The following is a 230,686-nucleotide window of genomic DNA, read 5'->3' as shown; positions in this document are numbered from 1 at the left end:
GTTTGAGAAGAGTAATGCTGGATTACTAGCTAGCACTCCGGAGGGTGTAGAAACAGAGGTTTATAAATTTGCACTAGATAAGGACTCAGTAGAGTTTAAAGGTTCTCACCGTTTGGAAGGTACTGTTTTGAATGAGTACGCTATGGATGAATATAATGGCTATTTCCGGACAGTGACTAGCAAAGGTGTTGAATTAGGGAATGAGGAGTCTTCAGCAGACAGCCTAGCAGAACAAGCCCCTGGAGAACATTTAGAGAATCGATTATACGTTCTTGATAAGGACATGAAGCCGATAAGCTCTTTAACAGGATTGGCAAATGGGAAGAAAATCAACTCTGCTAGATTTATGGGAGATAGAGCATATATGGTGACCTCTAAAGAAACGGATCCCCTATATGCTGTTGACTTGGCAAATCCAAATTCCATTCAAATGCTTGGGGAGCTTAACATCCCAGGTTTTAATAATTATCTTCATTCATTAGACAAGGATCATGTAATCGGATTTGGATATGAGACAAACGTGAGCTCTAAAGAAGGGGCAGAACAAACTATTCAGCTGGGAGAAATGAAAGTTTCGTTATATGATATTACAGACTTCACGAATCCAGTGGAAGTTGATTCAGTTATAATTGGTGGTCGAGGCACGTATTCGGCAGTTCACCATGATTACCAAGCACTTTTCCTAGATGAGGAAAAGCAACTATATGGTTTCCCTGTATCTATTTACAGCCAGACTCAGGGGAAAAACTATCACGATTTTCAACAAGAGGGTGCTATTCTGTTTGAAATAACTCCACAAAATGGTATTTCCCTAAAAACAGAGCTATGGAACCAGTGGAAAGATTCGCAGAAACAGCCAAATTGGGATATGATGATTCAACGAGTATTGACTGTCGGGGATACTATTTTTACGGTTGGAGCAAATAAGATAAATAGCTACCGATACAATGATTTTGAAAAGATAAGTGACGTAACTTACTAAATATCTGTACTGCAATCTCCGGAAGTTAAGATTGGCTTAACAGGGGAGATTGCAGTTTTTTATTACAAGGATTTTGACTCTTTTAATTTCTCCGTTTTTAGGGATGTAAATGGTATAGTTAGATAAAACTATTGGTAATTAAGTGTGTGGCAAAGAGGAGGCAAGTACCTTGAATAAGGACTTTGATTTGACGGTTGAGTGCTGTTTGCTAGCAGGAAAGCTAATGATGGAAAGTGGCGCGGAGACCTATCGAGCTGAGGATACAATGGATCGGATGGCTCTTTCGCAAAATCTAACTGAATCTCATAGCTTTGTTACTCCAACAGGAATAATTTTTAGTGGAGATAACGAGGTGCCGTCTAGACTTGTGAGAGTTAATTCAAGGACAACAGATTTAGAAAAAATAGCCCTTGTAAATGCAGTATCTCGAAAACTTTCCTCCAAGGAGATAGATATCCAGGTAGCATATAAGGAATTAAAAAAAATAGAGCTAGAACATAAGATGTACCCATTTTGGATTCAAATAATTGGTGCATCCGTTGCTTCAGGTGCCTTTCTATGGCTTTTCGGTACAGATTTAATAGACGTGCCACATGCTATGGTAGCTGGAGGTGTGGGATATGCGGTCTCCACTTTATTGGAAGAAAAAACAAGAGTAAAGTTTTTTGCGGAATTTTTTGCAGCACTGGTGATAAGCGTAATAGCAATTTTATCTGTTACCTATGGGTATGGAAAGCAAATCGACCATATAATTATTGGCTCTGTAATGCCGCTTGTTCCGGGCCTACTTATCACGAATGCAGTTCGTGATTTAATGGCAGGTCATTTCGTTTCTGGACTCTCCAAAGGGGCAGAAGCATTTCTAACGGCGTTTGCAATAGGAGCGGGAGTAGCACTCATATTATCGATCTAGGGAGGAATGACAATGTCGTATCTTGGAGAAGCCATTCTTAGTTTTATAGCAGCAACGGCATTTGGGATAGTATTTAACGCTCCCAAAAAGTCTCTTCCATATTGTGGACTAGTAGGGATGACAGGTTGGCTTGTAAAAGAATATGTCTTAGAATTCTCCGGAGACCAAATCATTGCATCTTTTTCTGGAGCATTCACCATCGCATTTGTTGCACATATAATGGCAAGGAAATTTAAAATGCCAATGATTATATTTAGTGTTGCTGGTATTATTCCGCTTGTACCAGGAGGCTCGGCTTATAATGCAATGAGAAATGTAGTGGAGAAGGATTATGGTGTAGCTGTAGAATTTGCGGCAATTGCTTTGATGGTTTCTGGATCCATAGCGATGGGGTTAGTTTTTGCAGAAATTTTAACGCAGATTTGGAAAGAAATGTTGATGCGAATTAAAAAAACGTGAGTAGGGAGGGTACCCTAGCTCACGTTTTTTTGATCCTCTATTAATAATTTTTCTATATCTTCTACAGAGGCTGGCTGACTAATGTAATATCCTTGTACTGCATCGCACCCCATACTTTTTAGCAAATTGTACTGCTCACTAGTTTCAACGCCTTCAGCTACTACCAGTACGTCTAAAGATTGACCGAACTGAATGATGCCTTGTACGAGCTTTTGCAGCTTTTCTTTTTGTATCAGTGAGGAGACAAACGTTCTATCTATTTTTAGTTTTCCTATAGGCAATAGCTGCAAGTATCTTAAGGAAGCATAACCAGTTCCAAAATCATCTAATGTAAAACCAACACCTTCTTGCTGTAAAGCCTGCATTTGTTTAATAATTGCTTTCTCTGCCTCAGCCTCTAAAGCGAACTTTTCAGTAAATTCTATCTGAATCCATTCAGCCTCACATTGATGTTTTTGCAAAGCAGTGTGTATTGTTTTTACCATATCTTTATCCCTAAATTCACGAATGGAAGAGTTAAAGCTTACCTTGACATCAAGCCCCTTTTTCTGCCAAACAGCTGCCTGTTCACAAGACTTCTCAAGGATAAATGTTCCGATTTCATTGATAAGGCCAGTTTCCTCTGCAATTGGAATAAGCTCGTCTGGACTGACAACACCAAGCACTTCATCCTCCCAGCGTACTAAAGCCTCTACAGTAGTAATTTTTCCATTCTGTAGATTTCGCTGAGGCAAGTACATTACTTGGAAGTTATTGTGGTTTAGGGCCTCTAACAAACGCTTTTCAATTTGGGATTTCCTAGAGAGCTTATGATGATCAGTTTGAGATAGGGTTGCTATCACGCCACCACCCTCTAATTTTACCTTTTGTAGCGTAGTATTATTTGCTTTCATTAGATGTAAATAGCTCTGTTGGTCCTCTGGGAATCTTGTGATTGCCCCGCTAACCGTTATAGGGATAAGCTTTCCTTCTATATAGATAGGGTTCTGTTTTAAGAAATGAACAAATCCTTCGATATACCAGTCACTAAGAGGACTGATAATAGCAAAATGATCTCGTCCTGTTCTGGCAATATGTGAATCCTCAAAATAAATTTTTAATCTTTTGGTGAACTCTACTAGAAGCTCTGCCTCAGGCTTATCTTCTAAAATTTCTCTTAAAGTATAAAAGTGATTTAGACTTAAGGTAACAAAGGAAAAGTGCTTATTATCTTGAATATACTCATTCACAACGCCTTCTAACCGGTGGCGAGTCATAAGTCCTGTCTCTGCGTCAATATATGCAATCTCTTCTAAGCGAGATTGTAGAAGCTTTTGCTCCGTGACTTCCTCTTCCAATAATAGATAGTAGAGTGTATTATTTTCAACATCTGTAATAGGCATAGCTATGAGGTTAACCCAATAAGTTGTTCCAGCCTTATTCATTTTCTCGATAGTACCATGGAAGTTGTTTCCTCTTTGTAGTTTATCCATGATGCTATCAGCCAAAGTTAAATGCTCATTTGTGTTAGGGAATAATTGCCAAAATGATTTACCTATAATGCGTTTAGGAGTCCAACCGCTTTGCTTTAAAAATAAATCATTTGCATGCATGATTAATCCCTCTTTGTCCATGTAAAGGACCATAAAGGATTCGGAAAGTCCTTTCTTTAACAACTGAAGTTCAAAAAAAGCAGAGCTTTCCACACTAATTGCTGAATGAAGGTCAAACTGGAACAACACAAGGTTTTCCTCATTAATCGTTATGGCTTTTACTATTAAGGAGGTCTTCGTTATTTCATTATCCTTAGAATGCATTATTACTGGATTTAAACTTATAGGATCTTTTTTACTAAACAGTGTTTTCCATTTTGCTGCTAAATGTCCATGTGTGTGCTCGGTAAAGAATGGAATCTTTGAGCCTACTAATTCTTCTGTAGTATATCCGAACTGTTTTTCTGCTTCTTTGCTCCACCAAATGATATGACCTTCGCTATCTGTCAAAAATGTTGGAAATGGTATATTATTCAACACAGCTTCACTTATATCTATCGTGTTTTCTTGAAGATACATCTTCACGCCCCCAATAAATTATCTATCTTGATTATATAGAATCTAGAGAAATTAGTCATTAGTCTAGAACAATATATTCATATTATTTTTAATGTTAGGGCTAAATGCTTATATAAAATTTATTAGAAAAGGAAGGATGAACGTTGGAAAGAGGAAAAGGGATCTTTTTAATTGTCATCGGGTCCATACTTTGGGGATTGTCTGGCCCAATGATGGAGTGGGTTTTGAAGAATACGGAGATGTCTATCTCTTTTTTTCTAACAATACGATTACTGGCAGCTGGAATGGGGCTTTTGACTTTCTTGCGGTTAAAAGGGGTTAAGATTATGACTATATGGACAGATCTTGGCTGGGTAAAGCAACTCCTCTTTTTTAGTGTGTTAGGAATGCTAGGTGTGCAATACACTTTTATAGCGGCTATAGAAGCAAGTAATGCGTCCATTGCTACATTGCTGCAATTCTTGGGACCTATTTATATCATTCTTTTTGTTTCCTGGAAAGCGAAGGTCTTTCCACCTAAGTACCAAGTGATAGGAATCATAGGAACCTTAGCAGGTTTGTTTTTACTATTAACTAATGCAAACCCTGCGCAATTATTGGTTAGTAAAGAAGCGGTTCTTTGGGGTATTGCTTTGGGAATTACTTTTGCCTTCTATACTGTTTATCCAAGTCAACTAATGGGCAAGTGGGGAGTACTATTGATAGTTGGTTGGGGAATGCTGGTCGGAGGCATGGTCTTAGCGTTAACGGGAACTATTTGGAGTGCGGAAGAGTGGAGCTATCTAGTAAGCTATCCGGTTAGCTTGGTTATTCCCGCTATTATTCTTATTGGGACAGTAGCTTTTATTATGTTCCTCTCGAGCATGAAGTACATAACTGCGGTAGAGACAAGTATCTTGTCTAGTATAGAGCCTCTGACAGCTATGATTGTCTCCGTGTTATTGTTTCATCAGGTGCTGGGGTTATGGCAATATACTGGCGTTTTCGTTATGTTGGTATTTGTCACTTGGCTTTCAATAGGAGGAGAACTAAAAAGGAAAACCAACAAACGGAGAAGGGGAAAAAGCAGTTAGCAACATTTTCTTACGGTTGACTCCTATGAAGATTTTGAAAACTCACAGAAAATAATTAGATTATTATATTTTTTCTATTTATTAGAAACTGGATATGGCATAATAGAGTTTACGAGAATTAATTCGAGATGCGAAGAATCTAGGAGTGTTTGTTGTGAGAACCATTTTTTCTTATTTAAAGCCATATAAATGGCTAGTAATTGTAGCTCTATTTTTAATGCTCATTGAGCTTTCGGTAGAGCTTATTCAGCCCTTATTAATATCCATCATTATTGATGAGGGAATCATTGCACAGGACAGAGGAACCATTATTTACTGGGGAGCTATCATGCTAGGCTTATCTTTTCTAGCATTTCTTGCAGGAATTGTGAATACCTTCTTAGCTTCACATGCAGTGCAAAGCTATGGGTATGATATCAGGCAGGCATTATTTAAACAGGTGCAAACCTTTACGATGACTGTTTTTTTGAGGTTCCCGACATCTAGCTTGATCACTAGACTGACGAATGACGTGACGATTACGCAAAACTTAATATTTATGGGACTCCGAATCATGTTGAGAGCTCCATTATTAGTAGTAGGAAGTATTGCAATGGCATTCCTTGTGAACGCAAAGCTTGCCCTTTACTTGGTGCTGGGCGCTCCATTCTTAGTTATATTCCTTTATATAATGAGTAGAAAGGGATTAAAGTTATTTGGAAGAGTTCAAACGAGTGTAGATAGAGTGACACGTAAGGTACAAGAAAGTTTACAGGCCATTCGACTAATCAAAGCATATCTACGAGGTGGCTTTGAAAGTACGAGGTTTGCAAGTGTAGCAAATAACTTAAAGGTTGATAATGTGACTGCTTTTAGAATTATGGAGCTTATCCTACCAGTCCTTTTATTCGTCATGAATATCAGCTTGCTGGCTGTTCTTTGGTTTGGTGCAAAGGAAATCCAAACGGACGGAGCACAAATTGGAGAGCTTGTGGCGATTGTTAACTATGCGATGAGAATGACGGGCGCTTTCTCTATGTTTTCGTTTATTATCATCTTCTTCTCTAGAGCAAAGGCCTCTTCAGAGAGGATAGAAGAAGTGCTGCTAATAAAAGAGGGAATAGAGGACATCGAGATAACGGAGAAAAAATCTGCTCGTGGAACTGGAGAACTAGAGTTTCAACATGTTTCATTTACATATCCAACAACCGATACGCCTGTTTTAAAGGATGTTACCTTTAAGGTGGAATCTGGATCGAAGTTAGCTATTATGGGAGCCACAGGTTCTGGAAAATCAACACTGTTTAGCTTGATCCCACGCTTTTTTGAAGCAACAGAGGGGAAAATCCTAGTTAATGGAGTAGATATAAAAGCTTGGCCGCTAAAAGAGCTAAGAGAAGTGATTGGCTTGGTACCGCAGCAATCTATCTTATTCACTGGAAGTATCGAAGAGAATTTAGGGTGGGGAGACGCTACAGCTGAAAGTGAGCTTCTACAAGAGGCGGCAAAGCAGGCTCAAATCCATCAGTCTATTGAACAATTCCCAGATCAGTATCAAACAAGAGTGGGTCAAAAAGGAGTAAATCTATCAGGGGGGCAAAAGCAACGACTTTCCATTGCTAGAGCTTTAGTTAGGAAGCCAGAGATATTGCTTTTAGACGATAGCACAAGTGCTTTAGATGTTTCGACAGAAAATGCTCTTTGGAAGGCTTTGGAGAAGGAGCAAGCTACTATGCTCGTCATCACGCAAAAAATCCGAACTGCAAAAGGAGCAGACCATATTCTATTACTAGAAGATGGCAGGGTTTCTGCTTATGGAACTCATGAACAGCTCATGGAAGGTTCTTCTCTTTATAGAGAGATAGCGGAATCACAGCAAGAGGGGGGCGAACATCATGAGCTTTAAGCCTTTCGGATATGAGCCAATATTAACAAAAGAAGATTTAAAGAAGAATAATAAAAAGAAGGTTGAGAAGGCATCAGACTGGAAGAAGGTATTGCTTAATATTTGGAGGCTTATTGATGAGCAAAGATTTTTGCTCATAATCGTTTTCTTGCTTGTCATTGTGAGCTCAGGCTTATCCTTACTGGGACCGTATTTAGTCGGCGTCATTATTGATACCCATATTACAGATAGAATGTTTGAAGGGCTGGGAAGTTTGATTGGCTGGTTAGTCCTGGTTTATGTATTCCTATCTGTAGCTATGTACTTACAAAGCTACTGGATGGTCGGTATAGCACAGCAAACAGTCTATCGATTAAGAACATCCTTTTTTGAACATCTTCAGAAGCTTCCGGTCTCCTTCTTTGATAAGCGACAGCATGGAGAGCTGATGAGTAGAATGACAAATGACATAGAAAACGTCAGCCAGACATTAAACTCTTCCGTCATCCAAGTATTCTCTAGTTTATTGACACTTGTTGGCACTACAGTGGTAATGCTGTATTTAAGTCCTTTATTAACAGTGATCACGCTCATTATTGTACCTTTCATGTTTTTTGCAATGAAGTGGATTACGAAGAGAACTTCCAAGCTTTACAAGGAACAGCAAAAGGCGGTCGGTGAGCTGAACGGAATGATTGAAGAAACGATTTCTGGTCAACGAATTGTCAAAGCCTTCTCACAGGAAGAGCGAATGCTAGAGGAGTTCTCAGAGAAAAATGAGCATCTACGAAAGACAGGCTATTGGGCGCTCTTATATTCTGGATCTATCCCTAAGGTGATGAACCTCTTAAACAATGTCAGCTTTACGCTAGTGGCAGCTGCGGGAGGGGTGTTGGCGTTCTACGGGCATATTTCTATAGGTGTTATTGTTATATTTACGGAGTATTCGAGGCAGTTCACTAGACCTTTAAACGACTTAGCCAACCAGTTTAATACAGTGCTTTCAGCGATAGCCGGAGCGGAACGGGTCTTCTCCATTATGGATGAAAAAGAAGAAGTTGATGAGGCAAAGCGTAACAAGGAATACAAACTGAAAGGGAATGTGACATTTGAGAATGTAACCTTCCGCTATAACGTAAGTGACGAAAAGCCCACTATCCATCAAGTATCCTTCCATGTAGAAGCTGGTAAAACAGCTGCATTGGTAGGAGCAACGGGAGCAGGGAAAACTACTATTATGCAGCTACTTGCACGCTTCTATGAAGCCGATGAAGGAAGAATCCTGATAGATGGAATACCAATTAGTGAGCTTCCGAGACAGACGCTTCGTAGTCAAACTGCCTTTGTATTACAAGACCCTTTCTTGTTCGAAATGTCCGTGAAAGAAAATATTAGATACGGAAAGCTAAACGCTACAGATGAGGAAATTATAAACGCCGCTAAGGGAGCGAATGCTCATGATTTTATTATGAAGCTGCCAAAAGGATATGAAACCGTGCTTTCAGCAGACGGTGGAGAGATAAGCCAAGGGCAAAAGCAATTGCTATCCATTGCTCGTGCATTAGTAGCAGACCCTGCTATTCTTCTTTTAGATGAAGCTACCTCTAGTATAGACACAGTTACGGAGCTTAAAATTCAAGAAGCGCTTGAGAGACTAATGGAGGGTAGAACAAGCTTTGTTATTGCTCACCGATTGAATACCATTAGAAAAGCCGACTTAATATTTGTCATGGAAAGTGGGAAGCTGATAGAATCAGGTTCACAAGAGGAATTGTTAAAAGCAAAAGGGAAGTACTATAGCATGCTGACCAATTCCAAATTATAAGGAGGTCTGTATGGATATATCGATTATGACGGTGTCGTTACCAATAGACACAGATACAATAGAGGAGATTCGTCAATTAATGGCTGATTCTTCGAGGGAAGATCAAATTGACTATGAGAACATATTGAGCGTGGGAGACTTGACAGACTACGCTTTAAAGGGTTTTTGTGTCTTAGCCTACGAAGATGAGGAAGACCGCCTTGCTGGTGTGATAACTGCATTAGATCGAATGGCTACGTTAGATTTTGAATGGAGCGGGCTCGTATCGCCTTCTTTTCGAAAGAGAGGGATTGGCAATAAACTGCTAGCTGAATTTCAAAAGAATTTAGCCCTTAGAGGGGCACTTGGTGATTTAGCATTGACGGATGAGCATTCCATTGTAGGGCAACAAATGCTGATTTCGAAAGGCTATTCTATGGAATTCACAGAGCTGACAATGGCAGCACAGGCAATCGAATCGCTCGAGAATGAATTAAAGGTCGTTCCTTATGTAGATGAAGAAGCTGTTCTCATAGACATGTTAACTGATGCCTTCGGTGATACAGAGGAAGAAGTGAAACAGCTTATTATGGTGAATACGCAAGCGGCGAACAGGCAGTTATTTCTTGCTAGATTGGATTCGGAAGTAGTAGGTACCTTAACGATGGTGGAAAGTGATGGGAAGCTTTGGATTACGGCTTTGGCGGTTCAGAGAGATAGTAGAGGCAAAGGAATTGCGACTTCGTTGTTAAATTGGGCGAAGAATAGAGCGTATCAACTAGGTAAGCCATCTGTCTATTTAGATGTGGAGACGGATAGGGAAGATGCGCTAAATGTGTATCGAAAGGCAGGCTTCGAGATGCTGGAGCATATCCTTTATTTTAGAAGAGTAAATTAAAGGAGCTGGAGATTGGAGTAATTTGAATGAAGAGCACTTATGATTCTATTCTAATATAAGAATCATGAGTGTTTTCTTATTTTTAGAACATCCGGTTCTTCGCTGCGTCGGACGCTTTCCGCGGGCCAACAGGATGTTGGCCAGGAAAACGTTGTCACACGAAGTGACGTCCTTAGTTTTCCATCCCCCAAGGTAAGCCAGCACCCAACGCTATCGCGCGTGGTTGTGCTGTCTTACCTACCACCCTGCTCCCACAGGAGTCGCCGACGCTGCTCCGAACCAATTAGTGTATCCTACTAAAAATAATTAAACTAACCTGCGGTGTTAGTTCAATAAGAAAAAATGCTTTACCCCTTCTCGAAGTAAAGCACCCGTTCGTGGAATAAGGTGTTTTTTCATACACTTCTAACCAGTTAAATCTTATTGGTCTTGCGACTTTCAAGAAAATATAAAGTTGCGTAAGATATTATTAAGATTACACCAGTAACGAATGCAATAAAAAAACCAAATATACCTAGAAAACCGACCCATCCGATCGTGAAGGTAAGGAAGAATAGTACATAACAAAAACCAACTATTATTATTGCAAAAGGTATGTTAAAAGGAAATAATCGTTTCCAACCCAAAGCTAAAAAAGTAGAAATTAAAAGTATAGCCACTGAAATAATTGTGTGTAAAAAGCCCCAATTGAATTCCGCACGAGACTGTTCAGTAGTGTCTGCATTTAAGTCATATAGAGTAATTGCTGCTGTGACAACACCCACCAATACAATGGTTGTGAAAATTACCCAGTTTATTGTTTTTAAATTATTATTATTTTTCATTTTACCCCCTAAAAAATTTATCTCTAACTTCATTTCTACATTCTTGTTTTAAACACCTTCTTCAAGTAACCTGCCCCGAAATAAGGGATTCAACAAAAAAGAGCGTTAATCCCTGGTTTGCTAATTGCATTTCCGAAACCATTGTTATTTGCTATTTTCTTCACTTGTTCCAAATCCGTTAAGAAATTACTCCTGCTTTTTATTTTTTGTAACAAATGCTAGTATATGGATAAGTGGCGTTTGTTAGAAATAGAAACAAACCTTTCTCAGGTAGAACGAAACGAAATGTTAGTTAGGAGGAAATTTTGATGAAAATATACGCACACCGTGGTTCATCTGGCACCCATCCAGAAAATACGATTGCTGCTTTTCAAGCTGCAGCTGAGCTCCCTGTACATGGCGTAGAATTTGATGTGCATATGACGAAGGATGGAGAATTGGTTGTTATTCATGATGAAAAGATTGACCGTACCTCTAATGGGAAAGGTTTTGTGAAGGATATGACTCTAGAGGAACTGGAGAAATTTGATTTTGGCGAATGGTTCTCTCCTAACTTTAAGGGCGAGAAAATACCAACCTTACGAGAAGTGTTAGATGTTTATAAACCGACGAATCATCATGTGAATATAGAGCTTAAATCTGATGTATTTCCTTATGAGGGCATGGAGCAAAAGGTACTAAGCTTGTTGGAGGAGATGGGGATGTCTGATCGAGTAGTCATCTCTTCCTTTAACCATGAAATGGTGCGAGAGGTGAAAAAGCTTGCTCCTCAAATAGAAACGGCTATCTTGTTTGTGGAGGTAATGATTGCTCCACATGAGTATGCGGATCTCATTTCAGCGGATTCACTACATGCGTTCTTCCCGACAGTATTAAGGCCGATGGGGAAGGAAGCAGTAGCAAGTGGAAAGAAAGTACGAGTTTACACGGTAAACGAGGAACAATATGTTGATTTATTAAAGAACGTTGGAATCGATGCAATCTTTACTGATTACCCGAAAAAGATTTACACATATCTGAATGAATAAGGAATGGCAATTGAGAAAAGGTATTTACAGACGCGAAGAGGTCTATAAATACCTTTTTTAATTGAAATAAGCTCCCATAATGAGCGTATTATAGTAATTACCGTCAGATAGAAGTTTATCCTTTTTTAAGATTCCTTCTGTTTCGAATCCATATTTTTTATACAGTTGTATGGCAGATTTGTTCGTTTCTAATACTTGGAGAGTTATCTTTTTTAGACCGTTTGACTTTGCCCAAGCTAGGCAGCTTTGTAAGAGGTTTTTCCCTATCCCGTACCCCCAATATGCTTGTAGAACTCCCACTCCAAACTCCACTTTATGGGCTAGCCTTTTTAAGGTAGAGCCTTCACATCGTGCATACCCTACAAGTTTGCCATTCATTTCCGCTACTAGCATTAGATTGTTGGGAGCATCCGTATCCGATTGAATCAAGTACAAGAAAGTGGCTTCGTCTAAAAATCCTTCCCCTTGTACTCTATCAAAGTTTTCTGTTTCTCCATCTAGCTGTAGTCGGAGAGCGGATAATTCCCTTGCGTCCTCTTCTTTTGCAGAACGGATTAAATATTCGTGATCCCCGGCTCTTACTAGCTTAGCTTTCATTTTCATCTAAATCTCTGCCTTTTTTAGTTAGTTTTCTATTTCTAAGTCTCATGTTGAGGTAGTGTATGAATACTTCAAGACTATTTTCTAAAAAAGAAAAGCTGAGCATCTCGCCCAGCTTCTTCCCTCTTGTCTACTATATTGTCAGATTACCATCTTGCTTGATGCTCCTCTACACAGCCCAGCATTTGCTGGATATGAAGAGATGGTCCATCCTCTAACTCAATATATCCATCAAAGTATCCAACCATTTGATGGACCTCTGAGAAGATAAGGCGCAAATCGGTTTTGGCAATACGATGAAAGAAAGGAGTAAAAGTTAATCTAACATTATTGGAGAATTTTGTTTTTATTGTCCAAGGTTCCATAAAGTCATTGGAATTATACGTAAAAATAACATCCTCTGATATTTTCGTTAGGATACCATCGATTATTACTGCATTCTCTGTCATACCTGTCCCGTCTGTCCATTTACCACCTAAGTTAAGACCAACCCGAGTATTTCCTATTTTTTGAGAGGAAAATCCCCAATTCCAAACTGCCTCCCTTGGCCAGACTCCTCTTCCGTAATCGAGTACCGAAAAATTATCCTCCTCTTGAAAAGTGAAGGAGGAATCACCCATTTTAACAAAGCCCTTTGTTGGTAATAGATGATGCTTCGCAGTAAATTGGAATTGTTTTCTATTCCATGGTATGACGACATTTAGTGAATCCTCATCTGGATGGGTAATATGTAAGTCTGCATGTAACAGTTCGCCGTCAAAATCTGGGATGGTTACAGTCATATGAGTCGTATTCTGCATATATAAAAGCTGAATAGACATCTCTTTTGAATGAAGACGAACGCTTTCTAAGACATTAGATGGCATTGTTATTTTATTTCCTAAAGGAATAGTGACGGTTTTCTCCACATATCGCTGTGTTTCATAGTTTAGGAAATATACAAAACAAACAGCTGCATAATCTAAATGACTAATTGTTGCGGAAAAAAGGATTTCGTCACCGAATATGCACCAGTAATTCCACTTTTTCTTGCGCATGTAATGTCCCTTTAGATTACTTTCAATGATTGGCCGTTTGGCATATCCAATTGCTTTAGGATTTAAATTACCTTTTTCGTCGCATAGCAGAGTAGGTTCTACTATCTCTTTTTCTGCATGCTGCCTCATAAATTATCATCCTTTCTTACAGGATAAATCGATCTCTGAAGACAATCTTCTGATTAATCTAATACTAGCATATATTTACAAAGAAAACATAAGAAAATGGAAAGGAGAAGTTGAAAAAATTGGCAACTTACAATAGAGCTGCAGCAGTTGAATATGCACAAACCTGGTGGAACAGCTATAATCCTAAATATCCTGTCTTCGATGTTGATTGTACCAACTATATTTCTCAATGCTTAGTTGCAGGAGGGGCTCCAATGCGAGGGCAGCCGAATAGAGAAAAAGGCTGGTGGCTAGGAAATAATACATGGAGTTTAAGCTGGAGTACACCACATTCTCTAAGATGGTACTTAGCAGAATCGACCAAAGGCTTACAGGCTACACAGGTGAGCTCTGCTTCGCAGCTAGTTCCAGGAGATTTAATTTTTTATGATTTTCAAGGCGATGGGAGATGGGATCATTCCACTATTGTCACAAGTGTGCGTGATGGAGTTCCTTATGTAAATGCACATACCAATAACAGCAGAGATCGATACTGGGAATATCAGGACTCGGCTGCTTATACTCCGAATATTAAGTATGTCTTTTTTCATGTTAAGGATAACTTTACCTGAAAAATATAAAGTACTTACGATTTTAGTATATTTCCAATCGTAAGTACTTCTTTAGGTTTTAGAACTGGATGCTAAGAAGGAAGGTGCCAAAGTACCGCAAGCGTTTCTTCTCCAGCATGGACTGCAAGGGAGGTGCTGATTTCTCCAATCGTAATTTTTACATCTGGACTTTCTTTTTGAACGGCTTCCTTTATGAAGTTGGCTTGCTCAATGGCATTTGCATGCATAATATAAATAGTCGAAACACCATCGTCTACTGATGCAATTGCTTTTTGAATTAAATAAAGGACCGCTTTCTTATATGAGCGGACTTTATCTAACTCTTGAAGTTCTCCGTTTTGGTTAATTTGAATGATTGGCTTTATTTTTAAAAGGCTGCCTAGATAAAACTGTGCGCTGCTTAGTCGGCCTCCTTTATAAAGCTGGGTAAGATTACCGATTAGTATATAGTTGCGAAACATTGTTGCTTTTTTCTTCAGTAGCGCTAGTATCTCTTCATAAGGAGTGCCTTGTTGTTGTAACCATAATCCTTCCTCTACTAAACAAGTAATACCAGCAGAGAGAGAGAGGGAGTCTATACAATCTACAGTGGCCTGAGCTATCTGTGCTCCTGCGACAGAAGCAGAAATAGTGCCGCTAAGACTATTAGACACATGGATGGCAATTATCTTCTCATATGATTCCTTTAGTTCATAATAAAGCTGGGCGAATTCCCCCGCTGATGGCTGAGAGGTTTTGACAGGATCTTTCCCAGTGCGGATTCTTTCATACAGTTCCTCAGATGTTAAATCTACCCCATCTATAAATTGCTCCTGACCAAAATGTATATTTATCGGAACAATATAAACGTCTGGGTGTGAACGTAAAAAATTATTTATATAAGCACTGCTATCAATAACCCATGCAATTTTCTTAGAGCACATTTTCGTACACCCTATCTACTAAAATTTATAAAGAACAATATGTACATAGATTTTTTAAAACTTTAAGTCGTACGTTTCCACCAGCGCTCATCCCATGATTCTAGTATATCTTTCCAATGCTTTATCAAAATGATGATGATGCCTATCGAGAGAGGGACTGCATGCTGATAAGCGGGTATAAACCAACTTATGATACCGTATGCGCTGAAGGCAAAAATCATACTAAGAGTGGCACTTCTTAACAAGGAAATTAGGATGATGAAGATAATCGCTATGATGCCGAACAAAGGGGGGCTTGTATAGATGGCAACCCCAATAAAGGTGGCAATCCCTTTTCCGCCTCTGCCTTTAAGCCAAATGGGAAACATATGGCCGATAATTACCATTAGACCGGCAATCACTATAACCAACTGTGAAAAACCTAGGAGGGTTCCAATGTAAAGAACGAGGACACCCTTTAAAGAATCGCCTAAGAAGGTGAGAATAAATGCCGTCTTTCCTAAAACAGCTCCAGCATTTCTTGCTCCAAGATTCCCACTCCGAGCTTGTCTTAAATCTGTTTTCTTCCATTTACCGATCCACCAAGCTGTCAAGATATTCCCGATGAAATAGCTGAGCAGCCAATATATCCAAACCATTTTCCACCTCCAAATAACCTGGTATATTTACTTTATTTTACACCAATTACGCATTGATTAGTTATGTAATTCTTAATAATCTTTTAATATTAAAAAGAAATTGGTATGATATAGGAATGACAAAAGGACACAAAAAGGGGTTATGTAAAATGTCTCAACAGCTCACGGTACGAGATGCAATTATTCAACGAAGATCGATTAAATTATTTAATGGTCAGCCAGTCGATAAAGAAACACTAATGGAAATTATGGAGGATTCCTTCTGGGCGCCTAATCACCAGCTTAGACAGCCGTGGAGATTTGTTGTTGCGTGCGAAGAAGGGCTACAGGAAATTCATAAGGTCCTAAAGGAATTCGCTATTCCGACATGGAAGGAAATGAGCGAAGAACAGCTGGAGAAGCAGATGAGAAAATTTACAACACCAGGTGGATATATCTTTGTGATTGTTCCAGAAGATCCTCGTCAAAAAGAACGCTTAGAGGACTATGCTGCAGCTAGCATTCTTGTACAAAATATTCAGCTGTTGGCATGGGACAGAGGGATTGGCTCTTGCTGGAAGACGCCAGGATTTTTAGATAATCCGAAATTCCGTGAACGACTTGGAATTAAACCAGGAGAACGAATTATCAGCATGCTACAAGTTGGATACTTTGATACTCTTCCACAGCCGAAACCACGAAAAAGTGTGGAGGAAGCAGTAACCTTCTTTGGGCAAGAATAACCTGAAAGATGAAGAAAACTTGCCATATAGATATAGAGAATGAATTACACCCTCATTGTTAGTCTTGTCTAACAACGAGGGTGCTTTATTCTTGTTTATTTTTTTAGTTCGTCTTTTGAAATCTCAGCTAGCTCAAAATAATAATCACTGATTACACGTAGCCCTTGATCGAAGTTCTCTAAATGGAAATGCTCGTTAGGAGCATGGAAGTTTTCTGTTGAAAGACCGAATCCCATTAGAACAACTGGTAGCCCAAGGATTTCATCAAAAGCAGCCACGATAGGGATAGAGCCACCACCTCGAGTATACGCTGTTGGCACCTTGTAAATTTTTTCGTAGCTACGACCAGCTGCTTGGATAGCAGGATGATCGAAAGGGGTGATGAAAGGTTTTCCTTTATCAAACTCCGATATCGTCACTTCTACACCAGTCGGCTTATGCTTTTCAACATGCGCCTTTAACTTTGCCACAATTTCATCGGGCTCTTGGTCTGGGACTAATCGACAGGTGATTTTTGCAGCGGCTTCGTTTGGTAGAACAGTTTTAATGCCCTCCCCAGAGAAACCTCCGTATATGCCGTTAATTTCAAGTGTCGGTCTTGCCCATACTCGTTCTAGATGAGAATAACCTTTTTCACCAAATAGCTCTTTCACTTGGAGCTCTTCCTTCAAGGCTTCTTCATCGAACCCTAGAGCTTGATAGGCTGCACGTTCTTCTTCTAATAAAGGACGGACGTTCTCATAGAAGCCGTCAACCTCGATTGTGCCTTCCTCATTACGGAAAGAATCTAAAATGGACACTAAGGCATGGATTGCATTTTGAACTCCTCCACCGTAAAGACCGGAGTGAAGGTCGCCCTTAGCACCTTTCACATCAATTTGAATTCCACAGAGTCCGCGAAGTCCATAGCACACTGCAGGCTGTCCAGGTCCCTGCATGCCTGTATCGGAAATGACAATTACATCCGCTGCAAGCTTATCCTTATTGTTTTCAATATATTCCTCTAAGTTTGGACTTCCTACCTCTTCTTCTCCTTCAATTAAGAACTTAACGTTTACCGGAAGTGTCCCCACTGTTTGAAGAACTGCTTCAATCGCTTTTACATGCATAAATACTTGTCCCTTATCGTCACTTGCACCGCGTGCGTATAACTTATTGTCACGGATTTGAGGGTCAAATGGCTCTGAATCCCATAGGTTTAACGGATCTACAGGCTGTACATCATAATGACCGTAAACTAGGATCGTAGGCTTGTTCTCAGCATGCAACCAGTCAGCATATACTACTGGATGACCCTTCGTGGAATCAATCGAGATGTTTTCTAACCCTGCTTTTTGAAAGGAATTCGCAAGCCATTCAGCACCCTTTTGCATGTCTGCTTTATGCTCCGATAGAGAAGAAACACTAGGGATGCGAAGAAAGTCCTTTAATTCTTCCAGGTGGTGTTCACGTTTTTCTGTATAATATTTTTCAATTAAAGGGGAATTGCTCAATAGAATACCTTCTTTCTAAAAATTTCGTCAATGGAAATAGTATAGCATAAGTTTTATGACAACTAAAATGCGAGTATGCTATAGTAAGAACAAGAGATGATGAACGTTAAATTATGGGAGGATTTATATTGTACATAGAATTTGTACTATTAGCTATTTCCATTTTAGCTTCTGCCTTTTTATCTGGAAGTGAAACAGCGCTTTTAACCGTTAACAGGACCAAGGTCCAGCTTCGAGCTGAGCAAGGAGAAGTGGCAGCAGCTAAACTATTTGCCCAGTTAATGAAGCCGGACCGAATGATTGTTACTATTTTAGTAGGGAATACCATTGCGAATATTTCCATGACTGTATTAACCATTATAATAGCTGAGCACTATGGATGGAATATTTGGTGGTCAGTTGCTGGGATAGCGACATTTATTATTTTGGTTTGTGAGGTGCTTCCAAAAACCGTTGCTGCAACATTTTCGGAACGAGTGGTCTTTATAGTTGCTCCCATGATTCGTTTCATCGTAGCAATTCTAAAACCATTCATCTTTGTAATAGCAGAGCTGATCAACTTGGTTATACGCATAGGCACCAAGGGGGCAGTGAAACAACCAACGATTACGAAGGAAGAGCTGTTATCCATGGTGGACTTAGCTTCCACTGATGGTACCTTTGAAGTGGAGGAATCCGAAAGAATTCGAGGTATTTTAGATTTCCCGCACAAGGATGTATCTGATGTGTTATCCACTCATCGAACAGAGGTAGTTGGAATTCCGATAGAAGCTACCTACGAGGAAGTAAGAGATGTTGTTTTGGAGCATTTTTATACGAGATATCCTGTCTTTGAGGAAAGCTTGGATAAAATTGTAGGAATGCTCTACTCCAAGCAGCTAATTGAATGGTCCATGACTCCTGACAAAACATTGGCAGATATTATTGATAAAAAGCCTCTATTTGTAGCTCAATCAATCAGTGTAGAAAAGGTTTATAAGCTTATGTTAAACAAACGGAAGCATATGGCGATTGTGCTGGACGAATACGGAGGCACACTTGGGATTGTTACTCATGAGGACCTGCTTGAGGAAATGATTGGCCAGGACATAGAGGATGAAACGGACGACGATGAAGAAATTCTTATCTATGAGAATATAGATGACCGCCTTGTTTGCGCAGGGCGTCTAGAAATAGAGGATTTAGAAGAGTTATTTGGAGTCGATATCGTAACAGAAAATGAAACGGTTGGTGGCTTTATCTTAGAGAAGCTCGGACACGTGCCGATGGAAAACGAACGCTTTATATTTGAAAATCTTTTATTTGAAATTAATGAAATGGATCGAAATCGAATTGTACGCTTAACTATCACCAAAATAGAAGAAGCAAAACTTCCGGAAACGCAAGAGGCCTAGACCTTTTGCGTTTCTTTCAGTTATCTTACACGTTTGTAATATAATTGAAAGGGAATCCGATAGTGAGTAAGGTTTCCGTTTGGCATTATATATTTATAAGATTTCACCAAGCGGAGGAAAAAATCATGCAATTAACTGTAGAAGCAATTTATGAGGAATATAACCGTTATATATATTATTTATGCTTAAAATTAACGAAAAGCCAAACCGAGGCAGAGGACCTCATGCAAGAGGTATGGATGAAGGTAGTCAGATACGAATCTTACATGAAAGAAGTGGACCATCTAAAAGCGTGGCTAACGACTATCTGTATGAACACGTTTCGAGACAAATATCGTAAACAAGTAAGAAGAAGTAAATATGTTGCCCATCAGCCAGAGCACCTAGATATTTCATTATTGGATTTAATTGCCTCTGATGTTTTGTCAGTAGAGGAGCAGCTGGAGAAAGAGAATGTTGGAGAAATCATTCGAGAAAAGGTTTCAGAACTCGATACAATTTATCAAAAGACCGTAATGTATTTTTATGTTCACCAATACTCTCTAATGGAAATAGCGGAAGTCATGAAGGTATCCATTGGAACAGTAAAATCACGCCTGTTCCGTGCTAAACAACGCTTAAAGGAGCTAATCCTGAACGATGAGCTTGCCAAGGAGTCATTAGTAATAGCATAAGCGAAGGTACCGTCTGAAAAGTCATTTTGAGACGGCACCTTTGCGACGAGGATGGTGGCATTTTGATGCGACCACCGTAGGAGCACGCTATATAGCAGATATCTATCAAAGAGGGAGGGGGTGTTTCATAAGTTTTACTTATGGGACACCACCTTTTTACAACTAGGGGGAACAACTATTGTGTCTGAACTATTAGTAGGTGCCTTGTTATGGGCGGGGCTCGTTATTTTCTTTCTTACTCCATTTAAGAAAGAAGGAGGAGACTCATCCTGGGAGGACAGTCTATGGAAAATAGTCTCTCAAAGAAAGGCTGTACTGGTACCTCTCATGCTAGGTATTACACTATTTGTCATCTGGTTTTATCATGCTGATATCATATTTTACTATGAGATACATGGGGAAACTTTAACCTTTGATCCTATGAAACGTGCATGGTTCTACATGGCTACGTTAGTAATATACACGTTACTTTTATGCTTGTTAGTAATCTATAGAAACGTAAAAAGGCTCGCTTGATGCGAGCCTTTTCTTTATGGTTTTTTGGATTGGGATAGGAATGGTGGTGGCATAGGCTGATGTCCGCTGGAAAGGTCGTTGGAGTTACTCTCGGATAGCAGGTCATTACTCTCGTTTAGAGGAATATTACTCTCGGATAGCCGCCGTTTATTCTCGGATAGACAAGAAATACTCTCGTTTAGGCAGTTTACTCTCGCTTAGGAGGAGGTTACTCTCGCTTAGCCATATTTTATTCTCGTTTAGAATGGTGGAAGTGCATGGCCGATGTCCGCTGGGAAATGCGTGGAGATGGTTACTCTCGGATAGCAGGTCATTACTCTCGTTTAGAGGAATATTACTCTCGGATAGCCGCCTTTTATTCTCGGATAGAGTAGAAATACTCTCGTTTAACGGGTTTACTCTCGGTTAGGAATTGGTTACTCTCGTATACCTCCAATTTACTCTCGGTTGGAAAACCGATTGGAAATTAGAAATAGAGGATGGGACATTATAGGGTTTTATTCCTGTAAAAATTTATTGATCAAATTTTTAATTTTAGTAGTATCAACAATTGGTTCGTAGTAGCGTCGGCGACTCCTGCGGGAGCAAGGTGATAGGTAAGACAGCACAGCCACGCGCGTTAGCGATGGGTGCTGGCTTACCACGCCCCCGCGGAAAGCGTCCGACGCAACGAAGAACCTATACGTATTAAGTAAGAAAGCCCATATGATTCTTGTTATCAAGCTGAAGAATCATAAGGGCTTTTCACTTGTTTTGTCTCAGACTTGTTTCTAATTTATTCTGCTGTTCCTTTTGTGAACCATTCTTCGACATTCCAGACCTTTGTTGCGAGACCTTCGTAGAATTCTGGCTCGTGGGAAACGAGGACGATGGTGCCTTTGAATTCCTTCATGGCACGTTTTAATTCCTCTTTGGCATGGATATCTAAGTGATTGGTTGGTTCGTCAAATACGAGCCAGTTGCTTTCTTCCATCATCAGCTTGCATAGTCGTACCTTTGCCTGCTCTCCACCACTAAGGCTTGAGAGAGGACGAGAAATGTGCTCGCTTTTTAGGCCTGTGCGAGCTAGGGCAGCGCGCACCTGATTTTGCTCCATGCTTGGATAAGATTCCCAGATGGATTCGATTGGTGTGATGTTCCCAGGCTTTACTTCTTGCTCAAAGTAAGAAGGAAAGAGGAAGTCGCCACGTGTCACCTTACCGCCAAGTGCCGGAATTTTTCCGAGCATTGTTTTTAATAGGGTAGATTTCCCGATTCCGTTCATTCCAACTAAAGCGATCTTCTCGCCACGTTCAATTGTAAAAGATAGTGGCGGCAATAAAGGCTTGTCATAACCGATTTCTAAATTCTCTGCTTCTATTACATATCTTCCAGAGCTACGTGATTCCTTGAAGCTAAATTCTGGCTTAGCAGCAGTTTCTGGTCGATCAATGCGTTCAATTCGATCCAGCTGCTTTTGACGAGATTTCGCTCGACCGGTTGTGGAGTATCGCGCTTTATTTTTCGCAATGAATTCCTCTTGCTTCTTAATGAATTCCTGTTGCTTTTCATAGGCATCGATATGCTGTCTTTTATTTAACTCAGCAAGCTCTAAGAATTTTTCGTAGGATGCCGTGTAACGAGTCAACTTAGAGAATTCCAAATGGAAAATGACATCCACAATTCCGTTCATAAATTCTGTATCATGCGAGATTAATAAGAATGCATGTGGATAGTTCTTTAAATAATTGGATAACCAGTTAACATGCTCTTCGTCTAAATAGTTAGTAGGCTCGTCCAATAATAAAACCTTAGGCTTCTCGAGTAATAGTTTTGCTAATAAAACCTTTGTTCGTTGACCTCCAGAGAGAGCCTCTACAGGGCGGTCCAGTCCTATTGCATCTAGTCCTAAACCACGGGCAACCTCTTCAATCTTCATGTCTAATGTATAGAAATCACCTGCATCTAACGCATCTTGGATATCTGCCATTTTTTCTAAGAGGACTTCCAACTCTTCTGGTGAGGCTTCTGCCATTTGAGCAGCAATTTCATTTAGTTCCTCTTCTTTTTTATAGAGAGGAAGAAATGCATCCCGAAGAGTGTCAAACATAGAACGGCCAGGTTGAAGACGAGTGTGCTGGTCCAGGTAACCATAATGAGTACCAGGTAGCCATTCCACCTTCCCTTGGTCGTAAATAATTTCACCTGTTAATATATTCATCAATGTTGATTTGCCGACCCCATTAGCGCCAACTAGACCAACGTGCTCACCTTCAACTAAACGAAAAGAAACGTCTTTAAAAAGGGTGCGGTCACCGAAAGTATGTCCTAAATTTTCTACTGTTAATAAGCTCATTATATTCCTCCAAAAAGAAAACTCACTAAATGTAACGTGCAAAAGCCCTGTCGTTTAAGAAACAACAGGGTAGCCTAACTAGAAGCTTGGAGATGTGCACACATTACATCTCAGCGAGTTGCTTGTTTAAAACTGCAAGGTCTTTTTCCATGTCAGCTAGTCTACGTTCTGCATTTTCTACTTGTGATGGATGACCATTCGACTCTAATTTCTCTAAGTCTCCCTGTAATCGAACATAATCCATTTTTAATTCTGCAATTAATGCTTGTATTTCAGATTTTGTCATGACGTTTCACCTTCAGCTTTTTGGAACATTGTAGCATAAAAAAGTACTTAATGGACAATTTCTTCTCCTGCTTTTTTTGTCTCGATGGCTTGATGAATACTATTTACTACCTCTTCCAGATTCCCGCTAAAGTCAAAATGCTTTTGACGGAGCTTATAAGCGTTTCTTCTATTTTCATGGAGGATAATCTCCATCACGGCGTTTTGTAAATAAGATTGTTTAATTTTCCTGCCCAGCCCAAGGTTTGCAAAGCCATTAGCCTCCACTGGGAAGCCGTAATTTACTTCCTCCTCATGCGCGCATAGGACGATGCAAGGAATCTGAAATTGAGAAACTAGATAAGGGAAATAAGAGCCTGAGCTTATCACAATATCGCTAGAAGGTAAAAATGCTTCCGGCTCGTTTGTGGATATAATGTTAATGGATTTTCTAGTGAGGGCAAAGCGTTTTAATTCAAATATATCATGCTTATACTGTTCATCTACTAATACACTGATTCGCAAAGGAATATGTAGCTGTACAAGATGTCTGAGCGTTCGATATGTTAAATTCTCTGGATCCTCACTTGGAAAAGCTACCACAATATGCGGTGGCACTTCTATCGTGCTATTATTCTTGTAGACTATCTTATCATTAGGTATATAGCCGGTCGGACCGTATACGTAATTTTCTTTTGAAAGTTCCTTGGGGCTTTCAAATAAGGACTGAAAGACTATGTCTGCTAAAATGCCACCTTCTCCATGATCGTCAAAGTGAATGTAGGTACAATCTGTTTTTCTTATACGCGTTAGAAAATCTTTTTCAGAGTTACCACAGTCATGAATGATACAGTCTGGGTCAAATGAATGAATCTCGTTTATTAGTTGGTTGTTCGTATGATAAACAGAAGGGATTATCTGTTTTCTTTCAAGATATTGAATAAGGCTTGTATTGCTGTTAGGCACAAATAGTTTAGATTCTTTCATATTCAGTGCTGGGATTAATAAACTTGCCCGCACAGCGGGATATAATCCACGATGTGGAAATGTATTTAAAAGATAGGCTAGTTTCATGTTTCATCATCTTCCTTTCCGACATATTCTTTTTATTGTATGGGTGTGGACAGGGGTATATGACAACAGATTAGAGGAAAGAGCAAAAGGGGGAGAAAGAAATATGGGAAAGAGATCGGCGATTATCGTTGGTGCCACTGGTCTAACAGGGAGCTTTTTGGTAAAGGAGCTTTGTGAAAGTGAGGAGTACGTGGCTGTATCGGTTATAGCTAGAAGACAGTTGGAATATACACATCCTAAGCTAGAGGTAAAAATACGGGACTTCGATAAGTTAGAAGAAGATGACTTGGATATTGCAGATGATCTATTTTGCTGTCTTGGTACAACAATCAAAAAATCGAAGACACGAGAAAATTTTGAAAAGGTGGATTTAGCCTATCCGCTTCAAATTGCATCGTTAGCAAAGAAACGTGGTATTCCAAATTTTTATGTGATTTCCGCTGTTGGAGCAAACAAAAAATCATTAGCCTTTTATAGCAGAGTCAAAGGAAGGATGGAAGAGGAGCTGATTGCTCTTCATCTACCTCATTTAGCGATTTTTAGACCAACACTGATAACAGGTGAGCGAGGAGAATTCCGCTTAGGCGAAAAAGTATCCGAGGGCCTTTTCCGAATACTCAATCCTATCCTCCTGGGACCCCTCAAGAAAGCACGGTCTATTAAAGGAGAACAGCTTGCATATGCAATGTATCACTACGCGCTTCATGGCAAAAAGAAGAAGGTTGTATACTATAGAAGCATCGATATCCTAAATGCTAAAACGATGAAAGAGAAGGAAGAGGAGCCTATTCCTCGTGAAGAGCTATTTAACTGGGAAAAGCGAAAGGATATTTTTGTCGAAGAGGAAAAAAACAAGGAGAAAAAATAAACGGAGTGACCTTTCAGTCTAAAGAATGAACTTTTACAAATTGTGGACTTTTTTCTATTAGGGCACAGTTTTTTTGATATAATAAGGTTCGGATAAAGGAGGTTCTGTTATGAAAATTCTATTAGTAGACGGAACAATTATCGGGACAAAAACAGGGGTTATCTTAGACCAATTGAAACAATATATAGAAGAAATAAATACAGAGCATTCACTAGAAATTATAAAGCTTTCGAATTATGAGCACCAGTTCGTAGATGGTCGTCCTTTTCAGGAATATAACGATGATATGAAATTGCTTGTGAGTAAGTTTGACCGTGCAGACGGCTTTGTGATAGCAACACCAATCTTCCAAGGATCAATTCCTGGGGTTTTAAAGAATACGTTTGACTTCTTACACCCTAAGTCTATGCGTTATAAGCCTGTTTCTATCGTAGCTCATGGTGGGACGTATCAGCACCATTTAGTGGTAGAAAATCAGTTGAAGCCAATTCTAGACTACTTTAAATGCTTGGTTACACCAAACTATGTCTATACACATGGCAGCCACTATGACGAAAACAATGTCATCATTGATGAGGATGTGCACAACCGTTTGAAGGAGCTTGCACGTGTATTTGTTCAATATGTAGAGATGAGCAAGGAGCTTACAAAAGAGGCGACTACGCGAATTAAATAAGGAAGATTTCGACACTGCTACTTGCAGTGTTTTTTTATTTGTTTCATTTCCATTTGAATACTTATGTTAAAGTATAAGGAATTGGAAAATGAGCGTTAAAAGGTTTCGAGTGGAGGGTTTCATCCGATGAGTCAAGGCTGGATCTAGTTGGACCTTTCTATTGGAGACGGTCACGCTTCTACCTATATGGGAGGAACTTATATTTAGAGGCGTCCTATTATTCACTTTGTTAAAATTCATTAAGCCTTTTGGGGCTATTGTGATTGTCTCTATCATTTTTGGGCTTTTTCATCCGACCTATTGGGTGACGGCAGGGGTAATGGGTGTATTGTTATCCATATTAACGCTAAAAACGAAATCCCTAACCCTAGGAATTGTTAGTCACTCACTTTGGAACTTATATGTAGGAAAGCTATTTCTTTATTTTTAATGGGTGGCACTTTAAAAAGAAAATTTTTATTTTAGATGAACTTTTTTCCGATTTCTGTGTCTAATAGATAAATAAACAAAAGGGGTGTCATGGTGGAAGAGCGAGAGATTGCAAGTAAGGCAATAAAAAGAGACGAGCAGGCTTTCTTGCAATTAATGCAGGTTCATAAAGCCGCTCTCTACCGAACTGCATATGCATTTTTCCGAAACGAACATGAGTCGGTGGAAGCGATGCAAGAGGTAACGTTTAGAGCTTACCAAAAAATTCATACGGTCAGGGAGCCGCAGTATGTAAAGACCTGGCTAGTACGTATTATGATCAATTATTGCCAAGATCAGCTGAAAAAGAATAAACGCTTTATTTCAAATGAAGTTCTGCAGGAGTTAGGGTACAGCGAAGAAGGCCTATCCTTAGAAATAGAAGAAGCTATTTCTTCTTTATCTCCCTCGGAGCAGCAGCTCATTCATCTAAAATACTTTCAAAATACAAAAATTAAGGATATAGCGGTAATAGAAAAAATTCCTGAGGGAACCGTAAAATCCAGGTTGAACAAAGCTTTAAAATCCTTAAGGGGCTTTCTATCGGAGAAGGGGGGAGCAGGTCATGTTTGAAAAGGAAGAGAAATTGCTAAATGAATCGAAGGAACGGCTCGAGCGAATACCAGTTCCAGAAGATCAGGTAACTGCCGCTATCAAAGAGGGTTATTTGAAGGCACGTCATAAAAAGAGAAAGCGTCAAAAAATCAGCTGGGCAGTCTCTATCGTTGCAGTCCTTATGCTTACCTTTGTCACTTCTATCCGAGTTTCACCGACCTTTGCTAGTGCGGTAGCTAATATACCTTGGTTGGAATCGTTAGTAGAGATGGTTCAGATTGATAAGGGGCTAGAGGGTATAGTAGAAAACGAATACTATGAATCCATAGGGATTAGTAAGTCGAAGGACGGCTATACGTTTACGTTAGATGGGGTAATTGTGGATGAAACAGGCATGGAGATTTTTTATTCAATGAAGTTTCCAGAAGGGGAGGGTCATCCCCGTTTGGATCAACTCAGCTTAAAAAATGGCACCGAGGACTTATTGGAAAACTCTTCATATGGCTACGATTATCCAAGGGAAGAGAATAGGTCAAGCAATATAAGTGTTTATTTTGGGGATAAAAAGAGATTAGCATCCAAAGATTTAACCTTGGATATTACTCTAGATAATGCTGAAAAAACTGAATTCCATCTTTCTTTTTCTCTCAAAAATGATATAAGTGAGGGAAAAGTTTATACCCTAAATGAAACTGTTGAAATTGATGGTCAAAAGATAAAAATAAAAGAGGTAATAGTTAACCCCTTACGTGCTGCAATTACAATAGAGGTAAATGAACAGAATAACATGACGATACTACAATATGGGGAAATGTTGCTAGAAGATGAGCGTGGAGAAACTTGGGGATCCATAAGTAATGGTGTTACAGGTTCTGGAGGCGTGCAAGACAAAGAAAGGAAGTTCTTTTTACAGAGCAATTATTTTAGAGAGCCCAAGGAGCTTTATCTAAAAATAGGTAAGGTTCAAGCTTTACCAAAAGAAAATAGTTTTTTACTGGTTGATTTAGCGAAGAAAGAGGTATTAAATAAGCCATTCGACGAGTCGCTAGAAATAATGAAAGTAACTTCTAATTCAATAGAATATCGACTAAAAACATCAGACGAAAAACATCATTTCCCCGTGTTTTCTGACGTCATAGATGCTGAAGGGAAAAACGTAAATACTCCTACTGAATCAACTCATGGAGAGGGGGGATATATGTATCAAACCGTTTCCTTTGATACAGTAGATGTGTTGAATCCCATAAAAATATATTACTATTCTTTTCCAAATTACTTAGAAGGCGCAGCTTCTATTCGAATTAAATAAGATAAAATAAAAGCAGTTGTTTTGGAGGATGTTCACCAAAACAGCTGTTTTATTGTATGGGGTTAAAAAACTGAAAAATCTGTCACATGTTTTATACCTATGATAGGATAATGATAGGAGGAGGTGCTCTATATGGGTATCAGAAATTTAATTAGTTTCCTGTAAGGCGAAAATTAACTTACAGGAGGATATATTATATGAAAACTAATTGGGTTCAACCATTTTACAAAAAACAATTTGAATTTTTTCAGGATGCTTTACAAGATGTAGATTATAACAAGAGGGAAGTAGCTTTGATTCATGAACAAGTGGGCAAACCTTTTCAGGATGTTCTTGAAATTGGCGCTGGTTCAGGGCTGCTTGCAAATGAACTTTCATTAACCGATAAGAATATAACTACGGTGGAGCTTGTTCCAGAAATGGTTGAGTACGCTAGAGCTCATTCCAATCCATCTATCTACATCTTATGTGATAGCTTTTATTCGGTAAAATTAAACGAACAATATGATTTAGTCCTCTATATAGATGGCTTTGGTGTGGGAACAGATGAAGATCAATTATATCTATTACAACGGATAAACAAGTGGCTGAAGGTTGACGGTTATGCACTTATTGATATATATCACCCAAGCTATTGGCAACGAATTAGTGGACAGCAAATGCTTGTATCGGATAAGAATCAGATAATGAGAGAATATGGGTATGATGAAAACAACCATCGAATGACAGATACGCTTTGGCAACTAAGTTCACCTGATGAAACGATCACACAATCACTAGCTTGCTACTCAATAGAAGAAATATATAATCTATGTCAACAAGCAGGCCTTCAAATAACTGCCTTCTATCCAGGTGGAGCACTTAATTTAGATACATGGAAGTTTGAGGAGGTAACCTCATTATCCAATTGTTTATCTTACCGAGTTAAGGTGAGAAGATTATAATTCTTTTATTTTCAGTTTGTTGTACTAATGGGAAGGACTCTCTAGGAGTCCTTATCCCAAATAATTAGTTGCCAGCTGATACTAATAGTTCGGAGCATCGCCGACGACACCAGCGGGAAAAAAAGCATACAATTTCTACAGATATATTTCCTCTATCTCCCCTATAAAAGCTATATATAATCCTCCATTTACTATCTCACCAAAACCCCTTATAGTTATAGTGTTTGATACATCAATGGAGGTATTCATGTGGGTTCTACTTTTTTAGCAATTATTATTTTTATTATCACCCTAGCACTCGTCATCTTACAGCCAAGAAAGCTTGGTATCGGTTGGTCTGCATGTGGAGGAGCTATCGTTGCACTTTTAGTGGGAGTGGTAGATTTTCAAGATGTGCTAGATGTGACGAGCATTGTGTGGAATGCGACCCTTGCATTTATTGGAATAATCATTATTTCTTTAATACTAGACGACATTGGATTTTTTGAATGGGCTGCTTTACATGTGGCACGAATGGCAAAGGGAAATGGCCTTCGCATGTTTATATATGTGACGGTGCTTGGTGCTATCGTTTCTGCGTTATTTGCCAATGATGGTGCAGCATTGATCCTAACTCCTATCGTGTTAGCGATGGTTCGGAATTTGAATTTTACGGAGAAGATGATTTTTCCGTTTATTATAGCGAGTGGGTTTATTGCAGATACTACTTCTCTTCCATTCGTCATTAGTAATCTGGTGAACATCGTGTCCGCAGACTTCTTTGGGATTGGCTTTGTAGAATATGCTTCAAGAATGATTGTGCCGAATTTCTTCTCCTTGGGAGCAAGTATCTTGGTTCTTTATTTATTGTTTCGTAAAAGCATCCCGAAAAACTATGATGCAACAATCGTAAAAGCGCCCATGGAGGCAGTTAGAGATCGAAAGCTATTCAAGTTATCCTGGTACATCTTAGCAGTCTTACTAGTTGGCTATTTCTCTAGTGAATATATCGGTGTGCCTGTTTCCTTTATTGTTGGGATTATTGCTATTTTCTTTGTCCTAGTGGCTAGAAGAAGTCCGGCAATCGAAACAACCAAGATAGTAAAGGGAGCACCGTGGAATATTGTATTCTTCTCTATAGGGATGTATGTAGTAGTCTATGGATTGCAAAATGCTGGGTTGACCTCACTTCTTGCCAAGGTTATTCAGGCAGCAGCAGACCAAGGCTTATTTGCTGGAACTATGGCAATGGGCTTTATCGCTGCAATTCTTTCCTCGGTTATGAATAATCTTCCTACTGTGATGATTGACGCGTTAGCCATTGCGGAGACTTCTACCACTGGGGTAATGAGAGAGGCTTTGATTTATGCGAATGTCATTGGCTCTGATTTAGGACCAAAAATTACGCCGATCGGTTCTCTAGCAACACTATTGTGGCTGCACGTTTTATCATTAAAAGGAGTAAAGGTGTCCTGGGGGACTTACTTTAAAGTGGGCATCGTTCTGACCGTTCCAACACTCTTTATCACATTGCTTGGTTTATATATTTGGCTGGTTGTCATCACTTAAAAAAGACGTTGATGTTATTCAACGTCTTTTTCGCTTTCTATGTATACTTTTCGGCTTTGTACTGCAACTGAAACGTCAGCACGGTGAAGAATTTCTAGTATGTTAAAGTTAATATCCTCTTTTATTTCTAAGAACTCTGCCCAAACAGTTGTGTTCGTGAAGAAATAAAGGAAGATATCATAGCCATTGTCTTTAAACTGGTCGAACTTCACAAAGATTGTCTCAGGGTGTACTCCTGGATGGTGGCTGACAAGGTCTTTAATTTCGGAGACTACCTGTTTTAGTTGGCTAGGTGTAGTATCTTGAGAAACTCTGAGCGTAAAGTTAATCTGACGTTTTCCCATCTTGCTCCAATTGGTGATAGGACCGTTAGCAATCGTCGCATTAGGCATCGTTACTAGTGCTTGAGAAAAGGTTCGAATTCTTGTGCTTCGAAACGTGATTTCCTCTACTGTTCCTTCTACATCTGGGGTTAAGATCCAATCCCCTAAGGTAAAGGGCTTTTCGATAATAATGGTTAGTCCTCCTAATAAGTGAGAAAGCGCATCCTTTGCTGCGAAGGCAATTGCAACGCCACCTAGTCCAAGGCCTGCTACAAATGTACTGACGCTATATCCAAACTGATCAGCAATCATAGAGAAGGCAATTACTATGATAATGAATCTGATTGTTTTGGAAATGAATGGTGTCAGCGCATCGTCGATTCCAAGATTATATCTGACCTTCATTTTATTGAATAACACGGACGTTTCGGCAGTTAAATTGTATACTCCCCAGGCAAGCAAAATAATATAAGATGAGCTAATAAGATTTGTGAAGAACTTGTTATGCTCATTAAAATAAGGAAAGAAATTAGCTGCCGCGTAAATCCCTGCGATGATAAAAAACCATTGAAACGGTTTTTCAAAGGAAAGAAAAACATTATTTAAGAAGTCGGTAGGCGTCTTCTTACTAAGTTTTAGAAATAAATTAAAAATATATTTGGTGAATAAACCTCTTAACACGAGGAAAATTAAGAAAATACCAATGGATATCCCCAGATTGATCCAAAAGGTATTTTCTAAGAATACTGTCCAATTCATTTATACAAACCTCCTAAAAAGCCATCTTAACAAAGATAGTTAAAGAATCTAAGCAATATGCCCTCCTAATTGAGTAATTTTGAAAAAGAAAGTAGATAAGTATTCAGTTCATTTACTGGAGTGGAAAAATCTTTCTGACTCCATTCTATAAGAATTCCCATAATAGCGTTGGTTTGATAGCTTGCAAGAAATTCTAGCTGCTCTGGCGGGAATTCATCTTTAATTTCACTAAAAGAGTTCAACATTAACGAACGCACGATAGAAAACAGCTTGTAATAATATTTAATAGGGGTAGAGCCGTCAAACATAATTCGATAGAAGTTTTCATACCTTTTTATATGATGAAAGATCTTAATCATATCGGCTTCTAATTCCTGGATATGAAAGTTTGTTTGATAATAGGGCTCTTCGTAAGATACTCGTAGATCTTCTACAATTTCTTCAAAATAGCTTTCCACTACTCCATGGACATCTCTGTAGTGTAAATAGAAAGTCCCTCTATTTATATTGGCATGTCTGCAGAGTTCGGCGATATTAATAGATTCTAGGGGCTTTTTCTTTAATAGAGTTAAGAGAGCATTTCGTAAGCTTTCTTGCGTTTTTAGAATGCGTAGATCTGTTTTCATATTTCCCTCCATAACTAATGAACAGTATCTATAAGTATGTCTAGTAATGAACAGTTTGATAGTTTTGTGTTGTTTGTATTCTTTCAACTTATCTAGTATAATTTTAATTGAACACATGTTCAATAAAATGTTCTCTTGAGGAGGCAAAACAATGAAATTACAAGACAAAGTAGCTATCGTAACAGGTGCCGCATCTGGTATGGGAAAAGCAATTGCAGAAGGTTATGCAGCAGAAGGTGCTAAGGTTGTCGTATCAGACATGAACCTGGAAGGTGCGAAAGCGGTTGCAGAAGCTATTACAGCAAATGGTGGAACAGCATTTGCAATAGACACAAACGTAACAAAAGACGAAGACTTAAACCGTTTATTTGATGAAACGATTAACACATACGGTAAATTAGATATTTTAGTAAACAACGCTGGTATTATGGATGGCATGGAACCAGTAAATGAAATTTCGGATGCACGCTGGGATATGATATTCGCAGTAAATACAACATCTGTTATGAAAACAATGCGTAAAGCGACAGACCTGTTCTTAGAGCAAGGTAGCGGTGTCATTGTCAACAATATCTCTGCTGGTGGACTTTATGGAGGCCGTGCTGGAGCAGCATACACAGCTTCTAAGCATGCAGTAGTTGGTTTAACAAAAAATACAGCATTCATGTTTGCTGACAAAGGAATCCGTTGTAACGGTATAGCTCCAGGAGCAGTAATGACGAACATTTCAGCTTCTATGACAAATATCAGTCAATACGGCGCTGGTAAACAACAACTTGGTATGGCATTGAACCCACGTGCTGGACAACCAGAAGAAATTGCGAAACTTGCAATTTTCTTAGGCTCAGACGATGCAAGCTTTATCAATGGTGTAGTAGTAACTGCTGATGGCGGCTGGACTACTTACTAATATAAGATTTAAACCACTGAAGGATTCCTTCAGTGGTTTTTTTCGTTTATGGGATGTTGCTTGGTGGGGATAGGCTACGGAGTTACTCTCGTTCGATGGGGTTTACTCTCGGATAGAGAAGGTTTACTCTCGTTTAACCGGAGTTCTCTCTCGGATAGACCAACTTTATTCTCGTTCGGGCGATTTACTCTCGTTCGGGTAGATTTTATTCTCGGATAGCCAAGATTTACTCTCGGTTAAGAATGGTGGTGGGGCAAGGCCAATATCCGCTGGGATCTCCTGGTCCGTTACTCCTACGGAATCGGTTGCTGGTTTTATTCTCGGTCAGGGAGTCAATACTCTCGGATGGGGGACGATTACTCTCATATAACCGAAGTTCTCTCTCGGATAGCAAACTTTATTCTCATTCAGCCGATTTACTCTCGTTTGGTCGGAATTTATTCTCGGATAGTCAATATTTACTCTCGGAAGAATGGTAGGTGGGGCATGGCCGATGTCCGCTGGGGTAGGCTGTGGCGTTACTCTCGTTCAAGTGGGATTTACTCTCGGATAGAGGAGGTTTACTCTCGTATAGCCAAACTTTATTCTCATTCAGCCGATTTACTCTCGGATAATTCACGCTATATTTTTGTATAGGTGAAACCTTTAGGAGGGTCTCTCGTATAACATGTATACCTTCTAGATGGAGGATTTTCTGTTGTGGTGCATCACTCAGATTTTATATTTAGAGACAATGCATATAGTTAGGTAGTAAAAGTTAAAATCATTCGATAAAGGGAGAGTTTGCAATGGAAATTTTAAGAAGATTTCGCGATATTATGTCAAGCAATATTAATGCCTTATTAGATAAGGCAGAGGACCCTGAAAAGATGATCGATCAATATTTACGTGATTTAAATAAAGACCTAGGAAAAGTAAAATCCGAGACTGCAACCATTATGGCTGCTGAAAAACGTGCGACTCGTGAGCTTGAGGAGTGCCAAGCTGATATTACAAAGATGCAGAACTATGCAGTGAAGGCTCTAGAGGCGGGAAATGAAAATGATGCTAGAAAGTTCCTAAGCAAAAAAGCCGAGTATACGGCGAAGGAAGCTGATTTAAAGACAGCGAAGGAGCTTGCTTCTGCAAACACTGTACAGATGAGACAAATGCATGACAAGCTTGTTTCCGATATCGGAGAGCTGGAATCAAGAAGATCTATATTAAAAGGGAAAGCTTCTGTTGCTAAAACGCAAAAGAGGGTAAATGAATTTACTTCCTCTATGGGTGGAGCAAGTCGTTCTATGTCTGCTTTTGATAAGATGGAAGCTCGGATCAACCAGGAGCTTGATGAAGCAAATGCATTGGCGGAGCTAAATAAAGGAGCTGGAGAGGACATAAATGACCTGGCTGCCAAATATGATACGGATTCTAAGGTAGAGGATGAGCTTGCAGCGCTTAAAGCTCAAGTGAATGTAGATGATGAGCTGGAAGCACTGAAGGCTCAAGTCAATTCAAAAGAGCAATAGAACTATTTTTAGACTGCAACGGTTGTTGCAGTCTATTCAATAGAAAGGGAGAGAATGAGGATGATCATCCAATATAAATGTCCGAACTGTGGAGCTGATATGGAGTTTGACAGTACTTCAGGTATGTTATCCTGCCCGAGCTGTGGAAGAAAAGATAATATTGATACATTTTCTGAGGAGAATATAAAGGCGGCGTTCTCGGAGGATGAAGCGAAGCAGTATAATTGCAATAACTGTGGAGCGGTGGTCATTACAGATGCAGATACGACTGCTACCAGCTGCAGCTTTTGTGGTGCAGCGGTTGTACTTGGAGACAGGCTGACAGGAGAATTGGCTCCGGCCAAGGTTATTCCCTTTTCTATCAATAAGGAGCAGGCTATGGAGGCCTTTCGGAAATGGTGTAGAAATGGTCGACTAACGCCTAAAGGATTTATGTCTGCTGACAGGATAAAAGGGATTACGGGTATCTACGTGCCTTTTTGGATGTATGATTTGGACAGTTCGGCAAAGGTCAATGCACTTGCTACGAGGGTGAGAACCTATACAAGAGGTGACTATATCTACACAGAAACTAAATTTTATGACGTGTATCGAGATATTGATCTCAGCTATGTAAAGGTACCGGTTGATGCATCTGAAAAATTGGATGATGTGTTAATGGATAAGCTGGAGCCGTTTGATTACAGCAACTTAAAAGATTTTAAAACTCCCTATTTAGCTGGATATATTGCGGAAAAATACAATTACACGGATGACGAGTTATTACCAAGGATCCAAGAAAAAGTAGAACCATACATAGACAACTACGTTAGATCTACGATAGCTGGCTACTCCTCCGTGAATTACAAGACAAAACAAATTCAGACGAATAAGAAGAATGCCTATTACGTTCTGCTGCCAATTTGGATGGTTTACTATGATTATGGTGACAAGGAGCACATTTTTGCGATGAATGGGCAAACTGGTAAGGTAGTAGGGAAGCCACCAATCAGTGGGGAGAAGGTCGCTGGCTGGTTTAGTGGTATTGCTGCAGCATCCTTTGTTGTACTAAAAGGAATTTCGCTTGCGATGGGAGGCGATTTGTGGTGAAAAAATATGCTATAACGCTGCTTACTTTTATTATTCTATTTATTCCCTTTGGGGCTACCAAGGCTTTAACGCCAGAACGCTATGTCTTTGATGATGCGGGAATATTATCTTCGCAAGAAGTAGAGCTGTTGGAGCAGCTTGCAAAGGAATATAGCGTTAAGAATGAGACTGATTTTATCATCATTACTAGACATGGTGGACAACAATTACAGTCATACATGAGCGACTTTGCGGATGAATTTGCTGTAGGCTATGGAACTGAACCAAACGGTAGTGCAGCTATGGTTGGTATAGATGTGGATAAGGAAAATCGGGATGTTGTATTAATGGGTTTTGAGAAGGCTGAAGAATATCTAGATAATAATAGGATGGCTCAAATACAGGAGATGATAATTCCAGCTTTATCAGAGGGAAGGTATTATGATGCTTTCCAACAATTTATCCTAACTGCCGATGAATATATGCAGACTTTACCGGAATCCAATAATATCCTGCATAAGTGGTGGTTTCAAGTAGGGGCTGCCTTGCTTATTGCTTGTATAGTAGTCGGCTCTATGGTGTATAACTCTGGTGGAAGGGTAACAGTAAATAGCCATACCTATCTTAATCAAAACAATGTAAGAGTAAATAGTAAGAGAGATGTCTTTGTTAATCAGACTGTCACGAAAGTTCGTAAGCCTTCCAATAAAAGTGGTGGGGGAGGCGTAACAGGTGGTGGAAGATCGTTTAGTGGAAGCAGTGGGAAATTCTAATGCCTTCTTAAATGTGTAAGAGAAAGGAATGAGGAAATGTCTTTTTTTAGAGGTCAGTTTTCAGATGTAGTCGAGTGGAAAGAATTTAGAGAAGATATGATTTTTTGGAAATGGAATAACTCCGAGATTAAAAAAGGAAGTAAGCTGTTTATTCGTCCAGGTCAGGATGCGATATTCTTTAATAGCGGCCGTATTGAAGGGATATTTGAGAATGAGGGCGAGTATGATATTGAGTCTCAAATCATTCCTTTCCTTTCTACTTTAAAAGGATTTAGATTTGGGTTTAATAGTGGGATGCGTGTCGAGGTTCTCTTTGTTAATACAAAGGAATTCACAGTGAAGTGGGGAACGAGAAATCCTATTAATATCCCGACTCCACAGCTTCCAGGAGGGATGCCAATCCGTGCGAATGGAACGTTTAACTTTAAAGTAAACGACTATGTGGCGCTAATTGACAGGGTTGCAGGAGTGAAAAACACCTATGTGGTGGAGGACGTAAAAATCCGAATTACGTCTATTCTGGATCAGCTACTTATGAAATGGATTAGCCGTGAAGGAAAGGATATGTTTAATTTACAAGCCAATGCTTCAGATATAGCTAAAGGTATTCAAGATGATTTAGATATGGAAATCATGGACCTCGGGATGAAGATTACGGGCTTCAACATAATGAGCTTTAATTATCCACAGGAAATCCAAGATATGATCACGAAAAATGCTTCTCATGGCATGATTGGTGATCTGTCTAAATATCAGCAGGTTTCGGTGACGGATGCGATGGCATCGGGTAAGCTTTCGGGCTCAGGTGCAGCTTCCGATATGGCTGGTATGATGATGGGGATGAATATGGCGAATGAAATGATGAAAAACATGAACCAATCTAATCCTTCGAATTCGTCCAATAATCAACAATCAGGCCAAGCAAATCCACCAAGCGGAGGGCAAATGCCTAATTTCTGCCCGAACTGTGGACAAAAAACGACTGGCGCAAACTTCTGTCCGAACTGTGGACAAAAGTTGGTATAGCAAAAAGAGTGTAGACAGAATTACATGTCTACACTCTTTTTATTTTTATGTCAGGAACGTGCTGATGCTGGCATTTTAAGTATACCAGCTCCAGCGTTTGCGCTTTTCTTATTTGTCGTCTAGCTTTAAGCCTTTTAGTAGCTCTGCGAATGCGTTATTCACAGGCTCTTCTTGTTGTTGCTGTTTCAAGTATTTTTGAACAGTACGTTTATCCACTTTTCCACTGCCTTCTTTTTTACGGCGAGCCTCAAAGGCAGATAATTTTTCGCGATGTCCACATTTACATGTGAAGATTTGGCCCTCGCCTTCACCTCGAAGCTCCATTTTCTTTTTACATTGTGGGCAGCGTGCGTTCGTCACACGTGCTACATTCTTACGGTGACCACATTCACGGTCCTGGCAGACAAGCATTTTGCCCTTTTTGCCGTTTACCTCAAGCATTGGTTTTCCACAGTCCGGGCAAGATTTAGTGGATATATTATCATGCTTATATTTTTTATCACTAGATTTAATATCTGCAACAATTTCCTTCGTGTGCTTCTTCATTTCATTAATAAAAACTTCTTTTTTTAGCTTTCCTTTTGCAATTAACTCTAGCTTTTGCTCCCATTCTGCCGTTGTAGCAGGTGATTTTAACTCATCTGGGACAAGGTCAAGCAGCTGGCGACCTTTAGAAGTAATATAGATATCCTTGCCACCACGCTTTTCAATTAAAAAGGAGTTAAATAACTTGTCTATAATGTCCGCTCTTGTAGCAACAGTCCCTAATCCCCCGGTAGACTTTAACGTTTCTGCTAGCTTCTTATCATTCGTTTCCATGTATTTCGTTGGATTCTCCATTGCTGACAGCAGCGTAGCCTCTGTAAAACGTGCAGGTGGCTTTGTTTGGCCAGAGGTTTGCATAATGAGCTTCGTCTTTAACACTTGTCCTTTTTCAATGCGTGGAAGGATTTGTTCCTTCACATCATCAGATGCATCGTCGTCATCAAAGCGGTTTTCATAAACCTCTTTCCAGCCTGCTTGAAGAATGGTTTTTCCTCTAGCAATGAATTTTTCTCCATTGATTGTAGCTTGTAATGTTAACTGTTCATATTCGTGAGGTGGGTAGAGAACTGCTAGGAATCTCTTTACTACTAGGTCATAAATTTTTCTCTCTTTGTCTGTGAAAGCGGAGAAATTGACATAGCCTTCTGTGGGAATAATTGCATGGTGATCTGAAACCTTGCTATCATCCACAAATGCTTTTGTTGCTTTAATTGGCTTAGCTAACAGCTTGTTGGCAAGCGTACGATATTCTCCAACAGCACATGCCTTTAAGCGCTCTGGAATTGTACTAACAATATCAGAAGAAAGGTATCTTGAGTCCGTTCTTGGATATGTCAGTACCTTATGCTGCTCGTAAAGCTTTTGCATGATGTTTAATGTTTCTTTCGCTGAGTATCCAAACATTTTATTCGCATCACGTTGCAGCTCGGTTAAATCATAGAGAGCAGGTGCATAGGATTTTTTCGCTTTTTTATCGATAGAAACGACTGTAGCGTCTTTCTTGCCAAGCCCTTTCACGATGTCGTCGACTTTCTCTTTGTTAAAGCTTCGGCTATTTCCATTCCCGTCCTGCCAGGTTAGCTTTAAGTCATTTTCTGTTTGTGCTTCAATTCCATAATACGTCTGAGGCTTAAAGTTTTTAATTTCATCCTCACGTGCAGCAACCATCGCGACAGTAGGGGTCTGAACACGTCCACAGTTCAGCTGGGCATTAAATCGCGTAGTAAGTGCTCGGGTAGCGTTTAAACCGATATACCAATCTGCTTCTGATCTAGCAACTGCGGAAGCATACAGATTTTCATATGCCTTACCTGGCTTTAGATTTTGAAAGCCGTCCTTAATTGCTTTGTCAGTGACTGAAGATATCCACAGACGTTTCACTGGCTTATTTATCTTTGCCTTTTCAATTATCCAGCGGGCAACAAGCTCTCCTTCACGTCCTGCGTCAGTCGCAATAATAATTTCATTTACATCTCCGCGAGTCAGCTGGCTCTTTACCGCGTTATATTGTTTCCCTGTTTGCTTCATCACAACTAATTTTAAGCGCTCTGGAAGCATAGGAAGGTCCTCTAAATTCCATGTTTTATATTTCACGTCGTAGGCTTCTGGGTCAGCTAAAGTAACTAGATGTCCAAGCGCCCAAGTGACGATATATTTATCTCCTTCTAAAAAACCGTTTCCTTTTTTCGTGCATTTTAGAACCCTAGCTATGTCACGAGCTACGGAAGGCTTTTCAGCAATTACAATACTTTTTGCCATCGATTAACATCCTTTCATCTTACCTTATGATAACTATAGCATATTGGCTTGTTTCGTTTATAAATCTTTGATTACTCTTGTGTTTACAATAGCTTCAAGGCTACCGCATCTTTATTGCTGTTCGACATCACGCTGACGTCACCCTATTCAAATCGGATATGGATATCATATTATTAAGGTAACAGGAAAGAAAGAAGCAAAAGAAGCCACTCTTGAAGAAGTGAAAGAGGAAGTAAGAGAAGTAATTCTCGAAAGTAGAATAAATGAAGAATATTCTTCTTGGCTAACTGCCCTTTTGGAGGAATATGAAATTGAAAACACGTTAGAAATATAATAAAAATGGCCTCTCTGAGAAATCGGAGAGGTTTTTTTATATGGTATTAGTTCGACTGATTTGGTGTTATATAAGAAGGACAGAGATATGTGATTTTTGAAAATGTCTAATTTCATTTTCTAGCCTACTATTTTGGGGAAGAGTAACGAAGGTAGTATAAATCCTTATTTTATTGAGAAATTATAAATAAGACATTCTGTCCCTATATAATCTGATAATTTAGAGGACTTAAATCTTGCATACCCCTATTAGGTATAATATGATGGAGATAGAGGATAGGAGGTTGATTGCTTGGATAATGTATTAGATGACAGCACTTTATTAACGGAAGAGTTGTCTTGTAGGAAAAGTCACCATCCGGACCATGTGAAAAAGGACCTGACCAACCGTTTAAATCGTATTGAAGGCCAGATCAGAGGAATAAAGGGAATGGTAGAAAAGGATGTTTATTGTGATGATATTATTACCCAACTTTCAGCTACCCAATCAGCATTAAATAGCGTGGCAAAGGTTCTTCTGCAGGGACATCTTAAGGGATGTGTGGCAGATCGACTGTCTGAAGGTGATGAAGAAGTGTTAGATGAGCTTTTGGTTACTATACAAAAATTAATGAGAAAATAATAGGAGGAATCGTTTATGTTAAATCAAGTTACATTACAGGTACAAGGAATGTCATGTGGTCACTGTGTAAAGACTGTGGAAACAAATGTAGGAGGCCTAGATGGCGTTGAGCAAGTAAAAGTATATCTGGAATCCGGAAAAGTAGACGTTTCCTATGAAGAAAACAAAGTGTCTCTTAATAAAATCAAGGAAACAATTGATGAGCAAGGATACGATGTTCTATAAAATTTGAGAGCTGGAATAAATGAATCCCTTTTATTCATCAAGAATAGAAGGGATTTCCTCTCGTATTGGGGAATTGAGTTTGGGGTTACTGGTGGCTTACTTTCGAATTGCCGGCTGCTGGATTTATTCTCGGTTAGGGAGACAATACTCTCGTTTACTTGGGATTTAATCTCGTTCGGGGGAACTTTACTCTCGGATAGACAGCTTTTATTCTCAAAAAGTCGATTTACTCTCATTCGGAGGGGATTTATTCTCGGATAGCCAGAACTTACTCTCAGTTAGCTGAACTTTACTCTCGAATGAGCAGGCAATGAACAGGCAGAGGTGCTTGTACTTTTTTATTCAATTTTTATACCCCCTACCCGTATAGGAAAGGTGATGGCAATGAGCAATCAAGGAAAACAAGCGAGCTTCAAGGTTACAGGGATGACCTGTGCTGCATGTGCAGCTCGTATTGAGAAAGGGTTAAATAGAATGGATGGCGTGCAGGAGGCAAATGTCAATCTGGCGCTTGAAAAGTCTGTTGTGCAATATGACCCTGAACAGATAACGGAGCTAGATTTAGAAAAGAAGATTCAAGATTTAGGCTATGACGTTGTGAAGGAGAAAAAAGAGTTTGCTATAACAGGGATGACCTGTGCAGCGTGCTCGGCTCGAATAGAAAAAGGGCTAAATCGATTGCCTGGAGTTTCTCGAGCGTCTGTCAATCTGGCGTTAGAGCGTGCCACGGTTGAATTCAATCCCTCCGAACTCTCTGCTGCTGAGATTATTCAAAAGGTAGAGAAGCTCGGTTATGGAGCGGTGGATCAATCGGAAGAAAAGGAAACAGTAGATCATCGTGAGCTAGCAATACAAAAGCAACAAAGGAAATTTATCTTTTCATTAATCTTATCATTACCATTGCTATGGACAATGGTCGGTCATTTTTCGTTTACCTCCTTTATTTACATGCCGGATATCTTAATGAATCCATTTGTTCAAATGGCATTGGCAACGCCAGTACAATTTATCATCGGCTGGCAGTTCTATGTAGGTGCTTACAAGGCGCTAAAAAATAAAAGTGCCAATATGGACGTACTAGTCGTACTCGGAACATCTTCTGCTTATTTTTATAGTGTATACCAAGCGTTCCGACATATCGGAGAGCATCATGCCGCACAGCTTTATTTTGAAACAAGTGCTGTTTTGCTGACGCTTATTATTTTAGGAAAGCTATTTGAGGCAAAAGCTAAAGGTCGCTCATCGGAGGCTATTAAAAAGCTTATGGGCTTGCAGGCAAAAACTGCATTGGTTTTTAGAGATGGAAAAGAATTAGCGATTCCAATAGATGAAGTATTAGTAGGAGATGTGCTTTTAGTAAAACCAGGAGAAAAAATCCCGGTGGACGGAGAAATGATAGAAGGAAATAGTGCAGTCGATGAATCTATGCTAACTGGTGAAAGTATTCCTGTGGATAAGAAACAAGGAGATTCCTTATTCGGATCTACCATAAATACGAACGGTTTTATTAGAATGAAAGCCACAAAGGTTGGCAGAGATACAGCACTTGCACAAATTATTAAAGTTGTGGAAGATGCACAAGGATCGAAGGCACCGATACAGCGTCAAGCGGATAGAATATCCGGCATATTTGTCCCAATTGTAGTAGGAATTGCGGTCATTACATTTTTAGTCTGGTTCTTTATTGTCAGTCCTGGAGAATTTACTCCTGCTCTCGAAGCTTTAATTTCCGTGCTAGTGATTGCGTGTCCGTGCGCACTAGGTCTTGCAACGCCAACCTCCATTATGGCTGGCTCGGGTAGAGCAGCAGAGTTCGGAATTTTGTTTAAGGGTGGAGAGCATCTGGAGCAAACGCAGCAAATCCAAACGGTTGTCCTAGATAAGACTGGTACCGTGACTAATGGAAAGCCTATGTTAACAGATATCGTCCCTGCAAGTGGTTGGAGTAATGAGGAATTTCTTGCATACGTGAAAGCTGCTGAGAAGCAATCAGAGCATCCACTAGCACAAGCAATTGTAGCTGGAGCTCCAGATAGCGCATTACAGGCAAAGGAATTCGAAGCAATACCGGGCCATGGAGTGAAAGCGACAATCCAAGGAAAGTCTGTCTTAGTGGGTACTAGAAAGCTTATGCTTCAGCATGAAATAGACATACAAGAAGTTATTCGTGATATGGAAGCTCTAGAGAATCAAGGGAAAACTGTTATGCTTGCAAGCGTTGACGGAAAATATGCAGGAATGCTTGCAGTTGCAGATACAATGAAGGAATCTTCCCAACGTGCGATTGAACGCCTACTTAACATGGGTATAGAGGTTGTAATGATTACTGGAGATAATAAACGCACAGCTGCCGCTATTGCAAAAGAAGCCGGTATTAAACAGTATATAGCCGAGGTATTGCCTGAGGGGAAAGCAGAAGAAATTAAAAAATTACAAGCCCAAGGTAAGAAGGTTGCAATGGTTGGTGATGGTATTAATGATGCTCCAGCTCTTGCGGTAGCAGACATCGGGATGGCTATTGGAACAGGAACAGATGTGGCAATGGAGGCTGCAGATATTACATTGATTCGAGGCGATTTAAACAGTATTGCAGATGCAATTATGATGAGTCGTAAAACAATGGCTAATATTAAACAGAATCTCTTTTGGGCATTTGCATACAATACGCTTGGAATTCCAATTGCCGCAATAGGATTGTTAGCTCCTTGGGTTGCCGGAGCCGCGATGGCATTTAGCTCTGTGTCCGTTGTTTTAAATGCGTTAAGGCTACAAAGAGTGAAGCTTTAAGGAGGAGATATAATGAAAAAATGGACGTTACTATTACTAATTGGTCTATCCTTATCTATCAGTGCATGCAATGACGAAACACAGGAGTCGGAGGAGAGCACAGATCATCAGGCTCACATGAACCATGAGACGGATGGAGGAGAGGCACCGGAGGGAATGAAGGCTGCTGCTGACCCAGCATTTCCTATAGACAGTGAGGTAATAGTCAATGCGGACCATATGCCGGGCATGGATGGTGCTGAAGGAAGAGTCACTGGAGCCTTTGATACCACAACCTATTCAGTAACTTATACTTCCTCGGATGGCGAGAAGGTAGAAAACCACAAATGGGTTGTTCAAGAAGAGCTGAAAAATGCTGAGCAAGCATATGAGGTTGGAGATACAGTGGAGCTGCTAGCTTCTCATATGGAAGGGATGAAAGGGTCAATAGCCACGATTGACACAGTGGAAAAGGAAACTGTGTACATGATTGACTTGACTACCACAGATGGGCAAGAAATGAAGAATCATAAGTGGGTATTGGAAAGTGAGTTATCAGCCAAATAACAAGATGTTTGAGTCCTCTCTAACAGGGAAAATGGCTAATGGATAGCATTTACGCAAGGAGGAGAGGAACATGAACAACCAATACGAAGCTTGTATTAAAGCATGCCAGGAATGCTTAGAGGCGTGTAATAATTGTTTTGATGCTTGCTTAAGTGAAGAACATGTGAAGATGATGGCGGAATGTATTCGGCTAGACCGGGAATGTGCAGACATTTGCGGCTTTGCTGTGCAAGCCATGACAAGAAACAGTCCATTTGCTAAGGATATTTGTAAGCTATGTGCAGAGATTTGTCAGCGCTGCGGTGACGAATGTGCGAAGCACGACCATGACCATTGTCAAAGATGTGCGGAGGCTTGTTACAAATGTGCCGAGGCTTGCCGTAACATGGCGGCTTAATAACAAAACATATGGAAGACTACTCGTATACTCGGGTAGTCGTTTTTATTTTATCGGTTTGGGGAGAATAGCGAGATGGGTAGGGTATGAGGTTAGATGGAATAAAAAAAGATGGGCTTATTAAAGCCCATCTCATTTCACTTACTAGGAATCTAGTTTTCTATGCTGTTCAAATGTACCGCTATCTAATAAGTCAAAAGCTTCTTGTAATGGTATTTTTAACATTGGTGCTAATGTTTTCATGTAATCGGTTGTAATATGGTTATCGTCTCGATAAACGATAATGTTACCAATTACCGAATAACATTTTTCTTCATCACAGAAGTAGTCCGATAAATCTGCAAAGTACACGTTGTCTGGAATACCAGGTGTATTATCCCACGGTGCAACTTCAGATAATGCATCATCACGTGCTACGGAGCATTCGGATACGTCTACTACACGCTCTAAGCACTCTGGAGTTTTCTCATCCATCCTCGGGTTGTCACGAATTCCGAAAATATGTGTGTATCCATCAAGTGCCTTCCACTGATTAACAAACCCTTGTGGAATCACTTCCTCATCATTCGTCGTACTCGGAGCAAAAACTAAATCTGGTGGATCCTGCTTTAATATCTCAATTAAATTTTCATTCCAAGCCAAACATGCATCTGATGGAAGGAAATTTGAATTTGAATCTGCCGTTGTAAAGCGACAACCATCATGACTGTAAAGGTCAATTTGGAAGTTCATTTCTTCCGCTAAAATCTCCAATGCTGGCATCCAATGCCCTGAATGTGAGCCACCGACAACAGCAACCGTATAATCTGGATTTTCGGTAGCCCCGAAGTGACAAATACGTACTTCCTCTAAATTACGTGATAAGCATTTTCTCATACTATAAAACTCAGGGATGTCTTCTTTTAATGTTAAAAGGGACGGGATTAATTCTACCTCCTCTTCTAACTCTATATCTTCATACAAAACGCGAGCACCCGGATAATCTTTTGACGAGACAGTAGTGCTTGCCTCTTCTTTTTCAGAACTTACATATTGAGAAAAACCAAACGCCATCGCAACAACGAGTAGCAATAACGTTGTCAAAGTTTCATATAACTTAAATTTATTAAGCTTTATATCTAAACTGCGAATTGGGATCTCTATTAAATGTGTAGAAATATAAGATAAGACGAATGTAGCTAATAGGATGAGCGCGCCATGTGTAAGCGGAACATCTTGTGTCTCGAAAGCTGTTTGATAGAAAATTAGTAAAGGCCAATGCCATAGATAGAATCCATAAGTTAGGCTACCTAAAAAGACGAATATCTTACGACCTAAAAATTTATCGATACCAAGACTTGTACTGTTTTCGGAGGCTACTATAATTAATAACACGCCAGAAATAGGCACTAATGCTAAGTAGCTTGGAAAAACAGTGGACACCGGTAGAACTATACCTGTTAAACAAATGATGAAAATCCCTATCCATCCCGCTACAGTGCTAATATATCTGTTTATTCGTAAATATGGTAGCAATAGTGCAAAGATACCGCCAATGCTAAATTCCCATAAACGTGCAAACGTATCAAAGTACGCCCATGGTTGGTTGGTACCAGTTTTATAAATCGAATAACTGATTGATATTACGAATAACACGGATAATACTGTTAAAAGCGTCTTACGAAGTGGTGTCTTCAGAATGACACGAGCTAACATAAATGAAAAGACAACGATAAGTGGACAGATAATATAGAACTGTCCTTGTACCGATAGCGACCAAAAATGTTGCAAGGGACTTGTCGCATTATCACGAGCCAAATAATCAACTGAATCGATTGCTAAACGCCAGTTCTCAAAATAAAATGTGGAAGCAAATATATGGGAAACAAGTGATTCCCATTGGACTTTTGGAATAATAAAGACCGCAGAAATACCTACCACTAGCGTAACGAATAATGCTTGTGGAAATAGTCGTTTTGCTAATCCCACAATAAAATGAACAAAACCTATACTTCCTGTCCTTTCAACTTTCGACAGTAAGGAAGTAGTAATTAAAAATCCAGAAAGTACAAAAAATACATCTATGCCACCAGAAACTCTCCCTAACCAAATATGGTAAATCGCTACAAGTAATGTAGCTACAGTACGCACTCCTTCTATTTCTGGTCTATAGCGTTTTGTGGGAATTTTTAAATCCTTCATATCTTAAACCTTCTTTATCAATTTTTTCCAACATTTTATTATATCAGAATAAAGTTGATTATTCTCCTATAATTATAAAAATTACTAATTAATGACTATCTCATTTCGGTTCGATTCTCTTTATCATAAAAATGTAATATCAATTTTCAAAAGAGAGTTTTTAAATTGCTAAAATATAGGGAGATAATATTGGGAAGTAAAAAGAAGTGCGCCTTATGAATAAGGAAATCGGCGGCGACAGAGCAATTTCTACCACTGATAGGGACTTTAACCTAGTACATACTCTATCACTTACTGATAAAGGAAAATCTTTTTATTTGCACGTGTGAAAAGTACTACTCGGTAGTAATTTTGCTGAAGATGAAGATGCGCCTAAAGGATTAAAGAAAGCAAGGACAAAAGGTTGTTTGATTATTTTGATAAAATGGTAGAATGTTAGGTATATAACTAGGGCGAATGTGAGGGAAAAGAATGAGTATACTGAGGTACACTGGAAATGGGATGACAAACACCCTAACCAGTCTAGAATCAAGTAAATTACGTAAGAACGCTGGGGAAGCATATAAAAAGCATGCGCAATATTATCAGACGAAGCTACCTTCTTTAAGTGATTTAGAGGCTCTTTTACTAGGGAATAAAGAAAAGGAAGCAGAGAGCACAGATAGAAGAGAAGCCATTAAGGAATTTCAACAAACAGAAAACAGAGCACCATATTTATCTATTCAAGCAATTAATGGACATTCAAGCGAGGAGACTATCTCTCTCTTAAAAAAGAAGAGAAGTGCAGTATTATCTCGCACGCCAGTCACTGTTAAAGATCTTCAATTGGTTGCTACGGCTTCTTCTAGAATTCAGCATGAGCAGTCGCAAATTGTGCTAAATGAACTCGCATCCGCTCAGATTGAGCAAGAATGGAGAGCACGCGAAGTTGGTGAACGTCAAGTATCCCAGCTACCCCCATTGGAAAAAGGAATCATACAACAAAAGATGCTTTGGGAAAAAGCAATTGAAAGGTATAGCTATCAGGTAAATCTTAAAAATTTCGGATTTGCTTCCATGGAACCTAGCTTTTTCCGTATAGCGTAGGGAAATACTATGGGAAAAAATAAAAAAACAAATGCTATCCGCTTATTAGAATCGCAAAAAGTACTCTACGAGTTAATAGAGTATAAAGCAGCGGACGGGAAAATAGATGGACTATCTGTGGCAGAGAAAATTGGCTATCCAGCCAAGCGGGTGTTTAAAACCCTTGTAACTACCGCAGGGACAGGTAAGTATGTTGTCTGCATTATTCCAGTGGAACAAGAATTGAACTTGAAGAAGGTCGCAAAAGAGGTAGGAGAAAAAAAGATAGATTTATTGCCTGTGAAGGACCTGCTTGCAATCACTGGGTATATACGAGGAGGCTGCTCTCCAATAGGCATGAAGAAGCTTTTTCCCACCATTTTAGATGAGGAAGCGATTAACTTGCCTTATATTATAGTAAGTGGGGGAAAAATTGGCCTGCAGGTGAAGATGACGGTAGAGCATTTGCTACTAATGACAAAAGGAAAGATTGCGTCCATCTGTTAATATTCCGAAATGGTCTAATTAGATTTTTATCTCATCTTGAAAAGTGTAATCGGAAGTATTCTTGGTTTCCTATTTTTTTAGACACTTATTTTACTGGTGGATTCATATGGAATTTCTTAGCCCTTTTAAACTGTCGTTTATTCAACTAAAATAAAACTAGCGACCATTCCACTTTTAGTGAGAATGGTTTTTTATTGAAACTATTTGTCCAATAGTAGAAAGAAGGATAGACATGAAAGAACTTGTATGGCGTTGGTTATTTTTTGTTGGCGGGATTACATTGATGGCGTTCGGAATATCGCTAACTATTAAGGGACAAGCAATCGGCATTGGTCCTTGGGATGTGCTGCACGTTGGATTATACAATCACCTGGGTCTCACTATTGGTACATGGGCAATTCTAACAGGAGTCATCATTGTATTGGTGACGATGATCGGAACAAAACGATTACCACAGTTGGGTACGATAATTAATATTATTTGTATTGGCTCACTTATTGACTTATTTAATTGGCTTCTTCCTGAACCTACTTCTTTTGTTTCCCAACTAATCTGGTTCCTTTTAGGAGTAGTCATTATGAGTGTTGGTATCGGTATTTATGTTTCGCCGAATATTGGAGCAGGACCTAGAGATTCATTAATGCTGCTTATCGTGAAGAAAACAGGGTGGAGTATCAAATGGGTACGAACTTTTTTAGAACTAACAGTAGCATTGGTAGGGTGGTTACTAGGCGGTCCTATTGGGCTAGGTACTATTCTGATTGCTCTTTTGCTAGGTCAGATTGTTCATTATACACTCCCTTGGTCACAACGGTTGTTAAAAAAAGTTTGCGAATATAATATTCCTTTTGAAAAAGGTGCAGACAATCACGGATGATGATTGCTGCACTTTTTTTCTGGAGTTTTTCTCATAAGCGATTTGGGACCTGCATATATTATCCAGTGAATCATAGAAAGAAAGGATGACCATTTGAACGGAACAATTACACACTACATGGGGAAATCTTATACGGGGCAAGGAGTTAAAAGCTTTTACAAAGAAATCATCCAAGAAGCAAAAAAAGTATATTTCTTAAAAGGACCGCTATCCTCTCGATTGACTGAGATTTTAAAGGAAGTTTCCTATCAAGCAATTAGAAGAGGAAACGATGTGGAATGGTTTTATGATCCTTTGGATGAAGATACGCTGGAAGCAGTGTATGTAGGGGAAACAAAGACATTATACTTACAAACGGATACGATTGATCCAAGCTATTACGGAGCAGGACACGAGTGGGTGCCCTACTATGAGGCCTATAATACAGATAAACTCCGAGATATAGGGCCAGTACTTAAGGAAAAGCAACTCACCAATAATACGTGGCTTACAAAGGGGATGCAGGCTCTATCCAGGGCAAAGCTTATTCATGATGACTGGGAAAATATCAATCTACCAGCGATGAACTGGGATGGAATAGATGGTTTATTAAAGGAACTTCAAAAAAATTGTATTGGAAATATTCAGCTTCAAAAAAATGGCAAAACGACTCACCGACTAATGGGTTCCTTAACACCATTTGGAGCAAAAGATACATTTCCTTCCATCTCGAAAAACCTGAAAAGTCGGCTTTTCATTAAAGGAATTCCTGGTAGTGGGAAATCATCATTCCTGAAGAAATTTGCAGACGAAGCAAAAAATCATGGTCTTGATGTGCGAATGATTTGGTGTGGCTTAGACGCAAACAGTGTAGACGGAGTAGTGGTGCCAGAACTGCAGCTGAGTATCATTGACGCGACTCATCCTCATGTCTATGAACCAGAGCGAGAAGGGGATGTAATCGTAAATTTCTTCTCTTGTATTGATGAAAGCAAAATAGATGAACAAGGACTAGCGGAAATAAAGGCAGCATACTCGAGCGAGATGGAGCTTGCACAGGATTATATTTGCACCTATGCCTCTGAGCAAAAGCTGATCAAAGCCCTCTATGATTCAGCAATTGATGAAGAAAAATGGAGAGAGGTATATGATAAAATGATACAAACAATTGGGTGAGCAGAATATTTCTGCTCGCTTTTTTTTATTGTCCAGCTCCAGCGCCATGCCCCTCGAGGTCAAATGTGACCCGGCTGTGGTGGCTGAGGGGCTGCCTCCTCGCCGTTCCCCATTTGCTTGTCGGGGCAGAGATAGGCGCTTTATAGGTCATGAATTGCTTTTAGGAGTAGGTATTTAAACGTTCGAATTGGCGGAATCGCATTTCGACTATTGTCCAAGCAGCAATTTGTTTTTAGCTCATTTATTTTCCAACAAAACATATTATCCTATAGACTGATCAAATCGTATACTGCCAGATAAGGGCTCTAGTTTATAGGGAATTATAGTAGTACTACCTTTTGGGGATACATTTAATATACAAGGAATACGGGAGGGTATGATGTGTGAAGGAAAGCCAGTTAGCAGAAGCGCGAAGAGTTGATTGGAATGGAGGCGGCGACTTCTGCGGGAACAGCACGAGCGTAAGCACCCGGACTGAGCGGAGCGAGGGAGAAGGCTGGAGCCGTGCCCGCGAAAAGCGTCCGCCACAATGGAAATCAATGATTTAAAAAAGCGGGTATGTGAAAGATTTACTCCCCATCCTCGCTTGCGCTTTTCTTACGTATTTTTCAAGAAGCATGGTAAAATAAAGAAGACTATTTTTGTTTGAAAGGAAGATGACTTTGTCTAAAGTACTAAATAGCTTTTTAACAGAAAATCTAGAAGAACTAAAAAATCAAGGTTTATATAACGAAATTGATCCAGTTGAGGGAGCCAATGGTCCAATTATCCAAGTTGGTGGTAAGCAGCTGATTAATCTTTCCTCTAACAACTACCTAGGCTTAGCAACAAACGAAGAGCTTAAGGAAATTGCTAAAAAGGCAGTGGACAAGTACGGTGTAGGTGCTGGTGCCGTTCGCACAATTAACGGAACCTTAGATCTACATATTCAATTAGAGGAAAAGCTAGCAGAATTTAAGGGGACAGAGGCCGCAATCTCTTTCCAATCCGGCTTCAATTGTAATATGGCTGCTATTTCTGCTGTCATGGATAAAAATGATGCCATTTTATCTGACCAATTAAACCATGCTTCCATTATCGATGGCTGTCGTTTATCGAAAGCAAAAATAATTGCCTATAAGCATTCAGATATGGAAGACCTTCGTGCAAAAGCAAAGGAAGCAACAGAATCTGGTTTATATAATAAAGTAATGGTCATCACAGACGGGGTATTCTCGATGGATGGAGATATTGCAAAGCTTCCAGAAATCGTAGAGATTGCAAAGGAATTTGACCTAATTACGTATGTAGATGATGCTCATGGATCTGGAGTAACAGGTAAAGGGAAGGGTACTGTAAAACATTTTGGCTTGGAGAAGGAAATTGACTTCCAAATCGGAACCTTATCAAAAGCAATTGGGGTAGTAGGTGGCTATGTTGCTGGGAAAAAGGATTTAATTGACTGGTTAAAGGTTCGTTCTCGTCCATTCTTATTCTCTACAGCTTTACCTCCAGGAGATGTGGCGGCAATCACGGCTGCAGTTCAAATGATTATGGATTCTACGGAGCTTCACGACAAGCTGTGGGAAAATGGTGATTATCTGAAAAAAGGCTTATCGAAGCTTGGCTTTAATATAGGTGCGTCCGAAACTCCAATCACGCCATGTATTATTGGAGAAGAAAAATTAACACAGCAATTCTCGAAGCGCCTATTTGAAGAAGGGGTATACGCGAAATCTATCGTATTCCCGACTGTACCAAAGGGCACTGGTCGTGTTCGTAACATGCCAACAGCCGCTCATACAAAGGAAATGCTAGATAATGCCGTAGCAATCTACGAAAAAGTAGGAAAAGAACTTGGGGTAATTAAATAGATGATAGATGGTAATCGAGTGTTATACTCGGTTACTTTTTTTATGGAGAATAATAGTTTCATAGTTAATGGAGGAAAAAGTAAGGGAGGACTGCATGGTGCAATCCTCCCTCATGGTGACTTCCTTAAATCGCAAAAGAATAATATAAGGAATACTTCTGAACCCCTCTTGCGTGAAAGACGCTTTTTTTCGCCTCTTCTTCATATAAAGCGTGATTCCCTTGCTCTTTTGCAATTAATGCCTCAATAGCATGCTGCATCCAAGCACTTTTTAATTGCGAATCCTTAATACTTCTAGCTTCCTCGTAATTTCCTTTTAAAACTTCCACATATGCTATGTAATAAGACCGTAAAGGCTCTTTTTGAATCTGCTTCGCATGGGCTTCAGCTCCAGCCGCATTTCTTTCGAAAATTGCTAGCATCGTTTTATAAACCTGCTGCATATAAGGGGACTTATACCTCGCCAAAATTGTTTCAATGGCTTTCCTGATTTCTTCCTTATCCTCATTTTTTAAAGCTAGTGGTAATGCAAAAACAGGATTCTTTCTATTTCTAATTAAATGCTTTTCAATCCTAGTAAGGTTATTAGAGCCATACACGACATAAAGTTGTGGAGCTGTCTGTAGTATGAAGTAGAAAATCATTACTGTAATAAAAATTAACCAGAACGGTAGCTCGTAAAAATGCATGACCATAGTTAATAATACGCCAAGTATAAAAGTGATACCTATTTGTACATATTTCATAAAAAACCTCCTTCTAGTAATTATAACAGATAAAGAGAGGTATATAAGTTGTATTTTACCAATGAACATACTATAATTAGCAACATGAAAAGCTAGTAATACCAATGTTTTATTAAAATAAAGTGTACTTTCTAAAAATACAACTGTTTTTGAAAGGGAGATATCTTTGAAAAAGATCATAGTCACCGGTGCTCTTGGACAAATTGGTTCGGAGCTTACCACGAAGCTAAGAAAAGAATATGGTACAGACAATGTGTTGGCAACCGACATTAGACATATATCCTCTGCCGTTACGGAGGAAGGACCTTTTGAGCTGCTAGATGTGACAGATGGTGAAAAAATGCATCAGCTTGCTAAAGATTTTCAAGCAGATACAATGATTCACATGGCAGCGTTATTGTCTGCTACCGCTGAAGCAAAGCCGTTGCTTGCTTGGAATTTGAACATGGGTGGCTTAGTGAATGCACTAGAAGCATCTCGTGAATTAGGCATGCAATTTTTCACGCCAAGCTCTATCGGTGCGTTCGGTCCGTCCACACCAAAAAAGAATACACCACAAGACACCTTACAGCGTCCGACTACTATGTATGGAGTAAACAAAGTATCCGGAGAGCTTTTATGTGACTACTATTATCATAAGTTTGGAGTGGATACGAGGGGAGTGCGTTTTCCAGGGCTAATATCCAATGAAACACTGCCTGGAGGAGGAACCACCGACTATGCAGTGGATATTTATTATAAGGCACTAGAAAAGGGTGCCTACACCTCCTACATCGCTGCCGGTACTTATATGGACATGATGTATATGCCTGATGCATTGCAGGCAATCGTGGATCTAATGGAAGCAGATCCGACGAAGCTCATTCACCGAAACGCGTTCAACGTAACCGCAATGAGCTTCGAGCCAGAGGAAATTGCTGCGTCTATACGTAAAGTAATTCCTGAATTCACAATGGACTACGATGTGGATCCAGTTCGTCAAGCAATTGCTAACAGTTGGCCAGATAATATAGATGCAACCGCTGCAAAAGAAGAGTGGGGCTTCCATTTTCAATACGACCTAGATGTCATGACGAAGGACATGATTGAAAAACTAAAATTAAAACAAGTAAAAAAAGCTTAACAGCAAAAAGACCATGCCAAGCTAGGCATGGTCTTTTTTTGATACTAGTAATGGTAAGAATAACTTAAGGTGAGAGATATTACTGCTGACCGCAAGTAAACTGTTAAATTCCGCAAGTATCCTCCCGTTAAGCGCAAGTAACTTTGTAGAGAACGCAAGTAATACGAAAATAGATACAAGTAAACCAGTAATAACCGTAAGTATTTCCATGTTATTTCCATAAAGAGCTAATATCTTAGGGGTACTTAGTGACAGCGTTAACTTACGATCTGGTTTCTATTTCTAATCCTGACTGTATTAATTCAACAGACAGAGGCTTGCACTAAACCATTTGCTTTCTTGATGGGTTATAACCTTTGAAATGCATTGACCAATTTTAAAATTAGAAGGAAGTATGATTGGTTCGGAGCAGCGTCGGCGACTCCAGCGGGAGCAGGGTGATAGGTAAGACAGCACAACCACGCGCGCAAGCGATGGGTGCTGGCTTACCACGCCCCCGCGGAAAGCGTCCGACGCAGCGGAGAACCATAGGTTCGACCACTATTTCCTGTTTGCTCCATAGAAAGCCTTCGACGATTCTAACCCAATATCCCCAAAAAACAAGAAAACACCTATGATTTTAACAAACCATAAGTGTTTTCTAATCAATACCATTAAAATAGCAAATGTGCTACCCCAGCAATAATTGGGAACGAAATCAGTGTGCGAAGTAGGAAGATTGCAACTAGGTCTTTAAAATTCACTGGAATTTTGGATCCTAATAGTAAGCCGCCGACTTCGGACATATAGATTAATTGCGTTACAGACATGGTTGCGATAAAGAAGCGAGTCATCTCAGAATCGATGGAGCTTCCTAGAATAGAAGGAAGGAACATGTCTGCAAAACCAACAACCATTGTTTGAGCTGCTTCTGCTGCTTCTGGAATACCAAAGAGCATGAGCAATGGTTCAAACGGTTTTCCTAGAATTGTAAAAATAGGAGTGTATTCTGCTAGCATTAAGGCAATTGTTCCAAAGGCTAATACTACTGGAGCTACCCCTATGTACATATCTATTACGTTTTTGAAGCCGTCTTTAAAGAATCGAGATATCGAACGATTCTTGTCTGCTGTTTTTAATGCATTTTCTAATCCATGAGTAAATGCATTGTAGTTAGCAGGATATTTTTCTGCTTCTAAATCTAATGGTTTTCCATTTACATAGGTTTCTTCTTTCCCTTTTAACGGATATATGCGAGGCATAATTAGGGCTAAAACGATACCACAAAGAAGTACAGTTAAATAGTATGGTACAAAGTATGCTCCTAAATTCAACTCTTCTAAAACGACAATACAGAATGTGATAGAAACAACGGAGAAGGTCGAACCGATAATAGCTGCTTCCTTTTTCGTATAGTAACCATCCTCATATTGTCTAGCCGTTAAAAGGACACCAATTGTTCCGTCTCCCACCCAAGAAGTTAATGCGTCAACAGCAGAGCGACCTGGAAGCTTGAATATGGGGCGCATCACTTTTTCCATCATTGTTCCGAAAAATTCTAATAAACCGTAATTCAATAACAATGGTAAAAGCAATCCTGCAAAAAGGAAAATCGTGAATAGGAACGACACTAAGCCACCATCTGGATCTAAGAGTGTCCCACCGGTATTTTCGCTCCAGATTGCCTCTGGTCCAATTTGAAAAATGATTAGCACAGCGAAGATGGCACCAACCACACGGGTGATTGTCCAAAATATAGAGACTTTAAACAGATTATTGATAAACGTTTCTTTTTTCCTCACAAATAAATGCATCACGGAACCAATAGCTGCTACTAATAGCGTGACTAATACAATCCAATGAATAATAGGAACCAAGGTACCTGCTAATAGATTTGCAAACAAAGCTACTGGAATCTTCAGTTCCCCATTGATTGGGAGTGGAATCATGAATAATAAGACTCCGACAATCGAAGGAAGGAGGAACAATAGCCATGTTGATAAATTAAATTTTTTCAAGCGTAAACCCGCCTTTTTATATTTGTATAGTTATACAATATCAAATGATATTTATACACATCATAAAACACTTAGGATAGTACGTCTATAGCATGCGGGAAAGTCCTATTATTCGAAATCTTTATTAAAATCATACGTATAGAAACGCTCAAAGTGCAGCCAGTTTTCTGCTTCTGGTTCACCATCGGCTAGCCTTTTTTCCATTTCCTCTAGCATCCAAGCGGTTTGGGAGATATGCGCTCTCATTGCCCCAAGCTTCTCCTCGGAGGACTCTTCAATATTGTGTACGATGTCTGGTTCGCCCAATACTTCCCCTGCATTGTTAGAAAATGCTACAGCATAAATTTTTGGACGTTCCTCTACTTTCATTCGGCGTACTGCACGTATGACTGCTCTTCCTGTTGCGTCATGGTCTGGATGTACAGCAAAATTAGGATAGAATGTAATAATCAAGGAAGGGTTCGTATCTTGAATAAGTGATTCCATCATTTGAACCATTTTTTCATCGTCCTCAAATTCAATTGTCTTATCACGGAGACCCATCATTCGTAAATCTTTTACACCCATTGCCTCAGCAGATGCGATTAGCTCCTTTTTACGGATATGTGGAAGTGTCTCTCGTGTAGCAAAAGGAGGGTTTCCTAAGTTTCTACCCATTTCTCCTAATGTAAGACATGCATAAGTAACTGGAATTCCTTGTTTGACATAGGTTGCGATTGTTCCAGAAACGCCAAAAGCCTCATCATCTGGGTGGGGGAAAATCACTAATACGCTTCGTTCCATTGGTAAGCTCATTGTTTTACCTCCTTAATATGTAAATGGCGTTCTACTAATTTGTAATGCTACTGCAAGTTTGCCACTCTGATCATGTCCAGCCATTAATAATCTTCCGTGTTCATCTAACTCGAAGTGTGTAATTCCTTGCGCATACACCCAACCATGTGGAAGCTTTAAGCCGACTCGATGTGGTGATTCTCCTGCAACCTTTCCTAGCTCATATCGAAGAACAACATTTCGGATAAATGCCCCCGCATTAAAAACGTTCTCATTAAAATGAGTAGCGTAGGCTCCGTTTGTTGTTTCTAAATGGATATATACATCCTCGTTTGCGTAGGAGTTTATTAACTCCTGTAACTGCTCTATATCAACTGGCTTCATACTTTTTGCCTCCTAGTTTAGCTGTCTGTAAATAGTATAATGAAAAAAACTTTGCCTTGCGAATGATTGAAATTATAAGATAAAGTGAAACTTTGATTGGTGGGGGTTTTCTTTCATCCCCCACCAATCATTAGTTGAACCAATCGGGCTTTTAGGGACAGTTGATCTCCCACTTCTTTTGCCATCTTGAAGTGGGAGTCTTACTGTCCCTTAATGCGGGACAAAAAAATCGCAAAGCCGCTGGGACCCTGCGATGAAGGATTAAACAATTGTAGAGGAAACTGGTGGAGCTCCGTATTTTCCTTTTGCTCCATGAAGAACTGGTCCAACATATTGGTTAAGTTTCCAGCCGTGGGCGATTGCTGCTGAAACAAATTTCTTAGCTTCAAACACAGCCTCTGCCACAGGAAGTCCGTTTGCTAAGTTAGCTGTGATAGCAGCGGCGAAGGTACATCCAGCTCCGTGATTATATGTGGTATCTGTCTTTTCTGTTTCTAAAAGTGTATGTGTTTTTCCATCATAGAAAAGGTCAACAGCTTTGTCATGATGTAACTGTTTTCCACCTTTGATCACAACATTTTTAGCGCCAAGAGAATAAATCTTTTCAGCGGCATTTTTCATATCTTCAATAGTTTTTAAAGTACCAATTCCAGAAAGCTGTCCTGCTTCAAATAGATTTGGTGTAACTACTAGGGCACGAGGCAACAGATGCGTAATCATTGCATCAACTGTTCCAGGGTTAAGCACTTCGTCCTCTCCCTTACACACCATCACAGGGTCAATGACGATATTCGTAATCCCTGACTCTTCTATAATATTACCTGCAGTTTCAATAATTTCTTCTGTGCTAAGCATACCTGTCTTGATAGCATCTACGTTTGTAGATAAGGCAGTCTTTGCTTGACGTTTTATTTCCTCTACTGGCAATGAAAATACTCCGTGGCTCCAGTTATTATCTGGATCCATCGTAGCAATAACAGTTAAGACATTCATCCCGTATGTTCCGTGCTCTTGGAATGTTTTAAGGTCTGCTTGGATTCCAGCGCCACCCGATGTATCTGATCCTGCTATCGTTAATGTCTTTTTAATAGTCATAGAAAATATCTCCTTTATTTGTAAAGAGCTAATATTCTTCATTGTATCAGATAGGGTGGAAAATTCAATTCAAGCATGTTGGAAGAAAAGAACACTTGTCGAAACGGGTGAACATGTTGGAAAATGGGGAATAGAGAAAGGGAAAGAATGTTTTTTAGAAACTTTTGCCCTTTTTTGACGTAAGTGAATAATAGAAAGAGAGGAATGGATATGCGAAAAGACGACAAGATCCGAGAGCTGGAAAAACTATTGAAGGAATTAAAGGCACAGGAAGAGGAAACTGCCGTAACATATACAGAAGATACACGAAGAAGGAAGAGTTTTAGCTTTTGGAAATTCCCAACCTTCCTATGGAGATTTGGTTCAAAAACAACGATAATCCTTACTCTGATTGCAATAATTCTAATAGCAGCCCTTCCATTTGCAGCCTTTTGGGCTATCCAGGGCAGTACATTTACAGAATCAAAAGGAGCTTTTTTAGAGAGAGTTCAGAACTTGAATGAGCTTGCAACTGCGGAAGCGTATACAAAGGTTGTCATAGAAAGACAGGATAATGCTTTATTCGGGCAAGAGATTGGAATAGATTTACCCGGTACAAAACGCCAGCTATTATTTGTAGTACCAGGGTCTGTGAAAGCAGGGGTCGATCTTTCCGAAGTAACGGAAGATGACATTAAGGTAAATGAAGAGAAGAAAACGGCGAAGCTTACCTTGCCGGCTGCAGAGTTTCTAAGTGAACCAGAAATACTGTTTGACCATGTGGAGATATACTCTTATGAAGGTCTATTCCGTGACGAAGCTAATATCGCCGAAGGGATTGAGCTTATACAAACAGCGCAAGATATGATGATTGAAGAGACGGCAGGTCAAGGGCTTTTATTAACAGCACAAGAAAATGCAGAGAAGGCTGTTAAAGAGTTGTTTCAATTAGTAGATTATGAGGTGGAAGTCGAATTCAAGGAGTGATTGGGTGAATAACTGGAAGGATATTCTTCAGGAGGAGCTGGACAAGCCATACTTTCAAAGGCTTCAAGCTTTTTTAGATCAGGAGTACGAAGAACACACCATATATCCGGAACGGAAAGATATAGGGAACGCCTTTCGTCTCACGCCATACGAAGAGGTAAAGGTAGTGATACTAGGACAAGACCCATATCATGGTCCAGGTCAAGCACACGGTCTAAGCTTTTCTGTCCAACCAGGAGTCAAAATCCCACCTAGCTTAAGGAATATGTTTAAAGAGCTAGCGACGGATATAGGATGCCCGATACCAACAAGCGGTTTTTTAGAGAAGTGGGCAAAGCAAGGAGTTTTATTGTTAAACACGGTATTGACTGTACGTGCTGGAAAAGCTCATTCTCATAAAGGACAAGGATGGGAAACCTTCACTGATACGGTTATCCAAAAATTATCTGAACGTGAAAAGCCGATAATTTTTGTGTTGTGGGGAAAGCCTGCGCAAACAAAAAGTAGATTAATAGACACAAATAAGCATGTAATCTTCCAGGCTGCACATCCAAGTCCTTTAAGCGCCAATAAAGGCTTCTTGGGAAGCAAACCCTATTCTCAGATAAATGCTCAGCTAGTTGCATGGGGTGAGAAGCCAATCGATTTCTGTTTGTAACTATGCTAAAATTATTAAATAGAAAGTAGGTTTATAAGTGGCTGTAAATTGCTTTAAGTGCCGAAACTTCTATGTAACCTGGGATGCAAATCATCCAAGAGGATGCAAGGCTTATGGCTTTAAAACAAAGGAACTCCCTTCTAAAGTAGTGAAAAGAACTTCGGGAATCGATTGTTTGAGATTTGAAGCAAAGCCAGGAGAGGGAGGACAGCAATGATCTCAAATCAACAAATATTAGGGCAGATAGAAAAGCAGCTACATGCTGCAAGGCAGAATACCAATGATCAATTGGTTAGAGAAAGTCTAGCAGCAATAAAAGCTCTCTGTGAATTGGCGTTAGATTCCTCACCAAGGGTGGAAGTGTCGCAAGTAATTTCCTCGCCTAAGATGGCTGAGCCTTCGGTGGGTACAAGAGTGCAGGAAGAGGATGCCAACGGGGATTCTATATTTGATTTTTAAATGAGAGAGGGTAGTTAACGTGAAATTTTTTCTAATTGCTGGTGCCGTTAACGGTTTTTTGTCCGTTGCATTAGGCGCATTTGGTGCCCATTTGCTAGAAGGACGAATCGAGGATAAATACTTAGCGACTTGGGAGACAGCTGTGCAATATCAGATGTTTCATGCAGTAGCACTAGTAGCTATCGGTATTTTAATGAGCAGTAAACTTTTAGGCGCAGTATCCTCATTAAATACAGCTGGATATCTAATTTTGGCAGGTATTATCATATTCTCAGGTAGCCTATATGTTCTGAGCTTAACAGGAATCGGTGTTCTAGGTGCAATCACTCCTATTGGTGGAGTAGCATTCCTAGCGGGATGGATTATGCTAATTGTATCTGCAGTTAAATACGCAAGCTAATAAACCAAATCTCCTAAGGGAGGTTTGGTTTATTTTATTTATAGCGAGTATATATACATGCAATCTATTAAAGCTGGTTTGGACAAGTAAGAAAGCACTTACGATCTTGCGAAAGGGTAAGTGCTTCATTGTTTTATCCCGCATTAAGGGACAGTAAGACTCCCACTTCAATGGGGATGAAAGAAAACCCCCACCAATCAAAGTTTCACTTTATTGCTGAAAGTATGCAATCTCCTCATCAAATGTTGCATAGTCAAAGTAAATCATCAGCATTAAGTATCTTTTTCCACTTTGATCGCTAATAATAACATGGTCTCTTCCGGCAGCTTCCACGACACCTGTAATGACAACATTGTTTCGAACAGCATTGTTGTCAAAGGTAAAATAAAACGTACCTAGTTTCCCTCTATTTAATCTTAAAATATTTTCAATAAAGGACTCTTCTGCACCACGTCTAGAAGCAGGAATAGTTATACCAGGCGTGTATGGCTGTTGCTGACCAGGAGTAAATTGTTGCTGCTGAGCAGCTGGTTGTTGAACATATTGCTGCTGTGGATAGGCAGCAGGGTTCCAATAATATTGAACCATTTATACATCCTTTCTTTTTTAAATCTCCGGACATTCGGATTCTGTTGGAGAGAAGAAACAGTGAGATTTATAGCGTCCTGAATTCCACTGACCGTACCATTGGGCAGGACAAGATGCATTTTCACCAGGATCAAAAAACCAAAGTGAACGAGTAGCTGGATCGAAACGTTCCCCATTGATAACGCGTTGAGCTAATGCTCTATCACTGTCTCTTGCTCGCTGATAGAAATAGGACTTGGTCGTAGCCTCAAACCCACCAGGTCTTTGAAACACCATTTCTTCGATAGTTCGGATGTCGGTAAAATCTAAGCAAGCAGTTCTAACTCGATTCACCCCTACATTCCCAACCATTAGCATTCCTAGGTCTCCTTCCCCCTCTGCTTCTGCCCTCATTAGCCTTGCAAGAAGGTCAACATCCTTGGACGTTGCGCGAATCACTGGCAACGTATCACCTCCTAACTTAGCCTATGCAACGATATGACAAAACATGACTAAAATTACCAAGTATCTTCAAAGGTAAATTGTAGTAACCTTATGGAGAAATAAAAAAGTATCCAGAAAAGACACATCTTCTGGATACCAAGTGAACTATTATAATTGGAAGAACTCTTCGCGTTTTTCTCCTTGCAAGATAGTTCCTACGAAGAATGAACCGAACTCCCCGTAACGAGCACTCACTTCGTCAAAACGCATTTCGTATACTAATTTTTTAAATTGCAGTACATCATCGGAGAATAAGGTAACACCCCACTCAAAATCGTCGAATCCTACGGAACCAGAGATGATTTGTTTTACTTTTCCGGCATACTGACGGCCAATCATACCGTGGCTGCGCATTAAACTCTTACGGTCATCCATAGAAAGCATATACCAGTTATCGTTTCCTTGTCGACGCTTGTCCATTGGGTAGAAGCAAACGTATTGAGAGCGAGGAAGCTCAGGGTATAGTCTTGCACGTACGTGTGGGTTTTGATATGGATCTTCGTTAGATTCTCCAGCTAGATAGTTTGATAATTCTACTACAGAAACGTAGGAGTATGCAGGGATGGTAAAGTCTGCAATCATCAATTTATTGAATTTAGCTTCTAGCTGTTGAAGCTCATCCATCGTTGGGCGCAAAGTCATTAACATGAAGTCTGCCTTTTGACCAACTACTGTATAGAAAGCGTGTGCTCCTGTTTTGGCATCGTCTGCTTTTTGAAGCTCATCTAAGAATGATAGGAACTCATCTGTCGCTTGTTTACGCAATTCTGGTGTTAATTGCTTCCAAGATGCCCAGTCCATTTGGCGGAAATCATGTAATACATACCAGCCGTCTAATGTAATTGCTGCTTCATTCATCGTGTAAAGACACTCCCTTTAAAGAAATATTTCGCATTTTTAGTTTATCACAAGGACATTAGGAAATACTATTTGGACGTGATGCATACATGACAAACTGTGACAATCTGGTGTATGCTTAAACATGTAATAACCCATATTCAGGAGGCAACAAATGGCTAATTTATTTGAAGAATTAAAAACAACTTTGGCAGGCACTAATCTAACGATTGTGTTTCCAGAAGGAGAAGATTCACGCATCTTAGAAGCTGCCAAAATCCTACAAAAGGAAGGTATTATCCATCCGATTTTAATAGGGAAAAATCTACCTGAGGATTTACACTCTATTACACCTGAAGATTTCGAGGAAATGGACGAACTAGTCGCAGCATTTGTAGAAAGAAGAAAGGGCAAGGTTTCCACAGAAGAAGCAAAGGAAATTCTAAAAGATCCTAATTATTTCGGCACAATGCTCGTGTACACTGGCCGTGCGCATGGGCTGGTGAGCGGAGCTGCTCATACAACAGCTGACACAGTTAGACCAGCACTACAAATAATTAAAACAAAGCCGGGAGTTTCTAAAACAAGCGGTGCATTTATTATGATAAAAGACGAGTTAAGATACCTGTTCGCAGATTGTGCAATCACCATAGCTCCTTCAAGTGAAGATTTGGCTGAGATTGCTGTAGAAAGCGCGAAAACTGCTGCAGCATTCGGAATTGATCCAAAGGTTGCGATGCTATCCTTCTCTACAAAAGGTTCAGCTAAGTCAGAGGAAACAGAAAAAGTTGCAAAAGCGACGGAGCTTGCGAAGCAAAAGGCACCAGAACTAACGCTTGACGGAGAGATGCAATTCGATGCAAGTATTGTTCCTTCCGTTGCCCAAAAGAAAGCAGCGGGTTCCCCAATACAAGGAGATGCAAACGTGTTTGTATTCCCATCACTTGAAGCTGGAAATATTGGATACAAAATAGCAGAGCGTCTTGGCGGTTTTGAAGCAATTGGTCCAATTTTACAAGGCTTAAACGCACCAGTGAACGATTTATCAAGAGGATGTAACGCAGATGATGTGTACAAGCTAGCATACATTACTGCTGCTCAGGCATTAAAGTAAGGAGAAACGGTATGTCAGAAATAGATGGTTTATTAAATCGAAAAGAATGGCGCTTTTGGGATCAGTCCATTAGCGGAAGAGATAAATCGGCCCTGGAATCGTTCGCTACAGATGACCTATTATGTCATTTAGTTGGCCAGGGGCTTTCTCCTGCGACCATACGAACTTGGGTACACGATCAAACGGTCGTAATGGGTATTCAAGATCACCGACTCCCATTTGTAGAAGACGCTCAGATGGTGCTACGTCAAAACGGCTATACACCAATTGTACGAAATTCTGGTGGTCTGGCGGTCGTGTTAGACGAAGGTGTGCTGAACATATCCATCATTCTTTCCGAAAAGGACCACTCTATTGATATAAATACTGGCTATGATGTAATGCTTACTTTTATTCGGTTGCTTTTCCCAGAGGCGAAAGATCAAATAGAGGCCTATGAAATCATAGGCTCCTATTGCCCTGGTTCCTACGATTTAAGCATAGGTGGAAAAAAGTTTGCTGGGATATCCCAAAGAAGATTACGTCAAGGGGTAGCCGTTCAAATCTATCTATGTATAGAGGGGAGCGGAAGTGAGCGAGCAGAACTGATTCGCTCCTTCTATGCAGCCGGATTAAAAGGAGAGCAAACAAAATTTCGTTATCCAGAAATAAAACCAGAGGTAATGGCATCCATTAACGAGCTTTTAGGAACAGATTTTACCGTTCCAGATATTGTTCTTCGGATCCAACACCTTCTTCATGAGCTAGCAGGTACCGTTCGTGCTTCCGTTTTACAGGAGGAAGAGCTGGAACTCTATCAATTTTACCTAGAACGGATGATTCAAAGAAATGAGAAGCTGCTAGCAAAATGAGAACAACTGAAGGTAATTACCGTTATTTTACAGTTATTATGTTATAATAGAATGGTAATAGCAATTGGCTTCCTGAGGGTGGTCAGCACATCTTTTTCCGTGTCTTTTGATAAAGGGATGGAAGGGGGTGAGGCTGTTTGACAGTATATGAGGCGATTAGCTTGATGATTGGCTTTGGTTCGTTAATTGTCGCTATACTTGTATTGTCATTTACTTTTTCACAAAAAAAGTAAACCACCCCTCAGCCTGAATGCATTTGGGGTGGTTTACTGACCTAATTTGCTGATCGCTCTTAAGAGCGGTGCTATTACAGAGAGACTACCTGGTGCTCGAACACCGGGTAGTCTTTTATATTATGTTCATTATAGCATAGGATATGAGGAAATCCATTATAGCGAGTTTGCTAGCTTAAAGAGTAGTATTCCAAAAGTGTTATCACAAAGCTACCAATTAGAAACAAGGAGAGACCCCAAATAACAGGGGATCGTATAAATTGAAATGGCTTTAATGCCTGCATGTTCTGGACGAACTTATATTCCACAGTCGGATCATACTGATCGTTTCTTGGCGCTATAACAAAATAAATAAACCAAGCGCCTCCAAGTAACAAAAGACCACCTAAAAACATTGTATCGATGAAATGCAGACCGGTGATAATAGAAAACAACCAAATCACAAATGTTTCTATTGTTAACGTAGCTAGTACAATAACCCCTTTTTTCATTCTATCCCTCCTAACCATCTTTTACATATTATACCAAGTCTTAGTGCAATTGCTTGAGCCTTATCCTCGTAAACGGTATGAAAGGTTGAGGCACACATATGTATTACCACTTACGCTAAACTAAGAATTGTTAATGACAGTTAATCGTTTGGAAGTGAGGGATAAATACATTTTCTTAGAGTATAAAAAAGACCATCATGATGAAGTCGTGATAGTCTTTCTGCTCAAGTTATGGTATTGTCCCACTCTCCGAAGTGACCAATTAGATAAGTGGTGGCTCTTTCGTAACTAGGTTTCCATTCTTCTCCATTTGGAAAACAGGAACAGCTGGTATTTCCTCGTCGTTTAGCGTAACTAAACGTCTTGCGCGGTTCATGATTTGTACGAATTGCTCGTAATCTTGTTTAATTGCTGCGTTCTCTTTTTCTAGCTTTGCAAGCTCGCTTTCAAGCTTACGAATCTTTTCCGTTGAAATAGTAGCCATATGACGATATCTAGAAATATCTGAATCACTATGCTGTAAGCGAACTAGATAAGCAATGATAATATCGATTGATAGCGCTGAAACTGGGATAGACTGAAGACGTTCTCCTTCTTCTTGCGGCTTTGCAAGGTAGATTCCATTACCTCTTCTGCGATAGTCTTTGCCTAGTATGCGAAGCTTTTCTTTTCTTTCCTTTTTTGCTTCTTTTAATTCTGTTTCATATTGGTGCCTTACAACTGCATTCCAGCGGAAACCACATGCGGCTGCTGTTCTATTAAGCTCGTCTCCTGCCTCTTCAAAAGCATTTAGCTGTGTGCTTCCTTCTCTAACATGTCTAAGCACTAGCTCTGCCAGTAGCTCATCATTTTCTTGCATCCATGCGTCTTGTCTTACCTTTACCATGTTTGTCCTCCTACCATGTTCATAGTTTCGTTGTTCTATTAACATCATGGACAACATATCGCTCTTTTATTCACGTAAAATACACTTGATAGCAATATAAAGTTTAAGATACAATGACGTGTAGGCAAATGACTATCTATAGAAAGGGTTGTGGACAAAATGGCAAACCATTTCAGAGTTTGCGATGAGTGTCAGGCCGTTAATTTAAAGACATTAATTCCTAAGCTAAAAGCAATAGATCCAGAGGCTGAAATTGAAATTAAAGAATGTCAATCGTATTGTGGCCCGGGTAGAAAAAAGACATTTACTTTTGTCAATAATCGCCCTGTTGCTGCACTGACAGAAGAAGAATTAATGGATAAAGTACGCGCTAAACTGGAAATATAAAGTGAAACTTTGATTGGTGGGGGTTTTCTTTCATCCCCCGCCAATCATTAGTTGAACCAATCGCGCTTTTAGGGACAGTTGATCTCCCACTTCGCTGTCTCATGTCTTTTGCCAGCTTGAAGTCGGAGTCTTACTGTCCCTTAATGCGGGATAAAATAGATTAGTGAACGTTTAAGAGCCTGAAAACTCTCATCCAATGATAATAAATAACAGAAAGCCGTCTTTGTCAGAAGCGGCTTTTTTCTTTATACTTAGTTTAGAAAAAGAAGAGATGGAGGTTGAAGTATGAGCTATGCTACGCAAAAGCTAGCAGAAGAAAAAGTGTTTAAGGATCCTGTGCATCGCTATATTCATATACGTGATCAAGTGATATGGGATGTCATTGGAACGAAGGAGTTTCAACGACTGCGCCGAGTTAAACAGCTAGGAACTACATATTTGGTGTTTCATGGAGCTGAGCATAGCCGTTTCAATCACTCTCTAGGGGTATATGAAATCGTTCGCCGTATAGTGGATGATAGCTTCAATGGAAGAGTTGAATGGGATTCCTCTGAAAGATTGGTAGTCTTATGTGCTGCCCTCCTACATGATTTGGGGCATGGACCTTTTTCACATGCCTTTGAAAATGTGTTTGGTCTAGATCATGAAGAGTTTACAAAGGCAATTCTGCTAGGGGAGACGGAAGTAAATGAGGTTCTTTCGCGGGTTAGTAAGGACTTTCCCAAGAAAGTGGCCGATGTAATAGCAAAAACATATCCCAATAAGCAGGTAGTGAGCTTGATTTCTAGCCAAATTGATGCCGACCGAATGGATTATCTTCAACGAGATGCCTATTTTACTGGCGTGAGCTACGGTCATTTTGATATGGAAAGAATTCTACGGGTAATGAGACCGCTTGGTGATCAAATCGTTATAAAATCGAGTGGAATGCATGCGGTAGAAGACTACATCATGAGCCGCTATCAAATGTATTGGCAAGTATATTTTCATCCTGTATCTCGGAGTGCTGAGGTCATTCTCACAAAAATTTTACACCGGGCAAAGGCGCTTAGTGCAGCTGGCTATGATTTTGAACAAATGCCCACTCACTTTCTGGGATTCTTTGACGGTACATTTACACTAAAAGAGTACTTAGCGTTAGATGAAGGGGTTTTATTGACGTACTTCCAGCTGTGGATGAACGAGAAGGACCCGATACTATCTGATCTCTGTGACCGCTTTGTGAATCGTCGTTTATTTCAATACGTAGAATTTGATTTGGCGAAGGACTATATGAAAATGAAAGAGCTAGAGCAGCTGTTTAAACGGGTAGGAATAGACCCAGAATACTATTTGGTGTTTGATTCTTCCTCGGATCTACCATACGATTTCTATCGTCCAGGAGAAGAGGGGGAAAGAATTCCTATCCATCTTCAAATGCCATCAGGAGAAATTCGAGAGCTTTCTAGACAATCAGAAGTAGTAGAAGCGATTTCTGGAAAACGAAGAACGGACCATAAATTATACTTTCCGGAGGATTTCTTGTCCGCAGACGGAAAGAAGAAGGCAATAAGAAAGCAAATTTTAGATTTACTAACGTAAAGGTGGGGCTTGGGTTGCTACAAGAACATGCAAAAATCGTCCAATTTATCGGAGCAGCAGACGGCATAACAGGAAGAAAAAAACTACAGAAGATGATTTACATTGCGAAAAAATTGAGATACCCATACAAAGAAAAGTATGATTTTCATATGTTTGGTCCTTATTCCGAGGAACTAACTCTTCGAATTGAAGAGCTTTGCAATATGGGATTTATTTTAGAAGAAAGACAAGATAAGGGTTCATATGTGCAATATAAATACCAAATGACTAATAATGGCGAGGACTTTATGCAGATGGCCCAGCTGCCAAATCTCAGCGAGGATTTGATTTATTGTATTGATCGAATGAAGGAGAGAAGCTCTCGCTTTCTAGAGCTTGTTTCAACCTTATTATACTTTGATAACCTTCCAAAAGAAGAACAAATAGAAAAGCTATACGTGGTAAAAGGGAAATTAAATTATACGGAGGAAGAGATCGAGGAAGCCTTCGCTTTTGTAATAGATTTAATGAATGGCAAGAAGACAGTTCAATAATAGGACTGTCTTCTTACAGCAAAGAATGCTAAGTGATTATTTGTCGCTTAGACGAGTTCCTGCGACAGCATAATGGCTTTTTGGCATTTCTTCGATGAACACAACCACATTTTCCACAGGAGCGTTAGTAGTTTCTGCTACAGCTGCAGTTACTTTTTCAACTAATGCTCTCTTTTGGTCATCGGAGCGGCCTTCAAGCATTTTTACTGTTACATATGGCATAATATTTCCTCCTTTGGTGACATTATCTGTATACTTATATATCATAACAGAACGGAGGGATTTCGCATGACAAACGAGGAAAAACCAAAACAAAAAATTGGCTTCACGATTATAAAGAATGATCCAACGGACGGACATAAGGGATATGGAGTTGGAGCGCTTTCCCTAGAAAACGTGTCTCCAGTTATTATAGATATTGAAGAAGGCACAGCGAAAGTTGAAATCGGTGCCATGCATGCTCGCAGTGATACGGAAAGAGGTATCAAATTTACAACGAATCGCGAGGACTCCTTAGGTGGGAAACCTTATTGGTTAGTATGGGTAACCATTGACCATAAAGAGGATGGACCTTATTATGCCGGAGTAGCTGCTTGTGAGATGGTTATTAACCGTGAAAAGCGAAGAGGCTATAAGATTCTAGCGGAGCATGTAAATAAAATGGATAAGTCAATGAAGCGTCACATTCTGGTCGATTTCATGGATGATCGCTCAAAAGGGATTTTAGCAGAATTTCTTAAAGGGCATAATATCCAAATGTGGGAGAGAAGCAGTGCACAGCTTCATGAAGACTTATCTGTTTAAATTATTTTTTTAAAATATTATTCTGATTAAGTGTCTTAGATGGTTGAATAATCATGAAAAAGACAGTACAATTTAGGTAACGCTTACTTCAGGGTAATGCTAGGACACTTAGTAGAAGCAAGTAAGTAAAGAGCTACAAGCATTGTGAAACCCAATCCAATCATCTAGCTCTATACAGAACGTGATACTAAGAAAAAATGCTTTCTATTGCTTATTAGGCAATAGAAAGCATTTTTTTATGGTAAGCCTATGTTCCAAAGAGCTTAGTCACCGAAGAATGAGAATGGGAAGAAGGACCAAGGATCCTTATCCTCTGTTTTATGGATATCTTCAAAGGTATGCTGCTCTAAGGTTGGATCTGTACACAGTTTTTTGGGTATATCCTTTTCTTTCATATAGATCAACCGCTGCTTTTCACATGCAGAAGTTGCGATTCCTCCAGTTTCCACATCTATAATTACTCCTTTAACTCCCTTGGGTGCTATGAATGGTTCTACTGGTAGCCCTTGATGAGCTAATTCCATGAATTCTACCCATACCTGCTTGGTCACTTGCTTGGCCTGTGCATCACTAACCTGCTTCCCTTGATCATATCCGTTCCATACTCCGGCAGTTAACTGTGGAGAATATCCAATTAGATACTGATCGGTATTAGTCGTACCTGATTTGGCTGCATAAGGTCGAGTTAGCTTTGCCCGAATGCTCACACCTGTTGCAGGGGAGTAGTCATTAAAGGTTGGGTCAAACATCCCGGTCATTAAGTGAGATAAGATAAATGCATCAGATTCTAAGAGAACTTTTTCTTCCTTCTTCTTTTTGTTTTCTTTATTGTAGATTACTTTTCCGTTCTTATCTGTAATCTTTAAGATATAGGTAGGCTCATGAAGAACACCGTTTGCAGAAATCGTGTTATATGCTTTCGTCATCTCTAACAAGGAAATCTCCGAGGTTCCTAGAGCCGTTGCAGGAGTATCCTGGACCTTCATGTTTAGGTGAAAACGATCAACTAGCTGCTGAAATGGCTTATAACCAATTTGCTCTAAGGTTTTTACAGCGTAAATATTGTCAGAGATAGCCATCGCTTGTGCCATCGATATGGGGTGATTAGCAAATTCTCCATTTACGTTTTTAGGCTCATATTCTTGGCGTCCATTATCATACGTGAAAATTGTTTTCTCGCTTGTGAAAAAAGTCAGTGGAGAGAACCCATTTTCTAGAGCTGTCGCAAACAACAATGGCTTGATAGTGGATCCAGGCTGTCGTTTTGCTTGGGTTACTCGATTATATGGACTTTCCGTAAAGTTCCTTCCTCCAACCAGGGCTGTGACGTAACCCGTTTTAGGCTCCATACTGACAAACCCTATTTGTAGCTCTCCCTTAGGCATCCATTTCTCAATCGTAGATTCAGCTACTTTTTGATGATGGGAATTTAGAGTAGTAGTAATGGTCCAGCCGCCTTCTTCGATTCTTCGGCCGTTGGATGTTACAATCTCAGTTGCTTCCTTCCAAGCTTCTTCTAAGAAGTAAGGTGCAGTTTTCTTTGTCAAAGATGAATTTTCCGCTTTCAATACGTATTGCTCTTCTACAGCTCGATCCTTCTGCTCTTTTGTAATATACTGCTGGTCCTCCATCAAATTTAAAATGAGCTGCTGCCTATTTCTTGCCTTGTCTTCATTCACAATGGGCGAATAATAAGTTGGTCCCTTAGGAATTCCCATAAGAAGTGCCGACTCTGCTAGAGTAAGAGATTTAGCATTTTTCCCGAAGTAATATTGGCTAGCTGCCTCAATCCCATACATCCCATGTCCAAAGTAAACAGTATTTAAATACCCCTCTAAAAGCTCCTCTTTTTCGTAAAACAGCTCTAATCGATAGGCGTAAAGCGCTTCATTTATCTTACGTGTCCACGTTTTTTCGTGAGTCAGGAATAGATTGCGGGCATATTGCTGGGTAATCGTGCTGGCACCCTCCACTTTTTTTCCTGCCTTTACATCCTTTAAAAGTGCGGAAGCAATTCGTGAATAATCAAAGCCGTTATGCTCATAAAAGTCTTTATCCTCTACAGCGATTGTTGCTTCAGCAACAAAAGGTGAAATGTCATTTAATGTGACCCAATAACGACGTTGGTCTTGAAAACGATCTCCTATCACATTCCCATTGCTATCTAAAAATACGGAGGAGATGGGCACCTGAATAAGAGGTGCACCTTCAATTTGCGCATATATTCGTAAGGTGACAAAGGCGCTAATCACCGCACAGATGGCTGCCACAGATAATAGAAAGAACCGTTTAAAACGTCGTGATCTGGTAGCTTTTTTTCGGTATTCTCTACGTCCCATTACATCTTCCCCGTTCAAATGTGGTATTTCTTAGTAGTATGAGAACAATAGATTTAAATTAAACGCAAATTAAAAAACTATTGCACTTTTGGTAAAAAGCACTATACTTTCTTTGTATTGCCTATTTTTGATACAATACATAAAATCAATACGCAAAGGAGATAGATAAATGGCTGGATTTTGGTTTACAGAAAAACAAACCGAGAATTTTGGCATCACGATGAAGGTAAAACGTACACTTCATTCGGAACAAACTGATTTTCAATTACTAGAAATGGCTGAAACAGAAGAGTGGGGGAATATGCTCTTTTTAGATGGAATGGTAATGACGTCTCAAAAAGATGAATTCGTTTACCATGAAATGGTTGCTCATGTTCCGTTATTTACACATCCAAACCCAGAGAACGTATTAGTTGTCGGTGGAGGAGACGGGGGAGTAATTCGTGAAATCATGAAGCACCCAAAAGTAAAGAAAGCAACTCTTGTTGATATAGATGGGAAAGTAATAGAATACTCGAAGAAATACCTACCTGAAATTGCATGCGAATTAGACAATCCACGTGTAGAAGTAAAGGTCGGAGACGGCTTCATGCATATTGCAGAGTCAGACAATGAGTATGATGTCATTATGGTAGATTCTACAGAACCTGTAGGACCAGCAGTAAATTTATTTACCAAAGGCTTTTATGCTGGAATCTCCAAAGCTCTAAAGGAAGATGGTATATTCGTAGCGCAGTCGGACAACCCTTGGTTCAAGGCTGACTTGATTCGCCAAGTACAAAAGGATGTGAAGGAAATCTTCCCAATCACAAACATGTACTTAGCAAATATCCCAACTTACCCAAGTGGTCTATGGTGCTTCACCATTGGATCGAAAAAGTATGATCCTTTACAAGTACCGGAAGAGCATTTCTTTGATATTGATACAAAATATTACACAAAAGAATTGCACAAAGCTGCTTTCGTTTTACCAAAATTCGTGAAAGACTTAGTAGGTGAGTAAGCGATGAGATTTGACGAAGCATACTCTGGCAATGTCTTTATTAAAAGCAAACAAAACTATGAAGAAGCAAAAGCCGTAATCTACGGAATGCCAATGGACTGGACGGTAAGCTATCGCCCAGGCTCACGCTTCGGCCCACAGCGTATCCGTGAAGTGTCTATTGGTCTAGAAGAATACAGCCCATATCTTGATAGAGAGCTAGACGACGTAAACTACTTTGACGCCGGGGACATCCCATTGCCATTCGGCAACGCAGCGAAAAGCTTGGACCTAATCGAAGACTATATCCGTCAGCTAATGAAAGACGACAAAATCCCAGTTGGTATGGGTGGGGAGCATTTAGTATCTTGGCCAGTAATGAAGGCAGTTGCAGAAAAATACGAGGATTTAGCAATCATTCATATGGACGCGCACACGGACCTACGAGTAGATTACGAGGGAGAGCCACTTTCTCACTCTACGCCAATCCGTAAAATTGCTGAACATATTGGACCGAAAAACGTCTACTCCTTTGGAATTCGTTCTGGAATGAAAGAAGAATTCCAGTGGGCAAAAGAAAACGGCATGCAAATCGCTAAATTCGAAGTATTAGAGCCATTAAAAAAAGTACTACCGACACTAGCAGGTCGCCCAGTATACGTAACCATTGACATAGACGTCCTAGACCCAGCACATGCACCAGGAACCGGAACAGTAGACTGCGGAGGCATCACAAGCCGCGAGCTACTAGCCTCCATCCACGCAATCGCAAACTCAGGCGTAAATGTAGTAGGCTTCGACCTAGTAGAAGTAGCCCCGATTTATGATCAATCGGAGCAAACCGCGAACACCGCGTCGAAGTTACTAAGGGAAATGATCCTGGGATTTGTAAAGTAGAATGTATATAACAAGTAGTTCTGCGGAGCTGAACGAAGTGAAGCGGAAGCACGACTGTTAATACCGCATCGAAGATTCTAAGAGAAATGATCTTAGGTTTCATTAAATAAACGGTATATACTGAATGTCGCTGCGGAGCTGAACGAAGTGAAGCGGAGGCACACAACCATCTCAGCTTAGAAAATTCAAGGGAATTGGTCATAGGCATCCTGAAGTAGAAAATACACGCTGAGTGTGACTGCATAGCTAAACGCAGTTTAGCGGAAGCATAACCACGAACACAGCATCGAAAATTCTACGCGAAATGATCCTGGGATTTGTAAAGTAGAATGTATATAACAAGTAGTTCTGCGGAGCTGAGCAGAGCGAAGCGGAAGCACACCACCATCTCGGCATAGTAAATTTAATGGAACTGGTCATAGGCTTCCTTAAGTAGAAAATGTACACAGGGTGTGACTGCGGAGCTAAACAAAGTTTAGCGGAAGCACAAAAGCAGAGTAAATTATTATTAAGACCTGTATCCGTGATTACATGGTAATCATAGATGCAGGTTTTGTTTTTCAGCTAGGTTATTTTCGTATATTTTGATACCTTTAAGATATAAGTGAAAATCAACTTGCGATACCATTAAATGGATATAATTTCTTCGTCTACAAAGCGGATTAACTTATAGAATGTATAAAAAAAGTAGAAGGGTAGTAACCGAAGAATACATAGCTAGGATAAAAAGAGGCTTAGCACAAAATGAATAAATCAGGGATAGTGATAAGCCGAGATTAGTTAATAGGAGTGAGACTTTGAATTTAAAGATTTTAGCATCAAATCTATCTAAAGTTTATATGCAGAATAAAAAAAAGAATGGGATTAACTACTTCAACATTCTTTATTTTATATGATATCGGTTTAGGGTTTGGTCCGTATGTTTTAGGCTTACTGGTACCGACAATGGGCTACCGTTCAATCTTCTCTTGGATGGTCGTTGTTATAGTGAGGGTGTTGATCCAAAAAGGATTAATGCTCTTTTTTGTTGAATTCTTTATTGGAGAAACGGCAGGTTAGCGGAAGAAGGATATGAATATAACATATCGAATAATTAATAAATGTTTTTAAAGCGAGTCTCTCATTTAGTAATTATTAACAGCAGTAATATGTAAATTTTTTTTTGAAACAATATTATTATTATAATATAATGAATGTGAAGAGAAAAATTGCAAAAAAGAGGGAATAGATAATGTTTAAAAATACAAGTTTGTGGACAATTGCTACAGCTATTATGACAGTTTTAGTCTATATTGATGGCTTATTTATTACTGGGAATTTTATGTTTACAATTCCTTTAGCTGTTTTAGGAGCTATTATTGCGATTATTGCATCTATACTTGAAAAAAATATATTTATATATTTGTTAATATAGTACTAGCGTTCATAGCATTTATATCGATTATTGTACTTTGGTAGTAGTGTAAAGAACGCTTTGTAGAGTGAAAATAAAAAAGTGCCTTTTTAGATAAAGACTTACATTTCTCGGATGCCTATATCTTTTAACGAAATAAGATAAAACTTGTGAAGGAATGTACTTGAACTATCTGGTGCGTTAGTTAAATAACAAGGACAGCCACTTCCTAACTGGAGGTGGCTGTTTTTACATATTAGATGAAATAAAGCATATACTCTACAGTCTTGATGGTAGCAGCAGGCGGCGACTCCGGTAGGATGAGTGGGACAGATAAGACATCGCAACGGCACGCGGTAGCGTTCGGTGATGGCTTATCGGGAGGGAAAACTAAGAGCGTCACGTCGTGTGACAACGTTTTCCTGACCAACATCCTGTTGGCCCTACGGAAAGCGTCCGCCTAGAGCGAACATCAACGGGAAGAGAAGAATATCCCTTTGTCAAATATACTTGATTAGAAGAGGTAAATCTTTATTAGCCTATAAACATCATTTAACTCATCGATTTCCCTAAACTATCTCCCAATGCCAATCATAACTTGGCACAAACGCTTCGTATAAGCTATAATATGAAGGTTATATATATGATAAATAAATGCTCTAAAAGGATGAACTGTATGTCTCAACCAACCAAAAAAACAGTAAACGTACATCTCTTATCCTCTATCCAGCATCCTGATATTCCAAAGGAAACGATAGAACTGCATACAACAGGAGAGCTTACCATCAAAGGTGGACAGCCTTACCTAGTGTACGAAGAATTACAAAATGAGAAAAATGTCCGTACAACTGTCAAACTAAATGAGGAAGCTGCATTAATTCTACGAAGCGGTGGAGTAAAGATGCGACTGCCTTTCCAAGTAGGAGAGCCACAAACAGGCAGCTATGACTCTGGATTCGGATCCATGATGATTATGACAAATACAAAACAACTTACCTTCTCAGAAGGACAATTTCAAGTGGAATATGAACTGATTGTCCAAGAGGAAGTAGTAGGAACATACTTAATCCAACTAACATATTCGGAGGCGGAATAATGAACGCGGTAGAACAAGTACAACAAGCAATGAAGGAAGCTTTGCATAAAGCGATTGTTAAGGCAGAGTTAGTAGCAGAAGAACAAATTCCTGCAATCCACTTAGAAACACCTAAGGATAAAGCAAATGGGGATTATGCGACAAACATAGCGATGCAACTGACAAAACTAGCAAGAAAGAATCCACGTCAAATTGCAGAAGCAATCGTAGAAAACTTAGACATGACAGGAACAATGATGGAGAAAATCGACATCGCTGGTCCAGGATTCATGAATATCACCATTCGCAAGGACTATCTACAAGATGTAGTAAAGGCTGTATTAGCAGAAAAAGAAAATTACGGTCGTACTAAAGCAGGTGCAAACGAGAAAGTTCAAGTGGAATTTGTATCAGCTAACCCAACTGGTGACCTTCACCTTGGTCACGCACGTGGAGCAGCTGTTGGCGATTCTCTATGTAACGTATTAGATTTCGCAGGCTATGATGTGTCGCGTGAATATTATATTAATGATGCGGGTAATCAAATCCACAACCTTGCTGTTTCTTTAGAAGTTCGTTACTTTGAAGCACTAGGCATGGAAAAAGAAATGCCTGAGGATGGATACCGCGGACAGGATATTATTGATATTGCTAACGACCTTGCAAAAGAGCATGGCGACAAGTTTATCCATATGTCAGACGAAGAACGCTATAAAGCATTCCGTACACATGGTTTAAAGGTAGAGCTTGCGAAGCTTCAAAAGGACTTAGCAGATTTCCGTGTGAACTTCGATAACTGGTTCTCTGAAACTTCTCTTTATGAGGATGGAAAAATTCAGGTGGCACTAGATAAATTAAAAGCGAATGGTCATATTTTTGAGGAAGAGGGAGCAACTTGGTTCCGCTCTACAACCTTTGGAGACGACAAGGACCGTGTGTTAATTAAGAGTGATGGCTCTTTCACTTATTTATTACCAGATATCGCATACCATGAGGACAAAATTGTTCGTGGCTTTGACCAGCTAATCAATATTTGGGGAGCAGACCACCATGGCTATATCCCACGTATGAAGGCGGCAATCGAAGCGCTTGGATACGAGCGTGAAAAACTAGAGGTTTCCATTATCCAAATGGTTCAGCTATATAAAGACGGCGAAAAAATGAAAATGAGTAAGCGTACAGGAAAAGCGGTAACAATGCGTGAGCTAGTAGAAGAGGTTGGATTAGATGCTGTTCGTTATTTCTTCGGTATGCGTTCCGGCGATTCCCATATGGACTTTGACTTAGACTTAGCGGTATCTCAATCCAATGAAAACCCTGTATACTATGCACAATATGCACATGCTCGTATTTGTTCTATCTTACGTGCTGCAGAAGAAAAAGGCATGGCAGCTTCAACAGCATCTCTTTCTTTATTACAAAGTGAAAAAGAAACAGACCTATTGAAGAAAATCGGGGACTTCCCGAGAGTGGTGGCTGATGCAGCGAAAATGCGTGCACCACACCGAGTAGCAACTTATATTCAAGAGCTTGCTGCAACATTCCACAGCTTCTATAACGCAGACAAAGTGTTAGACCCAGAAAATAAAGAGCTATCAGAAGCGCGTTTGGCTTTAGTAACGTCTGCACGTCAAACAATTGAAAATGCATTAAAATTACTTGGAGTTTCCGCTCCAGAGAAGATGTAACACCTTAAGAGGTTTTGGTTAAATACCAAAGCCTCTTTTTTATATCGACATTGAATCGAATTAGAGTATAATAAAGGCATATTCATATGTTGCATAAAGGTGCCCGAGTGTAAGCGCTTGGGTTAAAAGGGAAGCTGGTTAAAGTCCAGCGCGGTCCCGCCACTGTAAGTGAGAAATCACGAGCCAGGATACCTGCCTTTATGTATGTACACCCATTGCCTACGAGGATAGGTTTGGTGTAGATCGGCTCATGTTAGTCCAAGCGGATTTATACCTATATCTATCTCTCATCATCAGATGGGAGATTTTTTTATTGCACATAGGAGGAATGTAGAATGAAGAAGTTTTGGTTTGTACTGATTGCATCGCTGCTATTATTAGTGGGATGTGGATCGGAGGAAGAAACAAAGGTTGAAAAAGAGGAAGGTACACAAGTAGAGGTATCTGATACCGAGTTCCCACTGACACTAACGGATGCTGTCGGACAAGAGATAACCCTAGAGGAAGCTCCAGAGAAAATCATATCCATGATACCAAGCAACACGGAGATTCTTTTTGCGTTAGGCTTGAATGAAGAAATTGTTGGTGTAAATGAATATGAAAGCTACCCACCAGAGGCATTGGAAAAAGAAAAAATCGGTGGAATGGAATACAATATCGAAAAAATTCTTTCTCTAACTCCGGATATTGTGTTTGCACACGAATCCATTGTAGGGATGGCTGAATCAGGACTTCAACAGCTACGTGATGCGGGAGTGAAGGTTTATGTAGTTCAAAATGCAGAGGACTTCAATGAAACCTATACAACCATTGAGCAAATTGGTAGAGCTACTGGAAAGTTCCCAGAAGCACAGAAAGTAATCGAAGAGATGAAAGCCAAGGTTCAAGATATAACAGACAAGGTCTCACAGGTTGAGACAAAGAAGACCGTTTTTGTGGAAACATCCGATGCACCTGAAATCTACACGCCGGGTAACAACACGTTTATGCAAGAAATTTTAAATATGGTGAATGCAGAAAATGTGGTAGAGGATCAAGAGGGCTGGTTCCAAATTGACCCTGAAGAGATTATTACAAGAAATCCAGATGTCATTTTGGTTGCATACAGCTATGTGGATGGAGTTCAAGAGAAAATTAAAGCAAGACCAGGATTTGATACGATAACAGCAGTGAAAAATGATGCGATTGTCCAAATAAATGAAGATACAACTAGCCGACAAGGTCCTCGCTTGGCAGATGGTCTAGAAGAAGTTGCGAGAGCGATTTATCCGGAGGCTTTTAGTGAGTAAATTAAGGCTTGGCTACATCTTGTCAATTGCTTCTCTACTTATCGCAATTTGGCTTGGTGTATCAGTCGGCTCTGTCAAAGTTCCATTTAGTACCCTGTGGGATACGACATCCGACGAGGTAGCAGCTAATATTGTATGGCAAATTAGAATGCCGAGGGTACTGCTGGCTGGCCTAGTGGGAGCATCCTTGGCAATCGCTGGAGCTGCTTTCCAAAGTCTATTAAAAAATCCCTTAGCAGATCCATACACACTTGGTGTTTCATCGGGAGCTTCCGTAGGAGCTGTTGCTACATTATTTTTTGGACTTTCTGTTCCCTTTCTAGGTGGGTTCACTCTCCCGATTTTTAGTATGCTAGGAGCTCTTTGTACAATGCTGTTGGTAATGGGGTTTGCAAAGCTTGTCGATCGTTCCATGAAAATGGAGACAATCATATTGACCGGGATTATATTCAGCTCTTTCTTAGGATCCATTATTTCTTTAATGATTGCGTTAACCGGGGAAGAGCTTCGGCAAATTATCGGCTGGTTATTGGGAAGTGTGTCGATGAGAGGCTGGGAATATATAAAGCTAGCCTTGCCTTTTGTGATTGTAGGTTCCTTACTGCTTTGGTTCAATAGAAGAGAGTTAAATGCCATGCTATTTGGAGAAGAACGAGCATTACACCTAGGTGTGGATGTGAAAAAGAGGAAGCTGATGGTGTTAATTGGTGGTTCTATGCTGACTGGTGGAGCGGTTGCTGTTTCAGGCACGATTGGATTTGTGGGATTGGTTGTTCCACACATAACTCGGCAGCTGTTTGGCTCTGATAATAGACATGTGCTACCACTGAGCTTTTTGAATGGAGCTACGCTGTTAATCATTTGTGACCTAGTTTCACGTACTATCATTTCACCAGCAGAGCTACCAATTGGAGTAATCACAGCCTTTATCGGTGCTCCGGTCTTTGCTTTTATTTTCTTCCGACAACGAAAGAGAGGGAGCATCTGATATGCTGAAAATAAATAATCTATCTGGTGGCTATGATCAGAAAATAGTCGTGCATAATGTTTCCTTTCAGGTGGAAAAAGGAGAAATGCTAGGCATTCTAGGTCCTAACGGAAGCGGGAAATCAACGCTTCTCAAGCTTATGAGTAGAATATTACCTGCAAAGGAAGGAGAGGTAATTGTTGATAATAAACCTTTACTTTCTTATTCATCTAAGGAACTTGCCAAAAAACTAGCGGTGCTTCCACAGCTGCACAACCAGTCTTTTTCACATAAAGTGAGGGAAACCGTTGCTTTGGGTCGCTATCCGCACCAAAGCAGCTGGTTTTCTACCTGGTCAGAAGAGGATGAGCAGGCGGTAAAGAAGGCAATGCGACTAACTGGCATTGAGGAATATGAGCACCAGCTCTTAGAATTAATGTCGGGTGGAGAGCAGCAAAGAGTATTTGTAGCCCAGGCCTTAGCTCAACAAGCCCCTATTTTATTATTAGACGAGCCTACAAACCATCTAGATATTGCACATCAAAAACAGCTGTTGGATACGATCAAAACACAAGCAATTGAAAATGAACTGACAGTTGTCAGCATCTTTCACGATATCAATCTTGCCTCCTTATATTGTGATCGACTGATTTTAATGGACCGAGGGGAAATAAAGGTAATTGGACACCCGCAAGAGGTAATAAAGAAAGCGATTGTAGAGGATGTCTATAAAGCGAGAATTAGTACCACTCCTCATCCGGAAAAGCCTAAGCCTCAAATTACACTTTTACCTGATGTGAAAGAGGAATCAAAGCAACGTTTTATTTCGAAGGAGCACATTAAAATATTTCCAGAATATGTTTTATTTCAATCTGAAAAGAAGCTTAAAACGTGGTCCTCTGCTGTTGTGAATGCAGGAAGCGGTTGGTACAGCCATTTTCTAAATAGAAGAGTTAGCCCGCACTATGCATGTGACAATGTACAAGCAGAAATGGAACAATACCTCCAAACGCATGGCTTCCAGCCGACAGATACAGTAGCCATGATGACAGCGGTAAATATAGAGGATGCAGTTATCAAGGAATATGAAACAAACTTTGGCAGTATTATCGTAATGGTTACAGCTGGGGTAGGTAATGCCGTAGATGTAGCAAGAACGCATGAAATAGAAACCTTTCCTACAGTGGGGACGATTAATACCTGGGTAATTATTAACGGAGAAATGACCGAAGAAGCTTTTATCCAAGCCGTAATGACGGCAACCGAGGCAAAAACAAAGGCATTGGTTTCAGAGGGAATAAATGATAAGCGAACGAATACACCAGCTACTGGTACTCCTACGGATAGCATCTTAATCGCCTCCACTCAAGAAGGGGAAACTATCCCTTATGCTGGTCCAGTAACAGCACTTGGCAAAAAAATAGGCCAAGGCGTTTTTGAATGTACAGTGGAAGCAATCCAAATTTATAAGCAAACAAAAGGGTTGTAAGAGAAGGGAGCGGGACGAATGAAAATCTATACAAAGACAGGCGACAAAGGGCAAACAGGCTTAATAGGTGGCAGAACGGATAAGGATGATATACGAGTGGAGGCTTATGGCACCATTGATGAGGTAAATTCATTTATTGGCAAAGCAATAACAGAGCTTGATCCAACCAAGTTTGCAGATATTTTAGAAGACCTGGAGACAATCCAGCACGAGCTATTTGATTGCGGTGGAGACTTGGCGAACGTCTCCAATCGCCGTGTGTATAAGATGACAGATGAAGCAATTGAAGCGATGGAACAAAGAATCGATGTGCTCGTAGAAGAAGGTCCGGTTTTAGAAAGATTTATATTGCCGGGTGGCACGCCTGCTGCAGCAACGCTTCATATAGCGCGTACCATAACGAGGAGAGCAGAAAGGCTAACGGTTACCTTAATGAAAACACAAGAGGATGTACCAAGCGTCGTTCAAAGATATTTGAACCGTTTATCAGATTACTTATTTGCTGCAGCTAGAGTGGCCAATGTACGAGAAAACGTTCCCGATGTGGAGTATGTACGCAGCGCAAAGGTATTTAAAAATGTAGGTAGTGATAAAAAAACGGATTCATAAGATTTGTATCTGTTGAAAAGTTAGTTAAGAAACTGTACTTCATTATTAGCCCTGTCTAATAATGTGGTGCAGTTTTTTATATGTAAGAGCGCAAATTCATTTTTCTTATTCGAATACAGTGTATGAGTGAATGACCAATACTTCCTGGTATGATTTGTGATCCGCTTGGATTTAGTTTAATAAGTTAAATTGTTGGAAAGGCATGGCCGAAGTCCGCTTTGAGAGTAGGTAATATTTTCTATCGGATAGCAGGGAATATAAGTCGGTGTGGATTACTCTCGATTAGCGAGGCAATACTCTCGTTCAGCGGAGGTTTATTCTCGGATAGAAGCAGTTTACTCTCATTCGGCGAGGAAATACTCTCATTCGAGAAAGGGTTACTCTCGAATAGTCTCCACTAGGTGGTGGAGCTTTACTCTCACTCGCAATCTATTTACTCTCTGTTAGCGAGGTAATACTCTCGTTCGTTAGAGGTTTATTCTCGGATAGAGGCAGTTTATTCTCATTCGGCAGCTTTACTCTCGTTCGAAGGTCAATTACTCTCGGATGACGAGGCAATACTCTCGTTCAGCGAAAGCTTACTCTAAAATAGAAGCGACTTTATCAAAGTCAGCATCCAGGCAATCGTCATTATTTGAATATAATTTAAAAATTTCTGTCCACATTGTATAAATAACTATTGACTGAATGCTCATTCAGTTCTAATATGGTATTAATTCTTATAATTCTATTATTATGGTAAATTGGTAGTATTAGTCACATCTTAGAGGGGGAGAAAGAAATGGATCCGTTGTTAATTGCTAACTGGGTATTGTTCCTCGGCGTTACAGCGTATGCGTTCTACTTGTTTGCATACTTATTGAGAACGAGATATGCATATATCAAACTGGGGAAAAAAGTAGAGTTTGAAGACAATGTGAAAGAGCGTCTTCGCAAAATTTGGGTGTATGTTTTTGGTCAAAAGAAGCTATTGAAGGATAAGAAAAGTGGAGCAATCCATCTTATGTTCTTCTATGGCTTTATATTAGTACAGTTTGGAGCAATTGATTTTATTTGGAAGGGCTTGGCACCGGGGTCACATATGCCACTTGGACCGTTGTACCCTGCGTTTACTTTCTTCCAAGAAATCGTGACATTAACGATTTTGGTAGCAGTTATTTGGGCGTTTTACCGTCGTTATGTAGAAAAGCTAGTTCGGTTGAAGCGTGGCTGGAAAAATGGTTTTGTTCTGATATTCATCGGTGGACTAATGGTATCTGTATTAGTAGGGAATGGAATGAACATGATTTGGCATGGTCACGAGGCAACTTGGACTGAGCCAGTTGCATCCGCTATAGCTACAGCGTTTGCTTGGCTGCCTGAAACTGCTGTAGTAACCGTTTTCTTTGCTATGTGGTGGGTACACTTGCTATTGCTACTCACATTCCTTGTATATATCCCACAATCCAAGCATTTCCACCTCATCACAGGACCTGCTAACGTATATTTCCACCGTCTAGACAAGGTTGGAAGATTACGTCCGATTAACTTTGAAGAGGCGGAAGAGGACGAAGAGGATGAAGAAGAGATGCCTACATTTGGTGTAGGCCGTGTACAGGACTTCACACAAGCACAGATGATTGACTTCTATGCATGTGTAGAATGTGGTCGCTGTACAAATATGTGTCCGGCAACTGGCACAGGAAAAATGCTGTCACCGATGGACCTAATTGTAAAACTTCGTGATCACTTAACTTTCACTGGAGCGGTGGAGACGAAAAGAAAGCCTTGGGTACCAGCGCTTGCTTTCCAAGGAACGAAAGGAAACCAGCTTGCGATGGCTGCTGGAGCAGAGGGCGCAGTAATTGAGGATATTTACAGCCCTTCAATGATTGGGGAAGTAATCACGGAAGAAGAAATTTGGGCATGTACTACTTGCCGTAACTGTGAAGATCAATGTCCAGTAATGAACGAGCACGTAGATAAAATTATTGATCTTCGTCGTTACCTTGTCATGTCTGAAGGGAAAGTTCAGCCTGATGCTCAGCGTGCTATGACGAACATCGAGCGTCAAGGAAATCCATGGGGACTTAACCGTAAGGAGAAAGAAAACTGGAGAGATGCACGTCCGGATCTTCATATCCCTACTGTAAAAGAAGCTTCTAAAGCTGGAGAAGAATTTGAATTCTTATTCTGGGTTGGATCAATGGGTTCATTTGATAACAGATCTCAAAAAATCGCATTATCCTTTGCTCATCTAATGAATGAAGCTGGAGTGAAGTTTGCAATCCTTGGTAATAAAGAAAAGAACTCTGGAGATACACCTCGTCGTCTAGGAAACGAGTTCATGTTCCAAGAGCTAGCAGCTGCAAATATTAAAGAATTTGAAAAAGCTGGCGTAACAAAAATCGTTACAATCGACCCACATGCATACAATATCTTTAAAAACGAATACGGTGATTTTGGCTGGAACGGGGAAGTTCTTCACCATACTGAACTGTTATTTGAACTGGTGCAAGCTGGTCGCTTGAAGCCTCAATACGAAGTGAATGAAACAATTACATTCCACGATTCTTGTTACTTAGGTCGTTATAATGACGTCTATGATGCGCCTCGTGAGATTTTAAAATCAATTCCAGGCGTGAAGCTAGTGGAAATGAAGCGTAACCGTCAAGATGGTATGTGCTGTGGAGCAGGTGGAGGTCTCATGTGGATGGAAGAGCACGTTGGAAATCGTATTAACGTTGCTCGTACGGAACAAGCGCTAGAAGTGAATCCAACAATCATTTCTTCCGGATGTCCATATTGCTTAACGATGCTATCAGACGGTACGAAGGCAAAAGAAGTAGAAGATACCGTAGGAACTTATGATATTGCTGAGCTTCTAGAGAAGTCGATTTTTGGAGAAACAGCAGTACCAACTGAGGAAAATGAAGAACAAATTGTGCAATAGTGTTTACAAGGCATTAATTTATTCAGTAAACTAATAGTAATATAGAAAGGGAGTGGAAGCACTCCCTTTTATTAGAAATAAACATCGAGCGAGCGTTCAGTCAACACCTAAGCGAAAAATAGTAGGTAGAAGGAGCGCTCGTTTATTAACTGGATTTGTAAGCGCATTCAAAACAAGGGGTGACTATATTGGGTAAAACAGTAATTTTGGATGGAGCACGTACAGCTTTTGGAAAGTTTGGAGGAGCACTGAGTAGCTTGTCAGCATCAGACCTTGGAGGAATAGCAATAAAAGCGGCGCTACAAAAAGCAGGAGTGCAGCCTGAGCAAGTGGATGAAGTAATCATGGGGACGGTGCTTCAGGCTGGTCAAGGGCAGATTCCATCACGACAAGCTGCAAACAAGGCAGGTATTCCTTGGGCAGTCCAAACGGAAACAATCAATAAAGTCTGTGCGTCAGGCATGCGAAGTGTAACTTTAGCCGATCAATTGATCCGACTTGGGGACGAGGAAGTAATCGTAGCTGGTGGAATGGAATCCATGTCTAATGCTCCTTACTACTTACCAAAAGCAAGAACCGGTCTCCGTATGGGCGATGGGAAAGTAGTAGATGGGATGATAGTTGACGGATTATCCTGCTCCTTCCATCCGAAGCAAGTGCATATGGGCACTTATGGAAACTCTACTGCCGAGTCCTTTGGCTTAACACGAGAAAGACAGGACGAATGGTCATATAGAAGCCATGCGCGTGCAATCCAAGCTATAGAAAAAGGTATCTTTGCAGATGAGATTGTGCCGGTTGAAGTTCCACAGCGTAAAGGAGACCCGACAATTGTCCAAGAGGATGAAGCTCCACGTAAGGATACATCTAAGGAAACATTGGCAAAGCTTAAATCAGCTTTCGGTGCTGACGGAACAATCACAGCAGGCAATGCACCGGGTGTCAATGATGGGGCATGTGCGCTCGTATTAACAAATGAACAAAAAGCACAGGAACTTGGGAAAGAGCCCCTCGCTTATGTGATTGGCCATACAACCATTGCAGTGGAACCGGAAAACTTCCCACAAACGCCTGGTTTAGTAATAAATAAGCTGCTCGAAAAAACAGGAAAATTACTAGAAGAAATTGATTTGTTTGAGATAAATGAAGCATTTGCTGCAGTCGCATTAGTAAGCAGCCAGCTAGCCAACCTCGATGAAGAGAAAGTAAATGTGAATGGAGGAGCGGTTGCGCTAGGACATCCAATTGGTGCCTCTGGTGCAAGAGTAATATTGACACTTGCGTATGAATTAAAGCGTCGCGGTGGCGGAATAGGGATTGCTGCAATTTGCTCTGGCGGTGGTCAGGGAGATGCAATCATGATTGAAGTTCCAAAAACAGGGGGAGAAATCAGATGACAATACAAAAGGTAATGGTTATTGGAGCAGGACAAATGGGATCGGGAATTGCGCAGGTTTGTGCACAGGCTGGCTTTGAAGTGAAGCTAAATGACCGTGAGGAGCAGTTCTATCAAAGGGGCATCCAAACAATCACCAAAAATCTTTCACGCAACGTGGAAAAGGGGCGTATGACGGAGGAAGAGAAAGAAGCTGTTTTAAATAGAATTACTAAATCATTAGCTATTGAGGATGCAAGTGATGTCGACCTAGTGATAGAAGCGGCAGTGGAAAACATGGAAATCAAGCAATCTATTTTTAAACAGCTAGATGAAATTACATCAAAGCATACCATTCTAGCAACGAATACATCCTCACTACCAATTACAGAAATTGCAGCAGTGACAAACAGAGCAGACCAAGTAATTGGCATGCATTTTATGAACCCGGTCCCAGTTATGAAGCTTGTAGAGATTATTCGTGGTCTGGCAACTTCAGACGAAGTATACACGGAAATTGAGGAAATGACGAAGAAGCTTGGCAAGGTCCCAGTAGAGGTCAATGATTTTCCAGGATTCGTTTCTAATCGTATCTTAATGCCGATGATTAACGAAGCAATCTATACACTTTATGAAGGGGTAGCAACAAAAGAAGCGATTGATGAGGTAATGAAGCTTGGGATGAATCACCCAATGGGACCACTACAGCTAGCAGATTTTATTGGCTTAGATACATGCCTGTATATCATGGAAATTCTGCACGACGGGTTTGGTGACAGCAAATATCGTCCATGTCCGCTATTGCGTAAATATGTGAAGGCTGGATACTTAGGAAAGAAAACTGGTAGAGGCTTCTACGTTTACGAATAAGAGAAGGGGAAAAGGGGCGCCATTCAGATGGAATTAACATTTACAGAAGAACAGCAAATGATGCGCGATATGGTGAGGAGCTTCGCAAAGACGGAGATTGAGCCTTTTATTGAGCGAATGGAGCAAGGGGAGTTTCCTAGGGAGATCCTTTCCAAAATGGGAGAGCTTGGCTTGATGGGAATTACTGTGCCAGAGGAATATGGTGGCTCAGGAATGGACTTTACAAGCTATATTATCGCTATTAACGAGTTGTCCAAGGTGAGTGCAGTAGTAGGGGTTATTCTATCTGTTCACACATCCGTTGGGACTAACCCAATTCTCTATTTTGGTACAGAGGAGCAAAAGAAACAGTATGTACCGAAGCTAGCATCAGGAGAATTTTTAGGGGCATTTTGTTTAACAGAGCCTTCTGCTGGTTCGGATGCAGCAGCCTTAAAAACAAAAGCAGTGAAAGACGGAGATCATTATGTTCTCAATGGCTCCAAGGTTTTTATTACAAATGGGGGCGAAGCAGATGTATATATCGTATTTGCTTCTACAGATGCTTCTCAGGGCTCTAGAGGAATCTCTGCCTTTATAGTCGATAAGGGGACCCCAGGATTTATCATTGGGAAAGATGAGCATAAGATGGGTCTTCACGGATCAAGAACCGTACAAATTACATTCGAGGATATGCGTATTCCAGCTGCTAATTTGTTAGGAGAAGAAGGAGAAGGCTTTAAAATTGCAATGGCAAACCTAAATACCGGACGGATTGGGATTGCGACACAGGCTCTAGGTATAGCGGAGGCTGCCCTAGAAGCAGCGGTTAATTACTCTAAGGAACGAATCCAATTTGGAAAGCCGATTGCTGCAAACCAAGGGGTAGGCTTTAAGCTAGCTGATATGGCCACAGCAGTAGAAGCAGCAAGATTATTGGTTTACCGAGTTGCAAACTTACGTGATCAAGGACTTCCTTGTGGAAAAGAAGCATCCATGGCGAAGCTATTTGCCTCCAGAACAGCAGTAGATGTAGCTATTGAAGCAGTCCAAGTTTTCGGAGGGTATGGCTATACAGAGGACTATCCAGTAGAAAGATACTTCCGTGACGCGAAAATTACGGAAATCTACGAAGGTACTAGTGAGATACAGCGAATTGTAGTAAGCAAGCATTTGATGAACTAACAAACAGACAAAGGCGGGAAGAAAAATGAACTTTCAATTAACAGAAGAGCATGAAATGATTCGTAAAATGGTAAGAGATTTTGCTGAAAATGAAGTAGCACCAACTGCTGCAGAGCGTGATGAGGAAGAACGCTTTGACAGAGAAATCTTCGATAAAATGGCGGAGCTAGGCTTAACAGGTATCCCGTGGCCAGAGGAATACGGCGGAATTGGCTCTGACTACCTTGCTTACTGTATCGCAGTTGAAGAGCTTTCAAGAGTATGTGCTTCTACAGGGGTTACGTTATCAGCGCATACATCACTTGCCGGCTGGCCAATTTTCAAATATGGAAATGAAGAGCAAAAGCAAAAATATCTTCGTCCAATGGCAGAAGGAAAGAAAATAGGTGGATATGGCTTAACAGAACCAGGATCTGGGTCTGACGCAGGTGGCATGAGAACAACTGCAAAGCTAGACGGAGATCACTATGTGTTAAATGGCTCTAAGATTTTTATTACAAATGGGGGTATTGCAGATATCTATGTAGTATTTGCAGTAACAGATCCAGAATCGAAGCATAAAGGAACAAGTGCTTTTATCGTAGAGTCTGGCTTCGAAGGCTTCTCCGTAGGGAAAAAAGAGAAAAAGCTTGGAATCCGTTCATCACCTACAACGGAAATTATTTTTGATAACTGCCGTGTGCCAAAAGAAAACTTACTTGGCGAAGAAGGAGAAGGCTTTATTATTGCAATGAAAACATTAGATGGCGGGCGTAACGGTATTGCTGCGCAAGCTGTTGGAATTGCACAAGGTGCTCTAGACGCGGCAGTTGGCTATGCAAAAGAGCGTGTTCAATTCGGTAAGCCTATAGTGGCAAATCAAGGCGTTTCCTTTAAGTTAGCAGATATGGCTACAGCTACAGAGGCATCTCGTCTATTAACCTATCAAGCAGCGTGGCTAGAGTCTAACGGACTTCCATACGGTAAAGAGTCTGCGATGGCAAAGCTGATGGCTGGAGATACAGCAATGAAAGTAACAACAGAAGCGGTGCAGGTTTTCGGCGGCTATGGTTATACAAAAGATTACCCTGTAGAGCGTTTTATGCGTGATGCAAAAATAACTCAAATTTATGAGGGAACACAAGAAATTCAACGTCTTGTTATCTCTCGTATGCTTACAAAGTAACAGATGGATAAGAAGCACGAAATCCTTACCACGGTGAAGGATGGAACACTCATAGAAAAAAGGCGTCAGCAGATGGTCCAGGCGGCAGTGGCTCTCTTTAAGCAGAAGGGCTTTCACCGAACGACGACAAGGGAAATAGCCAAGGAAGCTGGATTTAGCATCGGAACCCTGTACGAGTATATTCGTACCAAGGAGGATGTGCTCTACTTAGTCTGCGACAGCATTTATCATGAGGTTCATGGCCGTCTTTCCGAATTTACAGCGGAGGCTGGTACACTGGATGAATTGAAAAATGCGATTCGTCACTATTATGGGGTGATAGATGACATGTCGGATGAATTCGTCGTGATGTACCAGGAAACTAAATCACTGCCGAAAAACGCATTGGAGTACGTATTAAAAAAGGAATTAGAAATGGTCAGTATTTTCCACAAGATGCTTCAAAGCTGTATCGAGGCTGGGGAGCTGAAGATCAGTGAGGAGCAGGCGCAGCTCTATGCTCATACGCTCGTTGTCCAAGGACAAATGTGGGCCTTTAGAAGATGGGCATTAAAGAAAGAACATACACTGTATGACTTCACCGAAATGCAGATCAATTTATTATTCAATGGGATGAAGAAATGAACAACGTGCATATGGCAAAGTAAGTGCTCCAGGGGTGGGAGGCACAGCTATTCACGTTAAAAGGTACCAACTGAAAAATTCTCAGCTGGTATCTTCTATCACGTAAACAAACAAGGGGGACCAACATGTCAAAGGTGGAAGTATATCGTCCAAAAAATCATGTTCGTTTTGTTACAGCATCAAGCCTTTTTGACGGCCATGACGCATCGATTAACATTATGCGCCGAATTCTACAGTCTAGCGGAGCCGAGGTAATACACCTAGGTCATAATCGCTCTGTAGAGGAGGTAGTAAACGCTGCCATACAAGAGGACGTACAAGGGATCGCCATTTCTTCCTATCAAGGAGGGCATGTGGAGTATTTTAAATATATGAAGGACCTGCTTGCAGAGCGGGGAGCACCTCATATCCGTATATACGGCGGAGGTGGTGGTGTAATCATTCCGAAGGAAATCAAAGAGCTTCATGAATACGGTATTAACGGTATTTTTTCTCCAGAGGATGGGAGAAAATTAGGACTCCAAGGTATGATTAATAAAATGCTAGAAGAGTGTGACTATCCAAGCAAATCGGATGGAGCTAGCAAAACGATAGGAGAGGTTACAACAGATCATCCTGAAAAGCTGGCTCATTTAATTACGGTCGCAGAGGAAGCGCATCAATCACAGGATGAGGAAGCACTTAAGATGCTAGAGCTGGCAAAGGGCCTTTCAAAATCTACCCCTGTGCTAGGAATCACAGGGACTGGGGGAGCAGGGAAAAGCTCTTTGACAGATGAGCTGATCAGACGTTTCTTGCAAGAGCTGCCAGATAAAAAGGTTGCTGTGTTATCCATTGACCCGACGAAGCAAAAAACTGGCGGAGCACTTTTGGGTGACCGTATTCGTATGAATGCCATCTTTAACAAACGAGTGTTCATGCGAAGTCTTGCAACACGTGGTTCTCGTACAGAGCTTTCTGGTGCTACCCAGAATGTATTAGATGTGGTGAAGACTGCTGGCTATGATTTGATCATTGTAGAGACGAGTGGAATTGGGCAAGGGGATGCGGAAATTACCAATGTCTCCGATGTTTCTATGTATGTCATGACCAGTGAGTTTGGTGCACCATCTCAATTAGAAAAAATTGATATGATTGATTATGCTGATTTGATTGTGATTAATAAGTTTGAACGAAAGGGCTCAGAGGATGCCTTACGTCAGGTACAAAAGCAGTACCAGCGAAGCCATGAGCTTTGGAATGAAGCGCTTGATAATATGCCGGTTTACGGAACGATTGCAAGCCAATTTAATGACAAGGGAACGAACTCGCTTTTCGCTGCTCTAGTAGATGTTTTAAACAAAAAGGTAGGGACGAATTGGGAAACGTCCTATGAGCAATTTGTTAAAACGCAAAAACAAAACGTCATCATTCCAAATGATCGCCGCTATTATTTACGTGAAATCACGGAAACAGTACGTGGTTATCACCAAAAGACCGAGGAGCAAGTAAGCTTTGCTAGAAGGCTGTTTCAGCTGGAGGGGGCTATTCAAACTGTAAAGGAAAAGGCGCCAGACGATGCGCTTGTTTCCTCCTTAGAGTCACTTGCTGCAGGAGTAAGAGATGAGTTAACGGCAGAATCAAAACGCATCTTAGATAACTGGCAGTCTGTAAAAGAAGCATATGCTGGAGATGAATTTATTACAAAAATACGAGACAAAGAGATTCGTACAATTCTGCGTACAGAAAGCTTATCAGGCCTGAAAATACCTAAAATTTCTCTGCCGAAATTTGAAGACTACGGAGAAATTCTAAAGTGGGTGTACAAAGAAAATGTACCAGGCTCTTTCCCATACACTGCTGGCGTATTTCCGTTCAAACGAGAGGGAGAAGATCCGAAGCGTCAGTTTGCAGGTGAGGGGACTCCTGAAAGAACAAATCGTCGTTTTCATTATCTGTCAAAGGATGATGACGCTAAGCGCTTATCTACCGCATTTGACTCGGTCACATTATATGGAGAAGATCCAGATTATCGACCAGATATTTATGGGAAGGTTGGGGAGTCTGGCGTAAGTATCTGTACATTAGATGACATGAAAAAGCTATATGACGGCTTTGACTTATGTGCACCATCAACCTCCGTTTCAATGACTATCAATGGACCGGCACCGATTATTCTAGCGATGTTCATGAACACTGCGATAGACCAGCAGGTACGTGTGCAGGAGGAAAAGCTAGGTCGTCCATTAACGGTAGAAGAGTTTACAGAGGTGAGAGAGGCAACCCTTCAAGTCGTAAGGGGAACCGTGCAGGCGGATATACTCAAAGAGGATCAAGGACAAAATACGTGTATCTTCTCAACAGAATTTGCGCTTCGAATGATGGGAGATATCCAGCAGTATTTCATTGACCATCAGGTTCGAAACTATTATTCTGTATCCATTTCTGGTTATCATATAGCGGAAGCTGGAGCGAATCCTATTTCTCAGCTAGCTTTCACACTTGCAAATGGATTTACGTATGTAGAGTATTATTTGAGTCGTGGAATGAATATCGATGATTTTGCTCCAAATCTTTCCTTCTTCTTCTCGAATGGGTTGGATCCAGAGTACACAGTGATTGGACGGGTGGCTCGTCGAATTTGGGCGATTGTTATGCGAGAGAAATACGGAGCGAACGAAAGAAGTCAAAAATTGAAATATCATGTCCAAACATCAGGTCGAAGCTTGCATGCCCAAGAGATTGACTTCAATGATATCCGGACGACCCTACAAGCACTGATGGCTCTTCAGGATAACTGTAATTCGCTTCATACCAATGCCTATGATGAAGCAATTACTACTCCTACAGAGGAATCGGTAAGACGGGCAATGGCGATTCAAATGATTATTACAAAAGAACACGGATTGTCGAAAAACGAAAACCCTCTCCAAGGAGCATTTATCGTGGAGGAGCTGACAGACCTAGTAGAAGAAGCTGTACTGAAGGAATTTGATTCAATCAATGACCGAGGTGGAGTGCTAGGGGCAATGGAAACGCAGTATCAACGTGGAAAGATTCAAGAGGAATCTATGTATTATGAAATGAAGAAGCATACAGGAGAGCTTCCGATTATTGGGGTAAATACTTACTTGAATCCAAATCCACCTTCTGCGGAAGAGATAGATAATATGGAGCTTGCTCGTGCTTCCACGGAAGAAAAGGAAACACAGATTCAAAATCTTCTTGCGTTTCAAGAAAAACATACAGACGAAGTAAAGGAAGCTTTAGAAAATCTTAAAAAGGTTGCCATGACTGGTGGTAATATCTTTGAAGAGCTAATGACAACCGTTCAGAAGGCTAGCTTGGGTCAAATCACCAATGCGCTTTATGAGGTTGGCGGTCAATACAGAAGAAATATGTAAAAATATAGTTCGTCTTTATTAGCGAAGGATGAGTAAAATAGGAATAGAGAGGGGTGTCCAAAAAGTTATTATATTTGGGCACCTTTTTTCGGATATTTTTGTATAATAAGATTACTAAGAGTAGAGGGGCAAGTGGAATGAAAAACTCCATACGAATGTTGATTGTCATTATTCTCCTTTTACTTGCTATAATTCTGTATAATAGTAAATTGGCCTCTATCCCATTACTATTGCTCTCTTTCTACTTGTTCATCCTAGTAGGTAAGAAAATTTCTCTTTTCAAAAAGAATAATTGATTGTAGCATATAACATAATTGTTTGTATATAATGGGAAGTATGTTAAAGGACAAGAAAGGACGTGCACGATTTGAATTTTCGTGAGATGACAACAGAACAATTACAAGAAGAATCACTAATCGATATTGGTTTTGCAATATTAGAAGATAGAAAAAATGCGATGACTTTACCTGATTTATTTGAGGAAATTCAAAAGCTAGTAGGATACAGCGATGAAGAGATGGCTGCACGCAAACCTCAATTCTATACGGATATGAATATTGATGGTCGTTTTTTAGCCATTGCGGAAAACCAATGGGGATTAAGAGAATGGTACCCAGTAGAACAAATTGAAGAGGAAACAGCACCAACTGTGAAGGTTCGTAAGAAAAAAGCTAAGATTGTGGATGACGAACTGGATGATTTAGAAGAAATAGATGAAGATGAGATTATCTTTGATGAGGACTTCGAAGAATTCGTCGATGATGAAGAAGATGAGGACGAAGATGAAGATGCTGTCGTAATCGACTTCGAGGAAGAAGAAATTGACGATGTGGATGTCATCGAAGAAGACTTAATAGACGAGGAAGATGAAGATTTTGATATCATCGATGAGGAAGAATTAGATGTAGACGAAATTGAGGAAGAAGAATAATCCTTGACTTCTATATCTAAACGCTATAAGATTTTATTGGGCTCTTTTTAAGAGACATACTCGTGTGTATATGCGCTCCCTCTGCTAGGAAAACTAGTAGAAGGAGCGCTTTTATTATTGTAGTAACAAATTAGGAGGAACAAGCAATGACAAAATTTATATTTGTAACTGGTGGGGTTGTTTCGTCTCTGGGTAAGGGAATAACTGCAGCTTCTCTTGGGCGTTTATTAAAAAATAGAGGATTAAAGATTACCATTCAAAAGTTTGATCCTTATATCAACTTAGACCCTGGTACGATGAGTCCTTATCAGCATGGAGAAGTATTCGTGACAGATGATGGAGCAGAGACTGACCTAGATTTAGGACATTATGAGCGTTTTATCGACATCAATCTAAACAAATATTCCAATATCACAACTGGTAAGGTATATTCCTCCGTTTTACGTAAAGAGCGCCGTGGAGATTATAATGGAGGAACTGTACAAGTTATTCCTCACATTACGAATGAAATCAAAGAAAGATTATTTTTAGCTGCAAAAGAAACAAAGGCTGATATCGTCATCACAGAAATTGGTGGAACTGTAGGGGATATCGAATCACTACCTTTCTTAGAGACAATTCGCCAAATGAAACGTGACGTTGGAAGCGAAAATGTCATGTATGTACACTGTACGCTTGTTCCATTTATTAAGGCTGCTGGAGAAATGAAAACAAAGCCAACGCAACATAGCGTAAAAGAATTACGCAGCTTAGGTATCCAGCCAAATGTCATTGTTGTCCGTTCTGAAATGCCAGTGCCTCAAGACATGAAGGATAAAATTGCGTTATTCTGTGACATTAAACCAGAAGAAGTAATCGAGTGTATAGATGCAGATTCTTTATATGAAATTCCATTAATGCTGCAACAGCAACATCTTGATCAAATTGTGGTAGATCATTTCGGTCTAAATACTCCGGAAGCTGATATGACAGAATGGTTAGAGCTAGTGAACCAAGTGAAATCTCTATCCAAGAAAGTGAAGATTGGCTTAGTTGGAAAGTATGTAGAGCTTCAAGATGCTTATATCTCTGTAGTGGAAGCGATGAAGCATGCTGGTTATACATTTGATGCAGACGTTGAGATTAAATGGGTTAATGCAGAAGAAGTAAATGACACGAATGTAGCTGAAATACTGGGAGATGTAGACGGCGTGTTAGTGCCTGGCGGTTTTGGGGATCGTGGAGTAGAAGGAAAAATCTCCGCTATCAAATTTGCGCGTGAAAACAACGTTCCTTTCCTTGGAATCTGCTTAGGTATGCAGCTTGCGACTGTTGAATTTGCGCGTTCTATTCTTAATATGGAAAATGCACATTCTACGGAGTTAAATCCAAAAACACCTTATTCTATCATCGATCTATTACCAGAGCAAAAGGATATAGAGGATCTTGGTGGAACTTTACGTCTTGGATTATATCCATGTAAGCTAACTCCTGGCTCTAAAGCGCATCAAGCTTACGGAGAAGAGCTTGTATATGAGCGTCACCGTCATCGTTATGAGTTTAATAATGAATTCCGTGAGCAATTTGAAGCAGCTGGCTTTGTGTTCTCTGGAACTAGCCCGAATGGTCGCTTGATTGAAATTGTGGAAATACCAGACCATAAATTCTTTGTGGCATCTCAGTTCCATCCAGAGTTCGTTTCACGTCCACAGCGTCCACAACCGTTGTTCCGTGAGTTCATTAAGGCATCTGTTGGAGAATAATAAATGATAAAGAAGCACTTATGATTCTATCGTATGATAGGACTCATAAGTGCTTTCTTGTTTAGGAGAGCATAGGGTTCTCCGTTGCGTCAGACGCTTCGAGTGGGGGCGACAGGATGTTGGTGAGGAAATATATTCTTGGAACCTCTGGTTCTCCGCATCGTCGGACGCTTTCCCGGAGGCCAACAGGATGTTGGTCAGGAAAACGTTGTCACACGATGTGACGTTCTTAGTTTTCCCTCCACAAGGTAAGCCAGCACCCATCGCTTACGCGCGTGGCTGTGCTGTCTTACCTACCACCTTGCTCCCGCCGGAGTCGCCGCCGCTGCTCCGAACCAATGGTGATCCTACTAATGCTAAGTTTTGATCAATAAATTCTAAAAAGAACATATGAAGAAAGGACTAGTTTTGTTAAGCCTTTCTATGGAAGCCTTTTAAAGAACGAATAAAACAGATAAGATGCATTATTTTCTTATAGTGTGATATGAATGCATTGTAAGCAGTCTGGGCTATCTGCATCGTAGCATGCTTTCCGAGGGCCAACAGGATGTTGGTCAGGAAAAAGTTCAGGATGTGACGTTCTTAGTTTCTCTCTCCACAAGGCAAGCCAACACCCAACGCTTGCGCTGTCTTGCCTGACACATTGCTCCCGTTGGAGTCGCCGACGTTGCTCCGAACCAATAGTGTTGATGGGGAGAAAATAATAAAAAACAGGTTAGTGAAAAAAGGTATAATCAATTAATCAAGAATATGAGTAACACGGGGTGAAAAGTAATGTATCAATTCCAAAACGAGGTACAAAGAAAAGAAAAGATATATAAGGTATATGTCATTTTATTTATTATATCCGTATTAATAAATGTAGTTTTATTCTTTGTAGATGGTAGTATCCTTCGTGGAATAGTCAGTCTCTTATTTTTTTCTATTGTCCTTCACTGTGGTTTACGAAAAAAAGTCTGGGCGGGATTAATCGTAAAATCTATGGTATGGATACATATAGTTTTATTGGTTATTATGTTTCTAACTATGATAATTAAAGTTATACAGTAAGTACCTTTCTCAACTAACGGGTGCATTGATCCAAGAAGAGATTAACGCTCTTTTTGTTGAATTCCTTATTATAGAAACGGGGCAGGATAGTGGAATAAGTAATATCTGGTATAATGTTTATTAATTACCATAAAGGGGGAGCTTACATTGAAAAAGATTTCTAAGTGCGTTTTAATTATCTGTTTAATGTTGATGTTAGCGGCTTGTCAAAATAATAGTGGCCTTTCATTCAAAGGCGAAGGGGAAAAATGGAACGGCGAACTAATTACTAAATATGATCCTTGGGGAAAAGAGATACAGAGTATAAAGATTACCTATAAAGGGGAAAAACCCGAACAACTAAGTGTACTTAAAATACTTGTAGAAAGTAATGACTTCCCAACTTGGGGTTTAGATGATATAGAATTAGATAAAAAAGGCATCTATTACGGTGAAGATATTTTGGAATTGAAAACTAAAACTCCCTCTTCGTCGCAGATAATATTATCAATAGATGGTGAAGAGTCTGAAATCATAACGTTATCTTCGAATTTATAAAACACTTTTAAAGCTCTTTGTAATGAAGTCCTTATTGTAGAAACGGGGCAGTTTAATTCAACAAGAGATAATTGTGTTATTGCGACATTTTTAGGGGATACAAGACATACCTTCTTAACAGGAGGGATTATATGTTAAAAAGGATATTGATTATTATTGGAATACTTATAGTGGGAATAGCATCATTTAGCCTGTTAAATAAGCCTTCAGAAGTTGATACTGCTGTTGCGAATAAGGAGGAACCAGAACCTTTATCTACTAAAGAACGAGAACTACATTTTTCTACATTGAATACGGTAACTGAAAAAATTCATGAGAAATATGATGAGTTGGAATTTGGTGTAAAAACGACTTCAAAGATAGAATTCAAGATACAAGTTAAAGAGAATGAAGAATATTTTAATTCAGTCAAAAAGGATATTGAGTCCATTGCAAAAAATGTAATTAAATCTTCCGCATTAAAGGACTATACAGTTGTTGTAGAAAGAATGGATTTATCTTTCGTTACCGTAGATACTGAAAAAATTAACAAAGAACTTTCAGATATAGCATTGACTTTAATGGAAGGTCTTAAAGATTACGACGTATACGAAAATTTAAATACTGAGTATCAAAATGAGGATCAAAAATCAATTAGCATTCAAACTTCAATAAAAGGTTCAGATAAAGATGCACATAAGTTAGCAATGGAAATTGAAGAGGCAGTGAATGAAATCCTTCATTCTAAGGAACTAAATTCTGTATCTAATATTGACTCTTATGAAATTAAAATATTGAATGCCAAAGGGAAAGTAGTAAATTAGTCAACTTATTGGCTAAACAACATTAATTTCCTTTCTTTCTTATACAACTAACGGGGGCTTTACTTCAAGAAGGAGTAAAGAAGGTCAGTTTAGTTGTACAGTGTTGTTTAACTGAACAATCGAACCAGATTGTAAAATAACAAAGGTGCAATTATAATGCAATTTAATTGGATAACTTAAATTATTCCTTCAGCTAACCAATTAGCAAGTGTTTTATCACCAGAAGTAACAAGAATACTTAAATTTGGGAGTTGATACAAATTCCTATGCCACTTGTAGTACCGATGCATCAAAGTGAGAGAGGGACAGGAGTGAATTCTTAAATGAAAAAGAATAGTTTTTTATGATTTGTTACAGATTCTTTTTCCAAGATTCTTATCAAGATTTATTTATTAGAAGTTAACGCTAGTGGTTCGGAACAGCGTCGGTGACTCCTGCGGGAATAGCAAATTTATTTGCGACGAAAGCGGAGTGACAAAGGAACAAAGGCAAAAACGTCACATCGTGTGACAATGCCTTTGTGACCAACATCCTGTTGGCCTCCGACGCAGTGAAGAACCACACATTTTTAAAGTAAGAAAGCACTTACGATTTCATCAAAAATATAAAATCGTAAGTGCTGTTCTATTGGTGTTCCTATATACTGTATTCTTTTCCATTAACTGAACCTTTGATTAGATAATAGGAAGGATTCTTTTAAAGAATTTATTCTTCAGTTCCAAACATCTCGTCTAGTTTCCATTTCACTGCTTCGTAAACAAACATAGCGGCAAGGCTGTGTGGTTGAACTACGCGTGAGCCATCCTCGGCTGGGAGTATACCCTTTGTGATTTTTAAGGATATATAGGTGTATGCCAGCTCAGAAAGCTGGTTTTCCTCTCCAGGTGCTTCGCTTGCCATCACGCTAAAGGGGATGAACGAATCGTAGAGCTTTCTTGCTAATGTGAGGGCCTCCTCGTTTTTGGAGGAACGTGTGATAATCCACACGCGATCAGATCGATCTAGTTCCACATCAGGTGACCAGCGTTTTAACCGTGGGAAAGGTTCAGCAGCTTGAATAGCATTGGTAAGTACACTTTCCATCTCACCAAAGGTAGCAAAGTAGATATTTCCTTCCCCTGCACGAGCTTGAGCTAAAAGTCTTGCAGTATCCTCTATGTTTTCTTCCTCAGAAGTAGCAATTCGTTGTAGTAATCCAGTTAATTGAGTAACGAACATCTTCATTTTTTTCACCTCAAAAATCATTATACATCTTTTCTGTTAAAATACTCATCAAGGTAGTTGGTTCTATGAGGAGGAAAGATGAATTTTATTCCCGAAATACCTAAAAAAAGTATACTATACAGTATTAAGTTCCTGTTTCTATGAAACAGCTTATTGGCTAGAAGGAAATGTAAAATGATTAGCGAATAAGGTTGATAAGGGGAAATATAGAAAAAAGGGGTTGTCAATCATTGAAGCATTTATTGATTGTAGACGATCAAGTTGGTATACGGATGCTCCTTAAGGAGGTATTTGTGCAGGAGGGGTATGAGGTAAGCTTGGCGTCAAGCGGGCGTGAAGCACTGGAAATAGCCAGTAAGAAAAATCTGCACGGCGTATTACTAGATATGAAAATACCTGGAATGGATGGAATTCAAATTTTAACAAGGTTGAAAGAAAGCTATCCAAGCTTACCGGTTATGATGATGACAGCGTATGGAGAACTAAATCTCATCCAAGAAGCGATGGATTTGGGAGCATCCCTCTATTTTACAAAGCCCTTCGATATATTTGAAGTAAGAGACGCTGTGAATAATTTACTAAAATAAGTAGTACATCAGCAGGCAGTGGAAAACATCGCTTGCTTTTGTTATGATTGGGTATGAAAAGTGAAGGCAACCAACATCGGCTTTATCTGGGAATCTCCTGAATTTCCTTTGCTGTTGTACTTCAACTATATAACACACTATACATCAAGGAGGTCCGTTTGGATGGCTTTAGTATCGATGAAAGAAATGCTACAAAAAGGAAAGCAAGAAGGCTATGCGATTGGGCAATTCAATATTAATAATCTAGAATTTACTCAAGCAATTCTCCAAGCTGCAGAGGAAGAAAAATCTCCAGTAATTCTAGGTGTTTCAGAAGGAGCAGCCAAGTATATGGGAGGCTTCACTACAGTAGTACATATGGTAAAAGGACTTATGGAAGACTATAAAATTACTGTTCCAGTAGCGATTCATTTGGATCATGGTTCATCCTACGAAAAATGTAAAGCAGCAATTGATGCTGGTTTTACCTCTGTTATGATTGATGCTTCACACCATCCTTTTGAAGAAAATATAGAAATCACTTCAAAAGTGGTAGAATATGCTCATGCTCAAAATGTTTCAGTAGAAGCAGAATTGGGTACAGTAGGTGGTCAAGAAGACGATGTGGTGGCTGATGGAGTTATCTATGCTGATCCACAGGAGTGTGCAGAATTAGTGAAACGCACTGCGATTGATTGCTTAGCACCTGCACTTGGATCTGTGCATGGTCCTTATAAAGGGGAACCAAACCTTGGATTTGCGGAAATGGAGGAAATCTCCAAACTGACGGATTTACCATTGGTTCTTCACGGAGGTACGGGGATCCCAACTCATGATATTAAGCGTGCCATTTCTCTAGGTACTGCCAAAATCAATGTGAACACGGAAAACCAAATTGCTGCAACAAAAGCAATTCGTCAATATTTAGCGGAAAATGAAACACAATACGATCCACGTAAATATTTAATACCAGCTCGCGAGGCAATTAAAACAACAGTTATTGGTAAAATGCGTGAGTTTGGAAGCTCTAACAAAGCATAATTGCCATATAAATAGAAACAAAGGAGAAGAGTCCAATGGGCGCTTCTCCTGTTTTTCCATCATGAGGAGGATATAAGGAAGATGAAATTTTTTATTGATACAGCGAATTTTGAAGAAATTAAAGAAGCATACTCTTGGGGAATCATCTCCGGAGTTACAACAAACCCATCATTAGTGGCGAAAGAAAATATTTCTTTCCACGACAGACTTCGTGAAATTACAGAATTAGTAGATGGCTCTGTAAGTGCAGAGGTTATTTCATTAGACGCTGAAGGAATGATTAAAGAGGGTAGAGAGCTTGCTGCGATTGCGCCAAATATTACAGTAAAGCTTCCAATGACTCCGGAAGGCTTAAAGGCGTGCTCCGTGTTTAGCAAGGAAGGAATCAAAACAAATGTTACGCTTATCTTTAGTGCGAACCAAGCATTGCTTGCTGCTCGTGCAGGTGCAACATATGTTTCGCCGTTTTTAGGTAGACTAGATGATATCGGACATGATGGAATGGAATTAATTGCAAAAATCTCTCAGATCTTTGATATTCACAATATTGATACAGAAATCATTGCTGCTTCAATCAGACATCCACAGCATATTACGGATGCAGCCCTCAATGGTGCACATATCTCTACTACTCCTTTCAAAGTATTGAAACAATTATTCAATCATCCTTTAACTGATAAAGGAATTGAAGGGTTTCTAGCAGATTGGAAAAATCGTCAGAACCAGTAACAAGATGAAGGAGAAACATATGGAAGTATACAAAATCAGAGGAGGAAAACCGCTCCAAGGTACGATAAAAGTGAGTGGGGCAAAAAATAGTGCTGTAGCGCTTATTCCTGCCTCCTTGCTGGCGAATTCTCCAGTTACAATTGAAGGCTTACCGGAAATATCAGACGTTTGGACCTTGAAAGAAATATTGGAAGAGGTAGGAGCGAAGGTTACCTTTCAAGACGGTACGATGGTAATTGATCCTACAGAGGTTGTAGACATGCCCCTTCCAAATGGAAATATAAAAAAACTAAGAGCCTCTTATTATTTGATGGGAGCGCTGTTAGGCAAATTTAAAAAAGCGGCGATTGGTTTACCTGGCGGCTGCCATCTTGGACCAAGACCGATTGACCAGCATATAAAAGGTTTTGAGGCACTTGGAGCTCAAGTAAGTAATGAGCACGGTGCAATTTACTTAAGAGCAAATGAATTGGTTGGCTCCAAGATCTATCTAGACGTAGTTAGCGTGGGGGCGACCATTAACATTATGCTTGCAGCGGTAATGGCAAAGGGCCGTACAATCATTGAAAATGCGGCAAAAGAACCGGAAATAATTGATGTGGCTACTCTTCTTAGCAATATGGGTGCCAAAATTAAAGGTGCAGGTACAAATGTCATAAGAATTGATGGTGTTCCGGAACTTCATGGAACAAAGCACACAATTATACCAGACCGTATAGAAGCTGGAACATTTATGATTATGGCTGCCTTGACGGGAGATGGTGTCACTATCGATAATGTCATCCCATTCCATGTGGAAGCATTAACAGCTAAGCTACGAGAGATGGGGGTTCAAGTAGAGGAGCATGAAGAAAAAATCTTTATTCCTAAATCCAGCAATTTACAAGCTGTCGATGTGAAGACCCTTGTTTATCCAGGCTTCCCAACTGACCTACAACAGCCCTTTTCTGTTTTAATGACACAGGCTACCGGTACTTCTGTAATTACTGACTCTATTTATTCTGCTCGCTTCAAGCAAATCGATGAACTAAGAAGAATGAATGCAATCGGTCGTGTAGATGGAAGGACTGCTATTATTACAGGACCTGTTAAATTAGAGGCTGCCAATGTACGGGCAAGTGATTTACGTGCAGGCGCTGCCTTGGTATTAGCTGGGCTAATTGCAGATGGAGAGACAGAAATACAAGATATTTACCACATTGAGCGTGGATATAGCTCCCTTATTGATAAGCTAAGAGGCCTAGGTGCGGATGTTCGTAAAGTCACCATAAAGGAAATTGAGCTGGAGAGCGAATAGGCTCCTATTATCAGGAAATACCTGCTTTTCATATTTGACAAATGTGCTACAATGGTACAGAAAGTAAAACAGAGCGGAAGCAACAAGACCGTAAATCGGGAGGCACAAAGAAAATGGAACGTAGTTTATCAATGGAATTAGTCCGTGTAACGGAAGCAGCAGCGATAGCATCTGCTCGCTGGATGGGACGCGGATTAAAGAATGAAGCAGATGATGCTGCTACAAGCGCAATGAGAACCGTATTTGATACTATCCCAATGGAGGGTGTAGTAGTGATTGGGGAAGGTGAGATGGACGAAGCACCGATGCTCTATATTGGAGAAAAGCTTGGACATGGTTCAGGTGGACCGCAAGTAGATGTCGCTGTTGACCCATTAGAAGGGACGAATATCGTTGCTTCTGGAGGCTGGAATGCACTAGCAGTTCTTGCGGTGGCAGACCGAGGAAACCTTCTTCACGCGCCAGACATGTATATGGATAAATTAGCGGTTGGTCCAGAATCAGTCGGACAAGTAGACATTAATGCACCTGTAATTGATAACTTACGAGCTGTTGCACGTGCTAAAAACAAGGATATAGAGGATGTAGTTGCTACCATTTTAGGCAGACCTAGACATCAAAAAATCATCGAAGAGATTCGAGCTGCTGGAGCACGTATTAAGCTAATCACAGACGGAGATGTGGCAGGGGCTATTAATACTGCATTTGATGAAACTGGTGTAGACATTCTTTTTGGTTCAGGAGGAGCACCTGAAGGAGTTATCTCTGCTGTAGGTTTAAAATGCCTAGGTGGAGAAATTCAAGGGAGACTGCTTCCACAAAGTGATGAAGAGCTTCAAAGATGTATTAAAATGGGATTAGACGTAAACAAAGTTCTTAGAATGGAAGACCTGGTAAAAGGCGATGATGCTATTTTTGCTGCAACAGGCGTAACGGATGGCGAGCTTTTACGTGGGGTACAATTCAAAGGAGCATTTAGTTCTACACATTCTATTGTTATGCGTGCAAAATCAGGAACAATTCGATTTGTAGAAGGACGCCATAGCTTAAACAAAAAACCAAATCTTGTTCTTTAATTTGAACTTTCCAAAGAATTTCCGGCAGACTAAGCTCTGCCGGATATCCTCTAATATTTACTTCATCTAAATTAACCCAAACAATGCAAAGAAAAAAATAAAAAGAGTGGTGCGTGCTTATGACACAAACAACAATCAATGAATTGGAAAACATGACGTTAAAAGAGCTTTATGCCCTAGCAAGAAAATATAAGATTCCTGCGTATAGCAAGTTATCAAAAAAGGAACTAATATTTGCTATTTTAAAATCTCGTGCTGAGCAAGAAGGCTTCTTCTTTATGGAGGGAGTATTGGAAATTATCCAGCAGGAAGGATTTGGCTTCCTGCGTCCGATTAACTACTCTCCAAGCTCAGAGGATATCTACATCTCGGCTTCTCAAATTAGAAGATTCGATTTAAGAAACGGAGATAAAGTAACAGGAAAGGTACGCCCACCAAAGGAAAGTGAGCGATACTATGGTCTTTTGCATGTGGAGCTAGTAAACGGGGAGGACCCAGAGATTGCAAAGGAACGTGTACATTTCCCAGGTCTTACACCTTTATATCCGGATCGTCATGTAAAGCTTGAAACGACACCTGAAAAACTTTCTACTAGAATCATGGACTTGGTTGCACCAGTTGGGTTTGGGCAACGTGGTTTAATAGTAGCTCCCCCTAAAGCAGGGAAAACGTTATTAATTAAAGAGATTGCGAATGCTATTACAACGAACCACCCAAATGCAGAACTAATTGTTCTATTAATCGACGAACGTCCTGAAGAGGTAACGGATATCGAACGTTCTGTAAAGGCAGATGTTGTAAGCTCCACTTTCGATGAAGTACCTGAAAACCATGTGAAGGTGGCAGAGCTAGTTCTAGAAAGAGCCATGCGTCTAGTAGAGCATAAAAGAGATGTTATTATTTTAATGGATTCTATTACACGTTTAGCACGTGCCTATAACTTGGTTATTCCTCCAAGCGGAAGAACTCTTTCAGGTGGTATTGACCCCGCTGCATTCCATCGTCCGAAGCGTTTCTTCGGTGCAGCACGAAATATTGAAGAGGGCGGAAGCTTAACTATTCTAGCAACTGCTTTAATTGATACCGGGTCACGTATGGATGAAGTAATTTATGAGGAATTCAAAGGAACAGGGAATTTAGAGCTTCATCTAGATAGAAGCCTAGCAGAACGTCGTATTTTCCCAGCAATCGATATCAGACGCTCTGGTACTCGTAAAGAGGAGTTATTGATTCCAAAAGATCAACTAGATAAGCTTTGGGCGATTAGAAAAACCTTCTCAGATTCTCCTGATTTTGCAGAACGTTTCCTAAGAAAATTACGTCAAACGAAGACGAACGAAGGATTCTTTGAACAGCTTGCAGAAGAGATGAAAGCGCACCGTAGCGGAAAAGTATCCCTATAATTTTTTCAAAATCAACCGCTTGTATATATAAGTAAGACATGTTATTATGTTCATTGTGAGTTCACACATTTCTGCTACATATACGGTTGACAGTAATACGGATCGTGTAAGGTATCAGTTTCATAACCAACTCTGTTCCGGATGGTTCAGGGCGAGAGGAGAGATAATGATGAAAGCAGGAATTCATCCAGATTACAAAGAAGCAACAGTAACTTGTTCTTGTGGAAACTCTTTCACAACTGGTTCTGTAAAATCAGACATCAAAGTCGAGTTCTGTAACGAATGTCACCCATTCTACACTGGACGTCAAAAATTCGCAGCTGCGGATGGCCGTGTTGATCGCTTCAACAAAAAATACGGAATTAAAGAATAATAAAAGCAAAATACCTGTAAGGCACCCGGTGCTTTGCAGGTATTTTTGTTAGAAGTAATTCATGCAAATACATAGATGAAGGAGATATACCATACCATGGCTCAATTATTTTACAAGCACGGCGCTATGAACAGCGGAAAATCCATTGAAATTCTGAAAGTCGCACATAACTACGAAGAACAAAACAAGCCTGTCCTCATTTTCACACCTGGAATAGATGACCGTGACGAGGTTGGTCATGTATCGAGTAGAATCGGCCTTAAAAGAAAAGCAATTGCTATCTTTGACGATACGAATTTATTCGAAATGGTAAAGGAGTATTCTCCAAAGCCTTACTGTGTCCTAATAGACGAAGTGCAATTCCTGAAGAAGGAGCACGTTCTTCAGCTAACTCAAATCGTGGACGAGCTAGACATACCAGTTATGGGATTTGGCTTGAAAAACGATTTCCAAAACGAAATGTTTGAAGGCAGCAAATACATGCTGATCTATGCAGACAAAATTGAAGAAATGAAAACAATCTGCTGGTTCTGTCAGCGCAAGGCCATTATGAACCTACGTGTGGACGAATCTGGCAAGCCAATCTATACAGGCGAGCAAATCCAAATCGGTGGGAATGATTCTTACTATCCAGTTTGCCGTAAGTGTCACGCCAATCCACCATTGTGATAGCTTGGTTGGGATTTCACTTATTACTAAAAGTGACGAATTATTTATAGATACGAAGAGTATCTCGGACAGAGAGTTAGGGGAGACTTGGAGAGGTAGATTGGGAATTTAATTGGGAGGCTTGGCTTGTGTCTTCTAGTTATGTGGCAATCGCGGTTACTCTCGGTTAGATGTGGAAGTTCATGGCCGATGTCCGCTGGGAATACCCGAGGCCGTTACTCTCGTTCGAGCGGGATTTACTCTCGGATATTCGGGATTTATTCTCGTTCGGAGGAAGTTTACTCTCGGTTAACTGGGGTTTATTCTCGTTCATAGGAAGTTTACTCTCGGAGAGCCAAGGTTTATTCTCATTCGGAAGGTTTACTCTCGTTCGACCGAGATTTACTCTCGGATGGCCGGAATTTATTCTCGGTTAGATGGTGGAAGTGCATGACCGATGCCCGCTGGTAACATCGGAGGCCGTTACTCTCGTTCGAGTGGGATTTACTCTCGGATATTCGAGGTTTATTCTCGTTAGGAGAAAGTTTACTCTCGGATAGACAAGGTTTACTCTCATTCGGAAGGTTTACTCTCATTCGACCGAGATTTACTCTCGGAAAGCCAGGATTTACTCTCGGTTATAAGATGGGGGAAGGCATAGCCTATGTCCGCTGGGAATACCGGAGGCCGTTACTCTCGTTCGAGCGGGATTTACTCTCGGTTAGGTGGTGGAAGTGCATGGCCTATGTCTACCGGAAGGACCAGTGGTGGTTACTCTCGTTCGGAGGATTTACTCTTATTCAGCCGGACTTTCGAATGAGGCGATTTACTTTTCTGTCCAGTTCCAAAAATAATTCTTTCAAGTTCAGTGCCATAAAAAGTAGCATGCCTGTTACTTTTTCTTTATAATAAATAGCTAGTAAACATTTAATTAGAACGAGGTGAGGTCGATGTTTGATCGATTGCAATCGGTGGAAGATCGTTATGATAAGTTAAACGAATTACTTAGTGATCCAGATATAGTAAATGATACGAAGAAGCTTAGGCAGTATTCAAAGGAGCAGTCTGACCTTCAGGCGACGGTAGATGCTTATCGCGAATATAAAGATGTAAAGCAACAATATCAAGATGCGAAGCAAATGCTTGAGGAAAAATTGGATGCGGAAATGCGTGAAATGGTGAAGGAAGAGGTCAATGATTTAGAGGGCCAGATTACGGAGCTAGAAGAGCGCTTACGTGTGCTGTTGATTCCGAAGGATCCAAATGATGATAAAAACGTTATTATGGAGATTCGTGGGGCAGCCGGTGGAGATGAGGCTGCACTATTTGCGGGGAACCTTTTCCGTATGTATAGCCGCTTTGCAGAAACACAAAATTGGAAAGTGGATGTGATGGAATCGTCTCCAACCGGTTTAGGTGGATACAAGGAAATCATTTTCATGATCAATGGTGCCAATGCCTTTTCGAAAATGAAATATGAAAATGGAGCACACCGCGTGCAGCGTGTACCAGAAACGGAGTCAGGTGGTCGTATTCATACTTCTACAGCGACAGTGGCAGTACTTCCAGAGGCGGAAGAAGTAGATGTAGAAATCCATGAAAAGGATGTTCGTGTAGATACATTTGCATCCTCAGGAGCAGGTGGACAGTCGGTAAATACGACGATGTCTGCTGTTCGAATGACGCATTTACCGACAGGGATCACTGTTTCAATGCAGGACGAGAAGTCACAGATTAAGAACCGCGAGAAAGCGATGAAAATTCTTCGTGCTCGTGTGGCAGACAAGTTCCGTCAAGAGGCACAGGCCGAATACGATGCAGTACGTAAGTCTGCAGTTGGTACAGGGGACCGCTCTGAGCGTATCCGTACATACAATTATCCACAAAACCGTGTAACAGACCATCGTATTGGTCTTACAATTCAAAAGCTAGATCAAATTCTAGAGGGAAAACTAGATGAGATAGTCGATGCTTTGATTGTCGCAGACCAAGCAGATAAATTAGAAAGAATGAACGATACCAATGTCTAAGACAATTTATGAGGCCCTCACCCGGGCTTCTTCTTTTTTAGAAGAAAATAATCGTGAAAAAGGAGTAGCCCGTTTTTTATTGCAACATGTCCTTGGGAAAAATTATTCACAGCTAATGCTATCTATGTATGACGAGATATCCACAGAGGATTTTGAGACGTATTGGCGCTATGTGGAAGAGCATATAACAGGAAAACCTTATCAATACATTATTGGTCAGGAAACCTTTTATGGAAGAGATTTTTTAGTGAATGAGCATGTGTTAATTCCTCGTCCTGAAACAGAAGAGTTAATAGAGGAAATCAAAAAACGAGTTCCAGCTTTATTTTCAGACAAGCCTATTTGTCTCGCTGATGTGGGTACGGGTAGCGGTGCAATTGCTTTGACACTGAAACTAGAAATACCACAAATGGAGGTAACGGCTACGGATATTTCTTCAGCTGCCTTGGAGGTTGCTAGAAATAATGCACAGCTTCACAATGCCCAGATAAGCTTTCGAGAGGGAGATCTTCTAGAGCCACTTCAATCAGAAAAATGGGATATTATTGTATCCAACCCTCCGTATATAGCACATGAAGAAGCACCGACCCTAGCGGATACAGTCATTGATTATGAGCCTCACTTGGCACTTTTTGCTGAGGAGGATGGGCTCCAGCTATATAGAAGAATGGCAGAAGGGCTACCCGGGATGATGAAATCCCCTGGTTTAATAGGTTTTGAGATTGGCTATGAACAGGGACCGGCTGTTGCAAAGCTACTAGAGCAAGCATTTCCACAAGGCGTGGTCGAAGTAGTGCAGGATATAAACGGAAAAAATCGTTTTGTTTTTTGTACAATTGCTGAATAACTTATGAATCTATTGGTAACAATGTTCCTAAGGGAGGAATGTTACATGTTACCAGATTACGAGATAAAAAGAGCAACTTCAATTGGTCAAAAAATAGACGCTGTCATACTGTTTGTTTGGACACTACTAGTAATTCAAATGGTTTTATTCCTACTATTCCAAGGAACTGATGAAGCAGAAGGAACTCGCGTACGGTTAATTGCGAATAGTAATACTGCTTATGATCAACAAATGAAAATGGAAGTAAAGGAGCAAATCGCTCCGATACTCCTGAACTATTATGAAAATGCAGACAAAACGATGCAGGAGCTAGAGGCTGCGGTTTCTACTCTTTCTAATAAATACAATGAACAAATAACAGTTTCTAGAGGAGATGCTCTTTTTCCACCGAAGGAGTGGAATGGAACTATACTTCCTCAAGCTAATGTGGATTCTATCGTCATTTCAATTGGAAAGGCAAGAGGAGATAATTGGTGGTGTGCTTTATTTCCGAAGGTCTGCTATAAAGAAGAAGAAAAAAAAGAAGAAAAACCAAAATTCTTCGTGTGGGAATGGTTGAAGAAAAAGTTTTCCACATAGTTTTCCACAATTAGTTGCAAGTTATACACAATTTGTGGATAAACGAGCGAGAAAGGAGAGAATAGTTGAAAATGACCAAACTAATTTCTGTGGACAACTTATCCACAAGTCAATATGGTTATAAACAAGCTGTGGATTACCTCAAAAATGGCGAAGTAGTTGCGTTCCCAACAGAGACGGTTTATGGTCTGGGTGCTATTGCTACAAACGAGGAAGCTGTTACAAAAATCTTTGAAGCAAAGGGAAGACCTCAGGATAATCCGTTAATCGTGCATATTGCAGATCGTACAACGCTAGAAGACTTCATAGACTATGTTCCAGAACTAGCAAAAGCTTGTATGGATGCTTTTTGGCCAGGGCCTTTAACAGTTATATTGCCATTGAAGCAGGGAGTGTTGGCTAATAATGTAACAGCTGGGCTACAAACGGTTGGAGTGAGAATGCCAGATCATCCAGTTGCTCTCCAGCTCTTAGAGTTATTAAAGAAACCAGTGGCTGCGCCTAGTGCTAATAAAAGCGGGAAGCCTAGCCCGACGAAGGCCTCTCATGTACTCAATGACTTAAACGGAAAAATTCCCTTGATACTGGATGGAGGCATTACAGGTTTAGGTTTAGAGTCAACAGTTGTAGACTTTACATTAGAAACTCCCACTATTTTGCGTCCGGGTGGGGTAACAAAGGAAATGCTGGAAAAAGTGGTTGGTACTGTAAATGAAGCGAAACTATCTGATTCATCCGCTTCACCAAAAGCTCCAGGCATGAAGTATGCTCATTATGCACCAGAAGCTCCCGTCTTTTTAATTGAAGCATCACAAGAAAAAATAAGCGATGCCATTAAGAGAATACATAAGGAAGAAAAGAAAGTAGCACTCATTTCAGTAGAGCAGTATGCTAACGAGGAGGCAGATAGCTACTTTACACTAGGGGAGGCTACCGACATGGAAAAGGCAGCACATCTGTTATACGAAGCTCTCAGATTCTGCGACAAAACGGATGTGGATGTTGTGTTAATTCCAGTTTTTCCGGAGCAGGGAATAGGAAAAGCAATTATGAACAGGCTTGAAAAGGCGGCAAATGGAAATTGGTTCCCCAATTAAGGAAAGAATTAAACAGAAAACTAGGATAAGCGTATTCTCTCCTATTACTTTGCATACATTTTATTATGCGAATAGATGGGGGAGATTTTTTTGTGGCGTGAAATACTAGCTAGTTTGTTGTTATCAGTGGATGTTCTCATCTTGTTTTCTCTTATATCCTATAAAAAACAAATGTGGACGTTAGCTGCATGGGTAGCATCTTTACATATGCTTTTCCCCTTACTTGGTTATTATGCGGGTGTATTTGTCCAAACTTATTTAGAGCATGCCAGTCCTTACCTATCGGGTGTTCTATTGTCCTTATTAGGAGTTCAAATGCTAGTAAGTAAGTCAGCTACGGTAAAACCACTGATGCCTCCTTATTTGCTTGCAGTAGTTGCTAGCCTAGATTCCTTTTCAGTGAGTATATCGTTTGGTATGCTAAAGATAAACCAAGTGCTCTTTATATCCTGTTCGGGGATCCTATCCTTTCTCTCTGTCGTTATTGCTCAAAAGCTTATCTATAACAACGTGGTGATGAATAGACTTGTAATAACAAAGCTTGCAGGTTTGGTTTTATTATTAATGGGACTAGCTACTTTACAACAAATTTAACAATTTTCAAGCAATTAGCCGCTGATTATTATATACTAGAAATGAGGAATGATTTACATGAATATATTGTTTGTGTGTACTGGAAATACTTGTAGAAGCCCTATGGCTGAAGCAATACTAAAGGCAAGAAATATAGAAGGGATGGATGTTCGCTCAGCAGGTATCTATGGTGCTGATGGTGCTGATATGTCAATGAACAGCCAATTAGCACTAGATAAAGCGGGAGTCCCTTTTTCTCATAAAGCAAAAACAGTGACAAAGTCCTTGGTGGAATGGGCAGATTTAATTCTAACAATGACAGCTTCTCATAAGCACGCTCTTATTCTTTCATTCCCAGAAGCAATATCGAAGATCTATATGTATAAAGAATTTGTGACGCCAGACGATATAGAAGATGTGTCTGATCCTTACGGTGGGAATATGCTTATTTACGAAAGAACCTATGAGGAGCTGAAAACACTTACGGATAAGCTGGTGAAGAAGCTACAGGGGGAGTAAGAATGCAGGGAAGAAAGAAGAAGCACACTTTTGGTCTTCAGAAGAAAATAGTACTATTTGTTACAATTTTAGCTCTTATAACGTATTCTACAAGTGCATTGTTCATTAATTATGTCCATCCATATATTCAGTCAACTTGGCCGAACTTTCCACTTGGAACAGTCCAATTTGAAATTCTTACATATGGTTTAGGAATCTTTTGGTCTGGTCTACTGGCGTATATTTTTAGTGGCCTAATTATAAGACCTCTTTTCAACCTAGAGAAGGTAGCAAACCTTGCATCAGAGGGGAAAATAGGGATAGATGTAGATGTTCCTAAATCAAAAGATGAAATACATTCTGTTGCAGTTGCCTTCCAATCTATGCTAGAAAATCTTCGAGAAATGGTGCAACGAATTGAAGAGAATTTCGATAAAACAAATAATACAGTTCAAAGGCTCTCCGCAGAGTCATCTGTTGCCTCTGATCAGGCGGAAGCAATTGCTTCAACTATCGCACAGATATCAGAAGGAGCTGAACAATCAGCGATTGCTGTTCAAGAGACGGCTGAAGCTGTAGAGGATGTAAGAATCCTAGCTTCAGAGGTAAACAAACATGCAGAAAAGTCCTCTGTGCAATCAAAGGACATGATTGCTGGTCTGGCACAAACGACGGAAGTAATCCAATCCTTAGTAAATGGTATACAAAAAATTGCTGCTGGCAATGAGTCGGCATTAGGCAATATACATCAGTTGGAAGAGAATGCAGGGAAGGTCGAAAGCATCATTCAGCTTGTCGGAGATATTGCGGCACAAACAAACTTACTTGCACTGAATGCATCCATTGAGGCTGCACGAGCAGGAGAGCATGGGAAAGGCTTTGCTGTAGTAGCGGAAGAGGTTAGAAAGCTAGCGGATGAAAGTGCCAAGGCCGTGCAGGGAATTTCAGGGCTCATACTGGCGATTCAACAGGATGTCCAAACGGTGGTCCACCAAATGACTAGTCAAGTAAGCTTTGCTGCATCCGAAGCGAAACGAGTATCTGAAACAAACGCTGCTGTAGAAGGGATGTCCAATCAGATTCATGAGATGGCAGAATCTGTTGTAGAAATTTCTTCATTAGTAGAAAGACAGTTAACGAACATTGAATCGACTGCTCAACAATCGCAAGAGGTTGCGGCGATAGCAGAAGAAACATCTGCTGGAGCAGAAGAGGTAAGAAGCGCAACAGATGAACAAGCAAGATCTATCGAACAAATAGACATGCTATCAGAAGACTTGAAGCGTCAATCGGAGGAACTATTCAAAGTAATTTCTCAATTTGACCGCACTTCTATTCCTGAAAAATAAATGGTGAAGATATCGAGATGACTCTCGGTATCTTTTTTATTGGAAGAAAAGACGGGAAGTTCATGTAGAAGAGCAGTTAGTGAGGGCAGGCCAAAATAGATTTCATTCTTGAGGGAATATCCTTTTTTTGTGTATTTGGTTCTTCGCCATAACTTGAGGTTGATTTCCGTTCTGGCTGGACGCTGGGTGCTGGCTTACTACGCCCCCACGGAAAGCGTCCGACGCAGCGAAGAACCTTGAGGTTCAATAATAAGAAAGCACCTTTGAGTTCTCATTCATTTTTATTTCAGTATTAATGATTTCTATTACCGCTTACGCTTATTGTGAAAAATTAATTAAGACCATGCATACCTCTCAAAATCAAAAGTCTGTTCTTTTTTTCCTGGTAACTAAGTGTAAATAAGATTGTATTTTTTTATTGTAAAAAATGATATGATGATGTCGAGTACTAAACAGAAAAGAGGGAGCAAGTTGAAAATAGCAATTTCTTCAGACCACGGGGGCAACAACCTTCGTAAAGAAATTATTCAGCAGCTTGAAGAACTTGGACTGTCCTATAAGGATTTTGGGCCTAACAATGATGATTCTGTTGATTATCCAGACTATGCAACTCCAGTTACAGAAGGAGTCGCAAGTGGAGAATTTGATCGAGGTATTCTAATTTGCGGTACAGGAATTGGTATGTCCATTGCTGCCAATAAAGTCAAAGGTATCCGCTGTGCATTAGTACATGATGTATTTTCAGCAAAGGCAACCAGATGTCACAACGATTCGAACGTATTAGCGATGGGAGAGCGAGTAATAGGACCAGGATTAGCTAGAGAAATCGTAGCAACTTGGCTTGCTCAGGACTTTGAAGGTGGACGCCATGCCCGTCGTATTGAAAAAATTACAGCTTTAGAAAATAAGTAAGAAAGAAAAGAGGATTTCAGATGGAAGCGAATTTGTGGAAACAGCAAATGGAACAGCTTCTCCTGGAAGTGGAGCAGCAAATTAATTTTCAAGAGGGAGACCTTTTTATCATTGGCTGCTCTACCTCTGAAGTAATAGGGAAAAGGATAGGAACTGCTGGGGGAATGGATGTGGCAGAGGCTCTATTTCTACCTTTAAAAGAATTTGCTGACCGCCATAAAATTCACTTGGCCTTTCAAGGCTGTGAACATATTAATCGGGCAGTTACATTAGAAAGGAAAGCTCAGCAATACTTTCGACTTCCGGAAGTTGCTGTGATCCCAATTGCTCGCGCAGGCGGGTCAATGTCAGCCTATGCTTACACTCAGCTTGATGACCCGGTGGTTGTGGAGCAGGTACAAGCAAGGGCAGGAATAGATATTGGGCAAACAATGATAGGAATGCAGCTGCAGCCTGTTGTGGTGCCTATTCGGACATCTATAAAGCAGGTGGGAGAAGCAATTGTGACGATTGCCAACACTAGACCTAAGCTAATAGGTGGAGCTCGTGCATTTTACGGATGATATTAGAGGGGGAACTGAATGTGAAAATGATTGAAAAGCAAGATCAAGCAGTTTATGAAGCAATGCTGGCAGAGAAAAAGCGTCAACAAGCAAATATCGAGCTAATCGCATCTGAGAACTTTGTATCAGAAGCAGTAATGGAAGCACAGGGCTCTGTATTAACCAACAAGTACGCAGAAGGATATCCTGGCAAACGCTACTATGGTGGATGTGAGCATGTGGATGTAGTAGAAGACATTGCACGTGATCGCTTGAAGGAAATCTTTGGTGCAGAGCATGCGAATGTTCAGCCACACTCTGGTTCACAAGCAAACATGGCAGTTTACATGACTGCTCTACAGCCTGGCGATACGATACTGGGGATGAACCTTTCTCACGGTGGACATTTGACGCATGGTTCTCCTGTTAACTTTAGTGGAATTCAATATAATTTTATTGAATATGGTGTAAATAAAGAGACGGAAATGATAGATTATGAAGAAGTTCGTGCAATTGCTTTAGAGCACAAGCCGAAAATGATCGTTGCTGGTGCTAGCGCATACTCTCGCGTTATTGATTTCGAAAAGTTCCGTGCGATTGCAGATGAAGTAGGAGCTTACTTATTCGTTGATATGGCACATATTGCAGGTCTTGTAGCTGCTGGTCTTCATCCTAACCCAGTTCCGCACGCTCATTTCGTCACTTCCACGACTCATAAAACGCTTCGCGGACCTCGTGGAGGACTGATCTTAACAACAGAAGAGTTTGCTAAAAAAATTGATAAAACAATCTTCCCGGGTATTCAGGGCGGACCACTAATGCATGTAATTGCGGCGAAGGCTGTGGCTTTTGGCGAGGCTCTTCAACCGGAGTTTAAAGAATATCAAGCACAAGTAGTAGCGAATGCAAAAACTTTAGCAGACAGTCTAACAAAAGAAGGCATTCGTATTGTATCAGGTGGTACAGATAACCATGTAATGCTATTAGATGTATCTGCTTTAGGCTTAACTGGTAAGGTAGCAGAGCATGTATTAGATGAGGCTGGCATTACTGCAAATAAAAATACCATCCCATTCGATACATCTAGCCCGTTCATCACATCTGGTGTTCGTATTGGTACGCCTGCTGTTACTTCACGTGGCTTTAAAGAAGAAGAAATGGTAGAAATCGCTTCTATTATTGCGAAGCTTCTTAAAAACCATGAGGATGCTAGCGTATTAGAAGAAGCAAAATCAAGAGTGCAAACATTAACACAAAAATTTCCGTTATATAATTAATTAGGCGAAAAGGAGCTGGTGAAACTGGCTCCTTTTTATAATAGGCTGAATGAAAGCTGCACATAGGAAATTATTAAGATATTCATGCTTGAAATGATGATGTGATTATCACGAAATGGTGCTGAGACAGAAGTGAATTCTTATATAAAAAAGTAAGAAAGTATTTATGTGTGGCATATTTTTTATAAGATTCTTATCAAGATTTATTTATTAGAAGTTAGGACCAATGGTTCGGAACAGCGTCGGTGACTCCTGCGGGAAAGCGCGAGGGAGAGACGGAAGGAAAACTAAAAGCGTCACATCGTGTGACAACGTTTTCCTGACCAACATCCTGTTGGCCTCCGCGGAAAGCATCCGACGCAGTGAAGAATCTCACGTTATTAAAATAAAGAAAGCATACGACTTCATCAAAATATTAAATGCTGGGCTGTTGTTTTGTCCCAGCTACCCGACCTAAGTGTTACTTTCACCACAAGAATACTTAAGGCCAAGAAAGAACATCCTAGTTGGGAACTTTCAGAATTTCGGATATCCAATATGCGGAATAATGAAATTAATGACATTACTAGAATGTAGTGTAGTTTGTTTGCTATAATTTATAGGATTTGAAAATAAATGAATAGAGGAGATATGCCAAATGACAAAAGTATACGTATTTGACCACCCACTTATCCAACACAAACTTACATATATTCGTGACGTCAACACTGGGACAAAGGAATTTCGTGAACTAGTGGATGAAGTTGCGACATTAATGGCGTTCGAAATTACACGTGATTTACCATTAGAAGATACAGAGGTAGATACGCCTGTACAACGAACTACTTCAAAGGTATTGGCTGGTAAAAAGCTTGGGATCGTGCCTATTCTTCGAGCAGGTATTGGAATGGTGGATGGAATCTTAAAGCTAATTCCAGCTGCAAAGGTTGGTCATATCGGACTCTACCGCGATCCAGAAACATTGCTACCTGTTGAGTACTATGTAAAGCTTCCAGCAGATGTGGCAGAGCGTGATTTTATCCTAGTAGATCCGATGCTTGCGACAGGTGGCTCTGCAATCGAGGCAGTAAACTCCTTAAAAAAACGTGGTGCTACTAGCATCAAATTTATGTGTTTAATAGCTGCTCCAGAGGGAGTAAAAGCACTTCAAGACGCTCATCCTGACGTGGATATCTACATTGCAGCATTAGATGAAAAGTTAAACGACCACGGATATATCGTTCCTGGTTTAGGAGATGCAGGAGACCGTTTATTCGGAACCAAATAAAAAGGAGCAGTTTACATGACAAAATGGAAAGTAATGACCATTTTTGGGACAAGACCGGAAGCCATTAAAATGGCTCCACTTGTTCTAGAACTACAAAAGCATCCAGAGATTCAATCAATTGTAACGGTGACCGCCCAGCACCGTGAAATGCTTGATCAAGTTCTGGAAACGTTTCAAATAACTCCGGATTATGATTTAAATATGATGAAAAGCCGTCAAACACTTGTTGAAATTACAACTCGTGCTCTAGAAGGCTTAGATGCTGTGATGAAGGAAGCAAAGCCGGATATTGTGCTCGTTCATGGAGATACCTCCACAACCTTTGTTGCAAGTTTAGCTGCTTTTTATAACCAAATTGCAATTGGTCATGTAGAAGCAGGCTTAAGAACTTGGAATAAATACTCTCCATTCCCAGAGGAGATGAATCGTCAGCTGACAGGAGTTATGGCAGATGTTCATTTTGCTCCTACGGAAAAATCGAAGCAAAACCTTCTCGCAGAGAACAAAAAAGCAGATACTATCGTTGTGACAGGAAACACAGCAATTGATGCATTGAAAACTACTGTAAGAGAAGATTATTCACATCCAATCTTAGAAAAACTGTCCGATAGCAGAATGATTCTTCTAACTGCGCACCGTAGAGAAAATATCGGCGATCCAATGCGTAATATGTTCCGAGCGATTAACCGTTTGCTAGCACTACATGATGACGTACAGGTCGTATATCCAGTTCATATGAATCCGGCTGTTAGAGAGATTGCAAATGATATCCTAGGAGAAAACGACAGAGTTCACCTCATTGAGCCTTTAGAAGTGCTAGACTTTCATAACTTTGCAGCCCGTTCCCACATTATACTAACTGATTCAGGAGGAGTGCAGGAAGAGGCACCATCTCTAGGAAAGCCGGTTCTCGTATTAAGAGATACAACTGAGAGACCTGAAGGAATTGACGCTGGGACGCTAAAACTAGCTGGAGTAGAAGAAGAGACAATCTTCCAATTGGCGAACGAATTGCTTTCTAATAAAGAAGCTTATGAAAAAATGTCCAAAGCTAGCAATCCTTATGGAGATGGTAAAGCTTCCGAAAGAATCGTTGAGTTTTTGAAAAAATATTTAATGAACGAATGAAATGAAAATTTAAATTTGTCGATAAAATGTCAAAAAAGTTCTTTGAGTGAAGTTTTTCACTTGTAACAATTGACATCAAAAAGCCCCTATTGTATGCTTACAAAGGATAATCATGATAGGGGTTTCATGCTTGAAACACTTGATGTATCAACTTTCTACTAGACTCACAGTTTTTACTTATTAAGGAAAAAAGGTGAGGGCACTTTTATGCGTCATTTTAGACGTCCGTTACAAGGGATAGCAATATATTCGGCGATTCTCTCACAGCTTGTTGGTTCTATATTGTTAGGGATATTTGCAGGAATGTGGATAGACCGTACATATAGCACTGCTCCAGTTTTTTTAGTAATTTGTCTATTAGCCGGTCTTGCGATTGGTATACTAGCACTCATTACTACCATTCGAAAATATGATTCAGGAGACTAAAGATCAATGTTAGAAATGCAACGTATCTTTGCGAGGCAGAAAAAGTACATATATTTTTTGCTCTCGGCATGTGTGTTAGGCTGGGCATTCACCCCTTATCCTACTGTTTTTGCAGGATTAGCAATTGGTTCTATATTTGGTCTGTATAATTTTTGGATCCTAGTCCGTAGAATGGAGAAATTCGATCGTGTGATAGAAAGTGGTAAAGGACGTGCTAAACTAGGGACATCCCTTCGTTTTGCATCGGGGGTAGCTGCGGTGGCACTAGCCATCACCTTCCCAGAAAAAATCCACCTGATTAGCACGGTAATTGGATTAATGATTCCCTATGTTCTACTCTTAGTAGAACGGTTAATGTTTCATGCAAGAAATCAGCCATGAGTATTTGAAAGAGAGGTGAAAGAATCGTGGGACACACAAATCCAGAATTTGTGCTTTGGGGCATGACAGGTAACTGGTCAAATATCTTAATGTTATTTGTTACATCTCTTATCGTTTTCTTAATTGCATTTTTTGCAACAAGAAACCTAAAGCTTAAACCGACTGGTATGCAAAACTTCATGGAGTGGATTATGGACTTCGTGAAAGGGATTATCAAAAGTAACTTCGATTGGAAAACAGGTGGAAGATTCCATGTTCTTGGGATTACATTACTTATGTTTATCGCAGTAGCGAACTTATTAGGACTACCGTTTTCAATCACTTATAACGGAGACCTTTGGTGGAAATCACCAACAGCAGATCCAACAGTCACCATGACGCTCGCTGTGATGATTATCGTTTTAACACATTACTACGGTATTCAGATGAAAGGCTTCAAGGGGTATGGTAAAGATTATTTCCAACCACTCCCATTTCTATTTCCGTTAAAAATTATCGAAGAATTCGCAAATACGTTGACACTCGGTTTACGTCTTTACGGAAACATCTATGCAGGGGAAGTTCTTTTAGGACTACTTGCAGGATTAGCAACATCAGGAATTATGGGCTTCGTAGGAGCTATTATTCCAGCAATGGCTTGGCAAGGTTTCTCCATCTTCGTTGGTGGAATCCAAGCGTTCATTTTCGTTATGTTAACAATGGTTTATATGTCACATAAAGTGTCGTCAGACCATTAATATAACTGTTTAGGAAACTAGGCAGAAAAAAATAAAACAACATTCCAAGGAGGAAATTAAACAATGGTAGGTTCAATTGGTCTTTTAGCAGCAGCTATCGCAGTTGGTTTAGGTGCACTTGGTGCAGGTATCGGGAACGGTCTTATCGTTTCTAAAACAGTAGAAGGTATCGCTCGTCAACCAGAAGCTCGTGGAGCTCTTCAAACAGTAATGTTCATCGGGGTAGCGTTAGTTGAAGCCGTGCCGATTATCGCAGTAGTTATCGCGTTCATTACATTAAACTCATAATCAATAAGCAAAGTCTATAATGGCGGAAACTATTATCCGCCATTCTCTTTATGAATACCTATTTGAAATAGAAAATAAACTTCAAAGTTTACCTTTATAGAAGAAAGATCTCTTATTAGCGTTTGAAAGGAGTGAAACAATCGTGTCTTTTGAATACCTCGTACTTCAAGCTGGAAGTTCACATAATGGTTTAAACGTATGGGACATCCTAGCTACATTATTCTTCTTCACCCTACTTATGATTCTTCTGAAAAAAGTGGCATGGGGTCCACTTATGGGAATTATGACTCAACGTGAAGAATTAATCGCAAGTGAAATCGAGGCTGCAGAAACTAGCCGTCAAGAATCACAGCGTTTACTTGAAGAACAACGTGACTTATTAAAAGAAGCACGTACAGAAGCATTGGCGATTGTAGAAAATGCAAAGAAGCAAGGCGAAGCATCTCGAGAAGAAATTATTTCTACTGCTCGTGCGGAAGCTGCGCGTTTGAAAGAATCTGCTATTCGTGAAATCGATACAGAAAAAGAAAGAGCGATTGCAGCGGTACGAGAAGAAGTCGTTTCACTTTCTGTACTTGCAGCAGCGAAAGTTCTGGAGAAAGAAGTATCGGAAGAAGATAATCGTGCTTTAATTCATGCTACGATTGCGAAGGCAGGCGAAGTTAAGTGAGTAATTCAACTGTAGCAAAACGTTATGCCATCGCATTGTTTGAGCTTGCTCAACAAAAAAATGAATTGCCTGCAGTGGAAAACGACTTACGTGAGCTAAACATTGTCTGGAATGGTAGCAAGGATTTGAAAGATATTTTCACATCCCCAAAGCTTTCTTTAGACAAGAAAAAAGCTCTAATTCGTGAAGTTTTCGTAAAGGCACATCCAATGGTAATCAATACACTTCTAGTGTTATTAGATAAAAAAAGATTGGATGAGGTTTCAAATATCATCGCTGAGTTTATGGAACTTTCTAATGATGCACAAGGTGTAGCAGATGCAAAAGTTTATACAACTCGTGCATTGACAGAAGAAGAACGCGCAAGCGTATCGGCTTCATTTGCTAAAAATGTAGGAAAACAATCCTTACGTATACACAACATCGTAGATCCATCTCTAATCGGTGGAATGCGTGTTCAAATCGGAAACCGAATTTACGACAGCACATTGAGCACAAAGCTTGAGCGCTTAAAACGTAATTTAATCGGTTAATATTATGAATTATGAGAGGTGACATACATGAGCATCAAAGCTGAAGAAATCAGTGTCTTGATTAAACAGCAGATTGAGAACTATGAATCTGAGATGAAAGTAAGCGAAGTTGGTACGGTAATCACTATTGGGGACGGTATCGCTCGTGCTCATGGCCTCGACAACGTCATGGCTGGAGAATTATTAGAATTCTCTACTGGTGTACTTGGTATGGCACAAAACTTGGAAGCGAACAACGTTGGTATCGTTATCCTTGGACCATACACGGACATCAAAGAAGGCGATGAAGTACGTCGAACTGGCCGTATTATGCAAGTACCTGTTGGAAAAGAATTGATTGGACGCGTTGTCAATCCACTTGGCCAACCAGTTGACGGACAAGGTCCTATTGCAGCAACTAAGACTCGTCCTATCGAAAGCCCAGCACAAGGAGTTATGGCACGTAAATCTGTACATGAGCCACTTCAAACTGGGATTAAAGCGATCGACGCTCTTGTACCAATTGGACGTGGACAACGTGAGTTAATCATTGGTGACCGTCAAACAGGTAAAACATCTGTAGCAATTGATACAATTCTTAACCAAGCAGACCAAGATATGATCTGTATCTATGTTGCTATTGGTCAAAAAGAATCAACAGTACGTAACGTAGTAGAAACACTACGTAAAAAAGGTGCTTTAGAATATACAATCGTAGTTACAGCTTCTGCATCAGCTCCAGCTCCATTACTTTACCTAGCTCCTTATGCTGGTGTAACGATGGCGGAAGAGTTCATGTTCGAAGGTAAACACGTATTAGTAGTATATGATGACTTAACAAAACAAGCAGCTGCTTACCGTGAGCTTTCATTACTTCTTCGTCGTCCTCCAGGTCGTGAAGCATATCCAGGGGATGTATTCTACTTACACAGCCGCTTACTTGAGCGTGCAGCGAAATTGAACGAAACATTAGGTTCGGGATCAATTACTGCTTTACCGTTCGTTGAAACACAAGCTGGAGATATCTCTGCTTATATTCCAACAAACGTTATTTCTATCACAGATGGTCAAATCTTCTTACAATCTGATCTATTCTTCTCGGGTGTACGTCCAGCAATCAATCCTGGTTTATCTGTATCTCGTGTTGGTGGTTCAGCACAAATTAAGGCAATGAAAAAAGTTGCGGGTACACTACGTCTAGACTTAGCTGCATACCGTGAACTTGAAGCGTTCTCTCAATTTGGATCAGATCTTGACGCAGCTACTCAATCAAAACTTAACCGTGGTGTGCGCACAGTAGAAGTACTAAAACAAGACTTGAACAATCCAATCAAAGTGGAAAAACAAGTTGTTATTTTATACGCTCTAACACGCGGACATTTAGATGATATTCCTGTAAAAGATATTTCTCGTTTTGAAGCAGAGCTATACAGCTGGTTAGATTCAAACCACACTAACGTTTTAGATCATATTCGTACGACTAAAGATCTTCCTTCAGAAGAAGACTTAAACAATGCAATCACTGCATTTAAAAAGACTTTCGCTAAATCTGAATAATTCTTAGATCTGAATGAAAAAAAACGATAAGGTGGTGAAATACCAGTGGCATCATTACGCGACATAAAAGGAAGAATTACGTCTACTAAGAAAACAAGCCAAATTACGAAAGCCATGCAAATGGTTTCTGCTTCCAAATTGAACCGTGCAGAGGAAAATGCGAAGTCATATGTTCCTTACATGGGGAAAATACAAGAAGTAGTAGCATCTATTGCGAACGGTACACATGATGCTAGTCATCCAATGCTAACATCTCGTCCTGTGAAAAAGACGGCATACCTAGTCATTACTGCAGATCGTGGATTAGCAGGTGCATACAACAGTAACATTATACGTACTGTTTCCAATGCAATTGCACAAAGACACGCTTCTAAGGAGGAGTATGTAATCTTTGCAATCGGTCGTATGGGGAATGATTTCTTCGTTAAACGTGGTTCGAATGTAATCGGATCAATAGTAGGGTTACCAGACCAACCAGCTTTCTCCGATATTAAAGAAATAGCGCGAAAAGCTGTTGGTATGTTCACGGATGGAACATATGACGAACTTTATATGTACTACAACCACTTTGTAAGTGCTATTTCTCACGAGGTTACAGAGAAAAAAGTACTCCCACTTTCGGATATTGCAGTAGAAACGGGTACAACTGCTTCTTATGAATTTGAGCCATCTGCAGATGAAATTCTAGAAGTATTACTTCCGCAATATGCGGAAAGCCTAATTTTTGGTGCATTACTCGATGGAAAAGCAAGTGAACATGCTGCTCGTATGTCTGCCATGAAGAGTGCGACAGACAATGCAAGCGAATTAATCAGCAACCTAACATTAGTATATAACCGTGCTCGCCAAGCAGCGATTACGCAAGAAATTACGGAAATCGTCGGCGGTGCAGCGGCTCTAGAATAGTAAGGATAGTAAGTAAGACAGGAGGGAACAGTAGTGAACAAAGGACAAGTACTACAAGTAATGGGTCCAGTTGTTGACGTTAAGTTTGACAACGGCCACTTACCAGACATCTATAATGCACTAACTGTAGCAATCGAACGTCCAAATGAAGCTTCTACTACATTAACATTAGAAGTAGCTTTACATTTAGGAGATGACTCTGTTCGTACAATCGCAATGTCATCAACTGATGGACTTCAACGTGGTGCAGAAGTTACAGATACTGGTGCGGCTATTTCTGTTCCAGTTGGTAATGTGACACTTGGACGTGTATTCAACGTACTAGGAGAAATTATTGACTTAGGAGAAGAAATTCCAACAGAAGAGCGTCGTGATCCAATTCACAGACAAGCTCCTACATTTGAAAATCTTTCAACTGAGGTTGAAATTCTTGAAACAGGTATTAAAGTAGTTGACCTTTTAGCACCATATATCAAAGGTGGTAAAATCGGTCTCTTCGGTGGTGCCGGAGTAGGGAAAACAGTTCTTATTCAAGAGCTTATTAATAACATCGCTCAAGAACACGGCGGTATTTCCGTATTCGCTGGTGTAGGAGAGCGTACACGTGAAGGAAACGACTTATACCATGAGATGAGCGATTCTGGCGTTATTAAGAAAACAGCAATGGTATTCGGACAAATGAACGAGCCACCTGGTGCACGTATGCGTGTAGCATTAACTGGTCTTACAATGGCTGAATACTTCCGTGATGAGCAAGGTGCAGACGTACTTCTTTTCATCGATAATATCTTCCGTTTTACACAAGCAGGTTCTGAGGTATCAGCCCTTTTAGGTCGTATGCCATCAGCAGTAGGTTACCAACCAACACTTGCAACGGAAATGGGTCAATTACAAGAGCGTATTACTTCTACAAGTACTGGTTCTGTAACTTCGATCCAAGCGATTTACGTACCTGCCGATGACTATACGGATCCAGCTCCAGCAACAACTTTCGCTCACTTAGATGCAACAACGAACCTTGAGCGTAAGCTTTCTGAGATGGGTATCTACCCTGCAGTGGATCCATTAGCATCAACTTCTCGTGCCCTTTCACCTGAGGTTGTAGGTAAAGAGCATTATGAAGTAGCTACTCAAGTACAATATACATTACAACGTTATAGAGAGCTTCAAGATATCATTGCAATCTTAGGTATGGATGAGTTAGGAGACGAAGACAAGTTAACGGTTAACCGTGCTCGTCGTATTCAGTTCTATCTATCTCAAAACTTCCATGTTGCTGAGCAATTCACAGGTCAAAAAGGTTCATATGTTCCTGTAAAAGAAACTGTAAAAGGATTTAAAGAAATCCTTGAAGGTAAATATGACCACCTTCCAGAAGATGCTTTCCGTCTAGTTGGACGCATCGAAGAGGTTGTTGAAAAAGCGAAAAGCATGGGCGTAGAAGTATAATAAATCGGACCAGGAGGTAAAAATATGAAGACACTTACAGTCAACATTGTCACTCCCGACGGCCCGGTATACGATTCAGAAGTAGACATGGTTATCGCAAAATCTTCAGCAGGTGAAATCGGAATTTTACCTGGACATATTCCAACTGTTGCTCCGCTAGAAATCGGCGTAGTAAAGTTGAAAAAAGATGGTAAAAATCAGTTTGTTGCAGTAAATGGTGGTTTTCTAGAAGTTCGTCCTGAAAAGGTAACGATTCTAGCTCAATCAGCTGAAATTGCAGAAACAATAGATTTAGCCCGCGCTAAAGAAGCGATGAATCGAGCTGAAAAACGTCTACAAGACAAGCAAGATACATCTGATCATCTACGTGCTGAGCTTGCCTTAAGACGAGCATTGAATCGTATCAACGCACATCAGGGTAACATGTAATTTGAATGGTTAATAAAACGGGCGGGTGTATCTCTGCCCGTTTTTTAATTGGAAAAGAAAAAATACAAGGAGGCAATGACAATGGGGTTATTTATTGGTGAACAGGCAGTCATGGCGATTCTGGTAAATATCTTTTTTATTGGTATTTCGTTTTATGCCCTGCAATGTGTCATGGTAGATAAATTTATTAAAAAGAACCATGTTTTTCAAGCACAGCTCCTATTTATTTTAATGAGTATTGTTATCGGCTCACTAGTCGCTAATTTCTTTTTGAATTTAACCTCGTGGTCAACGCAGCTTCAGTATTTATTTTAAGTACACGATCCTACATGCTCATGCAAATTATGGGCAAGTTTGTATGAGCATGTAGAATCGCCGCATATTTCCTGGGAAATTTTTTTGGGTGAACGTTTATGTCATAACTTGTAGGGTAATTTATAAATATCTACACGAAACGACTGGGTAATACGTATAATAGGTTAAGTAAAATTACCAACATAAGGTTAGGAAAATAGTGTTTTCGATGCTTGTATATAGTCGAAATACGTTGTATGATGTTATTGTTTTGAAGTCACAAAATTAGACATCTTACATACATTTCTTTTATATAGAGGCATAAGAGAGGAATCTGAACTCGGAGGGAACAAAGTGGACAAAATTGTTGTTAAAGGTGGCCGACGGTTACAAGGTAAAGTGAGAGTGGAAGGCGCTAAAAATGCTGTTCTACCAGTGCTAGCAGCAGCTTTACTTGCAACAAAAGGTAAAAATATAATTAAAGATGTACCGACTCTGGCGGATGTACTAACGATCAATGAGGTATTAAAAAGCTTAAATACAGAAATTCAATATAATCCAGATAAAAATGAAGTAATTATCGATTCACAAAAAGAATTATCCAGTGAAGCGCAGTTTGAATATGTACGTAAAATGCGCGCTTCTATTCTTGTGATGGGACCAATTTTAGCACGTAATGGCTTTGCTCGTGTTGCGTTGCCAGGCGGATGTGCGATTGGTTCAAGACCAATTGACCAACACCTAAAAGGATTTGAAGCAATGGGGGCTGAAATTTCCTTTGGGCATGGTTTCGTAGAAGCAAAGACAACTGGTCGCCTTCAAGGAGCAAAAATTTATTTAGACGTTCCAAGCGTAGGAGCTACTGAAAATATTATGACAGCAGCAGCGCTTGCTGAAGGTACGACGATTATTGAAAACGCAGCAAAAGAACCGGAAATCGTAGACCTAGCTAACTTTATTAATGAAATGGGTGGCAAGGTAAAAGGTGCTGGTACGGATACTATCCGTATCGAAGGAGTAGATGAGCTATTCGGTACAGAGCATCATATTATTCCAGACCGAATTGAGGCGGGCACTTTCATGGTTGCTGCGGCAATCACAAATGGAGATGTCTTAATAGAAAATGCTGTCCCAGAACATATGACAGCTTTAATTTCTAAGATGCAAGAGATGGGCGTGGAAATCACAGAAGAAGAGCAAGGCTTGCGAGTACGCTCAGAAGGTAATTTGAAGGCAGTGGATATAAAAACGATGCCTCATCCTGGTTTCCCGACAGATATGCAATCTCAAATCATGGCATTAATGATGACTGCTCATGGCACAGGCATTATTACAGAAACGGTATTTGAAAATCGTTTTATGCATGTGGAGGAGTTCCGTCGCATGAATGGTAACATGAAAATCGAGGGTCGCTCAGTTATGATGGATTCACCATCTAACCTTCAGGGTGCAGAGGTTTCTGCTACCGATTTACGTGCAGCAGCAGCGCTTATCATAGCGGGTCTAGTTGCAGAAGGAATCACACGTGTAACAGAACTACATCATTTAGACCGCGGCTACGTAGATTTTGACAAAAAGCTTGCAGCACTTGGTGCAGATATCGAGCGTATTGGCAGTCAAAACTATGAAAAAGCAGTTCAGCTCGTTTAATATAACTATATGTTGGGCGCTATGCAGTTATTCCTGCATAGTGCTTTTTTAATTACAAATAGTCCAACTTCTTGCATGGGCAGTTGCAGATTACTATGACCTTATTTAGCATTCTAGTTACCTATTTTTTGATTATACCTGGTGCTTCTATAACAACCTGTTTTTTGGTAGATTTGTTGATTCAGTAGTCTAGTGGCAAGATGGATATCTTTTATTAGCAGAAAATCTCGGCACTCTTTATTGGAAATACTCGTATGAAAGAGATAAAAGTAATCCTGCAAAGTCCTCTGGTGAGCAAGACGGTCTGTCCTTCCGCATGCCTCACAATGCCAAGTTCTTTTCGACCTTCTCATCGGAAAAGCACCGCAAACCGAGCATTCGACCCCTCTTATAATACTCTCTGGAGATATCGCAAAATGAGTAGTTAGTGGAGTAGAAATAAAATCCTGATGAGATTTTTTTATCTGCTCCTTTAATAAAGATAATTGTTCTGACGAAATAAGTGACTGTGTAGAAGGTAGAGAGCGCACGAAAGGTAATATCTCTCTTTTTATTAGAACAACTTTATCTTGGGGAGTAGAAACAATATGGATAGGAGTGGGGAAGACCACTGCGGTATAGATTGGCAGATTAATGCGAAGGCTCTGAAGAAATAGCTCAAGCTGAAATTTGTATTCACCAAGCTGCAAAAGTGGACTATCAAATGCATGCTTTTCTCCAGTATCAGTTGTACGGATCATTTGCTGAGGATTTTCGGTTAGCATTATCTGTCCTTTTATATTCTTCACTTCTAGAATCAAAACAAAATAAGGCGTAATCATGAGCACATCCATTTGAAATAAAGGCTTCCTATTCAATGCAATATTGTGAAAAATATAGTAAGGGTAGGGGAGCGACAGATTTTCCAATACTTTCATCACTATTTCCTCGCCAATATCGCCTGCAACCATTTGGCGATATTCATTCAATACAATCCCATACTTATAATGCGTCTTAGGTAACCGCTTAGTTAAAGCGAAAAGTGCCTCTTTATATCTTGAAGATTGATATGGTTTTATTATCATTTCCATCACCTCATCTAGACATTAACATACATATAAATTTCTACCAAATACCCTAAATAGGAATTTGGAGGCTAGTTTAGGGAGAAAATGAAGCAAAAATAAATTCTTGCAACAAAATAGGTCTAAAAATAGAGGTTTTGCCAATTTTGAAGAAATTTTATTGCGAGAGCAACCTTGTGAGCCATTTAATTGGATTACTCTCATTTGGCGAGGATTTATTCTCACTTAGATTAGGTTTACTCTCGCTCAGTGAACCTTTACTCTCAGATGGACCAGGTTTATTCTCATTCAGCCGGTTTACTCTCGTTCGGCTTAGACTTACTCTCGGATAGACTGACTTTACTCTCGTTCAATATGGTGGAAGGGCACGGCCAGTGTCCACAAGGGATTGGTCAAGGTGTTGCTCCTGGGGGGTGCCTTCCTTTACTCTCGTTCGACGAGGATTTATTCTCACTTAGACTAGGCTTACTCTCGCTCAGTGACCCTTTACTCTCGGATAGAACAAGTTTATTCTCATTCAGCCGGTTTACTCTCGTTCGGCCCGGATTTACTCTTGGATAGCCTGACTTTACTCTCGTTCAGTAGCATGGCCAAAGTCCACTTGGGATTGGTCAAGGTGTTACTCCTGGGGGGTGCCTTCCTTTACTCTCATTCGGCGAGGATTTATTCTCACTTAGACTGGGTTTACTCTCGCTCAGTGAAACTATACTCTCGGATAGCCAAGGTATATTCTCATTCAGCCGGTTTACTCTCGTTCGGCCCGGCTTTATTCTCGGATAGCCTGATTTTATTCTCATTCAAAATGGTGGAAAGGCATGGCCAGTGTCCACGGTAGAGTTCGGATAGGTTGATCATTCTCTCCCATTCGTTAATCTTGATGAATCTTACTTCCCTCTGTAGCATATAATCTTTGCATGAAAAGAATTCTATTGTTAATTGCAGTTTTTATTGGTCTAATGTTCTTACCATTCTTGCTGGTAAAAGAGAAAGAGAAGGCAGTAGTAGAAGTAGTAACAGAGGTGGAAGTGGATTGCCCGATTCTAATCGAAGTGAAAGGGGAGCAGGAGAAGATACCACTGGAGGAATATGTGCTTGGGGTGGTGGCTGCGGAGATGCCGGTTAGCTTTCATGAAGAAGCTTTAAAGGCGCAGTCGATTGCGGCACGCACATATGTGTTGAGGGAAACGGATTACGGCAAACGGGCGATTGATCCTACTGTCCAGAAGCAGGTGTATGTGAGTCTTGCCGGCAGACAGGAAAAGTGGGGCAGCTCCTTTGAAGAGAATGAAAAAAGATTGGAAGCAGTAGTAGCAGCTACAGAAGGACAAGTAATCGTATATAAAAATCAGCTCATTACAGCGATGTTTTTTTCCACTAGTAATGGACATACAGAAAGTGCGGTCGATTACAGCGGTTATGATATTCCCTATTTAGTATCGGTTCCAAGTATGGATGAAGAGTTATATGCCAAGAATAGGAATAAACAGTTTGAGTTTACAGGGGAACGATTTGCAAAGGCGTTTGGACTTCAATGGAATGCTGGGCTAGGGAATACCTTGAAGATTACGAAGACGGACTCGAATAGAGTGAAAGAGATGGAGCTTGGCGGGAAAAGTTGGACAGGTCGTGATGTCAGAGACCTGCTTGGCTTGCCTTCTACAGACTTTGAAATAACCTTTCATGCGGAAAAGGTAGTGGTAGAAACGGTGGGTTATGGCCATGGGGTAGGAATGTCCCAATACGGAGCGCAGGTGCTTGCAAATGATTCAAGAGAGGCCAAGGAAATACTCTTACATTATTATACAGGAGCGGAAATAAAAAATTTTTCTCCATGTTTAAAATCTCCTTGATTTGCCAAGAATAGCAACTAGAGGTGATGAAAATGAGAGAAGAACAAATGAACAAGGGCTCTCAGAAGAAGAACAAACCGAAAAAACCTGCTTGGTTCTGGCCAACAATTTATATTGGTTTCTCGGTAGCATTTGTAGGAATGATTTGGGGTTATACAGCATTTATTGACACAGACGTCGCAGAGGAATCAGAGTGGACAGACGCAAGCAATCCAGACAAGGTGACAATTGAAACAAACGCAAAAGCAGAATCTATGAAGTATCCATTCAAGGAAGCGATGCTTGACAATATGGAAATTGTCCAACATTTCTATAACGTGGAAGCAGATGAGGCGACCCGTGAAAAATCCTTGCTAGTGTTCAATCAAGTGTATAAAGCAAGCACAGGTGTATCCCTGTCTATGAATAACGAGCCATTTGAAGTTGTTGCAGCATTAAGCGGAACAGTGGAAGAAGTAAATCTTGACCCATTCTCTGGTGATGAAATTGTAATCTCTCATGCGAATGGTATGAAAACAGTCTATCGCTCTGTTACTGACATTCTAGTAAAAGCAGGCGATAATGTAGAGCAAGGACAGTCTCTAGCTACTACAAGTGAAAATGAGTGGAATCCTACTGCGGGCATTCACTTACAATTTGAAGTATTTGAGAATGGCGTTCTTGTTGATCCGGAATCATTACTAGCATTTTAATTCATAATAGCCTAGACAAAAGCATAAATTGATGAAAAGTGTTCCTTTACTAACGAAAGGAAGAGTTGGTGCACGAAACGATTCGTCATAGATGTCTACGTTTAGGTGAAATGGTAATTGAAACAAAAAAAACAGTTCGCGCTATAGCGAGCAAAACTGGTCACTCTAAAAGCACGGTCCATAAGGATTTAACGGAAAGGCTTCACCTTGTTGATCCTCAAATGGCAAAGGAAGTGAAGGAAATCTTAGCCTATCACAAATCTATTCGCCATTTGCGGGGAGGGGAAGCAACCAAGCAAAAATGGAAGACCAGAAAGGAAGACAGTTAAGGTTCTGCATGCTAAAAGTAGAGCCTTATCAATGGATAGTAGCTTTTACTATTCATCCAAATAGAAGGAGGGTATTCAAAAAGGCTATTACTTTTTGAATATCCTCTTTTCTACTATTTTCAAAAATTTCAGGTCAAATGCTCTTGTTATGTTGCCGATATATAGATAGTAAGGTCCTTATGGGCATGATAAAACTTTCCTATTCGACAGAAAATTAATAGATTCTTCTAAAAAATATATTATTCGATCTATTTTTCCATTGAAAGCACTTAAAAACAGTGTTTTTAAGGAAAAAGTATGCTAAAATTAGAAGTTAGATACATAACGGATTCTAGAAATACTATACATAGCAGGAAGGGGAAACACCGTTTATGTTTGCAAAAGATATTGGAATCGATTTAGGTACAGCAAATGTATTAATACACGTAAAGGGCAAAGGAATCGTTTTGAATGAACCTTCAGTTGTTGCTTTAGATAGAAATACGAATAAAGTCCTAGCAGTAGGAGAGGAAGCGAGACAAATGCTTGGAAGAACACCAGGTAATATCGTAGCAATTCGTCCTCTCAAGGATGGGGTTATCGCTGACTTTGATGTAACAGAAGCAATGCTTAAGCATTTTATCAATAAATTAAACGTAAAAGGTTTCTTTTCTAAACCTCGCATTCTGATTTGCTGTCCAACTAACATTACAAGTGTAGAGCAAAAAGCAATTAGAGAAGCAGCAGAGAAATCAGGCGGAAAGAAAGTATATTTAGAAGAAGAACCGAAAGTTGCTGCAATTGGTGCGGGTATGGATATATTTCAGCCAAGTGGCAACATGGTAGTAGATATCGGTGGTGGTACAACGGATGTAGCAGTGCTATCAATGGGTGATATCGTTACTTCCGAGTCTATTAAGGTGGCTGGGGACGTGTTTGATAACGATATCCTGCAATATATCAAGAAAGAGTACAAGCTGTTGATCGGAGAGAGAACAGCGGAAAGTATTAAAATTGCAATAGGAACTGTATTTCCAGAAGGCCGTAATGAGGAAATGGACATCCGCGGGCGAGATATGGTGACAGGTCTACCAAGAACGATTACGATTCGTTCGGAGGAAGTACAAAGAGCACTTCGAGAGTCAGTATCTGTTATCGTACAAGCGGCTAAAAATGTACTTGAAAAAACTCCTCCAGAGCTATCAGCGGATATTATTGATCGCGGGGTAATCATTACTGGTGGAGGCGCATTGCTTCACGGTATGGATCATTTATTGATGGAAGAACTAAAAGTACCTGTCTTTGTTGCAGAGAATCCAATGGACTGCGTAGCTGTTGGAACTGGGATTATGTTAGATAATATTGATAAAATCAGAAGAAGATAAGGGGAGGCTCCTTCATGTTTCGAGGATTCCAAACTGCAGCCTCCGGTATGATTGCACAGCAACGCCGGACAGAGCTGCTAACAAATAATATGTCAAATGCCAATACTCCAGGGTATAAGGCCGACCAAACTACGATTCGTTCTTTCCCAGATATGCTCCTCTCTAGAGTAGGTTCTGCAAGCATTCCTACGGAGGATAAGGTAAGTGGTAAGTATGCATCTCCAGTAGGTGCTATTAGTGCAGGCGTTTATATGCAAGAAACGATTGCATTGCAGACGCAAGGGCAATTAAAGCAAACAGATATCAATACAGATATTGCACTTATCAATGGTGTTTTGCCGACAGACGAAGCCACTGGACAAACGGGAGCAATCTTCTACCGTCTAGAGCATCCAAATGGAGGCGAGGCATATACAAGAAACGGAAACTTTACCTTAGATGCAAGTGGTTATTTAACGAATGCACAGGGGTTATATGTACTAGACGAGGATGGGCGACGTATTCTCCTAGCGAATGATGATTTCCGTGTTGGAGATGATGGACAGTTATTTGTGAATGATATGTCAGTTTCAAGAATTGGCGTATCTTATTCAGGGAATCCAGCAAGTCTTCTTAAGCAAGACAATGGTTTGTTTAGAACGGTGGAAGGCAATAATCTTCCTTCAGCTTATGAGGTAGATGGCGTAAGCTTTTCCATGCAACAAGGATTTATTGAGGGCTCAAATGTAGACGCAGCAAAGACGATGACGGAAATGCTGGCAGCCTATCGTTCATTTGAAGCTAATCAAAAAATACTTCAAGCGTATGATCAAAGCATGCAAAAGGCTGTTAACGAAGTGGGCCGCGTTAATTAGTAGCAAAGTCCAGATAAAGGGTACTAGAAAAGAAGGAGGTGTGCTTGGATGCTACGTACAATGATCACTGCAACCAACACAATGTCTCAGCTTCAAAGCCAACTAGACGTGATTGGTAACAATTTAGCGAACTCCAGCACTCATGGCTACAAAGCAAAGGACGCAAAATTCCAAGAGCTATTATATCAGCAATATAATAACGATAAACTAGATAAGGTAGATCGTCAGTCTCCTGTAGGGATTCGTTATGGAGTAGGTGCTTCATTAGCACAAGCACAAATGAATTGGAAGCAAGGCAGCATTCAATCTACTGAGAGAGACCTAGATTTTGCTTTTCAGGCTCCAAAACAATACTTTCAAGTGATTATGCCAGACGGAGAAGGACAAAAAATGGCTTTCACACGTCAAGGGAATTTTTATGTTTCTCCATTGGAAAATGGGTCACTTATGCTTGTTACAGGAGATGGTTACCCGATAGCTGGTGCTGATGGACAACCTATAAATATTCCACAAGGTGTACAAAGCTTTTCCGTACAGGATGGAGGAGTGTTGGTTGCTAGTTATGCAGACGGTACTTCCGTTCAAAGAGAGCTAGGTATTTCTGTATTACAGAAGCCACAATTCATGGAGCATATTTCTGCTACCTATATTGGACTCCCAAACAATTTAGAGGAGTTAGGGGTTAACCAAGAAGATGTCCTCTCTAATCTTCAAGGAGCAGAGAGAGAGCAAATTTCGTTAACTAACAACGTATTAGAGCTTTCTAATGTTGATATGTCAAAAGAATTAACAGAACTAATGGCAACGCAGCGTCAATACCAATTCAGCGCACGTTCTATTTCACTTGCTGACCAAATGATGGGCCTTATTAATGGTATACGCTAAACTTTCCAGTAAGGAGTATCAGGTGTATGACAGAAGAAGGTAAAGGAACTGGCAGACAACAGCGTAGAGCGGAACTTACAGAAAAGCGAAAACAAGAGAAGGAAACGAATAAGCCCACAAAATGGGTTCAAATTCGCTTAATCCCAATCTGGTTGCGTATCATCATTGTAATCATCCTTCTTGGGATTGCAGCAGCTGTAGGGCTTATTGTTGGTTACGGGGTCATAGGAGAAGGTTCTACAAGTGATGCATTGAAGTGGGAAACCTATCAGCATATCTTTGATATTTTAAGTGGAAAATAACATTTGGAGGCGATTCCATGCTATCTACAGAACAAATACAAGCAATTTTACCTCATCGATATCCATTTCTAATGGTCGATAAGATATTGGAAATCGAAGAAGGAAAAAAAGCGGTAGGTTTAAAAAATGTATCAATAAACGAAGAGTTTTTTAATGGTCACTTCCCTGGTTACCCAGTAATGCCAGGTGTTCTTATCGTGGAAGCGCTAGCCCAAGTAGGTGCTGTAGCAGTACTTCAAATCCCAGAAAACAAAGGAAGATTAGCTTTCTTCACAGGCATAGACAATTGCCGTTTTAAGCGTCAGGTGAAACCTGGAGACCAGCTTAGGCTAGAGGTAGAATTAACCAAGCTACGTGGACCAATGGGAAAAGGTCACGGTGTTGCAACTGTAGATGGAGAGATTGTTTGTGAAACAGACATCCTATTTGCGTTAGGACCAGTAGTAGAGAAAAAATGAGAGACATGTAAGGAGGCTGTAAACTAATGTATCATGAGTTACCAACAGGAACCAAAAGCAGTATAACACGATCTATATCAAAAGCTTTTGAACTGTATATGGCGAAAATTGGATGGGATGAAAAGTTATTTAGCATAGAAGATTTTATTAAAAGCTGGCAAAGCTATATTCAAGAATCAGCGTCATGGTATGAGAAGGTTCCTTTAGAGGTAAAGGAAAGCCAAGAGTTTCATGCGGAAATTGCCAATAAAATCAATGCTACTATTGAAAAAATCTTATCTGAGCCTGTTCATGAGGATTTAATTGCTTCCATAGAAACCAAACAAGACAAATTGAACACTCACTATAAATATGGATGTAAAGCAGAAGCGCTATACGTGGAATCATTGCTTAAAGAAATGGAAAAACAGGCATAATTGCAAATGGATAGTTCCTTCTTTTCCTGGTTAACCTATCGTAAGTCACATGAAAAGTGTGACGGTTAACTTTGAAGAGGAGGAATTTTTTTATGTGGAAAAAAGCTGTTCCTGCTGTAGCATTATGCTCAGTACTGTTAGTTGGCTGTGGGAATAATAACGATAACGATAACGTTCCTTCAGATAATGAAACACCGATTGAAGACGTAAACAACGGAAATGACGTGAATACCAATTCTCCTGCAAATAACGATGCTATGAATGAGAACGGTGCAAGCGGTGCAGAAGGTTCCGGAAATAACGGGATGGGTAATGGCGCAGGAGTCGACGATGCTATCGAGGATATTGGTGATACCATGAATGGCAATAATAATGACACGAATGAAAACAACACCATTAATAACAATGGTGACGGTGTCATGGATGAGACAAATGTAAAAGAACCTCAAGTAAAGAATGGCGAAAGTAATAATAAATAATTAAAAATGCTGACTGTTCATGAACTGAACTCCAATTGTTAGATGCTTCTAACAATTGGAGAGCATTTTGTCATGAGCGTCAGCCTTTTTTATCTCGTTTTAAAGATGGTCTGGTTTTCATATCATTTTCAAACTTTGCTAATAGCTCTTCCCCGCTCAGCCCTTCTTCTAACAAATCGGCAAGTAATGATTCAGCGTATTTCCTTCTTGCACGTTTTAAAGTCCCTCTAAGTAAAACAGATAAATGGTCCCCAATATGCTTCACAGAGTATGTGGCAACCTCAAAATGAGCCGGCTCATTCTCTGGATAGGAAATAACAACCTTTACGACGAAAATTTCGTTGGACTCCTTTAAATCATTAAAAAATTCTTCATACTTTTGATCAATAAATAATTCCAAAATCCAAGAACGACTAGTATTTTCTTGATTAATTACAATACCGTCTTCAAGAAAAATCGGGGTTTCTTCATTGTTGCGGATGAGAGAAACTGAAATCATTTTAAATGTTTTCATTAGCCAACCCCCTTTAGATTACTATTGTGTTTCATTATAACATAGGAGCTGCGATGGAAAAATAATATCAAAACTACTAAAATCATTTTTTTGTTTTGACAAAAGATTGTTCTGGTGAGCTCCAGCCAAACAACTATGCTTTAAAATTCAATTATCAACTAATAAAAGGGTCCAAAACAGTATTACTGACTTTTGCAAACAATTTATATCTTTTCTATTATTGTCCTAGAAGGAGGTGAGTTAGTGAACACAGTTTCCTTAATCGGAAGGATGACGAAGGCACCGCAGCTGAAACAATTATCAGAAGGGAGGGTTCAGACAAGCTTTGTTATAGCTGTAAACAAAGGATATAAGCAAGACGAAGCGGATTTTGTCCTTTGTACTATTTGGGGGAAAATAGCGGAAACAACTGTTAAATATTGTGGAAAAGGCTCGCTAGTCGGTATAACTGGTAGGCTAAATACAAGATCCTATGAGAAAGGAGATGGGACGAGAGTTTTTATAACAGAGGTAATAGTGGAGGAAATAAGATTTTTAGTTACTAAAAAGAGAGAAGAAGGACCAGAGGACAAAAGTACAAGTAATTTTGAATTTCCAATACCAAATAAAGTTCCAGTATAGAAATTTGAATGGCCGCAACCAATTCAAAAAACCTGACCTATGGTAGGCCAGGTTACATAATCTAGATAGTAAGCGTGAGCAGATTCTTTAACTCGTCATCAGACATTTCAGTGATCCACTGACTGGAATGGATTAATTCCTCAGAAAGAGACTGCTTTTCCTCCAGCAATTTATCAATTTTCTCTTCAATTGTTCCTATCGTTATAAATTTATGGACGTGCACAAAGTTAACTTGGCCGATTCGATATGCTCGGTCAGTTGCTTGGTTTTCAACAGCGGGATTCCACCAACGATCGGCGTGGAGGACATGGTTAGCAGCTGTTAAGTTCAAGCCTGTTCCTCCTGCCTTTAAGGAAAGTAAGAAAACTGGGAACTCCTTCGCTTGAAAAGCCTCCACCAGATGGTCACGTTGGTTTTTTGGCATACTTCCAGTTAAAAAAGGAGCATCGATATCATACATTTCTGCTAGACAATGCTGTAGCAAATGCCCCATACCAATATATTGAGTAAAGATGAGACATTGTTCGCCACGTGCAGCTATTTCTCCAGCGAGCGTTACAATTCGAGCAAGCTTTTCAGAACGTTCGAGCATTTCCTCCGCTTCATCAAAAGGTTCCTTTAAGTACAGTGCGGGATGATTACATAATTGCTTAAGCTTGCTAAGCATTTTTAAGATTAAGCCTTTCTTTTCAAAGCCTGTAAGGGTATCTAGCTTACTAACAGTTTCTTGAATAAGCGATTCATAAAGAGCTGCCTGCTCGGTAGTAAGCCCGCAATATTCCTTTTGTTCCAGCTTATCAGGTAAGTTTAGCAAGAGCTCAGGGTCCTGCTTGGTTCTTCTAAGTAGGAACGGTTGGATTTTTAAGCGGAGCTTATGCTTCGTCGTTTCGGAATTATCTCTTTCGATAGGCGCAATGAACTCCTCTTGAAACTTCCGAAAAGAGCCTAAATAACCTCTGTGTATAAAGTCAAAGATGGACCAGAGCTCAGATAGTCTATTTTCTACAGGCGTTCCGGTAAGGGCAATATGGTGCTTACCTGCAAGCTTCCGAATAGCTCTAGATTGCTTCGTATGCATATTTTTTATATTTTGAGCTTCATCTAAAGTGACACTAGACCAAGTAATATACTCTAATGATTCAATGTCCTGCATTGCTGTTCCAAAGGTAGTAAGGACCACGTCGGCGGACAGATCAATCTTCTTAGTACGACCTGCACCATAATGAGTCTCTACTTTTAGGGAAGGAGCAAATTTCGTAAGCTCTTTTTGCCAATTACCTAATACGGAGGTTGGGCAGATGATAAGAGACGGTGCTTCCTGTGGTGCGCCTTCATGAACATGCAGTAGGTAGGAAATAAGCTGAACCGTTTTCCCCAATCCCATGTCATCTGCAAGGCAGGCGCCAAACTGTTCATTTCGCATAAATACTAACCAGTCTAGGCCTTGCTGCTGATAAGGGCGTAGCTCGGTCAAGAGATTTTTCGACACCTCAACTGGAGGATAGCCCTTCTTTTCGGAAAGCTGCTCCATTAAAGATTTTAAGGATTGCTGCATTTCAAACTGGAAGAGCGGATCTTCCTCTGCATCTTCTTCATCCAGCGCAAGTGCTATTTCTTCTGGAATTTCTCGGAAGAGGAGCTCCTTAACCGTCCAATTTTCCTCCTCTGACTGCTTCATAAGCTCCCTGATCTGGTGCATCCAATTAGCGTCTATACGGAACCATTCATTCCCTGCTTGGATATAAGAACGGTTCTCGTTTACAATCTTTTGAAACTCGTCTGCCGAAATTTCCTGACCGTTTAGTGAAAAGCTCCAATTGAACTGAAGGATTTCATTTAATCCTGCTGAAGTTTTATATGTGTTAGCAGTTTTAGCAATCGTCTTCACTTTCATTTTTGTATCTTTGACCGTTTTAAGCCAGGCAGGTAATACAACTTCAAAGCCAAGTGCCTGCAGCTTAACTAAATCGTCGCGAAGAAACTTACGTACCTCTCCGTCTGACAGGGAGGAGGAATAAAAGGAGTCTAGCTCAACTGGCTCCACTGCAGTGACTAAGGAAAAAATATTTTGCTGTGTTTCGTAGATGAAATCACGATAATTTTTCCATTTATCAGGTAACGCCTGTTCAATCGGCGATGATTTTTTACGAAACGAAGGTGCCCAGTATGTGTTGCTTTTATTTCCACGGACAACAGTCTCCAATAACCAGGTATCGTCCAGCCCCTCAGGTTCTGATAATCTCAAAGCGACTGACAGTACGGGGTGGTTTGTTTTAGAAGTAAGCGGCCATCCCCCCTGTTGAAAGAACGGGATAAGGGCAGGTAAATCATTTACTGTAAGCCCTACTTGAAACAACTTTTGCTTAACAGCATATTCTAGTAGCCTTGAATCATTGCCAGCAAAGGAATCTGATACGTGTAAGTCTTCATCCTTTAGCTGCAACTGATGCCAAAGCTCAGGGGACTTCCATTTGCTGGCCGATTCCTTAAACGAGGAGAGCCATTCGGAAGAAGCTTGATCCACCCCATAAAAGGATACAAATGGGTGAGATTCTGCTGAAAACACCTCTACTAGCTCAAGGGGAGATAATATTAGTGCATCTTCTTCGATTTGAGCATTCAAGCCAAAGAAGCTTGGTCGATGCTCTAAAAAGAGTGTCTGTACCCATTGCTCTATAGGTGCGTCATGGGAGATGACTTTAAAGCCCCCGTTATTTAATGGCTCAATGTGTAGAGAAATTTCCTGTGTAATAGATAAAGGCTTATTCATAATAATAGATTTCCCTTCTCTATTTCTTGTTGTAAGGCACGTAGCCTGCGATATTTTTCTTTTAGGTTTGTTACATAGTCATTCCAAAAATCTTTCTGGTTCGATTTCTTGGCAACTTGCTTCATCTTCTTCCAAACCCTTACGGCCTGCTTATAGCTATAACGGTTTTTCTCTTGAAGATATCTAATGGCATAGTGATGATAGAGAGGCAATAAGACTTCAGGTGCTTCCTCCTTCACAATCGAAAGACCACATGCTTCTGCATATTCAAGTGAAGAATTAGCAGACTGATGCAAGGCCATCCAATCTCTATATCGCTTCTGCTCTAGTAATAGCTGGGAAAAGGACTGAATTCCATACAAGCCAAAGGATAAATAGAGTTTCTCCAATTCCTCCGATTTAAGCTGCACTTGACTATATAAAAGCTCCAGCCGGCGAATTAGCATAACGCGTGTAGGATTTTCGGCTATATTTTTCATATAAAAGGAAATAGGAGTTAAAAGCTTTCGAGAAAGGTCATTTGCTAATACCTTCTGGTTAAGCTGTAGGGCCTTTTCACATACAGTGACCCACTCCATCAGCTGGTAAGGATCAATCTCCTCTGCAGCCTCTAGCAATTCGTCCGTCATGGAAAGGGTTAAGTAGAAATAAGGCAATACCATATTTAGCTTCATGCCATCCTCGGATTTTTCAAAGTCTTGGAGATACTTTACCTCTTCCAGGCGTTTAGCTTTATTGGTGACCAAAGCCTCCCAAAACGCAAGATAAACATGCTTTCGATAGGTTAGCAAGCCATCTGTATTAAAATAGAAGGCGCGGACCGTTTCCATCATCTTGTCATAAAAGGTATCCGCAGCAAACAATCTTGGCTTAGATGCTAACTGGGAAAGATTTTCATCCAATTCCTCCATCGATTCATTCAAAAAATGAAGTACTCGGTTCCGCATATTGGAATCCTCATATTGTCTCAAATATGGCCAAACCTTCGTTAGTATTGACAGATTGACAAAGGCATCAAAGATGGGCTGCCATTCACGTTCAAACGGCTTGGATTTCCTTACCTGGATCTTTAAATCATGAATGGCAAACTCTAAGAGATAAAAGCTTGCTGGAGGATAGTTTGATATGAATTTACGGAAAAATGTTTCCACGAGAAGTCCCCAGCCTTCTGGAGACCTGTCATTCCGGAGCAGATTCAATTGAACTGCATCGGCAGAAGAACGCCAATCAGAAACCCAAGAGGACAAAGAATTATTATGTTGATATAAATAAAAGATAGCTGCCACCATATGTCTGCATGGTTTCACCAAATTACATTGGCAATGCTTGGAGTCTTCCACCGGGAAATATTGTACTTCAACATTGGAAACGTCTCGAATAACAAAATCAATTCGATTCTCCTTCGAGTGGTAATTGGTTATAGAGACTGCACCGTTTCTCACAAAAAAGGCTGCACGTCTAACAAGCTCCTCATCTTCTGAAACATTCGATTGGAGCTTGGATTTTATATTATTTAAAGACTCATCAATGAACTGCTCGTAATGAGAAGCAAGTTTTTGGTATGAGGTTAGGTTCAAATGAAATCTCTCCTATTGTAAAAAAGGCTGTCCTTCCATTATACGTTTAAAAGGTCTTTATTAAAAGGGAGACGAAGGGAAATAAAAAAGCTATTACTAATAGAATGAACTAAGTAATAGCGTTTACAGCTTCTTCAACTGTTTAATATATTGCTTAATTTCTTGATCATTGGTAGATGATTCAAGTATTTGCTGAGATAAATCTCGGAATTCTTTCATGTGGATTAGCTTTGAGATAACTTCCTCCTGGAAATTTTGGATATAGCGAGCTCTGCTTTCTCTGGCTTCTAATCCAGGATCTCTGCTTTTCAAAGACTTATCTAGAATCATTTGGGTAAATAGATGCTCAGGGATGGAATAGACCTCAGCGAATTTAGGTAACAAGTAGATAGGTATAGAAAGAACGCCCTTCTCATACTTAGATAAGACTGAATGATCAATGCCAAGTCTTTTAGCTGCTTCCACTTGTGTTATTTCTAGCTGCTCTCTATATGCTCTAATATGTTCGTGAAAAGCCATGGTTCATCCTCCTTACAATGCCACAAGAATAGCGAAAGTAGGAGGGAAAGAGAGAAAAATCGCCAAATTGGAGATTTTTAAAATTCAGAATGGATTATATTATAAAATTAATAGGTAATATGATATACAGAAAGGATGCGACGATAGTAGAAAGAATACAGGTTTATATACCCTCTTTAGTAGATTCTCTAGATTTTGATGCCTTTAGGAAGCAAGAAAATGTAAGAATTATTGGAAGAAGAATGGGCTATGTCAAATACATCGTAGAAAGCTCCACTCCAAGCATCGCACAAATCCCAATGATTGTTACAGAGGATTTTGTCATCTACGATTTACATATCAATTTTTTACGCAACACGCTCTCTTTTATTATTGAGGGAGAGGAGGAGCCAAACAACCAAGAGGTACTGGATAAGATTTTTAAGTTATTTCTTATTAAATTTAGTTCTACCAAGATAGGCTTCTTTACCTATTCCAAAAGAAGAGAAGAGCATAAAAATAGAATAGTAGTGAATTAAATAGGGGCGAGCACAGAATTGTGTTCGCTTTTCTTAAGGGGGAAGTGCCTTCGCTAAAGAGTGGACAAGTGGTTATTCGCTTATACTAGTGTGCAGGGATTTCAAGAAGGAGAAGCTGCGTACAAATGAATTCATTCCATCGCAAGTTATCCTGAATAACGAGCGAACGATGCCATAATTACTGTTAGGAAGGATAGCATTGATCCGCAAAAATGAAAAACCACTATTTGGTAAAAATAAACTACACGGTAAAACTTTTTTATGATATACTATTAGAAATCTGAAAATTCAAAATAGGGGGAGGTTGAGGCCATATGTTACTTGTGCAATTGATGCAGCCTTGCTACACGCAGCTAGAAGGAGACAGGATAAGATTAGTATTTGCCTATCAGTATTTTTCCTTACGTAAAGAGGATGAACTATTTCATTTTGTACCTGTAGAAGGAAAAGAGATTATTATCAACTCACAGTCGCTACAAGTAGAAAACTTGTCTGAAGTGTTTGTTTTCCAAAAAGGTAACCGATTTATTCGTCTGCCATTATACCAGTTACTCCTTGTCTCTGATATACATGCTCATTTACAAGTGATCATTGCTAAAGGAGGCAGTGAATCAAGCAGTATTATGAATGAGGGAGTACATGAAGTAATTGAGCAGCTTGAGGAAGAAAACTATGACAGAATGATAGATTATGCTTTGCTTCACAAAGACGCAGCACTATTTGATAAGTTGCAAAGAATCAAAGAATCTACTACAGGAGGATATGAAGTTGAATAAACTGACTCCTTAAAAAAACACCTAACGAATAACATTTTCGTGTAGGTGTTTTTATGTGTGATAATTAGGAAAAGGATGTAAAAAAGTAAAGGAACAAGATAAATCCGCTAGAACCAAGGATACCAAAAATAATGTCCCCCCAATTAAATCCAAATTTATTAAATTTCATTTCCCCGTTCTCCTTCTTTAACAAATTCTTTCCGGATAGGAAAGTAAACATCTTTATATATGTCCCCGTTGTTTGTTTCATTCGGTATTGCTCGTCTGAGTAAAATGGACAAGCTGACCATTCTTAATGTATAGGTCGAAGTAGAACCTAAAAAGTTACAGATAGGATACCCACTTTTTAACAATTTAGACAAATTCACAATTTTTTTTATAGTAACAGATTGTCCTGGAGTGTTGGAATAGGCTTTCAGAATCAGCAAACAAGCCCGATTGCTTCAAGATATTCTTCTATTCCTATCATTATTACGACTTTTCGTTCAAGATTTAAGCTTAATTTTGTAAAAAAATGCAAGTAAAACAAGCCGATTGACGCAAAAATATAAGAATTTCGAAATAATTTAAGTTATGATAGGTTTATAAATTATGGAAGAAGGGAATTACATGAAAAGGATTTCTGGTTTAACTAGTCTCTTGCTAGTGATAGCAATGGTTTTTTCATCATTTGCGGTGCATGCGGCTCCTCTTGATGAAGTAAAAAGTATTATCAAAGAAAATTATGCTGGTGAGCTACCAAAGAATTTAGAAGCATATAGCTCCATTCATGCAATTATAAACGAGCTAGATTTATATTCTGCCTATTTTACAAAAGAGGAATATGAAAGCTACCATGGCTCTATCAACAATCAAACGGTAGGCATAGGGGTGGCAATCACTTCTATTGAGAACGGGATAGAAATAGTAGAGGTGTTTGAAGATGCTCCTGCTGACCTTGCTGGTCTGGAAGCAGGTGATCTTATCCTTTCTATAAATGGAGTTTCTACCAGTAGCATGGCCGTCGAACAAGCCTCTTCTTATATAACGGGGAAGGAAGGAACAAAGGTCGAGCTCCTCGTACAAAAAAGCTCAGACATACGAAGAACATACATAATTACTCGGAAAAGCTATAGCCTGCCAGTAGTCACGAAAAGGCTCTTGGCGGGAAATGTAGGGTACATATCTCTTCGCTCCTATTCGGATGATGGAGCGAAGCTGGTGCTAGAGGCAAAGAAAGAATTGGAGGGGGAAGGTGCTACTTCCTTCATCCTAGATCTACGCAATAATGGCGGTGGATACGTAGAAACAGCTGAAGAGCTGATAGGGTTGTTTCCAATGAGTCCGCAAGCTTATACATTGAACACGAGGTTAGGAGAGCTGCTGGTTCGTTCGAAAAAGCAATCCTCTTTATTTCCAGCGAACACGAGGGTATTGATTAATGGTGCAAGTGCAAGTGCTTCGGAAATGACAGCAGCAGCTTTGCATGACCAAAAATCAGCCATCCTGTATGGACAAACAACCTATGGAAAAGGCAGTATGCAAGGCTTTTATCCGTTATCAGATGGGTCTTATCTAAAGTTGACGATTGCGTCCTTTAGCGGTCCGAAGGGTACATTGATTAATGGAAGAGGGGTAGCCCCACATAGAAAGACAGTGGTAGGGAATGAACTACTGCAAGCACATCTAGATTCATTGGTGGAAGGAAAAAAGGGTTATAAAAAAATGAAACCTTTGAAGCTGGTTCCGCCAAACAAAGATTTCACGATTACTTTCTCTGGGAGCATCCAATTAGACAAAAAAGCAAAGGTCGAATTAATAAAGCTTGGCGACTCCGAACATTTACCAATTGAGGTAAAAAAAATTACCCGTAACCAACTAATTGTTAAGACGACAAATTTATTAGATAATGGAGCAGCATACATACTGTTGGTTCATCCAAAAATCTCTCAGTCTGGTAAAATTTTAGAAGCTGGAGCGTACGTAGAGATAACTGTTCAACTATAGGAGGGCAAAGGAATGTTTTTTGAATTTAAATTTTGGAAGCATCTTTTCCATCAAGGAGACTTGATTGATTCCTTGAATGACGCTACTATGCGTGGCTTCCGAAGTAGAGTGTGGATAGTGGCCTTGCTGACGGCACTATTATTTGCACTACGAGATGTATGGGGCATGCATACAGAGGGTTTAACTTACTTATTTGTAAAAGGCTTTGAGGATACTTATATCATCGCAAGACTCGTTTCTGTAATTGGGGCAATCTTATCGGCAATGCTATACTTTGCCTTCTTCTTTTTCGGAATCTCCTATTTATTACATAAAATATTTACCATCGACCTATCCAAGGTGGCGGTAATTCAGCTGTTTGTAGTAAGTATCCTGGTGATGGAAAAAGCATTTAACTTTTTTCTATATGCAATCGTAGGCTATACAACTGATTACTCTGTTTTATCATTTGGGCCTATGGCGGCAGTGTTTTTAGATCAACCGTATATTATTGCGCTATTTGACCATTTTTCAATTACAGTAGCCTTAATCGTTGCTATTCAGTATCAGTTCCTCAAATCGTTCACAGATATGTCCGCACGAAATGTGCTCCTGATTCTCATTGCCATCCAGGTAATTCTAGCAGTGCTCACTGCTGGTATAGAAGTCCTCCCAATTACTAAATGGATCGAGGAGGGTATATAAATGAATAGATGGTATGCAATTGGCATTGCAATTGTTGTATCTTCGTTAGTGGCGACAAATGCAATATTACTATTTGATGAGAAAAGCGAAATTGAAAGAACCTACTATATTGAGGAATTTGACCGGCCTTCTCATAACACATACGTGAAGGAGCTAGAAAAAGAGTCAGTAATTGTGCCAACCGATATTGTCCGTGTGGCTATCGAAATGGAGAAGGTAAATAATTTACTAGTTTCTGAAGGAGATGTTGTGCAACCGGAAATGGAGCTTGCACAGCTGAACACAGCCTATGAGGATGAACAGCGTTCTTTATGGGAAACTCAGCAGCAGGCTTACCAGATCGAGCAAGGACAGCTTCTTCAGCTTCAAAGCAGATTGGAATCTGAAAGAGCCTCTACTCCTGGTACGGTTAGCGACAGTAACACCTCGACAGCTAACACTGGGGATGGTGAAATGGACGTAAATGTCCAAGTAGATGTGAGTGCCTCCCAAGATGGAAATTTTGCTCAGGCAATTGCGGAAACCGAGGTAAGGCTACTGGAGATTGAAAGGCAATTAGAGATTGTGCGGTCTCAGCTAAGCCAACCTGCCGGAGATCTTTCCATAGTGAGTCCAGTGGAAGGAACGATCGGTTCGATTCAAGAAGAGAATGGAAAATATTTAATTGAAATCTTCACGAATGAAAAATCCCTTGTAACTTACGTAGAGGAAAAGGATTGGCACGAGTTAGAGGAAGGTCAGCAAGTTAGTGGTTTTTCTGAACATGTAGAAGGCGTGTTAGAGGGCTCCCTCATTAGCAAATCAACGGTACCGGTGGATACTTCTAAATGGCTGAATGCCCTCGAGCAGTTTGACAAGCGTTACGATAAACCGCTCTATGAAATCCAAGTAGGTCTCACGGAGCAGCTAGATGAAATACCGTTTGCAGCAAATGTGAACACCGTCTTTGTTACAGATGAAGCAACAGATGCGGTGAGAGTACCATCCACATGGCTTCTAGCAACCGTAGAACAACAAAAAGCTATTTACACATTGGATGAGAGAGGGAGGCTTACAGTCACACCTGTTACAGTACCTTTCCAACTAGAAAATCATGCAATTGTGAATGGTCTTCCGACAGACACCGTGGTGGTAGAGGAGGAATTAAAATACGAAGGAACACAAACCTTCCTTCCTCTCCCATTGGAGCTGCCAAGCTGGAACAGTGTAAAAGCTGTAAGCTGGAAGGATTATGTGAAGTATTTAACGTATAAATAAGAATGGCCTCTGCTTTCCCGCAGAGGTCTTTTTATGGTAAAATTATGTAAATATTCTAGGAGGTGGATATATGAAGAAGTTTATTGCTACATTGACAGTTCTTTTGCTATTGTTCCTTGTCGCTACACCTACGCATGCAAAGAAGACGCCATTATCTGATATTGAGAGTAACGGATCCGCTGGAGCCATTCTCTATTTGTATGAAAAAGGAATTATCAGTGGGTATCCAGATGGCACCTTCAGACCGAACGAGCCAATTACAAGGGCGCAAGCTGCAGCGATGCTAATTAAAGCTTTAGATATTGAGCTGGTGGATAACCCTACGGTAAATTTTAAAGATGTAACAAAGAAATCGAGCTATTATCGTATTCTGGCAACGGTAAACGAGAAGGGAATCCTCCGCGGAGAGAATGGTTATATGAGACCGGGAGAAACTACAACTCGTGCACAGATGGCAGCAATTCTCCGTCGCTCATTCAATATGACGCTGGACAAGCAGCCGACATTCATCGACGTTTCTTCAAATCATTGGGCATACGGCGATGTAAACAGTGTAGCAAAACATCGAGTAGCAAGTGGGTATCCAGATGGCACTTTCAAGCCATCGGAGCCGGTGACGCGAGCACACTTCTCTGCATTTCTAGCTCGTGCAATGGACGACTCGATGAAGGTAGGTAGCTACAAATCATCCGTGGGAGAACTCGGCACCTCCATTGACCGCGAAGGATGGACATATTCGATGAAGAAGGAAGGCGATAAAGTCAGTCTTGTGAAAATAAACCAAAAGACGAAGGAAGAAAAAATCTTACTAGATTCCACAGATTACCCTTCTGACGGTGGCACTTATACAATTTGGCTTGGGTGGAACTTTCCAATCGTCCTCTATAATGACGATATTTATTTCCTATATCAAAAAGGAGTCTCACAAGCTACAGACAAACCTATGGGATTCGCTATCACGAAAACCTCCTTGGAAGGTGGGGAATGGTCTGAAATTCCATTAAATCGATTTGAGGAAATGCAACGCAACATGTATATATGGAATGACCGAATTTATTATACAATGGAGCCAAATCCCAAAGAGCCTATTCACCAAAACCTACCTAATATAGATCATTCTCTACAGCTCTACTCAGTAGATTTAGAAGGAAATGACAGAAGGTTTGAACATAAATTCAATGCTCGCTTCATTTTTAAGCCAATGGCCTATGAACATGAAGTTCCATTTACCCAATATCACCAATCAATAGACTATGACCACTCGACCATGTATTACTTCAACAAAACTGGCGTTTACAGGTATAGTTTGATAGACAAGAAAGCAACAAAGCTTTCAAATGTCCAAGCGAAAGATATGACCATCACGCCAACAGCAATAGAAATAGTAGGAGAGAACGGAAAGAAATATACCTTAAAGAAATAAATGAAGGAAAAGCATCCGATATATTCGGATGCTTTTCTATATAGTCTAACAGAATTACTGAGAACCAACTAAAGTAACCTAGCCGCTCCCAAGCAGACCTTGGCTATGCCTTATGTCCATTTTAACCGAGAGTAAAACATGGCTAACTGAGAGTAAATGTCTGTTGAACGAGAGTAAACCGGCTGAATGAGAATAAACCTGGTCTATCCGAGAGTAAATGGTTGCTGAGTGAGAGTAACCTCACCCTATCCGAGAGTAAATCCCTACCGACTGAGAGTGACCCACCCTATCCGAAAGTAAATTGAAATCCATCGAGACCCCTTGACCGATTCCAAGTGGACCCTGGCCATGCCTCCCACCATTTTAACCGAGAGTAAAGTCAGGCTAACTGAGAGTAAATCCCGGCCGAACGAGAATAAACCTGGTCTATCCGAGAGTAAAGGTTCTCCGAATGAGAGTAAACCCAGTCTAAGTGAGAATAAATCCTCTCCGAATGAGAGTAATAAAAATGAGTAGCAACTTGATCACTACCATGTGGACCCTGGCCATGCCTCCCACCATTTTAACCGAGAGTAAAAGTCAGGCTAACTGAGAGTAAATCCCGGCCGAACGAGAGTAAACCAGTCGAATGAGAATAAACCTGGTTTAACCGAGAGTAAAGTGAAGCCGAGCAAGAGTAACCCCTTGACTGATAGCAGGCAGACCCAGGCCATGCCTTTCCACCATTTTAACCGAGAGTAAAATTTGGCTATCCGAGAATAAATCTAAGCCGACCGAGAGTAAACCGGCCGAATGAGAATAAATCTGGTCTATCCGAGAATAAATGGTCCCCAAGTGAGAGTATCCTTACTCTATACGAGAGTAAATCCCAGCCGACCGAGAGTAAACCCAACCCCAATCCCAACCCCAATCACCAGTAAGCCGCCACGCATCCGACATTCTCTTAATCCACCTCACCTATCCTCCTCGCCATTTAGTAACCATCCAAAGCAAATCTATTTCCTTAACAATTATTTCCGAAATCGTTATACTGGTATAATGCAAAGAAACTCTCACTTAGTAAGTAGGGATTTTTATGTAGGAGCGATGGAATCGGGAGGTTCAATCGCTAAGTAGAAAGTGAGGGAAATAACTATGTGGAAGATTTATACGATGCTTGTTTTTGTGATGTTGGTATGGGGAGCAAATGTGCCTGCTTTGAAGTATTTAGTGACGGCGGTTCCACCAGTTACTTTAACGGCGTTTCGTATTTTTATAGCTGGGATAGCAGTAGTACTGATTTTATGGAAAATGAAGCTTCTTCGAAAGCCTACTAAAAAAGAGTGGACTTATATTTTGCTAGGATCTATTTTAAATGTTGTGGCGCACCATTACTTCTTGAATATGGGTCTCTCTATTACAAGTGCGACGCATGGTGGGTTGATTCTTGGGGCAGGTCCGATTTTGACCGCCATTACGGGAGCTATTATTTTAAAGTCCTTTCCGTCTATGATTCAGTGGATAGGGTTAGTCATTGGTCTTGCAGGCGTATCCCTCTCCATTTTAGTAGGTGGAGGAATGGCTGGCGGTAATATTGGGGATTTTTACGTGTTCATGGCTATTTTTATGCAAGTGCTAAGCTTTATGGTAATCACTAAAGCTGCTAGAACATTAGATCCAAGACTGTTGACTGGCTATATGCTAGTGATAGGGTCACTTGCTTTAATTGTGATAAGTCTTATTCAAGAGCCGGGTGCTATTAAGACCTTCGGGGAGCAGTCACCGGAATTTTGGGTTATCTTTATTACATCCGCCATTATTTGTACTGCGGTTGGTCATATGATTTACAACTATGCGGTTGGGAAGGCGGGTGCGACAAAAGCGGCGATATTTATGAATTTGAACACGCTATTCTCCATTGTTCTATCTGCTTTATTCCTGGGAGAAATTTTAACTATTAGACACTTCCTTGGCTTGCTGCTAATCGTAATGGGTGTTATTCTCGGCTCAGGAGCTGCAGAGGATATATGGAGAAAACGGAGAAAGAGGGCAATGTTACAATAGAACCTACTCGTTAGGAATGGAGGACTGGCGTGCGTAACCCGAAAAGAATACTTCTCATCTTTTTACTGATCTTATTTAGCCTTATACTCATTCGATTTGTCATAAGATTTCTTGATTTCTGGATTACTTAAGGGGTGTCCCATATAAAACTATGGGATACCCCTTCCTTCTTTGTTACATATCTGCTATGTAGTATTGCTCCTGCGGTGGTCGCATTAAAATGCCACCATCCTCGTCGCAAAGGGGCGGTCTCAAAATAACTTTTCAGACCGCCCCTTTTTTTATTTCCAACCCCCACAAATTACAGATACCATTCGAATAACTAAGTGAAGGGCCCAAAAGGGTACATGATTGGAAGAGGTGATGTGATTGCAAAGGAAATGGAAGAAGACGGGAGCGGCATTATTGGCGGTAACGCTTACCGTATCAGGAGCAAGCTATGCTTGGGCTGCGGATGAATTTGATACGGTTAGCATTACGAAGGTAACTGAGAAAAAATCGGTAGACGAAAGTAAGGTCGAAAAGGACTTCTCGCCAAGCTATATGAGCAAAAAGCTGATTGGTCTGCTTCATGCATATGAGCAAGCAGGGGATGCGGAAGCAAAGTCTGCACTAAAAAAAGCGATCGATCGTCAAATCAGTGAGTATGAGGCCTATGTAGATAATAAGGACAGCAAGGCAGAGACGGTAGTTTTCTTGAACAGTATCATTGCGTTAGTGAAAGCTTATGAGAACGCCCCTACTGAGGAGGCAAAAGCATCTATTAAGCTATCAATCAAGGACACAATAGCATCGTTCAAAAAAACATCGAAAAAGGAAATAAAGGCAGAGGTCCCTGCTAAGAAGGAGCCGATTGTCAAACCGGTCGAGCCAGTAGAGCCTAAACCAGAAAAGAAAGAGCAAAAAGAGAAAAAGGCACATAAACATGCCGATAAGCACGAAAAAAAGGAAGAGAAGAAGGCTTTAAAGGAACAACAAAAGCTTGAAAGAAAAGCCTTAAAAGCAAAAGAAAAGGAAGAAAAAAAGGCTGATCGTGCAAAGCATTCCCATGAACATAAAAAAGGGAAGAAGCATGAGGATCATCCGAATCACAATAAATGATAGAACCGCTTTTCATTTTCAATAAAGCCGATTACAATCAGAAGAAGGCTTGAATGAGAACGGAGGGTATGTATGCTTTTGTCCATAATACAGGGCCTATTTAAATCAAAACCAAATACCACTAGGCTCAATGTTAGGGCAAAGGATCAAAAGGAGGCAGTAAATGACCTTCTATTTGAGTATACCCCTTTTATTAAAAAAACAGCTTCCTATATTTGCAAAAGACAGATTAATGAGCAAGATGAGGAATTCAGTATTTCGTTGCAGGGCTTTCATGAGGCTTTGATTGCATATAACGAAGAAAAAAACGCCTCTTTAGAAACCTTTGCACATTTGGTCATAAAGAGAAGATTACTAGATTTCTTGCGAAAGGAATCTACACGGAAAAAGCAGTTAGTAGAATTTGAAAACCAAATACTAGAGGAGCGTTCGCTTCATCGCCACGCTGAGGAGGAGCAAGCTGCAAGCAGGAGAGAGGAGCTTCTTAAATATAAGGAGCTTTTGGCTGAGTACAAGCTCTCCTTTGAGGAACTGACTTCCTCTGCGCCAAAGCACGCAGACAGTAGAAGAACTGCCTTTCAAATTGCACAAATTATTTCCGAATCAGAGGAGCTTTATGCTTCTTTTATTGCCAAAAAGAAGCTGCCATTAAAAGATATCGAGTCACTTGTAGGGGTTTCGAGAAAAACCTTGGAGAGACATCGAAAGTATATGATAGCAGTCATCCTCCTGCTAAAAAGTGATTTTGTTTATATAAAGGACTATGTGAAAGGAGAAATCATATGATGCGCAAGTATAGAGGCATTGTCTGCGAGAAACAGGAGACTCATTTCGTTTTTCTGACAACCGATGGTGAATTTTTGCGCGGTACACCGGTGGTAGAGAATCCTTCCATCGGTGAAGAGGTGGAGTTTTATCTGCTTCAGCCGCAAATGAATCCTCGGAAAAAATGGAAGCCTTCGTTTCTTGCCCCAGTTCTCGTAGCAGCAGTGCTTCTAGTCGTTTTTGTCGCATCGATGATTCCTGAGTCAGAGAAAGCCTATGCGTATGTTCAATTGGAGGGTGTAGACTCCATTGAGCTCGGTGTAGATGAAGAAGGAAACGTTATTACCCTAAGGTCGTTAGATGAGGCATCGACAGAAATAGGAGCTGATTGGATCGGACTCCCTATTGCCGTTGTTCTGACTCAGGCAGTGAAAGAAATTAGTCCGAAGGAAGAAGTGGTCATAACGACCATCTATGAAAAAGAGGAAAAGGAAGAGCTTAAGCAGACAATTGAAAAGGCGGTAAATGAAGTTCAGCAAAAAAATTCGGAAAAACCAGTGCAGCTTGAAAAGAGCACGAAGGAAGAACGTTCTAAGGCGAATGAAAAGCAAAAATCTATCCAGCAGTATAAAAAGCAGAAATCTACCCAGCAAAATAAGAAGCAGGACGCTCCTTCTGTAGATAAAGTAAAGCAAGAAAAGAAACCGGCAGCTGAGAAGAAACAGCAACATTCTCCTTCCCAAAACAAAGAGAAGAAGAAAGAAAAACCGGCCAAGCAACACGAGAAGAAGCAAGAAAAAAATCCCCATAAAAACAAAGAGCAAGACAAAGGTAAAAATAAGAAAGACCACCAGCCGAAAGGCAAGCATGATGGAAAACATCATAATAAGGAATAACAATACCGTGAGAAGAGAAGAGGCGCTTATGAGAATTATAAGTGCTTCTTCTCTTTTACGTTCTTCGCTGACGCTACCCCGAGCTAATTGTCCAGAAGTTTCGTCCCAACCGCTTTTTCCTTTCCCCTCTCCGCGTTTCATATAAAAAAATTACTAAAACAAATAAAAATACGTTTGACTTTATAATTATGCAGTATTATACTATTTTTATTATCAGGAAAGAGGTGGAAAAATGAAAGTGGGCATTATAGGAGCTACCGGTTACGGAGGGCTTGAACTAATTAGACTATTACATAACCATCCAGAAGTGGGTGCTATTGATTTATTTTCGTCTTCAGAGGCTGGTATGCACTTTTCGGATAAATATACATCATTTATGAATATTTACGATGAGCCATTACTAGAGATAGAGCCTAATAGAATACTAGAATATGATTGCATTTTTACAAGTACTCCCTCCGGTGTAACCTCTGAGCTTTTACCCGCTTTTATTGGAAAAGGTCCAAAGCTTATCGACCTATCCGGAGATTTCCGCTTAAAAAACCTAGAGTCCTATCAGCAGTGGTATAAAAAGGAGCCTGCCCCCTTAGATGCGGTGGAGAAAAGCGTCTACGGGCTAACCGAATGGAATGAGCGTCAAATAGCAGAAGCGCCGCTTATTGCTAACCCAGGCTGCTATCCAACGGCAGTTCTATTATCCGTTTTACCACTAATAAAAGAAAAACTAATCGATCCGTCCTTGCTGTTCATCGATGCCAAAAGTGGCATTTCCGGGGCTGGCAATAAACCGACCGCCATGACGCATTTCAGCGAGACGAATGAAAATATAGCAATCTATAAGCTCCATGAGCATCAGCATATCCCAGAAATAGAGCAAGCGATGGAAATGTTTGCAGGGGCAACAGCGCCTATCACGTTTACAACCCATCTCGTTCCAATGACGAGAGGCATTCTAGCGACCAGCTATGCCCCCGTTCAAGAAGGAGTAACAGAAAAGCAGCTAGTCGGTGCGCTAGAGGAAGCCTATGCAAATCATCCGTTTGTTCGAATCGTGAAAGATACAAATAAATTTGGCACGAACCAGGTCTACGGCTCGAACTACTGTGATATTCATGTGAAAGTAGATACCCGCACGAACAGGGCAACCGTCGTCTCTGTCATTGACAATCTAGTAAAAGGGGCTGCCGGTCAGGCAATCCAGAATATGAACGTCCAATTTGGCCTGGACCAGAAGACTGGCCTATCACTTGTCCCATTATTCATTTAAAAAGGAGGTTTACAAATGATTGCTGCTACGATGACCAAAAAACGTATCACTTATAAGAATATCGCATCGCCAAAAGGCTTTAAGGCAACCGGGATCCACTGCGGGTTAAAGCATAAGAAGAAGGACCTGGCGCTACTGACTAGTGAGGTGCCAGCAAGCGTTGCAGGAGTATTTTCTACCAATGCCATCATTGGTGCGCCGCTCGTAGTCACGAAGGAAGTCGTTTACTCCACAAAGAAAATGCAAGCATTGGTCGTATGCTCTGGCATTGCGAATGCTTGCACAGGAAAACAAGGAATTCTTGATGCCTATACAATGCAAGAAAAAACGGCAGAAAAGCTAGGAATTGCTCCAGAGTTAGTTGGCGTGGGATCCACTGGCGTCATAGGTCAAATGCTGAAAATGGAGCCACTGCTTGCAGGAATCCAAAAGCTTGAGCCTACTGATGAGCTTGAAGGGGCGATTAATTTCTCTCAAGCCATCATGACAACCGATACGGTGACCAAGGACACCAGCTATAAAACAATGATAGATGGGAAGGAAGTCATCATTGCCGGTACAGCGAAGGGCTCCGGTATGATTGAGCCGAATATGGCGACGATGTTTGCATTCATTACTACCGATGCAAATATCGAATCTGATTACCTGCAAGCGGCTTTAAAATCTATCACGGACGTCACCTTTAATGCGATTACGGTCGATGGCGATTCTTCTACCAACGATATGGTGCTTGTCATGGCAAATGGATTGGCAGGTAACAGCCCGTTAACACCTGCCCACCCAGATTGGTCCAACTTTATCGAAACCCTTCATATGGTATCCCTCGACCTTGCGAAAATGATTGCAAAGGACGGCGAAGGAGCAACGAAGCTGATTGAGGTAGAAGTAAAGGGCGCAGTGAGTGACGAGGAAGCACGTAAAATTGCCAAAACGGTTGTGGGGTCACCACTTGTGAAAACGGCAGTCTTCGGAAGCGATGCAAACTGGGGACGCATTATTGCAGCAATCGGCTACAGTGGGGCAACCATCGACCCATATGGCATCAACATCTGGATTGGCCATATCCAAGTTGTGAGCGATGGGGGACCAGTGTCTTTCTCGGAGGAGGAAGCCCATCTGTATTTAAAGCAAGCAGACATTAAATTTTTGGTGGAATTAAATCAAGGCAACGGACAAGGAACAGCATGGGGGTGTGATTTGACTTATGACTATGTCCAAATCAATGCAACCTATCGTTCCTAAGCGAATCGTGATCAAGCTAGGCGGCAGTATGCTTGAAGGCTTGCAGGAGGGATTCTTCTCCATCTTCAAGCAACTAATCGCAGATGGCAATGAAATCATCATCGTCCATGGCGGTGGCCCGGCAATCAACCAGGCGCTCTCGGACAATCAGGTCACTTCTACTACGATCAATGGTTTCCGGGTGACCTCTGAAGAGGCAGTGCATATCGTCCAAAGCACGCTGGTCGGTAAGGTAAATCCCTTCCTAGTGAACCAGCTGTGTAAACATAATATCGCAGCCATTGGACTCAGCGGCTATGATGCAAATTTATTAACGTGCGACTTCCTAGATAAAGGATTATATGGATATGTTGGAGAAATAAAACAAGTGAACACTGGAATTCTAGATACCCTACTTGTCAATGGCATTACGCCTGTCATTTCCTGCATAAGCTGTACGGAGGATGGTACGCCGCTCAATATAAATGCGGATACGGTGGCGAGCGCCGTTGCATTGGCAGTAGGAGCAGACAGCCTTTACCTAGTGACAGATACTCCTGGCATTAAAATAGCAGGGGATGTGCAGCGGGTCATCCTGGCAGATGCGATTCGTGGCTGGATTACTTCAGGAGATATCTATGGAGGCATGATTCCAAAGGTGACAGCAGCTCTAGACTGTTTGGAGGCAGGAATTCCGTCCGTTCAAATTGTTGATGAACAGCTCCAAGGAACAACCATACTTAAACAGGAGGTTTATGCATGAGTGCTTTATTTCCCAATTACGCTCGTCGACAGGTACAGCCCGTAAAAGGAAAAGGAACAATCCTAACAGACGTTAACGGAAAGGAATACCTGGATTTCACCAGTGGTATCGCTGTGCTAAGCCTAGGCCATGCACACCCTGCACTAGTGGAAACCATTCAGCAACAAAGTCAGAAGCTATGGCACACATCGAATTTATTCGAAAACCCAGGTCAAGAAAAACTGGCTGCCAAATTAATAGAAGGAACTCACTTTGCGCATGCCTTTTTCTGCAACAGTGGAACAGAGGCGAATGAGGCCGCTATCAAGCTTGCACGCAAGCACACAGGCAAGCACGTAATCATCACCTTCGAAAAATCGTTCCATGGCCGGACTTTCGGTGCCATGTCCGCAACTGGTCAGGAGAAAGTACGAAACGGCTTCGGACCATTACTCGAAACCTTCCGTACCGTGCCATTTAACGATGTAGAAAAATTAAAAGCAGTGATCGACGACGAAGTCTGCGCCATCATGCTAGAGGTCATCCAAGGAGAAGGCGGCGTTAACAAGGTAACTCCTGAATTCGTAGCGACAATCAACGAAATCTGCGAAGAAAAGGGTATCCTCCTAATCATCGACGAAGTCCAAACTGGGATCGGCAGAACTGGTACCCGCTATGCCCACGAGCAAGTCGGCTTGAAGCCAGACATCATGTCTTTGGCGAAGGGGCTAGGGGGAGGCTTCCCAATCGGTGCCCTGCTCGGTACTGCTGCAGTAGGCCCAACCTTCGGACCAGGGGTTCACGGCACGACCTTCGGCGGCAACCCACTAGCAGTCGCTGTAGCAACAACCGTTGTCGACCACGTCTTCCAAGATGAATTTTTAGCGAATGTTAATGAAACATCCACCTACTTTATGGGTAAACTAAAGGAAACACTTCCGAATAACCAAATAGTCGGCCTAGGACTCATGATCGGCATCGTCTGTGATGGCGAGGCAGCACCATACATCACCGCTGCTGAAAAAGCAGGCCTGCTCCTAGTAGCAGCCGGCCCAAACGTCATCCGCGTCCTACCACCGCTAACGGTGTCCAAGGAAGAAATCGACCAAGCCGCCGCTATCCTAGCGGACGTGTTCAATGCAGTGGTGTCCATCTAGGATCGATAGAGTGCTCATAACTAAACGAAGGAAGACACTAGAATCTCCACTTTTTGCCCGGCAAAAAGTGGTCCATTGCCAAAGCTGGCCTCCTTCGGTAGTGGATGCTAGAACAGTGGCAGTGTCTACTGACCCACATAGATAAGCCCACTTGAATTAAAGCAGGTCCGCGAACCGCTATTCATAGGGATAACAAAAACCACCCGGTTGGGTGGTTTTTGTGTTGTTGGAGGCGGTTAATTTCCAGCAAATTTCCGATAAGTGACTAAATGAGTGTCGAACGCGACTAAACGACCTTCGTACGTGACTAAATCACCTTCGAACGTGACTAAATAGAAGGGGAGAGCGACTAACTATTGGATGAACGTGACTAAACCGACTGTGAAGGCGACTATTCCTTCAAAGCAAGCACTATCTACACAGGAGGACATGAGAATCTCCACTTTTTGCTCAGCAAAAAGTGGCCCATTGCCAAAGCACGCCTCCTTCGGCAGTGAATCCTAGAACAGTGGCAGTGTCCAGTGCCCCACATAGATAGAAAATTTCCAGTAAATTTCCGATAAGTGACTAAACGAATGGTGAACGCGACTAAACGCCCTTCGAACGTGACTAAATGGAAAGGGAGAGCGACTAACTCTCGGCTGAACGTGACTAAACCGGATGTGAAAGCGACTATTCCTCCAAAGCCACCACTACCTAAGCAGGAGGACATGAGAATCTCCACTTTTTGCGCAGCAAAAAGTGGCCCATTGCCAAAGTTCGCTTCCTTCGCCAGTAGATCCTAGAACAGTGGCGGTGTCCACTGACCTACATAGATAGAAAATTTCCAGTAAATTTCCGATAAGTGACTAAACGAATGGTGAACGCGACTAAACGACCTTCGTACGTGACTAAATGGAAAGGGAGAGCGACTAACTATCGGCTGAACGTGACTAAACCGGATGTGAAAGCGACTATTCCTCCGAACAGCCACTACCTACGCAGGAGGAAATGAGAATCTCCACTTTTTGCCCAGCAAAAAGTGGCCCATTGCCAAAGCACGCCTCCTTCGGCAGTGGATCCTAGAACAGTGGCAGTGTCCACTGACCTACATAGATAGAGAATTTCCAGCAAATTTCCGATAAGTGACTAATCGAGTGGTGAACGTGACTAAATCCCCTTCGAACGTGACTAAATGGAAAGGGAGAGCGACTAACTATCGGCTGAACGTGACTAAACCGGATGTGAAAGCGACTATTCCTCCGAACAGCCACTACCTACGCAGGAGGAAATGAGAATCTCCACTTTTTGCCCAGCAAAAAGTGGCCCATTGCCAAAGCACGCCTCCTTCGGCAGTGGATCCTAGAACAGTGGCAGTGTCCACTGACCTACTAAGAGAAAGCTCCAATAATAATACGAAAAAAGTAAGCATAGTTAATTATCATATGGTATTATTTGTATATGATAATAAAACCTTACACCCAATCCCTCTATCTTGAGGCTCTTCAAGCCCTTCTTAAACGCCTTCCGAGAAACCATCCTAAATTTCAATCCATATTTGAAGAACTAAATAGAACTCTAGCTGGTAGCTATGGAGAAGAGGTTACCATGACAGCGCTGAAAAAAGTGGTGCTTCCGTACAACTTTTATATTTTTCATGACCTAACCTTAGTTGGCGATAACCTTTTCCAAATAGATGTGTTAATCATTACTCCCAGTAGAGCAATTATCTTCGAAGTTAAAAATATAAAGGGGGATATTGAGTTTCAGTCGAGTCCTTACCAAATGGTCCGTACATTGCCGAATGGAGAAAAAACTACTTTTGAAAGTCCAGAAATTCAACTGAAAGAAGCAATTCACCAACTAACATTTTTTTCAAAAAGCATCAGATAAATCTTCCTGTCACAGGAGCATTGATTATTCCTTTTGCCAGTAGTCATGTTACAGTTCCACCGATGGAAACTAAGCTGCTGTTTAAAAATGAAATAAGGCAATACCTTCGAGATCAAATCCACATCCCAACTATCTCCGCGGACCAGCTAACTAGATTACAAAGAGTAATCCGTAATGAAAACAGACCTTTTCATCCATTTCCACTTTCCAATCATTTTTCTATTCCATCTACTCACCTTCGCAAAGGAGCTATATGTGATAAATGTAGTCACATTGGTATGAAAAAAATAACTCGTAATTGGCTTTGTACCAATTGCCAAGCAATTGATAAAAAGGCACATATTCGTGCAATCCGTGAGTATTTCCTAATTTTTAAAGCAACCTTAACGAATCAAGATTGTAGAGTGTATCTATGCTTACAAACTAAGCATCAAGCTTATCGGATAATGAAGAGTCTCCATCTAGAAAAACAAGGCACCTTCCGAAATGCAACCTACAAAAAAAGCCCTCTCCACCGAGAGGACCACTAAAAACTATGTGTCATTGCCCAAACTGCAACAGCATCCACTTCACCCTTATTCACAAAGCGATGAGGGTAAGAGCTGTCAAAATAAATGCTATCACCTTCGTGTAGCTCGTACACATCCCCATCAATCTCGACCTCTAAGTCGCCGACTAACATGTAGCCGCATTCCTCGCCGGAGTGATACATAAGCGGGGAGTCTGTCTCTTCGCCAGGTGCGACAATCATCTTGAAGAAGCTCATCTGTTTGCCGGAGGTTGGGGAGAGCAGCTGGTAGCTTACGTTAGGTCGCACGCGTTTGAGGAGCTTGGTTTCGCTTGCGCGGTTGATGGTTACCGTGCTGGATGCCTCCGCTTCAAAGAATGAGAAAACGGGGACCTTGAGACAGTGGCTCAGCCTCCAAAGTGTTTCGAGAGAAGGGGAAACCTGACCACGTTCGATTTGAGAGATCATACTTTGACTGATGCCAGCAAGCTTGGCAAGCTCGTCGGATGTTAAAGCCATTTGCTTCCTTAAATGCCGAATTCTTTTACCTACTTCCTCTTTCGGAAATTCCATTCCCACACACCCCTTTGGATAAACAGTCATTAAACAAATTTTAAGAAAACTATGTATACTCTCTATTGTGCCTGTTTTTCTTGCCAGAATCAACCATGTTTTATGTAAGTAAAATGAATAAACATAGACCAAAAAACACGATAATGAACAGTTCTGCCAAAACCAACGTCCCAATTATCCCCAAACTCATGAGTTCCCTATCGCCCTTCCAAACAAAATATGCTATAATACTGCAAGGTAAAAAAAGAAGGGAAGTACCTTATTATGCAAAAAACAATTTGTGTGGTTGGTCTAGGTTACATCGGACTTCCAACAGCCGTTACTTTTGCCAACCATGGTGTCCGTGTACACGGAGTTGACATTAATGAAAAAGCAGTACGAATGATTCAAAATAAACAGCTTCATATAGAGGAAAACGGTCTTCAAGAGCGCTTGGAAAAAGCGGTAGATGAAGGCTTATTAACTGTATCTACTCAACCAGTAGAGGCAGATGTATTTATTATCGCAGTACCATCACCGATTAATCCTGACAAAACAGCGAACCTTGAGTATGTTCGCCAAGCAACAGCATCTATCGTTCCTTACGTAAAAGAAGGAAACTTAGTCGTATTAGAATCTACTGTACCACCAAAAACAGTGGAAAATATCATGCTGCCTGAGCTAATTAAAACAGGCTTAAAAATCGGTACAGAGCTATTCGTATCTCATTCACCAGAGCGTGTAATTCCTGGACGTATCTTCGAAGAGCTTATTAACAATGATCGTATTGTTGGTGGAATCAACGAACAGTCCTCTATCATGACGAAAGAGCTTTACGAAGTGTTTGTAAAAGGAACAATTCACTTAACAGACGCTACAACAGCAGAGCTTGTAAAAGTAATGGAAAATACGTATCGTGACGTAAACATTGCGTTTGCAAACGAGCTAGCGAAAATTGCTGAGACAATTGACGTAAACATTTGGGAGGCTATTAAGTTTGCGAACTTCCACCCACGTGTAAATATTCACTATCCAGGACCAGGAGTAGGCGGACACTGTATCGCAGTTGACCCATGGTTCCTAGTTGAACTTAGCCCAGAGGCACAAATCATCGAGCTTGCTCGTCGTACAAACGATGGAATGCCAGCATATACTGCTCGTAAAGTACAACAAATACTTTCTCAAGCAAATAAAACAACAGGGAAAGTAGCGGTATTTGGTCTTGCTTTCAAAGGAAACGTAGACGATATGCGCGAAAGTCCATCAACAGAGGTAATCCATGAGCTTCAAGAGCTTGGCTTTGATGTGGTTTCTTATGACCCACATATCAAGGTCAATGGCCATGCGACGCAAACTCAGCTGTTGAACGAAGCAACTGCTGGAGCAGACATGATTCTAGTATTAACAGATCATAACGAATTCAAGGAACTAGATCCATCAGCATTCAAATCGGACCTAGCAACGCCAATCGTTTTAGATACGAAGAACTGCCTGCAACGTGACGTATGGGAACAACAAGGATTTGCATTCTATACACTTGGTGATGCGAAAAACCGTAATGTAATGGAGCAAATTAACCAATGAAAGAAACAATCCTAGGTGTGGACGTTAACACCGAAAACTATGATGAATTGATTAAAATCTTATTCCAACGCATTGAAGAGAAGAAAAAAACGCTTGTCGTGGCAATAAACCCTGAAAAGCTGATGAAGGCAAAAGAGGATCCTGAGTTAAAGGCGCTCCTAAACCGTGCGGAATTTCAAATTCCAGACGGGATAGGAGTCATCCTTGCCTCTAAGCTTAATAAGGGAAACATTAAATCCCGTGTTACCGGTATCGATATGATGGACCGCATCGTACGCGAAGCTGCAAAAACACAAAAGTCGATATTCCTATATGGTGCAAAGCCAGGGGTAGCAGAAAAGGCAGCAGAAGCGCTGAAATTCACGTATCCTTCCTTAATTGTTGCTGGGATACAGGATGGCTACGAAAAGGATAACGAAAAGGTCCTTGCCAAAATCAACGAAGCCAAACCAGAAATTCTATTTGTCGCAATGGGTTCGCCAAAGCAGGAGCTATGGATTGAGGCAAACAGGGACAAGCTATACCCATCCCTATACCAGGGAGTTGGCGGATCTTTCGATGTACTAGCTGGTAACATCAAGCGTGCACCAAAGCTCTTCCTCAAAACTGGCACAGAATGGCTGTATCGTTTAGCGGTAGAACCTTCTCGAATAAAGAGACAGATGGCCTTGCCGAAGTTCTTATTAGAAACACTAAAAAAGAAACAATAAAAAAATTTCTAAAAATTACTATTGATGGACTCTTTTGCTCTTGAAGAATATTTGAAAAGGTGTTAGGATAAGTAAGTGTAAGGATCATTTCCTCAATATATAAATCTTTAAAAAAGTCGGTTGGTTGCCCACGCAAAAAAGCCTAAGTAGTTTTCTACTTAGGCTTTTTTGTGTTTATTTTTATTCTTGGATGACTTTTACGACCCAATTGCTAAAGTCTGGCTGTTCTTTTAATACCGTATCCTTCGGGAAATGAAAGGTCCATGGCTTGCTCGTGTTCGCTTTGATAATTAGTGGTGGCAATTGGAAAGCCCCTTTTGCTACCACTTCTCTCGAAGCATCTAGAATTTCTATTGGGACTTGTTCTAGCTCTATATCTTTTTCGAGACCACTTCTAATAAGAATCGTTGTTGCAAGGCTACCATCTGGTTGAACCCTAGCCTGTAATCCAATAAATTTAACTTCATTCTTCTTAGGGGGTGTTAACTTTTCTACTACCCTTTCTAACTCTTCCTTACCTCCTTTGGCTAAGGCTGATTCCCAGGTAATATCTAAATCCAAACGATGAGGAATTCTTTGTTCAAATGCAAGTGTCCATATCTCTGCTGTAATTTCTTCTAAAGGTACGAAAAGGTCCTCTTCCGAAAATTCTACAATCCATGGCATAGCACTTTCGGCAGGGATTTCTCCAAGCTTGCTAAAATCTACCTCAATTCTACCGAGTAGCTTATTATTGTCTCCGAATAAAAGAAGAGGAGTATTTCCCAATGTGATATTTCTCTCCAAGCTTTGTCGTAAGAAAAACTGTGCGTATACTTTATTTTTATCTATTTTAAGCTCTATAGGATAAATAGAAAGTTGATTTCTCTTCAACGGTTCTAATTCGTTTAGTAGGAATTGGAAATAGTACTGATCTTCAATTTTTTCGGGCTTGCCACCATAAAAATAGAGCTTAGTGGTTACTAATTCATCTGTAGTAGCAGCTATTTCTTCTAAAAGATCTTGAGGAGAAACAGCTGTTTCTTTCTGTTTCTTCTCACTAGAGCGTTTAAAAAATGGAATCATTCTGCTCTCTCTCCTTCATTAATAAGATTCGGTGGATCCTTCACAAGTTTCGCAATTTCCGTTGCAACACCTTTTCCGATGCCATGTATCATGCGAGTGAATAAGATAAGTCCTTCTCGCTCGTATTGTCTCATTGGATCTTCCTGGGAGTAGCTACGCATCCCAATGCCTTCTTTTAATTTTTCCATTGCATCCATGTGACTGAGCCAATTCTGATCGACTGTTCCTATTAAATAGAGCCTAAGCATTTCTTTTTCTGAAGCTCTACTTAAAATATCTAATACAGTGACCTTGTATTCGTTGACTGCTGAGCTAACATGTTTTTTCATGAGGTCAGGAGCAGTACGGTTGTCCCATTCTGGTAAAGAGATCCCTGGTAACAGCTCTAAAAATTCATTACGAAGTCTTTGGATAGCTGCATCGGTTTTTTCGCCTTCTTCTTCAAAGAAAAAGTCAATCTCATGTCCTGGATATTCATGGATAAATGTAATAAAAGTTTCCTCGATATCATTACCAAAGAGTAATTGATCCCGTATATCATAGATAGTTTTCCGTTGCACATCCAACACGTTATCTAGCTTCAAGTTATATTCCCGGATGCTATAGTTTGCACCTTCACAGATTCTCTGTGTCCTCGAAACAAATTCTTCAACTTTTTTATCTGTCAATAAGCCGTCAGTTCCTGGTTTCACTTGCTGAAGTAGCTTTCCTAGTTCTTCCCCAGCATAGCGTTTGAACATTTCATCCTCTAAAGAAATAAAAAATTCTGAAGTTCCAGGATCCCCTTGACGACCAGATCTTCCTTTTAGCTGGTTATCGATACGGCGAGATTCGTGCAGCTCTGTCCCGATAACATACAATCCGCCTAGCTCAGTCACACCTTCTCCTAAAGTAATATCTGTTCCTCGCCCAGCCATATTAGTAGCTACCGTAACTGCACCCTTTTGTCCGGCAAGAGAAATAAGTGTTATCTCTTGTTCTATACTTTTGGCATTTAACACTTCATGTGGGATATCAAGGGACTGTAAAAACTTCGATACTTCCTCTGACTGTATAATAGAAGTTGTCCCTATTAAAATAGGCTGTCCCTTTTTATGCAGCTCGAGTGTTTTTTCAGCAACTGCCTTGTATTTGTCTGCTATAGTCAGGTAGATACGGTTCGGCAGATCCTCTCTTATAATTGGCCTGTTCGTTGGGACCTGAGTAACCTGCATTCCGTATAATTCTTGGAATTCCTTTTCTTCCGTTTTGGCCGTTCCAGTCATTCCTGCAAGTATTGGGTACATTCTAAAATAGTTTTGGACGGTGATTGAAGCCTGTGTCTTATTTTCCTCTGTAATAACTAGACCTTCCTTTGCTTCAATCGCTTGGTGCAGGCCGTTTGAAAGCGAACGGCCTTCCATTGGACGCCCGGTAAACATATCTACTAAGAGAACTTTCCCATCTTTAATAATATAATCGACATCTCGCTTAAACATAGTTCTAGCGCGCAATGCTTGAATCATATAATGGTAGAGTGTTTGATGCTGGAGGTCATACAAATTATCTAATGAAAAGAAGCGTTCAATTTGTTCTATGCCTTCTTCTGTATAGTTAACCGTTTTTGTTTCTAAATCAAAAATAAAGTGAGTGTCCTCTTTAAAGGATTTTACAAGCTTTGCAGAAAGTGTACTCAACTGTTCATGAACGTCTGTTTTGCCAGCGATAATAAGTGGGGTTTTTGCTTCGTCCACCAGTACACTGTCAACTTCGTCCACTAGTGCAAAATGAAATGGTTTTTGTACCCTAAAAGATGCATCATAAGCCATATTGTCACGTAAATAATCGAAGCCAAATTCAGACCCAATTCCGTAGGTGATATCCGCTTCATATGCAGCCTTCTTAATCGAAATGTCCATCATAGGAAGGTTGAGGCCAACTGTAAGCCCTAAAAATTCATGAATTGGACCTATTAATTCTCGGTCTCTTTTCGCCAGGTATTCATTGACGGTTATAACATGTACTCCCTTGCCCTCTAATGCCCGTAAGTAGGCAGGGAGGGAAGCTACTAATGTTTTCCCTTCCCCTGTAGGCATCTCTGCGATGTTCCCTTCCGAAAGGACCATTCCTCCTATTAATTGGACATCAAAATGGCGCATACCTAAAACCCGATCAGCCGCTTCTCTGATTACTGCGAATGCCTCTGGACGGATACTCTCAATCGATTCTCCATGTTGAATTCGTTCTTTAAAATGGTTTGTCTTGTCTGCCAATTGACCATCTGATAACCCTTTAAGTTCTTGACCAAATGTATCTATTTTGACTAATTCATCTTTATATATTTTAAGAATTTTCTCGTCTGTAGACGGAAAAAGTCGTTGCCAGAAGCTTGCCATTCGTTTATCTCCTTTGTTTTTTAATTCCACAGTGAGTAATTATACCATATTTTTAAAAGAATTTTAAAAAGTCTTGAAACAAACTATCTTTCTATACGTACTAATAATAGGTGGGGAAAAGGATGGGAATCAAAAGGCTCAATTATTTAGTGTATTTTCCTATAATGAAGTAAATTGTTTTAGAAAATTACTCAGCATTTGGTTATAATATGAATCTATTACCAAAAAAGTAATTGACAGAATTATATTCTCATCTTATACTTTACTGTGTAGTTGATAATCTATGGTCATTTTGCCGTGATTAGGAGATTATCAAATTATATTTACCTAGAGGAGGAAATTATCCAATGGCTAACCAACCAACGAAATACCGTAAATTTTTAGCTGGTGCAGCTACAGCTTCATTAGTAGCTACAGCAGTAGTACCATCAGCATTAGCTGCAACATTTAAGGATGTAGCAGACAACAACTCTCACAAGGAGCACATCGATGCCCTTTCTGCAGCAGGAATCATTAATGGATATGAGGATGGTTCTTTCGGACCTAACCAATCTATTACAAGAGGCCAAGTAGTAAAAATGATGGGGAAATGGCTAGTATCATTAGGCTATGAAGTTCCAGCTGACTACGCTACAAAACAACGCTTTGAAGATATCTCATTAACTACAAAAGATGAAGAGTTATTAAAATACTCTGCATTAGTAAAAGATAATGGAGTATTCAACGGTTCTAACGGAAAATTAGATCCTTCAACTAATATTACTCGTGAAAATATGGCACTTGTACTTGTACGTGCTTTTGACACAATCAACAAAACAGATTTAGTTGACTATGTATCTAATCAAGAATTCAAGAAAGATGTAACAGACTTAAATGCTGCTAAAGCAGAAGCTCGTCCATACATCGATGTATTAGACTTCTTCAACATTACTAACCCAGCAGCACCTGCATTCAACCCAAAAGGTGATGTAACTCGTGGTCAATTTGCTTCTTTCTTAAATAAAACAATTAAAACAGTAGCACCTGGTTCACAAATTACATCTGTTACTGCTATTAACAGTACTACTTTAAGCTTAAAAGGTTCTGGTTTTGCAGGAATTAAACCTGAAGACTTAAAAGTGTCTAATAACTCAGTAGTTTCTATTACACCTTCTGAAGATGGAAAATCAGCTACAGTTGTGCTAAATGCTCAATTAGTTGATGGTGAAGAAGTAGTAATTACTTTTGATGAGAAGGAATTTAAATTCACATTTAAAATTGAATTTGTAAAAGCTGCAATCAAATCAGCTACTTATGATGACAATACTTCAAATCAATATGTGAAATTAGAAGTAGATGGTTTAGAAGTAACTGGATCTGATTTAATGGCGGCAGGTTATGATGTGAGATTTGAAGCATTTACAGATAAAGCGGGTCAAACTGCAGTTAATGCAGGTTTCTTTGATAATACTAACTTAGGTCTCTTGAGCGATGATATTGCTACAGATGCAACTCTTCCAATCCCAACTTCTGGTAAGACAATTTATGTTGCAGCTACTATTTCAAAAGGTTCAGACGTAGTTTCAACAGGATTAACTCCAGTAGTAATCAAAAACTTAGACTTAGCAACTGAAGTGATTGAAGCTAAAGATGTACGTTTAGGTTCAAATGCACATGCGATGACAAAAGATACATTAGTTGTAGGAGAAGGTGCAACTATCCATCGTATTAAAGTAAAAGCTGATAATAATTCTGAATGGGCTACTGCTGGATTCTCAGCAACTTCTTCTAACCCAGCTGTTATTGCAGTAGATAATACTAGTACTAACCCAGTTCTAAAAGCAGTAACTCCAGGTACTGCAACTATCACAGTTACTTATGGTAAGACAGTACAAACTTACACATATAAAGTTGAAAATGGTATTCGTGAAGTTAATTCTGTACAGGTAGTTGGAGCAAACTCTGCAGCTGCTACAGCTATTTCTTCTAAGAATATTGCTATTGATGCAGCAGGAAACACTAGCAATAATAATACTGTTTATGTAAAATTACTTGACGGATTTGGTGAGTTAATGGATCCAACGGATGCTAATCTTTCTGTAGTTTCTTCAAATACTGCTGCAGTTGATGTTGCAACTATTGCTGATGCAAACAATAATTTTGTCGGAGAATTAGCATTAACTCCTAAAACAAAAGGATCAGCATTTATCACATTTACTTACACAGATTCAACTTCTGGTAATACTTATAGATTAAATAGCAATTCATTCCGCGCTCAAGTTTCTGATAATGCAACTGCTAGCACTTACAAGTTGGAAATTGACGGAGCAAATACTGAATCAGATGACTACACTTTAAACATAGCAGATCAAGATGATAATTTACTTGCTCTTAAATTAGTACCATATACTGCTCAAGGTGTTGCATTAGCTCCAATCAATCTAACTAGCTCAGGTGTAACAGTTACTGAAGTTCAAACTGCTGATGTTATAACAGCTACTCCAACTACTGATGGGGTTACTATTAATACAGCTTCTAAAACAGGTGCAGCATCAGTAACAGTAACATATAACGGTAAAACTTATACTCAAAAAGTTACTGTTGTTAATGAGCCAACTCGTATTTCTGCAGTTCAATGGAAATCGAACCCAGCAGTTAACTATGCAAAAACATACACTTATGAAGATGTATTCCAAGTAACTAAGTCTGGTAACGATGACATTTTACGTGGTGTTACAGTAGCGCCAACATCTTCTCAACCTGTACGTATTGATTCTTCAAACGTAGTATATCTTGACAAAAATGCTAATGGTTCAAAAGATGGTAACGATGTAGAATTAGGACAATTTGAATTTGACTTCATTGAACTTGATGGATCAATTACTGCAGATGGTGTAGATACTGTTACTACAACAGCTGGAGATGAGGGTACATTAGTTTATAAAGTTGTAAGCAGCGCTGGTGCTGTAATTGCATCTTCTTCTGTAAAAATTGATGTAAACTAATTATCTATAAAAGATTAATTTAGAAATATAAAAAATGCTCTACAGAGTGGATTCTCTGTAGAGCATTTTATTTATACATAGTACTAATTTCGCTAGATATTTTCTTGATAATGATTTTTAATAAAGTTTTTATCAAAAAAAAGTAATTAACTAAAAAGACTTGCTCACAATATTTTCTAAGACTCACTAAACTCTCTGTACTAGCTTTAGGTGAGAATGATAAGAAAAATAACTAAAAATTCGAATAATTTTTTTGAACTACTTCCTAGCCAAGAAAAATAATATATACTAGTAATAAGTTTTAAAAACACCAATTTCTGTATAGGGGATAGAGAAATGAAAAAAAGAAATGTGTTTCTTGCTGGTTTAGTAATACCTTCATTAATTGCAACTGCAGTGACACCGTATGCTCTTGCGGCTGGATTTACAGATACAAAGGGGAATACGCATGAAGCTGCCATTAATGCGCTAGTGAGAGAAGGGATAATAAATGGTTATCCTGATGGCACCTTTAAGCCGAATAAAACACTAACACGATCCGATGTGGTGAAGTTATTGGGGAAGTATTTAGTAACAAAAGGTTTTAAAGTGCCAGCAGATTATAAAACAAAAGTCAGGTTTAGTGATGTGACAATAAAAACCGCAGACGATGAATTATTAAAGTATGCAGCAATGATCAAGGATAATGGAATTCTTGGTGGGAGTAATGGAAGACTTCTTGCAAAAGAAAACATGACTCGGGAAGACATGGCGATAGCAATTGTGAAGTTGCTTAATGTTGCTGAAGGAGTGGATTTAGTTAAATATGAATCTTCTCAAACGTATGTTAGCGATGTAACAGATTTAAAGAATGCCAAGGTAGCCGCACGTCCTTTTATTGAAGTGCTTGATTACTTTAATATTACGAATCCAGATTTAGATATGTTTCATCCCAAGGATACGACAACACGTGGACAGTTTGCTACTTTTTTAAAAAGAAGCATTGAGTTAGATTTAACCAAAGTAAAAGAGAAATCTATTACTATAGCTAGCTTTAAACCAGTGGGTAATCAAGAGTTAACTTTAACGTTCAATAAAGAAATAGATTTAAAGAAGGCAAGCTTTGCTATCCGTAAGAACGGATTAAATGTTGGAATCACCAAAACGACCCAATCTGCAGATAAAAAGACAGTTAGCTTTAAGTTATTATCCCAGTTGAGTGCAGGATCTTATGAAATTTCTGTAAGTGGTTTAGGTGATAAACTGTTGACTTCCTCTGTATCTATTGCAAACGAAAGGGTTGAATCTATAGAGATACTGGGTAATCATGCAATACCATATTCTGAGGGTGCGATACTCAGAATTCCATTCAAAGCATATAATCAATATAAGGAAGATATAACGAACAGGACCAACAACATAAAGGTTAGTTCCAATTTAGCATCTTCTACACATTCCTTTACAGTAGATTCAGAAAAAGGTTTTATTGAAATATCAAAGCTTGCTTGGAATGAACAATTTAAAGTTGGAGAAAAGTTTACCTTAACCCTCGAGAGTGGCTATATAAAAGGAGATAAGTTGGTAACAGTATCACAAAAATCGAAAGTTAGCCAAGTGGAAATATTAAATGTTTACAATGATGTATCTACAAGAGAAACTTTAAGTCTAAATTCAGATTATGAGGATTTTCATCTAGTTCTGAATGCAATTGATGAATATGGACTTCCTGTACCAGCTTCAGATATAGCTAACGGAGTTACCCTATCTATTTCAGGTACTTCTATAATTGATGTAAATGGAGGGAGAAGTACTCCAAAATTCAGTGAGTTAACTATAAACGGAAAGAAACAAACAGTCCTTGAACTTAGAGAACCCGTAAATAAGAAAGCAGGTCAAGCAACTATCACGATTACTTCTCGTGCTACCGGAAAAAGTGCAAAGTTTAATATAACTGTAGCAAATGGGGCCAAGGCTGATAAAATTACTATGCAAAGACCAAATCTTGTAGTGTCAGGAGAAAAGACTGAAATTCCTTTTGTGGTAAATGGAACAGATGGGAAAGTTATTAACGATGCAAACTTCTTAAATAGTAGCTCAGGAATGAAACTGACAACTAATGATTCCAGAGTAAAGGCTACATTTGAGACGGATCAGAGTACTGGTAAAGCAAAGTTATATGTAACAGATAGCTCCCAATTGAGTACGGATAGACAGGTGACTATTAATGCAACTACACCAGCTGGAAAATTGACATCCCTAACCTTAACTATTCGTGCAAAAGCAGAAGCAACTAAAATAATAGGAGTTACTAATTTAAAAACTTCGTTAATGGTTAATGAGACTATAATGTTTAAACCAGATTCTTTCCGCGTAAATGATCAATATAACAGAGCTTTTAATTTGGTGAGTAATATGGCTAGTGCAGCTAATACATCAAATAGTGGGAAATATTTAATTAAGGTAGAATCTGCAGATGATAAGCTAATGTTATCCTCAAACAATACTATATCAGCTAGTAATACAGTCACAGCTACTGGAGTAAAGAATGGTAAAAGTAATTTAAAATTCTATCTCCAACAAATAGATTCGAGAGGTAATGTAAAAGAATTAAATATGCGCCAAGAGAGTATTCAAGTTAACGAAGGGATAACTTACCAAGTTGATATAAAACCTATTTATGATAATCCGGTCTCTTCTGAAACGATTAATTATAAAAGAGAAATTATCGTTTCTGCTATTACCTCTAATGGAGTTAGTACAGTTTTGCCTACTAGTGCATATGATGTCATTCCAAGCAACCCGGACTTAGTATACGAAAAGGCAACAAATAGGCTATATGTTAGACCTGATAAGGATATTGTTGATAAAGGAGATAAAACAGAAAATGTAAAAGTAGTTATTAAGACTAACCCTGGGGAAGTTACTCTCAATCAGTCCGTAACTATTACAAAAGCTGCTCCTAATATAGAAAAAATGGAGTTGCATCCATTTAATAACCTAACTATTATAGACGGTATGCTTCGCATTCCAGGAACAACAACCGGGACAGTACCGATTGATTCAATAGACTTACTGGGCGTGCTAAAAGTGATAGACCAATATGGCGAGGACATTACGCCATCAGTAGCTGACAAAATTAAAATGACAGCTACTGATCTTGTGAACTCAGATAATGATAATATAAAACCAGAAGTAACTGAAAATGGAACAGCTAATTTACAATTTTCCGGAATAGAAAATGGAGATAGTTTTGATTTAACTTATATAGTAAATGGAAAATCTTTTACAACCAAAGTATTAATACAGTAAGTTTAGAAAGAATAAGGGAGTAATCCTTTATTCTTTCTTTTTTTGGTTTTATAACATTTGTTGGGGTATCCAAACAATAACCTGTCCAAGAATCGAAGTTACTTAATATCCCCTTTTAATGGTAGTTACTACCAGAAATTCATTTTATATACCCCTCTGATGCTCAAAACAATAAACCTTTCCTCCAAATTTCTTATTTGAAAGGCAAAATGATTCCACTTTGTCCGAAACCGGTTTATTACATACTACACAATGACTTTTACTATTTGCTGGTGGACTCTCTTTAGATTTGAGCTTGTTGACATGAAACTCTCTAAGAGAGTGATCTGTTATATTGGCTTCTAAGAAAATTTCATAAAGTTTTGTAATATCATTCTGATTTAATTCATTAACACCAGTAAGCTTTTGAACGGCCACTTTTCTATGTATGAATTCAGTTAGTTCAATGTCATATACGACTAGTTCATTTGAAGAAAGCTTTCTTAATTCCTCATCAATCTTAAATGTACTTCTCTTTGTGAATGAAATCATAGAGATAAAATAGGAATGATAATGATTCTCTACCAAAGCTTCAAGTCCCTTTATATGTCCATAGTTTTGAAACAGTGGATTCATCATCTCGAACTTCCCATTAACGGACCAGGTTTTTCTGTCTTTCCCTCCATAAATGGTGCCTTGATAATTTTTTGTCTCAATCACAAATAATCCAAATGGGGTAATGATAACGTGATCGATTTGAGAATAGCCGGTGGAAGATTTTAGATTTTGGATAAATAGGTCACTGATATATTTATATTCTTTTGGAAACTGGGATAACTGTAAGTCTATTTTATATTCACCCAGATCACCCTTTCTGATTGCTACTTTCTCTTTTAATTCATCGTCTTTGTTATTAGGGAAAGGAGGAGTGATAGGCTTCAGCTTCTTAGGATGAGTCCTTGATTTGAAAAAAGAGAACATAAGAGACACCTCTGTATAATTGATACTATTAATATCGGTTAGAGTCTTTACATACTAAGTAATTAATAAATTTATCCTTTATTAAAAAAACAACTTTCGGAGTATTGGGATTAACGTATATGACCGATAAGTGTATATTTTTTCAATTTAATTTAAAGGGGATTAATAGATATACGAAGGAAATTTATTTCTATCTAGTACGAGGATAGCTTTAGCAATCAACCCGATTGTTGTTGCTGTCTGGCTTTCAGCTACTAAAAGTAGTAAGCATTAGTCGGCTATTAGGCTTATATTGTAGATGGTAATATGCTGACGAATTTGCCGCAGTTGAATAAGATTGAAAGAATGAGGGAGAAATCTCTTATTCTTTTTTATTGATATTCTTTAGTCTTAATTAAAAGTAAATATTTACCTTATAGTAACTATACTTTTACCTATACTTAGAATTTTCTAATAATTAAATGGAATTGAATTACATATAAGATATAGTAATGTAGAAAATGCTTATGATAATCTAGAAAAGTATGGATATCTATTTTATTTTTGGATAAGTATGTATTTTTAGTAGATGGTTTGAGAATGCTTTACATTTTATTTGAATAGGAGGCTAGGAGAAGGAATAAGAGACATAACGTTATGCTAGCAGTCGCTTCTACAGTAGCAACAAATGCCTTTATAACAGTTGTTTAGGCAATGAAATACTCAAAGAAACATAAATCCCCACTAAAGGAGAATTGTCTACATGAGCAAAACAAATTGGAGGAAGTATTTTAATAGTTTCCTATCCGCCGGGTTAGTAGCAGGACTTATTTTGCCATCCCTTCCGGCAGAGGTATCTGCGGAGACGACGGCAACGGACTTGATTATTTCCGAATACGTAGAAGGTAGCAGTAACAACAAGGCCATAGAGATTTATAATGGAACAGGAAACTTAGTCGATTTAAGCTCCTATAAATTAGAGCTTTATGCAAATGGAAGAACGGATGTTAACACAACCTACAACTTCTCCGGTGCTTTAGAGAACGGCCAAGCCTTTGTTATTACACATAGCCAAGCCTCTGACGTTCTAAAAGCAAAAGGAAATATTACCCATGGTGTAACGAACTTTAACGGTAATGATGCACTTGTCCTTAAAAAATCTAGTGACGTCGTGGATTCTTTTGGCCAGGTTGGAGTAGATGCTAAGTGGGGAGAAAACGTCACTCTAGTTCGGAATGCTTCTGTTACCACAGGTGATACAAATGTCGAAGATTCCTATGATGCAAGTGCTGAGTGGGTATCTCATCCGATAGATACATTTGAAAATCTAGGTTCCCATACGATGGATGGTTCTGCGCCGGGAGATCCAGGTGACCCCGAAGAGCCATCAATTCTTTCTCTTGAGGATGCTCGTCAAAAATCATTAGGTGAAACGGTAACAATAAAAGCAGTTGTTACTGCAAACCTGAAAAATACGGTATCTGTCCAAGACTCTACAGGTGGTATCGCAGTTCGGCCTTCTAGTTTACCAGCTCAAATTGGAGACGAGGTTACTCTAACAGGTGAATTAGCTGAATTCCGAGGTCTTCTTCAATTAGATGGTGCGACAATTATCGAAAAGACAGAAAATGTTGGGGCACCAGCACCGAAGAGAGTTACTGGAGCAGAGGTTAACGAAGCAAACGAATCTTTACTTGTAGTGGCAAATGATATCACGCTGACATCTGTCGCAAATGGGAACTACAAAGCAACAGACGGAACAACTGAGTTTGTGGTTAGGGATGAAAACAATAGCTTAGGGCTAGAAGTAGGAAAAACCTATGAGTCTATCACAGGAATCATTCAGCAATACGATGCTGACTACCAAATCATCCCTCGTTCTGGTGCGGATATCGTTGTAGACAGTTTTATCCTACAGCCTGTTACTGCTTCTCCTGATGGAGGTACATTTGTTGGGGGAACAACGGTTACTTTATCGACAACAACTTCAAACGCTTCTATTTACTACACATTAGATGGCTCAGAGCCAACAGAGGATAGCGCAGTTTACTCTACGCCGATTGAAATTAACCAAGATACTACATTAAAAGCAGTTGTCATCACAGCTAACGGCGAAGCTAGTGAAGTAAAGACATTTGAATACAGCATTACAGATAGTCTGCAAATCCATGATCTTCAAGGAGCAGGACATACTACTCCATTTAATAATCAAACAGTAGAAGGAATCCAAGGAATTGTCACGTATGCATTTACCCTTAACGGGTCCTACTACTATACAATGCAAACACCGGACGATTTAGCGGATAACGATGCCTATACGTCAGAGGCAATTCTCCTTTACAGTGGCACTAAGTCTTGGCCAATCCAAGTGGGAGATTTAGTTTCTGTTAGTGGGAAGGTAAGTGAATATGCATATGACGGCTATTCGGATCGTCAAACGACTGACCTGAAAACCACGCAAATCAATGTACGTAACGACCAAGGTGGTAATGTGTCGGTTGTTGAAAGTGGAGTAGAATTACCGGAGCCGATTATCTTAGATGAATCAAACATTGATTTCAATCATATCGACGACGATTCTCTAAAGGTTTTTGATCCTGAGCAAGATGCAATTGATTTCTGGGAAAGCATCGAAGGTATGCGTGTTCAAGTAGGAAATGTGAAATCCGTTTCTCCTCAAGAGCATGGAGATTTGATTACTTTATTAGAGGATGAGCCAACAAACACACTGCATGGCGGAGTCCTTTATGAGGAGAATAACCAAAATCCTAACCGTATTCATTTCCGTCTAGAGCCTAATGGTGATGCTCGTGAGTTTGAGGTTGCTACTGGTGATACATTTGAAGGACCGATTACAGGAGTTGTTGGTTACTCTTATCAAAACTTTAAAATCTATGCAAGCTTAGATGAAATGCAGGCAAAGCATACAAAAGGCAATGCAAGGCCAGAGCAAACATTTATTGAAAAAGCAGAAGATAAGCTAACAGTAGCTTCCTATAACCTTGAAAACTTCTCAAACAACGAATCATCTACATCTGATGACAAGGCTCGTAAATTAGCAAGAGCAATCGCTGTAGACATGCAAAATCCTGATATTGTTGGGGTAACAGAAGTACAAGATAATAATGGAGAAGCTACTGGTGATTCAAAGGCAGACCAAAGCTATCAGCGCTTGATTGATACAATTGTGGAAGCTGGTGGAGTGGAATACCAATATGTAAATATTGACCCAGTAAACAATGCAGATGGTGGGGCACCGAATGCAAATATCCGTGTAGGATTCTTATATAACCCGGACCGCGTATCATTAACAGAAGGAGTACCTGCTGGTGATGCAACTACAGCTGTAGGCTATGAAAATGGAAAGCTGACAGTGAACCCAGGTCGGATTGATCCAACAAATGAGGCGTTCGACAGCAGCCGTAAGCCGCTTGCTGCTCAGTTTGACTTCAAAGGGGAAAGCGTAATCGTGATCGCTAACCACTGGAATTCAAAATCTGGAGATACACCGTTATATGGCTCTATCCAACCACCTAAATATGAAAGTGAAGCACAACGTAAAAAAATTGCACAAATTGTCTATGGATTTATTGAAGATGTAAAAACAAAAAATCCAGATGCAAATATCGTATCACTTGGTGACTTCAATGATTATCAGTTCGCGGATGCATTGAAAATTCACGAAGGAACATTAATGAAAAACATGATTAACGAAGCAGCAGATTCTGATCGTTATACGTATTTATATCAGGGTAACTCTCAAGTGCTAGACCATATTTTAGTTTCAAAGAACTTAGCAGAAAAAACGATCATAGATATTCTTCATATTAATGCAGACTTTACGGATATGGCTGGACGTGCAAGTGACCATGACCCGGTAATGGTACAAATTGACTTATTAGCGGAAGAGGAAATAACACCAATCATTCCTGAGAAACATTACAACTTTAAAAAATATAAGGCTAAAAAGGTGACAATCAAGGATCCAAGCGTTTCTATCACGCTAGATAACAAATCGGTAATCAAAGAAGGCATCTTCTTTACTGGACAATATGCAGAGTTCCATGGGAAAGGCTTTATTTCTCATACAGTAACAGTGAAGCCTGCAAAAGCTGGAGCAATCTTAGACTTCAAAGGAACAAAAGTCAAAAAGGTAATTATTGACGGAAAGAACGTAAAAGAAATCCGCGGGGCGGAAAATGTACGAAAGTTTGAATTCATCAATGGGGCAACTGCCAGTGCTATCAAAATTACCAATACAAAAGGGGAACAAATCTTTATACCTGGTCAAAATAAAGCACCAGTTCTTGTGAAGAAAATAAAAACCCAAACTGGGAAAGCTGGAGAAACGATCTCTATCTCACTAACAGAGCATTTCTCAGACCCGGAACAACAGCCGCTAACCTTTACTACAACACGGGGAACGATAGAAGATAATACGCTCCAGCTGAACCTAAAGAAAGGTATTCATTTAGTTGCTGTCAATGCTAGTGATGGCCAAAAAAGCGTAACGACCGTATTTTTGGTATTAATAACACCAACACCAGCAGACAGTACAGCAAACAGCTATTACGCGGATGCTATTGGATTAGAGGGAGAACAGCTGAAGGATGCTCTTCATGAAATCATCGATGGGCATAAAGAACTTTCTTATTCACAGGTTTGGGATGCGTTGAAGCAAACAGATGAGGATCCGAACAATAAAAACAACGTCATCTTACTATATACAGGATTATCACGTTCCAAAACGGCTAACGGTGGGAACGTGGGACAGTGGAATCGTGAGCATGTATGGGCGCAGTCCCATGGCGGTTTTGGAACATCACAGGGCCCTGGAACCGATTTACATCATTTACGTCCCACAGATGTTCAAGTAAACTCCACTCGTGGAAACTTAGATTTTGATAATGGTGGAAGTCCGGTAAATGGCTGTAACGAATGTAAAAAAGCATCGAGCTCCTTCGAGCCACCAGATCGTGTGAAAGGTGACGTTGCGCGTATGTTATTTTACATGGCAACACGCTATGAGCCAGGCGATAAGGTTGACCTTGAACTAAATGATCGAGTAGGGAATGGCTCCGTACCGTTTCACGGAAAACTATCTACTCTGTTAGAGTGGCACGAGCAAGACCCGGTAGATTCGTTTGAACGTAATCGTAACGAAAAGATTTTCTCTATCCAAGGAAATCGCAATCCATTTATTGACCATCCAGAATTTGCAGAATCTATATGGTAGAAGTCTATATCATCTTTCAATCATAAAAAAGGGACCAAACTCTATCTGAGAGTTTGGTCTTTTCATTGTGTATGAAAACCTTTACCTACCGGTAATTATATTCATAATATTTTTACTATTCATTATAACATTAACAATTTAGAGATTATTCAGCAAAAGTTGGGGATAACATCTAAGAAAAAGTTGATTAAAGTGTCAGCTGGCGACTCCTTGGGGATAAGCGCGTGCGGAAAATCCAATTGTTTCGGAAGCATCCGAAACAAGATGGAAAACTAAGAACGGCACATCGTGTGCCAACGTTTTCCTGAACAACATCCTGTTGTCCCGAAGCCGCGCCCCCAGGAAAGCGTCCAGCCAGAACGGAAATCAACCAAAAGTTGCGGTGAATAACTATTTTAGGAATATATAAACATGAGTAAAGTCGTCTTTTTTAGTTAATATATGGTTCTGTTATACACTTTTTACTAATGATTTTTTTCTTCTCTGACTCTAAAATATTATCTATGAAAGGAGAAAGAGAAGGGTAATGAATACGAATAAAATCACATTTAAACTTTTGTTTTCACTGATGATCATTACTTCTGTTTTAGTAGTGTATCACTCAATCGTCAATGAAAACTTAAATTGGTACCAATACATCCTGTTGTGTATGGAAACCTATCTATTTATTTTTACTACATATTACATGATATTGACGGTTTTTGGATGGAAAAAACATAAAAGAAATTATACCATTCAACCGCCAAGCAGCAAATTTCTTATTTTAGTTCCTGCTCATAATGAAGAAAAAGTAATCTCAGGAATTATTAATAATTTAAAGAAGGATATTAATTATCCGAAGGAATTATATGACTTCTATATACTTGCGGACAATTGCTCCGATGACACTGCCAAGATTGCTAGAGAGTTAGGGGCAAACGTCTTTGAGAATAAGAGTAAAAAAGGAGATCCGAAAGGGAAACCATATGCGATCAAAGCATTTTTAGAGCATCATCGCGACATACTGGATAAGTTTGATATTATCACCATATTCGACAGTGATAATATTGTGCATTTTGACTATTTTAATGAAATAAATTCCCAATTTCTTGCAAACAATAAAACAAACCTAATTCAATGTAGAGTACTAAGTAAAAACCCAAGTGACAACTATATTTCAGGAGGATATGCACTTTCTGAAAGCTTTATGAACCGCTTTTATACAATTCCTAAACAAATTCTAGGTTTGAATACGACAATCCAAGGAACCGGATTCAATGTTAGAACGGACTATTTGAAACGTGTAGGCTGGAATCCTAAGTCTATAACCGAAGATTTTGAGTTTCAAGTGGAAATGTCCAATCTGAATGAGCATTCGGAATTTAATGCTTTCGCATATATATATGATGAAAAACCTATTTCACCTAAGAACTCAATTATTCAAAGACTTAGATGGTCAAGAGGACATTGGAACGTTGCTTTCTCTAATTTCTTTCATATTTTGAAATCAATTTTCCAATATAGAACATTTACTCAGATTGATACGTTCTTTTATTCCTATAATATGTCCCGTACCTTCATGATACTAATTGGATTTGCTTTATCGTTCATTAGTTTGTTTGTATATTTCATTTTCGGAACTGGCATAAGCTTTTTGCAGTTCTACTCTAATCCAATTATCGTCATCCTCAACTTAAGCTACAATGTTGTACTCTTCTATGTTTCTTATCGAGAGCAAGTGAAAGACAAGTCCAAAAACAATATATTCTATTTTATTTGGAGCTATGTATGGTTCACCCTAACCTATTTACCACTACACATTGTTGGAATGATCACTTATAGAAGACAGGTATGGCAACGCACGGAGAAATTTATCAATATCTCATTGGATGAAAGATTAGAAAAGTAGTGGAGATTAGGAATGCCATTAAATGACTGGAATTTTTATAGTTCCACTATGATTGACTTGGTTGATAGTTTAGAAAGAGATTTATTAAATAGTAAAAAACAGATAATCGTAACGGCAAACTCCCTGATGGTAAGAGAGGGCTACCGAGATAGCGACTTTAAAGAGATTATAAGTAAAGCAAATCTTACTGTTCCTGATGGAATAGGTGTAGTAAAAGCACTGAAGCTATTAAATAAACCCGTTAGTGAACGAATTACTGGTATTGATTTAATGAAAGAACTATTGAGTATCGCGAATAAAAATAAGTTTAAAATATTTTTATTAGGCGCCAAGCCAGAGGTTATTACAAAAACCGCTGCTGCTATAGTATCGGAATATCCACAAATTAAGTTAAGTGGTTATCAACATGGCTACTTTACATCTGATGAGAAAATGATAGATTGTATTGCTTCACACGAGCCAGATATCGTATTTGTAGCATTAGGTTCTCCGCTACAAGAAAAATGGATAGCTGAAAATAGTGGGAAATGTAAAAAGGGACTTTTCATTGGTGTGGGAGGAGCCTTTGACGTATTCGCTGGCGAACGAAAAAGAGCGCCAGAAATATTCATTAAGCTAAATTTAGAATGGCTATATCGGATTGCTTTTAAAAAAGATAAATCTATCTTACTTTATAATTTATTTGTTTATATGATCCTTGTAGGCAAAGAATTCTTATATGTCAAAAGAAGAAACAAGAAAAAAAGCTTACAGGCTTAGACGAGTGAATCATTGTAATAAAAGTTCTCTTAGAGAGGTAAGACCTGACTCTAGTTGGGTCTTTTTTTATTGCCTTCTTGATTGAAGAATTCTTTCATTAGTTGTAGTAGAGTCCTTATTTTTTTCGACAATTCTCTTACTTTCATGACATTTCGATAATCTATTCTACTCGACCACATCCAACCTTATTTTAGTATTTCTATTAATTCTCAATTTACAGAAATTTTAATCATAAATATCTAGTACAAGGGTAACCAAATATGATAGTCTAATAATAAATGGGTGTATAACTTTTATTGGTACATAAGGTATAATTTCGGATAATAGTTTGTGCCTATTGATAAAGAGAATAAAAGATTATAGGAGGATGGGAATGAGAAATAAAAAAGGCTTTCAAAAAGCAGTAACAGCAACTATTTTAGCTGGTGCTATGGTTGCAACTGTGTCAACTGGTGCTCAGGCACAAGATGTATCTTTTAAGGATGTAAAAGAGACACATCATTTTTTTGATGCGGTAAAAAAATTAAGTTCTGATGGGGTTATCAAAGGGTATGAAGATGGCACTTATAGACCAGGCGAGAATATCAAGAGAGCACATGCTGCAAAAGTGATAGCGCTGGCATTAGATTTGGATACGAAAAATGTAAAGGATCCTGGCTTTAAAGACGTAAGCAAGGACAACCCTTATTACGGATACATTGCAGCTCTAGTGGAAGCAGGCATCATTAAGGGCTATGACGATCAAACCTTTAATCCTAACGGAAACCTAACTCGTGCTCATATGGCTAAAATGATAACAGAAGGATTTGATTTAGAAGAAAATAAGCTATCATCCTACTTACCATTTAAGGATATTAATAGTAAGCAATGGTTTGCAGACTATATCCAAACAATCTATGCACACAATATTACTACTGGTAAAACCGAGGATACATTTGAACCGAATGCAAACGTAACACGTGGACAAATGGCTTCCTTCCTTTATAGAGCAACAGGCTTTAATCTGACAATCATGCATTTCAATGATACACATGCACAACTAGACAATGGTGCTAAGAGAGTTACAGCGGTCAACGAGCTTCGAGCAAACAAACCATATTCCTTGTTGCTTGATGCAGGGGACGTGTTCTCTGGATCCTTATATTTTAACGAGTACAAAGGCCAAGCTGATCTAGCAATCATGAAGTTAATGAATGTTGACGCAATGACTTTCGGGAACCACGAGTTTGATTTAGGGGATTCCGAAGAAGGGCATAAAGCTCTAGTAGATTTCATCAAAGCTGCAAATTTCCCATTTGTATCTGCAAATGTTGACTTCTCGAAGGATGAGCTATTTACTGGCTTGTTCCAAACGAAAATTGAATCGGAGCCTAAAAATGCAAATATCTATTCTGGTATCGTGAAAGAAGTAAACGGTGAAAAAATCGGTATTTTCGGTTTAACTACAGCGGAAACAGAATATATTGCTAGTCCGAACAAAGTGACGTTCACGAATTATATCGAAGATGCAAAGAAAATGGTAGCTGAGTTTGAAAAAATGGGTATTAACAAAATCGTAGCCCTTACTCACATTGGGTACGATGACAATCCAACGGTAGACAATGATTTAGAGCTTGCAAAAGCAGTAAAAGGAATCGATGTGATTGTAGGTGGACATAGCCATACAACGTTAGCTGAGCCTGTCGTTGGAGGAGAAAATGATTCTCCGACACTTATTCTACAAGCTGGACAATATGCAGAAAACTTAGGGACATTGGATGTAATGTTTGATAAAGAAGGTCATATTATTTCCCATGCTGGAAAACTGATTAAAGTAGCAGATAAGGCTGAGGATTCAGCAGCAAAATTGATTCTGTCTAAGTATGCGGCTAAGATTAATGAAATTAAAACAACAGAGTCAGGAGCAGTTACTTCTGCAGAACTGATCAACCCTCGTGAAGAGAATAATAATGTTCGTAAAAATGAAACGCCACTTGGAAACCTTATCGCGGACGGCATGCTGAAGAAAGCAAGAGAATACGATAAGGATATCATCATGGCGTTCCAAAACGGTGGAGGAATCCGTGCTGCAATCGATGCAGGTCCGATCACTATTGGAGAAATCATTACAGTGCTTCCGTTCGGAAATACACTTGCAACAATGGAGCTAACTGGAGCAGAATTGAAAGAAGCATTTGAAACCAGCTTAAAAGAATTACCTGAACGTGAAAACGGTGGTTTCTTGCACGTAGCTGGAGCACAAATAAAATATGACTCTACGAAGCCAGTAGGTGAAAGAGTCGTGTCTATCTCTTACAAAGAAAATGATTCCTACACTGCTGTCGAAGCAGACAAAAAATACACCATCGCAACAAATGCCTTTACAGCTAAAGGTGGAGATGGATACGCAGTATTCGAAAAAGCATACAAAGAAGGACGAGTAACAGACTTAGGTCTTAACGACTGGGAAAACTTCCGCGATTACTTAGTAAGCTTGAAAACAGTAGAACCAAAAGTAGAAGGTAGAATTGTAGATATCTCAAGTAAAGAATAAGATTGGAATGGGCTCCTGGAGTTACGGGGGAACATCTGAGAAAAATATGATGGCACCTGCGAAGTTAAGACGCAGGTGCTTTTCCTTTTGAGATTCTATCATAATGAACTATGAATCCTTTTAATGAAAGTATATAGATGTTAATGCCATGAACCAAATGTTCATGGCATTTTTTATTGTCCAGCTCTTGTGTCTTGCCCCTCGAGATCTAATGTAGCCAGGCTATGCTGACTAGGAGCAGTACCTTGTTATTCCCCATTTTTTTAAAAATAGCTATAATTATATTTTTGGGTGTCATAGATGTCCAATGATAAACATATAGAGAATGGTGAATTGGTTTTTTGGTCGAGAAAGTAGAGGGAGATAAAGGGGAAGAGTTTTAAAACCGGAGAGTCTTTAATCTCGGAGGGGAAAACAGAAGATGGAAGGAAAATTAAAATGTCTAAACAAAAAAACAGAAGATTACTTATAGTATTAATGGCAATAGAGATGTTATCTTTGATGTTACTGCCTATTAACACATTTGCGAATACAAATGCCTTTGAGCAGAAAATTCTAGTAGAAGCTTCTTCTCACCAGACGGAATTGAAGGTTGATGAAGATCAAATCGAGTTGCCTACAGATTCAACAACAACACCATCCCCAAATCCCATACATGACATTCCGGTGTTCCCAGACGTGAAAGGACATTGGGTATCTCAGTATATGGAGAAAGCGACCTCACTTGGTTTATTCAAAGGATTCGAAGACGGCACGTTTAAACCGAATGCACCGATGACGAGAGTGCAGGCAGTTAGCTTAGTAGTTCGTTTGCTTGGCGTTGAAACGGAACAACCAGCTCCATTCACCGATGTAGTGAATTTTTCTGAGGAAACACAAGTTGAAATCGCAACAGCTTATAAATACGGTATTGTTAAAGGTAATACAGAATTAAAGCCAAATGATGAAGTTACTCGAGCTCAGCTGGCATTAATGCTAAAGCGTTTATATAATTTTCACTATGGAAAAGAATATGTGCCAACCGTAAAAGCTCCTTTCTTGGATTATGGACAATACGATGAAGAAACACAAAATGCTATCTCCATGCTATACGAGTTTAAAATAGTATCAGGTAATAATGGTAACTTCCTGCCTGGCGAGCCAGCAACCAGAGCACACGTTACCAAGATTTTCGTGAATTTAATGGAAAATAATTTCTTGCCGGACTACTAGGCCTCCTAGTAGTCTTTTCGTGTCTTGCAGTATTTCTTGTTTTTACGACATTATCCCCAATTTTTACGACAATCCGTTCTACTAGCTCTTACCTCCCCTCGATTTAGCATTAATAAAGAAAATGATTCCTGCCAACTATGGAAGCAGTCAAAAAATGCACCATTTCAACAAATATCTTCACTGCTAATGATGGAGGTGGCTATACGGCGAAAGAGATTGGGTAAAACATATTCCTTACTTGATGGATTATGTCCTCTTTGAAATCTATTAATCAATATCTCCTTATAGTAAGTAATCCTATTGGTTCGGAGCAGCGTCGGCGACTCCAGCGGGAGCAGGGTGGTAGGTAAGACAGCACAGCCACGCGCGTTAGCGATGGGTGCTGGCTTACCTTGTGGAGGGAAAACTAAGAACGTCACATCGTGTGACAACGTTTTCCTGACCAACATCCTGTTGGCCTCCGGAAAGCGTCCGACGCAGCGGAGGACCCAAGGTTCGAAATAAAGAAAGCACATATCATTCTTAATATCTAATAGACTCATAACTTTTCATATTTAATTTCCCCCTTATCCTTCTTCACTTCTAGGACTACCTATTAGCTAAAAATGAATCCTTCTGTTCATTTTAAATAGAAAAAAATGGATATCAATTACTAATCATAATATTCTGAACAGTTTCTAATTTACTATTTACCTAAGCCAAGAGTAACAGCAACTTTTTTGTAATGTTGAACAAAAAGTAGGTGTTTTTATAAAACTTTACAACAAATCAGAAAATACATGAAAAAGTCAACAATTTTTTACAGAAAAGAAACAAACACGTAACGTTTATCATATTATCTTTATCTTTGAAATAATGAGAAAATATGATAAATTCTATTATACGCACCAGGACTATTGTAAGAAATGGTGTTAATTAGAAAAATGGGGGGATAAGTTTGGCTACAATCAAAAAAACCTTGCTATTAACTGTGGTCTTTATGTTGGCATTCACCAGCTCTGTGTTCGGGATGTCACCGAACAATTCAAACAATCTACAGTTAAAGCAAAAAACAGAAAATGTTCTTCCGAAGAATCTGGCGAACCCAGAGAATCCGGATGAAAAAGTAAGAATTATAGTAGAGCTGACTAACGCTCCTACTATAGAAAAGGCTACACAAAGAGGTTTATTGTACAAAAAACTAAACAAAAATGAACGAAGAACGTTAGAAGAGAACGTAGAAGAAGAACAAGTAAGTGTACAAGCGACAATCGAGAAAGAAACTCCTTCTATAGAAGTGTTGGAGAGCTTCACGACTGTCTTTAATGGTTTTTCTGCAGAAGTAGAAGCGAAATTTGTGGAGGAAATAGCTGCAACACCTGGTGTTAAGGCAGTATATGAATCTACTAAATATGACCGCCCTTCTATCAAGCCAGAAATGGTTTACTCGAAAGAATTAGTACAAGCACAACAGGCTTGGAATGACTATAACTTCCGTGGGGAAGGGATGGTAGTGGGGATTATTGATACGGGAATCGATCCAAGTCATAAGGACATGATTCTTTCAGACAACGCCGCTGCTGAACTAACAGAGGAAGAAGTTAACTCCTTCTTAGCAAATGGAACACTGGAACAAGGTCAATTCTATACAGAAAAAGTTCCTTTTGGCTATAACTATATGGATGGTAACAATGAAATACTAGATTTAGGACCAGATGCTTCCATGCATGGTATGCATGTTGCTGGGACAGTTGGGGCTAATGGTGAGGAAGAAGGAAACGGAGTAAAAGGGGTGGCTCCTGAGGCGCAGTTATTAGCGTTAAAGGTTTTCGGCAATGACCCAGGCTTCTCTTCCACCTATGGAGATATTTATATCAAAGCAATCGACGATGCGATTAAGCTTGGCGCAGACGTGATCAACATGTCTTTAGGGGCGACGGCTGGTTTTGTGGATGATTCAAGTCCGGAGCAACAAGCAGTGAAACGTGCAACAGATAATGGTGTGTTAGTTGCAATCTCTGCAGGTAACTCAGCGCTATACGGAGATGGGTATTTTTATCCGCTTGCTGAAAACCAAGACTATGGTTTAACTGGATCACCAAGTGTATCAAGAGATTCCTTTGGTGTTGCATCCTTTGAAAATAGTTTCATCACTTCTTACAGCTTTAATTATCAAATCGATGGAGCAGCAGCTGGGCAAGCCTTATATTTATTAGCAAATGCAGCAGACCCAATGGAGAAATTCAATGGACCTGTAGAGGTGCTAGATGCTGGTATTGGTCAACCTAGCGACTTTGAAGGCAAGGATTTCACTGGAAAAATAGCATTGGTGGAACGTGGGACGATCGGTTTTGTTGATAAAGCTCTAAATGCTCAACAGGCAGGTGCAGCAGGAATCATTATCTATAATAATACAAGCGGAACGATCAACATGGCATCGGATCCAGCTATCAACATACCTTATCTATTCGCATTACAAAACGATGGGAAAAAACTGAAGGAAGCAATCAATGCTAATGGAACAGTAACCGTTTCATTTGAAGGTGAATTTATCGAAACTGCTAACCCGACGGCTGGAGAAATGAGTGCCTTTACCTCATGGGGACCAACTCCTAACTTGGACTTCAAGCCTGAAGTGACGGCTCCAGGAGGAAACATTTTCTCTACGTTAAATGACAATAAGTACGGAATCATGAGTGGAACTTCCATGGCTGCACCGCACGTAGCTGGTGGAGCAGCGCTGATTCTAGAAAGAATCGACAACGACTTTAACTTAGCGGATTCTGAAAGAGTTCGTTTAGCTAAAAACTTACTAATGAATACTGCAAAGCCTGTAGAGTTTAATCCTGGAGAATATGTATCTCCGAGACGTCAAGGAGCAGGATTAATGCAGCTTGCAAACGCATTAGCTACAGATGTAGTTGTGACAAATGAAGAAACAGGACTAGCAAAGGTTGCTTTAAAAGAAATTGAAAATAATAGCATTTCCTTTACTTTACAAGCGCAAAACTATTCAGATGAAGAAAAAACTTATGATGTGGATGTTGCTGTACAAGTAGATAACGCAACGTCTGTTGGTGGCGATGTGGTTACTGCTCCAAATCAAATCGGTTCCGCTGTTGTTACGGAGGATGTAGCGATTGATACACCTGAACAGCTGACAATCCCTGCAAATGGTTCGGCAACACTCACAGTTCAAGTAGATGTAGCAAATTTAGAAAGCTTAAAAGAAACCTTCACGAATGGATTCTTTGTGGATGGCTTTGTTACTTTAACGGATAGTAATGAAGAGGTAACTGGAAACGTACCTCTTACAGTTCCTTTCTACGGATTTAACGGAGAGTGGGACGATGCAAGAATCTTTGATTATTTCATGTGGGAAGCTAAAGCATATTGGGGATACACTGGATTAGTAGATGATCAAGGTAATTTTATCGATGGAGATGGAAGCTTTAACCCTGACTATTTCGGATTCTCTCCAAATGGAGATGGTCTAAGAGATAAGGCATTACCGGTCTTCTCTTTATTCCGAAACGTGAAAAATCTAAAAGTAGAAGTATTAAGTGCAGATGGAAAATCACTTCGAACAATTCGCACAGACCGAAACTTAACAAAGAATTACATTAGCTCAAACCCTTATAAATACAATAACAACTATGCTTGGGATGGAAAATTAAATAACCAATTAGCTGCAGATGGCGATTACTTCCTACAAGTTAGCGGAGTAATAGATTACGAGGGAGCAGAATGGCAATCCATTAAACTCCCGGTAAAAGTAGATACAGTAGCTCCTACTGCAGATGCAACTTTGAACCAAGAGACGAAAACCATCACAGTTGCTAATTTCCAGGACAATCAAAACGGTACTGGGGCAAGAAAATGGCAAGTGCTTGTGAACGGTGAAGTGGTAAGCGTTGATCAGGAGGATGACTACTTAGAAAGCTCCGAAACACAATTTACCATCACGCAAGATATCCAAGCGGATGACAAGCTGGAAGTAGTGTTTTTCGATGGTGCCTTTAATTCTACTACTCACTTGTTAGAAACGGAGAGAGAAGAAGAGGAGGAAGAGGATACAACAAAACCAGTCATCTACATCGACAGCCCGGCATATTTCGATGCTTTTAATAAGAGCAAAGTAGAAGTAAAGGGACGTGTAGAAGATGATTCGGCTATTGAAACGTTGACGATCAACGGAAAGAAAGCAGATAGTTTTGATGGAGAAAACTTCTCTCATACTTTGACGCTGAAGGATGGGGTACAGGATATCTCTGTAACAGCAATTGATGAATTTGAAAATAAAATGCAAATTAGTCGTAAAGTTTTTGTGGATACACAAGCTCCAAAGCTAACGATTAAAAGTATCTATCCGCTAATTACATTGAATGACAAGGTAAAAGTAAAAGTTTCCGTTCAAGATAACTTTGATGAAATCAGAGTGAGAGTAAACGGAGATGAGAGATTTGCCCAAGATCTTTCAGAGCCATATAAAATGGCAGGATTTAAGAAAGATTTAGAGCTAGAATTGTCCTTAGTAGATGGTAAAAATACCTTTGTAATTGAAGTAGAGGACTTAGTTGGTCACAAAACAACGAAAAAAATCGAAATAAGAAAGATGAAAAACATATTTGATAATTGGGGAAAGAAATAACAAGAGGAAATAAGTATTTAATATCCCCAAAAAGTTTCAGGAGTTCGGGTTTTCCCGAACTCTTTTTTTGTGAAGGGAATTTATAAATGCTTACGGGAAATTTTTATTAAAATACAAATCAACAAAACCTAAAAAAGTAAGAATAACTTTTTTGTTAGTAGATTTTAAGATTTTATTAAATTTTCAAATGAAACTAAATTATGCTAAATAATAAGCGATAGCTAAAAAAATTTCATGAATTCTAGAAAAAAATTTAAGATGCACCATTTTAAACTATAAAATAGCTCGACATTTATCTACAAAATTCCTCTTATTAGATTTTTTTATAGATTTATCTTTAACAGAATCAGGATATAGTGTGTTATTATTTACTAGAATTTGCTTCACTATTAAGAATATACTAACAAACAAGGAGGAATTTTAAGTGAAAAAATCTAATTATTTATCCAGTAAATTATTTAAGGCTGCCTTGGCTGCTTCTTTGGCATCCGGTGCTTTTGTTACAACTGCTTCGGTTAGTTCCAACGCTGCAGAAAACACCTTCAAAGATCTTCTTCCTTCAAACGGTCACTATGAGGCAGTGTTAGAATTAGCAGATCGCGGTATTATCAAAGGATTTGAAGATAATACCTTTAAGCCAAATGGATCTGTTACACGTGGACAAGCTGCGAAAATAATTGCCATGGCCCTAGAACTAGACACGATAGACGTTAAAAATCCAGGATTTGCGGATGTTAGTACTAATCATACTTACTACGGTCCTATCGCTGCACTTGTGAATGAAGGGATTATTACTGGTTTCACGGAAGACAATACATTTCGCCCAGGTGACACGTTGACGCGAGCACAAATGTCTAAAATACTATCGCTAGCTTTTAAACTTCCGGAAGCAACAGAAATAGATAATACTTTCACGGATGTAAAACCTCATCATTGGTATAAAGGGTATGTTCAGACTTTAGTAGACTTGGGAATTACAAAGGGTGCCACTGCGACAACCTTTGAGCCTGGATCACCAGTGAAACGCGGACAATTAGCGTCCTTTATTGTTCGTACAGAATCAAAAGTTCCTGATTCAGAAAATCCCATTATCATTCCAACACCTGGACCAGTTACGGAAGGGAATGTAGCTTTAAATTCTATGATTAAATCGGCTGTAGATGGGATAGACAGTTCACTAGAGGAGAAAATTGACCTAACATTAAATGATAAAACTATCCAGGTAAATATTAAAGATAATAGCACTACGATTGGTGAGTTTAATGAAGTTTCAAAACCGGTATTAGATGTATTCCATACAAATACGGTAGTGGAAACAGCGGTAATTACCTTGGTATCACCATTGGGCATTACCCAAACTATATCTGAAACTGCAGAAAATAATAATGGTATAAATTTAAATGACTTACTTGCAAAAGGTATGACTAAAGCAAATATTTCACCTACAAGCCCCATCGCATTCTTAACTGGATCAACAGTTTCCTTTACAGTTACGGGTACACATGATGTCAATCAAATAAATGACGTTTACTATTTTAAATTTTAATATAGGAAGAAAAAACAACCAGTTATCAAGTGGATAGCTGGTTGTTTTTCAAGATGCCTATTCAACTTCCCTACTAATCATAGCTGTTTTTTACTATATCTTTAGCTGTATAAACATTTAATATGGCAGGTTAAGTACAGGGTCCATTATCTCAAATTGTTATCTTGCCTACAGTTTGTAAATGCTTCATGGTAAACTGAAAAAAATGTGAAAAAGGGGAATTCTATGAAAAAAGGAAGAAAGACAAAAATCTTGCTCCTATCTTTTTTTGTTTTAATTGTGGCAGTCGGGGGATATTTACTTTATGAGTTTAAATTCAAACAGTATGATGTGGCGGACGGAGAAGTCGAAAAAATTGTGGAGGATCCATATATAGTAGAATTACCCGACGGAAGTAAAATTACTTTTGATTCAGAAGGAAATGTGAGCGAACTAGGTAAAGGAGAGGGAGAGAATCTTATAGAGGCTGAATCAGGTGATACCTCAGCTCAGAATTCTAATGCTACCAAATTGACAAGCTCAGCTGCTTCTGAGGAGACAGGAGATACTAAGAATATCTCAAACTCTCAAACTCCAACAAAAGCAGGAAAGAACAATGAGCAAGAGGCAACTGTAGCATCTATTAAACAGAAGTATGTTCCTATATTCAGTGAGCTCGAATCACAGGCAGACAAGAAAATAAGTGCATTAGTTGGACATGCAAAAAAAGAGTACCAGGATAAAAAAGCAAGTGGCGAGAGTATCGAGTTTGGATATTTTTATAACAAATATATGAGTTCGGCTAATAGCTTAGAGAAAAGCACGGACACCGTTTTTTATGGTGTATTGACAATGTTGGAAAACGATTTAGTGAAAAATGGCTTTGATAAGTCATATGCACAAAGCTTTAAGGAAGAATATGAGGAGAAAAAAAAGGCAAGAAGAGAAGGAATCTTGACTAAAGCTTTGGGCAACTAACAATTAATTAATGAGGAGACATTTTGTTAATTGCTACAATCAACTTCATGAGCATATAAGCAAAATGTCTTCTTTTAAGCCTTCTTGAAGGTTTTCTCTTTCTTGCCTGGCAATATAATAAAGTAGAATGTGGTAAATTCTTATTCTATAAAATTGTGAGAGTATACAATATTTTGGAGGGACTATGTTAATTATTAGCATGGTGAAAAGTGGGATCATGCTATGCTAGTGTGAATTTCATGCTAGGATTAGGATGCGTAAATTATGTAAAAGAAGGAGAAGTAAGCATACATGGAAGAAACTATCAGATTACAGGACTTCATGAAAGCCTTAAAGAAAAGAATATGGTTGATTATTAGCTTAGTGGCATTAGGAGTAATCATAGCTGGAGTAGTTAGTTATTTTCTAATAACTCCCGTATATCAGGCTTCTACACAAATATTAGTAAATAAGACAGACAATCTTGAGCAACAGCCATATAATTCACAGGAGATTCAAACGAATCTACAATTAATTAATACATATAATGTAATTATTAAAAGTCCTGCCATTCTTGGAAAGGTTATTGAGCAACTTGACCTTGATACTACTCCTGCTTCTTTGACAGAAAAAATTACAGTGACAAATGCTGAAAATTCTCAAGTAGTAAATATTACGGCTCAGGATACAGAGTATTATCAAGCAGTAGATATTGCAAACACCACAGCATCTGTCTTTCAGGATGAAGTGAAAAGACTGATGAATATGGACAATGTTAATATCCTTTCTCAGGCAGAGCATATGGAGGATCCATCTCCAGTGAAGCCCAATCCCATACTTAATATGGTGATTGGAGCGATAATCGGATTAATGATTGGTATGGGGCTGGCATTTTTAATGGAGTATCTAGATACTACAATTAAAAATGAGCAAGATGTTGAGGATATTCTAGGATTACCAATTTTAGGATTGATTAGTCCCTTTTCTAATAGCAAGCCCCTAGTTCAGTCTCGTAGACGAAAGTGAGTGTATAAAATATGTCCAAAAAGAAAAAAAATCTTCAACAGATTGCACGTAAATTAGTAGTGCTAACTGATCCAAAATCCTTTGTTTCTGAGCAGTTTCGTACGGCTCGAACTAATATAAACTTTTCGAGACCTGAGGGAGAACTTCGAACTCTATTATTCACCTCATCTTTACAGGCGGAGGGGAAGTCCACTGCATCAGCAAACTTAGCCTGCCTATTTGCACAAGAGGGAAAGAAAGTAGTTTTAATAGATGGAGATATGCGAAAGCCCACTGTGCAACACACATTTCATCAAACAAATACGATAGGCTTATCTAACGTTCTTACCAAGAAAACGGCCTTAAAAGAGGCAGTGAAGCAAACAGATATAGATAATCTCTTTGTTATTACAAGCGGACCAATCCCCCCTAATCCAGCTGAGTTGTTGAGTGGGAAAGTGATAGATGAAATAATCGAGGAGTTAAAGAACGATTTTGATTTGATTATTTTCGATGCTCCGCCATTGCTATCTGTAACAGACGCTCAAATTTTGGCGAATAAAAGTGATGGGACTATTTTGGTAATAAGTGCTGGTTCAACGGATAAGGAGAGTGCCATAAAGGCAAAAGAGCTGCTAACTGTTTCAAAAGCAAAAGTAATTGGAGCTATTCTAAATAACTTTAAATTAGAAAAGAACAGTTATTATCACCAATATTATGGAGATCAGGAGTAAAGGGAGTTAGTAGCCTTATGCTCCTTTTTACTATCTAATAGGAAGGGTAGTTGAGTTAGTGAATGATAGATATTCATAGTCATATATTATTTGGATTAGATGATGGTCCAAAAGATAAAGATGAATCGCTAAATCTGCTTGAAATGGCAGTGGAGGAGGGGATAACAGAAATAATCGCTACTTCTCATGCCATTCATCCTTTATTCCATGCAGATGGAGAGGAGGTTATTAGGCAAGTCAACCAACTGAATCAGGAAGTTAGCAATCTAAAGCTGCCTATTAAAATTCACTTGGGGCATGAGGTACGCTTAAGAGATGATTTAGTCATGCTTTTAAAAGAAAGGAAAATACATACTCTCGCAGATTCAAAGTATCTCTTGTTAGAATTACCCTCTCAAGGAATACCACCATATACAATAGATATCGTTCACGAGCTATCATTAATGAATATTATTCCTATTATCGCCCATCCTGAAAGAAATCGAGCGATTGCTGAGAATCCGACAAGATTAAAAAGACTTATTGACCATGGAGCGATTGCTCAAATTACCTCTGGAAGCTTGGCGGGACATTTTGGTAGAGCAATTCAAAAGCTCTCCATACAGTTGCTTAATGCTAATTTGGTTCATACATATGGCTCTGACGTTCATAATAGTCAATCTCGACCTTATAAATTTGATCAAGGACTGCGTCACCTAGAAAAGCATAAAATGCTAGATATGGTGGATGTGCTCCTAGAGAATAATGCCAGAATTATTGAAAATGAGGAAATAATACTTTTAGAGCCACAAGAATTCGAAAAAAAGAAATGGTGGAATCTATTTGCCTAAATAACCTATTGTAAAAAAAAGTTACTTAACTTTTAATTATATATTTGCCTAGGAAGGAACTTGAAATGAAAAGTTCTTTCCTTTTTTTATAGTCATAGATGAATATATTTCTCCAAGATTCCGTTAAATTCTTCACCAATTACCAGCAAAAAACGTTTTTTGACAAAAAAAGAATAGAAAGTCTTGCTTAATATGACAAAAAGGTTATTTTTAGTCGTAACCTACCAAAATTAGAATTAAAGTAAAAAGAAATAGTGTATATATTTCCTCATTAAAAATAATTAGTTTCCTTAATTGTGTAAAAAGGATTAAGTGATACTACCTAGTTATTTTTTCAATATATCTTCTCTTCCATTTTATTCCTTCAGTACCACTAAGGGCTGGTGTATAATAGCCAAATAGTAAATCTATAGTTAAATATTATGCTTAACTCTAGAAAATTTTTACACAAAACATGGAGGGATTTTGCATGTCTTTAAAAAAAAGGATGTCTTTACTTCTGTTAGTAGACTCAGTAATTGTGATTTCTTCCATTTACATTGGCTATTATTTACTTCATCCAATTGATAATCCCTTTACAAATCAATTTGTCCTGATAAGCTCTTTGACTATTTTTATATCACACCATGTTTGTGCAATGTATTTTGGACTTTACAGGAAGGTATGGTCATATGCTTCGATTCAAGAACTTATCTCCATTTTTAGGGCAGTCACGTTATCAATCCTAATTGTAGGAATTGTTCAGTTTGCTATTAGAGGTGATGTGTTATTTAGAACACTAGCTATTACATGGATGATTCATCTCTTACTAATTGGAGGCTCCAGATTATCATGGAGGATTTTTAAAGACTTCTTTGGACAAAAAAAGGAAAAGCTTTGTTCAAAAAAGAGAACTTTAATCATTGGTGCAGGGTCTGCTGGGACAATGATTACTAGACAGCTATTAAAAAATACAGATTCCCCTCTGATCCCTGTTGCTTTTTTAGATGACCAGCCTACGAAGAAGGGGCTAGAAATTTTTGGGATACGTGTAGTAGGTGGTACGGATATTATTAGGGACGTTGTGAAGGATTTGGATATTGAGCATATTATCGTTGCCATTCCTTCTTTAGACAAGGCATCTAGTTCTTTGCTGATGAGAAAGTGCTTAGATACTGGTATCCATACGCAAATAATGCCACTAATTGAAGACTTACTAACAGGCAAGGTTTCAATAAATGAAATTCGAGATGTGCGAATCGAGGACTTACTTGGACGTGATGAGGTGGAACTGGACTTAGATTTAATAGCCTCTAAAATTTCAAACAAAACTATACTAATTACCGGTGCAGGGGGATCTATTGGATCTGAAATATGTAGACAGGTTGCTGAATTCAATCCTAAAAGACTTTTGTTACTTGGCCATGGAGAAAACTCTATTTATACCATAGACATGGAATTAAGAAAAAAAGTTTCAGTAAACACAGAAATTATTCCCATTATTGCAGATGTACAAGACAGAAACCGAATTTTTGAGATAGTTGCAGATTATAAACCTGATGTGATTTATCATGCAGCTGCACATAAGCATGTTCCTTTAATGGAATATAACCCAATGGAAGCAGTTAAAAACAATATATTTGGAACAAAGAATGTTGCAGAGGCTGCAGATAAGTTTGGAGTGGGTCACTTCGTTTTAATCTCTACCGATAAAGCAGTGAATCCTCCGAATATAATGGGCGCAACTAAGCGTTTTGCTGAGATGATTATTCAAAATATTGCGAGATTTAGTGAGGCAAAATTCGCCGCAGTAAGGTTTGGAAATGTACTTGGTTCACGTGGTAGTGTGGTGCCTTTATTTAAAAAGCAAATTGCAGAGGGTGGACCAATCACCGTAACGGATCCAGAAATGACTCGTTATTTTATGACAATACCTGAGGCTTCGAGATTAGTCATACAAGCAGGAACCCTTGCGCAGGGTGGCGAGGTTTTTGTTCTAGATATGGGAGAGCCAGTAAAAATTGTTGACCTAGCTAAAAATTTAATTAGACTATCGGGATTCAGTGAAGAAGAAATTGGTATTCAATTCTCTGGCATTAGACCTGGAGAAAAGCTATATGAAGAACTGCTAGACGAGGATGAAATTCAAAGTAAATATATTCATCCGAAGATTCATATCGGGAAAGCAACGCCAATTAGCGAGTTGGAATTAATTTATATATTAGAAAAGCTCCCTAACATGACAATAGAGGAATTAAAGAATACCTTAATAGGTCTTGCAAATCGGAAAAATGTAGAAGAACTAATTAATCAACTGGCTAGAGAGGCCTAATAGGAATATAACTCCTATTGTAAGAGTAACTATTGAAGACTCAAAGATTGATTGAGTATTAGCTAGAAGAGAAAAAGCTCGCTCAAATAGCAATAAACTAAAATGTCGTAATAGAAAATTCAATCAATATAATATTAGAAACTGTCTATAAAACTATTATTTAGTAACGGAAGGAAGCTTGAAAGATGTTATCGACTAGACCGAAAGAAAGAATATTTCTTTCTTCACCACATATGAGTGAGGAAGGTTATGAGTTGCAATATATACAGGATGCATTTGATACAAATTGGATAGCTCCTCTAGGAGAAAATGTAGATGGTTTTGAAAGAGAAATAGCTAAAAAGGTTGGAACAAGGGCAGTGGCTGCTCTTTCTTCTGGAACAGCTGCTCTTCATTTAGCTCTGAAGGCAGCAGGGGTAGAAGAGGGAGATATTGTTTTTTGTCCTACATTGACTTTTTCAGCTACCGCAAATCCAATTATTTATCAAAAAGCAATTCCTGTCTTTATCGATAGTGATCATGAAACATGGAATATAAGTCCCAAAGCATTAGAAGAGGCATTCGAAAAGTATCCTAACGTTAAGGCTGTAATTGTGGTCCACTTGTATGGTTTATCCGCAGATATGGATAAAATCATGGAAATTTGTAACAGACATAACGTAGCGGTTATTGAGGATGCGGCAGAGTCTCTGGGAACTTATTATAAAGGGAAGCACACAGGCACATTTGGTGATTATGGTATTTTCTCTTTTAATGGGAATAAAATCATCACGACTTCTGGTGGTGGGGTACTTATTTCAGATAATGAAGAACGTATTGCAAAGGCAAGATTTTGGGCAACTCAATCAAGAGATCCAGCAAGGCATTACCAGCATAGCGAATTAGGATTTAACTATCGGATGAGCAATGTCGTAGCCGGAATTGGTAGAGGGCAGCTGAAGATTCTAGAACAAAGAGTCAAAAAGAAAAACTATATTTTCGAATTTTACAAGCGAGAGCTTGAAGAATTAGACTCCATTGAATTTATGCCAAGTAATAGCTGGAATGAACCTAATTATTGGTTAAGTTCCATCGTCTTAACTGGTCACATAAGACCAAGAGATATCATGGATGCTCTTGAACAAGAAAATATTGAATCCAGACCTGTTTGGAAACCAATGCATATGCAGCCGTTCTTTGAAAAGTATGATTATATTGGAAGTGATTTTTCGGAGAAGCTCTTTGAAAATGGGGTATGTTTGCCTTCGGACACGAAAATGTCAGACGAGGACCTAAATAGAGTATGTAACATTATAAAAGGGCTGTGGCTAAAATGAAGAACAAGTCAAAAGGTGGTATTTATAAGAAGTTTATGAAAAGGCCGATGGATTTTATTCTTTCTTTAATTGCCATTCTTGTTCTCAGTCCAATACTTGTAGTAGTAGCTAGTTTAGTCAGAGTGAAGCTTGGGAGTCCTATCTTATTTAAACAGCCAAGACCAGGGCTAAATGAAAAGATTTTCATGATGTATAAATTTAGAACGATGACGGATGAAACTGATGCCAATGGAAACTTGCTCCCAGATAATATTAGGCTAACTAAGTTTGGAAGATTTCTTCGTTCTACCTCACTAGATGAATTACCCGAACTCTTTAATATTTTAAAAGGTGATATGTCAATCATAGGCCCTAGACCACTATTAGTTCAGTATCTTCCACTCTATAATGAACAGCAAAAACGTAGACATGAGGTTCGACCAGGATTATCAGGACTAGCTCAAGCTAACGGAAGAAATGCTATTAGCTGGGAAGATAAATTTGATTTAGATGTTCAATACGTAGATAATGTGAGCTTTATTGGGGATTGGAAAATTATCATGTTGACGATTAAAAAAGTTTTAGTGAGAGAAGGCATCAGTTCTACTTCTTCAGAAACTATGGAACCATTTAAAGGAACAAAGAAGGAAAGAGTCCAGGTATGACAAAGAAACTTTTAATAATTGGTGCGAGTGGGCATGGAAAAGTGCTTGCAGATATTGCTTTAAAAATGGATAAGTGGAAAAGTATTGCATTTTTAGATGATGATGAAGAGCTAAAATCTGTCATGGGGCTAGAGGTACTAGGATCCTCAAGAGATTTTATTAAGTACATGGACTACTATGAGATGTTCGTAGGTATTGGAAACAATATAACGAGAAAAAAGATTCATTTAATCCTTGAAAAAGCAGGTGTAAATATTCCAGTACTCATTCATCCAGATTCTACTATAGGAGAACAAGTTGAAATTGGTAGTGGATCTGTTGTAATGGCTGGAGTCGTAATTAATTGTTGTACCAAAATAGGAAAAGGTTGCATCATAAACACGGGTTCCACAATAGATCATGACAATCGTATAGAAGACTTTGTTCACATTTCACCAGGTGCGCATCTTGCGGGAACTGTCAATGTTGGGGAAGAATCTTGGTTAGGTATTGGAAGTATTGTAAGTAATAACATAAATATTATAGCAAAATGTAATATCGGTGCTGCAGGTGTAGTTATTAGCGATATAACGGTGCCAGGGACCTATGTAGGAGTTCCTGTTAGGAGAGTAAGAGGATGAAAAGAAATATTTGGATTATAAATCACTATGCGACAAGTATGTTCAAGGATAAAGCGGGCAGACATTTCTGGTTTGCAGAAAGTTTGAGGGAGAAAGGGTACCTCCCTACTATATTTTGTGCTTCAACTATCCATAACAGTAACGAGAATATCCTTACAAATGAGAAATTATATAGTACCGAAACTGCTAATGGCATCCCATTTACCTTTGTCAAAACACCAACCTATATAGGAAATGGGAAGCAAAGGATAAAAAATATGTTGGCTTTTTATAAGAATATTCTTTCTGTAGGGAAAGAATATGCAGCGAAACACGGAAAGCCAGATATCATACTTGCTTCTAGTGTCCATCCGTTAACGTTAGTCGCTGGGATCAAGCTTGCAAAAAAATTCGGTATTAAATGTATTTGCGAGGTAAGAGATTTGTGGCCAGAAAGCATTGTTGCCTACGGTAGTTTAAAAAGGGACAGTTTAATCGCGAAGACCTTATATAAAGGTGAAAAGTGGATATATAAAAATGCTGATTCTATTATTATGACTTGGGAAGGTGGCAAAGATTATATTATTCATCAAGGCTGGGATGCTGAGATAGATTTATCCAAGGTCCATCATATTAGCAATGGCGTTGTGATTGATACTTTTGATTTAAACAGTGAACTATTTCAAGTTTCCGATCCAGATTTAGATAATCAAGATTATATAAACATTGTCTATGCTGGTTCTATTCGAAAGGTTAACAATCTTGGAATGTTGTTGGAAGCTGCAAAAATTATTCAACATAAGGGTCTAGATGACGTAAGATTTTTAATTTATGGTTCTGGTGACGAGGAAGAACTATTAAAGAAAAGATGCAGCGAGGAAAAAATAACGAATGTTCTATTCAAAGGTCGAGTAGAAAAAAAATATGTACCTTCCATTCTTAAAAAAGCAGATGTAAATATACTACATAATTCTAGTACAAGTCTAGATAAATACGGTCAAAGTCAGAATAAGTTTTTTGAGTATTTGGCTGCAGGTAAATGTATTGTTCAAACATATACGACGGGCTATAGTATTTGCCAAAAATACGAATGTGGCATTAGTGCGACAATCCAAAATGCTGAGGAAATTGCTAAAGCAATTGAACGGGCAATAACAAATAAGCATGAGCAAATATTAATGGGAGAAAATGCGAGAAGGATTGCATATGAGTTTGACTTTAATAAGTTAACCGAAAAATTAATTGGTGTGATAGAGAATGCTTGATATAGGAGAGATAATTAGATGACCCTTTATGAGAAACTAACAAGTAATATAGAAAAAATTTCAGTTATTGGATTAGGATATGTTGGTCTGCCTCTTGCTATTGAGTTAGCAAAAAAGTTTAGCGTGATAGGTTTCGATGTAAATAAAAAGAAGTTGGATAAATATTTAGCTGGAATTGATATAACAGACGAAGTTGGGGATGAAGCGATAAAAAGTTCAACAGTGGTATTTTCTAATGAAGAAGCTATTTTGAGAGACTGTAAGTTTCACATAGTGGCTGTTCCAACTCCAATAAATAGTGATAAAACACCAGATTTAAATCCGGTAATCGAAGCAAGTAAAACGATTGGCAGAAATCTAACGAAGGGTTCAATTGTTGTATATGAATCAACAGTATATCCCGGGACTACAGAGGAAGTTTGTATTCCGGTTTTAGAAAAGGAGTCAGGCCTGAAGTTTGGTGTGGATTTTACAGTTGGTTATTCACCTGAACGTATTAATCCAGGTGATAAAGTACATACATTAACAAAAATTACGAAGGTAGTCTCTGGTTCAGATGAAAGTACACTTGACATAATTTCAAAAGTTTATGGAGCTATCATAGAAGCGGGGGTCCACCAAGCCGAATCTATCAAAGTGGCAGAAGCCTCAAAAGTAATTGAAAATTCTCAAAGAGATATTAATATTGCCTTTATGAATGAATTATCTATGGTATTCAATAAAATGGATATCGATACAAAAGCTGTACTAGAGGCTGCTGGTACCAAGTGGAACTTTCTAAGATTCACACCCGGTTTGGTAGGAGGACATTGTATTGGAGTAGATCCATACTATTTTACTTATAAGGCTGAGCAATTGGGATATCACTCTCAAATTATTTTAGCTGGCAGAAAAATTAATGATGATATGGGGATATATGTTGCACAAAACATTATTAAGAAATTAATAAAGGCTGAGCAACCTATAAAAGGCGCAAAAGTTGCCATCTTAGGTATTACGTTTAAAGAGAATTGTTCTGATGTAAGAAATACGAAGGTCATCGATATTATTAAAGAACTTGAAGAGTTTGGTGTAGAAGTAATAGTGCATGATCCGGTTGCAGATAAGGAGGATGTTTGGAACTCCTATAGAATACACCTTGTAGACAAGGCAGATTTAAAAGATTTAAATGCCGTAGTATTAGCAGTGAATCATTATATTTTTAAAGAAGAGTACAATTTAAACTATTTAAGTGAGTTATATCAAAATGAAAATAAAGTTCTTATAGATATAAAAGGACTTCTAAATAGAAAAGAGTCAGTATCCAGAGGATTTGTTTATTGGAGTTTATAGAAAAGAAAAATATTCCTTATTGTATTTAATGAAGAAGGAAGATGTTTAGTTGAAGCGCGGACTATTAGAAAAAATAAAATATTATTTAAAATATAGAACAGTATTGATTGAATTCCTAATCAACATCTTTTCATTTTCACTGCTTATTATAGTTCAACAAATCATAGCCTTGCCCTTTATTTCAAGAAACTATGATATTGATACTTTTGGAAAAATAGTATTAGCTTTTGGAATAATTAATATCATTACCTCAATGTTGGGCTTCAGTATTGGAAATGCTAGACTTCTTGATCAAAAGTTCTATAATTTTCTTTATAAAAAATTGCTTATAGCGAGTAATTTACTATCAATGGTAATTGGATTTATTGTTTATATAGTTATCTTTTCCACCAATTATTTAGAGGCCCTTCTTTTTGGTGTCATTTGTTTATTAGGTAACGTTCGATATTTTTTTATTTCCGAATATCGTATTAAAGACAATCACAAAGGGATATTGAAACAAAATGTCTATTATTTTCTAGGAACTGTTTTGGGTGTTATTGCATTTTATTATTCACGTAACTGGTTAGTCATTTTCCTATTCGCTGAAATTGTATCTGTGATAGCCACCTATTATATAACCTTAAAAACTGATTTCTTTAAATTATTTAAAGATAAAAGCCCTTTAAGTTCCACTAATTCATTTCAATTAATGTTTAATAATGGTGTGTCCTATTCATTGACCCAGTACGATCGGTTTGTTATTTTCCCTATACTGGGAGCTGGAAATGTTAGTTTATATTATTCAACGTCTATTTCAGCAAGAATTGGTTCCCTAATTATGAATCCATTATCAAACTTTATTTTAGGTAAATTAGCTATAAGTAAGGAAAGCATAAATAAGAAAACTGTTAATATAACGATACTTTGTTCTATAGTGGTGGCCTTATTTTACTTTCTATTGACTGTATTAACTACTCCTTTACTAGTTTATTTATTATACCCGAGTTTTTTATTACAAATAGAAGACCTTATTATTCCTATATGTCTCGGAACTGCACTAATGGGAGGTGTAGATGTTTTAAAGCCGGTAATTATGAAATATCAAGGTGTGAAATATTTTAATAAAGTATTTTTAGTGTATGGGATCATACTGATAGTTACATCCGTACTCTTATGTATTAGCTACGGGTTAATTGGGGTAGCTATTGCTAAGGTTATTGCTAGTTTGTTGTTATTTATCTATTTACCTATTAGCTTGAAATTTTACTCATCTAAAATAGGGTAAGGTATAATATATTTTATAAAAAAGGATTTTTTACATGCCAATTATGAAAGTAGCTTTGTTAGTATTAGTTTTAACCTATTTATCGGGAACTTTTACGTTAAATAGATTAAATCTTGGAATAACTATGGAAGTAAGATATATTTTGTTTGTCATATTCCTATTAGTCTGTTTATTAGGTGCAACCAAAGTTACGGTGAAAGGAACGCGTATAAGAGATAACTTAGTAGTGTTTCTGCTAACGCTAATCTTTTATGTATTTCTTTCTGCCATTTCTCTGTTTTATACATTAGCTCCAAATATGGCAGTTGGTAAGTTTGTGAGTTTACTCTTTTTGCTAATGCTGTTATTCGGTACGGTATTCATTGTCCGACGAATGAGTCCGCGAGATTTCTTTTCTGTCCTTTCAACATTTTTTATAGTAATTGGTGTTTGTTATGCGATTCCCGTGATTTTCAGTGTCTTATCAGGGGCATCAAGGGGGGACGTTAATCTAAGTGGTCCAAATGTAACGACAAGGATTTTGTTTTTTGCTACTTGTGCTACCCTGTATAAGTATTCTTTTCAGAAAAAGATTTGGTATTTAATAGCTATCCTGTTTTTCCTAGCAAGTATCGTATTAGTAGGATCAAGAGGTGGCCTTGTTGGTGCAGCTGGTGTATTCCTAATAATGTTTTTAATAAAGAAATTATTTGTAGGGAAAATAAAAACGAATAATAGATTAACTTTAAAAAAATTATTGCTGATTCCCTTATGCATAGCTATTGTGTACTTTATTTATGAGCCAGTAAAAAAAGTATTTATGGAAAGAATTATTGGCGTCACATTTGATGGAAATAAAGTTTATACCTCTGGAAGAGATATCATCTATGAGGATGCAATAGAGATGATAAAAGAAAAACCGTTCTTTGGATTTGGGATAGATTCCTTTACAGTGCATACAGGCCATGTATATCCACATAATTTATTGTTAGAAATGATGGTGGAAATTGGCCTTCTTGGAGCTTTCGTTTTTTTTATCTTTTTATTGTATTCTATTATTTTAATTTTTAGATTTAGAAAATCTCCTCTATTTGTTTTTTCTGGCCTACCTTTATATATGATCTTGGTCCAAATGTTTTCTGGAGAATTTTATGATTTTAGATATTATTTCTTATGGAGTATTCCATTATTAATGTACGGTGCTGTTAGCAAAATGGAAACAACTCATTCGCTAAATAAGTAGGATGGTTTTTGAAACTAGGAAATGCCTTTCAGACTTTTCGTCAGAAAGGCATTTCCTCTTTTTGATTTTTAATTTATTTTCAAGTAAGGTACCGTCAAACTTAATCTTTTCAGTAGATAAATATATATCACCATAATAATTTTTTGAAATAGAAGGAAATTGCCCTTTTTTGTCGAATTACGGATAAAACAGGAGGGTTAGCATGAATTTTATCATAGGTATATATAATGATAGTTTGGTTGTAAATGAGTATGTTGAAATACTTGGAGAAGTGAAAGGACAAGTAGTTGTAGAAAAGGGTGGGAAAATGGACCTGCACGGTGTAATAAATAATAACTTAATCATCAGAGAGGGAGCAGCTGTTTTTATTCAAAAAGGCGCACAGGTGATTGGCGATATTGTTAATGATGGGGGTCAACTTCAAATATTAGGAGCTATTTATGGGACAGTTCTGAATAAGTCTGGGAAAACGGTTGTAGAAGAGGATGCTTATATAAGTGGTTAAGATTTTTATATAGATTATATTATTGGTCGAGCTTTTTTTGTAAAAAGGAGGTGGAAGCTTCATTGTAGAAATACATTGTGTGCGCTATTTTAGTCTTCTAAAGGAATTAATTTAACAATTAAGAGAGAATAGCTCTGCTTTCCAATTTGTATGGATGAACACAGTTGAAAATTTCGGAGATTGTAGATTTGGGAGAATATAGTGTGATTGCTGTGTTGCCATTAGCATTTTTTGAGGATTGATGAAACATTAAGATTATTAATGAAAAACTATAAGAAACCGTAGAACAAGATACTTGTTCTACGGTTTTTTTATGTTTATTAGTTTATCTGTTAATAAAAGTGATTCTTAACGAATACATTGTAGGAAAGGAAGTAGTGTTGATGATTTCCTCAATCTTATATAAGGAGGACAAGCTTTGAAGAAGAATATCATGTTGGTGATTATTACGGTTTTTGTCTTAGCGATTGTTGCAGGCTGCGGTTCTGGAGAAGGTAAAGTACTAGAACGCATGGAGAAAACGAAGACGCTGAATGTTGCGTTTGAAGGAACATATCCACCGTTTAACTATTTAGATGACAAAGGTGAATTAACTGGCTTTGATGTAGATATTTCAAATGAGCTTGCAAAAAGATTAGGCGTGAAGGTTAACTTTATCACTTCTAAGTGGGAAGGTTTAATAGGCGGTTTGAAGGCAGATAAGTTCGATATTATTATTGGTCAAATGACTGTGACAGAGGAAAGGAAAAAGAGTGTAGATTTCACAGATCCCTATGTGATTACAGGCTCGGTGTTAATCACCCGTGAGGAAACGAATGATATTAGTAAGCTCGAAGACATCAAGGGGAAAAAAGTTGGTGTTGGCGGTGGGACAACCTTTGAGGAAATTGCAAGGAGTGTAGATGGCGCGGATGTAAAGCTCTATAAAGCATTTACGGATTACTTAGAGGATCTTAAAAATGAAAGATTAGATGTGATCATTAATGACCAGCTGTTAATGAGCTATAACATAAAAGAAAATAAGCTGCCGATCAAGGTTGCGAGCGAGATTCTGAAGGTGGACGAGGTTGGAATGGCAATTAATAAGGGGAATGAAGACTTTGTAGAGAAGGTAAATGAGGCGTTACGTGAGATGAAAGAGGATGGGACCTATAAAGAGATTTATAAAAAATGGTTTGGCTCAGATCCTGTGGAGCAATAAAAACGCTTAGGGGGGAAATAAAATTTGCATATTGTAGTTTTAGGTACAGGAATGATTGGGACAACCGTCGTAGGTGAGCTTGCTACATTCCCTGAAATCAAATTCATCACAGCGGTGGATGTCAGACAAGAAAGCATTGATCGATGTTTAGAAATCGCCAATAGTACAAAAGTGAATGGAAGGGTTGCCTCCTTAGAGACGATGGAAGGTATAGCGGAAGTATTGAATGGTGCGGATGTGGCGGTTGCTTGTCTTCCTCATTCTCTGAGTCTCCTTGCTATACAAGCAGCAATAGAATCCAAGTGTCACTTGGTAGATTTAGTAGGTTCTTTATTCAAAGAAAAGCTGGAACTGATGGACGCGGCGAGGGATGCAGGGGTGATTGTCGTTCCGGGATGTGGTGTTGCACCTGGTATAACGAACTTTTTGGCTGCACAAGGAATTGAGATGCTAGACGAAGCAGAAGAGGCAATCATGATTTGTGGAGGAATTCCGAGACATCCAGTGCCGCCTTTGTGGTATCAGGTCGTTTTTAGATTGGAAAGTGTGCTAGGTCTATATACAAAGCCTGCCATTGCGGTTGAAAATGGTCAGCTAGTAGAGTTAGCTCCATTATCGGGATTAGAAAAGATGACATTCCCTCAGCCCGTAGGTGATTGTGAAGCAGTCATTACGGATGCGCATAGTACCGCCTATGTATTGAAGGATAAGGTGAAAAATCTATATGAGAAAACGGTTAGGTATCCTGGACATTGGAGCAAGATGAATGTTTTAGGAGAGCTAGGCTTTCTAGACAATAAACCTATTTCGGTAGCAGGATTTACTACAACTCCTCGAGCAGTTGCAGAACAAATTTTAGCGCCTAAAATGGTTGGTGCCTCACACGAGGATGTAACGGTGCTAAGAGTTGAAGTTAGTGGAATGAAGGATGGACAAGCTACTAAATTTACATGGGAAATGGTGGATGAATACGACGGGGAGCGAAATATTACGTCAATGGCTAAAACGACTGCCATTCCTGCAGTGATTATGGCGAAATGGATAGTAGCTGGGAAAATCATAGAGACAGGGGTTGTACCGGTAGAGAGCCTCATTGTTAGGGAAAGATTTGAGCCGTTTATGGAGGAGTTGAACCGCCTGGGTGTGCACATTCATTTTAAAGAAGAGGTTTTGTCAACCTTGTAAATAGTAGAAAAGGAGGTAGAGCTATGGATGTTACGATAATTATTGATTCCTTGCCATCCTTACTGAATGCAACGCTCATGACTATTTTTTTAGCAGCCATATCTATTGTAATAGCACTAATTATTGGTTTTTTCGCTGCCATTATAAGAATACTGAAAGTAAAAGTATTAAACGGCATTGCCACTGCATATGTATCCATCATCCGTGGAACTCCCTTACTTGTTCAAATATTTGTTATCTACTACGGCTTACCGCAAATCGGACTCTCTTTAGATCCGATATCCTCTGGGATTATGGCTTTAAGCTTAAATGCAGGCGCTTATTTATCAGAATCGTTTAGAGCTTCTATTCTTGCTGTCGATCAAGGCCAAATGGAAGCATCGCTCGCAATGGGGATGACGTATTCTCAAGCATTAAGGAGAATTATCCTCCCGCAAAGTCTTCGAATTTCTATTCCTACCTTATCCAACACATTTATCGTGCTAATCAAGGATACTTCCCTTGTCTCGGTCATTACTGTCACGGAATTATTGCAGATGTCGAGCTTGATTATAGCGAAAACATTTGAACCACTTACCATCTATTTAATAGCTGCGGCCATCTATTGGTTATTAATAACCTTCTTCACAACCATTCTAGATAAGTTAGAAGTTCGTACTTCCAAGTACTTGGTTCGGTAAATACGAATGATAGGAGATGTCTATGAGTATCATTCAAGTGAATCATTTGAAAAAAAGCTTTGGGACAAATGAGGTATTGAAAGGTATTGATTTAGCTGTCGAGAAAAGCGAAGTAGTTGTCATTATGGGACCAAGTGGCTCTGGGAAGTCGACCTTGCTACGCTGTTTAAATTTCTTAGAAGAGCCAACGGAGGGTGTTATTCGCATGGGGGAATTCCAAGTGGATACAGGTGGCAAAACAAATCGTAAACGAAAAAAAGAAATAAGAGAGCTTAGAAAGAAAACTGGATTTGTCTTTCAATCCTTTAATCTGTTTCCGCATAAAACAGCCATCGAAAATGTCATGGAGGGACCACTCGTCATACATGGGACCAAACAAGAAGAGGCTAGAATAATAGCGAAGGCACTGCTTACAAAAGTAGGGCTAGGAGACAGATGTGACTACTACCCAGCGCAGTTGTCAGGCGGTCAGCAGCAAAGGGTAGCCATCGCACGTTCGTTAGCATTAAACCCAATGGTCATGCTCTATGACGAGCCAACCTCTGCACTGGACCCAGAGCTTGTGAAGGAAGTGCTTCAGGTAATCAAGGACCTGGCACGTGAAGGGATGACCATGATTATCGTGACGCATGAAATGAGCTTTGCAAAGGACGTAGCAGATCGAGTCATTTTCATGGACAAGGGTGTAATCGTGGAAGAAGGAACATCAGAGGAAATCTTCCTTCACCCGAAAGAAGAAAGGACCAGGCAGTTCTTATCGATAGTTGAGTAGTTGGGGAGAGTTGTGTTTGTCCCTGTGTAAGAAATAATTTTTTATAAAAGATGTTTAAGCATCAAAGAGCAGGGTATACACATAATATAAGGCGGAACTACCGAAGGAAAGGACTGGTACACTATGAGTTACCATGTGAATCCGATGGAAGAATTGCACAGCCTTGGCGGAAAATTTGCTTTACTGACGAAGGGTACGCTCGTCGGGAACCGATATATTTAGGTTACGACAATTAGTATTTTTGTAAGTGGTAGAAAGTTTTTTGATAGAAGTGCAGCTTGATGGTTGACGGTTCCTTTTTAGACGAATTGTCAGTTTGATTTAATCTAGTTAACATTTGCGGATTTTCCGAGTATATTCCCTCTTTTGGGAAAGAAAAAAGCGTGGTCTTCTGAGACTGCGTTTTTTTCTTTTTCTCTTCATTAGTTATAATCCCAGAGAATCTTCCACTCATCTTCATCCAGTACGACATATACTTCCTGTAGAAAGCTAAACTTTCCGTATTTTCCTTTATAGGTTTGAATGACCGTAAATTTAGTTGCTTCCGCTATCGGTTCTCCTTCCTCCGTCATTTTCCAATTTTCTATTATCTGTGCGTCTCCAATTGAAAAGTCGAACGTATCCGTACCGAAATGGCCAACAAATACATGAAAGCGATCCGTCATAAAGGACGTCTTGCTCCATTTTTCTTTCATTAGCGGATGAAGCAGGTCCCACGATTCTGCAAAATTTCCTTCCTGTTCATACGTATAAAATGCTTCTACCACTTTTTCTGGTGTGTTTCTAGAAGAAAGCCAGTAATTCCAAAAGAATAGAATGACAGATACAACACAAAGGGATAGGAGTACAACGTATAAGAGGTTGTTGTGATTGCGCCTTTTTCTTAACATGATTCTCCCCTTTGTTTGTTTTCTATATGAAGAGGATATGATTTAAACAGATGTATTATCAAAAAGAACGAAAGCTTTCTAAGTAAGTTGATATATGAATTAAATACATTCGATGAACGGATATAAATTGGTCTAATAATCTATAAAAGGAATTTATTACAATAAATTCGACGTTTCAACAAAATATGCGTTAAAATGATAATAATAAAAATTTTATTCTGGAGGTCGGAAAGTTTGGCGAAAATACCAGTAAAATCAATCATCCATTTTACTAAGCAACATGGACCAAAAGTCGGTAAGTTTGTAATGGAAAATTGGAAATCAATATCAGATACAGGAAGTGCGATAAAGGATGCTGGTGCAAAAGTAAAAGAAATGAATAATAATAAAAAACAATCAAAAGAAGACAAAGGAAAAATTCCTTACAGAAAAGTCAGGTATATAGAGTATACAACCCAAATCTTAAGAAAATTAGACGACAAAAAAAGAAAGGAGTTGTTTGATTACAAATTCGAAGTAGAAAGTTTAATTGATCAGATAAAGAATGAAGAAAAGGAAGAAACAGTAGTAAAGAAAAAACTACATTCAAAGCGTATCAGTAATTGGAATAGCATTCTTATCCAGATTGAAGACAAAATTAAAAGAACGGATTATCAGGAATATATTCTGATGTATCACAATCCTAGCTATGAAAGTATTTATTTTGGAGGATATGATGGACAAGTTAAAAAGTTTAAAGAGTTAGTGGAAAATGGTAGTATAGAAGAAATTCATGAGTTCATCTCTAAAGCAACATTGAAAAGCAAGGATGACATTGAAAGAGATTTTATTGTTTTGTAAAATGTCCCTGTGTAAGGAACAATTCTGAGTTGTATGTGTCCCTGTGTAAGAAGCAATTCAAAAAGGAGCAGCACAGATGTCTTTTGGCATCCGTTTTGCTCCTTTTTTATTATTTATGATACCGACTAATCGGAAGGATGAGTGGTGTGTTGGAGATAGGGTCATTGATTACCCGACAGTCTAGGTTAAATGTTTGTTTCATTAGGCTGCTTGTGATGATCTCATTTGGGGTACCTTCGGCAATCAATTGGCCGTCTTTTATTGCGAATAAGTAATCTGCGTATCGGGCAGATAGGTTGATGTCGTGCAGGACCATGACGATGGTGGTGCCGTATTGTGTATTTAGGTCTTTCAGCAAGTCTAGGATTTCCACCTGGTAGGTGATGTCCAGATAGGTGGTTGGTTCATCTAAAAAGAGTATGTCGGTTTGTTGGGCTAGTGCCATGGCAATCCATACACGCTGACGCTGACCGCCAGATAGCTCATCGATGTGTCGGTCGGCAAGCTCGTTGATGTTCATCATATCAAGTGCATTGGCCACTGCCTCATAATCTTTTTTGGACCATCCTGCAAACATCGTTTGATGAGGGAAGCGCCCTCGACCTACTAGGTCTGCAACTGTGATGCCTTCTGGAACAATCGGGGACTGAGGCAAGAGTCCAACGGTACGTGCAAGCTGCTTGGACGGTATGGAATAAATGGATTGCTCATCAAGAAAGACATCTCCGTTCGTTGGCTTGAGTAAGCGTGCCATCGTTTTCAGCAACGTTGATTTTCCGCAGCCGTTGGAGCCGATTATAATGCTTATCTTCCCTTCCGGAATCGAAAGGTTTATATCCTGTAAGATAGGCTTTTGATCATAGCCAGATTGTAGATTTTTTGTGTGTAATGTATGGGCCATCACATATTCCCCTTTCGATTCATTTTAATAAGTAAGAAGATTAAGTACGGTGCTCCAATGATACCGGTAATGACACCGACAGGGTAGCGTACTGTAAAGGCAAATTGTCCGATTAAATCGGCGGCTAACACTAAAATCACACCGATCAGACCTGCTGGGATTAATGCGGAAAAGCCAACACCAACAATACGCCTAGCAATCGGACCTGCCAAAAAGGAAATAAAGGCAATCGGACCAGTGACCGCTGTGGCAAGCGCAATAACTAGTACGGCACATACGAGCAACACGACACGTACCCGATTCGTAGCAACACCTAAAGAGGTGGCAGCTTGTTCTCCAAGTTCTAACATCTCTAAATGATTCGCAAAATAAATGAAAATCGGCGTGCAGATCAGGAGCAACAGGAGGAGCGGTAAAATTGTTTCCATTTTCGCTCCGTTTAAGCTGCCGCTTAGCCAGCGTAGGGCAGTCGGTAAATCATGCGTTTTCGCCATAAGCAGTAAATAGTTGATAAAGGCATTTAACATAGCTTGGATACCGATCCCGATTAAGATTAATCGACCGATGGAAAAGCCTGTTCCGCGTGATAGCCCGTAAATGATAGCTACTGTTACTAAGCCGCCAGCCACAGCCGCAATCGAAATAACCGTATTGCTCGCATTCAGCACAACGATACAAAATACAGCTGCCGCGCTAGAACCAGTTGTAATGCCGATGACATTTGGATTGGCTAATGGGTTGCGCAGCATTGTTTGGAATATGTAGCCTCCCACACCGAATGCAAAACCAGCTAACAGACCAGCGAGCATACGCGGGAATCGGAGGGTTCCAACGGTAAAGCTTGCCCCTTTTATTTCCTCCCCTAACAGCACACCAATAACGTCACGCACTGGATAGATGGTGTTGCCTAGCATGAGCATAGCAAAGCACAATGCCAGGGCAATGGCAGTAAGTATTCCCGTTGTCCATAGATAACGATGCTTTCGTTTTGTTCTCGTATGTAGTATTGTTGTGTACGTTTTATTCATCATAAGCTTCGCATTTTCGCTTTCATTGTAATATAAATTAAAATTGGCGCCCCAATAAATGCAGTTAAAATCCCAACCTCTACCTCTGCAGGGCGAGCGATTAACCGTCCAGCCACGTCCGCAATCGTTAAAATAATGCCCCCAGAAAGTGCCGATAGGGGAATAACGAAGCGCAAATCAGGTCCAATGACTAATCGAATAAGATGAGTTGCTAGTAGACCAATAAAGCCAATTGGTCCCGCGAGTGCTGTAGCCGCACCGCAAAGCAGAACCCCGGCAAAGGCAGAAATCAAACGAATAGTACCCGTTTTGACACCAAGACCGGTTGCCACTTCATCTCCTAATGCCATCGCGTTTAGTGCGGGAGCGGTGAAGATGGCGATTACCACCCCAACGAGTAAGAAGGGGAGCAGCAGCTGTATGCTGTCCCATGTGCCAGCTCCGACACTTCCGACTTGCCAGAAGCGGAATTGATCCATGACATTCTGACGTGGAATGAGGATCGCTGTGACAAGGGAAGATAGAATGGCGCTTGTGGCAGCCCCGGCCAACACGAGTTTTAAAGGGGTCGCCCCGTTATAGCCCAACGAACCTATAGTAAACACAAAAATAGCAGTAAGGATTGCCCCTGCTATTGCTAACCATACATATTCATTTGGTGTACTGATATTAAAGAAGGCGATTCCACTGACTACGAATAGGGCAGCCCCCGTATTAACACCTAAAATACTTGGATCGGCAATTGGATTTCGTGTGACCGATTGCATGAGTGCCCCAGATACACCTAATGCTGCACCACACATAAAACTAAAAATCGTTCGCACAACACGTTGACGAACGACACTAGATTCATGGTCCATTAATTCTGGATGGAATAAACCATCCAGAATCGTAGACCACCCAATTGAACGAGAGCCAAATGCTAACGAAGCAAGAATCGAGATGACAAACAGCACGAGTAAAATGATTGTCAGCTTTCCTAAGTTTTTAGGAAGGAACGATTGCTTCGTTGCTTGATGGATTGGCTTCATGATTACTTAATATTTTCTGCTACGTCTGAGATTAAAGTTAAGTATTCGTCAATTGTATATTGAATAGAAAGTGGGTTAGGGTTACCAGCAGCAGCTAATGGTGTATTGTCTTCGATCACTACAACGTTACCAGCAGCGATAGCAGGCACCTTCCCTAAGATTGGATCAGCTTGCAATACAGCTAATGTATTATCATCACCATACATAATAAATAACTCTGTATCATTTAAAGCATCTGCGTTTTCTGCACTTAATTGAATATAGAAGCTGTCATCTGTAATGAATTCTTGGATTCCTTCAGGGTATTCCATCCCTAGGTCTGTTAAGAATTCACCACGTGGGTCAGCAGGCGTGTAGATGTAGAAGCTAGATAGGTCGGATGTGTTGAACATACCGAATGCAGCTTTTTTCCCTTTAATAACAGAGTATTCTTCCGCTTTCTCTGCAATTAATTTTTCTGTATCCTCGATTAATTGTTTACCTTCTTCTTCCATACCCATTCCTTTAGCGTTTAGTAAAACTTGGTCACGCCATGGAGTTACCCAAGGAGTCTCTTCATAAGGAACAACAGGAGCAATTTGGCTTAATGTGTCGTACTCTTCTTGAGTGATACCAGAGTATGCAGCAAGAATAACATCTGGATTGCTGTCTGCAATCGCTTCAAAATCTAAACCATCTGTGTCTTGGAATACATTTGGATTCTCTTCACCAAGTTCCTTTAACGCTTCAGCAGTCCAAGGTAATAATCCGGAATCGTCTTGGATACCGTAGTTAGCTGCTGAGAAACCAACTGGCACAACGCCTAATGCTAATGCCACATCATGGTTAGCCCAAGCAATAGTCGCCACACGCTCCGGTTTTTCTTCGATTACCGTTTCACCGAAAGCGTGTTCAATTGTAATAGGGAACTCGCTAGTTGTTTCTGTTTCGTTTGTATTTGTAGATTCTTCTGTCTTAGCGCTGTCATCGCCACCACAAGCAGCGAGTGTAAGCACCAGCATCGAAAGAATTAGTAAGAATAATGATTTTTTCATCGTAACTTCCTCACTTCATAATTTTTGATTAAATGATAAAGATTCTCATTATCACTCTCTGTCTCTATCATACGGATTTTTCGGCGGGTGTCAACGTTTTTTTGGTGGAATTGTATCTGTCCCTGTGTGAGAAAAGATTCAGAATTGTGTCTTTACCTGTGTGAGGATAGATTCAGAAATTTTTGCGTTCCTGGGTTACGATGGATTCTAAAATCTTTTTTGAGAATGTTTATCAATTAGATTGACTTTTAGGAGATTGTTGGGTAGTCTTAGTGAGAAATGTTCTCAATATGACCGGTGACAGAAATTTAGCTTATAAATTATTTCTATTTAATAGATGGTAGCCAAAAAATATAGATGGAGTGTTAGAGATGGAATTATATGATGTGACGATTATTGGTGGTGGACCTGCTGGCTTGTATAGTGCTTTTTATAGCGGAATGCGTGATATGAAGACAAAGATTATTGAATTCCATCCGTTTCTTGGTGGGAAGGTGAATACCTTTTTAGAAAAGGTGCTGTGGGATGTAGGGGGACAACCGCCAATCCTAGCAAAGGATTTTATTGATAATTTGGTTGCTCAAGCAAAGACATTTGAACCTACTATATGTTTAAGCCAAAAGGTTGAGCGTATTGATAAAGAGGAAGAGTATTTTGTGATTTCCACAAATACAGGTGAACAGCATTATTCCAAATCTGTTATTATCGCCATCGGAGGCGGCATCTACGAGCCGATTAAGTTAGAGCTAGAAGGCGCTGAAAAGTTTGAGATGACAAATCTACATTATACGATTAGTGGCATTCAGCGTTTTAAGGATAAAGAAGTGTTAATTTCCGGTGGAGGGAACGCGGCAATAGACTGGGCCGTAGAGCTTCTTCCAGTAGCCAAAAAATTAACGGTTATTTATCGAAGCGAGGAACTAAAGGCGCATGAAGCACAAGTGAAAAAGCTTGCAGCGCATGGAGTGGATATTCGTCTGAATACTGAAATGACAAAACTGATCTCCAATGAGAATAGAACTGCGATAGAACGTGTTGTGTTAAATGAAAATGAGTTGGAATATGAAATGAATGTACAAGAAGTACTTGTTTGTCATGGCTATAACCGAGAAGTATCATTAGACTTCTGCGATACTATTATGCCTGACCGTAACGAACATCAGCAGTTTAATAGCGAGGGGCAATGTAAAACATCTATTCCAGGCATTTATGCGGTAGGGGATATTGTTGCCTATGCTGATAAGGTGTATCTATTGGTTGGAACATTTAGCGACGCCGTCCTTGCTGTTAATAGTGCGAAGAAATATCTTGAGCCAGATGCTACAAGCTATGCAATGGTTTCTTCTCATAACGAGAAGTTCGAGGAGCGGAATAGAGAAGTATTGACTGTGTAGGTGTCCCTGTGTCAGACACAATTCTGAAAAAAGGCTACAATTTGATATGTAAGTACAAGAAAATGCCTTTCCGACTTTTTCGGAAAGGCATTTTCTTGTATAGAGATTTTCAACCCGTCAAAATATACTCACTATAGAAGAAGTGAATTGAAAGAACACCCCTGAATTCTGTTAGGCTGGGGAGTTGTGTCTGTCCCTGTGTCAGACACAATTCTGAATGTTTCTTTCTCGGGGTCAGACACAACAATAATCATCTACTTCCAAGTTATTATTTAAGTGGATTGTTGGCCTTGATACGCTGCTTCATAAATATGAAAAATATCTTTTTCTGACAAGGGCATTGGCGATCTTGCTAGTAGCCTTTTTTGAAGTAGTGCGTTTTGGGTTAAAGCTTGTAAGTCGGATTCTGCGATGTTGAATTCCTGTAGGGTAATTGGTATTTCAATATCTTTTATTAAACGGATTAGTTCTTCCACGCATTTTAGAGAAGCTTCTTCTTCTGAAAGCTGAATTGGATTAAAGCCCATAGCAGCATAAATATCTGTCATTCGTTTTTTACAGCTCATGCGTATATGGTCCATCACATAAGGGAGCAGCACTGCGTTTGATTCACCGTGGGAAATATGGAATTGCCCTCCTAGTGGATAGGCCAATGCATGGACTCCAGCTACGCCGGCATTATAAAATGCAAGTCCTGCTAAATAACTTCCGTAGCTTAAGTCAGTACGTGCTTGAACATTTGTGCCATCCCAAACGGCTTTTCTGAGAGATTTACTGATTAATTGAATAGCGTTTATTGCTAAAGCATCTGTAATAGGATTTGAATGTAAGGAAACGTATGCTTCAATAGCATGGGTAAGGGCATCTACACCAGTGGCTGCGGTTATTCTTGGTGGTAAAGAAAGTGTTAGCTCAGGATCGACTATTGCCACATCTGCTAGAAGATAATCGTGCGTTATCACATCTTTGGTTGTTTCCAATGCTAATACACTAATATTCGTTACCTCTGATCCTGTACCTGATGTAGTAGGAATTAAAATTTTTGGTAGGCCTTTATTTTGAAGTTGCTTGGTACCTGTTAAATTTAAATAGTCTTTGACAGACCCGTCCTGAGTAGCAAGTACAGCGGCAACTTTCGCTAAATCTAATGCACTACCTCCCCCAATGCCAATTATCAACTCTGCCTTGTTCTCACGTGTAAAAGTAACGAGTTCTTCACCCAACGCTAAAGTAGGTTCAGGAGCCACTTTCGAATAAATACTTATTTCGATGTTGGTGTCCAGTTGCTTGATGATTTTATCCACGATTCCAAACTCCACTAGAAAGGGGTCAGCTATCACCAATACTTTTTTTACGTGGAAGAATTGTACTTCCTCGTTTAAAAATTGAGTGGAACCCCATCCAACATGATTTTTACTTACAAAGCTTATTTTATCCGACATTTAAAACACCTCATTCCATACGATAAGTTTCATCTCGGTCATTTCTTTAATTGCATATTTTACACCTTCACGACCAGTTCCACTGTCCTTTACCCCACCGTAAGGCATCTGGTCAACTCTAAATGTAGGAACGTCATTAATAATTACTCCACCAACATGCAATTTTTTGGAGGCGGCAAAGGCACTTGAAAGATTGTTAGTAAAAATAGCAGCTTGAAGGCCATAAACAGAGTTGTTAATTTCGGCAATGCCTTCTTCAATCGATGAAATTTTATTAATTATAACTACTGGTGCAAAGGCTTCTTGGCAAGATATTTGTGCATAATGGGGAACATCTAATAATATAGTGGGTTGTAAAGAATTATTCACAATTTCTCCGCCATATTCGATTGTTGCACCCATTTTAATTGCTTCATCAATCCAAGTCTTCGCTCTTTCTGTCTCTTTAGTCGTAATCATTGAGGAAATATCCGTATCTATATCTAGTGGGTTTCCAATTATTAATGAGGAAGTGAAAGCCTTCATTTCACTAATAAATGCCTGATAGCTGTCTTCCATTACATATATTCTTTGTAATGAGATGCATATTTGTCCTTGATTAGAAAATGCCCCGGTCACACATTTTTGTGCTATAGCTTTTAGGTCGGTACCATTGTCTATGATACAGCCAGCATTTGAGCCTAATTCAAGTGCTACTTTTTTTAGACCAGCCTTGTTCTTTATTGATTTCCCGACAGTAGGACTACCTGTGAATGTAATCATATTAATATCATCATGAAGAACTAAGTGATCACCAATTTGAGAGCCACTTCCTGTTAGAACTTGAAAAGCGCCTTTAGGTAAATCTGTATGATGAATAATTTCCGCTAAAAATAGTGCGGACAGTGGTGTCTGGGATGCAGGCTTTAAAATTACTGTATTTCCAGCTGCGATAGCGGGACCTACTTTATGCGCAACTAAATTTTGTGGAAAATTAAACGGTGTAATCGCTGCAACAGTTCCAATTGGATTAAGCAGTGTATAGGCTAGTTTATTTGCTCCGTTTTTGGCAGCATCCATTGGCACTAGCTCTCCAGTAAGCCTTTTTGCTTCTTCAGCAGCGAAACGATAGGTTTCTATCGTCCTCTCCATCTCGGCCAATGCAAATTTCAGTGGTTTTGCAGCTTCATTAGCTATTATTATTGCACCTTCATTTTTTCTTTTTTCAAGCTGTTGACAAATTTGTAATAGAATTTGTGATTTTTGCAACGAAGTAAGAGATTGCATTATTTCTTCCGTTTGCTTCGCCGCTTTTATTGCTTCATCAATTTGTTCCGGTGTAGCAACAGGAATTTCTGCTAATAGCTCATTTTGATAGGGAGAATATAAAGTTGTATAGTTTGTGGCTTCTACCCAATTCCCATTAATGTATAACGATTTTTTCATACCCTCATCATCCTTGTTTGTATAGTTTGTAAACGCCAAGAATGTATACGTATACATTTTTAATTTAAAGAAAAACACAGGGATTATTTTGCCCGCTGTGTTGTCTTCCTTACAAAAAGTTTAACAGGCTCTGTTATTCGAACGCAACTACTATTTTCTTCTTCAATCATAGTTATGAGTTCTCTAACAGCAATATACCCTAAGTTTTTCTTGAATTTGCTGCCGATAGTAGTTAGCTCGACCATGCCATGCTGACTGATTTCCACATTATCAATACCCATAATACTAAGCTCTTCTGGTATTAGAATATTCGATTTCTTCGCAATATCAATCAAATCCAATGCGATGGAATCAGTAGCTGCACATATAGCGGTAGGAGGGGTCCGAAGATGAATTAAATGAAAAAAAGCTTCTTCTATATCATTCTTTGTCACTACATTATTTATCAGGTATTGTGAATTTATTTCATGGTCCGATTTTTTCATTGCAGCAATAAATCCTTCATATCGATTCTTGAAGGTAGTCACATTTAGCTGTCCACCAATCCATGCAATATGTTTATGATCTAGTTCTTTCATATGTTGAAAGCTGAGTTCGCCGGCATGAAAATTATCAATTTCAACAAAATTTTCGTTTGATTTATGTTTTCTGTTATATGTAATAAAGGGAAGGTTTAGTCGCTTTAATTTATCAAAGATAGGATCTTCCTCAAGGATACAGGATAATATTATTCCATCATTCTTTTGTTCTAATGCATTTGCATAAGCTTTTTCTAGGTTATTATCATGAACAAACTGTACTTGAACACGGTAGTCAACCTTACTTGCATAATTTACAATCGCACTTGTCGTATCAACAAAAAAAGGATTATGTAATGGGCCAGATAATAACATGATGGTCCCAATTCTATTTCTCACAAGGGATCTAGCATTTGCATTAGGAATATAATTCAATTCTTCAATTGCTTGCTGAACCTTCAATACCGTTTCTTTTTTTACTACTTCTGGGGAATTTAAAACCCTGGAAACAGTGGCTTGGGAAACCCCAGCTCGTTTTGCTACATCTTTTGAACTTACCAAATTCACACCTCCATCATTACTCAACTAATATTCTATAGCTGGTTTAAAATTAATGCAAAAAACAAGAAGAAGCAATTCTTTTTTACTAACTATATAGATAGAAATGTATATTGACAGAATGTTCTAATGATTTTATAGTGATTATGTAAACGCTCATCACAAAATGTATACGTATACAGAGGGAGGAGGGGGAATGGTATGTATCAATTACTCAATGTTCAAATGCTAGGACAAACAGCTGTTATTGAAATCAATAATCCGCCGGTAAATGCTTTGGGTAATAATTTAGCGGATGAATTATTAAGGTGCTTTCAAGAATTTTCTGATGACTCATCTGTACATGTAGTTATCTTGCGTGGATTAGGTGACAAATATTTTATTGCAGGTGCTGATATTAAGGAATTCCCAAAATGGATTGAATCAGCTGGTCCTGAAGAAAGTGTAATCAAGAATCATTACGTTATTAATTATATTGAAAATTTCCCTAAACCCACTATCGCTTTTCTTAATGGAATGACATTGGGAGGGGGGTTAGAAGTGGCAATGGCCTTTGACCTTCGTTATGCTGAGGAGCATACAAAATTAGGGGTTCCGGAGATTAACCTTGGTATTTTTCCTGGAGCTGGAGGAACACAACGCCTCACAAGGTTAATCGGAAAGGCAAGGGCACTTGAAATGATGTACACTGGTTCGCCAATTACTGCTGAGAAGGCGCTTGAATATGGTCTTGTGAACGATATTTTCAAAACTGGCGAAGGGTTTGCGATGGTTTTAAATAAAGCACAAGAAATCTCGGAGAAATCCTTACAGGCACATAAGAGTATAAAAGAAGCTGTATTATTCGGTGAAAAGAATACGTTTGAGGCTGCCATTGAACAAGAAAAGAAATTATTTGTAGATATCTTTCAGCACCCAGATTCAAAGGAAGGGATAAAAGCTTTTATTGAAAAGAGAAAGCCAACTTTTAAAAGATAATTGGAGGAGTGTTCATGAACGTCGTTTTGCTGTTAATCGGTTTAGCATTATTAATTTTTATGACATTTCAAGGCGTTAATATTATTGTAAGTGCACTCTTAGCCAGCGTATTTGTCGCATTAGTTTCTGGGCTCGATGTAGTAGAAGCGATGACAGGCACCTATATGCAAGGATTTACAGGATATTTTGCTTCTTATTTTCTCATTTTCTTGCTTGGTGCGATTTTCGGTAAGATCATGGCTGATACAGGGGCAGCTGAGTCGATTGCCAGATGGATTATGAGAATTATTGGTCCAAAAGGGGCGATTATGGCTGTGGTCTTAGCCTGTGCCATTATGACATATGGTGGCGTCTCTCTCTTCGTTGTTGGATTCGCTGTTTATCCAATCGCAGTTTCGTTATTCAAAACAGCTAATTTACCTCGTCGATTTATTCCAGCCGCATTAGTTTTTGGGTCCGTGACATTTACCATGTATTTACCAGGTTCACCTGAAATTCAAAATATTATGCCTACAGAATTTTTCGGAACTACTCCATACTCTGGATTGGGCGTTGGTCTAGTAGTAGGATTATTTACTTTTGTGGCAGGCTCCTATTGGTTATATTGGATGGTTAATCGTGCTAAAAAGCGTGGTGAAGGCTTTGTAACATATGAATCTGATAAGGATCTTGAACAAGATGAGAAGAAGCTTCCAAGTATCGTTCAAGCTCTATTACCAGTACTCGTTGTAATCGGTGGTATGATCACATATTCACAATATTTTATTGCGAATACAGCCACTATTTTTTCCTTGCTTACTGCAATCATTGTAGCTTTAGTTATTATGTTTAAACATCTTTCTAAATTTTGGGATGTGATGGGGAAAGGTGCTAATGATGCAATAATAGCCGTGTGTAATACCTCAGCTGTAATTGCTTTTGGTAAAGTTGCTGCAATGACTACAGGGTTTACTCAGGTTGTTGATACAGTCCTACAAATCCCAGGTCCTCCTTTATTAAGTATGGCAATTTGTATTAATTTAATTGCAGGATTAACTGGTTCGGCATCGGGTGGCTTAGGTATTGCGCTCCCAATTTTATCGCCAATTTATTTAAATATGGGGATTGATCCTGGAGCACTTCACCGTGTATCTGTAATGTCCTCTGACGGACTTGCATCCCTACCACATAATGGGTATGTAGTAACCACGATTAGGAATATTTCGAAAGAAACATTTAAAACAGCTTATTTACCAGTTGCCTGTATGGCAGTTGTATTAACCCAAATATCCACTATTATCGCCATTATATTGTTCACCTTACTGGGATAAAAGGACTGCTGGTAGTTTACTTACACGAAGACTAGTTGCAAGTATCATATGAACAAGAAGTTATGGTTACTACAAATAGAAGGATATAATAGGAGAATTTTTGAGAAATCGGTACAAGATTGTTAGAAAACTAAGAAGAGGTCATATTTAAAAAAGGTTTTGTTTAACCTTTGGTACTCAGAGTTAGAGGCGCACAAGGAGTTTCATTAGTTATAAAAAATGTAGCACAGGAGGGAGCTTTATATGATTAGTCAAGTATTGGTTGTTGGTGCCGGATTAATGGGAAGTGGTATTGCTCAAGTTATTGCATTATCAGGGACTCCAGTGATTTTAGTGGATCGTACAGAAAATGATCTTGAACGAGGAAAGCAAAATATTAAAAAAAGTATAAGTTCGATGTTAAAAAGAGAAAAATATACCCGCCAAGACGAACTTCAAATTCACCAGAACATTCAGTACTCCACCAATTTGGAGGAAGCTAGAGAAGTAGATTTAGTAATAGAAGCAATACCTGAAAACATGGATTTGAAAAAGGAAATGTTTAAAAAACTTGATTTATACATTCAACCAAATGCTATTCTTGCAAGCAATACATCCTCATTATCGATTGCTGAAATCGGTTCTGTTACAAGCCGTCCTGATCGTGTAATTGGCATGCATTTCTTTAGCCCGGTCCCATTAATGAGCTTGCTCGAAATTGTGAAATCATTGTCTACATCCAATGAAGTTTTAGAGATGATAAAGCATTTCGGGGGGAAAATTAATAAAAAAATAGTTGTTGCGCAAGATTATCCAGGTTTCATTGTAAATAGAATTTTATTACCAATGATGAATGAAGCTGCATTTTTAGTAATGGAAGGGACGCCCGCTGAGGAAGTGGATAATGCGATGAAGTTAGGAGCAAATCATCCAATTGGTCCACTGAAGCTAGCAGATGAATGTGGTTTAGATACTACATTACATGCGCTAGAAACACTATATACTGATTTCGCTGATTCAAAATATCGACCATGCCCACTTCTAAGAAAATATGTTGAAAGTGGAAAGCTAGGTAGAAAAAGCGGTGAAGGATTCTATAAATACACATGAAATAAGAAACAAACAATTTAACAATAACCGAACCACAATTATAGACTAAAGGTTGTGATATAAATGTTCGAAACAATCATTCAACCCCGTGTTTCTGAAACAGATGGGGTAGGACATATTAATAATACTACTATACCAGTTTGGTTAGAGGCTGGAAGAAATGAGTTATTCAAGGTTTTTAATCCGGAAGATGATTTTCAAAATTGGCGAATGGTGATTGTCAAAAGCTGTGTTGAGTATAAAGCGCAAATATATTTTGGAAAAGAAGTACGGATTAAATGCTGGATTAAGCGCATCGGGAATGCGAGTTTAGAATTATATGAAGAAATCTGGCAAAGTGATAAAAAATGCATTACAGCCTCTACCATTTATGTAAATTTCAATTCAGAGCGGCAGTGTAGCGAACCAATTAACGAAGAAATAAAAAGAATCTTAGAAGGTCATATGATGAAGGAGGTAGAATGTGAGTAAACAAGTTATTTATGCTAAAGAAGCTGGAATTGCGACAATTACATTAAATAGACCGGATGCGTTAAATGCCCTCAATAACGATATGATTGCAGACATTTTATCTTCTTTAAAGGATGCTGGAAAAGATGATTTAGTGCGAGTGGTTATAGTGAAAGGGAATGGGCGTGCTTTCTGCTCAGGCGATGATCTTGTGGATATGGGTACTACAGCTAATCCCAATCCAAGTGATAAATTAAAAGAATACTATGAGGGTTATCCTAAAATCGTCCTTGCAATGAAGGAGTTAGAAAAACCAATTATTGTGGTTGTTCATAAATATGCTCTCGGAGCTGGCTTTGAAATTGCTTTAGCTGCTGACTTTATAATAGCGAGTGAAGAATCGAAGTTTGGTCTTCCTTTCGTTCTACGTGGTTTTGCTTCAGGTACCTACTTATTACAACAGCATATAGGCTATCATCAAGCAGCGAAATATTTGTATTTAGGAGAAATGCTTGATAGTGAGACAGCCTTTAAATTGGGATTAATTTATGAAGTAACGTCTCTAGAGAACCTTGAAGAAAGTGTTCAGCAATTAGCGGATAAACTCGCAAGAGGTGCTACGAAAGCGATTGGTCTTATGAAAAAAGCTATGCACTCTTCAGCAGGGATGGATTATGAGCAGGCATTTAAATTGCAGACATTATCTACGCTTGCTTCTTATCATTCCGAAGACCATAAGGAAGGAATACAAGCATTTGTAGAAAAAAGAGAGCCGAAATTTACTGGAAAGTGAGGGATTACTATGGGTAACAATTTGAAAAACAAACCGATTGATCAATATATTACAGAGTACTCCAGCTCCAATCCATCTAAAACTGCTATTAATTTTTACGGGAAGGAAATTTCTTATCAAGAGCTGAATGATGACATTACTAAATTTGCAAGCTATCTACAGAGTATTAATGTTCAAAAAGGCGATACGGTAGCGCTATACCTACAGAACTCCCCACAATATATCATTGCATTTTATGCAGCTCAGCGTATCGGAGCTATAGTTGGGCCCTGTAATCCGATGTTTAAAGAATGGGAGCTACATTATCAACTAACAGATTTACAAGCAAAGGTATTTATAACTTCTCCTGATCTTTACCCAACTTTTTTAAATATGGAAGAGCAAACACAGGTCCAATATACAATATTGATTAATTATCAAGACTATTTGCCGGATAAACCATATCCGAATTTTCCAGAAAAGATTGATTCCACTATTTTTGAAGGCACTGTTACCTGGAAGGATATTATGAAAAATAGTGAGTTTGAGAATGCTAACAATTCGGTCGAAATCGATATGACGGAAGATGTAGGGTTGATTGTTTATACTTCTGGTACCACAGGGGCTCCTAAAGGGGCGATGTTAACGTATAAGAATTCAGAATATCAGGCAACGGCGGTTGCTAGAAACTTTCATTTCCGTGAAGAAGATAAAATTATTAGTATTATGCCCATTTTCCACATTGCTGGGAAGCTGGTGGGGATGATGAGTCCATTCATTACGGGGTCTACGATAATTTTACTTACACGCTTTGATCCTAAGGGCTATCTACAAGCTTTAGAAAGATATAAAGCGACAATTTTATATACAACTACACCGATGAACATACAAATGATGAATGAGGAAAAGATGAAAAACACAGATTTCTCTTCATTAAACTTAAATATTGTTACGAGCTTTGGAATTCAATTAACGAAGGAAATTTCTGATGAGTGGGAAAAATACACGGGTATACCACTTATGGAATTCGCATATGGCATGAGCGAAACTCATACAGGGAATACACTAACACCACCAAATCAAATTAAGTATGGCGCCAATGGTAAGGCACCTGAAGGTACAGAGTTAAAGATTGTAAACATAGATAACTATGCAGAGGAACTGCCTATAAACGAACAAGGGATGATTTTAGTAAAAGGGCCAAGTGTATTTAAAGGATATAAAGGAAGAGAGGAAGAAACGAAAAATTCATTTTTCGATGGCTACTTTGTAACTGGCGATATGGGAGTTATGGACGAAGATGGATTTTTGTACTTTCTAGGTAGAGCAAAAGAAATGATTAAGTGTTCTGGCTATAGCGTTTACCCGGAAGAGGTAGAAAAGATGCTTGCGAAAAATGAAAAGATTAGTGAAGTGGCTGTAATTGGTGTCCTGGATGCCATGCGAGGTGAATCAGTAAAGGCATTTATTGTTTTAAAGCCAGGTGCAATAGCCACCGAAGAAGAAATAATCAGCTGGGCCAAAGAAAGAATGTCCGCTTATAAATATCCAAGAGAAGTCGAATTCATAGAAAGTGTCCCAAAAACTAACTCCGGTAAGCTACTACGCCGCCTGTTACGTAAAGATCCTGAGAAAGTTTAGAAATGGGTGTGTTCCTTCGTAAGACAAATTCTGAATATTTTCTATAGAAAGGATGTTTAAGTACCTTGTGGCAGGGTATATGTATAGTACAAGGCGGAACTACCGAAGGAAAGGACTGGTAAACATGAGTTACCATACGAATCCGATGGAAGAATTGCACAGCCTTGGCGGGAAATTTGCTTTACTGACGAAGGGCACGCTCGTCGGGAACCGATATATTTAGGTTACGATACAGTGTAGTTTTGTAAGTGAAAGAAAGTTTTTTGAAGAAAGTGCATCTTGATGGTTGACGGTTCCTTTTAGACAAATTGTCAGTTTTGATTTAACGAAGTAACAACGCAAATTTTCCGAGTGTGTTCCCTTTTAGGGAAAGAAAAACGTAGTCCTCTTAGGGCTACGTTTTTTCTGTGCTCCCGCGAGACAATTGTTATAGTTTCTATAAATATTCTGAAATTTTGTTAAATAATAAGTGAAACATTACATGTAAAATGATACAATATTTGTAAAAACAATAAAATGTTAACTAGAGGGAGGCTACTGGATGTCATGGGAACGAGAGCTAGGATGCCAGCTCGAAAAATGGCAGTCAACGTTAGAGAGAAAGTCAGACATTTATCTTCAGAAAGAAGTAAGAAAGTTATCTAAGATTATGGAAGATTTGCAAAGGATGGATCTGTCTAAAGGGGAATTAATCGACCATAATATGGTGCAGCAGGTTTTCGAGAGACTTTTTGAACACTTTCAACTGGTTGATCGTTATATCTTTTCTAGTAAGAAAAAGCTTCCCTTGTCTTTATATAAGTATTGTACAAACCAAGTCATACATAAAAAGCTTCCTCTTTTTCAAGAGGAATTAAAAGAAAAAATAGAAGAACAACAGAAATTAAAGAGACAAATGGACATAATTGAGCAATCCTTTGTTCATTCCTTTCATGACATAGAAGAAGCAAACACTTTCGTAGAGACCATAGTGAAAAATCATCATTTCTACTATGAGCAATTTACTTTATTTGAAGCATGGAAACACCTCCTATATAAGCCGTATAAAAATCTGCAGACTTTCGCTGTTGAGATAGAGGAACAGATGGATGACTTAATTGCCGAGTATACAAGTATTACGAAAGCATGGGGTTCATTAACAGCAAGAGAGCTTCAAAAGAAGACACTATTAAGAGATTTTGCTAGCAGGCAGGATAATTATAATGAAGCTAGAGAGAAGCTAAAGGACTCTTTTGATGTATATTTGTCTATGCAAGCGTTGCAAAAGGAATATTTTGAAGGGTACTTTTCTGTAGTCAGAGAGTACTTGCTTGAATATTATCAATCTTTAATAGAGGAAAGCATGGATGTAGAGGAAAGATGGAGCGGAAGATTAACCAAGATAAAAAGAGAATTACTTAGTATCCCGTTCGTAAATTTACTAGGTATTTCTAGTCTGGAAAAGTTTATGCATGCCTTTCAGTCAACTTTCGACTCATTTTTTCAGTCCTCCTACAAGGAGTTAGAGGCAATCCCTGCTTATCAGAAAACAAAAAATCTAGCAGCAGAATTAGCTGCCTCATTATCTCTTCCTTCTACTAAAGAATACTTTGAGGCAAAAGGCAAGGTAAAACAAATGCTGGGTGAAAGAAAGAGAGCCTTTGTTTCCTATCAGTTACACGACCGAAAATTATGTCCACAGTCTTTGTTTAGGATGGAAGAGCGCTTTTTAAAATCTGGTATCTTCGGGATTGACAGTAGAATTCAAAAGCTTGCTTTACTTTCTAAAGACATGGAGAAACAAATTGGATTAGCGAGAGATGAAAAGGCGTTTATTTAAATAAATAAAACCTTGGCAATTGGAGATATTGCTGAAGGACTCAAGTTTGCGTGCCATATAGGTACGTTTTTTTATTTGTTTTAAATGGAAAGCAGCTACCGCCCGGTTATGGGGGGGCTACTGCTCGAAAGGTGATTGCTAGTGCGCGGTTTTAGGTGTCTATCGATCGAAAAAGAGGGTCTATCGCGCGATGGGAGAGAGCACCTTGAAGTATCGTGCGGAATGGGAAGTCTACCGCTCGATAAACGATTGCTACTGCGCGGTTTTAGGTGTCTATCAATCGAAAAAGAGGGTCTATCGCGCGATGGGAGAGAGCACATTGAGGTATCGTGCGGAACCGGGGGTCTACCGCTCGATAAATGATTGCTAGTGCGCGGTTTTAGGTGTCTATCGATCGAAAAAGAGGGTCTATCGCGCGATGGGAGAGAGCACCTTGAAGTATCGTGCGGAACGGGGAGTCTACCGCTCGATAAATGATTGCTACTGCGCGGTTTTAGGTGTCTATCAATCGAAAAAGAGGGTCTATCGCGCGATGGGAGAGAGCACCTTGAAGTATCGTGCGGAACGGGGAGTCTACCGCTCGA

The 230,686-nt window shown here is 39.5% G+C and carries 207 protein-coding genes, 2 pseudogenes and 1 riboswitch (1 of these 210 cut by a window edge); of the genes and pseudogenes, 164 read left to right on the top strand and 45 right to left on the bottom strand.

What is annotated here, in order from left to right:
- From AC1VU3_RS06935 to AC1VU3_RS06925, 3 genes are all read left to right on the top strand, one after another.
- Window positions 1-982, top strand: the 3' portion of a protein-coding gene (locus AC1VU3_RS06935; RefSeq protein WP_482983163.1) for a beta-propeller domain-containing protein. 1,181 nt of this gene lie to the left of the window's left edge; the window shows 982 of its 2,163 coding nt (coding positions 1,182-2,163); its start codon lies off the left edge, out of view; its stop codon occupies window positions 980-982.
- A gap of 169 nt (window positions 983-1,151) precedes the next feature.
- Window positions 1,152-1,895, top strand: coding sequence for a threonine/serine exporter family protein (locus AC1VU3_RS06930; protein ID WP_480389729.1), 744 nt, complete (start codon window positions 1,152-1,154; stop codon window positions 1,893-1,895).
- Between the two features lie 12 nt (window positions 1,896-1,907).
- The gene (locus AC1VU3_RS06925; RefSeq protein ID WP_480389728.1) at window positions 1,908-2,354 is read left to right on the top strand and encodes a threonine/serine exporter family protein; all 447 of its coding nucleotides are present in this window, start codon (window positions 1,908-1,910) and stop codon (window positions 2,352-2,354) included.
- Window positions 2,355-2,368: 14 nt separating this feature from the next.
- On the opposite strand, the gene AC1VU3_RS06920 is transcribed toward AC1VU3_RS06925, so the two are convergent.
- Window positions 2,369-4,405 (bottom strand): EAL domain-containing protein, encoded by a 2,037-nt coding sequence (locus AC1VU3_RS06920; RefSeq protein WP_482983162.1) that lies wholly within the window; start codon window positions 4,403-4,405, stop codon window positions 2,369-2,371.
- Window positions 4,406-4,548: 143 nt separating this feature from the next.
- Between AC1VU3_RS06920 and AC1VU3_RS06915 the strand changes: the two genes are divergently transcribed.
- The 4 genes from AC1VU3_RS06915 (at window position 4,549) to AC1VU3_RS06900 (ending at window position 10,044) form a co-directional block, all read left to right on the top strand.
- On the top strand, window positions 4,549-5,478 hold the full coding sequence (locus AC1VU3_RS06915; protein WP_480389726.1) for a DMT family transporter: 930 nt from the start codon (window positions 4,549-4,551) through the stop codon (window positions 5,476-5,478).
- A gap of 154 nt (window positions 5,479-5,632) precedes the next feature.
- On the top strand, window positions 5,633-7,363 hold the full coding sequence (locus tag AC1VU3_RS06910; protein ID WP_482983161.1) for an ABC transporter ATP-binding protein: 1,731 nt from the start codon (window positions 5,633-5,635) through the stop codon (window positions 7,361-7,363).
- A complete protein-coding gene (locus AC1VU3_RS06905) occupies window positions 7,353-9,167 on the top strand; it encodes an ABC transporter ATP-binding protein (RefSeq protein ID WP_482983160.1) in 1,815 nt (604 codons plus the stop codon). Before AC1VU3_RS06910 ends, AC1VU3_RS06905 begins: the two co-directional genes overlap by 11 nt.
- 10 nt (window positions 9,168-9,177) lie before the next feature.
- Window positions 9,178-10,044, top strand: a complete 867-nt coding sequence (locus AC1VU3_RS06900; protein ID WP_482983159.1) for a GNAT family N-acetyltransferase — start codon at window positions 9,178-9,180, stop codon at window positions 10,042-10,044.
- Between the two features lie 413 nt (window positions 10,045-10,457).
- On the opposite strand, the gene AC1VU3_RS06895 is transcribed toward AC1VU3_RS06900, so the two are convergent.
- Window positions 10,458-10,868 (bottom strand): RND transporter, encoded by a 411-nt coding sequence (locus AC1VU3_RS06895; protein ID WP_482983158.1) that lies wholly within the window; start codon window positions 10,866-10,868, stop codon window positions 10,458-10,460.
- Window positions 10,869-11,176: 308 nt separating this feature from the next.
- On the opposite strand from AC1VU3_RS06895, the gene AC1VU3_RS06890 reads away from it, so the two are divergent.
- Entirely contained in the window at window positions 11,177-11,896 is a 720-nt protein-coding gene (locus AC1VU3_RS06890) for a glycerophosphodiester phosphodiesterase (RefSeq protein ID WP_480389721.1), read from the top strand.
- Between the two features lie 57 nt (window positions 11,897-11,953).
- Here AC1VU3_RS06890 and AC1VU3_RS06885 read toward each other — a convergent pair whose 3' ends face one another.
- Window positions 11,954-12,499: a GNAT family N-acetyltransferase gene (locus tag AC1VU3_RS06885; protein WP_482983157.1), complete on the bottom strand. Its 546-nt coding sequence runs from the start codon at window positions 12,497-12,499 to the stop codon at window positions 11,954-11,956.
- A gap of 143 nt (window positions 12,500-12,642) precedes the next feature.
- Window positions 12,643-13,662: a DUF2804 domain-containing protein gene (locus AC1VU3_RS06880; RefSeq protein ID WP_482983156.1), complete on the bottom strand. Its 1,020-nt coding sequence runs from the start codon at window positions 13,660-13,662 to the stop codon at window positions 12,643-12,645.
- A gap of 119 nt (window positions 13,663-13,781) precedes the next feature.
- Between AC1VU3_RS06880 and AC1VU3_RS06875 the strand changes: the two genes are divergently transcribed.
- Window positions 13,782-14,273: an amidase domain-containing protein gene (locus AC1VU3_RS06875; protein ID WP_480389718.1), complete on the top strand. Its 492-nt coding sequence runs from the start codon at window positions 13,782-13,784 to the stop codon at window positions 14,271-14,273.
- Window positions 14,274-14,344: 71 nt separating this feature from the next.
- Here AC1VU3_RS06875 and AC1VU3_RS06870 read toward each other — a convergent pair whose 3' ends face one another.
- Window positions 14,345-15,196 carry a DegV family protein gene (locus tag AC1VU3_RS06870; RefSeq protein ID WP_482983155.1) on the bottom strand — a complete coding sequence of 284 codons (852 nt, stop codon included), beginning with the start codon at window positions 15,194-15,196 and terminating at the stop codon, window positions 14,345-14,347.
- Window positions 15,197-15,258: 62 nt separating this feature from the next.
- On the bottom strand, window positions 15,259-15,834 hold the full coding sequence (locus AC1VU3_RS06865) for a glycerol-3-phosphate acyltransferase (protein WP_482983154.1): 576 nt from the start codon (window positions 15,832-15,834) through the stop codon (window positions 15,259-15,261).
- Window positions 15,835-15,983: 149 nt separating this feature from the next.
- Here AC1VU3_RS06865 and AC1VU3_RS06860 point away from each other — a divergent pair, with 149 nt between their 5' ends.
- On the top strand, window positions 15,984-16,556 hold the full coding sequence (locus AC1VU3_RS06860) for a nitroreductase family protein (protein ID WP_482983153.1): 573 nt from the start codon (window positions 15,984-15,986) through the stop codon (window positions 16,554-16,556).
- Between the two features lie 95 nt (window positions 16,557-16,651).
- Here the strand turns inward: AC1VU3_RS06860 and AC1VU3_RS06855 are convergent, their stop codons facing one another.
- Complete coding sequence (locus AC1VU3_RS06855; RefSeq protein WP_482983152.1) at window positions 16,652-18,049, bottom strand: dipeptidase; 1,398 nt, start codon at window positions 18,047-18,049, stop codon at window positions 16,652-16,654.
- A 128-nt stretch (window positions 18,050-18,177) separates the two neighbouring features.
- Here AC1VU3_RS06855 and AC1VU3_RS06850 point away from each other — a divergent pair, with 128 nt between their 5' ends.
- The 3 genes from AC1VU3_RS06850 to AC1VU3_RS06840 all read left to right on the top strand — a co-directional run bounded on the left by AC1VU3_RS06850 (window position 18,178) and on the right by AC1VU3_RS06840 (window position 20,633).
- Window positions 18,178-19,443: a hemolysin family protein gene (locus tag AC1VU3_RS06850; protein ID WP_480389713.1), complete on the top strand. Its 1,266-nt coding sequence runs from the start codon at window positions 18,178-18,180 to the stop codon at window positions 19,441-19,443.
- Between the two features lie 125 nt (window positions 19,444-19,568).
- Window positions 19,569-20,117, top strand: coding sequence for an RNA polymerase sigma factor (locus tag AC1VU3_RS06845; RefSeq protein WP_480389712.1), 549 nt, complete (start codon window positions 19,569-19,571; stop codon window positions 20,115-20,117).
- Between the two features lie 180 nt (window positions 20,118-20,297).
- Complete coding sequence (locus AC1VU3_RS06840) at window positions 20,298-20,633, top strand: hypothetical protein (RefSeq protein ID WP_482983151.1); 336 nt, start codon at window positions 20,298-20,300, stop codon at window positions 20,631-20,633.
- 775 nt (window positions 20,634-21,408) lie between these two features.
- Here AC1VU3_RS06840 and AC1VU3_RS06835 read toward each other — a convergent pair.
- From AC1VU3_RS06835 to AC1VU3_RS06825, 3 genes are all read right to left on the bottom strand, one after another.
- Window positions 21,409-22,968 carry an ABC-F family ATP-binding cassette domain-containing protein gene (locus tag AC1VU3_RS06835; protein WP_480389710.1) on the bottom strand — a complete coding sequence of 520 codons (1,560 nt, stop codon included), beginning with the start codon at window positions 22,966-22,968 and terminating at the stop codon, window positions 21,409-21,411.
- 103 nt (window positions 22,969-23,071) lie between these two features.
- A complete protein-coding gene (locus AC1VU3_RS06830; RefSeq protein WP_480389709.1) occupies window positions 23,072-23,254 on the bottom strand; it encodes an SE1832 family protein in 183 nt (60 codons plus the stop codon).
- A gap of 47 nt (window positions 23,255-23,301) precedes the next feature.
- Complete coding sequence (locus AC1VU3_RS06825; protein WP_480389708.1) at window positions 23,302-24,306, bottom strand: hypothetical protein; 1,005 nt, start codon at window positions 24,304-24,306, stop codon at window positions 23,302-23,304.
- A 103-nt stretch (window positions 24,307-24,409) separates the two neighbouring features.
- On the opposite strand from AC1VU3_RS06825, the gene AC1VU3_RS06820 reads away from it, so the two are divergent.
- The 7 genes and pseudogenes from AC1VU3_RS06820 (at window position 24,410) to AC1VU3_RS06790 (ending at window position 30,674) form a co-directional block, all read left to right on the top strand.
- Window positions 24,410-25,174 carry an NAD(P)H-binding protein gene (locus AC1VU3_RS06820; protein WP_482983150.1) on the top strand — a complete coding sequence of 255 codons (765 nt, stop codon included), beginning with the start codon at window positions 24,410-24,412 and terminating at the stop codon, window positions 25,172-25,174.
- Window positions 25,175-25,283: 109 nt separating this feature from the next.
- Complete coding sequence (locus AC1VU3_RS06815; RefSeq protein WP_482983149.1) at window positions 25,284-25,850, top strand: NADPH-dependent FMN reductase; 567 nt, start codon at window positions 25,284-25,286, stop codon at window positions 25,848-25,850.
- 157 nt (window positions 25,851-26,007) lie between these two features.
- Window positions 26,008-26,280 (top strand): annotated as a pseudogene (locus AC1VU3_RS06810) (CPBP family intramembrane glutamic endopeptidase); the annotation flags it as partial.
- Between the two features lie 92 nt (window positions 26,281-26,372).
- Window positions 26,373-26,891, top strand: coding sequence for a sigma-70 family RNA polymerase sigma factor (locus tag AC1VU3_RS06805; protein WP_482983148.1), 519 nt, complete (start codon window positions 26,373-26,375; stop codon window positions 26,889-26,891).
- Window positions 26,884-28,182: a DUF4179 domain-containing protein gene (locus AC1VU3_RS06800; protein ID WP_482983147.1), complete on the top strand. Its 1,299-nt coding sequence runs from the start codon at window positions 26,884-26,886 to the stop codon at window positions 28,180-28,182. The genes AC1VU3_RS06805 and AC1VU3_RS06800 overlap by 8 nt, the downstream gene beginning before the upstream one ends.
- A 197-nt stretch (window positions 28,183-28,379) precedes the next feature.
- Complete coding sequence (locus AC1VU3_RS06795) at window positions 28,380-29,126, top strand: class I SAM-dependent methyltransferase (protein WP_482983146.1); 747 nt, start codon at window positions 28,380-28,382, stop codon at window positions 29,124-29,126.
- 249 nt (window positions 29,127-29,375) lie between these two features.
- Complete coding sequence (locus AC1VU3_RS06790) at window positions 29,376-30,674, top strand: arsenic transporter (RefSeq protein ID WP_482983145.1); 1,299 nt, start codon at window positions 29,376-29,378, stop codon at window positions 30,672-30,674.
- A 14-nt stretch (window positions 30,675-30,688) separates the two neighbouring features.
- Here AC1VU3_RS06790 and AC1VU3_RS06785 read toward each other — a convergent pair whose 3' ends face one another.
- Complete coding sequence (locus tag AC1VU3_RS06785; RefSeq protein ID WP_482983144.1) at window positions 30,689-31,756, bottom strand: mechanosensitive ion channel family protein; 1,068 nt, start codon at window positions 31,754-31,756, stop codon at window positions 30,689-30,691.
- Window positions 31,757-31,821: 65 nt separating this feature from the next.
- Window positions 31,822-32,382 (bottom strand): TetR-like C-terminal domain-containing protein, encoded by a 561-nt coding sequence (locus tag AC1VU3_RS06780; RefSeq protein ID WP_480389699.1) that lies wholly within the window; start codon window positions 32,380-32,382, stop codon window positions 31,822-31,824.
- Between the two features lie 151 nt (window positions 32,383-32,533).
- On the opposite strand from AC1VU3_RS06780, the gene AC1VU3_RS06775 reads away from it, so the two are divergent.
- From AC1VU3_RS06775 to AC1VU3_RS06755, 5 genes are all read left to right on the top strand, one after another.
- Window positions 32,534-33,292, top strand: a complete 759-nt coding sequence (locus tag AC1VU3_RS06775; RefSeq protein ID WP_480389698.1) for an SDR family oxidoreductase — start codon at window positions 32,534-32,536, stop codon at window positions 33,290-33,292.
- Window positions 33,293-34,080: 788 nt separating this feature from the next.
- Window positions 34,081-34,800 carry a PspA/IM30 family protein gene (locus AC1VU3_RS06770; protein WP_480389697.1) on the top strand — a complete coding sequence of 240 codons (720 nt, stop codon included), beginning with the start codon at window positions 34,081-34,083 and terminating at the stop codon, window positions 34,798-34,800.
- A gap of 60 nt (window positions 34,801-34,860) precedes the next feature.
- The gene (locus tag AC1VU3_RS06765) at window positions 34,861-35,889 is read left to right on the top strand and encodes a TFIIB-type zinc ribbon-containing protein (protein ID WP_482983143.1); all 1,029 of its coding nucleotides are present in this window, start codon (window positions 34,861-34,863) and stop codon (window positions 35,887-35,889) included.
- On the top strand, window positions 35,886-36,641 hold the full coding sequence (locus AC1VU3_RS06760; protein WP_482983142.1) for a TPM domain-containing protein: 756 nt from the start codon (window positions 35,886-35,888) through the stop codon (window positions 36,639-36,641). The genes AC1VU3_RS06765 and AC1VU3_RS06760 overlap by 4 nt, the downstream gene beginning before the upstream one ends.
- A gap of 36 nt (window positions 36,642-36,677) precedes the next feature.
- On the top strand, window positions 36,678-37,667 hold the full coding sequence (locus AC1VU3_RS06755) for an SPFH domain-containing protein (RefSeq protein WP_482983141.1): 990 nt from the start codon (window positions 36,678-36,680) through the stop codon (window positions 37,665-37,667).
- 108 nt (window positions 37,668-37,775) lie between these two features.
- On the opposite strand, the gene AC1VU3_RS06750 is transcribed toward AC1VU3_RS06755, so the two are convergent.
- Entirely contained in the window at window positions 37,776-39,971 is a 2,196-nt protein-coding gene (locus AC1VU3_RS06750) for a DNA topoisomerase III (RefSeq protein WP_482983140.1), read from the bottom strand.
- Window positions 39,972-40,596: 625 nt separating this feature from the next.
- Here AC1VU3_RS06750 and AC1VU3_RS06745 point away from each other — a divergent pair.
- The 5 genes from AC1VU3_RS06745 to AC1VU3_RS06725 all read left to right on the top strand — a co-directional run bounded on the left by AC1VU3_RS06745 (window position 40,597) and on the right by AC1VU3_RS06725 (window position 44,881).
- On the top strand, window positions 40,597-40,926 hold the full coding sequence (locus AC1VU3_RS06745; RefSeq protein ID WP_480389689.1) for a metal-sensing transcriptional repressor: 330 nt from the start codon (window positions 40,597-40,599) through the stop codon (window positions 40,924-40,926).
- Window positions 40,927-40,941: 15 nt separating this feature from the next.
- The gene (gene copZ / locus AC1VU3_RS06740) at window positions 40,942-41,151 is read left to right on the top strand and encodes a copper chaperone CopZ (protein WP_480389688.1); all 210 of its coding nucleotides are present in this window, start codon (window positions 40,942-40,944) and stop codon (window positions 41,149-41,151) included.
- A 384-nt stretch (window positions 41,152-41,535) separates the two neighbouring features.
- Complete coding sequence (locus tag AC1VU3_RS06735) at window positions 41,536-43,938, top strand: heavy metal translocating P-type ATPase (RefSeq protein ID WP_482983139.1); 2,403 nt, start codon at window positions 41,536-41,538, stop codon at window positions 43,936-43,938.
- Between the two features lie 12 nt (window positions 43,939-43,950).
- Complete coding sequence (locus AC1VU3_RS06730) at window positions 43,951-44,484, top strand: YdhK family protein (RefSeq protein WP_482983138.1); 534 nt, start codon at window positions 43,951-43,953, stop codon at window positions 44,482-44,484.
- 70 nt (window positions 44,485-44,554) lie between these two features.
- Window positions 44,555-44,881, top strand: a complete 327-nt coding sequence (locus AC1VU3_RS06725; protein ID WP_480389685.1) for a four-helix bundle copper-binding protein — start codon at window positions 44,555-44,557, stop codon at window positions 44,879-44,881.
- A gap of 144 nt (window positions 44,882-45,025) precedes the next feature.
- Here the strand turns inward: AC1VU3_RS06725 and AC1VU3_RS06720 are convergent, their stop codons facing one another.
- Window positions 45,026-47,062, bottom strand: a complete 2,037-nt coding sequence (locus tag AC1VU3_RS06720; protein WP_482983137.1) for an acyltransferase family protein — start codon at window positions 47,060-47,062, stop codon at window positions 45,026-45,028.
- Between the two features lie 471 nt (window positions 47,063-47,533).
- Between AC1VU3_RS06720 and AC1VU3_RS06715 the strand changes: the two genes are divergently transcribed.
- From AC1VU3_RS06715 to AC1VU3_RS06700, 4 genes are all read left to right on the top strand, one after another.
- Entirely contained in the window at window positions 47,534-48,148 is a 615-nt protein-coding gene (locus AC1VU3_RS06715) for a hypothetical protein (RefSeq protein WP_482983136.1), read from the top strand.
- 9 nt (window positions 48,149-48,157) lie between these two features.
- Window positions 48,158-48,634 carry a Cys-tRNA(Pro) deacylase gene (gene ybaK, locus AC1VU3_RS06710; RefSeq protein ID WP_480389682.1) on the top strand — a complete coding sequence of 159 codons (477 nt, stop codon included), beginning with the start codon at window positions 48,158-48,160 and terminating at the stop codon, window positions 48,632-48,634.
- Between the two features lie 232 nt (window positions 48,635-48,866).
- Window positions 48,867-49,511 carry a YczE/YyaS/YitT family protein gene (locus AC1VU3_RS06705; RefSeq protein ID WP_482983135.1) on the top strand — a complete coding sequence of 215 codons (645 nt, stop codon included), beginning with the start codon at window positions 48,867-48,869 and terminating at the stop codon, window positions 49,509-49,511.
- A 93-nt stretch (window positions 49,512-49,604) separates the two neighbouring features.
- On the top strand, window positions 49,605-50,666 hold the full coding sequence (locus AC1VU3_RS06700; protein WP_482983134.1) for a hypothetical protein: 1,062 nt from the start codon (window positions 49,605-49,607) through the stop codon (window positions 50,664-50,666).
- Between the two features lie 143 nt (window positions 50,667-50,809).
- On the opposite strand, the pseudogene AC1VU3_RS06695 reads toward AC1VU3_RS06700, so the two are convergent.
- A pseudogene (locus AC1VU3_RS06695) lies at window positions 50,810-50,962 on the bottom strand (IS5/IS1182 family transposase); the annotation flags it as partial.
- Between the two features lie 366 nt (window positions 50,963-51,328).
- Between AC1VU3_RS06695 and AC1VU3_RS06690 the strand changes: the two are divergent.
- Window positions 51,329-52,519, top strand: a complete 1,191-nt coding sequence (locus AC1VU3_RS06690) for a glycine C-acetyltransferase (RefSeq protein ID WP_482983133.1) — start codon at window positions 51,329-51,331, stop codon at window positions 52,517-52,519.
- A gap of 124 nt (window positions 52,520-52,643) precedes the next feature.
- On the opposite strand, the gene AC1VU3_RS06685 is transcribed toward AC1VU3_RS06690, so the two are convergent.
- Complete coding sequence (locus AC1VU3_RS06685; RefSeq protein ID WP_482983132.1) at window positions 52,644-53,264, bottom strand: hypothetical protein; 621 nt, start codon at window positions 53,262-53,264, stop codon at window positions 52,644-52,646.
- Between the two features lie 166 nt (window positions 53,265-53,430).
- On the opposite strand from AC1VU3_RS06685, the gene AC1VU3_RS06680 reads away from it, so the two are divergent.
- The gene (locus tag AC1VU3_RS06680; protein WP_482983131.1) at window positions 53,431-54,387 is read left to right on the top strand and encodes an L-threonine 3-dehydrogenase; all 957 of its coding nucleotides are present in this window, start codon (window positions 53,431-53,433) and stop codon (window positions 54,385-54,387) included.
- A gap of 653 nt (window positions 54,388-55,040) precedes the next feature.
- Here AC1VU3_RS06680 and AC1VU3_RS06675 read toward each other — a convergent pair.
- The 4 genes from AC1VU3_RS06675 to thiD all read right to left on the bottom strand — a co-directional run bounded on the left by AC1VU3_RS06675 (window position 55,041) and on the right by thiD (window position 58,637).
- Window positions 55,041-56,384 carry a YjiH family protein gene (locus tag AC1VU3_RS06675; RefSeq protein ID WP_482983130.1) on the bottom strand — a complete coding sequence of 448 codons (1,344 nt, stop codon included), beginning with the start codon at window positions 56,382-56,384 and terminating at the stop codon, window positions 55,041-55,043.
- A 108-nt stretch (window positions 56,385-56,492) separates the two neighbouring features.
- Window positions 56,493-57,179, bottom strand: coding sequence for a bacillithiol biosynthesis deacetylase BshB2 (gene bshB2 / locus AC1VU3_RS06670; RefSeq protein ID WP_482983129.1), 687 nt, complete (start codon window positions 57,177-57,179; stop codon window positions 56,493-56,495).
- Window positions 57,180-57,191: 12 nt separating this feature from the next.
- The gene (locus AC1VU3_RS06665) at window positions 57,192-57,542 is read right to left on the bottom strand and encodes a YojF family protein (RefSeq protein ID WP_480389674.1); all 351 of its coding nucleotides are present in this window, start codon (window positions 57,540-57,542) and stop codon (window positions 57,192-57,194) included.
- A gap of 261 nt (window positions 57,543-57,803) precedes the next feature.
- Window positions 57,804-58,637 carry a bifunctional hydroxymethylpyrimidine kinase/phosphomethylpyrimidine kinase gene (gene thiD, locus AC1VU3_RS06660; RefSeq protein ID WP_480389673.1) on the bottom strand — a complete coding sequence of 278 codons (834 nt, stop codon included), beginning with the start codon at window positions 58,635-58,637 and terminating at the stop codon, window positions 57,804-57,806.
- A gap of 210 nt (window positions 58,638-58,847) precedes the next feature.
- On the opposite strand from thiD, the gene AC1VU3_RS06655 reads away from it, so the two are divergent.
- The 4 genes from AC1VU3_RS06655 to AC1VU3_RS06640 all read left to right on the top strand — a co-directional run bounded on the left by AC1VU3_RS06655 (window position 58,848) and on the right by AC1VU3_RS06640 (window position 61,120).
- Window positions 58,848-59,603 carry a DUF4230 domain-containing protein gene (locus AC1VU3_RS06655; protein ID WP_482983128.1) on the top strand — a complete coding sequence of 252 codons (756 nt, stop codon included), beginning with the start codon at window positions 58,848-58,850 and terminating at the stop codon, window positions 59,601-59,603.
- Window positions 59,575-60,261 carry a uracil-DNA glycosylase gene (locus AC1VU3_RS06650; protein ID WP_482983127.1) on the top strand — a complete coding sequence of 229 codons (687 nt, stop codon included), beginning with the start codon at window positions 59,575-59,577 and terminating at the stop codon, window positions 60,259-60,261. The genes AC1VU3_RS06655 and AC1VU3_RS06650 overlap by 29 nt, the downstream gene beginning before the upstream one ends.
- A gap of 213 nt (window positions 60,262-60,474) precedes the next feature.
- Complete coding sequence (locus AC1VU3_RS06645; protein ID WP_480389670.1) at window positions 60,475-60,720, top strand: YwdI family protein; 246 nt, start codon at window positions 60,475-60,477, stop codon at window positions 60,718-60,720.
- Window positions 60,721-60,739: 19 nt separating this feature from the next.
- Window positions 60,740-61,120 (top strand): DUF423 domain-containing protein, encoded by a 381-nt coding sequence (locus AC1VU3_RS06640; protein WP_480389669.1) that lies wholly within the window; start codon window positions 60,740-60,742, stop codon window positions 61,118-61,120.
- A gap of 210 nt (window positions 61,121-61,330) precedes the next feature.
- On the opposite strand, the gene gerQ is transcribed toward AC1VU3_RS06640, so the two are convergent.
- The 3 genes from gerQ to hemQ form a co-directional block, all read right to left on the bottom strand.
- A complete protein-coding gene (gerQ, locus tag AC1VU3_RS06635) occupies window positions 61,331-61,708 on the bottom strand; it encodes a spore coat protein GerQ (protein WP_482983126.1) in 378 nt (125 codons plus the stop codon).
- An 18-nt stretch (window positions 61,709-61,726) separates the two neighbouring features.
- On the bottom strand, window positions 61,727-62,152 hold the full coding sequence (locus AC1VU3_RS06630) for a cell wall hydrolase (protein WP_482983125.1): 426 nt from the start codon (window positions 62,150-62,152) through the stop codon (window positions 61,727-61,729).
- A 147-nt stretch (window positions 62,153-62,299) separates the two neighbouring features.
- A complete protein-coding gene (gene hemQ, locus AC1VU3_RS06625) occupies window positions 62,300-63,049 on the bottom strand; it encodes a hydrogen peroxide-dependent heme synthase (protein WP_482983124.1) in 750 nt (249 codons plus the stop codon).
- A 154-nt stretch (window positions 63,050-63,203) separates the two neighbouring features.
- On the opposite strand from hemQ, the gene pta reads away from it, so the two are divergent.
- The 3 genes from pta (at window position 63,204) to AC1VU3_RS06610 (ending at window position 65,226) form a co-directional block, all read left to right on the top strand.
- Window positions 63,204-64,142 carry a phosphate acetyltransferase gene (gene pta / locus AC1VU3_RS06620; RefSeq protein WP_480389665.1) on the top strand — a complete coding sequence of 313 codons (939 nt, stop codon included), beginning with the start codon at window positions 63,204-63,206 and terminating at the stop codon, window positions 64,140-64,142.
- Window positions 64,143-64,153: 11 nt separating this feature from the next.
- The gene (gene lipL / locus AC1VU3_RS06615; protein ID WP_480389664.1) at window positions 64,154-64,993 is read left to right on the top strand and encodes an octanoyl-[GcvH]:protein N-octanoyltransferase; all 840 of its coding nucleotides are present in this window, start codon (window positions 64,154-64,156) and stop codon (window positions 64,991-64,993) included.
- Window positions 64,994-65,130: 137 nt separating this feature from the next.
- Complete coding sequence (locus tag AC1VU3_RS06610) at window positions 65,131-65,226, top strand: putative holin-like toxin (protein ID WP_480389663.1); 96 nt, start codon at window positions 65,131-65,133, stop codon at window positions 65,224-65,226.
- Window positions 65,227-65,396: 170 nt separating this feature from the next.
- On the opposite strand, the gene AC1VU3_RS06605 is transcribed toward AC1VU3_RS06610, so the two are convergent.
- Window positions 65,397-65,717 (bottom strand): hypothetical protein, encoded by a 321-nt coding sequence (locus AC1VU3_RS06605; protein ID WP_480389662.1) that lies wholly within the window; start codon window positions 65,715-65,717, stop codon window positions 65,397-65,399.
- Window positions 65,718-65,979: 262 nt separating this feature from the next.
- Window positions 65,980-66,603, bottom strand: coding sequence for an RsfA family transcriptional regulator (locus AC1VU3_RS06600; RefSeq protein ID WP_480389661.1), 624 nt, complete (start codon window positions 66,601-66,603; stop codon window positions 65,980-65,982).
- Window positions 66,604-66,762: 159 nt separating this feature from the next.
- Here AC1VU3_RS06600 and AC1VU3_RS06595 point away from each other — a divergent pair, with 159 nt between their 5' ends.
- The 3 genes from AC1VU3_RS06595 (at window position 66,763) to AC1VU3_RS06585 (ending at window position 69,104) form a co-directional block, all read left to right on the top strand.
- Window positions 66,763-66,990, top strand: coding sequence for a YuzB family protein (locus AC1VU3_RS06595; protein ID WP_480389660.1), 228 nt, complete (start codon window positions 66,763-66,765; stop codon window positions 66,988-66,990).
- A gap of 285 nt (window positions 66,991-67,275) precedes the next feature.
- On the top strand, window positions 67,276-68,571 hold the full coding sequence (locus AC1VU3_RS06590; RefSeq protein WP_480389659.1) for an HD domain-containing protein: 1,296 nt from the start codon (window positions 67,276-67,278) through the stop codon (window positions 68,569-68,571).
- Between the two features lie 14 nt (window positions 68,572-68,585).
- Entirely contained in the window at window positions 68,586-69,104 is a 519-nt protein-coding gene (locus AC1VU3_RS06585; protein ID WP_480389658.1) for a YwgA family protein, read from the top strand.
- Window positions 69,105-69,140: 36 nt separating this feature from the next.
- Here AC1VU3_RS06585 and AC1VU3_RS06580 read toward each other — a convergent pair whose 3' ends face one another.
- On the bottom strand, window positions 69,141-69,326 hold the full coding sequence (locus tag AC1VU3_RS06580; RefSeq protein WP_480389657.1) for a 2-hydroxymuconate tautomerase: 186 nt from the start codon (window positions 69,324-69,326) through the stop codon (window positions 69,141-69,143).
- A 66-nt stretch (window positions 69,327-69,392) separates the two neighbouring features.
- Here AC1VU3_RS06580 and AC1VU3_RS06575 point away from each other — a divergent pair, with 66 nt between their 5' ends.
- Window positions 69,393-69,908, top strand: a complete 516-nt coding sequence (locus tag AC1VU3_RS06575; protein WP_480389656.1) for a YwhD family protein — start codon at window positions 69,393-69,395, stop codon at window positions 69,906-69,908.
- Window positions 69,909-70,171: 263 nt separating this feature from the next.
- Here the strand turns inward: AC1VU3_RS06575 and AC1VU3_RS06570 are convergent, their stop codons facing one another.
- Window positions 70,172-72,247, bottom strand: coding sequence for a transglycosylase domain-containing protein (locus AC1VU3_RS06570; protein WP_480389655.1), 2,076 nt, complete (start codon window positions 72,245-72,247; stop codon window positions 70,172-70,174).
- Between the two features lie 169 nt (window positions 72,248-72,416).
- Here AC1VU3_RS06570 and speE point away from each other — a divergent pair, with 169 nt between their 5' ends.
- The 21 genes from speE to AC1VU3_RS06465 all read left to right on the top strand — a co-directional run bounded on the left by speE (window position 72,417) and on the right by AC1VU3_RS06465 (window position 99,212).
- The gene (gene speE / locus AC1VU3_RS06565) at window positions 72,417-73,250 is read left to right on the top strand and encodes a spermidine synthase (RefSeq protein WP_482983123.1); all 834 of its coding nucleotides are present in this window, start codon (window positions 72,417-72,419) and stop codon (window positions 73,248-73,250) included.
- Window positions 73,251-73,253: 3 nt separating this feature from the next.
- Window positions 73,254-74,126 carry an agmatinase gene (gene speB, locus AC1VU3_RS06560; RefSeq protein WP_482983122.1) on the top strand — a complete coding sequence of 291 codons (873 nt, stop codon included), beginning with the start codon at window positions 73,254-73,256 and terminating at the stop codon, window positions 74,124-74,126.
- Between the two features lie 858 nt (window positions 74,127-74,984).
- Window positions 74,985-75,185 carry a hypothetical protein gene (locus AC1VU3_RS06555; RefSeq protein WP_480389652.1) on the top strand — a complete coding sequence of 67 codons (201 nt, stop codon included), beginning with the start codon at window positions 74,985-74,987 and terminating at the stop codon, window positions 75,183-75,185.
- Between the two features lie 172 nt (window positions 75,186-75,357).
- Complete coding sequence (locus AC1VU3_RS06550) at window positions 75,358-75,540, top strand: hypothetical protein (RefSeq protein WP_482983121.1); 183 nt, start codon at window positions 75,358-75,360, stop codon at window positions 75,538-75,540.
- Between the two features lie 655 nt (window positions 75,541-76,195).
- Window positions 76,196-76,615, top strand: a complete 420-nt coding sequence (locus AC1VU3_RS06545; RefSeq protein WP_482983120.1) for a YwiB family protein — start codon at window positions 76,196-76,198, stop codon at window positions 76,613-76,615.
- Window positions 76,615-78,282, top strand: a complete 1,668-nt coding sequence (argS, locus tag AC1VU3_RS06540) for an arginine--tRNA ligase (RefSeq protein ID WP_482983119.1) — start codon at window positions 76,615-76,617, stop codon at window positions 78,280-78,282. Before AC1VU3_RS06545 ends, argS begins: the two co-directional genes overlap by 1 nt.
- 80 nt (window positions 78,283-78,362) lie before the next feature.
- Window positions 78,363-78,496: riboswitch (cobalamin riboswitch) on the top strand.
- A gap of 121 nt (window positions 78,497-78,617) precedes the next feature.
- Window positions 78,618-79,571 carry an ABC transporter substrate-binding protein gene (locus AC1VU3_RS06535; protein ID WP_482983118.1) on the top strand — a complete coding sequence of 318 codons (954 nt, stop codon included), beginning with the start codon at window positions 78,618-78,620 and terminating at the stop codon, window positions 79,569-79,571.
- 16 nt (window positions 79,572-79,587) lie between these two features.
- The gene (locus AC1VU3_RS06530) at window positions 79,588-80,559 is read left to right on the top strand and encodes a FecCD family ABC transporter permease (protein WP_482983182.1); all 972 of its coding nucleotides are present in this window, start codon (window positions 79,588-79,590) and stop codon (window positions 80,557-80,559) included.
- A 1-nt stretch (window position 80,560) separates the two neighbouring features.
- Entirely contained in the window at window positions 80,561-82,027 is a 1,467-nt protein-coding gene (locus tag AC1VU3_RS06525) for an adenosylcobinamide amidohydrolase (protein WP_482983117.1), read from the top strand.
- Window positions 82,028-82,045: 18 nt separating this feature from the next.
- Window positions 82,046-82,636 carry a cob(I)yrinic acid a,c-diamide adenosyltransferase gene (locus AC1VU3_RS06520; RefSeq protein ID WP_482983116.1) on the top strand — a complete coding sequence of 197 codons (591 nt, stop codon included), beginning with the start codon at window positions 82,046-82,048 and terminating at the stop codon, window positions 82,634-82,636.
- A gap of 781 nt (window positions 82,637-83,417) precedes the next feature.
- Window positions 83,418-85,568: a (Fe-S)-binding protein gene (locus AC1VU3_RS06515; RefSeq protein WP_482983115.1), complete on the top strand. Its 2,151-nt coding sequence runs from the start codon at window positions 83,418-83,420 to the stop codon at window positions 85,566-85,568.
- Window positions 85,569-85,756: 188 nt separating this feature from the next.
- Complete coding sequence (locus AC1VU3_RS06510; RefSeq protein WP_482983114.1) at window positions 85,757-86,965, top strand: acetyl-CoA C-acetyltransferase; 1,209 nt, start codon at window positions 85,757-85,759, stop codon at window positions 86,963-86,965.
- The gene (locus tag AC1VU3_RS06505) at window positions 86,962-87,813 is read left to right on the top strand and encodes a 3-hydroxybutyryl-CoA dehydrogenase (protein ID WP_482983113.1); all 852 of its coding nucleotides are present in this window, start codon (window positions 86,962-86,964) and stop codon (window positions 87,811-87,813) included. The genes AC1VU3_RS06510 and AC1VU3_RS06505 overlap by 4 nt, the downstream gene beginning before the upstream one ends.
- Before the next feature lie 27 nt (window positions 87,814-87,840).
- Window positions 87,841-88,977 carry an acyl-CoA dehydrogenase gene (locus tag AC1VU3_RS06500; RefSeq protein ID WP_480389642.1) on the top strand — a complete coding sequence of 379 codons (1,137 nt, stop codon included), beginning with the start codon at window positions 87,841-87,843 and terminating at the stop codon, window positions 88,975-88,977.
- 25 nt (window positions 88,978-89,002) lie between these two features.
- Window positions 89,003-90,142 carry an acyl-CoA dehydrogenase gene (locus AC1VU3_RS06495; RefSeq protein ID WP_482983112.1) on the top strand — a complete coding sequence of 380 codons (1,140 nt, stop codon included), beginning with the start codon at window positions 89,003-89,005 and terminating at the stop codon, window positions 90,140-90,142.
- Between the two features lie 3 nt (window positions 90,143-90,145).
- Complete coding sequence (locus AC1VU3_RS06490; protein ID WP_480389640.1) at window positions 90,146-90,766, top strand: TetR/AcrR family transcriptional regulator; 621 nt, start codon at window positions 90,146-90,148, stop codon at window positions 90,764-90,766.
- A gap of 125 nt (window positions 90,767-90,891) precedes the next feature.
- Window positions 90,892-94,149, top strand: a complete 3,258-nt coding sequence (gene icmF / locus AC1VU3_RS06485) for a fused isobutyryl-CoA mutase/GTPase IcmF (protein ID WP_482983111.1) — start codon at window positions 90,892-90,894, stop codon at window positions 94,147-94,149.
- Window positions 94,150-94,516: 367 nt separating this feature from the next.
- Entirely contained in the window at window positions 94,517-95,080 is a 564-nt protein-coding gene (gene rpoE / locus AC1VU3_RS06480; RefSeq protein ID WP_480389638.1) for a DNA-directed RNA polymerase subunit delta, read from the top strand.
- Window positions 95,081-95,226: 146 nt separating this feature from the next.
- Window positions 95,227-96,822, top strand: coding sequence for a CTP synthase (locus tag AC1VU3_RS06475; RefSeq protein WP_482983110.1), 1,596 nt, complete (start codon window positions 95,227-95,229; stop codon window positions 96,820-96,822).
- Between the two features lie 1,197 nt (window positions 96,823-98,019).
- Window positions 98,020-98,409 carry a hypothetical protein gene (locus tag AC1VU3_RS06470; protein WP_482983109.1) on the top strand — a complete coding sequence of 130 codons (390 nt, stop codon included), beginning with the start codon at window positions 98,020-98,022 and terminating at the stop codon, window positions 98,407-98,409.
- Window positions 98,410-98,540: 131 nt separating this feature from the next.
- Window positions 98,541-99,212, top strand: a complete 672-nt coding sequence (locus tag AC1VU3_RS06465) for a hypothetical protein (RefSeq protein WP_482983108.1) — start codon at window positions 98,541-98,543, stop codon at window positions 99,210-99,212.
- Between the two features lie 705 nt (window positions 99,213-99,917).
- Here AC1VU3_RS06465 and AC1VU3_RS06460 read toward each other — a convergent pair.
- Entirely contained in the window at window positions 99,918-100,436 is a 519-nt protein-coding gene (locus AC1VU3_RS06460) for a DUF2529 family protein (RefSeq protein WP_482983107.1), read from the bottom strand.
- Window positions 100,437-100,666: 230 nt separating this feature from the next.
- Here AC1VU3_RS06460 and AC1VU3_RS06455 point away from each other — a divergent pair, with 230 nt between their 5' ends.
- From AC1VU3_RS06455 to murA, 32 genes are all read left to right on the top strand, one after another.
- The gene (locus AC1VU3_RS06455; RefSeq protein WP_480389756.1) at window positions 100,667-101,023 is read left to right on the top strand and encodes a response regulator; all 357 of its coding nucleotides are present in this window, start codon (window positions 100,667-100,669) and stop codon (window positions 101,021-101,023) included.
- Window positions 101,024-101,185: 162 nt separating this feature from the next.
- Window positions 101,186-102,043 carry a class II fructose-bisphosphate aldolase gene (locus AC1VU3_RS06450; RefSeq protein WP_480389757.1) on the top strand — a complete coding sequence of 286 codons (858 nt, stop codon included), beginning with the start codon at window positions 101,186-101,188 and terminating at the stop codon, window positions 102,041-102,043.
- An 81-nt stretch (window positions 102,044-102,124) separates the two neighbouring features.
- On the top strand, window positions 102,125-102,772 hold the full coding sequence (gene fsa, locus AC1VU3_RS06445) for a fructose-6-phosphate aldolase (RefSeq protein WP_480389758.1): 648 nt from the start codon (window positions 102,125-102,127) through the stop codon (window positions 102,770-102,772).
- 19 nt (window positions 102,773-102,791) lie between these two features.
- On the top strand, window positions 102,792-104,069 hold the full coding sequence (locus tag AC1VU3_RS06440; protein WP_482983106.1) for a UDP-N-acetylglucosamine 1-carboxyvinyltransferase: 1,278 nt from the start codon (window positions 102,792-102,794) through the stop codon (window positions 104,067-104,069).
- 113 nt (window positions 104,070-104,182) lie between these two features.
- Window positions 104,183-105,145 (top strand): class II fructose-bisphosphatase, encoded by a 963-nt coding sequence (glpX, locus tag AC1VU3_RS06435; protein ID WP_480389760.1) that lies wholly within the window; start codon window positions 104,183-104,185, stop codon window positions 105,143-105,145.
- Window positions 105,146-105,264: 119 nt separating this feature from the next.
- Window positions 105,265-106,548 (top strand): transcription termination factor Rho, encoded by a 1,284-nt coding sequence (gene rho, locus AC1VU3_RS06430; protein WP_480389761.1) that lies wholly within the window; start codon window positions 105,265-105,267, stop codon window positions 106,546-106,548.
- A 169-nt stretch (window positions 106,549-106,717) separates the two neighbouring features.
- Window positions 106,718-106,921, top strand: coding sequence for a 50S ribosomal protein L31 (gene rpmE, locus AC1VU3_RS06425; protein WP_480389762.1), 204 nt, complete (start codon window positions 106,718-106,720; stop codon window positions 106,919-106,921).
- A gap of 96 nt (window positions 106,922-107,017) precedes the next feature.
- The gene (locus AC1VU3_RS06420; protein ID WP_480389763.1) at window positions 107,018-107,590 is read left to right on the top strand and encodes a thymidine kinase; all 573 of its coding nucleotides are present in this window, start codon (window positions 107,018-107,020) and stop codon (window positions 107,588-107,590) included.
- 929 nt (window positions 107,591-108,519) lie between these two features.
- On the top strand, window positions 108,520-109,599 hold the full coding sequence (gene prfA, locus AC1VU3_RS06415) for a peptide chain release factor 1 (RefSeq protein ID WP_480389764.1): 1,080 nt from the start codon (window positions 108,520-108,522) through the stop codon (window positions 109,597-109,599).
- On the top strand, window positions 109,592-110,446 hold the full coding sequence (gene prmC / locus AC1VU3_RS06410; RefSeq protein ID WP_482983105.1) for a peptide chain release factor N(5)-glutamine methyltransferase: 855 nt from the start codon (window positions 109,592-109,594) through the stop codon (window positions 110,444-110,446). The genes prfA and prmC overlap by 8 nt, the downstream gene beginning before the upstream one ends.
- 45 nt (window positions 110,447-110,491) lie before the next feature.
- On the top strand, window positions 110,492-111,025 hold the full coding sequence (locus AC1VU3_RS06405; RefSeq protein WP_482983104.1) for a stage II sporulation protein R: 534 nt from the start codon (window positions 110,492-110,494) through the stop codon (window positions 111,023-111,025).
- 71 nt (window positions 111,026-111,096) lie between these two features.
- Window positions 111,097-112,122, top strand: coding sequence for an L-threonylcarbamoyladenylate synthase (locus AC1VU3_RS06400; RefSeq protein WP_482983103.1), 1,026 nt, complete (start codon window positions 111,097-111,099; stop codon window positions 112,120-112,122).
- Between the two features lie 90 nt (window positions 112,123-112,212).
- Window positions 112,213-112,716, top strand: coding sequence for a manganese efflux pump (locus AC1VU3_RS06395; protein WP_480389767.1), 504 nt, complete (start codon window positions 112,213-112,215; stop codon window positions 112,714-112,716).
- 57 nt (window positions 112,717-112,773) lie between these two features.
- Window positions 112,774-113,214 carry a low molecular weight protein arginine phosphatase gene (locus tag AC1VU3_RS06390; protein WP_482983102.1) on the top strand — a complete coding sequence of 147 codons (441 nt, stop codon included), beginning with the start codon at window positions 112,774-112,776 and terminating at the stop codon, window positions 113,212-113,214.
- A 2-nt stretch (window positions 113,215-113,216) separates the two neighbouring features.
- A complete protein-coding gene (locus tag AC1VU3_RS06385) occupies window positions 113,217-114,542 on the top strand; it encodes a methyl-accepting chemotaxis protein (RefSeq protein WP_482983101.1) in 1,326 nt (441 codons plus the stop codon).
- A 471-nt stretch (window positions 114,543-115,013) separates the two neighbouring features.
- The gene (rpiB, locus tag AC1VU3_RS06380) at window positions 115,014-115,454 is read left to right on the top strand and encodes a ribose 5-phosphate isomerase B (RefSeq protein ID WP_480389770.1); all 441 of its coding nucleotides are present in this window, start codon (window positions 115,014-115,016) and stop codon (window positions 115,452-115,454) included.
- A gap of 20 nt (window positions 115,455-115,474) precedes the next feature.
- Window positions 115,475-116,017, top strand: a complete 543-nt coding sequence (locus AC1VU3_RS06375; protein ID WP_482983100.1) for a TIGR01440 family protein — start codon at window positions 115,475-115,477, stop codon at window positions 116,015-116,017.
- A gap of 26 nt (window positions 116,018-116,043) precedes the next feature.
- The gene (gene glyA / locus AC1VU3_RS06370; protein WP_480389865.1) at window positions 116,044-117,273 is read left to right on the top strand and encodes a serine hydroxymethyltransferase; all 1,230 of its coding nucleotides are present in this window, start codon (window positions 116,044-116,046) and stop codon (window positions 117,271-117,273) included.
- 637 nt (window positions 117,274-117,910) lie between these two features.
- Entirely contained in the window at window positions 117,911-118,540 is a 630-nt protein-coding gene (gene upp, locus AC1VU3_RS06365) for a uracil phosphoribosyltransferase (RefSeq protein ID WP_480389772.1), read from the top strand.
- 15 nt (window positions 118,541-118,555) lie between these two features.
- A complete protein-coding gene (wecB, locus tag AC1VU3_RS06360) occupies window positions 118,556-119,668 on the top strand; it encodes a non-hydrolyzing UDP-N-acetylglucosamine 2-epimerase (protein ID WP_480389773.1) in 1,113 nt (370 codons plus the stop codon).
- 207 nt (window positions 119,669-119,875) lie between these two features.
- A complete protein-coding gene (locus tag AC1VU3_RS06355; RefSeq protein ID WP_480389774.1) occupies window positions 119,876-120,094 on the top strand; it encodes an AtpZ/AtpI family protein in 219 nt (72 codons plus the stop codon).
- A gap of 6 nt (window positions 120,095-120,100) precedes the next feature.
- Window positions 120,101-120,475, top strand: coding sequence for an ATP synthase subunit I (locus AC1VU3_RS06350; protein ID WP_480389775.1), 375 nt, complete (start codon window positions 120,101-120,103; stop codon window positions 120,473-120,475).
- Window positions 120,476-120,501: 26 nt separating this feature from the next.
- A complete protein-coding gene (atpB, locus tag AC1VU3_RS06345) occupies window positions 120,502-121,212 on the top strand; it encodes a F0F1 ATP synthase subunit A (protein ID WP_480389776.1) in 711 nt (236 codons plus the stop codon).
- A 63-nt stretch (window positions 121,213-121,275) separates the two neighbouring features.
- On the top strand, window positions 121,276-121,500 hold the full coding sequence (atpE, locus tag AC1VU3_RS06340) for a F0F1 ATP synthase subunit C (RefSeq protein WP_480389777.1): 225 nt from the start codon (window positions 121,276-121,278) through the stop codon (window positions 121,498-121,500).
- 142 nt (window positions 121,501-121,642) lie between these two features.
- Window positions 121,643-122,170 (top strand): F0F1 ATP synthase subunit B, encoded by a 528-nt coding sequence (atpF, locus tag AC1VU3_RS06335; RefSeq protein ID WP_480389778.1) that lies wholly within the window; start codon window positions 121,643-121,645, stop codon window positions 122,168-122,170.
- Complete coding sequence (locus AC1VU3_RS06330) at window positions 122,167-122,703, top strand: F0F1 ATP synthase subunit delta (RefSeq protein ID WP_482983099.1); 537 nt, start codon at window positions 122,167-122,169, stop codon at window positions 122,701-122,703. Before atpF ends, AC1VU3_RS06330 begins: the two co-directional genes overlap by 4 nt.
- A gap of 27 nt (window positions 122,704-122,730) precedes the next feature.
- A complete protein-coding gene (gene atpA, locus AC1VU3_RS06325; RefSeq protein WP_480389780.1) occupies window positions 122,731-124,239 on the top strand; it encodes a F0F1 ATP synthase subunit alpha in 1,509 nt (502 codons plus the stop codon).
- A 45-nt stretch (window positions 124,240-124,284) separates the two neighbouring features.
- Window positions 124,285-125,145 carry an ATP synthase F1 subunit gamma gene (gene atpG, locus AC1VU3_RS06320; RefSeq protein ID WP_482983098.1) on the top strand — a complete coding sequence of 287 codons (861 nt, stop codon included), beginning with the start codon at window positions 124,285-124,287 and terminating at the stop codon, window positions 125,143-125,145.
- Window positions 125,146-125,178: 33 nt separating this feature from the next.
- Window positions 125,179-126,594, top strand: coding sequence for a F0F1 ATP synthase subunit beta (gene atpD, locus AC1VU3_RS06315; RefSeq protein WP_480389782.1), 1,416 nt, complete (start codon window positions 125,179-125,181; stop codon window positions 126,592-126,594).
- 24 nt (window positions 126,595-126,618) lie between these two features.
- Entirely contained in the window at window positions 126,619-127,023 is a 405-nt protein-coding gene (locus tag AC1VU3_RS06310; protein ID WP_480389783.1) for a F0F1 ATP synthase subunit epsilon, read from the top strand.
- Between the two features lie 81 nt (window positions 127,024-127,104).
- On the top strand, window positions 127,105-127,338 hold the full coding sequence (locus AC1VU3_RS06305; RefSeq protein WP_480389784.1) for a DUF1146 family protein: 234 nt from the start codon (window positions 127,105-127,107) through the stop codon (window positions 127,336-127,338).
- A gap of 333 nt (window positions 127,339-127,671) precedes the next feature.
- Window positions 127,672-128,967 (top strand): UDP-N-acetylglucosamine 1-carboxyvinyltransferase, encoded by a 1,296-nt coding sequence (gene murA / locus AC1VU3_RS06300; RefSeq protein WP_482983097.1) that lies wholly within the window; start codon window positions 127,672-127,674, stop codon window positions 128,965-128,967.
- A 113-nt stretch (window positions 128,968-129,080) separates the two neighbouring features.
- Here the strand turns inward: murA and AC1VU3_RS06295 are convergent, their stop codons facing one another.
- Window positions 129,081-130,031, bottom strand: a complete 951-nt coding sequence (locus AC1VU3_RS06295; protein ID WP_482983096.1) for a nuclease-related domain-containing protein — start codon at window positions 130,029-130,031, stop codon at window positions 129,081-129,083.
- 914 nt (window positions 130,032-130,945) lie between these two features.
- Between AC1VU3_RS06295 and spoIID the strand changes: the two genes are divergently transcribed.
- The 10 genes from spoIID to AC1VU3_RS06245 all read left to right on the top strand — a co-directional run bounded on the left by spoIID (window position 130,946) and on the right by AC1VU3_RS06245 (window position 137,660).
- Window positions 130,946-131,881 carry a stage II sporulation protein D gene (spoIID, locus tag AC1VU3_RS06290; protein WP_482983095.1) on the top strand — a complete coding sequence of 312 codons (936 nt, stop codon included), beginning with the start codon at window positions 130,946-130,948 and terminating at the stop codon, window positions 131,879-131,881.
- A 32-nt stretch (window positions 131,882-131,913) separates the two neighbouring features.
- Complete coding sequence (locus tag AC1VU3_RS06285; RefSeq protein ID WP_480389788.1) at window positions 131,914-132,573, top strand: peptidoglycan DD-metalloendopeptidase family protein; 660 nt, start codon at window positions 131,914-131,916, stop codon at window positions 132,571-132,573.
- A 68-nt stretch (window positions 132,574-132,641) separates the two neighbouring features.
- Window positions 132,642-132,902: a sporulation transcriptional regulator SpoIIID gene (locus tag AC1VU3_RS06280; RefSeq protein WP_480389789.1), complete on the top strand. Its 261-nt coding sequence runs from the start codon at window positions 132,642-132,644 to the stop codon at window positions 132,900-132,902.
- A gap of 371 nt (window positions 132,903-133,273) precedes the next feature.
- Window positions 133,274-134,266, top strand: coding sequence for a rod shape-determining protein MreB (gene mreB / locus AC1VU3_RS06275; protein ID WP_482983094.1), 993 nt, complete (start codon window positions 133,274-133,276; stop codon window positions 134,264-134,266).
- A gap of 14 nt (window positions 134,267-134,280) precedes the next feature.
- Window positions 134,281-135,120 (top strand): flagellar hook-basal body protein, encoded by an 840-nt coding sequence (locus AC1VU3_RS06270; protein ID WP_482983093.1) that lies wholly within the window; start codon window positions 134,281-134,283, stop codon window positions 135,118-135,120.
- Window positions 135,121-135,168: 48 nt separating this feature from the next.
- Window positions 135,169-136,005, top strand: coding sequence for a flagellar hook-basal body protein (locus tag AC1VU3_RS06265; RefSeq protein WP_482983092.1), 837 nt, complete (start codon window positions 135,169-135,171; stop codon window positions 136,003-136,005).
- Window positions 136,006-136,031: 26 nt separating this feature from the next.
- Window positions 136,032-136,307: a DNA-directed RNA polymerase subunit beta gene (locus AC1VU3_RS06260; RefSeq protein ID WP_480389793.1), complete on the top strand. Its 276-nt coding sequence runs from the start codon at window positions 136,032-136,034 to the stop codon at window positions 136,305-136,307.
- A 17-nt stretch (window positions 136,308-136,324) separates the two neighbouring features.
- A complete protein-coding gene (fabZ, locus tag AC1VU3_RS06255; protein ID WP_480389794.1) occupies window positions 136,325-136,765 on the top strand; it encodes a 3-hydroxyacyl-ACP dehydratase FabZ in 441 nt (146 codons plus the stop codon).
- A gap of 26 nt (window positions 136,766-136,791) precedes the next feature.
- Complete coding sequence (locus tag AC1VU3_RS06250) at window positions 136,792-137,181, top strand: hypothetical protein (protein WP_480389795.1); 390 nt, start codon at window positions 136,792-136,794, stop codon at window positions 137,179-137,181.
- Between the two features lie 92 nt (window positions 137,182-137,273).
- On the top strand, window positions 137,274-137,660 hold the full coding sequence (locus tag AC1VU3_RS06245) for a hypothetical protein (protein ID WP_480389796.1): 387 nt from the start codon (window positions 137,274-137,276) through the stop codon (window positions 137,658-137,660).
- A 79-nt stretch (window positions 137,661-137,739) separates the two neighbouring features.
- Here AC1VU3_RS06245 and AC1VU3_RS06240 read toward each other — a convergent pair whose 3' ends face one another.
- Window positions 137,740-138,174, bottom strand: a complete 435-nt coding sequence (locus AC1VU3_RS06240) for a YwpF family protein (protein ID WP_480389797.1) — start codon at window positions 138,172-138,174, stop codon at window positions 137,740-137,742.
- A 243-nt stretch (window positions 138,175-138,417) separates the two neighbouring features.
- Here AC1VU3_RS06240 and AC1VU3_RS06235 point away from each other — a divergent pair, with 243 nt between their 5' ends.
- Complete coding sequence (locus tag AC1VU3_RS06235; protein WP_480389798.1) at window positions 138,418-138,795, top strand: single-stranded DNA-binding protein; 378 nt, start codon at window positions 138,418-138,420, stop codon at window positions 138,793-138,795.
- 61 nt (window positions 138,796-138,856) lie between these two features.
- Here AC1VU3_RS06235 and AC1VU3_RS06230 read toward each other — a convergent pair whose 3' ends face one another.
- The 3 genes from AC1VU3_RS06230 to AC1VU3_RS06220 form a co-directional block, all read right to left on the bottom strand.
- The gene (locus tag AC1VU3_RS06230) at window positions 138,857-141,565 is read right to left on the bottom strand and encodes a DEAD/DEAH box helicase (RefSeq protein ID WP_482983091.1); all 2,709 of its coding nucleotides are present in this window, start codon (window positions 141,563-141,565) and stop codon (window positions 138,857-138,859) included.
- The gene (locus tag AC1VU3_RS06225) at window positions 141,562-143,142 is read right to left on the bottom strand and encodes a hypothetical protein (RefSeq protein WP_480389800.1); all 1,581 of its coding nucleotides are present in this window, start codon (window positions 143,140-143,142) and stop codon (window positions 141,562-141,564) included. The genes AC1VU3_RS06230 and AC1VU3_RS06225 overlap by 4 nt, the downstream gene beginning before the upstream one ends.
- Window positions 143,143-143,265: 123 nt before the next feature.
- The gene (locus tag AC1VU3_RS06220) at window positions 143,266-143,661 is read right to left on the bottom strand and encodes a helix-turn-helix domain-containing protein (protein ID WP_482983090.1); all 396 of its coding nucleotides are present in this window, start codon (window positions 143,659-143,661) and stop codon (window positions 143,266-143,268) included.
- Between the two features lie 119 nt (window positions 143,662-143,780).
- On the opposite strand from AC1VU3_RS06220, the gene AC1VU3_RS06215 reads away from it, so the two are divergent.
- The 16 genes from AC1VU3_RS06215 (at window position 143,781) to AC1VU3_RS06140 (ending at window position 161,899) form a co-directional block, all read left to right on the top strand.
- Window positions 143,781-144,179: a hypothetical protein gene (locus tag AC1VU3_RS06215; protein ID WP_480389802.1), complete on the top strand. Its 399-nt coding sequence runs from the start codon at window positions 143,781-143,783 to the stop codon at window positions 144,177-144,179.
- A gap of 314 nt (window positions 144,180-144,493) precedes the next feature.
- Complete coding sequence (locus tag AC1VU3_RS06210; protein WP_480389803.1) at window positions 144,494-144,955, top strand: transcriptional regulator; 462 nt, start codon at window positions 144,494-144,496, stop codon at window positions 144,953-144,955.
- 609 nt (window positions 144,956-145,564) lie between these two features.
- The gene (locus AC1VU3_RS06205) at window positions 145,565-146,941 is read left to right on the top strand and encodes a S41 family peptidase (RefSeq protein WP_482983089.1); all 1,377 of its coding nucleotides are present in this window, start codon (window positions 145,565-145,567) and stop codon (window positions 146,939-146,941) included.
- 12 nt (window positions 146,942-146,953) lie between these two features.
- Window positions 146,954-147,625 carry a hypothetical protein gene (locus AC1VU3_RS06200; RefSeq protein WP_482983088.1) on the top strand — a complete coding sequence of 224 codons (672 nt, stop codon included), beginning with the start codon at window positions 146,954-146,956 and terminating at the stop codon, window positions 147,623-147,625.
- Complete coding sequence (locus AC1VU3_RS06195) at window positions 147,626-148,882, top strand: efflux RND transporter periplasmic adaptor subunit (protein WP_482983087.1); 1,257 nt, start codon at window positions 147,626-147,628, stop codon at window positions 148,880-148,882.
- Between the two features lie 70 nt (window positions 148,883-148,952).
- Complete coding sequence (locus tag AC1VU3_RS06190) at window positions 148,953-150,305, top strand: S-layer homology domain-containing protein (RefSeq protein WP_482983086.1); 1,353 nt, start codon at window positions 148,953-148,955, stop codon at window positions 150,303-150,305.
- 1,134 nt (window positions 150,306-151,439) lie between these two features.
- The gene (locus tag AC1VU3_RS06185; protein ID WP_482983085.1) at window positions 151,440-152,348 is read left to right on the top strand and encodes a DMT family transporter; all 909 of its coding nucleotides are present in this window, start codon (window positions 151,440-151,442) and stop codon (window positions 152,346-152,348) included.
- Window positions 152,349-152,717: 369 nt separating this feature from the next.
- Window positions 152,718-153,449 carry a hypothetical protein gene (locus AC1VU3_RS06180; protein ID WP_482983084.1) on the top strand — a complete coding sequence of 244 codons (732 nt, stop codon included), beginning with the start codon at window positions 152,718-152,720 and terminating at the stop codon, window positions 153,447-153,449.
- 72 nt (window positions 153,450-153,521) lie between these two features.
- Window positions 153,522-154,235: an RNA polymerase sigma-I factor gene (sigI, locus tag AC1VU3_RS06175; protein ID WP_482983083.1), complete on the top strand. Its 714-nt coding sequence runs from the start codon at window positions 153,522-153,524 to the stop codon at window positions 154,233-154,235.
- Entirely contained in the window at window positions 154,235-155,110 is an 876-nt protein-coding gene (locus tag AC1VU3_RS06170) for an anti-sigma-I factor RsgI family protein (protein ID WP_482983082.1), read from the top strand. Before sigI ends, AC1VU3_RS06170 begins: the two co-directional genes overlap by 1 nt.
- A 232-nt stretch (window positions 155,111-155,342) precedes the next feature.
- Window positions 155,343-156,377 (top strand): N-acetyl-gamma-glutamyl-phosphate reductase, encoded by a 1,035-nt coding sequence (gene argC, locus AC1VU3_RS06165; protein ID WP_482983081.1) that lies wholly within the window; start codon window positions 155,343-155,345, stop codon window positions 156,375-156,377.
- A gap of 15 nt (window positions 156,378-156,392) precedes the next feature.
- Window positions 156,393-157,619, top strand: coding sequence for a bifunctional glutamate N-acetyltransferase/amino-acid acetyltransferase ArgJ (gene argJ, locus AC1VU3_RS06160; RefSeq protein WP_482983080.1), 1,227 nt, complete (start codon window positions 156,393-156,395; stop codon window positions 157,617-157,619).
- Window positions 157,582-158,361: an acetylglutamate kinase gene (gene argB, locus AC1VU3_RS06155; protein ID WP_482983079.1), complete on the top strand. Its 780-nt coding sequence runs from the start codon at window positions 157,582-157,584 to the stop codon at window positions 158,359-158,361. Before argJ ends, argB begins: the two co-directional genes overlap by 38 nt.
- Window positions 158,358-159,497, top strand: coding sequence for an acetylornithine transaminase (locus AC1VU3_RS06150; protein WP_482983078.1), 1,140 nt, complete (start codon window positions 158,358-158,360; stop codon window positions 159,495-159,497). Before argB ends, AC1VU3_RS06150 begins: the two co-directional genes overlap by 4 nt.
- Window positions 159,498-160,937: 1,440 nt before the next feature.
- Complete coding sequence (locus AC1VU3_RS06145; RefSeq protein ID WP_482983077.1) at window positions 160,938-161,369, top strand: nuclease-related domain-containing protein; 432 nt, start codon at window positions 160,938-160,940, stop codon at window positions 161,367-161,369.
- Window positions 161,370-161,389: 20 nt separating this feature from the next.
- Entirely contained in the window at window positions 161,390-161,899 is a 510-nt protein-coding gene (locus AC1VU3_RS06140; protein ID WP_482983076.1) for a hypothetical protein, read from the top strand.
- Here the strand turns inward: AC1VU3_RS06140 and AC1VU3_RS06135 are convergent.
- Window positions 161,896-162,450 (bottom strand): helix-turn-helix domain-containing protein, encoded by a 555-nt coding sequence (locus AC1VU3_RS06135; RefSeq protein WP_480389817.1) that lies wholly within the window; start codon window positions 162,448-162,450, stop codon window positions 161,896-161,898. The two genes, AC1VU3_RS06140 and AC1VU3_RS06135, sit on opposite strands and share 4 nt — an antisense overlap.
- Window positions 162,451-162,714: 264 nt before the next feature.
- Between AC1VU3_RS06135 and AC1VU3_RS06130 the strand changes: the two genes are divergently transcribed.
- Both AC1VU3_RS06130 and AC1VU3_RS06125 read left to right on the top strand, forming a co-directional pair.
- On the top strand, window positions 162,715-164,013 hold the full coding sequence (locus AC1VU3_RS06130) for a nucleotide sugar dehydrogenase (protein ID WP_480389818.1): 1,299 nt from the start codon (window positions 162,715-162,717) through the stop codon (window positions 164,011-164,013).
- Complete coding sequence (locus AC1VU3_RS06125) at window positions 164,010-164,723, top strand: WecB/TagA/CpsF family glycosyltransferase (RefSeq protein WP_480389819.1); 714 nt, start codon at window positions 164,010-164,012, stop codon at window positions 164,721-164,723. Before AC1VU3_RS06130 ends, AC1VU3_RS06125 begins: the two co-directional genes overlap by 4 nt.
- A 180-nt stretch (window positions 164,724-164,903) precedes the next feature.
- Here AC1VU3_RS06125 and AC1VU3_RS06120 read toward each other — a convergent pair whose 3' ends face one another.
- Window positions 164,904-165,788: an accessory Sec system S-layer assembly protein gene (locus tag AC1VU3_RS06120; protein WP_482983075.1), complete on the bottom strand. Its 885-nt coding sequence runs from the start codon at window positions 165,786-165,788 to the stop codon at window positions 164,904-164,906.
- On the bottom strand, window positions 165,785-168,163 hold the full coding sequence (gene secA2 / locus AC1VU3_RS06115) for an accessory Sec system translocase SecA2 (RefSeq protein ID WP_482983074.1): 2,379 nt from the start codon (window positions 168,161-168,163) through the stop codon (window positions 165,785-165,787). The genes AC1VU3_RS06120 and secA2 overlap by 4 nt, the downstream gene beginning before the upstream one ends.
- A gap of 347 nt (window positions 168,164-168,510) precedes the next feature.
- On the opposite strand from secA2, the gene AC1VU3_RS06110 reads away from it, so the two are divergent.
- Together AC1VU3_RS06110 and AC1VU3_RS06105 are read left to right on the top strand one after the other, a co-directional pair.
- Window positions 168,511-171,147, top strand: a complete 2,637-nt coding sequence (locus AC1VU3_RS06110) for an S-layer homology domain-containing protein (protein WP_482983073.1) — start codon at window positions 168,511-168,513, stop codon at window positions 171,145-171,147.
- Window positions 171,148-171,483: 336 nt separating this feature from the next.
- Window positions 171,484-174,435, top strand: coding sequence for an S-layer homology domain-containing protein (locus AC1VU3_RS06105; protein ID WP_482983072.1), 2,952 nt, complete (start codon window positions 171,484-171,486; stop codon window positions 174,433-174,435).
- 144 nt (window positions 174,436-174,579) lie between these two features.
- Here AC1VU3_RS06105 and AC1VU3_RS06100 read toward each other — a convergent pair whose 3' ends face one another.
- Window positions 174,580-175,395, bottom strand: a complete 816-nt coding sequence (locus AC1VU3_RS06100) for a nuclease-related domain-containing protein (RefSeq protein ID WP_482983071.1) — start codon at window positions 175,393-175,395, stop codon at window positions 174,580-174,582.
- A gap of 742 nt (window positions 175,396-176,137) precedes the next feature.
- On the opposite strand from AC1VU3_RS06100, the gene AC1VU3_RS06095 reads away from it, so the two are divergent.
- The 24 genes from AC1VU3_RS06095 to AC1VU3_RS05980 all read left to right on the top strand — a co-directional run bounded on the left by AC1VU3_RS06095 (window position 176,138) and on the right by AC1VU3_RS05980 (window position 210,982).
- A complete protein-coding gene (locus tag AC1VU3_RS06095; protein WP_482983070.1) occupies window positions 176,138-180,610 on the top strand; it encodes an endonuclease in 4,473 nt (1,490 codons plus the stop codon).
- 526 nt (window positions 180,611-181,136) lie between these two features.
- Complete coding sequence (locus AC1VU3_RS06090) at window positions 181,137-182,498, top strand: glycosyltransferase family 2 protein (RefSeq protein ID WP_482983069.1); 1,362 nt, start codon at window positions 181,137-181,139, stop codon at window positions 182,496-182,498.
- 12 nt (window positions 182,499-182,510) lie between these two features.
- Window positions 182,511-183,257 carry a WecB/TagA/CpsF family glycosyltransferase gene (locus tag AC1VU3_RS06085; protein ID WP_482983068.1) on the top strand — a complete coding sequence of 249 codons (747 nt, stop codon included), beginning with the start codon at window positions 182,511-182,513 and terminating at the stop codon, window positions 183,255-183,257.
- A 373-nt stretch (window positions 183,258-183,630) separates the two neighbouring features.
- Entirely contained in the window at window positions 183,631-185,790 is a 2,160-nt protein-coding gene (locus AC1VU3_RS06080; protein WP_482983067.1) for an S-layer homology domain-containing protein, read from the top strand.
- 438 nt (window positions 185,791-186,228) lie between these two features.
- Window positions 186,229-187,002, top strand: a complete 774-nt coding sequence (locus tag AC1VU3_RS06075; protein WP_480389829.1) for an S-layer homology domain-containing protein — start codon at window positions 186,229-186,231, stop codon at window positions 187,000-187,002.
- Window positions 187,003-187,939: 937 nt separating this feature from the next.
- Window positions 187,940-191,632 (top strand): S8 family serine peptidase, encoded by a 3,693-nt coding sequence (locus AC1VU3_RS06070; protein WP_482983066.1) that lies wholly within the window; start codon window positions 187,940-187,942, stop codon window positions 191,630-191,632.
- 424 nt (window positions 191,633-192,056) lie between these two features.
- Window positions 192,057-193,178, top strand: a complete 1,122-nt coding sequence (locus AC1VU3_RS06065; RefSeq protein WP_482983065.1) for an S-layer homology domain-containing protein — start codon at window positions 192,057-192,059, stop codon at window positions 193,176-193,178.
- Window positions 193,179-193,403: 225 nt separating this feature from the next.
- Window positions 193,404-194,135, top strand: coding sequence for a hypothetical protein (locus AC1VU3_RS06060; RefSeq protein WP_482983064.1), 732 nt, complete (start codon window positions 193,404-193,406; stop codon window positions 194,133-194,135).
- 291 nt (window positions 194,136-194,426) lie between these two features.
- Window positions 194,427-195,140, top strand: coding sequence for a YveK family protein (locus AC1VU3_RS06055; protein ID WP_482983063.1), 714 nt, complete (start codon window positions 194,427-194,429; stop codon window positions 195,138-195,140).
- A gap of 11 nt (window positions 195,141-195,151) precedes the next feature.
- On the top strand, window positions 195,152-195,853 hold the full coding sequence (locus AC1VU3_RS06050; RefSeq protein WP_480389834.1) for a CpsD/CapB family tyrosine-protein kinase: 702 nt from the start codon (window positions 195,152-195,154) through the stop codon (window positions 195,851-195,853).
- A gap of 62 nt (window positions 195,854-195,915) precedes the next feature.
- Window positions 195,916-196,683: a tyrosine-protein phosphatase gene (locus AC1VU3_RS06045; RefSeq protein ID WP_482983062.1), complete on the top strand. Its 768-nt coding sequence runs from the start codon at window positions 195,916-195,918 to the stop codon at window positions 196,681-196,683.
- A 469-nt stretch (window positions 196,684-197,152) separates the two neighbouring features.
- Window positions 197,153-198,994: a polysaccharide biosynthesis protein gene (locus AC1VU3_RS06040; RefSeq protein ID WP_482983061.1), complete on the top strand. Its 1,842-nt coding sequence runs from the start codon at window positions 197,153-197,155 to the stop codon at window positions 198,992-198,994.
- Between the two features lie 185 nt (window positions 198,995-199,179).
- Window positions 199,180-200,310 carry a DegT/DnrJ/EryC1/StrS family aminotransferase gene (locus tag AC1VU3_RS06035; protein WP_482983060.1) on the top strand — a complete coding sequence of 377 codons (1,131 nt, stop codon included), beginning with the start codon at window positions 199,180-199,182 and terminating at the stop codon, window positions 200,308-200,310.
- A complete protein-coding gene (locus AC1VU3_RS06030; RefSeq protein ID WP_482983059.1) occupies window positions 200,307-200,954 on the top strand; it encodes a sugar transferase in 648 nt (215 codons plus the stop codon). Before AC1VU3_RS06035 ends, AC1VU3_RS06030 begins: the two co-directional genes overlap by 4 nt.
- Window positions 200,951-201,574 carry an acetyltransferase gene (locus AC1VU3_RS06025; RefSeq protein WP_482983058.1) on the top strand — a complete coding sequence of 208 codons (624 nt, stop codon included), beginning with the start codon at window positions 200,951-200,953 and terminating at the stop codon, window positions 201,572-201,574. The genes AC1VU3_RS06030 and AC1VU3_RS06025 overlap by 4 nt, the downstream gene beginning before the upstream one ends.
- Window positions 201,571-202,818: a glycosyltransferase family 4 protein gene (locus AC1VU3_RS06020; protein WP_482983057.1), complete on the top strand. Its 1,248-nt coding sequence runs from the start codon at window positions 201,571-201,573 to the stop codon at window positions 202,816-202,818. Before AC1VU3_RS06025 ends, AC1VU3_RS06020 begins: the two co-directional genes overlap by 4 nt.
- 18 nt (window positions 202,819-202,836) lie before the next feature.
- On the top strand, window positions 202,837-204,150 hold the full coding sequence (locus AC1VU3_RS06015; protein WP_482983056.1) for a nucleotide sugar dehydrogenase: 1,314 nt from the start codon (window positions 202,837-202,839) through the stop codon (window positions 204,148-204,150).
- A gap of 49 nt (window positions 204,151-204,199) precedes the next feature.
- On the top strand, window positions 204,200-205,417 hold the full coding sequence (locus AC1VU3_RS06010) for a polysaccharide biosynthesis protein (RefSeq protein ID WP_482983055.1): 1,218 nt from the start codon (window positions 204,200-204,202) through the stop codon (window positions 205,415-205,417).
- 34 nt (window positions 205,418-205,451) lie between these two features.
- Entirely contained in the window at window positions 205,452-206,639 is a 1,188-nt protein-coding gene (locus AC1VU3_RS06005; RefSeq protein ID WP_482983054.1) for an O-antigen ligase family protein, read from the top strand.
- Between the two features lie 202 nt (window positions 206,640-206,841).
- Window positions 206,842-207,144, top strand: a complete 303-nt coding sequence (locus AC1VU3_RS06000) for a hypothetical protein (RefSeq protein ID WP_480389844.1) — start codon at window positions 206,842-206,844, stop codon at window positions 207,142-207,144.
- 418 nt (window positions 207,145-207,562) lie between these two features.
- Window positions 207,563-208,345, top strand: a complete 783-nt coding sequence (locus AC1VU3_RS05995) for a transporter substrate-binding domain-containing protein (protein WP_482983053.1) — start codon at window positions 207,563-207,565, stop codon at window positions 208,343-208,345.
- Between the two features lie 24 nt (window positions 208,346-208,369).
- Window positions 208,370-209,530, top strand: a complete 1,161-nt coding sequence (locus tag AC1VU3_RS05990) for a saccharopine dehydrogenase family protein (RefSeq protein ID WP_480389846.1) — start codon at window positions 208,370-208,372, stop codon at window positions 209,528-209,530.
- Window positions 209,531-209,553: 23 nt separating this feature from the next.
- A complete protein-coding gene (locus AC1VU3_RS05985; protein WP_482983052.1) occupies window positions 209,554-210,210 on the top strand; it encodes an amino acid ABC transporter permease in 657 nt (218 codons plus the stop codon).
- A gap of 22 nt (window positions 210,211-210,232) precedes the next feature.
- Entirely contained in the window at window positions 210,233-210,982 is a 750-nt protein-coding gene (locus tag AC1VU3_RS05980; RefSeq protein ID WP_482983051.1) for an amino acid ABC transporter ATP-binding protein, read from the top strand.
- A 422-nt stretch (window positions 210,983-211,404) separates the two neighbouring features.
- Here AC1VU3_RS05980 and AC1VU3_RS05975 read toward each other — a convergent pair whose 3' ends face one another.
- Complete coding sequence (locus AC1VU3_RS05975) at window positions 211,405-211,872, bottom strand: nuclear transport factor 2 family protein (protein WP_482983050.1); 468 nt, start codon at window positions 211,870-211,872, stop codon at window positions 211,405-211,407.
- 234 nt (window positions 211,873-212,106) lie between these two features.
- Here AC1VU3_RS05975 and AC1VU3_RS05970 point away from each other — a divergent pair, with 234 nt between their 5' ends.
- Window positions 212,107-212,712 (top strand): hypothetical protein, encoded by a 606-nt coding sequence (locus AC1VU3_RS05970; RefSeq protein WP_482983049.1) that lies wholly within the window; start codon window positions 212,107-212,109, stop codon window positions 212,710-212,712.
- Window positions 212,713-212,821: 109 nt separating this feature from the next.
- Here the strand turns inward: AC1VU3_RS05970 and AC1VU3_RS05965 are convergent, their stop codons facing one another.
- From AC1VU3_RS05965 to AC1VU3_RS05950, 4 genes are read right to left on the bottom strand one after another with little or no spacing between them, the layout of a single operon-like run.
- A complete protein-coding gene (locus tag AC1VU3_RS05965; RefSeq protein ID WP_482983048.1) occupies window positions 212,822-213,613 on the bottom strand; it encodes an ABC transporter ATP-binding protein in 792 nt (263 codons plus the stop codon).
- Window positions 213,613-214,644, bottom strand: a complete 1,032-nt coding sequence (locus AC1VU3_RS05960; protein ID WP_480389851.1) for a FecCD family ABC transporter permease — start codon at window positions 214,642-214,644, stop codon at window positions 213,613-213,615. Before AC1VU3_RS05960 ends, AC1VU3_RS05965 begins: the two co-directional genes overlap by 1 nt.
- A complete protein-coding gene (locus AC1VU3_RS05955; protein WP_482983047.1) occupies window positions 214,641-215,672 on the bottom strand; it encodes a FecCD family ABC transporter permease in 1,032 nt (343 codons plus the stop codon). The genes AC1VU3_RS05960 and AC1VU3_RS05955 overlap by 4 nt, the downstream gene beginning before the upstream one ends.
- A gap of 2 nt (window positions 215,673-215,674) precedes the next feature.
- On the bottom strand, window positions 215,675-216,706 hold the full coding sequence (locus AC1VU3_RS05950; protein ID WP_482983046.1) for an iron-siderophore ABC transporter substrate-binding protein: 1,032 nt from the start codon (window positions 216,704-216,706) through the stop codon (window positions 215,675-215,677).
- 371 nt (window positions 216,707-217,077) lie between these two features.
- On the opposite strand from AC1VU3_RS05950, the gene AC1VU3_RS05945 reads away from it, so the two are divergent.
- Window positions 217,078-218,100: an NAD(P)/FAD-dependent oxidoreductase gene (locus AC1VU3_RS05945; protein WP_482983045.1), complete on the top strand. Its 1,023-nt coding sequence runs from the start codon at window positions 217,078-217,080 to the stop codon at window positions 218,098-218,100.
- Between the two features lie 272 nt (window positions 218,101-218,372).
- On the opposite strand, the gene AC1VU3_RS05940 is transcribed toward AC1VU3_RS05945, so the two are convergent.
- From AC1VU3_RS05940 to AC1VU3_RS05930, 3 genes are all read right to left on the bottom strand, one after another.
- On the bottom strand, window positions 218,373-219,542 hold the full coding sequence (locus tag AC1VU3_RS05940; protein WP_482983044.1) for an iron-containing alcohol dehydrogenase: 1,170 nt from the start codon (window positions 219,540-219,542) through the stop codon (window positions 218,373-218,375).
- Window positions 219,543-220,967 (bottom strand): aldehyde dehydrogenase family protein, encoded by a 1,425-nt coding sequence (locus AC1VU3_RS05935; RefSeq protein WP_482983043.1) that lies wholly within the window; start codon window positions 220,965-220,967, stop codon window positions 219,543-219,545. It lies immediately after the preceding gene.
- An 83-nt stretch (window positions 220,968-221,050) separates the two neighbouring features.
- On the bottom strand, window positions 221,051-222,052 hold the full coding sequence (locus AC1VU3_RS05930) for a LacI family DNA-binding transcriptional regulator (protein ID WP_480389857.1): 1,002 nt from the start codon (window positions 222,050-222,052) through the stop codon (window positions 221,051-221,053).
- 192 nt (window positions 222,053-222,244) lie between these two features.
- Between AC1VU3_RS05930 and AC1VU3_RS05925 the strand changes: the two genes are divergently transcribed.
- The 7 genes from AC1VU3_RS05925 (at window position 222,245) to AC1VU3_RS05895 (ending at window position 230,102) form a co-directional block, all read left to right on the top strand.
- Window positions 222,245-223,021, top strand: coding sequence for an enoyl-CoA hydratase-related protein (locus tag AC1VU3_RS05925; RefSeq protein WP_482983042.1), 777 nt, complete (start codon window positions 222,245-222,247; stop codon window positions 223,019-223,021).
- Between the two features lie 14 nt (window positions 223,022-223,035).
- The gene (locus AC1VU3_RS05920) at window positions 223,036-224,331 is read left to right on the top strand and encodes a GntP family permease (protein ID WP_480389858.1); all 1,296 of its coding nucleotides are present in this window, start codon (window positions 223,036-223,038) and stop codon (window positions 224,329-224,331) included.
- Window positions 224,332-224,574: 243 nt separating this feature from the next.
- Window positions 224,575-225,420 carry a 3-hydroxyacyl-CoA dehydrogenase family protein gene (locus AC1VU3_RS05915; RefSeq protein ID WP_482983041.1) on the top strand — a complete coding sequence of 282 codons (846 nt, stop codon included), beginning with the start codon at window positions 224,575-224,577 and terminating at the stop codon, window positions 225,418-225,420.
- Between the two features lie 63 nt (window positions 225,421-225,483).
- Complete coding sequence (locus AC1VU3_RS05910; protein ID WP_480389860.1) at window positions 225,484-225,891, top strand: acyl-CoA thioesterase; 408 nt, start codon at window positions 225,484-225,486, stop codon at window positions 225,889-225,891.
- On the top strand, window positions 225,884-226,663 hold the full coding sequence (locus AC1VU3_RS05905) for an enoyl-CoA hydratase/isomerase family protein (RefSeq protein ID WP_480389861.1): 780 nt from the start codon (window positions 225,884-225,886) through the stop codon (window positions 226,661-226,663). Before AC1VU3_RS05910 ends, AC1VU3_RS05905 begins: the two co-directional genes overlap by 8 nt.
- Window positions 226,664-226,672: 9 nt before the next feature.
- Complete coding sequence (locus tag AC1VU3_RS05900) at window positions 226,673-228,283, top strand: AMP-binding protein (protein WP_482983040.1); 1,611 nt, start codon at window positions 226,673-226,675, stop codon at window positions 228,281-228,283.
- A gap of 541 nt (window positions 228,284-228,824) precedes the next feature.
- Window positions 228,825-230,102: a hypothetical protein gene (locus tag AC1VU3_RS05895; RefSeq protein ID WP_482983039.1), complete on the top strand. Its 1,278-nt coding sequence runs from the start codon at window positions 228,825-228,827 to the stop codon at window positions 230,100-230,102.
- Window positions 230,103-230,686: the final 584 nt, after the last annotated feature.

It is taken from the genome of Psychrobacillus sp. Z16_25 (genome assembly GCF_056856695.1).
Note: the sequence above shows the minus strand (reverse complement) of the source record. Positions and strands in the feature narration are given on the sequence as shown.

Excerpts from the sequence above, each read along its gene's own strand:
- AC1VU3_RS06195 (WP_482983087.1), top strand. The coding sequence starts at position 147,626 with ATGAATAGATGGTATGCAATTGGCATTGCAATTGTTGTATCTTCGTTA.
- AC1VU3_RS06595 (WP_480389660.1), top strand. The coding sequence starts at position 66,763 with ATGGCAAACCATTTCAGAGTTTGCGATGAGTGTCAGGCCGTTAATTTA.
- AC1VU3_RS06895 (WP_482983158.1), bottom strand. The coding sequence starts at position 10,868 with ATGAAAAATAATAATAATTTAAAAACAATAAACTGGGTAATTTTCACA.
- AC1VU3_RS06880 (WP_482983156.1), bottom strand. The coding sequence starts at position 13,662 with ATGAGGCAGCATGCAGAAAAAGAGATAGTAGAACCTACTCTGCTATGC.
- AC1VU3_RS05925 (WP_482983042.1), top strand. The coding sequence starts at position 222,245 with ATGTATCAATTACTCAATGTTCAAATGCTAGGACAAACAGCTGTTATT.
- AC1VU3_RS06035 (WP_482983060.1), top strand. The coding sequence starts at position 199,180 with ATGTTATCGACTAGACCGAAAGAAAGAATATTTCTTTCTTCACCACAT.
- AC1VU3_RS06110 (WP_482983073.1), top strand. The coding sequence starts at position 168,511 with ATGGCTAACCAACCAACGAAATACCGTAAATTTTTAGCTGGTGCAGCT.
- AC1VU3_RS06030 (WP_482983059.1), top strand. The coding sequence starts at position 200,307 with ATGAAGAACAAGTCAAAAGGTGGTATTTATAAGAAGTTTATGAAAAGG.
- spoIID (WP_482983095.1), top strand. The coding sequence starts at position 130,946 with ATGAAAAGAATTCTATTGTTAATTGCAGTTTTTATTGGTCTAATGTTC.
- prmC (WP_482983105.1), top strand. The coding sequence starts at position 109,592 with ATGTCTAAGACAATTTATGAGGCCCTCACCCGGGCTTCTTCTTTTTTA.
- AC1VU3_RS06090 (WP_482983069.1), top strand. The coding sequence starts at position 181,137 with ATGAATACGAATAAAATCACATTTAAACTTTTGTTTTCACTGATGATC.
- AC1VU3_RS06495 (WP_482983112.1), top strand. The coding sequence starts at position 89,003 with ATGAACTTTCAATTAACAGAAGAGCATGAAATGATTCGTAAAATGGTA.
- AC1VU3_RS06390 (WP_482983102.1), top strand. The coding sequence starts at position 112,774 with ATGAATATATTGTTTGTGTGTACTGGAAATACTTGTAGAAGCCCTATG.
- AC1VU3_RS06750 (WP_482983140.1), bottom strand. The coding sequence starts at position 39,971 with ATGGCAAAAAGTATTGTAATTGCTGAAAAGCCTTCCGTAGCTCGTGAC.
- fsa (WP_480389758.1), top strand. The coding sequence starts at position 102,125 with ATGAAATTTTTTATTGATACAGCGAATTTTGAAGAAATTAAAGAAGCA.
- AC1VU3_RS06575 (WP_480389656.1), top strand. The coding sequence starts at position 69,393 with ATGACAAACGAGGAAAAACCAAAACAAAAAATTGGCTTCACGATTATA.
- wecB (WP_480389773.1), top strand. The coding sequence starts at position 118,556 with ATGACAAAATGGAAAGTAATGACCATTTTTGGGACAAGACCGGAAGCC.
- AC1VU3_RS06890 (WP_480389721.1), top strand. The coding sequence starts at position 11,177 with ATGAAAATATACGCACACCGTGGTTCATCTGGCACCCATCCAGAAAAT.
- AC1VU3_RS05895 (WP_482983039.1), top strand. The coding sequence starts at position 228,825 with ATGTCATGGGAACGAGAGCTAGGATGCCAGCTCGAAAAATGGCAGTCA.
- fabZ (WP_480389794.1), top strand. The coding sequence starts at position 136,325 with ATGCTATCTACAGAACAAATACAAGCAATTTTACCTCATCGATATCCA.
- AC1VU3_RS06050 (WP_480389834.1), top strand. The coding sequence starts at position 195,152 with ATGTCCAAAAAGAAAAAAAATCTTCAACAGATTGCACGTAAATTAGTA.
- AC1VU3_RS06265 (WP_482983092.1), top strand. The coding sequence starts at position 135,169 with ATGCTACGTACAATGATCACTGCAACCAACACAATGTCTCAGCTTCAA.
- AC1VU3_RS06920 (WP_482983162.1), bottom strand. The coding sequence starts at position 4,405 with ATGTATCTTCAAGAAAACACGATAGATATAAGTGAAGCTGTGTTGAAT.
- AC1VU3_RS05965 (WP_482983048.1), bottom strand. The coding sequence starts at position 213,613 with ATGGCCCATACATTACACACAAAAAATCTACAATCTGGCTATGATCAA.
- AC1VU3_RS06460 (WP_482983107.1), bottom strand. The coding sequence starts at position 100,436 with ATGAAGATGTTCGTTACTCAATTAACTGGATTACTACAACGAATTGCT.
- AC1VU3_RS06285 (WP_480389788.1), top strand. The coding sequence starts at position 131,914 with ATGAGAGAAGAACAAATGAACAAGGGCTCTCAGAAGAAGAACAAACCG.
- AC1VU3_RS06215 (WP_480389802.1), top strand. The coding sequence starts at position 143,781 with ATGATATACAGAAAGGATGCGACGATAGTAGAAAGAATACAGGTTTAT.
- speE (WP_482983123.1), top strand. The coding sequence starts at position 72,417 with ATGGCTGGATTTTGGTTTACAGAAAAACAAACCGAGAATTTTGGCATC.
- AC1VU3_RS06385 (WP_482983101.1), top strand. The coding sequence starts at position 113,217 with ATGCAGGGAAGAAAGAAGAAGCACACTTTTGGTCTTCAGAAGAAAATA.
- AC1VU3_RS06600 (WP_480389661.1), bottom strand. The coding sequence starts at position 66,603 with ATGGTAAAGGTAAGACAAGACGCATGGATGCAAGAAAATGATGAGCTA.
- rho (WP_480389761.1), top strand. The coding sequence starts at position 105,265 with ATGACACAAACAACAATCAATGAATTGGAAAACATGACGTTAAAAGAG.
- AC1VU3_RS06405 (WP_482983104.1), top strand. The coding sequence starts at position 110,492 with ATGTTACCAGATTACGAGATAAAAAGAGCAACTTCAATTGGTCAAAAA.
- AC1VU3_RS06305 (WP_480389784.1), top strand. The coding sequence starts at position 127,105 with ATGGGGTTATTTATTGGTGAACAGGCAGTCATGGCGATTCTGGTAAAT.
- AC1VU3_RS06005 (WP_482983054.1), top strand. The coding sequence starts at position 205,452 with ATGCCAATTATGAAAGTAGCTTTGTTAGTATTAGTTTTAACCTATTTA.
- AC1VU3_RS06150 (WP_482983078.1), top strand. The coding sequence starts at position 158,358 with ATGAGTGCTTTATTTCCCAATTACGCTCGTCGACAGGTACAGCCCGTA.
- argB (WP_482983079.1), top strand. The coding sequence starts at position 157,582 with ATGACTATGTCCAAATCAATGCAACCTATCGTTCCTAAGCGAATCGTG.
- AC1VU3_RS06210 (WP_480389803.1), top strand. The coding sequence starts at position 144,494 with ATGTTACTTGTGCAATTGATGCAGCCTTGCTACACGCAGCTAGAAGGA.
- AC1VU3_RS05940 (WP_482983044.1), bottom strand. The coding sequence starts at position 219,542 with ATGTCGGATAAAATAAGCTTTGTAAGTAAAAATCATGTTGGATGGGGT.
- AC1VU3_RS05920 (WP_480389858.1), top strand. The coding sequence starts at position 223,036 with ATGAACGTCGTTTTGCTGTTAATCGGTTTAGCATTATTAATTTTTATG.
- AC1VU3_RS05955 (WP_482983047.1), bottom strand. The coding sequence starts at position 215,672 with ATGAAGCCAATCCATCAAGCAACGAAGCAATCGTTCCTTCCTAAAAAC.
- AC1VU3_RS06885 (WP_482983157.1), bottom strand. The coding sequence starts at position 12,499 with ATGAAAATGAAAGCTAAGCTAGTAAGAGCCGGGGATCACGAATATTTA.
- copZ (WP_480389688.1), top strand. The coding sequence starts at position 40,942 with ATGTTAAATCAAGTTACATTACAGGTACAAGGAATGTCATGTGGTCAC.
- AC1VU3_RS06060 (WP_482983064.1), top strand. The coding sequence starts at position 193,404 with ATGAAAAAAGGAAGAAAGACAAAAATCTTGCTCCTATCTTTTTTTGTT.
- AC1VU3_RS06545 (WP_482983120.1), top strand. The coding sequence starts at position 76,196 with ATGTCTCAACCAACCAAAAAAACAGTAAACGTACATCTCTTATCCTCT.
- AC1VU3_RS06535 (WP_482983118.1), top strand. The coding sequence starts at position 78,618 with ATGAAGAAGTTTTGGTTTGTACTGATTGCATCGCTGCTATTATTAGTG.
- AC1VU3_RS06245 (WP_480389796.1), top strand. The coding sequence starts at position 137,274 with ATGTGGAAAAAAGCTGTTCCTGCTGTAGCATTATGCTCAGTACTGTTA.
- AC1VU3_RS06775 (WP_480389698.1), top strand. The coding sequence starts at position 32,534 with ATGAAATTACAAGACAAAGTAGCTATCGTAACAGGTGCCGCATCTGGT.
- AC1VU3_RS06055 (WP_482983063.1), top strand. The coding sequence starts at position 194,427 with ATGGAAGAAACTATCAGATTACAGGACTTCATGAAAGCCTTAAAGAAA.
- ybaK (WP_480389682.1), top strand. The coding sequence starts at position 48,158 with ATGGGAAAAAATAAAAAAACAAATGCTATCCGCTTATTAGAATCGCAA.
- AC1VU3_RS06645 (WP_480389670.1), top strand. The coding sequence starts at position 60,475 with ATGATCTCAAATCAACAAATATTAGGGCAGATAGAAAAGCAGCTACAT.
- AC1VU3_RS06420 (WP_480389763.1), top strand. The coding sequence starts at position 107,018 with ATGGCTCAATTATTTTACAAGCACGGCGCTATGAACAGCGGAAAATCC.
- AC1VU3_RS06925 (WP_480389728.1), top strand. The coding sequence starts at position 1,908 with ATGTCGTATCTTGGAGAAGCCATTCTTAGTTTTATAGCAGCAACGGCA.
- speB (WP_482983122.1), top strand. The coding sequence starts at position 73,254 with ATGAGATTTGACGAAGCATACTCTGGCAATGTCTTTATTAAAAGCAAA.
- AC1VU3_RS06355 (WP_480389774.1), top strand. The coding sequence starts at position 119,876 with ATGCGTCATTTTAGACGTCCGTTACAAGGGATAGCAATATATTCGGCG.
- AC1VU3_RS06830 (WP_480389709.1), bottom strand. The coding sequence starts at position 23,254 with ATGACAAAATCTGAAATACAAGCATTAATTGCAGAATTAAAAATGGAT.
- AC1VU3_RS06590 (WP_480389659.1), top strand. The coding sequence starts at position 67,276 with ATGAGCTATGCTACGCAAAAGCTAGCAGAAGAAAAAGTGTTTAAGGAT.
- AC1VU3_RS06220 (WP_482983090.1), bottom strand. The coding sequence starts at position 143,661 with ATGGCTTTTCACGAACATATTAGAGCATATAGAGAGCAGCTAGAAATA.
- AC1VU3_RS05915 (WP_482983041.1), top strand. The coding sequence starts at position 224,575 with ATGATTAGTCAAGTATTGGTTGTTGGTGCCGGATTAATGGGAAGTGGT.
- AC1VU3_RS06085 (WP_482983068.1), top strand. The coding sequence starts at position 182,511 with ATGCCATTAAATGACTGGAATTTTTATAGTTCCACTATGATTGACTTG.
- AC1VU3_RS05900 (WP_482983040.1), top strand. The coding sequence starts at position 226,673 with ATGGGTAACAATTTGAAAAACAAACCGATTGATCAATATATTACAGAG.
- AC1VU3_RS06550 (WP_482983121.1), top strand. The coding sequence starts at position 75,358 with ATGTTTAAAAATACAAGTTTGTGGACAATTGCTACAGCTATTATGACA.
- AC1VU3_RS06555 (WP_480389652.1), top strand. The coding sequence starts at position 74,985 with ATGGGATTAACTACTTCAACATTCTTTATTTTATATGATATCGGTTTA.
- AC1VU3_RS06765 (WP_482983143.1), top strand. The coding sequence starts at position 34,861 with ATGATCATCCAATATAAATGTCCGAACTGTGGAGCTGATATGGAGTTT.
- pta (WP_480389665.1), top strand. The coding sequence starts at position 63,204 with ATGGCTAATTTATTTGAAGAATTAAAAACAACTTTGGCAGGCACTAAT.
- AC1VU3_RS06665 (WP_480389674.1), bottom strand. The coding sequence starts at position 57,542 with ATGAAGCCAGTTGATATAGAGCAGTTACAGGAGTTAATAAACTCCTAC.
- AC1VU3_RS05935 (WP_482983043.1), bottom strand. The coding sequence starts at position 220,967 with ATGAAAAAATCGTTATACATTAATGGGAATTGGGTAGAAGCCACAAAC.
- AC1VU3_RS06190 (WP_482983086.1), top strand. The coding sequence starts at position 148,953 with ATGAAGAAGTTTATTGCTACATTGACAGTTCTTTTGCTATTGTTCCTT.
- icmF (WP_482983111.1), top strand. The coding sequence starts at position 90,892 with ATGTCAAAGGTGGAAGTATATCGTCCAAAAAATCATGTTCGTTTTGTT.
- AC1VU3_RS06870 (WP_482983155.1), bottom strand. The coding sequence starts at position 15,196 with ATGTGCTCTAAGAAAATTGCATGGGTTATTGATAGCAGTGCTTATATA.
- AC1VU3_RS06250 (WP_480389795.1), top strand. The coding sequence starts at position 136,792 with ATGTATCATGAGTTACCAACAGGAACCAAAAGCAGTATAACACGATCT.
- AC1VU3_RS05980 (WP_482983051.1), top strand. The coding sequence starts at position 210,233 with ATGAGTATCATTCAAGTGAATCATTTGAAAAAAAGCTTTGGGACAAAT.
- thiD (WP_480389673.1), bottom strand. The coding sequence starts at position 58,637 with ATGACTATTAAAAAGACATTAACGATAGCAGGATCAGATACATCGGGT.
- AC1VU3_RS06465 (WP_482983108.1), top strand. The coding sequence starts at position 98,541 with ATGTTAAAAAGGATATTGATTATTATTGGAATACTTATAGTGGGAATA.
- AC1VU3_RS06450 (WP_480389757.1), top strand. The coding sequence starts at position 101,186 with ATGGCTTTAGTATCGATGAAAGAAATGCTACAAAAAGGAAAGCAAGAA.
- AC1VU3_RS06820 (WP_482983150.1), top strand. The coding sequence starts at position 24,410 with ATGGGAAAGAGATCGGCGATTATCGTTGGTGCCACTGGTCTAACAGGG.
- AC1VU3_RS06260 (WP_480389793.1), top strand. The coding sequence starts at position 136,032 with ATGACAGAAGAAGGTAAAGGAACTGGCAGACAACAGCGTAGAGCGGAA.
- AC1VU3_RS05910 (WP_480389860.1), top strand. The coding sequence starts at position 225,484 with ATGTTCGAAACAATCATTCAACCCCGTGTTTCTGAAACAGATGGGGTA.
- AC1VU3_RS06130 (WP_480389818.1), top strand. The coding sequence starts at position 162,715 with ATGCAAAAAACAATTTGTGTGGTTGGTCTAGGTTACATCGGACTTCCA.
- AC1VU3_RS06705 (WP_482983135.1), top strand. The coding sequence starts at position 48,867 with ATGAAAGAACTTGTATGGCGTTGGTTATTTTTTGTTGGCGGGATTACA.
- AC1VU3_RS06100 (WP_482983071.1), bottom strand. The coding sequence starts at position 175,395 with ATGTTCTCTTTTTTCAAATCAAGGACTCATCCTAAGAAGCTGAAGCCT.
- AC1VU3_RS06515 (WP_482983115.1), top strand. The coding sequence starts at position 83,418 with ATGGATCCGTTGTTAATTGCTAACTGGGTATTGTTCCTCGGCGTTACA.
- AC1VU3_RS06715 (WP_482983136.1), top strand. The coding sequence starts at position 47,534 with ATGAGTATACTGAGGTACACTGGAAATGGGATGACAAACACCCTAACC.
- AC1VU3_RS06730 (WP_482983138.1), top strand. The coding sequence starts at position 43,951 with ATGAAAAAATGGACGTTACTATTACTAATTGGTCTATCCTTATCTATC.
- secA2 (WP_482983074.1), bottom strand. The coding sequence starts at position 168,163 with ATGGCAAGCTTCTGGCAACGACTTTTTCCGTCTACAGACGAGAAAATT.
- AC1VU3_RS06505 (WP_482983113.1), top strand. The coding sequence starts at position 86,962 with ATGACAATACAAAAGGTAATGGTTATTGGAGCAGGACAAATGGGATCG.
- AC1VU3_RS06270 (WP_482983093.1), top strand. The coding sequence starts at position 134,281 with ATGTTTCGAGGATTCCAAACTGCAGCCTCCGGTATGATTGCACAGCAA.
- AC1VU3_RS06520 (WP_482983116.1), top strand. The coding sequence starts at position 82,046 with ATGAAAATCTATACAAAGACAGGCGACAAAGGGCAAACAGGCTTAATA.
- AC1VU3_RS06490 (WP_480389640.1), top strand. The coding sequence starts at position 90,146 with ATGGATAAGAAGCACGAAATCCTTACCACGGTGAAGGATGGAACACTC.
- AC1VU3_RS06605 (WP_480389662.1), bottom strand. The coding sequence starts at position 65,717 with ATGAAAAAAGGGGTTATTGTACTAGCTACGTTAACAATAGAAACATTT.
- glpX (WP_480389760.1), top strand. The coding sequence starts at position 104,183 with ATGGAACGTAGTTTATCAATGGAATTAGTCCGTGTAACGGAAGCAGCA.
- AC1VU3_RS06780 (WP_480389699.1), bottom strand. The coding sequence starts at position 32,382 with ATGAAAACAGATCTACGCATTCTAAAAACGCAAGAAAGCTTACGAAAT.
- AC1VU3_RS06845 (WP_480389712.1), top strand. The coding sequence starts at position 19,569 with ATGCAATTAACTGTAGAAGCAATTTATGAGGAATATAACCGTTATATA.
- AC1VU3_RS06075 (WP_480389829.1), top strand. The coding sequence starts at position 186,229 with ATGTCTAAACAAAAAAACAGAAGATTACTTATAGTATTAATGGCAATA.
- AC1VU3_RS06400 (WP_482983103.1), top strand. The coding sequence starts at position 111,097 with ATGACCAAACTAATTTCTGTGGACAACTTATCCACAAGTCAATATGGT.
- AC1VU3_RS06900 (WP_482983159.1), top strand. The coding sequence starts at position 9,178 with ATGGATATATCGATTATGACGGTGTCGTTACCAATAGACACAGATACA.
- AC1VU3_RS06020 (WP_482983057.1), top strand. The coding sequence starts at position 201,571 with ATGAAAAGAAATATTTGGATTATAAATCACTATGCGACAAGTATGTTC.
- AC1VU3_RS06755 (WP_482983141.1), top strand. The coding sequence starts at position 36,678 with ATGTCTTTTTTTAGAGGTCAGTTTTCAGATGTAGTCGAGTGGAAAGAA.
- mreB (WP_482983094.1), top strand. The coding sequence starts at position 133,274 with ATGTTTGCAAAAGATATTGGAATCGATTTAGGTACAGCAAATGTATTA.
- AC1VU3_RS06795 (WP_482983146.1), top strand. The coding sequence starts at position 28,380 with ATGAAAACTAATTGGGTTCAACCATTTTACAAAAAACAATTTGAATTT.
- AC1VU3_RS06720 (WP_482983137.1), bottom strand. The coding sequence starts at position 47,062 with ATGAAGGATTTAAAAATTCCCACAAAACGCTATAGACCAGAAATAGAA.
- AC1VU3_RS06905 (WP_482983160.1), top strand. The coding sequence starts at position 7,353 with ATGAGCTTTAAGCCTTTCGGATATGAGCCAATATTAACAAAAGAAGAT.
- AC1VU3_RS05985 (WP_482983052.1), top strand. The coding sequence starts at position 209,554 with ATGGATGTTACGATAATTATTGATTCCTTGCCATCCTTACTGAATGCA.
- hemQ (WP_482983124.1), bottom strand. The coding sequence starts at position 63,049 with ATGAATGAAGCAGCAATTACATTAGACGGCTGGTATGTATTACATGAT.
- AC1VU3_RS06785 (WP_482983144.1), bottom strand. The coding sequence starts at position 31,756 with ATGAATTGGACAGTATTCTTAGAAAATACCTTTTGGATCAATCTGGGG.
- AC1VU3_RS06350 (WP_480389775.1), top strand. The coding sequence starts at position 120,101 with ATGTTAGAAATGCAACGTATCTTTGCGAGGCAGAAAAAGTACATATAT.
- AC1VU3_RS06655 (WP_482983128.1), top strand. The coding sequence starts at position 58,848 with ATGCGAAAAGACGACAAGATCCGAGAGCTGGAAAAACTATTGAAGGAA.
- AC1VU3_RS06120 (WP_482983075.1), bottom strand. The coding sequence starts at position 165,788 with ATGATTCCATTTTTTAAACGCTCTAGTGAGAAGAAACAGAAAGAAACA.
- atpA (WP_480389780.1), top strand. The coding sequence starts at position 122,731 with ATGAGCATCAAAGCTGAAGAAATCAGTGTCTTGATTAAACAGCAGATT.
- sigI (WP_482983083.1), top strand. The coding sequence starts at position 153,522 with ATGCTTTTGTCCATAATACAGGGCCTATTTAAATCAAAACCAAATACC.
- AC1VU3_RS05950 (WP_482983046.1), bottom strand. The coding sequence starts at position 216,706 with ATGAAAAAATCATTATTCTTACTAATTCTTTCGATGCTGGTGCTTACA.
- AC1VU3_RS06865 (WP_482983154.1), bottom strand. The coding sequence starts at position 15,834 with ATGGTTTGGATATATTGGCTGCTCAGCTATTTCATCGGGAATATCTTG.
- AC1VU3_RS06650 (WP_482983127.1), top strand. The coding sequence starts at position 59,575 with ATGAGGTGGAAGTCGAATTCAAGGAGTGATTGGGTGAATAACTGGAAG.
- AC1VU3_RS06500 (WP_480389642.1), top strand. The coding sequence starts at position 87,841 with ATGGAATTAACATTTACAGAAGAACAGCAAATGATGCGCGATATGGTG.
- AC1VU3_RS06825 (WP_480389708.1), bottom strand. The coding sequence starts at position 24,306 with ATGAAACTAGCCTATCTTTTAAATACATTTCCACATCGTGGATTATAT.
- AC1VU3_RS06685 (WP_482983132.1), bottom strand. The coding sequence starts at position 53,264 with ATGAAATATGTACAAATAGGTATCACTTTTATACTTGGCGTATTATTA.
- AC1VU3_RS05975 (WP_482983050.1), bottom strand. The coding sequence starts at position 211,872 with ATGTTAAGAAAAAGGCGCAATCACAACAACCTCTTATACGTTGTACTC.
- gerQ (WP_482983126.1), bottom strand. The coding sequence starts at position 61,708 with ATGGTTCAATATTATTGGAACCCTGCTGCCTATCCACAGCAGCAATAT.
- AC1VU3_RS06525 (WP_482983117.1), top strand. The coding sequence starts at position 80,561 with ATGCTGAAAATAAATAATCTATCTGGTGGCTATGATCAGAAAATAGTC.
- AC1VU3_RS05945 (WP_482983045.1), top strand. The coding sequence starts at position 217,078 with ATGGAATTATATGATGTGACGATTATTGGTGGTGGACCTGCTGGCTTG.
- AC1VU3_RS06170 (WP_482983082.1), top strand. The coding sequence starts at position 154,235 with ATGCGCAAGTATAGAGGCATTGTCTGCGAGAAACAGGAGACTCATTTC.
- AC1VU3_RS06230 (WP_482983091.1), bottom strand. The coding sequence starts at position 141,565 with ATGAATAAGCCTTTATCTATTACACAGGAAATTTCTCTACACATTGAG.
- AC1VU3_RS06045 (WP_482983062.1), top strand. The coding sequence starts at position 195,916 with ATGATAGATATTCATAGTCATATATTATTTGGATTAGATGATGGTCCA.
- AC1VU3_RS06015 (WP_482983056.1), top strand. The coding sequence starts at position 202,837 with ATGACCCTTTATGAGAAACTAACAAGTAATATAGAAAAAATTTCAGTT.
- AC1VU3_RS06770 (WP_480389697.1), top strand. The coding sequence starts at position 34,081 with ATGGAAATTTTAAGAAGATTTCGCGATATTATGTCAAGCAATATTAAT.
- upp (WP_480389772.1), top strand. The coding sequence starts at position 117,911 with ATGACAAAAGTATACGTATTTGACCACCCACTTATCCAACACAAACTT.
- AC1VU3_RS05960 (WP_480389851.1), bottom strand. The coding sequence starts at position 214,644 with ATGATGAATAAAACGTACACAACAATACTACATACGAGAACAAAACGA.
- argJ (WP_482983080.1), top strand. The coding sequence starts at position 156,393 with ATGATTGCTGCTACGATGACCAAAAAACGTATCACTTATAAGAATATC.
- AC1VU3_RS06475 (WP_482983110.1), top strand. The coding sequence starts at position 95,227 with ATGACAAAATTTATATTTGTAACTGGTGGGGTTGTTTCGTCTCTGGGT.
- AC1VU3_RS06025 (WP_482983058.1), top strand. The coding sequence starts at position 200,951 with ATGACAAAGAAACTTTTAATAATTGGTGCGAGTGGGCATGGAAAAGTG.
- AC1VU3_RS06375 (WP_482983100.1), top strand. The coding sequence starts at position 115,475 with ATGGAAGCGAATTTGTGGAAACAGCAAATGGAACAGCTTCTCCTGGAA.
- lipL (WP_480389664.1), top strand. The coding sequence starts at position 64,154 with ATGTCAGAAATAGATGGTTTATTAAATCGAAAAGAATGGCGCTTTTGG.
- AC1VU3_RS06835 (WP_480389710.1), bottom strand. The coding sequence starts at position 22,968 with ATGAGCTTATTAACAGTAGAAAATTTAGGACATACTTTCGGTGACCGC.
- atpE (WP_480389777.1), top strand. The coding sequence starts at position 121,276 with ATGGTAGGTTCAATTGGTCTTTTAGCAGCAGCTATCGCAGTTGGTTTA.
- AC1VU3_RS06000 (WP_480389844.1), top strand. The coding sequence starts at position 206,842 with ATGAATTTTATCATAGGTATATATAATGATAGTTTGGTTGTAAATGAG.
- argS (WP_482983119.1), top strand. The coding sequence starts at position 76,615 with ATGAACGCGGTAGAACAAGTACAACAAGCAATGAAGGAAGCTTTGCAT.
- glyA (WP_480389865.1), top strand. The coding sequence starts at position 116,044 with ATGATTGAAAAGCAAGATCAAGCAGTTTATGAAGCAATGCTGGCAGAG.
- AC1VU3_RS06135 (WP_480389817.1), bottom strand. The coding sequence starts at position 162,450 with ATGGAATTTCCGAAAGAGGAAGTAGGTAAAAGAATTCGGCATTTAAGG.
- AC1VU3_RS06570 (WP_480389655.1), bottom strand. The coding sequence starts at position 72,247 with ATGGGACGTAGAGAATACCGAAAAAAAGCTACCAGATCACGACGTTTT.
- AC1VU3_RS06200 (WP_482983088.1), top strand. The coding sequence starts at position 146,954 with ATGTTTTTTGAATTTAAATTTTGGAAGCATCTTTTCCATCAAGGAGAC.
- AC1VU3_RS06040 (WP_482983061.1), top strand. The coding sequence starts at position 197,153 with ATGTCTTTAAAAAAAAGGATGTCTTTACTTCTGTTAGTAGACTCAGTA.
- AC1VU3_RS06125 (WP_480389819.1), top strand. The coding sequence starts at position 164,010 with ATGAAAGAAACAATCCTAGGTGTGGACGTTAACACCGAAAACTATGAT.
- AC1VU3_RS06440 (WP_482983106.1), top strand. The coding sequence starts at position 102,792 with ATGGAAGTATACAAAATCAGAGGAGGAAAACCGCTCCAAGGTACGATA.
- AC1VU3_RS06205 (WP_482983089.1), top strand. The coding sequence starts at position 145,565 with ATGAAAAGGATTTCTGGTTTAACTAGTCTCTTGCTAGTGATAGCAATG.
- AC1VU3_RS06105 (WP_482983072.1), top strand. The coding sequence starts at position 171,484 with ATGAAAAAAAGAAATGTGTTTCTTGCTGGTTTAGTAATACCTTCATTA.
- prfA (WP_480389764.1), top strand. The coding sequence starts at position 108,520 with ATGTTTGATCGATTGCAATCGGTGGAAGATCGTTATGATAAGTTAAAC.
- AC1VU3_RS06080 (WP_482983067.1), top strand. The coding sequence starts at position 183,631 with ATGAGAAATAAAAAAGGCTTTCAAAAAGCAGTAACAGCAACTATTTTA.
- AC1VU3_RS06735 (WP_482983139.1), top strand. The coding sequence starts at position 41,536 with ATGAGCAATCAAGGAAAACAAGCGAGCTTCAAGGTTACAGGGATGACC.
- AC1VU3_RS06800 (WP_482983147.1), top strand. The coding sequence starts at position 26,884 with ATGTTTGAAAAGGAAGAGAAATTGCTAAATGAATCGAAGGAACGGCTC.
- bshB2 (WP_482983129.1), bottom strand. The coding sequence starts at position 57,179 with ATGAGCTTACCAATGGAACGAAGCGTATTAGTGATTTTCCCCCACCCA.
- AC1VU3_RS06185 (WP_482983085.1), top strand. The coding sequence starts at position 151,440 with ATGTGGAAGATTTATACGATGCTTGTTTTTGTGATGTTGGTATGGGGA.
- AC1VU3_RS06860 (WP_482983153.1), top strand. The coding sequence starts at position 15,984 with ATGTCTCAACAGCTCACGGTACGAGATGCAATTATTCAACGAAGATCG.
- AC1VU3_RS06145 (WP_482983077.1), top strand. The coding sequence starts at position 160,938 with ATGATAATAAAACCTTACACCCAATCCCTCTATCTTGAGGCTCTTCAA.
- AC1VU3_RS06725 (WP_480389685.1), top strand. The coding sequence starts at position 44,555 with ATGAACAACCAATACGAAGCTTGTATTAAAGCATGCCAGGAATGCTTA.
- AC1VU3_RS06815 (WP_482983149.1), top strand. The coding sequence starts at position 25,284 with ATGAAAATTCTATTAGTAGACGGAACAATTATCGGGACAAAAACAGGG.
- rpmE (WP_480389762.1), top strand. The coding sequence starts at position 106,718 with ATGAAAGCAGGAATTCATCCAGATTACAAAGAAGCAACAGTAACTTGT.
- AC1VU3_RS06295 (WP_482983096.1), bottom strand. The coding sequence starts at position 130,031 with ATGATAATAAAACCATATCAATCTTCAAGATATAAAGAGGCACTTTTC.
- argC (WP_482983081.1), top strand. The coding sequence starts at position 155,343 with ATGAAAGTGGGCATTATAGGAGCTACCGGTTACGGAGGGCTTGAACTA.
- AC1VU3_RS06240 (WP_480389797.1), bottom strand. The coding sequence starts at position 138,174 with ATGAAAACATTTAAAATGATTTCAGTTTCTCTCATCCGCAACAATGAA.
- AC1VU3_RS06310 (WP_480389783.1), top strand. The coding sequence starts at position 126,619 with ATGAAGACACTTACAGTCAACATTGTCACTCCCGACGGCCCGGTATAC.
- AC1VU3_RS06095 (WP_482983070.1), top strand. The coding sequence starts at position 176,138 with ATGAGCAAAACAAATTGGAGGAAGTATTTTAATAGTTTCCTATCCGCC.
- AC1VU3_RS06580 (WP_480389657.1), bottom strand. The coding sequence starts at position 69,326 with ATGCCATATGTAACAGTAAAAATGCTTGAAGGCCGCTCCGATGACCAA.